This is a genomic window from Fischerella major NIES-592 (genome assembly GCF_001904645.1).
GTDB lineage: Bacteria > Cyanobacteriota > Cyanobacteriia > Cyanobacteriales > Nostocaceae > Fischerella > Fischerella thermalis.
This window is the reverse complement of the sequence record NZ_MRCA01000005.1, coordinates 57,672-288,357: the sequence shown is the minus strand read 5'-3', so window position 1 is coordinate 288,357 and position 230,686 is coordinate 57,672. Positions and strand designations below refer to the sequence as shown.

Annotated in this window: 183 protein-coding genes, 4 pseudogenes and 1 other annotated feature (2 of these 188 only partly in view); of the genes and pseudogenes, 96 read left to right on the top strand and 91 right to left on the bottom strand. The window is 41.1% G+C overall.

Annotated elements, in window-relative coordinates; genetic code table 11:
* Together NIES592_RS12050 and NIES592_RS12045 are read left to right on the top strand one after the other, a co-directional pair.
* On the top strand, window positions 1–622 hold the 3' end of the coding sequence (locus NIES592_RS12050; RefSeq protein ID WP_073555854.1) for a M48 family metallopeptidase. The gene continues 959 nt to the left of window position 1, outside the view; 622 of the gene's 1,581 nt are visible here — the last part of the coding sequence; its start codon lies off the left edge, out of view; the stop codon is at window positions 620–622.
* A gap of 343 nt (window positions 623–965) precedes the next feature.
* Complete coding sequence (locus NIES592_RS12045; RefSeq protein ID WP_073555853.1) at window positions 966–2,423, top strand: GTP-binding protein; 1,458 nt, start codon at window positions 966–968, stop codon at window positions 2,421–2,423.
* Between the two features lie 58 nt (window positions 2,424–2,481).
* Here the strand turns inward: NIES592_RS12045 and NIES592_RS12040 are convergent, their stop codons facing one another.
* Window positions 2,482–2,763 carry a DUF3288 family protein gene (locus NIES592_RS12040; protein WP_062246636.1) on the bottom strand — a complete coding sequence of 94 codons (282 nt, stop codon included), beginning with the start codon at window positions 2,761–2,763 and terminating at the stop codon, window positions 2,482–2,484.
* A gap of 88 nt (window positions 2,764–2,851) precedes the next feature.
* Between NIES592_RS12040 and NIES592_RS24530 the strand changes: the two genes are divergently transcribed.
* The 6 genes from NIES592_RS24530 to NIES592_RS12015 all read left to right on the top strand — a co-directional run bounded on the left by NIES592_RS24530 (window position 2,852) and on the right by NIES592_RS12015 (window position 7,143).
* On the top strand, window positions 2,852–3,043 hold the full coding sequence (locus NIES592_RS24530; protein WP_143168367.1) for a hypothetical protein: 192 nt from the start codon (window positions 2,852–2,854) through the stop codon (window positions 3,041–3,043).
* A 137-nt stretch (window positions 3,044–3,180) separates the two neighbouring features.
* Window positions 3,181–5,640 (top strand): ATP-dependent Clp protease ATP-binding subunit, encoded by a 2,460-nt coding sequence (locus tag NIES592_RS12035; protein WP_073555852.1) that lies wholly within the window; start codon window positions 3,181–3,183, stop codon window positions 5,638–5,640.
* A 223-nt stretch (window positions 5,641–5,863) separates the two neighbouring features.
* Window positions 5,864–6,154 (top strand): hypothetical protein, encoded by a 291-nt coding sequence (locus NIES592_RS12030; RefSeq protein ID WP_062246632.1) that lies wholly within the window; start codon window positions 5,864–5,866, stop codon window positions 6,152–6,154.
* Window positions 6,155–6,161: 7 nt separating this feature from the next.
* Complete coding sequence (locus NIES592_RS12025) at window positions 6,162–6,452, top strand: hypothetical protein (protein ID WP_073555851.1); 291 nt, start codon at window positions 6,162–6,164, stop codon at window positions 6,450–6,452.
* 96 nt (window positions 6,453–6,548) lie between these two features.
* Window positions 6,549–6,854, top strand: a complete 306-nt coding sequence (locus NIES592_RS12020) for a type II toxin-antitoxin system Phd/YefM family antitoxin (RefSeq protein ID WP_073555850.1) — start codon at window positions 6,549–6,551, stop codon at window positions 6,852–6,854.
* Window positions 6,826–7,143 (top strand): Txe/YoeB family addiction module toxin, encoded by a 318-nt coding sequence (locus tag NIES592_RS12015; RefSeq protein ID WP_016866150.1) that lies wholly within the window; start codon window positions 6,826–6,828, stop codon window positions 7,141–7,143. Before NIES592_RS12020 ends, NIES592_RS12015 begins: the two co-directional genes overlap by 29 nt.
* A gap of 93 nt (window positions 7,144–7,236) precedes the next feature.
* Here NIES592_RS12015 and NIES592_RS12010 read toward each other — a convergent pair whose 3' ends face one another.
* The 3 genes from NIES592_RS12010 to NIES592_RS12005 form a co-directional block, all read right to left on the bottom strand.
* Window positions 7,237–8,337 carry an AI-2E family transporter gene (locus NIES592_RS12010; protein ID WP_073555849.1) on the bottom strand — a complete coding sequence of 367 codons (1,101 nt, stop codon included), beginning with the start codon at window positions 8,335–8,337 and terminating at the stop codon, window positions 7,237–7,239.
* Window positions 8,338–8,437: 100 nt separating this feature from the next.
* A complete protein-coding gene (locus NIES592_RS25125; protein WP_178379531.1) occupies window positions 8,438–8,584 on the bottom strand; it encodes a hypothetical protein in 147 nt (48 codons plus the stop codon).
* A gap of 494 nt (window positions 8,585–9,078) precedes the next feature.
* Window positions 9,079–9,315: a hypothetical protein gene (locus NIES592_RS12005; protein ID WP_062246621.1), complete on the bottom strand. Its 237-nt coding sequence runs from the start codon at window positions 9,313–9,315 to the stop codon at window positions 9,079–9,081.
* An 880-nt stretch (window positions 9,316–10,195) separates the two neighbouring features.
* On the opposite strand from NIES592_RS12005, the gene NIES592_RS12000 reads away from it, so the two are divergent.
* The 4 genes from NIES592_RS12000 (at window position 10,196) to NIES592_RS11985 (ending at window position 14,870) form a co-directional block, all read left to right on the top strand.
* Window positions 10,196–11,482, top strand: a complete 1,287-nt coding sequence (locus NIES592_RS12000) for an ABC transporter ATP-binding protein (protein WP_073555848.1) — start codon at window positions 10,196–10,198, stop codon at window positions 11,480–11,482.
* A gap of 13 nt (window positions 11,483–11,495) precedes the next feature.
* Window positions 11,496–12,572, top strand: a complete 1,077-nt coding sequence (locus NIES592_RS11995; protein ID WP_073555847.1) for a class I SAM-dependent methyltransferase — start codon at window positions 11,496–11,498, stop codon at window positions 12,570–12,572.
* A gap of 8 nt (window positions 12,573–12,580) precedes the next feature.
* On the top strand, window positions 12,581–13,855 hold the full coding sequence (locus NIES592_RS11990) for a glycosyltransferase family 2 protein (RefSeq protein ID WP_062246615.1): 1,275 nt from the start codon (window positions 12,581–12,583) through the stop codon (window positions 13,853–13,855).
* Between the two features lie 85 nt (window positions 13,856–13,940).
* The gene (locus NIES592_RS11985) at window positions 13,941–14,870 is read left to right on the top strand and encodes a glycosyltransferase family 2 protein (RefSeq protein ID WP_073555846.1); all 930 of its coding nucleotides are present in this window, start codon (window positions 13,941–13,943) and stop codon (window positions 14,868–14,870) included.
* A 192-nt stretch (window positions 14,871–15,062) separates the two neighbouring features.
* Here NIES592_RS11985 and NIES592_RS11980 read toward each other — a convergent pair whose 3' ends face one another.
* Together NIES592_RS11980 and NIES592_RS11975 are read right to left on the bottom strand one after the other, a co-directional pair.
* Window positions 15,063–15,665, bottom strand: a complete 603-nt coding sequence (locus NIES592_RS11980) for a site-2 protease family protein (RefSeq protein ID WP_073555845.1) — start codon at window positions 15,663–15,665, stop codon at window positions 15,063–15,065.
* A gap of 12 nt (window positions 15,666–15,677) precedes the next feature.
* On the bottom strand, window positions 15,678–16,523 hold the full coding sequence (locus tag NIES592_RS11975; protein WP_073555844.1) for a prohibitin family protein: 846 nt from the start codon (window positions 16,521–16,523) through the stop codon (window positions 15,678–15,680).
* A gap of 264 nt (window positions 16,524–16,787) precedes the next feature.
* On the opposite strand from NIES592_RS11975, the gene nfi reads away from it, so the two are divergent.
* From nfi to NIES592_RS11925, 10 genes are all read left to right on the top strand, one after another.
* The gene (nfi, locus tag NIES592_RS11970) at window positions 16,788–17,453 is read left to right on the top strand and encodes a deoxyribonuclease V (RefSeq protein ID WP_073555843.1); all 666 of its coding nucleotides are present in this window, start codon (window positions 16,788–16,790) and stop codon (window positions 17,451–17,453) included.
* Window positions 17,454–17,750: 297 nt separating this feature from the next.
* Window positions 17,751–18,401 carry an FHA domain-containing protein gene (locus NIES592_RS11965; protein ID WP_062246606.1) on the top strand — a complete coding sequence of 217 codons (651 nt, stop codon included), beginning with the start codon at window positions 17,751–17,753 and terminating at the stop codon, window positions 18,399–18,401.
* A 115-nt stretch (window positions 18,402–18,516) separates the two neighbouring features.
* Window positions 18,517–20,547 carry an FHA domain-containing protein gene (locus NIES592_RS11960; protein WP_073555842.1) on the top strand — a complete coding sequence of 677 codons (2,031 nt, stop codon included), beginning with the start codon at window positions 18,517–18,519 and terminating at the stop codon, window positions 20,545–20,547.
* A gap of 398 nt (window positions 20,548–20,945) precedes the next feature.
* Window positions 20,946–21,680, top strand: coding sequence for a GDSL-type esterase/lipase family protein (locus NIES592_RS11955; RefSeq protein ID WP_062246602.1), 735 nt, complete (start codon window positions 20,946–20,948; stop codon window positions 21,678–21,680).
* A gap of 354 nt (window positions 21,681–22,034) precedes the next feature.
* A complete protein-coding gene (locus tag NIES592_RS11950) occupies window positions 22,035–22,469 on the top strand; it encodes a hypothetical protein (protein WP_073555908.1) in 435 nt (144 codons plus the stop codon).
* Between the two features lie 350 nt (window positions 22,470–22,819).
* Window positions 22,820–23,413 carry an adenylyl-sulfate kinase gene (gene cysC, locus NIES592_RS11945; protein WP_062246599.1) on the top strand — a complete coding sequence of 198 codons (594 nt, stop codon included), beginning with the start codon at window positions 22,820–22,822 and terminating at the stop codon, window positions 23,411–23,413.
* A gap of 129 nt (window positions 23,414–23,542) precedes the next feature.
* Window positions 23,543–24,103: an adenylyl-sulfate kinase gene (gene cysC, locus NIES592_RS11940; protein ID WP_256678120.1), complete on the top strand. Its 561-nt coding sequence runs from the start codon at window positions 23,543–23,545 to the stop codon at window positions 24,101–24,103.
* Window positions 24,104–24,294: 191 nt separating this feature from the next.
* A complete protein-coding gene (locus tag NIES592_RS11935; protein WP_073555840.1) occupies window positions 24,295–26,472 on the top strand; it encodes a cation:proton antiporter in 2,178 nt (725 codons plus the stop codon).
* An 84-nt stretch (window positions 26,473–26,556) separates the two neighbouring features.
* Window positions 26,557–27,081, top strand: coding sequence for a hypothetical protein (locus NIES592_RS11930; RefSeq protein ID WP_073555839.1), 525 nt, complete (start codon window positions 26,557–26,559; stop codon window positions 27,079–27,081).
* A gap of 246 nt (window positions 27,082–27,327) precedes the next feature.
* Window positions 27,328–28,290 carry an AMIN domain-containing protein gene (locus tag NIES592_RS11925; RefSeq protein WP_073555838.1) on the top strand — a complete coding sequence of 321 codons (963 nt, stop codon included), beginning with the start codon at window positions 27,328–27,330 and terminating at the stop codon, window positions 28,288–28,290.
* A 110-nt stretch (window positions 28,291–28,400) separates the two neighbouring features.
* Here the strand turns inward: NIES592_RS11925 and NIES592_RS11920 are convergent, their stop codons facing one another.
* Complete coding sequence (locus NIES592_RS11920) at window positions 28,401–28,937, bottom strand: DUF3172 domain-containing protein (RefSeq protein WP_009453838.1); 537 nt, start codon at window positions 28,935–28,937, stop codon at window positions 28,401–28,403.
* A 282-nt stretch (window positions 28,938–29,219) separates the two neighbouring features.
* Here NIES592_RS11920 and NIES592_RS11915 point away from each other — a divergent pair, with 282 nt between their 5' ends.
* From NIES592_RS11915 to NIES592_RS11900, 4 genes are all read left to right on the top strand, one after another.
* Window positions 29,220–30,047 carry an ABC transporter permease gene (locus NIES592_RS11915; protein WP_073555837.1) on the top strand — a complete coding sequence of 276 codons (828 nt, stop codon included), beginning with the start codon at window positions 29,220–29,222 and terminating at the stop codon, window positions 30,045–30,047.
* Between the two features lie 160 nt (window positions 30,048–30,207).
* On the top strand, window positions 30,208–32,025 hold the full coding sequence (locus NIES592_RS11910) for an autotransporter domain-containing protein (protein WP_073555836.1): 1,818 nt from the start codon (window positions 30,208–30,210) through the stop codon (window positions 32,023–32,025).
* 191 nt (window positions 32,026–32,216) lie between these two features.
* Window positions 32,217–34,835, top strand: a complete 2,619-nt coding sequence (clpB, locus tag NIES592_RS11905; RefSeq protein WP_073555835.1) for an ATP-dependent chaperone ClpB — start codon at window positions 32,217–32,219, stop codon at window positions 34,833–34,835.
* A 287-nt stretch (window positions 34,836–35,122) separates the two neighbouring features.
* On the top strand, window positions 35,123–35,428 hold the full coding sequence (locus NIES592_RS11900; RefSeq protein ID WP_305887800.1) for a 30S ribosomal protein PSRP-3: 306 nt from the start codon (window positions 35,123–35,125) through the stop codon (window positions 35,426–35,428).
* A 247-nt stretch (window positions 35,429–35,675) separates the two neighbouring features.
* On the opposite strand, the gene atpC is transcribed toward NIES592_RS11900, so the two are convergent.
* The 11 genes and pseudogenes from atpC to NIES592_RS11845 all read right to left on the bottom strand — a co-directional run bounded on the left by atpC (window position 35,676) and on the right by NIES592_RS11845 (window position 48,206).
* Entirely contained in the window at window positions 35,676–36,089 is a 414-nt protein-coding gene (gene atpC, locus NIES592_RS11895) for an ATP synthase F1 subunit epsilon (RefSeq protein WP_009453844.1), read from the bottom strand.
* Between the two features lie 90 nt (window positions 36,090–36,179).
* On the bottom strand, window positions 36,180–37,628 hold the full coding sequence (gene atpD / locus NIES592_RS11890; protein WP_073555834.1) for a F0F1 ATP synthase subunit beta: 1,449 nt from the start codon (window positions 37,626–37,628) through the stop codon (window positions 36,180–36,182).
* Window positions 37,629–37,911: 283 nt separating this feature from the next.
* On the bottom strand, window positions 37,912–39,750 hold the full coding sequence (locus NIES592_RS11885; RefSeq protein ID WP_073555833.1) for an ABC transporter ATP-binding protein: 1,839 nt from the start codon (window positions 39,748–39,750) through the stop codon (window positions 37,912–37,914).
* 179 nt (window positions 39,751–39,929) lie between these two features.
* Window positions 39,930–40,979 carry a glycosyltransferase family 2 protein gene (locus NIES592_RS11880; protein WP_073555832.1) on the bottom strand — a complete coding sequence of 350 codons (1,050 nt, stop codon included), beginning with the start codon at window positions 40,977–40,979 and terminating at the stop codon, window positions 39,930–39,932.
* 175 nt (window positions 40,980–41,154) lie between these two features.
* Window positions 41,155–42,447 carry a glycosyltransferase gene (locus tag NIES592_RS11875; protein WP_256678126.1) on the bottom strand — a complete coding sequence of 431 codons (1,293 nt, stop codon included), beginning with the start codon at window positions 42,445–42,447 and terminating at the stop codon, window positions 41,155–41,157.
* 86 nt (window positions 42,448–42,533) lie between these two features.
* The gene (locus tag NIES592_RS11870) at window positions 42,534–43,718 is read right to left on the bottom strand and encodes a glycosyltransferase family protein (RefSeq protein WP_073555831.1); all 1,185 of its coding nucleotides are present in this window, start codon (window positions 43,716–43,718) and stop codon (window positions 42,534–42,536) included.
* Window positions 43,719–43,868: 150 nt separating this feature from the next.
* A complete protein-coding gene (locus tag NIES592_RS11865) occupies window positions 43,869–45,116 on the bottom strand; it encodes a glycosyltransferase family protein (protein ID WP_073555830.1) in 1,248 nt (415 codons plus the stop codon).
* Between the two features lie 53 nt (window positions 45,117–45,169).
* A pseudogene (locus NIES592_RS11860) lies at window positions 45,170–45,466 on the bottom strand (UDP-glucose 6-dehydrogenase); the annotation flags it as partial.
* A 200-nt stretch (window positions 45,467–45,666) separates the two neighbouring features.
* On the bottom strand, window positions 45,667–45,858 hold the full coding sequence (locus NIES592_RS11855; RefSeq protein ID WP_306417331.1) for a response regulator: 192 nt from the start codon (window positions 45,856–45,858) through the stop codon (window positions 45,667–45,669).
* A 129-nt stretch (window positions 45,859–45,987) separates the two neighbouring features.
* Window positions 45,988–46,668 carry a response regulator transcription factor gene (locus tag NIES592_RS11850; RefSeq protein ID WP_073555829.1) on the bottom strand — a complete coding sequence of 227 codons (681 nt, stop codon included), beginning with the start codon at window positions 46,666–46,668 and terminating at the stop codon, window positions 45,988–45,990.
* Between the two features lie 11 nt (window positions 46,669–46,679).
* On the bottom strand, window positions 46,680–48,206 hold the full coding sequence (locus NIES592_RS11845; RefSeq protein ID WP_256678119.1) for a sensor histidine kinase: 1,527 nt from the start codon (window positions 48,204–48,206) through the stop codon (window positions 46,680–46,682).
* 434 nt (window positions 48,207–48,640) lie between these two features.
* Here NIES592_RS11845 and NIES592_RS11840 point away from each other — a divergent pair, with 434 nt between their 5' ends.
* Entirely contained in the window at window positions 48,641–49,462 is an 822-nt protein-coding gene (locus tag NIES592_RS11840) for a SirB1 family protein (RefSeq protein WP_062246552.1), read from the top strand.
* A 106-nt stretch (window positions 49,463–49,568) separates the two neighbouring features.
* Here NIES592_RS11840 and NIES592_RS11835 read toward each other — a convergent pair whose 3' ends face one another.
* From NIES592_RS11835 to btpA, 5 genes are all read right to left on the bottom strand, one after another.
* Window positions 49,569–50,012: an SRPBCC family protein gene (locus tag NIES592_RS11835; RefSeq protein WP_073555906.1), complete on the bottom strand. Its 444-nt coding sequence runs from the start codon at window positions 50,010–50,012 to the stop codon at window positions 49,569–49,571.
* An 83-nt stretch (window positions 50,013–50,095) separates the two neighbouring features.
* Complete coding sequence (locus tag NIES592_RS11830) at window positions 50,096–50,365, bottom strand: hypothetical protein (RefSeq protein WP_009453857.1); 270 nt, start codon at window positions 50,363–50,365, stop codon at window positions 50,096–50,098.
* A 666-nt stretch (window positions 50,366–51,031) separates the two neighbouring features.
* The gene (locus NIES592_RS11825) at window positions 51,032–53,233 is read right to left on the bottom strand and encodes a CHASE2 domain-containing protein (protein WP_062246547.1); all 2,202 of its coding nucleotides are present in this window, start codon (window positions 53,231–53,233) and stop codon (window positions 51,032–51,034) included.
* A gap of 160 nt (window positions 53,234–53,393) precedes the next feature.
* Window positions 53,394–54,383: a vitamin K epoxide reductase family protein gene (locus NIES592_RS11820; protein WP_062246544.1), complete on the bottom strand. Its 990-nt coding sequence runs from the start codon at window positions 54,381–54,383 to the stop codon at window positions 53,394–53,396.
* 132 nt (window positions 54,384–54,515) lie between these two features.
* Window positions 54,516–55,364: a photosystem I biogenesis protein BtpA gene (gene btpA / locus NIES592_RS11815; RefSeq protein ID WP_026086509.1), complete on the bottom strand. Its 849-nt coding sequence runs from the start codon at window positions 55,362–55,364 to the stop codon at window positions 54,516–54,518.
* A 967-nt stretch (window positions 55,365–56,331) separates the two neighbouring features.
* Between btpA and rimO the strand changes: the two genes are divergently transcribed.
* The gene (rimO, locus tag NIES592_RS11810; protein ID WP_073555828.1) at window positions 56,332–57,648 is read left to right on the top strand and encodes a 30S ribosomal protein S12 methylthiotransferase RimO; all 1,317 of its coding nucleotides are present in this window, start codon (window positions 56,332–56,334) and stop codon (window positions 57,646–57,648) included.
* An 86-nt stretch (window positions 57,649–57,734) separates the two neighbouring features.
* Window positions 57,735–59,285 (top strand): DEAD/DEAH box helicase, encoded by a 1,551-nt coding sequence (locus NIES592_RS11805; RefSeq protein WP_073555827.1) that lies wholly within the window; start codon window positions 57,735–57,737, stop codon window positions 59,283–59,285.
* Window positions 59,286–59,425: 140 nt separating this feature from the next.
* Here the strand turns inward: NIES592_RS11805 and NIES592_RS11800 are convergent, their stop codons facing one another.
* The 8 genes from NIES592_RS11800 to NIES592_RS11765 form a co-directional block, all read right to left on the bottom strand.
* Window positions 59,426–60,427, bottom strand: coding sequence for an ABC transporter ATP-binding protein (locus NIES592_RS11800; RefSeq protein WP_084552290.1), 1,002 nt, complete (start codon window positions 60,425–60,427; stop codon window positions 59,426–59,428).
* Window positions 60,424–60,690, bottom strand: coding sequence for a hypothetical protein (locus tag NIES592_RS11795; RefSeq protein ID WP_073555825.1), 267 nt, complete (start codon window positions 60,688–60,690; stop codon window positions 60,424–60,426). The genes NIES592_RS11800 and NIES592_RS11795 overlap by 4 nt, the downstream gene beginning before the upstream one ends.
* 184 nt (window positions 60,691–60,874) lie before the next feature.
* Window positions 60,875–61,813: an ABC transporter ATP-binding protein gene (locus tag NIES592_RS11790; RefSeq protein WP_073555824.1), complete on the bottom strand. Its 939-nt coding sequence runs from the start codon at window positions 61,811–61,813 to the stop codon at window positions 60,875–60,877.
* Window positions 61,814–61,853: 40 nt separating this feature from the next.
* Window positions 61,854–62,639: a hypothetical protein gene (locus tag NIES592_RS11785; RefSeq protein WP_256678118.1), complete on the bottom strand. Its 786-nt coding sequence runs from the start codon at window positions 62,637–62,639 to the stop codon at window positions 61,854–61,856.
* Window positions 62,640–63,031: 392 nt separating this feature from the next.
* Window positions 63,032–65,434 carry a TonB-dependent receptor plug domain-containing protein gene (locus NIES592_RS11780; protein WP_218600599.1) on the bottom strand — a complete coding sequence of 801 codons (2,403 nt, stop codon included), beginning with the start codon at window positions 65,432–65,434 and terminating at the stop codon, window positions 63,032–63,034.
* A gap of 342 nt (window positions 65,435–65,776) precedes the next feature.
* Window positions 65,777–66,022, bottom strand: a complete 246-nt coding sequence (locus NIES592_RS11775) for a hypothetical protein (RefSeq protein ID WP_073555821.1) — start codon at window positions 66,020–66,022, stop codon at window positions 65,777–65,779.
* A gap of 137 nt (window positions 66,023–66,159) precedes the next feature.
* On the bottom strand, window positions 66,160–67,452 hold the full coding sequence (locus NIES592_RS11770; RefSeq protein ID WP_073555820.1) for a sensor histidine kinase: 1,293 nt from the start codon (window positions 67,450–67,452) through the stop codon (window positions 66,160–66,162).
* A 264-nt stretch (window positions 67,453–67,716) separates the two neighbouring features.
* A complete protein-coding gene (locus NIES592_RS11765) occupies window positions 67,717–68,397 on the bottom strand; it encodes a response regulator transcription factor (protein ID WP_073555819.1) in 681 nt (226 codons plus the stop codon).
* A gap of 76 nt (window positions 68,398–68,473) precedes the next feature.
* On the opposite strand from NIES592_RS11765, the gene NIES592_RS11760 reads away from it, so the two are divergent.
* The 3 genes from NIES592_RS11760 (at window position 68,474) to NIES592_RS11750 (ending at window position 71,474) form a co-directional block, all read left to right on the top strand.
* Window positions 68,474–68,899 carry a hypothetical protein gene (locus NIES592_RS11760; RefSeq protein WP_143168366.1) on the top strand — a complete coding sequence of 142 codons (426 nt, stop codon included), beginning with the start codon at window positions 68,474–68,476 and terminating at the stop codon, window positions 68,897–68,899.
* Window positions 68,900–69,103: 204 nt separating this feature from the next.
* Window positions 69,104–70,540, top strand: coding sequence for a BCD family MFS transporter (locus tag NIES592_RS11755; RefSeq protein WP_073555817.1), 1,437 nt, complete (start codon window positions 69,104–69,106; stop codon window positions 70,538–70,540).
* Between the two features lie 127 nt (window positions 70,541–70,667).
* Window positions 70,668–71,474, top strand: a complete 807-nt coding sequence (locus NIES592_RS11750) for an inositol monophosphatase family protein (RefSeq protein ID WP_062250535.1) — start codon at window positions 70,668–70,670, stop codon at window positions 71,472–71,474.
* Window positions 71,475–71,916: 442 nt separating this feature from the next.
* Here NIES592_RS11750 and NIES592_RS11745 read toward each other — a convergent pair whose 3' ends face one another.
* Window positions 71,917–72,942 carry a ChaN family lipoprotein gene (locus NIES592_RS11745; protein WP_084552288.1) on the bottom strand — a complete coding sequence of 342 codons (1,026 nt, stop codon included), beginning with the start codon at window positions 72,940–72,942 and terminating at the stop codon, window positions 71,917–71,919.
* Between the two features lie 37 nt (window positions 72,943–72,979).
* Between NIES592_RS11745 and NIES592_RS11740 the strand changes: the two genes are divergently transcribed.
* On the top strand, window positions 72,980–73,939 hold the full coding sequence (locus tag NIES592_RS11740) for an MDR/zinc-dependent alcohol dehydrogenase-like family protein (protein WP_073555816.1): 960 nt from the start codon (window positions 72,980–72,982) through the stop codon (window positions 73,937–73,939).
* A gap of 109 nt (window positions 73,940–74,048) precedes the next feature.
* On the opposite strand, the gene NIES592_RS11735 is transcribed toward NIES592_RS11740, so the two are convergent.
* The 6 genes from NIES592_RS11735 to ald form a co-directional block, all read right to left on the bottom strand.
* Window positions 74,049–74,324 carry a hypothetical protein gene (locus tag NIES592_RS11735; protein WP_082720482.1) on the bottom strand — a complete coding sequence of 92 codons (276 nt, stop codon included), beginning with the start codon at window positions 74,322–74,324 and terminating at the stop codon, window positions 74,049–74,051.
* A 156-nt stretch (window positions 74,325–74,480) separates the two neighbouring features.
* Window positions 74,481–75,497 carry a chlorophyll synthase ChlG gene (gene chlG, locus NIES592_RS11730; RefSeq protein ID WP_062250530.1) on the bottom strand — a complete coding sequence of 339 codons (1,017 nt, stop codon included), beginning with the start codon at window positions 75,495–75,497 and terminating at the stop codon, window positions 74,481–74,483.
* A 99-nt stretch (window positions 75,498–75,596) separates the two neighbouring features.
* The gene (locus NIES592_RS11725; RefSeq protein WP_073555815.1) at window positions 75,597–76,697 is read right to left on the bottom strand and encodes a Get3/ArsA fold putative tail anchor-mediating ATPase NosAFP; all 1,101 of its coding nucleotides are present in this window, start codon (window positions 76,695–76,697) and stop codon (window positions 75,597–75,599) included.
* A 110-nt stretch (window positions 76,698–76,807) separates the two neighbouring features.
* A complete protein-coding gene (petP, locus tag NIES592_RS11720) occupies window positions 76,808–77,002 on the bottom strand; it encodes a cytochrome b6f subunit PetP (protein ID WP_009453891.1) in 195 nt (64 codons plus the stop codon).
* A gap of 82 nt (window positions 77,003–77,084) precedes the next feature.
* Window positions 77,085–80,366, bottom strand: coding sequence for an isoleucine--tRNA ligase (ileS, locus tag NIES592_RS11715; RefSeq protein WP_073555814.1), 3,282 nt, complete (start codon window positions 80,364–80,366; stop codon window positions 77,085–77,087).
* 67 nt (window positions 80,367–80,433) lie between these two features.
* Window positions 80,434–80,693: a binding site (T-box leader), on the bottom strand.
* A 107-nt stretch (window positions 80,694–80,800) separates the two neighbouring features.
* Window positions 80,801–81,889, bottom strand: coding sequence for an alanine dehydrogenase (gene ald, locus NIES592_RS11710; protein WP_073555813.1), 1,089 nt, complete (start codon window positions 81,887–81,889; stop codon window positions 80,801–80,803).
* 477 nt (window positions 81,890–82,366) lie between these two features.
* Here ald and NIES592_RS25115 point away from each other — a divergent pair, with 477 nt between their 5' ends.
* The 11 genes from NIES592_RS25115 (at window position 82,367) to prfC (ending at window position 96,276) form a co-directional block, all read left to right on the top strand.
* Window positions 82,367–82,540, top strand: a complete 174-nt coding sequence (locus NIES592_RS25115) for a CAB/ELIP/HLIP-related protein (RefSeq protein ID WP_009453905.1) — start codon at window positions 82,367–82,369, stop codon at window positions 82,538–82,540.
* A 466-nt stretch (window positions 82,541–83,006) separates the two neighbouring features.
* Complete coding sequence (locus NIES592_RS11705; protein WP_062246515.1) at window positions 83,007–83,303, top strand: hypothetical protein; 297 nt, start codon at window positions 83,007–83,009, stop codon at window positions 83,301–83,303.
* Between the two features lie 148 nt (window positions 83,304–83,451).
* The gene (locus NIES592_RS11700; RefSeq protein ID WP_073555812.1) at window positions 83,452–84,534 is read left to right on the top strand and encodes a WD40 repeat domain-containing protein; all 1,083 of its coding nucleotides are present in this window, start codon (window positions 83,452–83,454) and stop codon (window positions 84,532–84,534) included.
* A 159-nt stretch (window positions 84,535–84,693) separates the two neighbouring features.
* The gene (locus NIES592_RS11695) at window positions 84,694–85,197 is read left to right on the top strand and encodes a 2TM domain-containing protein (protein ID WP_009453914.1); all 504 of its coding nucleotides are present in this window, start codon (window positions 84,694–84,696) and stop codon (window positions 85,195–85,197) included.
* Between the two features lie 823 nt (window positions 85,198–86,020).
* Window positions 86,021–86,311: a hypothetical protein gene (locus NIES592_RS24525; protein ID WP_143168365.1), complete on the top strand. Its 291-nt coding sequence runs from the start codon at window positions 86,021–86,023 to the stop codon at window positions 86,309–86,311.
* Window positions 86,312–86,790: 479 nt separating this feature from the next.
* Window positions 86,791–89,160 carry a phosphoribosylformylglycinamidine synthase subunit PurL gene (gene purL, locus NIES592_RS11680; RefSeq protein WP_073555811.1) on the top strand — a complete coding sequence of 790 codons (2,370 nt, stop codon included), beginning with the start codon at window positions 86,791–86,793 and terminating at the stop codon, window positions 89,158–89,160.
* A 183-nt stretch (window positions 89,161–89,343) separates the two neighbouring features.
* A complete protein-coding gene (gene purF / locus NIES592_RS11675) occupies window positions 89,344–90,846 on the top strand; it encodes an amidophosphoribosyltransferase (protein WP_073555810.1) in 1,503 nt (500 codons plus the stop codon).
* 337 nt (window positions 90,847–91,183) lie between these two features.
* Window positions 91,184–91,981 carry a nitrate ABC transporter permease gene (ntrB, locus tag NIES592_RS11670; RefSeq protein ID WP_073555809.1) on the top strand — a complete coding sequence of 266 codons (798 nt, stop codon included), beginning with the start codon at window positions 91,184–91,186 and terminating at the stop codon, window positions 91,979–91,981.
* 136 nt (window positions 91,982–92,117) lie between these two features.
* Window positions 92,118–92,924: an ABC transporter ATP-binding protein gene (locus NIES592_RS11665; protein ID WP_062246503.1), complete on the top strand. Its 807-nt coding sequence runs from the start codon at window positions 92,118–92,120 to the stop codon at window positions 92,922–92,924.
* Between the two features lie 188 nt (window positions 92,925–93,112).
* The gene (locus tag NIES592_RS11660) at window positions 93,113–94,417 is read left to right on the top strand and encodes a CmpA/NrtA family ABC transporter substrate-binding protein (RefSeq protein WP_073555808.1); all 1,305 of its coding nucleotides are present in this window, start codon (window positions 93,113–93,115) and stop codon (window positions 94,415–94,417) included.
* 236 nt (window positions 94,418–94,653) lie between these two features.
* Entirely contained in the window at window positions 94,654–96,276 is a 1,623-nt protein-coding gene (prfC, locus tag NIES592_RS11655) for a peptide chain release factor 3 (RefSeq protein WP_073555807.1), read from the top strand.
* Window positions 96,277–96,428: 152 nt separating this feature from the next.
* On the opposite strand, the pseudogene NIES592_RS26255 reads toward prfC, so the two are convergent.
* Window positions 96,429–96,513 (bottom strand): annotated as a pseudogene (locus tag NIES592_RS26255) (IS5/IS1182 family transposase); the annotation flags it as partial.
* A gap of 81 nt (window positions 96,514–96,594) precedes the next feature.
* Between NIES592_RS26255 and NIES592_RS11650 the strand changes: the two are divergent.
* The 3 genes from NIES592_RS11650 (at window position 96,595) to NIES592_RS11640 (ending at window position 100,472) form a co-directional block, all read left to right on the top strand.
* Window positions 96,595–98,328: an ABC transporter permease gene (locus NIES592_RS11650; protein WP_073555806.1), complete on the top strand. Its 1,734-nt coding sequence runs from the start codon at window positions 96,595–96,597 to the stop codon at window positions 98,326–98,328.
* Between the two features lie 313 nt (window positions 98,329–98,641).
* Window positions 98,642–100,000: an ABC transporter ATP-binding protein gene (locus tag NIES592_RS11645; RefSeq protein ID WP_062246495.1), complete on the top strand. Its 1,359-nt coding sequence runs from the start codon at window positions 98,642–98,644 to the stop codon at window positions 99,998–100,000.
* Window positions 100,001–100,238: 238 nt separating this feature from the next.
* Window positions 100,239–100,472, top strand: a complete 234-nt coding sequence (locus tag NIES592_RS11640; protein WP_073555805.1) for a hypothetical protein — start codon at window positions 100,239–100,241, stop codon at window positions 100,470–100,472.
* Here the strand turns inward: NIES592_RS11640 and NIES592_RS11635 are convergent.
* Window positions 100,400–101,335 (bottom strand): NAD-dependent epimerase/dehydratase family protein, encoded by a 936-nt coding sequence (locus tag NIES592_RS11635; RefSeq protein ID WP_073555804.1) that lies wholly within the window; start codon window positions 101,333–101,335, stop codon window positions 100,400–100,402. The genes NIES592_RS11640 and NIES592_RS11635 overlap by 73 nt on opposite strands.
* 243 nt (window positions 101,336–101,578) lie before the next feature.
* Here NIES592_RS11635 and NIES592_RS11630 point away from each other — a divergent pair, with 243 nt between their 5' ends.
* The 4 genes from NIES592_RS11630 to NIES592_RS11610 all read left to right on the top strand — a co-directional run bounded on the left by NIES592_RS11630 (window position 101,579) and on the right by NIES592_RS11610 (window position 106,292).
* A complete protein-coding gene (locus tag NIES592_RS11630; protein ID WP_062246491.1) occupies window positions 101,579–102,730 on the top strand; it encodes a glycosyltransferase in 1,152 nt (383 codons plus the stop codon).
* A gap of 94 nt (window positions 102,731–102,824) precedes the next feature.
* On the top strand, window positions 102,825–103,658 hold the full coding sequence (locus NIES592_RS11625) for a sugar transferase (RefSeq protein WP_071846739.1): 834 nt from the start codon (window positions 102,825–102,827) through the stop codon (window positions 103,656–103,658).
* Between the two features lie 587 nt (window positions 103,659–104,245).
* Window positions 104,246–105,325, top strand: a complete 1,080-nt coding sequence (gene gmd / locus NIES592_RS11615) for a GDP-mannose 4,6-dehydratase (protein ID WP_073555803.1) — start codon at window positions 104,246–104,248, stop codon at window positions 105,323–105,325.
* A gap of 22 nt (window positions 105,326–105,347) precedes the next feature.
* A complete protein-coding gene (locus NIES592_RS11610) occupies window positions 105,348–106,292 on the top strand; it encodes a GDP-L-fucose synthase family protein (RefSeq protein WP_062246485.1) in 945 nt (314 codons plus the stop codon).
* Between the two features lie 87 nt (window positions 106,293–106,379).
* On the opposite strand, the gene NIES592_RS25110 is transcribed toward NIES592_RS11610, so the two are convergent.
* Window positions 106,380–106,556, bottom strand: coding sequence for a hypothetical protein (locus NIES592_RS25110; protein ID WP_178379529.1), 177 nt, complete (start codon window positions 106,554–106,556; stop codon window positions 106,380–106,382).
* Between the two features lie 30 nt (window positions 106,557–106,586).
* On the opposite strand from NIES592_RS25110, the gene NIES592_RS11605 reads away from it, so the two are divergent.
* A complete protein-coding gene (locus NIES592_RS11605; RefSeq protein ID WP_062246483.1) occupies window positions 106,587–107,144 on the top strand; it encodes a 5-formyltetrahydrofolate cyclo-ligase in 558 nt (185 codons plus the stop codon).
* Between the two features lie 81 nt (window positions 107,145–107,225).
* On the opposite strand, the gene NIES592_RS11600 is transcribed toward NIES592_RS11605, so the two are convergent.
* The 3 genes from NIES592_RS11600 to cofH all read right to left on the bottom strand — a co-directional run bounded on the left by NIES592_RS11600 (window position 107,226) and on the right by cofH (window position 111,033).
* Complete coding sequence (locus NIES592_RS11600) at window positions 107,226–108,767, bottom strand: family 10 glycosylhydrolase (protein ID WP_178379528.1); 1,542 nt, start codon at window positions 108,765–108,767, stop codon at window positions 107,226–107,228.
* Window positions 108,768–109,312: 545 nt separating this feature from the next.
* Window positions 109,313–109,711 carry a photosystem II protein Psb27 gene (psb27, locus tag NIES592_RS11595; RefSeq protein ID WP_062246481.1) on the bottom strand — a complete coding sequence of 133 codons (399 nt, stop codon included), beginning with the start codon at window positions 109,709–109,711 and terminating at the stop codon, window positions 109,313–109,315.
* A gap of 182 nt (window positions 109,712–109,893) precedes the next feature.
* Complete coding sequence (gene cofH / locus NIES592_RS11590; protein ID WP_062246480.1) at window positions 109,894–111,033, bottom strand: 7,8-didemethyl-8-hydroxy-5-deazariboflavin synthase subunit CofH; 1,140 nt, start codon at window positions 111,031–111,033, stop codon at window positions 109,894–109,896.
* Window positions 111,034–111,676: 643 nt separating this feature from the next.
* Between cofH and NIES592_RS11585 the strand changes: the two genes are divergently transcribed.
* From NIES592_RS11585 to NIES592_RS11575, 3 genes are all read left to right on the top strand, one after another.
* Window positions 111,677–112,897 (top strand): glycosyltransferase, encoded by a 1,221-nt coding sequence (locus NIES592_RS11585; RefSeq protein ID WP_073555802.1) that lies wholly within the window; start codon window positions 111,677–111,679, stop codon window positions 112,895–112,897.
* 64 nt (window positions 112,898–112,961) lie between these two features.
* The gene (locus NIES592_RS25865; protein WP_256678117.1) at window positions 112,962–113,171 is read left to right on the top strand and encodes a class I SAM-dependent methyltransferase; all 210 of its coding nucleotides are present in this window, start codon (window positions 112,962–112,964) and stop codon (window positions 113,169–113,171) included.
* A gap of 193 nt (window positions 113,172–113,364) precedes the next feature.
* Window positions 113,365–115,158, top strand: a complete 1,794-nt coding sequence (locus NIES592_RS11575; RefSeq protein ID WP_073555801.1) for a glycosyltransferase family 39 protein — start codon at window positions 113,365–113,367, stop codon at window positions 115,156–115,158.
* 314 nt (window positions 115,159–115,472) lie between these two features.
* On the opposite strand, the gene NIES592_RS11570 is transcribed toward NIES592_RS11575, so the two are convergent.
* A complete protein-coding gene (locus NIES592_RS11570; protein WP_009453998.1) occupies window positions 115,473–116,072 on the bottom strand; it encodes a DUF3318 domain-containing protein in 600 nt (199 codons plus the stop codon).
* 166 nt (window positions 116,073–116,238) lie between these two features.
* Between NIES592_RS11570 and NIES592_RS11565 the strand changes: the two genes are divergently transcribed.
* The gene (locus NIES592_RS11565) at window positions 116,239–116,487 is read left to right on the top strand and encodes a hypothetical protein (RefSeq protein ID WP_009454004.1); all 249 of its coding nucleotides are present in this window, start codon (window positions 116,239–116,241) and stop codon (window positions 116,485–116,487) included.
* A 124-nt stretch (window positions 116,488–116,611) separates the two neighbouring features.
* Here the strand turns inward: NIES592_RS11565 and NIES592_RS11560 are convergent, their stop codons facing one another.
* The 8 genes from NIES592_RS11560 to NIES592_RS11525 all read right to left on the bottom strand — a co-directional run bounded on the left by NIES592_RS11560 (window position 116,612) and on the right by NIES592_RS11525 (window position 127,128).
* Window positions 116,612–118,237, bottom strand: a complete 1,626-nt coding sequence (locus NIES592_RS11560; RefSeq protein ID WP_062250523.1) for an iron uptake porin — start codon at window positions 118,235–118,237, stop codon at window positions 116,612–116,614.
* 154 nt (window positions 118,238–118,391) lie between these two features.
* On the bottom strand, window positions 118,392–118,994 hold the full coding sequence (locus tag NIES592_RS11555) for a Crp/Fnr family transcriptional regulator (protein WP_073555800.1): 603 nt from the start codon (window positions 118,992–118,994) through the stop codon (window positions 118,392–118,394).
* 486 nt (window positions 118,995–119,480) lie between these two features.
* The gene (locus NIES592_RS11550; protein ID WP_256678116.1) at window positions 119,481–121,223 is read right to left on the bottom strand and encodes a PhoX family protein; all 1,743 of its coding nucleotides are present in this window, start codon (window positions 121,221–121,223) and stop codon (window positions 119,481–119,483) included.
* Between the two features lie 468 nt (window positions 121,224–121,691).
* Complete coding sequence (gene phoU, locus NIES592_RS11545) at window positions 121,692–122,378, bottom strand: phosphate signaling complex protein PhoU (protein WP_062246469.1); 687 nt, start codon at window positions 122,376–122,378, stop codon at window positions 121,692–121,694.
* 28 nt (window positions 122,379–122,406) lie between these two features.
* Window positions 122,407–123,723, bottom strand: a complete 1,317-nt coding sequence (locus NIES592_RS11540) for a sensor histidine kinase (RefSeq protein WP_062246467.1) — start codon at window positions 123,721–123,723, stop codon at window positions 122,407–122,409.
* Between the two features lie 41 nt (window positions 123,724–123,764).
* On the bottom strand, window positions 123,765–124,517 hold the full coding sequence (locus tag NIES592_RS11535; RefSeq protein ID WP_062246465.1) for a response regulator transcription factor: 753 nt from the start codon (window positions 124,515–124,517) through the stop codon (window positions 123,765–123,767).
* A 472-nt stretch (window positions 124,518–124,989) separates the two neighbouring features.
* Window positions 124,990–125,616, bottom strand: coding sequence for an SAM-dependent methyltransferase (locus NIES592_RS11530; RefSeq protein ID WP_073555799.1), 627 nt, complete (start codon window positions 125,614–125,616; stop codon window positions 124,990–124,992).
* Window positions 125,617–125,763: 147 nt separating this feature from the next.
* Entirely contained in the window at window positions 125,764–127,128 is a 1,365-nt protein-coding gene (locus NIES592_RS11525) for an APC family permease (RefSeq protein ID WP_073555798.1), read from the bottom strand.
* A gap of 491 nt (window positions 127,129–127,619) precedes the next feature.
* Between NIES592_RS11525 and NIES592_RS11520 the strand changes: the two genes are divergently transcribed.
* Both NIES592_RS11520 and NIES592_RS11515 read left to right on the top strand, forming a co-directional pair.
* Window positions 127,620–128,600, top strand: a complete 981-nt coding sequence (locus NIES592_RS11520; protein WP_073555797.1) for a hypothetical protein — start codon at window positions 127,620–127,622, stop codon at window positions 128,598–128,600.
* Between the two features lie 47 nt (window positions 128,601–128,647).
* Window positions 128,648–129,733 (top strand): hypothetical protein, encoded by a 1,086-nt coding sequence (locus NIES592_RS11515; RefSeq protein ID WP_073555796.1) that lies wholly within the window; start codon window positions 128,648–128,650, stop codon window positions 129,731–129,733.
* Window positions 129,734–130,627: 894 nt separating this feature from the next.
* On the opposite strand, the gene hisA is transcribed toward NIES592_RS11515, so the two are convergent.
* The 4 genes from hisA to NIES592_RS11495 all read right to left on the bottom strand — a co-directional run bounded on the left by hisA (window position 130,628) and on the right by NIES592_RS11495 (window position 133,179).
* Window positions 130,628–131,401, bottom strand: coding sequence for a 1-(5-phosphoribosyl)-5-[(5-phosphoribosylamino)methylideneamino]imidazole-4-carboxamide isomerase (gene hisA / locus NIES592_RS11510; RefSeq protein ID WP_073555795.1), 774 nt, complete (start codon window positions 131,399–131,401; stop codon window positions 130,628–130,630).
* A gap of 253 nt (window positions 131,402–131,654) precedes the next feature.
* Window positions 131,655–131,945, bottom strand: coding sequence for a DUF3593 domain-containing protein (locus NIES592_RS11505; protein WP_009454030.1), 291 nt, complete (start codon window positions 131,943–131,945; stop codon window positions 131,655–131,657).
* Window positions 131,942–132,289, bottom strand: coding sequence for a DUF2499 domain-containing protein (locus tag NIES592_RS11500; protein ID WP_062246455.1), 348 nt, complete (start codon window positions 132,287–132,289; stop codon window positions 131,942–131,944). Before NIES592_RS11500 ends, NIES592_RS11505 begins: the two co-directional genes overlap by 4 nt.
* A gap of 242 nt (window positions 132,290–132,531) precedes the next feature.
* Window positions 132,532–133,179, bottom strand: coding sequence for a hypothetical protein (locus NIES592_RS11495; protein WP_256678115.1), 648 nt, complete (start codon window positions 133,177–133,179; stop codon window positions 132,532–132,534).
* A 242-nt stretch (window positions 133,180–133,421) separates the two neighbouring features.
* Here NIES592_RS11495 and NIES592_RS11490 point away from each other — a divergent pair, with 242 nt between their 5' ends.
* Entirely contained in the window at window positions 133,422–133,886 is a 465-nt protein-coding gene (locus NIES592_RS11490) for a TspO/MBR family protein (protein ID WP_073555902.1), read from the top strand.
* A 164-nt stretch (window positions 133,887–134,050) separates the two neighbouring features.
* Here the strand turns inward: NIES592_RS11490 and NIES592_RS11485 are convergent, their stop codons facing one another.
* Complete coding sequence (locus NIES592_RS11485) at window positions 134,051–134,674, bottom strand: pentapeptide repeat-containing protein (RefSeq protein WP_062246454.1); 624 nt, start codon at window positions 134,672–134,674, stop codon at window positions 134,051–134,053.
* A 385-nt stretch (window positions 134,675–135,059) separates the two neighbouring features.
* Between NIES592_RS11485 and NIES592_RS11480 the strand changes: the two genes are divergently transcribed.
* The 3 genes from NIES592_RS11480 (at window position 135,060) to NIES592_RS11470 (ending at window position 142,418) form a co-directional block, all read left to right on the top strand.
* Window positions 135,060–140,354 carry a translocation/assembly module TamB domain-containing protein gene (locus NIES592_RS11480; protein ID WP_073555794.1) on the top strand — a complete coding sequence of 1,765 codons (5,295 nt, stop codon included), beginning with the start codon at window positions 135,060–135,062 and terminating at the stop codon, window positions 140,352–140,354.
* A 353-nt stretch (window positions 140,355–140,707) separates the two neighbouring features.
* Entirely contained in the window at window positions 140,708–141,385 is a 678-nt protein-coding gene (gene cobO, locus NIES592_RS11475; protein ID WP_073555793.1) for a cob(I)yrinic acid a,c-diamide adenosyltransferase, read from the top strand.
* Between the two features lie 304 nt (window positions 141,386–141,689).
* Complete coding sequence (locus NIES592_RS11470) at window positions 141,690–142,418, top strand: hypothetical protein (protein WP_062246451.1); 729 nt, start codon at window positions 141,690–141,692, stop codon at window positions 142,416–142,418.
* A gap of 182 nt (window positions 142,419–142,600) precedes the next feature.
* On the opposite strand, the gene NIES592_RS11465 is transcribed toward NIES592_RS11470, so the two are convergent.
* Complete coding sequence (locus NIES592_RS11465; protein ID WP_073555792.1) at window positions 142,601–143,740, bottom strand: quinone-dependent dihydroorotate dehydrogenase; 1,140 nt, start codon at window positions 143,738–143,740, stop codon at window positions 142,601–142,603.
* A gap of 90 nt (window positions 143,741–143,830) precedes the next feature.
* Between NIES592_RS11465 and NIES592_RS11460 the strand changes: the two genes are divergently transcribed.
* The 3 genes from NIES592_RS11460 to NIES592_RS11450 all read left to right on the top strand — a co-directional run bounded on the left by NIES592_RS11460 (window position 143,831) and on the right by NIES592_RS11450 (window position 148,229).
* The gene (locus NIES592_RS11460; protein ID WP_073555791.1) at window positions 143,831–146,656 is read left to right on the top strand and encodes a sensor histidine kinase; all 2,826 of its coding nucleotides are present in this window, start codon (window positions 143,831–143,833) and stop codon (window positions 146,654–146,656) included.
* Window positions 146,657–147,062: 406 nt separating this feature from the next.
* Window positions 147,063–147,233, top strand: coding sequence for a DUF2256 domain-containing protein (locus NIES592_RS11455; RefSeq protein ID WP_009454048.1), 171 nt, complete (start codon window positions 147,063–147,065; stop codon window positions 147,231–147,233).
* Window positions 147,234–147,269: 36 nt separating this feature from the next.
* Window positions 147,270–148,229, top strand: a complete 960-nt coding sequence (locus tag NIES592_RS11450; RefSeq protein WP_073555790.1) for an isoaspartyl peptidase/L-asparaginase — start codon at window positions 147,270–147,272, stop codon at window positions 148,227–148,229.
* A 79-nt stretch (window positions 148,230–148,308) separates the two neighbouring features.
* Here the strand turns inward: NIES592_RS11450 and glmU are convergent, their stop codons facing one another.
* The 3 genes from glmU to NIES592_RS11430 form a co-directional block, all read right to left on the bottom strand.
* Window positions 148,309–149,667 (bottom strand): bifunctional UDP-N-acetylglucosamine diphosphorylase/glucosamine-1-phosphate N-acetyltransferase GlmU, encoded by a 1,359-nt coding sequence (gene glmU / locus NIES592_RS11445; RefSeq protein WP_073555789.1) that lies wholly within the window; start codon window positions 149,665–149,667, stop codon window positions 148,309–148,311.
* A gap of 199 nt (window positions 149,668–149,866) precedes the next feature.
* Window positions 149,867–151,096, bottom strand: a complete 1,230-nt coding sequence (locus NIES592_RS11440) for a response regulator (protein ID WP_062246441.1) — start codon at window positions 151,094–151,096, stop codon at window positions 149,867–149,869.
* Between the two features lie 812 nt (window positions 151,097–151,908).
* On the bottom strand, window positions 151,909–152,835 hold the full coding sequence (locus NIES592_RS11430; RefSeq protein ID WP_062246440.1) for a tRNA (5-methylaminomethyl-2-thiouridine)(34)-methyltransferase MnmD: 927 nt from the start codon (window positions 152,833–152,835) through the stop codon (window positions 151,909–151,911).
* 194 nt (window positions 152,836–153,029) lie between these two features.
* Here NIES592_RS11430 and NIES592_RS11425 point away from each other — a divergent pair, with 194 nt between their 5' ends.
* Window positions 153,030–153,848: a sulfurtransferase gene (locus NIES592_RS11425; RefSeq protein WP_062246438.1), complete on the top strand. Its 819-nt coding sequence runs from the start codon at window positions 153,030–153,032 to the stop codon at window positions 153,846–153,848.
* 68 nt (window positions 153,849–153,916) lie between these two features.
* On the opposite strand, the gene NIES592_RS11420 is transcribed toward NIES592_RS11425, so the two are convergent.
* On the bottom strand, window positions 153,917–155,344 hold the full coding sequence (locus NIES592_RS11420; RefSeq protein WP_073555788.1) for a hypothetical protein: 1,428 nt from the start codon (window positions 155,342–155,344) through the stop codon (window positions 153,917–153,919).
* 493 nt (window positions 155,345–155,837) lie between these two features.
* Here NIES592_RS11420 and NIES592_RS26105 point away from each other — a divergent pair, with 493 nt between their 5' ends.
* Window positions 155,838–157,292: a FecR family protein gene (locus NIES592_RS26105; RefSeq protein WP_073555787.1), complete on the top strand. Its 1,455-nt coding sequence runs from the start codon at window positions 155,838–155,840 to the stop codon at window positions 157,290–157,292.
* A 342-nt stretch (window positions 157,293–157,634) separates the two neighbouring features.
* On the opposite strand, the gene NIES592_RS11410 is transcribed toward NIES592_RS26105, so the two are convergent.
* Entirely contained in the window at window positions 157,635–160,028 is a 2,394-nt protein-coding gene (locus tag NIES592_RS11410) for a CHASE2 domain-containing serine/threonine-protein kinase (protein WP_073555786.1), read from the bottom strand.
* A gap of 765 nt (window positions 160,029–160,793) precedes the next feature.
* Between NIES592_RS11410 and NIES592_RS11405 the strand changes: the two genes are divergently transcribed.
* The 3 genes from NIES592_RS11405 to NIES592_RS11395 all read left to right on the top strand — a co-directional run bounded on the left by NIES592_RS11405 (window position 160,794) and on the right by NIES592_RS11395 (window position 164,309).
* Entirely contained in the window at window positions 160,794–161,318 is a 525-nt protein-coding gene (locus NIES592_RS11405; protein ID WP_009454098.1) for a LabA-like NYN domain-containing protein, read from the top strand.
* 90 nt (window positions 161,319–161,408) lie between these two features.
* Window positions 161,409–163,004: a 2-isopropylmalate synthase gene (locus tag NIES592_RS11400; protein ID WP_062246432.1), complete on the top strand. Its 1,596-nt coding sequence runs from the start codon at window positions 161,409–161,411 to the stop codon at window positions 163,002–163,004.
* A 438-nt stretch (window positions 163,005–163,442) separates the two neighbouring features.
* Window positions 163,443–164,309 carry a hypothetical protein gene (locus tag NIES592_RS11395; protein ID WP_073555901.1) on the top strand — a complete coding sequence of 289 codons (867 nt, stop codon included), beginning with the start codon at window positions 163,443–163,445 and terminating at the stop codon, window positions 164,307–164,309.
* 104 nt (window positions 164,310–164,413) lie between these two features.
* Here NIES592_RS11395 and nadA read toward each other — a convergent pair whose 3' ends face one another.
* The 3 genes from nadA to NIES592_RS11380 form a co-directional block, all read right to left on the bottom strand.
* The gene (gene nadA, locus NIES592_RS11390) at window positions 164,414–165,388 is read right to left on the bottom strand and encodes a quinolinate synthase NadA (protein ID WP_062250516.1); all 975 of its coding nucleotides are present in this window, start codon (window positions 165,386–165,388) and stop codon (window positions 164,414–164,416) included.
* A 236-nt stretch (window positions 165,389–165,624) separates the two neighbouring features.
* Window positions 165,625–166,965, bottom strand: a complete 1,341-nt coding sequence (locus NIES592_RS11385; protein WP_062246430.1) for a dihydroorotase — start codon at window positions 166,963–166,965, stop codon at window positions 165,625–165,627.
* 10 nt (window positions 166,966–166,975) lie between these two features.
* The gene (locus NIES592_RS11380; protein ID WP_073555785.1) at window positions 166,976–168,331 is read right to left on the bottom strand and encodes a histidine phosphatase family protein; all 1,356 of its coding nucleotides are present in this window, start codon (window positions 168,329–168,331) and stop codon (window positions 166,976–166,978) included.
* Window positions 168,332–168,372: 41 nt separating this feature from the next.
* On the opposite strand from NIES592_RS11380, the gene NIES592_RS25105 reads away from it, so the two are divergent.
* The gene (locus NIES592_RS25105; protein ID WP_178379527.1) at window positions 168,373–168,528 is read left to right on the top strand and encodes a hypothetical protein; all 156 of its coding nucleotides are present in this window, start codon (window positions 168,373–168,375) and stop codon (window positions 168,526–168,528) included.
* A gap of 292 nt (window positions 168,529–168,820) precedes the next feature.
* Here the strand turns inward: NIES592_RS25105 and NIES592_RS11375 are convergent, their stop codons facing one another.
* Window positions 168,821–169,426, bottom strand: coding sequence for a class I SAM-dependent methyltransferase (locus NIES592_RS11375; protein ID WP_073555784.1), 606 nt, complete (start codon window positions 169,424–169,426; stop codon window positions 168,821–168,823).
* A 305-nt stretch (window positions 169,427–169,731) separates the two neighbouring features.
* On the opposite strand from NIES592_RS11375, the gene der reads away from it, so the two are divergent.
* Window positions 169,732–171,093, top strand: a complete 1,362-nt coding sequence (gene der, locus NIES592_RS11370) for a ribosome biogenesis GTPase Der (protein WP_062246424.1) — start codon at window positions 169,732–169,734, stop codon at window positions 171,091–171,093.
* A gap of 2 nt (window positions 171,094–171,095) precedes the next feature.
* On the opposite strand, the gene NIES592_RS11365 is transcribed toward der, so the two are convergent.
* On the bottom strand, window positions 171,096–171,281 hold the full coding sequence (locus tag NIES592_RS11365) for a hypothetical protein (RefSeq protein ID WP_062244030.1): 186 nt from the start codon (window positions 171,279–171,281) through the stop codon (window positions 171,096–171,098).
* A gap of 87 nt (window positions 171,282–171,368) precedes the next feature.
* Between NIES592_RS11365 and NIES592_RS11360 the strand changes: the two genes are divergently transcribed.
* The 3 genes from NIES592_RS11360 (at window position 171,369) to NIES592_RS11350 (ending at window position 174,784) form a co-directional block, all read left to right on the top strand.
* On the top strand, window positions 171,369–172,310 hold the full coding sequence (locus NIES592_RS11360) for an energy-coupling factor transporter transmembrane component T family protein (protein WP_073555783.1): 942 nt from the start codon (window positions 171,369–171,371) through the stop codon (window positions 172,308–172,310).
* Window positions 172,311–172,796: 486 nt separating this feature from the next.
* A complete protein-coding gene (gene hppD / locus NIES592_RS11355; RefSeq protein WP_062246420.1) occupies window positions 172,797–173,873 on the top strand; it encodes a 4-hydroxyphenylpyruvate dioxygenase in 1,077 nt (358 codons plus the stop codon).
* Between the two features lie 206 nt (window positions 173,874–174,079).
* Complete coding sequence (locus NIES592_RS11350) at window positions 174,080–174,784, top strand: HAD family hydrolase (protein WP_073555900.1); 705 nt, start codon at window positions 174,080–174,082, stop codon at window positions 174,782–174,784.
* Between the two features lie 43 nt (window positions 174,785–174,827).
* Here the strand turns inward: NIES592_RS11350 and NIES592_RS11345 are convergent, their stop codons facing one another.
* Window positions 174,828–175,457, bottom strand: a complete 630-nt coding sequence (locus tag NIES592_RS11345; protein ID WP_062246417.1) for a CPP1-like family protein — start codon at window positions 175,455–175,457, stop codon at window positions 174,828–174,830.
* Between the two features lie 689 nt (window positions 175,458–176,146).
* On the opposite strand from NIES592_RS11345, the gene NIES592_RS11335 reads away from it, so the two are divergent.
* Window positions 176,147–176,866: a response regulator transcription factor gene (locus NIES592_RS11335; protein WP_039990638.1), complete on the top strand. Its 720-nt coding sequence runs from the start codon at window positions 176,147–176,149 to the stop codon at window positions 176,864–176,866.
* Between the two features lie 491 nt (window positions 176,867–177,357).
* On the opposite strand, the gene NIES592_RS11330 is transcribed toward NIES592_RS11335, so the two are convergent.
* The 3 genes from NIES592_RS11330 to NIES592_RS11320 all read right to left on the bottom strand — a co-directional run bounded on the left by NIES592_RS11330 (window position 177,358) and on the right by NIES592_RS11320 (window position 179,039).
* Window positions 177,358–177,555 (bottom strand): DUF2811 domain-containing protein, encoded by a 198-nt coding sequence (locus NIES592_RS11330; protein ID WP_073555781.1) that lies wholly within the window; start codon window positions 177,553–177,555, stop codon window positions 177,358–177,360.
* A gap of 545 nt (window positions 177,556–178,100) precedes the next feature.
* Window positions 178,101–178,751 (bottom strand): bifunctional phosphoribosyl-AMP cyclohydrolase/phosphoribosyl-ATP diphosphatase HisIE, encoded by a 651-nt coding sequence (hisIE, locus tag NIES592_RS11325; RefSeq protein WP_062246413.1) that lies wholly within the window; start codon window positions 178,749–178,751, stop codon window positions 178,101–178,103.
* Window positions 178,752–178,850: 99 nt separating this feature from the next.
* The gene (locus NIES592_RS11320; protein WP_073555780.1) at window positions 178,851–179,039 is read right to left on the bottom strand and encodes a ChaB family protein; all 189 of its coding nucleotides are present in this window, start codon (window positions 179,037–179,039) and stop codon (window positions 178,851–178,853) included.
* A gap of 108 nt (window positions 179,040–179,147) precedes the next feature.
* On the opposite strand from NIES592_RS11320, the gene hemL reads away from it, so the two are divergent.
* Window positions 179,148–180,446, top strand: a complete 1,299-nt coding sequence (hemL, locus tag NIES592_RS11315) for a glutamate-1-semialdehyde 2,1-aminomutase (protein WP_009454135.1) — start codon at window positions 179,148–179,150, stop codon at window positions 180,444–180,446.
* Window positions 180,447–180,510: 64 nt separating this feature from the next.
* On the opposite strand, the gene NIES592_RS11310 is transcribed toward hemL, so the two are convergent.
* The gene (locus NIES592_RS11310; RefSeq protein ID WP_071846737.1) at window positions 180,511–180,672 is read right to left on the bottom strand and encodes a metallothionein; all 162 of its coding nucleotides are present in this window, start codon (window positions 180,670–180,672) and stop codon (window positions 180,511–180,513) included.
* 586 nt (window positions 180,673–181,258) lie between these two features.
* Between NIES592_RS11310 and NIES592_RS11305 the strand changes: the two genes are divergently transcribed.
* Both NIES592_RS11305 and NIES592_RS11300 read left to right on the top strand, forming a co-directional pair.
* Window positions 181,259–182,875 (top strand): serine/threonine-protein kinase, encoded by a 1,617-nt coding sequence (locus NIES592_RS11305; RefSeq protein WP_073555779.1) that lies wholly within the window; start codon window positions 181,259–181,261, stop codon window positions 182,873–182,875.
* Window positions 182,876–183,400: 525 nt separating this feature from the next.
* Window positions 183,401–184,135: an FHA domain-containing protein gene (locus NIES592_RS11300; protein WP_062246407.1), complete on the top strand. Its 735-nt coding sequence runs from the start codon at window positions 183,401–183,403 to the stop codon at window positions 184,133–184,135.
* Window positions 184,136–184,360: 225 nt separating this feature from the next.
* Here NIES592_RS11300 and recA read toward each other — a convergent pair whose 3' ends face one another.
* Entirely contained in the window at window positions 184,361–185,440 is a 1,080-nt protein-coding gene (gene recA, locus NIES592_RS11295; protein ID WP_062246405.1) for a recombinase RecA, read from the bottom strand.
* A 385-nt stretch (window positions 185,441–185,825) separates the two neighbouring features.
* Between recA and xseA the strand changes: the two genes are divergently transcribed.
* A complete protein-coding gene (xseA, locus tag NIES592_RS11290) occupies window positions 185,826–187,094 on the top strand; it encodes an exodeoxyribonuclease VII large subunit (RefSeq protein ID WP_073555899.1) in 1,269 nt (422 codons plus the stop codon).
* Window positions 187,087–187,326: an exodeoxyribonuclease VII small subunit gene (gene xseB / locus NIES592_RS11285; protein ID WP_073555778.1), complete on the top strand. Its 240-nt coding sequence runs from the start codon at window positions 187,087–187,089 to the stop codon at window positions 187,324–187,326. The genes xseA and xseB overlap by 8 nt, the downstream gene beginning before the upstream one ends.
* A gap of 46 nt (window positions 187,327–187,372) precedes the next feature.
* Here the strand turns inward: xseB and NIES592_RS25100 are convergent, their stop codons facing one another.
* From NIES592_RS25100 to NIES592_RS11255, 7 genes are all read right to left on the bottom strand, one after another.
* Window positions 187,373–187,546, bottom strand: a complete 174-nt coding sequence (locus NIES592_RS25100) for a hypothetical protein (RefSeq protein WP_178379526.1) — start codon at window positions 187,544–187,546, stop codon at window positions 187,373–187,375.
* A 63-nt stretch (window positions 187,547–187,609) separates the two neighbouring features.
* Window positions 187,610–188,611 carry a glycosyltransferase family 2 protein gene (locus tag NIES592_RS11280; protein ID WP_073555777.1) on the bottom strand — a complete coding sequence of 334 codons (1,002 nt, stop codon included), beginning with the start codon at window positions 188,609–188,611 and terminating at the stop codon, window positions 187,610–187,612.
* Window positions 188,612–188,753: 142 nt separating this feature from the next.
* Entirely contained in the window at window positions 188,754–190,031 is a 1,278-nt protein-coding gene (locus NIES592_RS11275) for an ABC transporter ATP-binding protein (RefSeq protein WP_073555776.1), read from the bottom strand.
* Between the two features lie 2 nt (window positions 190,032–190,033).
* Window positions 190,034–190,894 carry an ABC transporter permease gene (locus NIES592_RS11270; protein ID WP_016871977.1) on the bottom strand — a complete coding sequence of 287 codons (861 nt, stop codon included), beginning with the start codon at window positions 190,892–190,894 and terminating at the stop codon, window positions 190,034–190,036.
* Window positions 190,895–191,045: 151 nt separating this feature from the next.
* Complete coding sequence (locus NIES592_RS11265; protein ID WP_073555775.1) at window positions 191,046–192,536, bottom strand: hypothetical protein; 1,491 nt, start codon at window positions 192,534–192,536, stop codon at window positions 191,046–191,048.
* 36 nt (window positions 192,537–192,572) lie between these two features.
* On the bottom strand, window positions 192,573–193,646 hold the full coding sequence (locus tag NIES592_RS11260) for a glycosyltransferase family 2 protein (RefSeq protein ID WP_062246395.1): 1,074 nt from the start codon (window positions 193,644–193,646) through the stop codon (window positions 192,573–192,575).
* Window positions 193,647–193,723: 77 nt separating this feature from the next.
* A complete protein-coding gene (locus NIES592_RS11255) occupies window positions 193,724–195,013 on the bottom strand; it encodes a glycosyltransferase (RefSeq protein WP_073555774.1) in 1,290 nt (429 codons plus the stop codon).
* A 330-nt stretch (window positions 195,014–195,343) separates the two neighbouring features.
* Between NIES592_RS11255 and NIES592_RS11250 the strand changes: the two genes are divergently transcribed.
* A complete protein-coding gene (locus NIES592_RS11250) occupies window positions 195,344–196,906 on the top strand; it encodes an NAD(P)/FAD-dependent oxidoreductase (RefSeq protein ID WP_073555773.1) in 1,563 nt (520 codons plus the stop codon).
* A gap of 150 nt (window positions 196,907–197,056) precedes the next feature.
* On the opposite strand, the gene NIES592_RS11245 is transcribed toward NIES592_RS11250, so the two are convergent.
* On the bottom strand, window positions 197,057–198,343 hold the full coding sequence (locus tag NIES592_RS11245) for an aspartate aminotransferase family protein (protein ID WP_073555772.1): 1,287 nt from the start codon (window positions 198,341–198,343) through the stop codon (window positions 197,057–197,059).
* A 141-nt stretch (window positions 198,344–198,484) separates the two neighbouring features.
* On the opposite strand from NIES592_RS11245, the gene NIES592_RS11240 reads away from it, so the two are divergent.
* From NIES592_RS11240 to NIES592_RS11205, 8 genes are all read left to right on the top strand, one after another.
* Entirely contained in the window at window positions 198,485–199,549 is a 1,065-nt protein-coding gene (locus NIES592_RS11240) for a potassium channel family protein (protein WP_073555771.1), read from the top strand.
* A gap of 694 nt (window positions 199,550–200,243) precedes the next feature.
* The gene (locus NIES592_RS11235; RefSeq protein WP_073555770.1) at window positions 200,244–201,473 is read left to right on the top strand and encodes a transaldolase; all 1,230 of its coding nucleotides are present in this window, start codon (window positions 200,244–200,246) and stop codon (window positions 201,471–201,473) included.
* 10 nt (window positions 201,474–201,483) lie between these two features.
* Window positions 201,484–202,122: a histidine phosphatase family protein gene (locus NIES592_RS11230; protein ID WP_062246383.1), complete on the top strand. Its 639-nt coding sequence runs from the start codon at window positions 201,484–201,486 to the stop codon at window positions 202,120–202,122.
* A 72-nt stretch (window positions 202,123–202,194) separates the two neighbouring features.
* Window positions 202,195–203,418 carry an acetate/propionate family kinase gene (locus tag NIES592_RS11225; RefSeq protein WP_073555769.1) on the top strand — a complete coding sequence of 408 codons (1,224 nt, stop codon included), beginning with the start codon at window positions 202,195–202,197 and terminating at the stop codon, window positions 203,416–203,418.
* A gap of 814 nt (window positions 203,419–204,232) precedes the next feature.
* A complete protein-coding gene (locus tag NIES592_RS11220; protein ID WP_073555768.1) occupies window positions 204,233–206,800 on the top strand; it encodes a dynamin family protein in 2,568 nt (855 codons plus the stop codon).
* A gap of 167 nt (window positions 206,801–206,967) precedes the next feature.
* Entirely contained in the window at window positions 206,968–210,384 is a 3,417-nt protein-coding gene (locus tag NIES592_RS11215; protein ID WP_073555767.1) for a virulence factor SrfB, read from the top strand.
* A 129-nt stretch (window positions 210,385–210,513) separates the two neighbouring features.
* Window positions 210,514–211,644: a hypothetical protein gene (locus tag NIES592_RS11210; RefSeq protein ID WP_073555766.1), complete on the top strand. Its 1,131-nt coding sequence runs from the start codon at window positions 210,514–210,516 to the stop codon at window positions 211,642–211,644.
* A 320-nt stretch (window positions 211,645–211,964) separates the two neighbouring features.
* A complete protein-coding gene (locus NIES592_RS11205; protein WP_062246373.1) occupies window positions 211,965–212,177 on the top strand; it encodes a hypothetical protein in 213 nt (70 codons plus the stop codon).
* Between the two features lie 183 nt (window positions 212,178–212,360).
* Here NIES592_RS11205 and NIES592_RS11200 read toward each other — a convergent pair.
* Both NIES592_RS11200 and NIES592_RS11195 read right to left on the bottom strand, forming a co-directional pair.
* A pseudogene (locus NIES592_RS11200) lies at window positions 212,361–213,509 on the bottom strand (acyl-CoA dehydrogenase family protein); the annotation flags it as partial.
* Window positions 213,510–213,867: 358 nt separating this feature from the next.
* A complete protein-coding gene (locus NIES592_RS11195) occupies window positions 213,868–218,154 on the bottom strand; it encodes a PAS domain S-box protein (protein WP_073555765.1) in 4,287 nt (1,428 codons plus the stop codon).
* A 289-nt stretch (window positions 218,155–218,443) separates the two neighbouring features.
* Between NIES592_RS11195 and trpD the strand changes: the two genes are divergently transcribed.
* Entirely contained in the window at window positions 218,444–219,547 is a 1,104-nt protein-coding gene (gene trpD, locus NIES592_RS11190; protein WP_062246369.1) for an anthranilate phosphoribosyltransferase, read from the top strand.
* On the opposite strand, the gene NIES592_RS11185 is transcribed toward trpD, so the two are convergent.
* On the bottom strand, window positions 219,477–220,574 hold the full coding sequence (locus tag NIES592_RS11185) for a retropepsin-like aspartic protease family protein (protein WP_073555764.1): 1,098 nt from the start codon (window positions 220,572–220,574) through the stop codon (window positions 219,477–219,479). The genes trpD and NIES592_RS11185 overlap by 71 nt on opposite strands.
* A gap of 630 nt (window positions 220,575–221,204) precedes the next feature.
* Here NIES592_RS11185 and carA point away from each other — a divergent pair.
* The 5 genes from carA to NIES592_RS11160 all read left to right on the top strand — a co-directional run bounded on the left by carA (window position 221,205) and on the right by NIES592_RS11160 (window position 225,511).
* Window positions 221,205–222,383: a glutamine-hydrolyzing carbamoyl-phosphate synthase small subunit gene (gene carA, locus NIES592_RS11180; protein WP_062246364.1), complete on the top strand. Its 1,179-nt coding sequence runs from the start codon at window positions 221,205–221,207 to the stop codon at window positions 222,381–222,383.
* Window positions 222,384–222,507: 124 nt separating this feature from the next.
* Window positions 222,508–222,912, top strand: a complete 405-nt coding sequence (locus NIES592_RS11175; RefSeq protein ID WP_062246362.1) for an STAS domain-containing protein — start codon at window positions 222,508–222,510, stop codon at window positions 222,910–222,912.
* A gap of 509 nt (window positions 222,913–223,421) precedes the next feature.
* Window positions 223,422–223,904, top strand: coding sequence for a Mini-ribonuclease 3 (locus NIES592_RS11170; RefSeq protein ID WP_062246359.1), 483 nt, complete (start codon window positions 223,422–223,424; stop codon window positions 223,902–223,904).
* Window positions 223,905–224,181: 277 nt separating this feature from the next.
* Window positions 224,182–225,126: a 23S rRNA (guanosine(2251)-2'-O)-methyltransferase RlmB gene (gene rlmB, locus NIES592_RS11165; RefSeq protein WP_062246357.1), complete on the top strand. Its 945-nt coding sequence runs from the start codon at window positions 224,182–224,184 to the stop codon at window positions 225,124–225,126.
* 82 nt (window positions 225,127–225,208) lie between these two features.
* Window positions 225,209–225,511 (top strand): DUF1816 domain-containing protein, encoded by a 303-nt coding sequence (locus NIES592_RS11160; protein WP_009454169.1) that lies wholly within the window; start codon window positions 225,209–225,211, stop codon window positions 225,509–225,511.
* 75 nt (window positions 225,512–225,586) lie between these two features.
* On the opposite strand, the gene NIES592_RS11155 is transcribed toward NIES592_RS11160, so the two are convergent.
* The 5 genes and pseudogenes from NIES592_RS11155 to NIES592_RS11135 form a co-directional block, all read right to left on the bottom strand.
* Window positions 225,587–226,450, bottom strand: coding sequence for an alpha/beta fold hydrolase (locus tag NIES592_RS11155; RefSeq protein WP_073555763.1), 864 nt, complete (start codon window positions 226,448–226,450; stop codon window positions 225,587–225,589).
* 102 nt (window positions 226,451–226,552) lie between these two features.
* Window positions 226,553–227,248: a CAP domain-containing protein gene (locus NIES592_RS11150; protein WP_062246353.1), complete on the bottom strand. Its 696-nt coding sequence runs from the start codon at window positions 227,246–227,248 to the stop codon at window positions 226,553–226,555.
* 406 nt (window positions 227,249–227,654) lie between these two features.
* Window positions 227,655–227,995, bottom strand: a pseudogene (locus NIES592_RS11145) (CAP domain-containing protein); the annotation flags it as partial.
* A gap of 49 nt (window positions 227,996–228,044) precedes the next feature.
* Window positions 228,045–228,809 (bottom strand): DsbA family protein, encoded by a 765-nt coding sequence (locus NIES592_RS11140; protein WP_073555762.1) that lies wholly within the window; start codon window positions 228,807–228,809, stop codon window positions 228,045–228,047.
* Between the two features lie 289 nt (window positions 228,810–229,098).
* Window positions 229,099–230,686, bottom strand: partial view of a PAS domain S-box protein gene (locus NIES592_RS11135; RefSeq protein WP_073555761.1) — the 3' portion only. 5,237 nt of this gene lie beyond the right edge of the window; the window shows 1,588 of its 6,825 coding nt (coding positions 5,238–6,825); its start codon lies beyond the right edge, outside the window — the gene reads right to left on this strand; the stop codon is at window positions 229,099–229,101.

The window sequence follows — 230,686 nt, the reverse complement described above, 5'->3', positions numbered from 1 at the left end:
TAATTCTATCGGGCAAAAACTGGCAAAAGTCGGCGGACGCGATGAGTTTAAATACGAGTTCTTTGTCATTCCGGAAGAATCTCTCAATGCTTTTGCCTTACCCGGTGGTAAAATTTTTGTTCATGCTGGTGCGATCGCCAAAACCAATTCCGAGGCAGAATTAGCTGGGTTACTCGGTCATGAATTATCCCATGTCTTGCTTTCTCACGGCTTCCAATTAGTTACCCAAGGGAATCTGATTGGTAACCTCACTCAGTATCTCCCTTTTGGCGGTACTATCGGACAACTATTTTCACTGACTTATAGCCGTGAGATGGAACGTCAAGCAGATACCTTGGGTACACGTCTGATTGTGAGCAGTGGTTACGCTGCTGATGGTATGTATAACTTGATGAACACCCTCAAAGAACAACAAAAATATTCTCCTCCTAGTTGGTTATCATCTCATCCAGGGAGCAAAGAGCGAGTGGAATATCTACAAGAATTAATTACAACCAACAACTACAATCGTTATGCCTACGAAGGTGTAGCCCAACATCTGGAAATGCAAGCCAAAGCCAAGCAGATACTCAAAGAAGAAAAAGAACGCAAAAGGGAACGGAAAATCGGGAATCGAGAATAGTAAGTTTAGTGGTTTCAGTCCCGGTCTTTTTTACCACTAAAAACACCAAGACACCAAGAACAACCTATCAAAATCAATTTGATCGAGTACTATACATAGTTGGTAGTGAGTACTTAAGTACTCACTACCAAGCAGATGTAAGCCTCTTTTTGCAAATAGGTAATCAGTGATCAATAACTGAATCACTGGGAATGTCGGTTTTGTCTATCCTATCGAACTCACTTTCTGTTACACACAAGTCATGATTGAAAATAAATAGCTAAAGTTAAAAAAGACTGTTATTTGTTCTCTTACAACTGCAAAAATAAAAGTCTTTGTGTCCTTTGTGGTTCGTTAATCAAACATGACTTCCATATTGCCCTTACCAGATCCTCATCAAACAAATGCATCTAATTGGGAAAAAGAACTAGATAACGCTATTTTTAGCTTTGAAGATATTCAGGCAGAACTAAACTACAAACAAGCACAAACAGCACTGCGGAATTTAGTAGCTAATCTAGACCTTTCTCCTGAGGAACAAGCAGGATTAGAAGCAGAAATTAATGATTTGGAAACCATGCTTAATAAACTAGACAGCATGGTAGTACATATAGCTGCCTTCGGCATGGTAGGGCGGGGTAAATCTTCTTTATTAAATGCTTTGGTAGGACAAGCTGTATTTGAAACTGGACCATTACACGGTGTGACTCGTAATGCCCAACGGGTAAACTGGAGTATTACCGAAGAAACTGTTGGGGACACAGAACGGGCCTTACGAGTCACCCTCTCTGGAACTGGTCAATCGCGAGTGGAATTAATTGATACACCAGGGCTGGACGAAGTGGACGGTGATACCCGCGCTGTTTTAGCAGAACAGATAGCCAAACAAGCAGATTTAATTTTGTTTGTGATTTCTGGTGATATGACCAAAGTTGAACACGAAGCCCTTTCTCAATTGCGGGAAGCAGGTAAACCGATGTTGCTGGTGTTCAACAAAGTAGACCAGTATCCGGAAGCAGACCGGATGGCAATTTACCACAAAATTCGTGATGAACGGGTACGGGAATTACTCTCACCAGATGAAATTGTTATGGCCGCAGCATCCCCGTTGGTACGGACAGTGATTCGTCGTCCTGATGGTAGCAGGGGTGTGCAAATGCGCCAAGGTAACGCCCAAGTGGAAGAATTAAAGCTGAAAATTTTGGAAATTTTACAGCGAGAAGGCAAAGCCTTAGTAGCCCTCAATTCCATGCTTTATGCAGATAATGTGAATGAACAATTGGTCAAGCGTAAACTCATGATTCGAGAGAATGCTGCCAATCAATTGATTTGGAAAGCTGTGATCACAAAAGCAGCAGCGATCGCACTTAATCCCGTAACAGTAGTAGATATTCTCAGTGGTGCGGTAGTTGATGTTGCCTTAATCTTGGGTTTATCTAAACTCTACGGTATTCCTATGACCGAGCCAGGAGCCGTAAAATTACTCCAGAGAATTGCCTTAAGTATGGGTGGTATCGGTGCAAGTGAATTATTGGCTAATCTTGGTTTAAGTGCACTCAAAACTTTACTTGGTATTGCTGCACCCGTCACAGGCGGCGCATCCCTCGCACCTTATGTATCGGTAGCACTAACACAAGCAGGTGTAGCTGGTGTTTCTTCCTACGGAATTGGACAAGTTACCAAAGCTTATTTAGCTAATGGGGCTACTTGGGGACCAGATGGACCGAAAGTGGTGATTAATAAAATTTTAGCAACCTTAGACGAAGAATCGATCCTCAATCGGATAAAAGAAGAATTGCGGGCTAAAATCAAGCGATTTTAGGTTGATTTTTAACAATGCTGGTATCAGAAATTTACGAAGATATAGAATTAAATCCAAGTTAATTCCAATCTTGTTCTTCTTTCTTAGAGCGACTTTTGTAAATGCCACCAACAGCATGAATGGCACGAGTTTTCTCAAATAGCTCTGCTTCAGTTAGCTCCCACTGTTGTAGTATTTGATCTAAGTCGCTTTGAATGTCTCTAGCACCGGGAAAGCCGTGATAACGAATTCGCAGCCTAGCTAACTCAGCCAAATTATAATCTGTCGCCTCACCGGCTAATAAAGTATCTACAATCAAGCGATCGCGATTATATAAAGGATGTTGTTGGTCTTTATTCATAAATTAAGTAGTAGTTAGTAGTTAGTAGTTAGTAGTTAGTGGTTAGTGGTTAGTGGTTAGTAGGGGCGAAGCATTTGTATGAGTATCTTTGCTGAAAACTAAATATCTTGGTACAAATGCACGCGGCCTACAGTGGTTAGTAGTTAGTAGTTTTACTCCTCACACCCCACCCTTACGGCAAGCCGCTACGCGTCTACACACTCCTCACACTTCACCCTTAGGGGAAGTCTACACACTCCTCATACTCCCCATCTCCCCAAAAGACGGCTACCCTACCTAAAATCTTACGGCTCTCCCCACTGCCGTTAAACTTTAAATAAAGATACATTGTCTTTAAGAAAATGTAGACACAAAGTTCAGGCTTTGGGTGAAAGTAATTTCACCCAAAGCCCAAGCAGCAAGGGAGCAAAACCCGTTATGTTTGAACATTTCACTTCCGAAGCTATTAAAGTAGTTATGCTCGCTCAGGAGGAGGCCAGAAGACTTGGTCACAACTTCGTTGGAACTGAACAAATTCTCCTGGGTTTGCTGGGAGAAGGAAATGGGGTTGCTGCCAAAGTGCTGACCGAATTGGGCGTTACTCTCAAAGAAGCACGTCGCGAAGTCGAAAGAATTATTGGTCGGGGTTCTGGCTACTTACCACCAGAAATTCCTTTTACCCCGAAGGTAAAAACCTTATTCGAGCAAGCGTTCAAAGAAGCTCGTAGTTTAGGACACAATTATATTGGTACTGAACACTTACTGTTAGGATTGACTGAGGCTGGGGAAGGAGTCGCAGCCAAAGTCCTACAAAATTTGGGGGTTGACCTAAAAAACATCCGCAGTAAAGTTATTCGTTTGTTGGGTGAAGTCACACCCATGACTGTAGGTGGAAGTGGTAGTAGCAGTCCCAGACGAACCCAAACTTTGACTTTAGAAGAGTTTGGTAGAAATCTCACTAAACTGGCACAAGAAGGCAAACTTGACCCTGTAGTTGGTCGTGAGAAAGAAATTGAACGTGCTATCCAGATTCTTGGTCGTCGCACAAAAAACAACCCAGTATTAATCGGTGAACCAGGTGTTGGTAAAACTGCGATCGCTGAAGGTTTAGCACAACGCATTCACAACCAAGATGTCCCCGATATTTTGCAAGACAAGCAAGTCATTAGTCTTGATATGGGGTTACTGGTAGCTGGTACTCGTTTTCGTGGCGATTTTGAAGAACGCCTTAAGAAAATCATGGATGAAATCCGCTCTGAGCGGAATATCATCCTGGTAATTGATGAAATTCACACCCTCGTTGGTGCTGGTGGTGTAGAAGGTGGTATGGATGCTGCCAATATCCTCAAGCCCGCATTAGCCAAGGGTGAACTCCAGTGTATTGGCGCAACTACCCTCGATGAGTATCGTCAGCATATCGAACGTGATGCTGCACTAGAGCGTCGTTTCCAACCGATTATGGTTGGTGAACCCTCGGTAGAAGATACAATTGTGATTCTCCAAGGCTTGCGTTCAGTTTACGAGCAACACCACCGAGTGGAAATTACTGATCAAGCATTGGTTGCAGCCGCAAATTTATCTGACCGCTATATTAGCGATCGCTTCTTGCCAGATAAAGCAATCGACTTGATTGATGAAGCTGGTAGCCGTGTGCGTCTACGGAGTTCGATGGTTGCTGCCAATCGCGAAATTAAGCGAGAATTGGCTACTGTAACTAAAAATAAAGACGAAGCCGTCAGAGCGCAAGACTTTGACAAAGCTGCTGAATTGCGCGATCGCGAGCTGGAACTGGAAGCTAAATTGGCAGATTCACAAACTGATAAATCTGTCAATCGCCTAGTAGTAAGCGAAGAAGACATTGCTCAAATCGTTGCTGCGTGGACTGGTGTACCAGTCAATAAGTTGACCGAATCTGAGTCTGAGATGTTGCTGCACTTAGAAGATACCCTGCATCAGCGCCTCATCGGTCAAGAGCAAGCAGTCACGGCTGTATCTCGTGCGATTCGCCGCGCGCGTGTCGGTTTGAAAAATCCCAATCGACCGATCGCTAGCTTTATCTTCTCTGGTCCTACCGGAGTTGGTAAGACTGAATTAGCAAAGTCTTTAGCATCTTACTTCTTCGGTTCCGAAGAAGCGATGATTCGTTTGGATATGTCAGAGTTCATGGAACGTCACACCGTTTCCAAGTTGATTGGTTCGCCTCCTGGTTACGTAGGCTACGACGAAGGTGGACAATTGACCGAAGCAGTCCGGCGCAGACCATACACAGTGTTGCTATTCGACGAAATCGAGAAAGCACACCCCGATGTCTTCAACATGCTGCTGCAAATCTTGGATGACGGTCATCTCACTGATGCCAAAGGTCGGAAAGTAGACTTCAAGAATACTCTGATTATCTTGACTTCTAACATCGGTTCACGAGTCATCGAAAAAGGTGGTGGCGGTTTAGGCTTCCAGTTTAGCGAAGACGAAGCCGAAGCAAGTTACAACCGCATTCGTAACTTGGTAAACGAGGAAATGAAGAACTACTTCCGTCCAGAATTCCTCAACCGTCTTGATGAAATTATCGTCTTCACCCAACTCAAGAAAGAGGAAGTCAAGCAAATCGCTGAGATTATGCTCAAGGAAGTTGCTGACCGCCTAACTGAAAAAGGTATCACATTAGAGGTGAGCGATCGCTTCAAAGAACGTGTGCTGCAAGAAGGCTACAACCCCAGCTATGGTGCTAGACCGTTACGTCGCGCCATTATGCGCCTCTTAGAAGATTCTCTCGCAGAAGCATTGTTGTCTGGTCAAATTACTGATGGCGATACAGCCATTGTCGATGTTGACGATGATGGTCAAGTGAGAGTCAAAAAATTAGAAACCAGAGAGTTAATGTTGGCGAATGTGGGCTAATATTTATACATTCACGTTGTTGCGCTAACATTGTTGAAAAAGCGATCGCTCTTATGTAGCCTAAGGGAGCGACTTAGCTAAGCCTCTGGCAACATTGGGTGAAATGGTGATTTTTAAAACCCCTGGTCATGATACCGGGGGTTTTTTATATTATTCTTTAGTCTGTGGGTATTGCCCACTTACCCACAAAAGACTATAATTTGCTGAGGTATACATTTGTACTATGATTGAAAATCAAAATTTCCATTTAATTAAAGAGACTGCCAGTGCCGATGATCGAGGAAGATTAACTCTGGGTGCTGTTGCCAAAACAAAGAGTTACCGAGTCTTAATGAATGATGTAGGGCAAATCTTGCTAGATCCAGTTGTTAACATTCCAGAAAGAGAACTTTGGATATGGCAAAACTCTGTTGCGCGTAATTCCCTAGAAATTGGTATCAAACAAGCAACCTCTGGCGAACTTCATGATTTGGGTTCATTTGCTCAGTATGCAGATTTAGAGATTGAAGAATAGGTGTTGGGTGAATTTCCGCTTATTATTTACGACTGAGGCGAAAGAAGCTTTAGCTAAGTTGCCAGAAACAGACTCTAAGAAGTACCAAAAAGTTTTAAAAACGCTGGGTTTGATGGAAACAAACCTAAGACATCTTAGTTTAAATACTCATAAATATGAATCACTGTCAGGCCCGAATGGTGAAGAAATTTTTGAAGCTTATGCAGAGAATAAAACACCTAGGGCTTTGCGAGTATTTTGGTATTATGAGCCTGAACAAGGAGTTACAACTATTCTTGCAATTACGCCTCATCCTTAACTGAAGTGATGCGATCGCCTCTAGCGGAAGGCTCATATTTTGCAAGATAATTAAGATTGTTTTATAATATATGTACATAAACATGTACATAAACTGATGTTGTCCTACAAAATCACATCCCCAACCGATGCCAGAAATGACTTTTTTAAGTTGTTAGACCTAGTAGTAGAAAATCATCAGGTGTATATTATCAACCGTCGTGGTGGTGAAAATGTCGCCTTGATTGCTGAGTCAGACTTGGTAAGTTTAGTTGAGACTGTTTATCTTTTGCGTTCTCCTGCTAATGCTCATCGTTTACTGGATGCAATAGAGGAGTCGAAATCTGGAAAGATTCAACCTCAAACTATCGCAGAACTTCAGCAGGAGTTCGGGATTGAACAAGAAGAAGAAAAAGAAAGCTGAAGCTGAGGAAATTAACCCAGTTGTAGTTAATCGTAGTCCTGGTTTTAGTTCTAAATTCAAAGAAGATTTAGCTTGGTGGTTCAAGCAAGATTTTCAGAAAGCGTCCAAAATATTGGATTTGGTAACGGCTGTCATGCAAGATCCTTTTGAGGGTATTGGAAAACCAGAACCATTGAAGTATTTGGATGCAGACATTTGGTCACGGCGAATCGATTTAGAACATCGGCTCGTCTATCGAGTGGGAAACACTCAGATTGATTTTCTTACTTGTCGGTATCACTACGAATAATATCAAGTCAGGCTAATTGCTTACGATATTATCTAACGCAGTTGGGCGTTGGATATGGGGCATAGTAATATCCCAATTACTACCCATTACCAATTACTGCAAACTTGACTCATTTATTAACACTTCTGGTAACTTCTCATCCTCAATAGAACTCCTGCTTTCAGGGAACTCAGCAAAACCATCGATCGCATCTTTGATAAAACCAGCTAAAGGAACAGCAAGCAGTAACCCTAATAATCCGCCGATATAAGTCCCGATTAGTAAAGAGATGATCACCCATATGGGTCTTAGACCAGTAAAACTACCTAAAATTCGGGGTGCGATCGCTTGGTCAACTAACTGATCTAAAAGCAGGGATAGAACTAAAACTTTAACGGCTAACCAAATGTCGTGAGTTGCGAGTATAAAAGCAATAATAAAATAGCTAACAATGTCACCAAAAGGAACTAAGCTCAAAATTCCCACACCCAAACCAAATATTAAACCAAATCGTAGTTTCAGGATTAAAAATAAGATAGTTTCTGTCACGCCCAGCATCAAAGCTAAAATCACCTGACCAATCAGAAAGTTCTGAAAATTCTTTTGAAGAGATTGCTGTATCTGCTGAGATAACCCAAAAGGTATCTTTTTAAATATTCCTTTCCAAATCCTTTCACCATCTATTAACATATATACTGTTAATACAACAGTGATTAAAGCTTCGGAAACACTATCAATAGTATCTACAATAATAATACTAAACAGCTTATCGCCCGCTTCTTCTAATTCATTAGGCAAACTATTTATTGACTGAGTAAATATTTCACTGAAATTAATATTTAATTTGTGACTTGCTGCCCAATCGTTGAGAAATTGAAGTTTGTGTTCAGTATTATCAATCCATTGTGGAACTGATTTAGTCATTTCATTTAATTGTTGCAGAGCAATAGGTAACAAAGTAATACCCAAGCTGATTATAATTACTAACGTTGAAATCAAAACTAATAACACTGCATATTTACGTTGTATTCCTCGTTTTTCAAGAAGTGCAACAGGGTAGTCTAAAATAAACGCTGACAAAGTAGCCAAAACGAAAATAGTGACTATTGGTTGAAAATATTGAAACAATTTAAACGCTAACCAACCATTGATAAAAACTAATGGAAAGAGTAGAGTCAAAATTAACCACTGTAGTAGTTTATTCAGAGAAAGCATCATTTGCAATGAACAAAGTTACGCTTGGTATGAATTGAGTAGAGATATGATGAACATTGTGTTTGATACAGATATCATACTCTTCCCTCCCAGGGCTGTTTCATTCTGTGAAGGAAAATGGTTGAATCAAATGATAAACGCGTTTTTTGAGTTTTTGAAATGATTCAAGAAGAATACGCAGAACAAGAATGAGTTTAACGAACTGCGGTAAATCGTGCGATCGCACTCCCAATTCCTCAATAAACACTCAACTCTCCTTCTGCTGAAACTGACTCATTAACCAAGTTCTAACTTCAGATTGGCTCGTTTATCGACATACAATGTAAGGCTTGCTCTAAAATAGCGATCGCTCTTTCTCTGATCCAGTGAGCAAATCTCCCTTCCCTAGTAGCAAAAGGGGAGAATTCTCCTCCCAGGGGAGGGGTTAAGGGAGAGGTAACATCAACGCCTCTTTTCCATAACAATCAAAGACAACCACGAACCTAGCATTAGAGAGCGATCACACTCTTACATTCACAAGCGCGATCGCTGTTTAATAAACACAAGCAATTATTTTATTTACTGGAAATATGAATTATTTGGTGATAGTTGGGGATATTTGATACCAAAAAATTTTGAACAAATCTGGCGTAATTTTTGAGAAAGTAACCCAGTGAGGGCGATCGCTAAAGGTAATCAAAAACTAAAAAGAATAGTGAATCGCACCTCTATTTTGAGAGGTGCGATCGCTTTTCCATAACTTTAATTCAAACTTTCATCAGCTTGACAATCAAACATAACCACAAAGTTATCTTCAGGTGATATCTGGCGCAAACGCTGCATGTGTCCATCGGCGTCAGAACGACTGCGGAAGCGAGCAATAATCTGACGCTGTGTGTCAGGGAGTAAACGAGCTATTACCCACGAATTTAGACGATTTTTGTAGGTAACAGTCTGGGTACTGGTCTTATGTTCTTTGCATTGTGTATTTTGTGTCATGATTAAGTTATCGATAATGTGTTTGACAAAGGGCGTTAGTGACTCTCTTGGCGGGGATACACTGACGCCTTACCTCATTGAAAGATTTAACCCCATATCACAATATTTGTCAATTGTCAATTGAATACCATTGATTAAGGCTATACATACAGCCAGGGAAAACCACAGGAGCAACTAAGTCTTAAAGTAGCACTTAGACTAAGTACACCTGCTATTGAAAATAGAGTTTGAGTGTGCAGGGCTTACAGAATAAGCAAAAGAGACTTTTATACAATGTTTGTGTGATGTATCACATAGTTATTCGTCTTTAATACATAGCAAAGAATTATGAGACAAATGGAAAAATAAGGAAGAAAAAATTCCACCTATATTTTGTGAGCTTAATTTGTGGGCGTCCACTTTTATATTCCTATTTGGGAAGAAGATTCAGGAACACCCAAGCAGAAGATTTAATTCGTATTTCCGCTTACGTGATTTGTATCAAAGCACAGAATTTGAACTAGTGCAAGTAGTAAATGAGTCATTATCAACTAAAAATGTGCTATGAATATGCCACTTTGTAAACTGCCCTTTTTCGCGTAGATATATGGCCAGCCTTTCAAAATTATCATTACACCTCCTATGTAAATGGGCGAAAAAGGCAATTGCTCGATATCATCAAGTTTTAAAATAACCACAGCAATTCCTACAAATGTGTCTTTAATCCATAAAGATCAGGCTCATATTCACAGTTTTGGCAAAATGGCAACTCAATAACTTTCATGCCACTTATCATATAACGAAACGTTCTAGTGAAATGGAAACGCAGGCTCAAACAAGCTTCCACAAGCATGATTAAATCATGCTGTGGAATTTTTAAGAATTGCAAGCAAAAATCAATATGGGAGAAGAAATAGCAATTTCTCTAAAAAATATCTCCAAGTGCTTTAAATGCTATACTCATCCTGTCGATAGGCTCAAAGAAATTTTTTTACCTGCTAGAAGTAGAGCTAATGAATTTTGGGCATTAAGAGACATCAATTTAGAGATTCCAAAGGGCGAAACAGTAGGAATCGTTGGTAAAAATGGCTCTGGAAAAAGTACCTTACTACAAATTATCGCTGGGACTTTAACACCAACTACTGGTGATGTGACAGTAAATGGTCGTGTGTCAGCATTATTAGAGTTAGGAAGTGGATTTAATCCAGAATTTACTGGTAGACAAAATGTATTTTTTAATGGCAGATTGCTAGGATTAAGCCAGAAAGAAATCGAAGATAGATTTGAAGCAATAGCGAGTTTTGCTGATATTGGAGATTTTATTGATCAACCAGTTAAAACTTATTCGAGTGGAATGTTTGTCCGCTTAGCTTTTGCAGTTGCAGTAAATGTTGATCCAGAAATTTTAATTGTTGATGAAGCGCTAGCAGTAGGAGATATAGTATTTCAACATCGCTGTATGCGCCGGATGCGAAGTTTGATGGATTCTGGAGTTACAACATTGTTTGTATCTCATGACTCTGGAGCAGTAAAAACATTGTGTAATTCAGCAGTGATGATTCATGAAGGTAAAATTTACTTTTCAGGAGTACCTAATACTGTAATCATCAGATATATGAAGCTGGTTACAGAAACAGAGTTAGAAACAGTAACTATAAAAGAAAATTTACCTGAAAAACAAATTCATCGTCAAAATTTAGTAACAGATCAGCCTACTCGTAGAGGTAATAGTAAAGCATTAATCAAAAACATCCGGTTACTGAATCAGCGAGGGGAAGAATTAGCAGAAACACCAACTCTCGGGTTTAATGAACAAGTTACCTTAATTCTTGAACTCCATGTTTATGAGGAATTACAAGCATGTATAGTTGGTTTTTTTGTTTGTGATAAAAATGGTAATGAATTAATTGGTAGTAACACTTTTGAAGAAAATCATTCTATTGGTAAATTAGAACCAGGAGAGCAGTTAAAAATAGAATTTAAATTTCATCTGCCATTACGTCCAGGCTCTTATAGTTTAACTGTAGCAGGTGCAGAAAATTATACAGCAATATCATTTGATTGGATCGACAATGCAATGGTTTTTCAAGTGCTTCCTCCTGACACAGGTAAACGTATACATGCTTTGGTAGATGTACCTATAAGTGTCCAAGTATCACGACCAAAATTAACAGCAATCAAAAAATAAAAAGTATATTTTTATGGTTACTAAATTAGAGAAAGATTATCCTTTATTAACAAATATTACTGTAGAAGATTTAGATGATAATAGTAGTTTAAAAAAAATGCTCCGTTGGGTAGGAGAAAATAAGCATGTAATTGATTTTGGCTGTGCTACAGGTTATTTTGCTCGGTTGGTTAGTAGTAAAGGTTGCCGAATCACAGGTATTGAAATCAATGCAAAAGCCGCCAAAATAGCCGAGAAATATTGTGAAAAAGTTATTGTTGCGGATTTAGATTTTGTTAACTTAAAAGATGTTTTAACAGAAACAAAATTTGATATAGCTGTATTTGGAGATGTTTTAGAACATCTGCGAAACCCTTGGAAAGTACTAGAAGAGACTAGGGAACTACTACAGCCAGGAGGATACGTAATAGCCTCTATTCCTAACATTGCTCATGGAGCAATCCGTCTAGCTTTATTACAAGGAAAGTTTGAATATACAGAATTTGGTATTTTAGACAATACACATTTAAGATTTTTTACGCGTCAAACTGTCACAGAATTATTCGAGCGTTCTGGATATTTTGTTGATACTTGTGAACAAGTCAAGTTACCAATTTTTTCTGGTTCAGATTGGATACCTCATATAGATAAAAATCAGGTTGATGTTAATGTCATTAATGCGATTGAACAAGATGAAGATGCAGATACATTACAGTTTGTTTTGCGGGCATTTCCTTTAAGTTTACAGGGTAAATATTCAGCCTTGTATCAACAATATTCTCAATTATCTGAAGAATATCATAATTGCCAAAATCAGATCAAGGAAATGTATGCCGAGTTGAAGCGATCGCACCTTGCTTTAGAAGAAAAAGAAGTTCAGCTAGAAAAAACTCAAACACAATTAGAAGAAGTACAAAACCAACTGCAACAAGCACAATCTCACTTACAAGAAATTCAGCAGCAATGGCAAATTATACAAACTCAGTTACAGCAAGCTCATACAGCCTGGGAAGATTGCCAAAACATTATAAAAGGTATAGAAAATAGTAAATTTTGGAAACTTCGTCAAGTTTGGTTTCAACTCAAAAAAGCTTTTATTTCATCAAGATAAACTCAGCTATGATTAAGACAGAACAACAATCTCATTTGCTATTACAACAAGCTAAACTCAACTCACGACACTCAGAATTATTGGCAAATCAAACAGAATTAAATACTAAGTATTTACAACAAAATCTGGTATTAGAGCATCATAAAATTAAGTCGGGAAAAAACTTTTATATATCAACGCTATTAGAACCAAAACCAATCAAAATAAAAGACACGAATTTAACTATAGATGAAAAAAGATTATTATATATATCTCGTTTAAAATCAGCACAGTTGTGTGAAAAAATGGGTTATCCACCCTGGAATTTAAAATCAAATTCTGCATATGAACTGTGCGATAATCCATCTGTATCAGTGATAATTACACTGTATAACTACTCAGAATATATTTGTGAATGCTTAGAAAGTGTTTCTCAGACAGATATCAGTAATATCCCAGGAGGTATTGAAGTATTAGTTATTGACGATTGTTCGACAGATAACTCAGCTAATTTAGTCTTAAAATATTTGCAAAAATCTCAATTACCAATCTGTTTAGTTAGCAAATGGTTTAATACTGGCTTAGCAGATGCTAGAAACGTAGGATTGAAATTAGCTCGTTCTCCCTATGTTTTTATATTAGATGCTGATAACTGGATTTATCCGAATTGCTTATCTGTGCTTTTTGAGAATATTCAATCTTCTCGATATGCTGCGGTTTATGGTGAAATCCAAAAATTTGATAATCAAACAAAACAAGAAATGAATCGGATTTCTTGCTATGAGTGGGATATACATAAGTTAGTGAAACAGCCATATATAGATGCTATGGCTATGTTTGATAAAAATATATTACTAAAACTCGGTGGATATTCTACAGAGTTAATTGAATACGGCTGGTTTGGATGGGATGACTATGATCTCTGGCTCAAAATAGCACAATCAAACTACTCATGTAAACTTATACCCAAAGTACTCAGTTGTTATAGAGTACATGCTGAGTCAATGATTAATACCACTAACAAATATTCACTTAATATAGCTAAATATTTTTGTCATAAATTTGTCAAATTAGCTAATAAATATCATGCATCAGATATGTTGTTTGGTTTTCCTAAAAGTGAAATTTATCTTGAACTAAATCTCTGTTCTCAGCAAACTCAAAATAATTTCATCCTCCAAGAACTGCAATCTGCTTATGCTCAAATTGCAGCTATGGAATCAAGTAAGTTTTGGAAATTAAGAAATCAGTGGTTAAAATTGAAAAAGCTTTTAGGTTTAGCGAAAGATGCTGAAATTTTTTAGATGTTGCTTCAATACTTCTATAAGTTTAGAAATTAACCTGTAATTAAAGACAATTCAGTTAAGGCTAGCATATTTTGTAATTTCAATGTCACACTATAAAGTAGCAGCTTACATAACAGCTTATCAAGAAATAGCAGCACTGAATAAAACTATCATAGCCATCACAAAACAGTCATATCCAATTGAAAAAATTTTAATAATTGATAATTCTCAAAATCAAATCATCACTGATAATAGCTATGAGAATATTATTGTAGATTTTCATCCTGAAAATATTGGTGTTGCTGGAGGATTAAAAATTGCCGTTGGCTGGGCGATCCAACAAGGTTATGATTTTCTTTGGTTGTTTGATCAAGATAGTGAACCTAATTCTGATGTTTTAGAAAAACTGTTAGCTTATTACCAATGCTTATCTAAAGATAAAAATATAGGAATTATTGCTCCAGCAATATTTGATATTAATACAAAGCAAGAATTTCCAGGCTGTGTATTTCAAGATTATAAGCTTGTGCCTTTTCCTGGAGCTGCTACCATCCAGAGTTTCTATCAATGTGATGCTGTCATTACTTCTGGTTCTCTCATAAATATTAATGCAGCTAAATGTATTGAACTACCAAGAGCAGATTTATTTTTAGATGCAGTAGATTATGCTTACTGTATGAACTTCCGGAATCATGGATATGAAATAATTGTTGTCAAAAGTCCAATGATGAAACATCGTATAGGAAATTACTCTCTAGTCAAAGATAGATTTAAAAAACATATAAATACATTCAGCACTTTTATTTGTTCTCCCTCTCGCTATTACTATGCTTGTAGAAATCATACGTTTTTGGAAACAAGGCTTGCAGCAAAAATTAAGTTGTATCGCTCTATAGCGTACAGGATAAAATTTTTAATCATGATGATGCAGAGAATTATTCGTTACGAAGCAGATTTAGTATTATTGAAACTATGGGCTTGTATCGTGGGAACTTTTGATGGTTTTCGTGGCAAATTGGGTAAAACTTGGTAAACAATCTGTGTTCATCTGTGTTCATCTGTGTTCGTTTTTCTCTACCCAACTCCATTGTCAACCTACCATATCTTTTATTAATCGACCACCGATGCACACCGATGCACACAGATGGATGATTCCTATGGATTGAGTTTTTTGTTCGTCTATCGCTTCTTTACAAAATACTTAAGTGCTGACTATCAACTCAAGTTATGAAACTGTCTGTAAAATAAATACAGCGATCGCACTTAATCCATCACCAAACTCAGGAATCAAAAATAGCATCATTAAAGCAAACAATCCAAAGTAGGTATATTGCAGTGGTTTTAAGATTGGGAATATTTCGCTGAAGATATAGAAACTGTCTAAGGGTGGAATAGGTAAGAGATTAAACAAGAACAGCATCAAGTTTATGTGTGCTGACATATAAAAGAATTGGAAACTAAAAAATTCTGCGTATGTACAATCAGCAAGTAATTTTAGCAGTCCCATACATAAAAAAGCTAAAACTAAATTGCACAATGGGCCTGCTGTGGATACTAAAATATTACCTAATCTTTGTGAACGAAAATTAGAGGCATTAATTGGCATTTTTCCCCAAGCAATACCAGCTACACACAGAAATATCAGTGATTCCCAACCCATGTGCACTAGAGGATTAAGAGTAATATGTCCTTGTTTACAGGGAGTGTCGTCTCCTTGACTCAAAGCAACTAAGCCATGAGCAATTTCATGTAAACTAATTGAGATGATGACAATGACCACCACTCTCAAAAAGACTATTGGACTAACAATTAGTGTTTCGAGAAACATAGTTTCAAGCAGCTACTGATTAGCTGGTTTTTGAGAGTTTAAATTAGCAGGATTAATATTAATCAATGGCAAGCTGCCATTACCACCCATGACTGTGGGAAAATGTCCATCCCATTTTTCTATTGCTTGCTTTTGCAACAACTCTGGAGTTAAAGTTAGTCTTAATAATTTTTGTGCTTCTGCTTGACCTTTAGCACGGTTAATGTCTGCTTGTGCTTCTTGGGTTGCTTTTTTCGCAATAAATTCTGCCTGTTTAGCTTCTTGTTCAGCTATTTGTTTAGCTTCAATCGCCCGACTAAACTCTGGAGAAAAAGCAAAATCGACTAAAGATACATCATCAACAATTACACCATAAGCAGCAAGACGAGTTTTTAAATCATTATCAATTTCTTGTTTTAATTCTGTTCTCTTGGTGATGATTTCTTCTGCTGTTTTTTTAGCAGTAGCTGCTTTCAAAACTTCAGAAACTGCGGGAGTCATAATTCCCAAAACAATTTGTTCATTATCTCCAACTTTTTGGAAAACTTTATTTATCCGTGTTGGATCTATATGCCAATTGACAGCAAGTTCGGTTGTAACTTTTTGCAAATCACGAGAAGCAGCATCAGCTTTAAAACTATTTTTAGCAACTCTAACATTCAATTTTCTTACAGATGTGACTACTGGCATAATTGGGTGGATACCTTCATCTAATACCCTGTCTTGAACTTTGCCAAATTGCATGACAACACCCCTTTCTCCGGCGTTTACAATCGTAAAGGGGCGAAAAATAAATGCCAAGATTAATACCATCACTCCTCCACCCAAATAAAAACCAAATGGAAAGTTTCTTTCTATGTTTCTTCTAGTGCTATGCATACTTGTATTATTCCCAGTAAAGTATATTGAAATAAGGGGAAATATTGAGTCAATGAGTAGTGCAGTACTCACAACACACATCGCTTAATTTATGTGTCTAACTACTAATCTAGTAAAAATAAATTCGCTATCTGATCTTTAACAAAAAGTTACAATATTTCTAACATTAATGAATGATATTGTTAGATACACAATTTCCTTTAGTGATTTCGGAAAAATCATTTTCTACCGGGTAGTAGTCATTCACCACCCAGAAAATTAGATATGAAGATTAGTCAACGTCATGCTTGGACTCTGAGTGTAGAGGAAGCGATCGCTATTCAAGAACAAATGCAGACTGAAGTAATTACCTCAGATCAACTCCAGCAACCTGTACAATATGTTGCTGGTGTCGATATGGGTTTTGAAGCTGATGGTACTATTAGCAGAGCAGCAGTAGCAGTGCTAAGTTTTCCAGAATTGGAATTACAAGAAACGAGCTTAGCACGTCGTGCCACATCTTTTCCCTACATTCCTGGCTTCCTTTCATTTCGGGAAATACCTGCTGTCTTAGATGCCTTAGAAAAGATAAAAATTACACCAGATTTAATTTTATGTGATGGTCAAGGAATAGCCCATCCTCGACGATTTGGTATAGCTTGCCATTTGGGCATTATCGTAGATATACCTACAATTGGTGTAGCAAAATCATTACTTGTTGGTAAACATCAAGAACTACCCGACACACGAGGTAGTTGGCAACCCTTAACACATAAAGGTCAAATAGTCGGGGCTGTCTTGCGAACCCGTGTCGGAGTCAAGCCTCTATATGTTTCTAGTGGACATCGCATTAGTCTACCTACAGCAATTGACTATGTATTACGCTGCACACCAAAATATCGCTTACCAGAAACTACACGAATTGCTGACAAACTGGCAAGCGATCGCTAAGCACAAAATTCCACAAACTCGTAAATACTCCGCGAACCTTTGCGCTACCTTTGCGTCCCTCTGCGTTTACAAACACCATAATTTTACGCAAAGCAACACTAATACCATTTCATGTTAATCACGGTACATTAAATCCTGTAGAGACGTGCCATGGCACGTCTCTACAACTATCAAAATAAATTACTTTCTAAAGTTTCATCTAAATATGTTGTAATTAGTTGCTTGCACCTGCCTTATCGTGTTAGGAATCGCACAGGGAGGAATTGTATATAAGATATAAGTTTTGGGGGGAGAACAATGAACGCACTAACTTTACAGTGGCAAGACGCCGGTCAAATAAAAATTCAGAAAATCCACGAAAAACAACCAAGTAAAAATCCTGGCACTATCCGTATTGGTCGCGATCCAGTCCGGTGTGATATTGTTTTGAGTCATCCTACAGTGTCAGGCTTACACGTAGAAATCTTTTTTAACGCCCAGCAGCAGCGTTTTTTGATGAAAAATTTGCGTGAACAAAATCCTCCCCTTGTAGATGGACAGAAACTCGTTCAAGGTGAAATACCTCTGCGTGAAGGCAGCATTATTTATTTAGGACAGCAACTACTCAAAGTCACAGAAGTTTCTGTGCCAGGGGGTAGCACTGTACCACCAACCATTTTGACACCACCACAACCACAAGCTACCAATCCTCCGCCAGTACCAGTAGCACAACCACAGGCACATCCCAATTATCACCAACCTACACCACCCCGGCAACCACAACCACAAGCAGCACATCATCCCGTCACTCCCGCTGTGCAACAGCAACCACAACCACAAGGCGTTTATGGTTTGCAATGTCCCAGATGTAAAAAACTTTCTTCGTATAAAGACTTGCTACTAGGCTGTCAGCACTGTGGTCATTCTTTACAAGATGCCCTCAGCGTCTTAGTACCACCGAGTCATTAGGGGCTTGCAAATAACAAGGAGACAAAGGAGACAGGGGAGAAAATAAACATAACTACTAAATTAATAACAACCATTACATAAGCTATATTTACTTAACTTATCAATAGAAATACTTATGAATAACGGTTCTTTAGAAATTCAATTACTCTGGCAAGATCCAGTTACAGGAGAACGACGAGAACCAAGGTTGAGAGTACCTATTGCCTTCGGTAGAGAATTTGCCCGGATGCCTGCTGAACTTAGAGGACAGCCAGTAGCCCGGATGCTATTAAATCATGACCAAGTTTCTCGCTTCCATGCCTTGATTGAATGGGAACAAAACCAACTGGCGGTGACAGACCAAGGTAGTGTCAATGGTATCTACATCAATGGCCAACGCCAAACACGGGCTGTAATCAATAGTGGCGATATTTTACAAATAGGCCCTTACGTCATTTCTGTAACCTTTGCCGCCTCTGTTCCGGCTAGTCCACCTATACCACCCCCACCTATACCACCCATACCACCTAGTCCTCCTATTTCTTCCCCACCAGCCCCCAGTGGAAATTCTGTCATTATCTTCAACCCCAACACTAACCTCCCAGACCCTACTTTAGCTCCACAAGTGGTAACACCACTAGGTAGTAATTTCCCGCCACCAGTCTTTCAGCAAGAACTTGTCCCTGTCCAGGCACTTCATGCAACCGGTATGCCTGTAGATGAAACTTATTATTTAACTGTGGGAGCAGGATTAGGTAGTTTTATTTGGGTAGATTTACTAAGATTATGTGGTGTAAAGACTGACAAAATAGTAGCACTGGGTATAGATAAAGAACCCTATGCCCGTTACAAACTTCTATGTATGAATTCCCAAATTCCTTTACACGAAAGATTGCGTTCCAATTCTGACTCTTGTCCTGATAATATTTGGGGTTGGCCTAGCTATGCTTTGCGAGAAGCTTGGCATGACTTTGGCAAAGGCAGAATTGATCAGTCTATCAAACATCTATGGAAAGTTTTTGCTGAACCTACTTTTGCTGAAACCTATACACCCCGTGCAGGTAATGTATTTGATTCCATCGACCGAGAAGCAAGACGCATCGGTTGGGACAAGATTTATCGCTTTGGACGAGTCTTGGCAATTAGGAAAACAGATGATGGCAGGTATTGTGTAGCCTATTCTCGTGGACGCGGGAATCATGCCTTTTTTGTCAGCCGTTATTTGCACTTGGCGACTGGTTATCCAGCACTGCAATTTCTTCCCCATTTACAAGCTTATCGGGAGAGATACAAAGATTTTAGGTCGGTTGTGAATGCTTACGAAGACCACAACCATGTCTATGAACTATTGGAACGCCAGGGTGGTAGAGTCTTAATTCAAGGACGAGGAATTGTTGCTTCTCGAATTGTGCAACGCATCTATGAGGCACGCAAGAGAAATCCGAATATTTCTATTTTGCATTTAATGCGATCGCCAAAACCCCAAGGTAATAAATACGGTACTTCCCAGCGCATCGTCAAACATCATATCGAGTTGCAACCATTTAACTGGCCCAAAGCTTGTTGGGGTGGGGAATTACGAGAAGTCCTAGAAAAAGCCAGCCCAGAGCAGCGTAAAGAATTAATATCTAACAAAGTATGGGGTGGAACTACAACTGCTGACCGCTTAGACTGGCAGTTTATCACAGAGGTTGGACTGAGAGAAGGCTGGTATAAAATTCAATTTGCTGTCGTCACCAGAGTTGAACAGGACGCACAAAAACATCTCATTGCCTACATTCAAGACAAAGACTTTGGCGAAATTCAACTCCCTGCCGTTGATTTTATTATTGATGCTACTGGTCTTGATGCCAAAGTCAAAGAAAGCCCATTACTCAAAGATTTAGTCGAACATTATCACTTACCACTCAATCCTGTAGGGCGTTTGGCCGTGGCTAACGACTTTGAGTTAGTAGAAATGCGTAACGCTCAAGGTAAAGTTTATGCCGCAGGAGCAATTACTTTCGGCGGACCCTACGCAGCAGTTGACAGTTTCCTTGGCTTGCAATATGCCTGCTTACGTGCTGTAGATGGTCTAGCCACCGCCCGCGCCCCTGGTGTGCATAGTCTCAACCCCATTAGCTCCCTTGGGCAATGGTTAAAGTGGGTGTTTAATCAATCGCCTTAGGGTGTTGGGGAGAGTATGAGGGGTGTGTAGACGCGGTAGCGGCTTCCCGCAGGGTGGAGTGTGAGGAGCGTGAGGAGTGTGAGAGGGGGGGTAAGTATTAAACCAATCAACCACTAACCACTAACAATGACCCTTGACCATTGACAAATAACCACTGACCATTACCAATTTCCGTATTTACTTCTATGGTTTATGAATTTATTGTAAAGACAGTCAGTAGTAGAATGCTTGGTAGCTCAATTTTAAAGTTTAATTAATCCAATCCAGAACGGCAAGACAATTGCTATTGTCTTGTGTAAAAACTGTGTGAAAAGAAGTTATTTGCAGAAAATTAGATACTCTGAAATGGTGTAGAAATGTATAGAATTCTGTAAAGATATAAAATATAGTTTTTTCAAATGCAGTTATTTTTAACACCTTCTTCCATGCAGCTGTCTACTCGACCAACCAAAAGTCAACCCTTAAAGATTGTCGCACTGGGAGACAGTTTAGTCTATGGATTCGGTGATCCAGAGGGAGGTGGCTGGGTTGAACGACTCCGGCGACAGTGGATGTCACCTGACAGTGCTGGTCACATCATCTATAATTTGGGCGTACGGGGCGATCGCGTCCAACAAGTTGCTCAAAGACTAGAAGTAGAGTTTCGGCATCGTGGCGAACTACGCAATCAAGTTCCAGATTTAATCGTTCTCTCAGTTGGTGTCAATGATTCAGCCCGGTTAGGTCGTCCAAATGGACGCAACTATACAGATTTTGCAGCTTTTCAGTTACAAATAACTTTCTTACTAGAAATGGCCCAGCAATTATGTCCTGTGTTATTTGTAGGTATGACACCAGTTGATGAGTCCAAAATGCCATTCCTGGACTGCTTGTATTACAATCATACCGATCAGTATCGCTACAAAGAAGCAACTCGAATTGCTTGTCTACAAAGAGGAATTCCCTATCTTGACATTTTCCAGAAATGGATGGAACGTGGTGAACAGTGGTGGTTAAAACGTCTCAGTCATGACGGTCTTCACCCTAATACATCAGGTTATCAAGCTTTATTGGCAGATGTCATTAATTGGGAAGCGATCGCCACTTTTCAACATAAATCCTATTCTCCAGCCTCAAACAAAGATACTATCTGAAATAAGATCAAAAATTCTTAACTTTGGAATTTTGAACTTTAAATTTACGCCTGATATGAATTGAATATGGAGACGCAATATTCCTTGCGCCTGGTAAAAAACGTTTTTTTAGAAATCGACCACCGATACACACCGATAAACACAGATAACACAGATGGATCTTTCATGGGTGGTTGGGTGGCCATTGGTTTGTTGAGTATTTTCCATGATCTATTAGCGCTTTTGTTAATTCACATTAGACGTAATTTTGTATTCTGCAAATATCACCAATCATTACTTGATCTTATAACAAAGACGATTTATTTGTGGAATCAATCCAAAATCCAAAATCCAAAATCCAAAATCCAAAATTGTATGACTCCTACTTTATTAGGCCGCTGGCAAACTCGATTATTATTATTAGCAACTGTAGGCACATTCATATCCATAATCTTTGCAATAGGTTTAATTGGTTTCCAACCTGGCATTATTTATTTTTGGATAATTGCCTACGTCGCCATTTTTGGAATTTTTTGGGATATAGTATATGACCAAATTCAAAAAAGACGTTGGGATAGAGACTGGCCTGCATTATATCAACTACTAGCTGGTGTTTGGGAATTTGTTTTTGTAGTTTGTGGTGTTAAGATTATTGGTTTTTTACCAACACCTGTTCCAAAAGAAGAATTACCATTTTTCCTAATAATCTTACATTACGGTATGGTTTGGTTAGCCGTTTTTATTGCTTCCCAATCAATTATGCGAATTTTATTTCCTCGGTGGCGTTTTCATGGAGGACAATGGCTTTAATCTTCAGTTAACAGTTATCAGTTATCAGTTTTTCTGAAATCCTTATAATTTGTAATTATGGGGGTTTTATTTTTATTTATTCTAGAAATTTCAATTTGAATTATATCAAGTCTGGCTAATTGCTTACTATATAAAACTTGGGCATTGGGCATCGGACATCAACAAATCATCAGTATCCTAATTACCGATTACCCATTTCCCATTATTAATAATAGTTCAGCAAATATACCCTTGTAAGTATAGATAAACACATAATAAAATCTGGAATAATTCTAGGATCGTGTCAAATCGTTGCAGCTTAAGTGAATTAAAATTAGCAAAAGTAAAACTTTTTATCAAGTCAAGCTTCTATGATACACGCAATTCCCAGTATAAAAAAATCAGTGCAAACATCTGAAGGTTTAGTAATTTGGCTAACAGGACTTAGTGCTTCTGGTAAAACTACAATTGCTCAAGGATTAGAACGTGAACTCAGAGAACGCAGTCAATTAGTTGAAGTTTTAGATGGTGATGCAATTAGAAAAAACTTATCTAAAGGTTTGGGTTTTAGTAGAGAAGACCGTAACGTCAACGTCCGTCGCATTGGCTTTGTGGCAAATTTACTCAGCCGTAATGGAGTAATAGCAATTGTTGCTGCTATTAGCCCTTATCGCGATGCTAGAGAAGAACTACGACAAACTACGAAAAATTTTGTAGAAGTTTATGTCAATGCACCTTTAGCAATTTGTGAAGCACGAGATATTAAAGGACTCTATGCTATGGCTAGAGTTGGAGAAATTAAAGCTTTTACAGGAGTCGATGACCCGTACGAAGAACCCCTCAATCCTGATATTGTTTGCTATACCGCAGAAGAAACAATAGAAGATAGCATTGCTAAGGTAACAGCTTATCTGGAACAGCGAAATTATATTCCTGCTAAGCCCCTATTGGAATACAGTATTTAGGTAGAACACATACACACTCACAGACAAGGGAGAAATTCTTCCTTGTCCCCATGTATTCCTTTTCCTCCTTCCCTTGTCTCCCTGTCAGCAATAATTTAGCGGTGTATAAAAAACAGGATGTATGAGAAAATGCTACAACGTGGTGTGACCGTATGGTTTACAGGGCTAAGCGGTGCTGGCAAAACCACAGTCAGTCGAGTAGTTGCTGGCGAGTTGCGATCGCTTGGTTATCAAATTGAAATTTTAGACGATGATTTATTACGTGAAAATCTCACCAATGATTTAGGTTTTAGCAAAGCAGATAGGGATGAAAACATCCGTCGCATTGGTTTTGTCGCTAAACTATTAACTCGCAACGATGTCATTGTATTAGTTTCTGCCGTCTCCCCTTACCGCCACATCCGGGAAGAGGTACGTAACTCAATAGGCAATTTTATTGAGGTTTATGTCAATGCATCTCTAGATATTTGTGAAAAGCGAGATATCAAAGGACTTTATCAAAAAGCTAGGGCTGGGCAGATTAAAAACTTTACTGGAATTGATGATCCATACGAACCACCTTTAAATCCTACACTCGAGTGTCGTACTGATTTAGAAACTATAGAAGAGAGTGCCAATAAAGTTTTGCTAAAAATGGCAGAACTCGGTTACATCAATGTTTTGAGTGAGAAAACAAATAATTTATACTAATCAAAAAATTAGAAACATAAGAATTAGGGACTAAAGCTAAATCCCTATTTTAAATTTCTGTCTTTCTTTGTAATAACAATTAACATCAAATCTGAATGATAATTGCAGTTGTGTGATCTATAAAGGTTGACATCATCAAGCGATTTACAGAATCATCTAAGGGACACCGGATAGTCGCTTGTGAGGAAACTATGCACACGGTTGTTCTCGTTTTAATTGAGGTGCTGATTGTCATTGGGCTGTCTCGGCTAGTAGGATTGGCATTCCGGTGGATTAACCAACCATTAGTGATCGGAGAAATTGTAGCGGGAATTATGCTCGGTCCCTCTCTATTTGGTTTGGTTGCTCCAGGACTATCAGCTACCTTGTTCCCTCCTGAAACAGTTCCTTTTTTGAATGTTCTGTCTCAGGTCGGCTTAATATTTTTCATGTTTCTCATCGGGCTGGAGTTAAATCCCAAATACCTCAGTGGTAATTTGGAAATAGCGGTTTTGACCTCACATGTCAGTATTTTAGTACCGTTTTCCTTGGGAACTCTGCTAGCGTTACTTCTTTATCCATTGATTTCTAACGCTAGTGTTTCTTTTACCGCCTTTGCCTTATTTTTGGGAGCAGCAATGTCAATTACTGCTTTTCCGGTACTGGCGCGAATTATTACAGAAAATAACCTCCAAGGAACACGCTTGGGAACATTGGCATTGACTTGTGCTGCTGTAGATGATGTCACCGCTTGGTGCGTTTTGGCAGTAGCGATCGCAGTAGCACGCACAGGTAGCATTGCTGGTGCTTTTCCTACCATCGTTGAAAGCTTGATTTATATCGGCGTAATGGTGACATTAGGGCAAAATTTTCTCTCTCGCCTTGCTACCTACTATCGCCGTACTGGACGCCTCAACCAATTAGTTTTAGCGTTAATTTATGCTGGAGTAGTTGCTTCCGCACTGATTACAGAACTCATTGGTATTCACTTGATTTTTGGGGCATTTTTACTAGGGGCAATCATGCCTAAGAATGCTGGTTTGGTCAGAGAATTAGCACTGAAAACAGAAGATTTTGTCTTGATTTTTCTCTTGCCAGTGTTTTTTGCCTACAGTGGTCTGAGGACGCAAATAGGTCTGCTTAACAGTCCGGAATTATGGTTATTATGTGGACTGGTGTTAATAGTAGCGATCGCAGGTAAATATCTAGGCACATATGTAGCAGCTAGAGTTAGCGGCATTAACAAGCGAGAAGCCTCCGCACTCGGTTGGTTAATGAATACTCGTGGTTTAACCGAGCTAATAGTACTCAATATTGGTTTGGAGTTGGGAGTAATTTCACCTTTACTCTTTACCATGTTGGTAATCATGGCCTTAGTGACTACATTTATGACCTCACCACTATTAGAGTGGACTTACCCGAAAAAACTAATCAAGTTAAACGTAGTAGAATCAGAACCAGAAACAGAAAGTGAAACAGTTATTGGTGGTGAGATTCCTGGTCGTCCTTACAGAGTTTTAGTACCAGTAGCCAACCCAGATACCCAAAAAGGTTTAGTGCAATTAGCAGTGGCGATCGCAGTTAATTTCCAACAACCTGCTATTGTTAATCCCCTCAGCCTGATTCAATTACAAGAAGACTATGCCTATGAGAGTACACCAGTTGAGGCAACCAGGTTAATTCAAGAACGACGTCAACTTTTAGATGAATTGATTCAACGCTTAGAACCACCAGCAGCACGTTCTTATGTTCATCCCATAGTTCGTGTTTCTAATAACGTTGCACGGGAAACTACACAGATAGCTGCACTTGAACAAGCTGATTTAGTGATTGTCGGATGGCATCGTCCAGCTTTTAGTAATAATCGCTTGGGTGGGCGAGTTGGTCAAATTCTCATAACTGCCCCAGTTGATGTCGCAGTATTTATTGATCGAGGTGAAGAACGCTTAGAAAGTTTGTTAGTACCCTATTCTGGTAATATCCATGATGATTTGGCACTCATCCTGGCTTTAAGACTACTGGTAAATCGTGACACTTCCTATTTGCAAGTATTACAGGTGCTATCAGCTCATCAGGTCAAAGACGAATTAAGTTATGAACTGCAAACTTTAATGGAACAATTGCCTCATGGCGTGAGCGATCGCGTTACCATCAACACAATCTCAGATACAGAGCCTATCCAAGCCGTAGTTGCAGCTTCCCGAGGCGTTGATCTCACAATTGTAGGCGCAAGCCGTACCTGGGGTATAGAACGCCAAACATTGGGAAGATATACAGATGAACTAGCGATCGAGTGTCGTTCCTCGCTACTTATTACCCGTCGTTACAGTAAAGTTATTTCTCATCTCACCTCTGTCCTGACTGAGTTTAAGTCAGAAGTTAGGACTTAGAAATTATAAATTATGAATGATGGATGATGAAAAAGTTCATCATTCATAACTTATAATTCATTGTTACCTAAGATTATTATTTTTATGAATCATTTTAATTTCAAATCTATATCTTTTTATGGTGTAGCTATATGTTCAGTCTTACTATTGTTTAAAATCGTAACAAATTATGGAGAAAATAAATTAAAAGCCCCTCTTCCTCTCAAACAAAGCTATCGTTTGATATTTGGAGAAAAATTACCTGATTGTAATCAAGCAGACATAGCCATCTTGAATATTCATCAATCAGGAGTTTACTTAAATGGATCTTTATTAGCAACAAATAATAATACCCAACAAACATATAATACAGAAATACACCCCACTCTCAGTGGTAGATACAAAAATAAAAATATAAGTTTGTCGGGTCAAGTTCTTAACTCTGTTCTTTGCAAGAATGCAAATTCAAAAAACAAAAAAGATTATAAAACAGTCAACATACAAATGCAAATACAAAAGCAAGATAATCTCAGCGGTCAAATAACAGTAAGTGGTATGAACAAACCAATTAAAATTAGTGCAACACCCAACCAAAAACTAGATACTTCAGTAAAGTTAAATAATCATTGAAATTTCACTGAGCAGAAGGCAGTCTCGATGAAAAAATTTCACAGTCATGCATGAAAAACCTCACCCCCTACCCCTAATCCCCACTCCCTTGGGGGAGTGGGGGTCCCGAGTTCCCCTCTCCTTGGTAAGGAGAGGGGTGGCGTAGCCGGGGTGAGGTTACTTTCAAGTCAGGAGGCAAAAGGGAGAAAATATTTTAAATCTTAATCGTGATCAACCTAGTATTCCTTGAATGTTTGGTATAAAACAATGAAAGAAAAATTAACTAACAAACTCTTTTTTAAGATTAGCTTATTTAGCCTATATACAGCATTTACTCTTGAAGCTGGTATGAGTAATGCTGAAACAGTATCAAAATTAGAAGATTGGCGTTTTGATCCAGAAGCATTACAGCTAGAAATTATTCTCTCTGCACCCTCACAACCACGCTACTTCTTTCTCTCTCAACCTTCTCGTATTGTTGTAGATTTACCAAGTACTAAATTGGGTTATGTTTCCACTCAACAAAATTTTTCTGGAGCGATAAAAAGCATTCGTGTCTCGCAATTAAATGCAGATGTAACTCGCATTGTTATGGACTTGATGCCAGGTACTTTTATAAACCCTAACCAGGTACAACTACAACCTGTTTCTCCAGAAAATCCTACACGTTGGGTTCTAAGTCCTGTTACGGTTAGTAACAATACATATTCAATACCTACAAACATTTTTCCTTCATATCAACAGATACCACACCCACGTTTATATTACCCACCTCCACCTTCCCAAAATCAACCTTTCCCAACCACAACTTACTACAATCAACAATCAACAATCAACAACCAACAATTACCAACCACAACTTACTACAATCAACAATCAACAATCAACAACCAACAATTACCAACCACAACTTACTACAATCAACAATCAACAATCAACAACCAACAATTACCAACCACAACTTACTACAATCAACAATCAACAATCAACAACCAACAACCTTTGGTAACTGTACCCCCCCTGCTACCTGATAACCCTTCTCAACCGCCAAATTCTACTCTTCCTCCAGCTATTTTTCCTAACCAATCTGGTAATCTCAACAGTATTCCTTTTTTCCCTACACCAGACTTACTAAATTACCCATTCCCAAACTCCTCTAATAATCAAATCACCAATCCCAATCCAGGAGCAATTGAGTTTGGAAAACCTCTACCTAATAACACTCAATAAAGTTTGTTCTTTGTCTTTTGTTGGTTGTTGTTTGTTCGTTCTCATCAACAATGAACTTACTACTTAACAACCAATCACTCAAGACATTAATAATGACAAATGATAGATGATTAAAACCTATCTGTTTCTATAGGTGGTGCAACTGCTCCTGGTTCGGTAACAAAGAAGTTTTTCGCTGCTTCATTTTGGTAAACACAACTAATATCAGGTTTTTCACCCAAGTCACCTGTATAGCCAAAGGTATTGAGACGGTTCTTACAATCTCGAACCTGTTCGTTTGTTACCAGTTTACGTTGCTCTAAAATTGCCCAGTTATTGGTACGTAGAACGCACCCAGGACGCATACTCGGTTGAGAAACATAAACATTAAAGGGGTTGAGTGTCACAAATAGCCTAGTATCCATGACCATAGCACTGGCTCCATACTGCACACATAACTCAGGATTAGGTGCTTTAGTATCAATAAATTCCCGGGAAGCCACGTTACTTGGTGTAAATGTCGCTGTAGAACTAAAAGCGATACCAATTCCTATACCTAAAACGAACACCCCTCCCAATATCGCTATAGTGGTGAAATTAAACAAAGGGGATTGGAAAAGAGAGGGTTTAGGAGGTGTAGTGGTTCTACCAACAGGTTTACGTCTCATTTTCGCTTAATTCTCTTTACATTTTGGACAGTCGGGAGCGGTTTGAGTTCCTCTCCTTATATATATCAGTATGCCGATTCTTGCCTATAGTTGTCTTTAACTTTAGTTATTGGTTGGTTGTTGGTTGTCATTGGTCATTTGTCATTTGTTAGTGGTTAGTAGTTAATTTTCTCCCTTGTCCTCCCCACCTCCCACCACGCCACATTTGCTACTTCTGGTGGAAGAATATCAACAAATGTTAAATAATTAATTAAGAATATCTTTATACATGACAGCAAGAAAGTGATTTATCAGCGATCGCTATTTTCACATAAGGGCTTTAAAACTTCGCAATTTCAAACTCTTTTGGCAGATATTCTCACTGTCTTTTGGGGAGACTGGTTAGAGTTACGTGTCAGAATTACCCAAGTCGCCGCATCAGGGTTAATATCTCCACTGATATATATTTTGGCATTTGGTTTGGGTTTAGGAAGTTCTATCCGACCAGGAGCAGGAATTAGCGGTAGTTATGGTAACTACCTAGAATTTATTTTGCCGGGTATGGTGGCTTTATCATCAATGACAATTAGTTTTGGTGGAACGACATTTTCTATTTGTGGAGACAGACTGTTTACCAAAAACTTTGAGGAATTGTTACTAGTCCCCGTGCATCCCCTAGCGTTGCACATAGGGAAAATGCTAGCAGGAGTTGTGCGGGGATTGATGACTTCCGGTTCTGTAATTTTGGTTGCTTTGCTGTTTACCGGAAATTGGAGATTTCTCCATCCTCTATTTTTGTTGTTGCTATTACTTAATTGTGCCGTTTTTGCAGGGTTAGGCGTAATAGTAGGGTTGACAGTGCGATCGCTCGAAGCAGTGGGACTCTACAATAACTTTATTATCATTCCTATGTCTTTCTTAGGGGCGACATTTTTTGATCCAGGTACATTACCAGGAATTCTTAAATTAGTAGTTTACCTCTTGCCCCTCACCTACGCCAGCGTCGGACTACGTGCAGCTGCTTATTTACCCCTATCACAGTTTCCTTGGTATAGTGTGCCAATTTTACTAGTAATCGCGATCGCTCTTTCTCTGTGGGGTGCTAATTTATTTTCCCGTCAACAGGATTAAATTACTGATGGTTGATTGTTGATGGTTGGTTGGAACTATTAACAACTAACCCCTAACCAATAATCTTTGCATTACTTCAAATAAAATTTAAGCATTTGCTTGAGCGCTACTGCTGGGAAATTTAGTAGAATTTGCCAAATATATTTTGATAAAAAATGGTGTGAGCAAAGAAATTCCAGTGGCGATCGCCTTTTCTGTTGTATCTAATTTATTGCCTTTCAAAGCTTTAGCAGGGGATTACGATCAACTTTTTATTTTTGGTGACAGTTTATCTGACAATGGCAACTTATATCGAATCACAGGGGGTACAATTCCTCTGAGTCCACCTTACTTTCAAGGACGATTTTCTAATGGGCCGGTTTGGGTGGAAGTACTGGGTTCATACTTAAATATTGATGCAAATGATACTAATAACTATGCTGCTGGTGGCTCCACATCTGGAAATACTAACGTCCTGAGTGAATCACTATTAATACCACTACCATCTTTGTCATCTCAAATCAACGATTTTGCTTCTGCACCAGTAACCCCTAGTTCTAATGCCCTATTTATTTTATGGGCTGGTGCTAATGATTACCTAATTAAGCCAATAGAAAAAAGAGCAACCAATACACAAATAGTAGTAAATAATCTATCTAATGCAATAACAACACTGATCAATAAAGGCGCTCGTAATATTATTGTGCCTAACCTACCAGACTTGGGCAAAACTCCGCAAGAGCGATCGCAAGGGACTGCTGACAGCACCACCACTGCAATTAAAAGTCACAATTCTAACTTAAATTCTGCCCTGCAAGAAATTGCCAAAAATCGTAACGTTAACATTATTCCTCTCGATATTAATGCTTTATTTAACGAAGTTATTGACCAGCCTGATCGATACGGTTTAACAAATATAAATGACCCTTGCTTTGATCAAAAAGCAGCTACAATTTGTCCTAATCCTGATGAGTATTTATTTTGGGATAACGTTCATCCTACAGATCGCGGACACCAGTTTATTGCAGAATACACCGATGCAGTTTTGAATGCTCCAGTTGCGATCGTCCCACAAGCTGAAATCGCTCTGCATATAGCCCAAAGACAGGCGCAGCTGATCGATGATCGTTTGTCAGCGCTACACAACACTTCACAAACACAATCAACAGATCGCTGGAGTGTATTTGTTAACGGTGATGTAAATCTTGGTAGTCAAGATGCTAGTGGACATCATCCAGATTACAACTATAGAACAGGTGGTGCTACTGTAGGCTTTGATTATGGCGTCACAGATAAACTAGCTGTAGGAATAGCATTAGGTGTTGTGAATAATGAAACTGAGTTGCATCAAAATCAAGGTGACATCGAAATTGATGGCTATGCTGTTTCAGTCTATAGTAACTATGTCGAGAAAAACTTCTACAGCAATGCTGTAATTAGCTATGGTAATAACGACTTTGATATTCAACGTCAAATTGATTTCGATCACCGCACAGCTACAGCTAAAACTGATGGAACACAGTTTTCCGTGAACCTAAAAAGTGGTTACATTGCCAGATCGGGTAATATTTCCTATGGTCCTACCTTTAGTTTGAAATACGATCGCATCAACATCGACGGCTACACCGAAACAGGTGCAGGTAGTTTAAATATAAAAGTAGATGATCAACAAACAGAATCATTTATTGTGAGTGTAGGCACGCAAGCTGCTGTGGAATTGAAAACCAGTTTTGGTTCAGTCATACCAAATATCCACGCAAGTTACGAATATCAATTTGCACCAACACACCGCACCATTACCACAGAACTTGTGACTCAACCAGGTATACCCATGCGTACTCAGACAAGTGAATCTGACCGTGATTATTTTAAATTGAGTGCAGGGACACAGATTCTATTTTCTAAAAATTTTGCAAGTGCGATCAACTACGAAATTATGATCGGCAGAGAAGATTTTAGTAACAATGCAATTAAGGGAGAAATTCGCTATCAATTTTAATCCACAGATAAATCTAGAGGCTTGTACCATCAAAGAAGTATCGGTCATACCACCTCCCCACACACGGACGGTATTACTACTTGAAAAAGACGTGAAGACCGATCTAGCTATTGACCCGCTTCTTTTTAAAATGACCATATAAGAACAAAAATTATATTTGCGCGTGTTGTTGTTCGTTCCTCAAAAAGCCTATGCAACCAACTAACCCAAACCAATTTACAGAAAAAGCGTGGGAAGCGATCGCGCATACTCCTGATATTGCCAAACAAAATCACCATCAGCAAATCGAAAGCGAACATCTGATGAAGGCGCTGCTGGAACAGGAAGGACTAGCAGGCCCGATTTTGACGAAAGCAGGTGTGAATCTGCAAAAATTACGCGATCGCACAGACCAATTCATCCAACGTCAGCCAAGAGTCTCGGGAAGCATCAATTCTGTTTACCTGGGACGCAGCTTGGATTCTCTCCTAGATCGGGCTGAAGGCTATCGTAAGGAGTTTGGTGACGAATATATATCGATAGAACATTTATTACTTGCTTACGCCAAAGATGATCGCTTTGGTAAAAGTCTATTCCAAGAATTCGGATTAGACGAAAGAAAATTAAAAGATACTATTAAACAAATTCGGGGAAGCCAGAAAGTGACCGACCAAAATCCAGAAGGTAAATACCAAGCACTGGAGAAGTATGGGCGTGACCTCACTGAAGCCGCCCGTCAAGGTAAACTTGACCCAGTGATTGGACGAGATGACGAAATTCGCCGCACGATTCAAATTCTCTCTCGCCGCACCAAGAATAACCCTGTATTAATTGGGGAACCAGGTGTTGGTAAAACTGCAATTGTCGAAGGCTTAGCCCAGCGCATTGTAGCTGGTGATGTACCCCAGTCTCTCAAAGACCGCAAGTTGATGGCTTTGGATATGGGTGCTTTGATTGCAGGGGCAAAATTCCGGGGTGAATTTGAAGAACGTCTCAAAGCAGTCTTAAAAGAAGTCACCGAATCCGGCGGTAATATTATCCTATTTATTGATGAAATTCATACCGTTGTCGGTGCAGGTGCTACCCAAGGCGCAATGGATGCTAGCAACTTGCTCAAACCAATGTTGGCGCGGGGTGAATTGCGCTGTATCGGTGCGACAACTTTAGATGAATACCGTAAGTATATTGAAAAAGACGCCGCTTTGGAGCGACGCTTCCAGCAAGTATATGTCGATCAACCAAGTGTAGAAGATACGATCTCGATTCTGCGCGGGTTGAAAGAACGCTACGAACTGCATCACGGGGTGAAAATCTCCGATAATGCTTTAGTAGCGGCGGCGACACTGTCGAGTCGATATATTAGCGATCGCTTTTTACCAGACAAAGCCATTGATTTGGTAGACGAAGCAGCCGCCAGGTTGAAAATGGAGATCACCTCCAAGCCAGAAGAACTCGACGAAATCGATCGCAAAATCTTGCAGTTAGAAATGGAGAAGTTGTCGCTACAAAAAGAAAGTAACACAGCTTCTCGTGAACGTCTGGAAAGATTAGAAAAAGAACTAGCGGATCTTAAAGAAGAACAACGGGCGTTAAATGCTCAATGGCAGTCTGAAAAGGATATTATTACTAAAATTCAGTCTGTCAAAGAAGAAATCGACCGCGTTAACTTAGAGATTCAACAAGCCGAACGCGATTACGACCTCAACCGCGCTGCTGAGTTAAAATACGGCAAATTAACCGATTTGCACCGCAAACTCGAAGCCGCAGAATCTGAGTTAGCCCAAACTCAACACACTGGTAAATCTCTGCTGCGGGAAGAAGTCACCGAATCGGACATCGCCGAAGTGATTTCTAAGTGGACGGGTATCCCCATCAGCAAGTTGGTGGAATCGGAAAAAGAAAAACTACTGCACTTAGAAGATGAACTACATCGCCGTGTGGTTGGACAAGAAGAAGCAGTTACAGCTGTTGCAGACGCGATTCAGCGTTCTCGCGCTGGTTTAGCAGATCCCAATCGTCCCATCGCTAGCTTTATTTTCCTCGGTCCCACGGGTGTAGGTAAAACAGAACTAGCGAAAGCTCTTGCGGCGTACCTATTTGACACCGAAGAGGCTATGGTACGGATTGATATGTCCGAGTACATGGAAAAACACGCCGTTTCGCGTTTAATTGGTGCGCCTCCTGGGTATGTTGGTTACGAAGAAGGCGGACAGTTAACCGAATCAATTCGCCGTCGCCCCTATGCAGTGATTCTCTTCGACGAAATCGAAAAAGCCCATCCGGATGTGTTCAACATCCTGCTGCAAGTTCTCGATGATGGACGTGTCACCGATGCTCAAGGTCATACGGTAGACTTCAAGAACACCATTATTATCATGACCAGTAACATTGGTTCACAATTTATCCTCGATGTCGCTGGTGATGAAAATCGTTACGAGGAAATGCGGAGTCGGGTGATGGAGGCGTTGCGAAACTCCTTCCGTCCAGAATTCCTTAATCGGGTTGACGAGTTAATCATCTTCCACAGCTTGCAGAAAGAAGAATTGCGTGAAATCGTCCTGTTGCAAATCGAAAGACTACGGCAAAGATTGGGCGATCGCAAGATATCATTGAAGCTTTCGGATGCTGCTCTTGACTTTTTAGCCGAAGTAGGTTATGACCCGGTGTTTGGTGCGCGTCCACTCAAGCGTGCTATTCAACGGGAGTTAGAAACACCAATTGCCAAAGCAATTTTGCGCGGCGAATTCAACGATGGCGATACCATATTTGTAGATATTGAGAATGAGCGCCTTTCCTTCAAGCGCTTACCTGCTGAAATATTGACAACTTAACAGTCATTCAGTAGACATCTTGTACGAACACTTAAATACCCCCCTTAGTCCCCCTTGTCAAGCGGGGAAACAACAAATCCTGTTCCCTCCTCTTTATAAGGGGAGGGTCAGGGTTTGACAGGCCTAGGTTTTTTACACTTAGGAGGAGTTAAAACAGTAGAAATCGTCAACAGTAGTAGAAGGAAAAGAACTCCAGCGACCCCACTCAATTTGTCCACTCGGCAAGGATTGCGATAAAATAAGCGATCGCTGTCATTAGTTAAGTATTGCCCGGAAATTTCGCGGAGGTGCGATTGTCCAAGTTCATTTTGAAGATATTGTGGTTAGATGAGAACGTCGCCTTGGCGGTTGATCAGGTGGTAGGTAAAGGTACTAGTCCTTTGACAAAGTACTTTTTCTGGCCCAGAAATGATGCCTGGGAAGAACTCAAAAAAGAGCTAGAGTCAAAACACTGGATTACTGAAGTAGATCGGGTAGAGTTGCTCAATAAAGCTACCGAAGTTATCAACTACTGGCAAGAGGAAGGCAGAAACCGCCCGATGTCAGAAGCACAAGGGAAATTCCCTGATGTTACCTTCACAGGTAGCGCCTAGAAGAAGGCAGAAGGCAGAAGGATTAAAATTATTAATACTTCACACTTCGTCATTCATCCTTAGCGAATCTATGTATAGTTAAGCTTATCCCCAAATTTTAGTCTGGGGATGAGCTTGAATCGACCGAATTTGACTATGCGTTATCCAAAACTTTATGAAGACGTTAACTTTGACGTCAAATTAATTAATTTTTATAAAATCTAACACTTAGCAAAAACCCGGTTTCTCGAAGGAACCGGGTTTTTAATTATACCATGCCACCAGCAGCTTGAAAACGAGCGCGGGCGCGTTTAAAAGCTTGATTGGCTTGGATTTGACCTTGGCGATCGCCTTCTTTAACTTGACCTAAACGAGCTTGGGCTTCGTTAAAAGCAGCACGAGCTTCTTCAAGATCAATGCTGTCACCACGTTCAGCACCATTAACTAGAATGGTTACTTCATCTTCTTCAACTTCAGCAAATCCACCCATAAGCGCAATGGGTGTCCAGCCTTGATTTTTACTAGGACGTACTCGCATCACACCAGTATCCAAGGCAGTTAATAGTGGTGCGTGTCCGGTGAGGATACCCAATTGACCAGTGGTGCTAGGTAAAATCACTTCTTCAGCAGCAGCGTCCCAGATTGTTTTATCCGGAGAAATTACACGAACGGTTAATGGCATATGTCTTTTGTTAGTAGTTAGTGGTTAGTGGTTAGTAGCTAGTAGTTAGTAGCTGTTACCACTAACTACCAACTAACAACCACTAACTAATTACCCTTTGAGTTTTTCAGCTTTAGCAATGGCTTCGTCAATGCTACCGACCATGTAGAATGCTTGCTCTGGCAAGTCGTCCAACTCACCTGCCAGAATCATGTTAAAGCCTTTGATTGTGTCTTCCAACTTCACGTATTTACCAGGAGAACCGGTGAATACTTCTGCTACGAAGAACGGCTGAGACAGGAAGCGCTCGATTTTGCGCGCCCTTGCTACAACTAGACGGTCATCTTCAGACAATTCATCCAAACCCAGAATGGCGATGATGTCTTGTAATTCTTTGTAACGCTGTAGAGTTGCTTGGACAGCACGAGCGGTATTGTAGTGTTCATCACCAACTATGTTGGGCTGTAACATGGTGGAAGTAGAACCCAGAGGATCTACCGCCGGATAAATGCCCTTCGCTGCCAAACCACGAGACAATACAGTGGTTCCATCCAAGTGAGCAAAGGTAGTAGCGGGTGCGGGGTCAGTCAAGTCGTCCGCAGGTACGTACACAGCTTGGATAGAGGTAATAGAACCTTCGTTGGTAGAGGTGATGCGCTCTTGTAGTTCACCCACATCTGTACCCAATGTTGGCTGATATCCCACCGCAGAAGGCATCCGTCCTAACAGCGCTGATACTTCAGAACCAGCTTGCACGAAACGGAAGATGTTATCGATAAACAACAGTACATCCTGCTTGTTCACATCCCGGAAGTATTCTGCCATAGTCAAACCAGACAGACCAACACGCATTCTAGCTCCGGGTGGCTCGTTCATCTGACCGTAAACGAGAGCAATTTTAGATTCGTTGAGGTTGTCTTTGTTGATAACCCCAGATTCGATCATTTCGTTGTAGAGGTCATTGCCCTCGCGAGTGCGCTCTCCCACGCCAGCGAACACGGACACACCACCGTGTTGAGTCGCGATGTTGTTAATCAACTCCATCATGATCACGGTTTTGCCGACGCCTGCACCACCGAACAGACCAATCTTACCGCCACGACGGTAGGGAGTCAGCAGGTCAACAACTTTAATCCCAGTCTCAAACACGGAAGGTTTGGTTTCCAGTTCAGTGAGTTTGGGAGCAGGACGGTGGATAGGCAGTTTCTCTTCAGTGTTGACAGGTCCTCTATTGTCCACAGGTTCGCCCAGGACGTTGAAGATCCGACCCAGGGTGGCTTTACCAACAGGTACGCTAATGGGAGCGCCAGTATCGACAGCTTCCATACCACGCACTAAGCCGTCGGTGGAAGTCATTGCCACAGCCCGCACCTGATTGTCACCAAGCAGTTGCTGTACTTCGCAGGTAATTGCGATTTTCTGTCCAGCTTCGTTAGTGCCTGAGACGCGCAAAGCGTTGTAGATTGGTGGCATTTTTCCGCTAGGGAATTTTACATCTACAACCGGCCCAATGATTTGGGTAATGTAACCAATGTTTGTTTTTTCTGCTGTGGTGACCATGCTGAGTCTATTGATTGAAGCTATATTTCAGATAGGGTCGTAAGAGACTTAAAATTAAGCTATGTCATCTTCAAGAGTAGCACTGAACGACGCCAGAATTTGGCATAAATTCATTAGCTATTTCTTCAAAAAAACAGCCCTCCCTACAGATCAGCAGAGAGAGCGAAGCCATGCCATTTCACTATTGATGAAATACACATGGTTTTAGTCCTATTTCGTAAACTCAGGTAAAAAATCAGAGCAAAAGTGGAAATTAGTCCTAACTCTTCTGACAGACTAATTTTCATTGCATAGCCATCAAGTCATTACCCTCTGTAGACTGGAGAGCATACATAGCCGCATAGCGTCCACCTAGACGTATCAATTCTATATGAGTACCCTTTTCTAAAATTTTTCCGCCTTCGATGTAAAGAATCAAGTCAGCTTGTACAACTGGTTTCAGATTGTGGGAAATTAAAAAAGTGGTGCGTCCTTTGGTCAAACGCTCGAGCGCTTCATTCACAGCGTGTTCGTTTTCTTGGTCTAAGCCTGTGGTTGGCTCATCTAAAATGACAATGGGAGCTTGACGTACTGCTGCACGGGCGATCGCAATTCTTTGTCTTTGTCCACCAGAAAGAGTCGCCCCCCGTTCACCCAAGATAGTATCGTAACCTTGGGGCAAGGCCATAATAAAATTGTGGGCATTTGCCAAACGGGCAGCTTGTTCTATCTCTTGGTCGGAGGCTTGTAAACAACCGTAGGCAATGTTATCTTTGACACTAGCAGCAAAGAGAATACTATCTTGTAACACGACACTGATTTGTTGCCGCAAAGAATGCAGTTTGTATTCTCTAACATCATGCCCATCAATCAAAATCTGACCCTCTAAAGGATCGTAGAGACGCAACAATAGACTAACTAAGGTAGATTTACCTCCGCCAGAAGGCCCTAATAAGGCTACGTGTTGACCAGAATATACTACAAAATTTAAGTCTTTTAATATACTTTTATTTTGTTCGTAGGCAAAGGAAACATTTTTAAACTGCACAGTTCCCTTCAAAGGTGGCGCCTCAATTGCTCCACGGGCATCGCGGATATCAGGTACGATGTCTAACACATCCAAAACACGTTCACCGGAAGCGGTAGCTTTGGCAATTTGCCCAGTGTATTTGGCAAGCTGGCGCATCGGTTTAAAGGCAATGCGGAGATAGTTGACAAATACTAACAAATCCCCAGGGGTAAGGGATTGTCTTAATACTAACTGCACTCCTCGCCATAACACCAAAGCAATGGAAACCCCCACCAACAATTCCACCATCCGTTCTAAACCTGCTGCTAGTCTTTGGGCTTTGGCACTGTCTTTTAAACTTTGGCGGTTGTGGCTGAAAAAAGTATTCTCCAACATATCTTGCAGAGAAAGCGCCTGCACAATTTTGATGGCACCGATAGATTCGGCTGCGGTTGCAGCCATTGCCCCTTCGCGTTGGCGTTGTTGGCGTACCACCTGGCGGATACGTTTTGTCAGGCGCATCGTGGAAAATATAAATAGGGGAAACACAGCAATAGCAATGAGTGCTAGTTCCCAATGCAGCCAGAACATGACCGCGATCATACCGACTAGAGTTAAAGAATGAGCAAGTAGGGGCATGACAGCCATGACAGTCACTTCCCGTAGTCGGTCAATATCAGAGGTAACGCGAGTAATGAGGTCACCACTTTTGGCTTTGTGGTGAAAAGATAGAGAAAGCCGTTGCAAGTGACTGTAGAGAACAGCGCGAATTTCTGTGAGGATGTTGGTTGCTGCCAAGGACATACCCACAACACTGAAGTAAGCAGCAGTAGCACGCAGAGCAGCGATCGCAACTAGCGCTAAAGTTAAGGTAGTAAGTAAGGCAAAAGGACTGAGTTCATCCAGAAAAGGAATACCCAAGGGCTGGGTTTTAAAACCAGGTAACAGAATATAGTCAAAAATGAATTTTAGTGGCCAGGGTTCTAGTAGGTGTAAGAAAATTTCTGCGATCAGCGCCACAAAGGATACTACCAGCAGGTTTTTCTGTTGGCGGATTTGGGGTGAAAATCGCCGCAAAATCCGCACTATTCCTGGTAAGGCTGCCCTCAAACTTTTGCGGTCAGGACGCGCCATTTTGATTTATTTCCCTCCTCATTTATCAAAAAATCAGGATAATTTTTAATTACGAACACAGATGAACACAGATGAACACAGATTTTATTCGTGTTTATCTGTGTGCATCCGTGTGCATCGGTGGTCGATTTCCAAACAAAAATTTTGTCGTAGCTTCACAACTTACATCAGATCTGCTTCTAAAGGGATACTAATTCGTGTTCAGCTTTGTCACTCTGTGCTACTGATTGGGTATAACTTGTATGATTTAGGGTGTAGCGATCGCTTATATATTGGTTTAACTTCTTTTCCAGCGAAATCGCCCATTTTTCTAACCATAAAGGCTTTGTCCCGAAGGTAAGGCGATGCAGCAGCGGTTTCAAGAATGCTTGGTGGCGGCGATGTCCCATCCGCTTGTAGCGTTTTTTGAAGTATTTGTCCTTGGTTGTCAGTTGCCATTTTTGGGCAAAGTGTTCTAAACTGGCAGTTTCCCAAGCATCACTCCAGCGCAGCATAAAGAAGACAAGTTCGGGTATTTGTAACTTCAATCCTGGTACGTAGGTAACTATCGAAGCAGGTTCACAATAAACCGTACCTCCAGCGTTAGTTACAGTCAGACAAAAATCAATATGTTCCCGTGTACTTAGCAGTCCTTCATCTAAAAGTCCAATCTGCTCAAAAATTTCAGTGCGGACTAACATACAATGAAATTCCGCAAACTCGCACTGTTGACGGTGCAGCTGGTTACGCACCTCAGCAACTTTGCGATTAACGAAGTAATGTTTTTCATGTACTCTTCGCTTGACTTGGTTATTTTCTTGGGTTTCGACAACAATGTGTGCTTCACCACCTGCTAAGTGGATAGTCTCTCCCAAAGGTTCACCAATGCAGGTAAGGGGACAAACAACAGTTGCTTTTGTTTGTTCAGCACACAGGAGTAAATGGTCTAGCCAACCCGGATTCACAATCACATCATTATCAATGAATACAACATACTCGGTCTTAACTTGATGTAAACCCAAATTACGGGCTTGGTTTGGTGAAAGGTAATACTCAGTACGAATCAAATCAAATTCTTTCTCGCGCGCCTGTTCCTCAAGATAGCCAGCAATCTTAGGCGGGGAATTACCATCTATGTAAACTAGAGAAAAAGGTACATGAGTATTTTCGTAAATACTTTCCAGTGATTCGCGAGTGTAGCTAAAACGTTCACGTTGAGAAACAATTATGGTAACTTGTGGCTTGTTCATAATTTTTGTTCGTAGTCGATAGTTGGTTGTTGGTGGTTAGTGGGTAGAGACGCGATATTCCTCGCATCTGTGCATTAGTAGTTAATTTATTATTGGCTTCCCATCTCTCCACACTCCACGCCAGTCGCTCTTTGTTGGAAACCCCCCGCGTAAGAGTCGCTGGCTTTCCCACTCCTCATACTTCCCTTTGTCCCCTTACTTTCTCTACTGCACCAAAGTAGGTACTGTTAAAGTTATCAGTGGAGAAATTCTCACTGCCAAAAAAGCGCTGTATGATTGTTTTCTCGTATTCCCAACTCTGCAAAACTTCTTGGTAAACATTTATCCAGTTCTGATGTTCTATGGATGGATGAAGTTGCTGTTGTGCTTTTGTTTTGGCTGCTGCACCCAGTTGCTTGCGTAGCTGTGGTTGGGTAGCTAAAGATAGCAGTGCTGTTTTGAGTTCAGCGCTACTACCAGGATTGACAAGTAAACCATCGACGCCATCTTCCAAAATTTCACCAATAGCATCTACTCTAGTGCCAACAATGGCACAACCAGCTAGCATGGCTTCTAGAAGCGCATTTGGACACCCGTCAGTTACTGAGGGAATGGCGAAAATATCTAAATGTGGTAAATAAGCTAAAGCTTCTTGCCGAGTTGTAATACCTGTAATGCGAAGGCGAGAACCCAAAGAGCATTGTTTTAATTCTTGTTGCCAATATTTTCGTTCTTTCTCTACAAAGTTACCAATCAGCAGCAACGTCAAGTCGATTTTCTTGCTTAACTCACTGCAAGCATCAAGGAGAAATTCTATACCTTTCTTGTCACGAAATCTGCCACTAGAACCGATGATAATACCCGACAACTCTGATATGAGAGGAGGGGTGCGGAGTTTGGTGAAATTAATTGGTGCAATTGAGTTCCAAAAAACAGAAGACTTTAACTTTACACTAGGAGCGATCGCATTCGCTCTTTTCTGCAAGTCTTGACTTACAAATGTTACCCAATTAGAGTTTTCTAAAACCCAAGCTATCTGAGCATGGTTCTTAGGATTAAAAATATGTTTGTGTAAGTCAGCACCCCGGACGCTATTAATAACTGGCAAATCATTTTCTTTGGCTAACAGTGTCGTAACGTAACCTGTTTCATTCATAAAAAAGGCATGAAACAAATCAAAACCGTACTGTTGATGTAAATATTTCAAGTGTAAGTAGACATCACTAAAAAAATCATGAATTTCTTGTGTATCATCACGTACAGCTGATTTAATTCGATGTACAAATACTCCATCCTGAACAGTTGTTTTACAGCTTGCTCGTCTTACCCTTCCATCATCTACTAGCCGTTGCTTAGAGCGAAAAACTGCAACATGAACTTCATAACCACTACTAACTAACATCTGGGCAATACGATGCACTGACTCACCCACACCACCTATATCTGGAGGGTATTCCAGTGTAGTAATACAAATCTTTGTTTTATTCATGGTTTTTACTAAAATCTCTTTTCTCTGCTTCCTTTGCGCTTGTGACTGACGAGCCATGGCAAGTCTCTACATTTGTGGCAACATACTTAAGCAATTTTTTCTTTATAGACAAAATCTTTTAAAATTTTTGCTGTATTTTCCACACCATTAAAATCGAACTTAATTTTATTTATTTGCTTTTCTAAGTAACTGATTATCCTCCAAGCAAAGATGTCAGGTTGCAAATCTTGAGGATAAATTGTCTTCGTAATTCCTAGTGCATTTAACTTTTGAGATCTAATAGTTTGTTCTTGATCATTGTTACCAGTGAAAGGAAGAATCATAGCTCGTACACCCGTTGTTAAAATATTGAGTGTGGTATTGTAGCCAGACATACTAATAGACAAGTCTGCTTTTTGCATGTAATTTAAAAAGTAAGGTGTATAGCGACGAATGCGAAGATTATTGCTATTTTGCTTTAGCCTTTGCAATTCCTGAAATTTTTCGTCTGGTATAAATGGCCCCGTAAAAACTTGAATATTATGGGGAATTATTTTCTCTAATAATGGCGCTGTCTTCACCACACAATCCAATAATTCATGACCAAATCTACCACCACCAACACTGACTAAAATCAAAGGTTGGTCAGATTCAATAATTTCCTTATCTTCATCACTGAAAACAGGATTTTCTGATGTTTTTTGGACTACATATCCAGTATAGTAAACTTGACAATTAAAGTCTTGAATTCGAGAGAAAGTTTCTTCTAATGACACAAATTTTGGATCGCCATGAACCAATAGTAAATCAAAATATTGATTTATGAGTTTACAGACTTTTTCTTCATGTCGAGCTTGATTTTGTTTTGTAACTACAATATCTCTGAGACTGCAAACTACTTTAGTAGAAGATTGACTTGCTTGCACTCTTTCTAATAAAGGAATTAATTCAAACGAGAAGCGCCTTCTACCAAAAGGAAATAATTCTATCATTAAAATATCTGGCTGGAATTTGTCTAATATTGACAGCAGCAAATTTTTTCTAATTTTTTGAACTTCTGTTAGCGTAAAGGCATTATCTACCACTTGCAATTCTTTAAATTCCGGGTCTGTTTTAATTGCTGGTAAATTAACGACATCAACTTCTGAAGGAACCTCGAACTCTGGAATAACTTCACCGCCATTAATAAAACAAATATGAAAATCTTTAGTTAAACCGCGTACAATCTCCATGCTACGCACTAGATGACCCATACCTAAAATATGTTGGCAGTAGAACATTAACTTTTTCATAATCTTTTTCCAACACTGATAAATTTTTGAAGATAAATCTCATCTAAATCCACAAAAACATGTAGAAATAAAACCCATAACTTATCAACCACAACCAGTCACAAACGAACAATCCATCTGTGTTCATCTGTGTCCATCTGTGTTCGTTTATCAAATAATTATTTTTCCAGTCAAAATACCCTGTGAAAATCTTTCCGAATACAAAAATTCTCGCTCATTAAAAGTATTTTTACAAATAAAAATACTTTTAATTAAGCTAGCAATCCTATCTAACCCGCCTAAGTTAACAGTATTATTCACTTGAGTATTTACTAATTGTTGCTGTACCTGTTGCATTAAGACTGATGGTGTCAGCTCATGAGGATGAATTGTCTGGAAGCAACCAAATTCATACATTCTCTGCGATCGCATAAACTGTTCTTGGGAGGGTTTGATTCGCGGTATCACCACAGCAGGTTTGCTTGCAGAAAGAATTTCGCACACTGTGTTGTAACCAGCCATCGATACCACTACATCCGCTACCGCCAAATAACTCATCAAGTCATCGGTAAATTCATACATCTGCACCTGTGGATAGGTTGTTGCCACCTGATACAATGCCTGTCTATGCTCTATCGGCATCTCTGAACCGGAAATAATCAGACTTTTGATGTTGTGTGTATCTGTCAGTAATTTCAAGCCTGTGAGATAGGTATGAATTAGCTGATAACCGTCTTCTCCCCCACCAGGAGTAACTAATACAAGCTTCTCATCAGAACTTAGCTGTAACTCATCTCGCACTTGCTCAGGTTGCTTGCATCCCCGCGGTTTCCGGATATATCCACAAAAGTGTGCTTTCTGGATAACCTCAGTTGGAAACTCATATTCCTGTGGTAGATGAAAAATTTCTGGTATCCCAACAATCAGCAACAAGTCATAAAACTTTTTAACCGCTTCATAATAACCATGTTTGTGCCATTCTGCGATCGTTTTTGCTGGCGTGTCGAGAATATCTCTTAACAGAAGTACAAAGCGAGTTTGTGGTAACTTAGCTTGCAAGTAATCTAGAGTAGGGGCAAGTTCATTTTTAATCCCGTAGGGTTTCTTATCTACCAGTACTAAATCCGGCTTATAGTTAACGGCTGCTGATAGAATCAAATCCGATCGCATTTTCACTGTTTCATCGATGTCTGTACCCAAGTACTTAGCAACTAAATTATCTATTTCTCCTCGATTGATACAAGGAAGCTTGATGTAGTCAAGTCCTTTGGGTAGGCGAAACCCGTGTAGTATCGGTGAACCAGATATTAGTAAAATAGAGAGTTCCTCTATTTCCCTCAATAGATGTTCGCAAATCGCTAGCATTCTGCGAATATTACCCAAACCGAATGTGTCATGGGAATAAACCAGCAGTCTCATTGTTCAGATCCTCTTTAGTGCGGGTGCAAGAGATACTAAGAAACAGCCAAGATGGCAACGTGAGTAACGTCAGCACCAACGCGATCGCAGATGTTGGCTATTTCGTTAATAAAACTAATCTTGGTTGCCAGAAAGGCATTAGCAGCATATTTAATCATCTCTGCGGATGCTAAGTCTGTTATTACCATAGGCACGGGAGGTAATAAATAATTATTAAATGTAAACTTGCGCTCAATGATTGGCGCATACAGTTCCTGCATCATAGTGATCGCTCTGGGGCTATTGCTACCTAATACAATGCGATCGGGATTAAATGTGTCGTAAACTGCCGAACCTTCCCGGAGAAATTCATGGCATTAATCCTCGAAAATGCTCAAAAACTACTGAAGCTGTGAGAAAAACAGATAATTAATTCCTCACATATACATAGGCTCTCAATTAGTGATGAATTCTGTATGAATTTTTTATGAGAAGTTTTTCATCAAAAGAAGTTGATATGTTATCCCGATTTGAAAAAAGGCGTTGCTGAATCAAAATATGAATTTACAATTTACGGGTGTGACCAATCTATTACTGGCAATCCTAAGTCAAGCAGTAGTAAATCAAAATCGCTACTTTCAGCCATAAAAATTGCCTGTTCCCCGTCTACTGCCACTATAGTAGTAAAACCATTTTTGCGGAGTCCTTTTTGAATAAAGGCAGCGAGGCGAACTTCATCTTCCACAACTAAAATCTGGGTCATCTAACCAAATATCTCGGATGTATTTCTAAAGTCGGAGCCAAGTCAGAGACAATTTTAGCCATGACCAATATATAGCTTTATGAGCAAAACTAGAGCCGATTTTCAAATTATCAACCTACGCGATCGCTACTAGAGGTCATTACTTAACCGTAATCGATAGCCCATGCCTCTGACAGTTTCAATCAGGTCACTACCTAACTTTTTACGTAGATAACCTACATACACATCCACAATATTAGAACCTGGGTTATAATCAAAACCCCAAACTCGGTCTAATAGTTGTTCTCGACTTAATACTTGTCCTGGATGACGGAAAAAAGTTTCTGCTAAAGTAAATTCCCGTGCTGGTAAATCAACAGTGCGACCATCTACTTTGATTCTACGAGTACGTAGATCCAGGATTATATTACCAACTTTGAGAAGCGTATCATTTTTCACCGAAGAAACAGTACTACTGCGTAATCTTACCCGGACTCTTGCTAATAGTTCTTCAAAGCGAAAGGGCTTAGTCACATAGTCATCAGCACCGCTTTCTAATCCTGTTATTTTATCTTTGATGTCATCACGGGCAGTCAAAATAATAATCGGCAAGCTTTCGCCTTGTCCACGTAAATCTTCTATGACTTCTATACCGTCTTTTCCAGGTAATCCTAAATCCAAGATCAGTAGGTCAAATTCGCCCTCTTGAACCATGAGTACAACCTCATTGCCATCTGCAACAACGGCAGTAGTAAAGCCATGAGAAAATAAGCCTTTTTCTAAAAAGGAGGCTATACGGGGTTCATCTTCAGCGATGAGAATGCGATGCATCGGGTACTTCCTTATTGTGGTGGTTCCACTGGTAAGACTATAGTGAAAGTAGAACCGAAACCTAATCGGCTACGAAGCTTTACTGAGCCATAATGGGCTTGTGCGATCGCCTGCACAATTGACAAACCTAGTCCTGCACCTTCCGATCTCCGAGGGCTGTTAGTGGCACGGGCAAAGCGCCCAAAAATTCTTTGTTGGTCAGCTTTGGCAATGCCTTCCCCGGTATCTTTAACCCAAAAATGGACTTTGCCTCGATTAATTGCCGATCCTAGAGAAATTGTATCAGTTGATAATGTATGTTGAGTGGCATTTTGTGCCAGATTCATAACTGCCTGAGTCAGTCGATGCCGATCTACGATGATTTTGCCTTTACCAATGCCTTCCAACTGCCAATTGTGGTCTGCTAGTGCTTGTGCTTTCAGAAATAATTCCCGTGTAAAGGAATCTAAATCAACTGTTTCCAACTGTAAAAAATCTGGACGTTCTGCTTTTGCCAGCAAAATCAAATCTTCCACAAATCGACTCATACGGTCCAATTCATCCAGTACCAGGGGAACAGTTTCCTGCACTTCTTCAGGGCTATCACCCATTAATTCTAGGTGTCCCCGGATAATAGTAATTGGTGTGCGGAGTTCGTGTCCAGCGTCGTTAATAAAGTTGCGTTGACTGGTAAAGGCAGCTTCCAGACGATCCATCATTTCATTAAAGGTAATTGCTAACTCTGCAATCTCACCCTTACCTTTGACTGGTAAGCGTTGAGTTAAATCAGATTCACTAATGGAGCGAGTTGTCACCATCAGTAAACGCAAAGGAGCCAAAATTCTGCCGGAAACTAGCCAAGCAAATATTAAAGCCACTATCAACACTACGCTGCTCAACTGTACGATCACCGAGACAGCTTCTAAAACCTCCCCGCGTTCACCCGCTGTAGTATGAGCAACAACAAATACTCCGAGAGTTTTTCCATTGATTTTGACTGGTTCAGTAATATAGATTATATTTTCTATAGTTTTGTCTGAAACTGATCTTTCTCCTTGTTCAGGTTCGGTTAGCTTAGCCCAACGCCGCATCAACTTTGAATCTTTTGCCAAGGGATCTGGTCTAGCACTAGGACTCGATTTGTAAAACTTTTCATTGACAAAAGCAATTAAATGTGTATCATCTTCTGGTAGTTGACGAGAAAGAAAAGCATCAAAAAAGTCTTCTAATTCTTCATGAGAAGATGGAGGCTTTAGTTGTTCGTCTACCTTTATATTTCTAGACTCCCCTATCTCCTCTCGTACTTCCGTGTCTTTTTCATATATTAGTTTTTTAAATGTTTCCATCTTTTCTGCCAGTTCCCTACGCACTCGCGTGTCTACTCTTGCATACAGAACCTCACGAAATGTTGGAATAAAGATAATAAAGATGAAAATCGTAGATAAAATGTACCAAAAGAGAATCCGAGTCTGGACTGCCCAAAAAATTCCCCTAGTGGGATGAAAAAATTTGTTTTTTGCTGTGTCTTGTTCTCTACTTCTACTTGGAGTTATGTGCATGATTTAAAAATAAATAATAAGCAAATTTAAATAGTTACTAGTTATTGATTATTAGGCATTTGTCATTTGTCAATAGTTAGTGGTTAGTGGTTACCCATTCTTTAAACTACTTGCTCCCCACCTCCCCCACTCCCCAGAGGGGACCCCGAGTTCCCCATCTCCCCCCACTCCCTACTCACTGCCCATAATCCTCCACCTGCGTATTTATTTTTTAATCACCTTCTCCTCTAACGAAGAAGAGAATACATAAAGATTGTCTATACTTATTCTTCTGCTTGATTCATGATTTTCATACCTTAGATAGATGCTTATTATTTATTTTTTTGTATCAAATTATTTGCAAATCTAGCCAATATCTTTAATATTAAATATAGGTATCACCACCACTTCATAATTTTCAATCTGAACTGTAAACCTATACTCGGCATAAACTTATGAATATCTCATCAGCGCGGCAATATTTTTACCAGGAAATTCAGCAGCCTGATGAGTGTATAGATTTAGCAAGAGCAGCCTTATATATTGCCCAAGAAGAATATCCTGAACTTGATCCAGAAGAATATATCAATAGTCTAGATACAATGGCAGCAGAATTGGAAGAACGGTTGCCAGCAGAGCGTTATCCTTTGCGAATCATCCAAACTATTAATCAATATCTCTATAACGATTTGGGATTTACAGGAAATAAACAAGAATATTATGATCCCCGTAACAGCTATTTGAATGATGTGATTGATCGCCGCCTAGGAATTCCGATTACCTTAGCACTAATATATCTAGAAATTGCCCGACGGATTGATTTTGCGATGGTAGGCATAGGAATGCCAGGACACTTCCTCATTCGTCCTGACATTTCTGATATTGAAATTTTTGTGGATACCTTCAATAAAGGTGAGATATTATTTCCGCAAGATTGTCAAGAGAAATTAACTCAAATCTATCAGCATCCCGTGACTTTGCAACCAGAATTTTTAGCAGCAGTAACAAACAAACAAATTTTGGCGAGAATATTAACAAATCTCAAATATATCTACTTGAATAAACAGGAATTAGAAAAAGCCTTAGCAGCAGTAGAGAGAATTTTATTATTATTTCCTGGTTTTGCTTTAGAAGTGCGCGATCGCGGTCTTTTATGCTATCAACTCGGTCGCTTCTCCCAAGCAGCCAATGATCTAGAAACTTACCTAGTCAAAACCCCAGAAGCCCAAGACGCCTACATGATTAGGCGATTGCTGACTCAACTTGGTAGAGGGTAGTCAATTGTCATTTATTATTGGTTAGTGGTTAGTGGTTAGTGGTTAGTGGTTAGTGGTTACTCTTCCACCACTCACACTCCCCACCTCCCCATCATCCCATCACCTCTCACTCCTGCTGCATCTCCTCTGCTAAAAGCTTAAGTCGGCGCAGTTGGGCTTGCATGTCTTCTTTTGTCCAATTTTCGGCAAAGGTTTTAAAACCCCAACTCACCAAAGGGTTGGGTATCTCAAATTCAAAGCGATTGAGCAGGCGTGTTCCTTTTGCTTGTGGTTGACATTCCCAACGATCGCGTCCTTTAAAAAAACCCTCGAACCCCCAAACAATCAAACCTGGTTTTCTTTCTACAACAGTACTCTTCAATGTCGGTTTAATTAAAGGTATTTGAATCACAAACCGACTGTGACTACCAACATCGGTACTCCATTCACCTACAGGTTCGCAACGCAATACAGGATTGAGCCAACGGTGCATTAAAATGCGATCGCTAATACAACGTTCAACCACTGCGGCTGAGGCATTAATATCTATTGATTGTTCAAAAACTTCCATTGCAGACATTTAGCTTAAGTTCTTATCATATCTGCACTCAGAGTAACGCAAATTGAGGGGATTGGGGAACTCATCGCCCCCGATCACCGAGTTCCACTACCATAAGAAGGACTATCGGGACCACCATAATTTGGAGGTTCATAGTCGCTACTCGATTGAAAATTTGTAGTTTTACGCTTTGAACTTTGAGAATCAACCCTCAGGCTGATCAAATTATTTGTAGTCTGGTCACTACTCTGATGATTAACAATCGCATCAGTAAACATCCAAGCGGTATCAGCCATTTTGAGAATTATCAGAGCAACTCCGATAAAAAACAAGACAACGCTAGTAGTTCTCAAGCTAGTCTTCATAACCCTTGGTTTTTATTTAATTAACAATCTTTTGCTTTGAAAATCTGAGTTTTATTAAAACTTCGGATAAAGTTTAAATTTTCATCCGCATAATCACTGAATAAAAAGCACAAATATTCTATTAATTAAAGTTCGGATGTAAACTTTTAACCGTGTAGATACTTACCTGCTTTTTGTTTACTTTCTATTACTCTCATAGCATTGACATCTATCCAAAGTAGTACTTTCTCCATAAATACCACAATTACATCAGCTACTTTACTTAATTTTAATAATTTATTAATATTTTTCCGAGTAAATACTATATTCGAGAAATCACAAATTCAATTGATACTCAAATGGCTATAGAAAAAGACTTCAACGTATGAGCAATATTGTTAATATGATTGTTTTTCATCCGGAAAAAATTTAAAAAAATTTATTTACTTGTTAAAATTTCAGTATATACACTGAAATTTTAAGCAAAGTAATATGCTAATACCAAAAAATGGACTCACTGTAAAAATACTTATACCGCTGCAATAAAGCTAGGGTTGACAATAATATTCTTTTGCTACAGAGGTGGTTAGTGCATTGTGAAGCAACACCAAATTCATAGCGAAATTCCTGAACCAAACTCTGCGTCCCTTTGCGTTTAAAAACACTACAAATTAATGCAAACCACTACTAACTAAATTCATAACGATTTTTCCCCAAACGCTTAGCATGGTACATTGCAGCATCTGCTTGTTTAATCAAAGTTTCACAGTCGTTACTATTGAGAGGATAAACACTAATGCCGATACTGGCCGATATTTTTATCGTGTGTCCATCCAAGACAATTGGCTCAGTGATAGTTGCTAAAATTTTTTCAGCCACGATCGCAGCTACTTCTAGTTTGGGGATGGCTCGTAGAATTGCGGTAAACTCATCACCACCCAAGCGAGAGACGGTATCACTACCCCGTAAACAATTGCTGAGGCGCTGAGCAACAGTCATCAGCAAGCGATCGCCTATTTCATGTCCCAGGCTATCATTAACTTGCTTGAAGCCATCCAAATCAATAAACAGCAGTCCTAGCAACAATCTATTATTGCGCGCCCATTCCACAGATTCCTGTAGTTGTTCAGCAAATAATTTCCGATTAGGTAAACCAGTCAGAGGATCATGATACGCCAGATAACGTAAATGATCTTCTTGAAGTTTCAACTCACTGTTAGAACGAAATAACTCAGCAGCAGTGCGTTTGAGTTCATCTTCTAGAAGTTTACGTTCAGTTAGATCACGAATTACCCCAACCAAAAATAAATTACCTGCGCCATCTTTGTGGAGCGATCGCTTAGTGGAAATAAAGTGAGTTTTACCGCTAGCATCAGTAAATTCTTCTTCGTGTTCTTGGGGTTGCTGCGATCGAAACACTAATTCATCTTGCTGACGAAACAACTCAGCTTCTTTTTTAGAGAAAAAATCATACTCTGACTTTTCTAGCAATAAACTCTTAGGATAACCAACTAATTGACAATAAGCTTCATTTAAAACAATCCATTGATGTTTTTCATTTTTGACAAAAATTGGATCGGGAATAGTATTAATAACTTGATGCAAAAACTCCTTAGATCGTTTTAACTCTTCTTGCATGTGGGCGATTTGTGAGGTGATAACAATTGCTGAGATACTAAAGCTAAGTAAAGCAGGCATTATTGGTATCCACCAACCAAACAAGAAAGCAATATAACAACTACCAAGCAATACCAAGCAAAACAACAGGATACTCAAGATACTTCTGTTCAACCGCCGTACTCGCCACCTCGTGGCTGCACCGACATAAGCCCAAACACAAATCCATAACCCTTCAACTAAGTCAGCCCAGACTTTGAGTAAAGGTCTTCCTTGTTGGGCAGCGCGGATGAATTCACTGATAAAATAGGCTTGCAGTTCCACACCTGCTACAGGCTTTGCCGTACCCATCAACCGACTGGAGTAGGGAATTAACACTAAATCCTGAAGACTAAGTGCAGTAGAACCTATTAAGACAATGCGATCGTGAATCCACTGGCGAGGTACTTGGTCGCTTAGCACATCTCGCATGGAAACCCTACGGAAGGCACAAATATCTGGTAATGAATTTCTACAAGCTAATTTCGGAAAATTAGACAATATTTGATAGCCTTTATTATCAACCCCGACATAGCCACCATCATGGGGTTGAAAACGATGGAATACTGCCTTACCCAGCTGTAAATTCTTGGGATTTTGTGCGGCTTTTTTGGCTCTAATACCTTCTGCCTGGAGATAAAGCTTTGCTAACTTTAAAGCAAAACTTTCGTGTGCTTGGTCTTCAAGATGCCAGTACAATAAGCTACGACGTACTTTACCATCAGCATCTAGCAGTACATTATTAAAACCCACTCGTTTCAGTTTACTTAATTCTGGTGGTGGTGCAACACTATTATTTTGATTATTGGAAAGTAATTCAATTCCAATCAAGTTTGGTATTGATTTGTAAGTATTTAATAAATTTGTATGACCAGGCTCTACCTTTAAATCTCGATAAATATCTAAGCCGATAGCACGTGGCTGTTGGAGATGTAATTTTTGTAAAACTTCGGCAATCACACCATCGGGAATTGGCCAAGAACCAATCTCACGCAAAGAAGCTTCATCAATTGCGACAATAGTGATTGATTCTTCTGGTGCTTCGATGGGGCGTAGTTGAAAAAATTGATCCAAAGCTGCCCATTCTAAAGATTGCAATAATCCAAAAAAACGTAATAGTAAAATGCAGATGGCAACGCTAGAGGCTGTGAAAAATTCTCTTTTTCCTCGACACAAAAATTTTTTTAACAGGTAAATTAACCTCACGAAGCGTTTGCCTTTCTGCTTATTCATGGGTTTGTGTCAATTTTTGCCTAAGTCTTGTAGACAATTAACTATAGCAATCCTAAATCATTTCTGAAAAACAAGAACCCCAACTTTTTGGAAAAGTTGGGGAACTGGACAATGTGACTTTTTACAACTCAAATAGAATTGCTACTGACAAAAGCACTTTTTACGATTGTTTTAAAACATACTTAAAATTACGTGGGCCTGCGTAATTACTAATGTTTGCTAGCTGCTCTAAATTCTGCACTCCTGCATAGATTTTACCATTGATAATCCAACTCGGATAGCTTTGAATTTTAGCTGCTCTACACTCATCTTTTAAACCATTGGGGTTATCAACAGGAGCGCAATCTATGTGATCAAGTTCTTTGTAAGCTTCTTTACCAAAAAGTAATTTTTGTTCATGACAGTGAGGACACCACCAGGCAATGTATTCTTTAGCACCTATTTGCTTTAAGTGACGTGCGAGGGCAATTTCTGCCTCGCCGGAGGTAGTGGTAACTTCCCAGCCAACACCTGGTTTGGGTTCTTGTAATGGTCTGAAACTGATGATTGCTGGTTGACCAGGATTTTCAACGATGGTGACTCCACTATTATTATTTGATGGAGGAGCATAAATAGCTAGAGTTCCAACTAGTGTCACCATACCGACAACAATGGCAGTAAAAAAGATTTGCCCGATTTCTTCCCAAGCACGACCCACAATAGTTAGGACTAACATACTTAAGGAAAAAATTGCTGAGGCTACACAGTAGATACAGAGTGCTTTAATCTTGAATACCAGCAGGTACATCAAGTAACCACTGAACACCGACATGGCGATCGCTCCGATCAACAGCAGTAGCCAAGTGAGATTTTCCAGCTTTTTTCGAGAATCCTTCTTGTTAACTGGGTCGACAGCCAACGGGGCTAGGGCAAAAACTGCCATGCTCACATAAGCTAAGAAACCGAACAAAGCCAGAGGCTGTCCGAAAACTGTGGCATAATCACTCTGTAGTACGATATCACAACTTTGGGTAGGACAAGCAGCGGAGCTTTGGCTAAATTTAACTACGGTCAGGTAAGCAGTGGTTAATGCACCTAAAATAGCGATCGCACCAATTAGCAAACGCGATCGACGATGAATCCAAGGAGTAGAAGAAAGGCGGCGTTTCATAAGCAGGTATGAGTAATTGGTGATAGGGGACTGGGGAGACAACAGGGACGACTTGGGAGACAAGGGGAGAATAAATACCAATTGCCCAATTCTCTATTCCCGATCCCTGATCCCCTCTTCCCAATCCCCAATTTAAGATTTTAGGCTCACAGAAGAAATAGATTTGCGATCGCCCCTGTTGTTCCAGCTGCGGTGTGCGGCTTCTACAAATTGACTAACACGAATAGGGTCAATTGTTTGTTCGCGACGACCGTGACGTTTTAAGGAACTAGAGACAATCACTCCATCTGCTGCTTGTAACAATGTCGCAACATTTTCCCAAGATGCCCCACTACCAACAAATACTGGTGTACCTGCTGCTGCTTGTGTAGCTAATTCTAAATCTTCTTGGTTAGGTGGACTGCCTGTAGCCCAACCAGATAAAATCACGGCGTCTGCCAAACCCCGTTCGATTGTATCTTGCACCGCTACAGTTAGATTTGGCGAACTCAATGGACGAGCGTGCTTAACTAAGACATCAGCGAAGATTTTGACATCACTACCCAATTCCCGGCGATAGCGCAGTAATTGATGGGCTTCTCCCTCAATTAAACCTTGATCCGTTGCCATCACGCCGGTGAGGACGTTCACACGGATAAATTGCGCCTTCACACAGCTTGCGATCGCCATCGCACTTTTGGCATCATTCCGTAAAACATTGATGCCAATAGGTAGCGTCACCATATTCTGTATCCGCTGCACTACTACAGTCATGGCGCTAACAACTGCGGGGTCAACCTGGTTTTTAGTAAACGGTGCATCAAAAAAATTTTCTACAATGATACCGTTAACTCCGCCACTGGCTAGAGCTGTTGCTTCTTGTTCAGCACGGTCAATTACTGCTTTTAGGCTACCTCCCCAACGGGGCGAGGTAGGTAATGGTAGTAAATGAACTACACCAATAATCGGTGTGCGGGTTTTAAATAGCTGATATAAGTCCACGTCTTTAATCCGTAACACACAGTCCAGAGTCAATAGTCAATAGTCACTAGTCAATAGTCAATTGATTTTAGATTTTGGATTTTGGATTTGTCCTGACCATAAAGGCTAGGCATAAACCGAAATCATCTGGCTATTGTGGATTTATCCCACTCAAGAGCTTACAGATTCTGGATTGTTAATTTTTGTTTCGTCCCATTTGGCTTGCAGTTGGAACGTATACTAAAAAAATCTAATCCAAAATTTACGATCCATAATCCAAAATTGCCAGTCAATATCCTGTAGACTGAGAATTCTGGACTGTTGACTTAGGACTTTAGACTGTTGACTTTTGACTAACTTTTCCAACTTTTTTTAAGTTGATCGGTTTTCCGCCTCCCCCTTAAGATGGAAATTAACGTAAAACCTTCCATAAGATATGTTAAGATAAAAACTGTTTACAAGAGGAGTTTGCAACTCACAAGACGCACAAGACGCCAAGCGGCTTTCCGTAAGGTAGCTGTTTGAGGCAGAACAGCTATTTATTCTGTTGCAGTTGCGGGTAAAACCTGTACTGAATTGGTATCATTACCGCTGTCAAGGCGTAATTTAGTGCGTGTTTTCCTAGATGGTAGCGACTTCTCACCACACATCCCACAGGGGAAAGTGGCTCCTTTTAGGGTAGAGTAGATTCACAACGCACGCGCTGCGGTAATGTAAAATACCAAAAGCAATTTGCACAAAAAATTAAAAGTGTCTATTTTACCCAACGACTATTTGTTTTTCCCTTGGAAACACAGAATAGTTAAGAAAATCATAGCATGATCTCTGTGCAATTCATTGGGATCAGGAGATTCGGTGTGGGTGCGTTTAAATTTTGTCATGCAGGCATGATGCGAACGGGTTTAACTCTTGAGCAAGTGTCTGAAAAACATTAGTTAAGATTTAACTTTTGGAATGCAAAAAAAACTGAAAACTTTATTTTTATAGTATGGGTGAAAAACCAACCATTGCAATATCTCATCTGGGTTGTGAAAAAAATCGAATTGATACAGAACATATGTTAGGGCTGCTGGTAGAAGCAGGCTATGGAGTAGATTCTAATGAAGAGTTAGCAGATTACGTTATTGTTAATACTTGTAGTTTTATCGAAGCAGCTCGGGAAGAATCTGTCAGGACTCTAGTAGAACTGGCAGAGGCGAATAAAAAAATCGTCATTACAGGTTGTATGGCGCAGCATTTCCAAGAGCAGTTATTGGAAGAGTTGCCCGAAGCAGTAGCGGTAGTAGGTACAGGCGATTATCACAAAATCGTTGATGTGATTGCACGAGTACAACAGGGCGATCGCGTCAAAGAAATTAGCGCCGAACCAACTTACATCGCCGATGAAACCACACCCCGCTATCGCACTACAACCGAAGGTGTGGCATATGTAAGAATTGCAGAAGGATGTGATTATCGCTGTGCGTTTTGTATCATTCCGCAGCTGCGAGGAAACCAGCGATCGCGTACTATAGAATCAATAGTCGCGGAAGCTGAACAATTAGTAAGTCAAGGGGTACAGGAAATCATTTTGATTTCCCAAATCACCACAAATTACGGTATAGATATCTACGGGAAGCCTAAATTAGCCGAATTGCTTCGTGCTTTGGGGAAAGTAGACGTACCGTGGATTCGGATGCACTATGCTTATCCGACGGGACTGACTCCAGATGTGATTACGGCAATTCGTGAAACACCCAATGTCTTACCTTATCTGGATTTGCCCCTGCAACATTCCCATCCCGAAATTCTCCGCGCCATGAACCGTCCTTGGCAAGGACAAGTCAACGATGCAATTATCGAACGCATCAAGGAAGCACTACCACAGGCGATACTGCGGACAACATTTATTGTCGGATTTCCTGGCGAAGATGATGAACATTTTCAGCATTTATTTCAATTCATCCAACGCCATGAATTTGACCATGTAGGTGTTTTCACCTTCTCTCCAGAGGAAGGAACACCAGCCTACAACCTACCCAATCAATTACCGCAAGCAATCAAAGATGAACGGCGGGACATATTGATGGAACTGCAACAGCCAATTTCCCTACGTAAAAATCAGCAAGAAATTGGCAGAGTCGTTGATGTTTTGATTGAACAAGAAAATCCCTCAACAGGAGAATTAATCGGTCGTTCGGCGAGATTTGCTCCGGAAGTAGATGGTCAAGTTTACGTTCGTGGGCAAGCAAGATTGGGAACTATCGTACCAGTAGCCATCAAAGAAGCTGATACGTACGACTTGTACGGAGTAGTTAGTAGTTAGTAGTTGAAAGTTAGTAGTACACAGCTAACCACTAACCACTAACCACTAACCAATAGCCAATAACTAAATACAAATTAGGAGAGTTAATGACACTTTCTTTTCAAGAACTAGGTATCTCACCAGAACGGATTGAGCAAATTGAAAAAATTGGTTTTACCACACCAACCAACATTCAAGCCCAAGCGATTCCCCAACTTTTAGCGGGTCGCGATGTTGTTGGTCAATCTCAAACAGGTACAGGTAAAACAGCTGCTTTCTCTCTGCCAATTCTAGAGCGGCTGGATGTAAGTCAAAAAGTAGTACAAGCACTGGTATTGACCCCAACTCGAGAGTTAGCAATTCAAGTTCAAGATGCTATCAGTGAGTTTCTGGGTAACGAAGGCTTGCGCGTCATGGCGATTTATGGCGGTCAATCTATAGATCGCCAAATTTTACAACTCAAGCGCGGTGTTCACATGGTCGTGGGTACACCAGGGCGAGTCATAGACTTGCTAGAACGGGGTAGCCTGAAGCTGGATCATGTGAAATGGTTTGTTTTAGATGAAGCTGACGAAATGCTGAGCATGGGCTTTATCGATGACGTGGAAAAAATTCTTTCCCAAGCACCCCAAGAACGGCAGACAGCTTTATTCTCCGCCACAATGCCGCCATCTATCCGCCAGCTGGTGAATAAGTTCCTCAACGATCCAGTCACAGTTGCCGTTGAACAACCAAAAGCTGCTCCCAACAAAATTAATCAGGTAGCTTATCTCGTACCACGCCATTGGTCAAAAGTCAAAGCCTTGCAGCCCATCTTGGAAATGGAAGATCCAGAATCGGCTTTGATCTTTGTTCGCACCAGACGCACCGCTGCTGAACTCACCAATCAATTGCAAGCTGCGGGTCACAGTGTTGATGAATACCACGGTGATTTATCCCAACAAGCACGGGAACGTTTGTTGACCCGATTCCGTAATCGTCAAGTGCGCTGGGTAGTAGCTACGGATATTGCAGCCCGGGGCTTGGATGTTGACCAACTATCCCACGTCATCAACTTTGATTTACCAGACAGTGTGGAAACCTATGTCCACCGCATCGGTCGTACTGGTCGCGCTGGTAAAGAAGGTACAGCCATCACCTTAGTGCAGCCCTTTGAACGACGCAAGCAGCAGTTGTTTGAGCGCCATGTACGTCAAAGTTGGCAATTACTCTCAATTCCCACAAGGGCACAAATTGAAGCTAAGCAGCTGCAAAAATTACAAACCCAGGTGCAGGAAGCTTTGGTGGGTGAACGCATGGCTTCATTTTTGTCCATCGTTAGTCAGCTCAGTGAACAATATGATGCCCATGCGATCGCCGCAGCTGCATTACAAATCGCCTACGACCAAACCCGTCCTGCTTGGTTGCTATCAGAAGCCGACTATCCTGAAGAAGACCTCCGACCCACTCCCAAACCCAAATTACGGGGTGGCGGTCACCGTGACTCTAATCGCGAGTCTAGTGGTGAACACCGTCGCCGTTCCTCTTGGGTGTCATCAGAAGCAGGTGCAGAAGGAGACAAACGCAGCTCCTCCAAGCCCAAACTGCGCACAGGACGACGGGATACTCCGGTGCCGAAAAAAGTAAGTTCTCATCCAGCTAGAGAGTCCGCTTCCTAGTCATCATTGCTCATCGGTCATTAGTAAAGAGCTCTTGACAATTGACACTTGGCAATGGGCTCTTGACTATCAAACGGAGTAGGGATAGCTTCTAAAGTTGCAGTATTGCAGTCTGTGAAAACTCTTTGTTGGTGTACTTCTTATGGTTGCACATCTAGGTGTGATTTTTGGGGAAACTGCATTGTATGTAGATAAGCGTATCTACCGCCTTTAGCAAGTAACTCGCTATGAGTACCTACTTCTTGAATAGAACCTTTTTCCAAAACTACGATGAGATCAGCGTTCTGGATAGTTGAGAGTCGATGAGCAATTACCAAGCAAGTGCGATTTTTCAGTAGTTCCTTGAGTGCCTTTTGAATGAGGTGTTCTGATTCTGTATCTAGAGCAGAAGTTGCTTCATCGAGTATAAGAAATCGGGGATTTTTGATCAAAACTCTAGCGATCGCTAATCTTTGTCTCTGTCCTCCTGAAAGCTTCACCCCGCGTTCACCGATCATGGTCTGATAACCCTGGGGCAGGTTAATAATAAATTCATGAGCGTTGGCAATTCTTGCAGCTGATTCAATTTCTGCATGATGCACACCAACTTTACCGTAAGCAATATTTTCCTCTATAGTTCCATGTAACAGTAAAGTTTCCTGGGATACAATACCTATTTGACTACGTAGGGATTGTAGATTTACGTCACGGATGTCATATCCATCAATCAAAATTCGCCCCTTTTGAGGATCATAAAAACGCACCACTAAATTTGCTAAAGTACTTTTACCTGCCCCTGAAGAACCTACCAGCGCCACTGTCATTCCTGGCTGTATATCAAGTGTGAAGTTATGGATTACAGGCTGACCAGAGGTATAGGCAAATTCAACTGCTTGCCAACTAATGTTACCTTGAATCAGAGGAAGTGCGATCGCCTCTGGTTTTTCCTCAATTTCTGGTTGGGTGTCCAGAATTTCAAAAATTCGCTCCAGCGCTGTTGCACCCTTCTGGATAGTATGCATCACCTTACTAAACCGCTTTGCAGGTTGATTAATATGATTCAAATAAGCTAAAAATGCTGTCAAATCACCTACAGTTATTTCACCTCTCATCACCTCCCAAGCACCATAGGCAAGAACAGTAACATAACCGAGATGGTTCATGAAATCAACCACTGGTGCAAAACCAGACCATAAGCGTACAGCACGAATGTAGGAATAACAACATCAATAACATAGCGAGTAATTTTGGGAATAATTACCTGTAAAAAAGCAAGAAAAAAGATTGTGCTAAAACCTGCTAAAAGAGGTATTTTATGCCGCCATAGATAATGCAAAAAACGCTGATAAAGTTGGATAGCAGAAGCATTAATCTGAAAATCATAGGAATTACTTTGAGCAATTTGGCGAATAAAGTTCGCTTGCACAGATCTTTGCGCTCCTATTTTGTCAAAACTCGATAAATCTTGTTTCTAATTAACATTGAGCTTTTCGTTTGGGTTTATGATCATAGTTGTTTTTCCACTAAATCACAAATCCTGTCAATGATAAAAATTCCGAAAATAGTACCAAAAAACTGATGAGCGATCGCAATCTGGCATTGTATAATTTTTATGTTTCCTCTTTAACATAAACAGATGGACGTAACACCCGGATTAAAGCAGGATAAGCTTCTCTAGCTTTGTTGTATACTTTGACAATATCTCCCAAAGGTTTAGAAAGTAAATTTAAATTCCCCCAGAATAACACTAAATCTCCAGCTTGAACCTCTTTTGGTACTACTCCTATATGAAAAACAGAAGAAAGTAAAACTAGTACCAATAAACCAAACCAAGTAATCAAATCCATTAAAATTTCTGTTCCCGATTTAAACACCTCCAATTGAATCGTATGGCGGAAAAATAACTCTTGATGCTCAATTAATTCCAATTTTTTAGCTTCTGTAGTTGAAGCAGCAATATTTTCTTGAGCAGTCAACATTTTTAAACTAGCTTTTTGAATGAATTGACCAAAAATCAATCCAATTAAAATTGGTGGAATTACTGCAATTAATAAAGCTGGTAACCATTTTGGTGCTAAGGTTAGTTGCCAAATGACAACTGAAGTAGTCTGAGAGATAATTTTCCAAGAATCTTTATGGATAATATCTAATCCTGGTTTCGCACGATTGCAGTGATAGAGAATATGGGAAATATCTTCCGCATCTCGCTCTTGATTTCGCCTTTGCAAATATGTTCTTTGTAAACAAATAATCAACCGAGCTTCATAAATTTTATCTATCAGTTTGTCTCCGAATTTAATTAAGCCCAGCCCAAACAATAAACCTCCAAATACTAAAATATAATTGACTAATGATGCATTGATGTCAGTACCACCTTGCTTGAGATCGTCTACAACTTTTTTACCCATCCATGACAAACTCGGTTCTAAAGCTGCAACAATAATAGTAGATACAACTGCGGCTGCTAACCAATGGGGATAGGTAAGCAAAATCCGCAGCATATCAAGCACCAAGGATGGTACTGGATTTTTTGTTATTAACTTTTTCATGTCCGAGAATATATAGATTTGTAGTGCTTAAATTTTAATGCTAAATTGAATTAGCATCAGGCAATAAATTTCCATCAATTTGTAGAGTAATAACTTCTAAAACAGAACCATGAGCAGTTTTTCTACCTACTCCTTCCGCCTTAATTTGACTACCTGTTTTAGCTACTTTATTTAAGCTTTTTGCTAAAGGTTTAGCAAAGTGGACTTGAGTTCCAGATGTTAAAATAGCGCTGCGAATTTCTCCTTTATCATTGACTAACCAATGTTGGACAGGTTCATTAATTCTAAAATTGATAAAATCATTAGGTTTTGGTATTTTTGCTTTTTTTTGTTTAGGCTGCTTTGCAACAAGAGCTTTAGTTGCATTGTTCATAATTGTGCGTGCTTCTATTTGTTGTCCATAAACACTGGAATTACCTAACTTCCCAACTACATCTACAGCATCTCCTGGTTTTATAGCATTTACTACTTGCTGACTCATGTGAGGCGGTACTTTAATTTGTTTCCCATTACTGAGTAAAAGTCCATCTACTAAACCTTCTTTATTCATTAAGTAACGTTCCACATTTCCACTAACTTTACTATCATTTTCACTTGGTAAAATTGCTACAGGAGATTTCAGACTACTGTTACTAGCAGATAATTGTTTATATGCCCATCCACCTACTATTAAAGTTATAAATGTTGCTGCTACTCCCAGCACAGCCAGTTTAAATCTATTGGTTTTATTGTTAATTTGAATCTCTTGATTTTTTTGCTTGGCTTTAATTAGCTCAACAGCTTGCTGAATAAACTCGGCCGGAATTTGTGCTTCTTCTCCAATCATGATTAGTTCTTGTAGAGAATACTCTTGTTGTTTTTGAGCGTATAATTCAGCAGCTAGCTGAAAAACTTCTGCAGCTATTTCTCTGCTGATGCGATGTTGTGGTTCATTCATATTTCAACCCTGAAAAATGCTTGACGTAGATTAGCAATTCCGTATAATTTTTCCCGATATCAAAAAAGCAGGAAAATGAAACAAAGATGTTGTTTTTTGTACTGAGGACTTAAGTCTTCATTAGGAGCTGAAAGTTATATGCCATTGGTAAGTCCTAATTAATATTAACTGAAATGGATTTTTTCTATAATCGGTCACCTCCCAAATACAGGATGTATAGTTGAAGCATCATAACAATTGAGATAGCATGTTCTGAAAATGCTGATACTTCATGAGGCTATTTAAAATTGCCATGACAAACTTATTCCATAAAGTCTTTCTGCTATCTCTTTCTCAACGCGTGAATTTTCAAACACACCAGTAGAGCTAAAAATACTACGAGTTTTGCTTCTTTCATTGGCTAGCAAGTTTTTACCAAATAAACTCACTTGGATATTATCCGCTAAACGAAATCCCATATAAGCATCTAAACTGTTTTCCCCTGCTTGCTTAGTAACTTCATTTTTTCCATCTTTGAGTTGACTATTTTCAAAGCCGGGTAGGATATTGTAAGTCAAACCAAAATTCATACCCCACTCTGGAATGGTGTAGTCAAAACCCAAATTGGCTACATATGCTGGTTGTTCTCTAAAACGGCGAATTTCCCCACTAATTTTATCTTTTACTTCGGAACCAAGGAAAGAGATATTGCCAAATAGGGTTAAGTTTGGTAAGCCTAGAAAAGGCGTGCGTGTTTGCAGGTCAAGCCGCAAACCATAAACTTTGCCATTTCTAACATTTCTGGGTGATTGTTCATAGCGATTATTTTCAGGGTTAAGGTTTATTTCATTTTCAATTTTGTCATCTATCCAGCGATAGAAAGCATTAAGACCGAAAGCCCCGGTATGATTTCCCCAGGACTGTTCAATTCCTGCTTCAACGCCAATAGAAGTCTCTGGCTTTAATTTTGGATTACCAATCACATCAGGTTGTAGTAAAGTACCATTTTTCGTTTCACGGAAAGGGACAAAGTCATCAAATTTGGGACGACGAACTGTTCGTGCAGCACTGAGGCGAAAAACAGTTGTTGGGAACATTTGATATTTGTAGTGTAGGGATGGATTCAAGGTTGTACCCGATTGCTCAACAGTACTGCTATCACCTGCAGTAGCTTTGTGATCTACTGTTTCTATTCGCAATCCAGCTGTGAGGGTATGTTGATCACTAAGACGAATTTCATCTTGAACAAAGATATTGAATTGATTTTCCTCGATCCTGTAAACATCTTTGGGGGCTGTTTTCTCAACAGCAGCCAATATCTGAGGAGCTATTTGTTGTTCTGTAGTAATTTTCTTTTTCTCGCGATCGCGCAAGCTCCCTTCCATACCTACCGTAAACAAGTGGTTCTCCCAAGGGCGAAAATTAAAGCCCAAGGTTGCAAATAACTCTTGGTCAGGTTTTCTTTCTTCTTCACGCTTGATGATAGTATTAGTTCTTACAGGTCTTCTAGAATCGACTGGGCTACCAACTACATTCTGAAAAGTAGTTGTGGTAGTTTCTATCACCTCTACCTTATCTTTGGTTTCATCCGTTTTTTGGAATAACCACCCCAACTTCATGTTAGCGGTGGAACTAAATTGATGCTCCCAGCTACCGCCTAAACGCCAACCAGTAATTGTTTTATCTTCATCAAGATCAACAGTTTGCTGTTGTCGTTCTTGGAGCCTACCACTAGGGGAAAAGAACTTTTGATTAGTAATATTGCGGATTGCGTCTTTTTCTTCCTCTGTTTGCAAAAAAATAGGATCAAAGCTGAGAATATCTCTAGCAGATACCTGCCAAACAAAACGCGGCGCCAGACTAATATCCAAAAGACTCTTGTTTTCCTCTTCCCGTTCTTCTTGGGTAGGACGGTTCTGGATATCTAAAGTTTGCTTAAATTTGTCTCTAGGTGCTTCTCGTTGTTGAATTCCACCACTGAGTAAGTAACTAAAGTTACCAATTTTATCGCCGTAAACCAGACTTATACCACCAAAAGGGCCTACACTTTCTTCTGTTGAGCCGGTAATAGTGAGGTCAGTAACTCGACTTTCAGGTGCTTTTTTCAAAATAATATTAACCGTACCCGCCACACCTTGAGAATTTTGTATAGCAGTGGGATTGCTAATAATTTCAATCCGCTCTACTAAACTGACAGGTATGCGATCTACTTTAAACTCACGGTTCTCACCACCGTCAGGGAAACGCTGACCGTTAATGAGAATTTGCGTGTATTCTTTTGGTAAACCTAAAAGCCGTACATCTTTATCTTCTCCTGGTGGTCCTCCTAGCACAACACCGGGTTGACGGCGCAAAACTTCACCGATCGTTCTGTAGTTAAATCGTTGAATTTCTCTCTGATCAAGAATAATAACGCCTGTGGGGGAATTTTGCCGTTCTTCGATAAAGTTCACTAATGGAGTACCTATCACTTCTAATTCAATATCAGCTTCCTGACTGCTTATGGGTGTAGTTGTTGGTGTCTGTGCTATGGATCTTGAATCAGCCTGTACATCTGGAATCAAAAACTGAGCATGAATTGCAGGAAACTGCATATCCCTAAGATTGGGAATCTCGCTCAATTTCTGGTAGGTGTCAGCTTCTTTTGGTTCAGTGGCTGAAACAGGATTAGTAATAGCTGTTGACACAAAAAAAGCAGTAGTCAACAGAAAACTCTTGAACAAAATCAGATTGATTTGCATACTAGAAGATGAGATTAATAAATTTCGGGCAAGTTAGCGCTTGCCTTTTTTGTTGAGAGAATGCCAGAAATAATTAATATTTTTGTCAACAAAACTAAAAATATACCTTTGATGGCAATATTTAATAGTATTGACTAGCAGTATCTGAAAACAAACTATTGAGATTTATTAGTAATAGTTGAACAAAAAAATTAGCATCCATAATCTCACTAATCACATGCCAGAACTAACATCCAACTGAGCACAGCGATCGCAATTACACCTAAGTTTGCCTTGGTGTCTGCCATACGGGAAGCCACTACGCGTCTACGTGGTGAAAAAGATCCAGACTAAAACCAGCAAAACACTCAGATGTCTGCAATCTTTGCATTCCTGTGACTCTGTTTGCGTAGCTGTTGATAGTTCTGTGGTGTCATGATACTTGGATTTTTTAGCATTGGGTTTGTGTTGTTTGGCAGCAGTTGTATTTGTGACTGCTTGTGTCTGTGAAGATGCTAGAAACGCAGCAGCGATCGCAGTCAGCCTATTAACTAAAAAAACTCTCGGGTACATATAGCTTTTGGTTTTACCTATGCTAAATACCAAGAGTTTTACACAGAAAAATAACAGAAAAATAACAGCTTGATGATTCCAGAGAGGAAATATTGAGTGTGAGAGTGTTTTGGGCTAGGTGCAAGTTAGAAGTCGATCTACTTCAAAGGTAGTTCTATTTGAAAACAAGATCCTCTGCCAACAATACTATTGACCGTAATTTTACCTCTGTGGGCTTGGGCGATTTGTTGAGTGATCGCTAACCCTAAGCCCAAGCCACTTTGGGAGCGATGAGCATCACTACGATAGAATTGCTCGAAAATATGGGGCAAGTCTTGAGCTGGAATTCCTGTACCACTATCTTCTACTTGAATATTTACGGTATGTAATGAGCTAAGTAGTCTTATTTTGACGGTGCCACCAGGAGGAGTGTATTTAATGGCATTATTAAGTAAATTAAGTACAGCTTGACGTAATAAATCTGGTTCTACTGATATGTTGACAGTTTTTGTCGGAAATTCGGTTGTCAAGGTTATTTCTTGGTATTCACAATAGAGAATTTGTTCTTGGATCAGGTTTTCCAAAAATTCTACCAGATTGATTTGTTTGAGAAATCGACGCTCTAGTTCTCCTTTATGACGTGCGAGAAACAATAAATCGTTAACAAGATGACTGATCGCTTTTGTTGTTTTGATAATGATGTGCAAGCGAGAACGGACTTCTGAGTCAGTTTCCCTTAAAGACATTAATCCCAATTGAGCTTGACTTAATACTTTAGCCAATGGGTTTCTAAGTTCATGGGAAGCATAAGCGGTGAAACGATCAAGTCTTTCATAGGATTCATGGATGGGTTGCATTGCAAGTCCACCTAAAAACCAGCCTGTCAGAGCAATAGCAAATATTCCTAAAGGTACGCCAACAGCTAATAATAAACGCAACTGTGTGAGTGTTTCTTGAACAGGAGTGAGGGGAGAAGCTATTTGTAGATATCCAAGTAATACCCCATCTTGCAGTACTGGCAGGGTGATTTGGCGTAGCCATATGGGTGATTGTGTCTTATTTTCTGAAACTACTATTTGTAATGTTTCAAATCCTGAAGAAATTTTCAAATTGCTTGCGGGTTTTTCTTTAATAAAACGTAGCAGTTTTTTCTCTGGAGAGTACCAGCGAGCATAAGCAATTTCAGTTTCTAATCTTTCTATAAATAGGGTGTTGTTCCCTAAAAGAGGAACATCATCAAGTTGGACTTGCCATTTACCTTGTCGCAGACCGTAGCGAATACCGGCAGCCATTACACGGCTTTTGCTGTAAAGTTCACGATCAAAAGCTCGCTGGCGATCACTAACAACAGCAAAATAAACTATGCTAGCAAATACTATCAAAATACTCCCCATAGAGAGAGTAAACCAACGTGCTAAGTTGCGACGACTACGGTGAAACAGGTTGGACATCGTTTAGTTGTCGATCAATGTTCTCCTAAAAGGGAGAAGTGATAGGAGATCGAGGATCGAGAGTTGGGAAGAAAAAATAAATTAGTATTAGTATTGAATTTTTGCGAGCATTAAAGGTGAATTTAGCAATAAATAATTATTGGCGTTGCTGAACACAGGAATGATTTTATTTTTTTTAAGCGTGGTGTTTTACCGTTTTGGTAGACACGTGTTTTCACACCCTATGAGCGCGTCTACATCATTTTATGCAACGCCCAATTATTTTTATTTAGAGGTAGGTTTGATTAAGCGGTAACCTAAACCATAAACTGTTTCAATCCATTCATTAGCACCCAATGGCTGTAAACGTTGTCGTAAACGTCGAATCTGAACAGTAATGGCATTAGTACCTGGTTGAGCATCCCATGTCCAGAGTGCTTGTTCTAGTTGGTCACGACTTAAAACCTGATATGGATGGCGCAAAAAATATTCCAATAATTGACATTCACGGACAGAAAGTATAGCTTGGTGTTCTTGTCGTTGTGCTGTGTGGGTATCTAAATTTAGTTGTAAATCAGCAAACTTTAAGATTTGATCTTGCCAAACAGGCGATCGCCTTCCCAAAGCACGCACCCGCGCTAATAACTCCAGCATATCTATAGGTTTAACAACATAGTCATCTGCACCTGCATCTAGCCCTTTGATCTTATCTGAGATACTGTCCTTGGCGGTGAGCATTAGTACAGGAGACGTTTTTCCCATACAACGATATTGTTGGCAGAGGTTGATACCACTTCCTGTTGGTAGTATCCAGTCCAATATGAGTAAATCGTAGTCTTGCTCAGATATTAAACCTGTGGCTATTTCACAGTTATCAACCCCATCCACAACATGTCCAGCCCTCGATAGTACGGTGTTTAAAGGTTCTAAGAGTTCTAGATCGTCTTCAACTACCAATATTTTCATGGCTATTGTCAATTATTTGACTATGAAGATGAGAATATTTATTTATAATAATGCTTATTTTTGTCAATAAAGTCCCATGCATCATCATTCTCTTTCAAGCCTGTGGCAATCTCTGGTGAGAAGTCGCTATGTATCTATGGTTTTTGCTTTCGGATTAGACCTTTGGTTAGCACTACCCTTGCTCGCAGTCATTATTTGGTTTGGAGGACAAAGCGTTGCTAACCAAATATTGAGTTATGGATCTGAAACTCAATTATATTTAGAAGCAAATAACCAGGTTAGAGTTCAGTTATCCACTGCCGTTTTAGCAATTAAAGCAGAGATTAAACAGCAGGCAGGATTTACTAAGGTAAGTATTAAAACAGCAGACTCAGCGATTAAAAAATTAGAACTGGAACTACGTACTACGGATATTGCCACCGTAGAAGCAGGAATCACTCAGGAATTAGGATTAGATCTACCAACGGTTAAACGTATAACTCGTTACGAATTTAGAGAGTAATTCTTTTGGGTATCCAGGTAGATTGTCTAATGGTAAGGTCATGAACCACGAAGACACAAAGCACACAAAGAAAGTTGAAGTGAGTTGGCTGCCTGGGACTTGGTGTTTTAAAACTTGGGTAAGTATTATGAACTTATTTTGGGGAAGAAATGGGTTTATCTTAGTTAGTGTGAAGTAATTTTGCTGTTTTGATTGGGAGTGGTTATGGCAACTAGTAATGTGTCACCCAGTTCTGAATCAAACGAGTCAGGAAAATCCACATCCATTCCCAAAGTGAAACTATGGACAATGTTTCGACTAGGCCTGTTTCAGATGGCATTGGGTATCATGTCGATTCTGACTCTGGGAGTGCTAAATCGAGTCATGATTGAGGAATTGCAAGTACCAGCACTAATTGTCGCTGGGGCGATCGCAATGCATCAGTTTGTGGCTCCGATTAGAGTGTGGTTTGGGCAAATGTCAGATACTAAGCCTTTACTTGGCTATCACCGCAGTGGCTATGTTTGGGTTGGCGCAGCTTTATTTGCGATCGTCTCATTTTTCGCTGTGCAGGTAGTTTGGCAATTGGGCTTCAGTTTGCAGTCTGGTTGGACAAGTCAATCTTCTGGTTGGGCAGCACTTTTAGCTTTGATTTTTGCTCTTTATGGAGTTGCCATTAGTGCTAGTTCCACACCTTTTGCAGCGTTGTTAGTCGATGTTTCCGATGAAGACAACCGCTCAAAATTGGTGGGGGTTGTGTGGTCGATGCTGATGGTGGGTATTATTATTGGGGCAATCATTAGCAGTGGTTTGCTCAGACAAATTGCCTTAAATGCACCCCTAGAGGTCATTCAAACTCAAGTTAACCGCCTGTTTTTGATCGTTCCGGGTATTGCTTTCGCACTTTGTTTGCTATCAACAGTCGGTGTGGAAAAGAAGTATTCTCGCTATACCATGCGTTCCACAGCGATTAACCGTGAAGATAAGATTACTCTTGGTATGGCAATGCAGGTGTTAACTGCTAGCCGCCAAACAGCAATATTTTTCATTTTTTTGCTGTTGATGACACTCAGTTTGTTTATGCAGGATGCGGTGTTGGAACCCTACGGCGGCGAAGTCTTTAAAATGACTATTGCCGAAACCACAAAACTTAATGCCTTTTTCGGTACAGGGACGCTCATTGGCTTGAGTTTGACAGGCTTTTTGATTGCTCCACGTTTGGGTAAGAAAAATACAACCAAGCTCGGATGTGTGGCTGTGGCAGTTTGCTTAATCATCATTGTCCTAGCAGGGACTACAGCTAATGCCAAATTCCTGCAATGGAGTTTGACCTTGTTTGGTTTTGCATCTGGTGTCACTACTACTGGAGCCTTAAGTTTAATGCTGGATTTAACTGCTGCCGAAACTGCTGGTACATTCATTGGTGCTTGGGGGTTAGCGCAAGCAATGGCAAGGGCCTTAGCTACGGTTTCTGGTGGCGCAGTGCTAAACTTAGGTAAATCTTTCTTGACAACGCCATTGTTTGCCTATGGGTTGGTGTTTACCATACAAGCCGTAGTTATATTGCTGGCGCTGGGATTATTAGCTAAGGTGAATGTCACAGAATTTCAACGCAATGCTAAACAGGCGATCGCATCTATATTGGAAAGCGAGTTAGATTAATCTTAATTTGTTGGTTGTTGCTGGTTGATTGCTGGTAGTTGATAGTTGGTAGTTGATAGTTGATTGTTACAACACCCAAACAACAAACAACCAACAACAAACAACTAACAACAAATTTATTTATCAAATGACTGAATTTTGGACTACAGTTTTAGAATTTGCCCAAATTACTACCGCCAGGGTAGGTAAGCAGTTAATGGAAGATTTTGGGCAAGTACAAGCTTCCCATAAAGCTGATGGTTCTTTAGTCACCCGTGCTGATAAGTGGGCTGATCAAGAATTGCGAAATGCGATCGCCTCTACATTTCCTGATTATGGAATTTTGACTGAAGAGGGTGACAAGGTTTTTCCTGGTACAGAATGGTGTTGGGTAGTTGATCCGTTGGATGGCACTACTAACTTTACGCGTGGTATTCCCATTTGGTCAATTTCACTAGGGTTGCTGTATAAGGGCACACCTATTTTCGGATATGTTTACGTGCCACCACTGAAAGAATCATTCCACGGCTTCTGGGAAGGTTCATCGGGTCTAGGAGCTTCCACGGGGGCTTTTCGCAATTATCACCCGATTCATACTAGTGAAGAAGAGCCGAGTCAGCATCACTTTTTTAACCTCTGTTCCCGTAGTACCTCGGTAATCAAACAAGATTTTCCTTGTAAAATTAGGATGTTGGGGGTTGCCAGCTATAACTTCCTGACAGTCGCCACAGGAGCAGTATTAGGTAGTGTGGAAGCAACACCAAAAGTCTGGGATCTAGCTGCTGCTTGGGTAATAGTTAAAGCTGCGGGAGGAAGTTGGATCTCACTCAACTCAGAACCTTTTCCTTTATCTGCTGGTGTTGATTATAGCGATCGCTCTTTCCCCACTTTGGTTGTCAGTCGTCCAGAATTGGTATCTACATTTAAGCCATATTTGGAAAATTTCAAGATTTGAACTTTGGCATTCTCCAAGTTGCTTGATTGACTTTATGGTGCAGATGGGTAGGTGTAAAAATCAGCTAGTCCATAAAAAGTACCTTAATCCCTTTGACTGCAATAGTTTCATCGATTAAGTACCGAATATAGGTCTGCACCAATAGCAAAACGCTTACTATACAAAGCTTTCAGGCGGAATCTTAGTCGTAATTGTGTCAATTGCTGCCACCCAGATAGGTTTTCGTAACCTGATGTGGTTTTTAGATACTATTAATCTCATCCACACTCAGCCTTCTTCACACCAGAGATGACACTGAAATTACTACTTGCTATTTGAAGAAGGCAGATAGCAGAAGAAAACATCACAAATTATTACTAGAAAACTCTGCGTACCTCCGCGTACCCTCCGCGTGCCTCTGCGTTAAAAAAAACCAAACTTATACGCAAAACCTTACTTCAATCTATAATTTAAAAATAAAATCAGCGATCGCCACCTCATCTTTACCAGTTATAGTTTCTTGGGTAGGACTCAACAGAACAGATAGCTGCATCAACTTCTTACCCCCAAGACGACGTGCAACCCGGCTAGGAATTCCGTAACCGTAAACAATATGTCCTTGTCCAGCCAACACCACCACTCGATAATCTGGATTGGCTTTGACAAACTCAGCAATTCCTTCTGCCATTGTTTCATCCCATAGCACTTGCGCCAAAAAAAAGCGTTCAGCACCAGAATTATTACCGTGTCCATTATTTTGATGCTGTTGAAAAGCTTGTAGTGATAAATGTTGATACTTTTGGTTATCAGTACGAATTTCTGAAAAAGGCGGAATAAATTTCCTTTCGGATGCAGTGAGACTTTCTAGACCTTGACGTGCAACTTTGCGTGTAATTTCTGTCGGGGTGTTTAAAGCTAAAATTGGTAGTTGTTTTTCTTTGGCAAACCGGAGAATCGGGGTGTAATATTCCCAAGGGAAACCCCAGCGTTTTTCGTACTCGCTTTTCTCTACTAGTTCTTGTTCAGTCAGTTTACCTGCTAGATATTGATCAACAACACCTTGATAGGGACGCTGAAACATCTCCATCGCAACAGCAATTTTAGGATGATGCCGCTGAAGTTCCTGAATAATTTGCAGTTGATTTTGATGATCCACAGAACTATCGTGAGTTTCCCCCAGATACACCACATTTGCTTCTGCTAGTTCTGTCAACATCTGTTGACGACTGTAAATAAAATTCTCTGGTTTGCCACAACTTTTATCCCAATCTGGAAAGATTGTATCTACATTGCTAGGTGGTGCAGCCATGACTAACTTGGGAGGACAGGAACTTTTGACTGTTGCAGCGCAAGCAGGTAAAGTCGAGAGTAAAAAGTAAAAAGTCAAAGTTAAGAGGTAAAAGAATAGTTTTTTGCTTGGGAAGCTTTGCTGTTCATTTGCTAAGATTCTTGCGTATGCCAGTAACTTAGTTTGCATAAATAGTGTCATTTTCTTTACACAACGCTGGATAGGTTCAGCTATTAATATGAAAGGACTGTGGCTAGAAAACAAGCAACTGCAATTACGTACTAATATTCCCATCCCTGAACCGCCACCAGGGGAAGCATTAGTACGGGTTTTATGTGCCGGTATTTGTAACACTGATTTGGAACTAACCAGAGGCTATTACCCCTACACTGGCATTTTAGGTCATGAATTTGTCGGTGTTGTGGAACAAGGCCCAGAAAACTTAGTCAATCGCCGTGTTGTCGGTGAAATTAACGCTGTATGCGGTAAATGTCGCTTTTGTCGTAGCGGGAATTCAACTCATTGCGAAAACAGGACTGTGCTGGGTATTGTTAACCGCAATGGTGCTTTTGCTGACTATCTGTGTTTACCTGTAGAAAATCTTCATCTTGTACCAGAGAGTGTTCCTACAGCAATCGCAACATTCACTGAACCTGTAGCTGCGGCATTGCAGATTCAGCAGCAGATAGCATTGCATCCCAATGACAAAGTGTTAGTCGTTGGGGATGGTAAGCTAGGGCAATTAGTAGCCCAAACTTTGGCTTTGACTGGTTGTGATCTCTTGGTGGTGGGACGCCATCGTGATAAGCTGGTTAATTTAGAAGCACGAGGCATCAAAACAGGCTTTGCGGATGCGGTGACAGACAGGACTTTTGATATTTCCGTAGAATGTACAGGCAATGCTGAAGGATTTGCGATCGCTCGCCGTGCTTTACGTCCCCGTGGTACACTGGTACTCAAAAGTACCTATGCTGGCAATCTCAGTCTAGATGCTTCTACTTTGGTAGTCGATGAAATTACTCTGATTGGTTCGCGTTGCGGCCCGTTTGCACCCGCACTCGAACTACTTGCACAAGAGAAAGTGGACGTACAACCCCTCATTCAAGCCTGTTACCCACTTACAGAAGCAATAGCAGCTTTTAGATATGCTCAAACAAAAGGTGTGTTAAAGGTGCTATTGGAAATGGAGAATTGGTAGTGGGGGGAGTGTGTAGAGGCGCTTTGCGCGGCTTCCCGTAGAGTGGAGTGTGAGGAGTGGGGAGGTGGGGAGAAAAAACAACCACTAACCACCAACCACCAACAAACAACTAATAAAACATTGAATTCGTTTTTGGTTGGTAATCTATGCATTGGATCGCTTCTTCCGTGTTAGCAATGGAAGGATGGACTGTGCATTTGAGACGATGATCGTCGGTGAAATACTGACAACCAGCGCAGGGAATTTGGTGCATTTTTTTGGCTGTTTTGACACCATCGCGGGTTGCAGCCCACAGACTCCAAACAACCATAGTAACCAACACCCAGGCGCTGATAAAACAAATCGGCACAAGAAGCTTTTGAATTGTAAAAAAAAGAAAATGCATTATTTGCAACACGGCAAGGATTGCGAAAATCTACAAAAAATGTGAGTGAGAAATGAGAAGTTATAGTTATATTAACTCCTCATTCCTCACTCATGACTTCTGACTAAAGAGATATCAGTGATTTAGTTTTTTTAACTGATAACTGATCACTGTTCACTAGATGCCAGCATGACCAATTGCTAAACCAGCCACAAGCATTCCCAAAACCAGGAAAGGTTGAGCGCTGGCTTGATATTTGACATCATTAGTTAAAGGGTCACGCAGAAAATACATGTCTTGGAAGGTGATTTGCGGGATGATGAGTAATGCCAGAATAGCGGCATACAAATTTTCATGGATGTAAACTAAATAAGCAGCGATCGCAGCTTGAAAGACATCAATCATAATCACACAAATCCAAGCAGCTGTTGTAACACCAAACATTACAGGCAGTGATTTTAATCCGAGTTTACGATCGCCTTCGACACTCTTGAAGTCATTGATGATACCAATACCCAAGCCAGCCAAACTATAAATCAGGGTGAGGACAACTATTTTCCAGTTGAGTTCGCCGAATAAAGCGTGACCAGTACACCAGGGGAAAGTAATATAACTTGCACCCAAAGCATAGCTACCCAACCAACCGTTTTGCTTCAACTTCAAGGGCGGGGCAGAATAGATGTAGCCGACAAATGAACCGATGATCGCGATCATTGTAATTGTGGGAAATTCATTACCAGCCCATTTATCAAGGGCAAAGGCAACTGCTATACCAGCAATAAGTAATACCCATATTTGCGTAATTACCTGGGGTATGGAAATTGCTCCAGAGGGAATTGGGCGGTAGGGTTCGTTGATGGCATCAATTTCGCGATCATAGTAATCGTTCAGGATTTGCACGTAACCTGCCATCAATGGTCCTGATAGCACCATGCAAACTGCTGCCTTCAGGACATTTTCTAGAGTCCAAGTGAATTCACCAGAAGAAGCCGCACCGCAGATTACACCCCACATTAAAGGAATCCAGGTAATTGGCTTCATCAGTTGCAGGCGGATTTTCCAAATCGAACTTTCTCCAGGCGCTGCACCTTTCATACCCAAAAGTTGCCTGGTCTTAGCACTGCGGTCAACAGTACCATTTGCTTGGTCTGTGGATGTATTGGAATCAGGGGTAATGGGAGTTGAATCAGACATAGGCTGTACTTGTAAATTGGTAATTGGTAATTGGTAATTGGTAATTGGTAATTTGGTGGTTTTCCCATTACCCATTACCGATTACCCATCACCTCTTGCCTAAAACGAGATTATCAAATAATTATTTTGGAACTTAGCACCAGTAACAGGTCTACCACTCAAGGCGGGAGGTAGGAAAATATTCCGCCTTTGGTCTCCAGCTTCAATAGTCACTTCTGGTCCGTATTGAGTGAGTTTGACCTGTTTTTTATCAAATCCAGGCAAAAATAAGCTTACCTTGTGTTCTTGGATGTTAATTTCAATCGGTTTGGGAGCCTGTACCGCTTGTTCTACAAAATTTGGTAGAGCATCAATCAGGGCTTGCCAATCTTCTGTTTTGACATCTGGAACCACACTCACATGAAGGGGAGTAAATTGCTCGGAAACTTGGACAGTTGTGTCAGTAGACACAAGGATAATGCCACCCACGGTTAAACCAACTAGTTGGGCGCTACCCCAGAGATAGCGCACAGAAGCAATTTCAACAGGATCATTGCTTGTCACCAAAAAAGCAGCAACTTTTTTAGGATCCGCGAGGGCAGCTCTACCCTTGTCTAAAAAGTGGTTAACTTGGTTAGTAGGTTGGGCGAAGTTATCCGATGTCCAGTTGATATTGAAAAAAGTGCTAATTAGCGGTTGAATCAAGGGCGATTCGGAAATGGCTTTACCGAGATCGGAATTGACAAACAATTGCCGGAATCGCCGCACGTACCAACTGAGAAATTCTGGCATCCCGAACATTCGCAAAGTCGAGGAGTCGCCATTGCCATCGTAGACGATCGCGTCATATTTGCCGCTTTCGTAGTACTCGCGGATGGCGTTGAGGACAAGGGCGCTGTCCATCCCGGGTAATACTGATAGTTCTTGACCATAAACCTCTTTCAGGATGGGCGTTTTAAGATATTGTGCTTCCAGTTTTTTCACATCCTCCCAACTACGTTCTAGTAGTACAGAAGTCTGAAACTGAACAACGTGCAAATTAGCAGCAATTTCTTGGGGATCAGAACCAATAGGAATACCCAACAAGATTTGCAATGCTGGTTCTGCACTCCCAGCTAAAAGTACGCGCTTTCCTTGGCTTGCCAATTGTTTGGCTGCGGCGATCGCTACTTTTGTTCTAGCACTGCCGCTTTTGCCCAAAAATGTCAATATCAGGGCCATTACTTGATTCCTATTTTTTACCGCCGATTTTTCAACTCCAACTTAGCACTCGGCTGATTTGAGTAGCTTCCTTCTCTAGTTCAGCACTTAGAGGACAGGCTTTTGATCACTTACTGTACTAGTTTGAGTTCATCTTCAAAAAACCAAGTGGAAAAATTATCATCAAATTTGACCACGATGCCAACACTGCTACCATCGGTCATTTTGTAACCTTCGATAGTACCGATTTGTCCTAGTCTCTTAACAATAGGGGCAGGTACGCGATCGCGCAAACGAAGAACCTTTACTTTTTGTCCGATTTCCATGCCAACTCACAATGCAATAAACCAAAACTCAGTGTACCGGAATCCGGTGTCCTGTGGGAGATGGGGACCGGTGAGTTCCCCATCAGTCCACCTCCCCATTACTAGAAATTTTCTGGAGAGTGACTCTCAACTGTATATCGTTGATGTTCACACAGGTGTTGTAGCACGCCTCCTTGATCTGCGCAAACCGAATCTCCTGGGCTAATACTTCGTTCTTCACTATTTCCAGATGAGTTTTAAGAGCCTCTAAAAGTGTTCCTGAGGTTTCCAACCCAAGATGAATCCGATCTGAAAGATTGAGTCCTGCTTTTTTGCGTACCTCTTGTAATAGACGAATCGCCTCTCGAACCACCCCTTCTTGAATTAACTCTGGTGTGAGTTGAGTATTCAATGCTGCTAAATAACCGTATTCTTCGATCGCTGCATAACCTTGTGGACTGTTAACCTCAATCAGAAATGCCTCCGGCTCAAGGTGATAAGATTTTCCATCTAGATGGATAACAGTCTCTTTACCCTCACGGATATTGCAGACAATTTCGCGGGTATCAATAGTTTCCAGCTTTTTCTTCAACGCAGGTACTTGTTTTCCGAGACGCTTGCCAACCAGAGGCAGATTTGGCTTGATGGTATAATCAACGAAATCTGTTGCTATGTCTAAATAAGTCACTTTTTTAACATTAAGTTCTTCCTTAAGTTGTTCTTCTAGGCGCTTGAGTCCAGCAATTTCGGCTTGATTGCGAACCCGCACCAAGATTTCCCCTAGCGGTTGCCGGATCTTAACCTTTGCTGTGGCGCGGGCAGCACGTCCTAACTCTACAATCCGGATCAGCGTCTCCATATCACGCAACAGATTGGTATCGATGAGCGTGGCATCAAATTTTTCCCAGTTAGCTAAATGTACTGATTCTGGTTGCTCAGGAAAGACACTCAGTACTAAATTTTGGTAAATGTGTTCGCTCACAAAGGGAGCCATTGGAGCCATGAGTTTAGCAACAATGACCATCGTCTCGTAGAGGGTTTTGTAAGCTGAGAGTTTATCGCCATCATTTTCCGACTTCCAGAAACGGCGACGATTGCGACGCACATACCAGTTAGAGAGATCGTTGACCACGAAGTCGCGAATTGCCCGGCTGGCACTGGTGGGATCGTAAGCTTCTAATCGCTCAGTTACATCTCGGATCAGTACATTCACCTTGGACACCAACCAGCGATCGATCTCAGGACGCTCAAAGACAGGAACATCCTGTTGCAAATCTGGCTGGTCGAGGTTGGCGTAAAGCACTAGGAAACTGTAAGTATTCCATAGTGTCATCAAAAAATCGCGTAATGTATCTTCAACTAGTCCTTGGGAGAAGCGCTTGGTATTTTCTGGTGGACTGGTGCTGTAAAGATACCACCGCAGCGCATCGGCTCCTTGAGCATCAAGGACAGTCCAAGGGTTGACTGTATTTCCCTTGGATTTAGACATTTTCTCGCCTTTTTCATCCACAATGTGTCCAAGGACGATCGCATTTTTGAAGGCAGGGGAATCCTGAGCAATATGAGCCAGAGAACCACCAGTATCTGTAAGTAAGGTGGCAAGAGCATGTAGGCTATAAAACCAGCCCCGTGTCTGATCGATCGCCTCACAAATATAATCGGCAGGAAAATTCCCAGCCAGCACGTCCTGATTTTCAAAGGGATAGTGCCATTGAGCATAAGGCATAGCTCCCGACTCAAACCAGACATCTACCGTATAGGGAACACGCTGAAAACGCTTGCCGTTTTTCTCAAAAACAATCTCATCAATGTAAGGACGATGCAAATCTAACCCTGACAAATCCCGCCCGGTCAATTCTGCCAACTCTTTGACACTGCCTACACAGATATACTCACTTTCGTCTTCACTCACCCATACAGGTAGAGGCGCACCCCAGTACCGTTCCCGTGATAATGCCCAATCGATATTATTTCTTAACCAATCCCCAAACCGACCATCACGGATATATTCAGGATGCCAGTGAATTTTGTTGTTGTTGGCAATAAGCTTGTCTTTGACAGCAGTTGTCCGAATGTACCAACTCTTTTTGGCATAGTTGATCAATGGTGTGCCATCCCGATAGTTAAACGGATAAGTGTGGTTAATAGTTGTGGCTCGATAAAGCAGCTGTTTGTCTAGCAAATCTGCGATAATTTGCCGATCTGCATCCTTGAAAAACTGTCCAGTGTAAGGCCCCTCACCATCAGGAGCATCAACTAGCTTTACCTGGGGATAAACTTGACCCAGCAAATCCACAGAAAAAAGCATCGGCAAGTTGTACTTGCGTCCCAACTCCAGATCCCCATAAGCAGGGGCAATGTGAAGCACCCCTGTTCCTTCATCAATAATCACCTGCTCGTCGCTAACCACACGGAACCCTTGGGAAAGGTCTTCTCCTTCCGGTACATACCCCTGTAAAAGAGGCTGATAGTGAAGTCCAACCAGTGCTTCCCCTGTAAAAGTTTTTAGTGTTCGATAATTCCCCTCACCGAAGACTTGATTAGCAAGACTACTAGCAAGAATGTAGAGGTCTGTTTGTGAGCGATCGCCTGCTTGAGGTGGTGCAGCAAACAGCCCATACATAGCATCTGCCCTCACAGCCAAAGCAACGTTAGCAGGGAGCGTCCAAGGGGTAGTTGTCCAAGCCAGCAGATAAACTGGCTGTGTCTCTTTATCCCATAAACCACGCTTGACAATTTCGTCAGTATATGCAGCAAACATCGGGTAAATTGAAGGGTCTTCTACATCTCGGTATCCCTGTGCCACTTCATGATCCGAAAGGCTAGTATTGTTACGCGGACAGTGCCAAGTTGAGCGGTAGTCTTCAAATAGAAGATTACGTTCCCACAGCGACTTCATCAACCACCAACAAGACTCAATATATTGATTTTCGTAAGTAATATAGGCGTTTTCTAAATCCAGCCAGTAACCAATCCGTTCGGTCATCGCCTGCCAATCCTGGATGCGTTCAAAGACCGATTGCTTGCATAACTCATTAAACCTAGCAATACCAAAAGCTTCAATATCAGCCTTCTTAGTAAAGCCTAACTTCTTCTCAACTTCCAACTCCACAGGTAAACCGTGGGTATCCCATCCGCCCTTGCGCTCAACTCGATAGCCTTGCATCGTTTTGTAGCGGAGAAACAAATCTTTGTAAGCACGGGAAATTACATGATGGACTCCTGGCTTACCATTGGCAGTTGGCGGCCCTTCATAAAAGACATAATTTCCTTGAGGTGCATCTTTGTCCACTGACTTTTGGAAGATGTGGTGCGTTTTCCAAAAGTCGATCACCTCTTGCTCAAAGCTAGGAAAACAAAGGTTTTTTTCAACTTCTCTAAACATAATTACCGCGTTCACTATCCATGCAGAATTATTGCAGAGTCAGCCAAAGCCAGACTCTACACCTCCACATTGGGGCGCTGAGGTGAGCGCGGTACCACCCAAATTTACCCAAGTTTCACAACCTAAGTCTTTGCAGCTACTCCCGACTGGGAAGAGCGACCCGCTATTACGTGCGGGACACGTCCCTATCTACTTAAAGCCTTTGGGGCTTTGTTCGGAGGGCGGCTCAGGGAGGATTTTCATTTCTGCCGTATGGTCAGGCTTACACCATCCCTGACTCGCTCTTGCACCGACTCAGAAACTACTCGTTCCCGTCATTGCCTTTAATGGGTTAATCATAATTTTACATTTCTTCTTTGTGTCTTAGTGTCTTGGTGTTTCAAAAATGCTTTTTTACCACCAAGGCACAAAGACACCAAGACGAGGGCTAGCTCCTAAACTAAGTCAGGAAACACTTCTTGTACAGCCGGATGCACCAAGCGATGATTCTGCACGTTGACACCTTTGGCTAATGCAGGGTTATTTTTTAGCGCCTCCATTCCCTGGTTTGCTAATTGCACCACGTATGGTAGAGTACTATTATTAAGTGCCTGAGTTGCTGTCCGAGGAACTGCCCCTGGCATGTTAGGAACGCCATAGTGCAATACACCTTCTTCAACATAGACAGGGTTGGTGTGAGATGTAGGATGCACAGTTTCTATACAGCCGCCTTGGTCAACTGCCACATCGGCAATGACTGACCCTGGTTGCATTTGTTTGACTAATTCACGAGATACAAGAATTGGTGCTTTTCGTCCTGGTACAAGAACTGCACCAATCAGGAGATCTGCTTCACGAACTGCTGCTTCAATGTGAGCAGAGTTGCTGTAAAGTAGTTCTACTCGTGAGCCAAAAAGAGTTTCCAAGTAGCTCAAGCGTTCTACATTCACATCCAGAATTTGAACGCTGGCTCCCATCCCGACGGCAATTTTAGCGGCTTCTGTGCCAACTACACCACCGCCTAAAACTACCACTCTGCCTGGTTTAACGCCAGGTACTCCACCCAAAAGGACACCTCTACCCCCTTGTTGCCGTTCTAAAAATCTTGCTCCGAACTGTACTGCTAAGCGCCCAGCAATGACGCTCATGGGTGTAAGCAGAGGTAGCCTGTTTGTGCCAGGTTGTTCCACTGTTTCATAGGCGATCGCACAGACGCCACTATTAATTAAATGCTCGGTCAAATCCCGATGAGCTGCTAAGTGCAAATAAGTAAAGAGAACCTGCTCTTTTTGCAAGAACTTATACTCTGAAGCTAGGGGTTCTTTGACTTTCACCACTAACTCGCGATTCCAAGCGGCTTCTGGTGTTGGGACTATTTCTGCGCCGGAACTTCTGTAGTCATCATCTGTAAATCCAGCACCTTCACCGGCTTGAGTTTCTACAAAGATATTGTGACCACTTTCTTTGAGTACCCTAACACTAGAGGGACTCAAACCAACTCGAAACTCTTGGTCTTTAGTTTCTTTGGGAACACCTATATCCATTCACTGCCCCTAATTAATTTAATTTTTGTTTAGCTTTAGTTTGTCAGTCTTATCCCTGGTATGTTGAATCCAAAAATACGAATTTACCTGAGTTTGCCCTGATATCACCAATTTAACATTGACTCCATTTTGGGATCGGGGACTATGGGGAGTGTGGGGAGAATAATATAGCAACTAATTCCCCCTTCCCTTGTCCCCCTTCACCCCCTAATCTCCAGAGGGGACCCCGAGTTCCCCCATGTCTCCCTTGTCCCCTCACACCCCACCCTTACGGGAAGCCGCTACGCGTCTACACACTCCCCACACTTCCCTCCTTCCCTTCCCTGATCTCGTATATGGACTTGACGATTTTCTGAGTATTTCTAAAATATATTAAGAATAATAAAAAAATGTAAAACAGTAGTTGAGCTACACAGCTCAATATGCTTTACCACAAAAGTGTAGTAATTTACATTTCCCAACAAAAGGATTTTTCAAATGATGACACAATCACAACCCAGCGTCACCCCTAAGCTAGAAGAGCCAAAATTTGGATTTAATGAATATGCTGAGCGCTTGAATGGCCGAGCTGCAATGATTGGCTTTATTCTGATGGTGTTGATTGAATACTTCACCGACAAGGGTGTCCTATCATGGCTAGGTCTGAAGTAAATTGCATAAAAGTACCAATGTACTACTTTGAATTAAATGATAAAGCGATACGGTTCAGTTAAGGTTTTACTCTAACCTTTGGAGGTGCGAGTCTGAAAATAATTGATTTGTCTTGGTGTTTTAGTGTCTTGGTGTCTTGGTGGTGAAAAAGATCATTTTGAAACCACAAAGACACTAAGACACAAAGAGTACTAACGAACTGTGTTGAGTGATAAATGAAGATTTCAACCAGTTGGAATATCCAACTGGTTTTCTTATCTGAACAACAAAAGGCTTATTTAATAAAAGTCAGGGTTCTATGGCTGTTCGGAAAACCCCCCAGAAGTGGTTTGCTGTAATACTCTCGTTTAAGAAATAAATATAATATTATGATGTAAATGTAAAACTATAGCTGTAAGCGCTAAATGTAGATTAATATTTTTCAGTAAATTTACATAAAAGGTTAACTGAAATAAACCAAACTGTGATGAATGCTCTATTGCCTCGTTTTTTAAAGTCATCCTACCGAAAAGAACCGCTAATCAGCGTAGTGATTACGATGGGAGTGGTAGAAGCGCTGATCGGTGGATTTGACGATAAGTGGTCTTTGTTCGCTTTTGGTTTAGGAACAGCAGGAATAACGCTTTTACTAAAATTTTGGCTACGTCAACGGCGTCGCCCTCTACCTGCTGAAGAGACTGTGGTGCAACATTACTTGCCTTCACGCTCTTCGAGTCCGACTTTACCAATGCTGAGTATTGCTAAGAAGAAACCACCCCAGTAGAGTTTAAGTTTAAAATTTTATATTTAAGATTAGAAGATTCGCGGAGCATCGCCAAATTTATGGTTTTCACTCTTGTGGAGTTTTTTTTCTTGACTTACAAAAGAAAGTAAGTCTGAGGCGATCGCTCGTAGTTCTAATCTAAAAATATATGAGTAATAGTTATAGTAAAGTATTTGACAAAATCCTAAATATCAGATTAAAAATTTCCTCTATAAGAGGGGTAAGTATAGCAGGTGCTGTGGCGATCGCTTCCTTGGTACAAGTACCACTTGTAAATCCTGCAACTGTTGAAGCGAGACCAAATCCTGAAACTAGCAACAACTTTTTTCAACCCCAGCAAATTTATACCTTTAAAAATCATTCAGGAAGCATTAAATCCCTGACCTTCAGTCCCGATAGCAAAACTTTGGTGAGTGGAGGTTCACACAACGATGGTGTAATTCGCCTGTGGAGTATCAAAAATGGCGATATCATAGGAACCATTCGCAAGGCTCAGAAAACAGCTGTCGAATCTGTGCTGATTTCACCAGATGGTCAAACTTTGGCTAGCTGTAGTAACGATTACACTGTTAATCTTTGGAATCTCAAAACTAACAAATTTACTCGTTCCTTCATCGGTCACACTAGCAACGTTCTATCTTTAGCTGCAACTCCTGATGGAAAAATTCTGGCTAGTGGTGGTTTAGATGGTATTCGCCTCTGGGATTTGGTAAAAAAGCGTCCCCTAGCTACTTTAGTACACTACAACAACATTTCTAAAATTACGATTAGTCCAGATGGTCAGATTCTCGCCAGTGGTGAGACTCAGGGTGTAGTCAAGTTATGGAACTTAAATTCTGGTCAACTCATCCGTCAGTTTTCCGCGCACACTCAAGTCGTCAGTGGTTTAGCTTTTACCCCAGATGGACAAACTTTAGTTACTGCTAGCCATGATGGCACTATTAAACTGTGGGATGCCAAAACAGGAGATTTCGCTGGTACTCTTACAGAAAACAACAATTCATTGAATCATAATAATTGGATCAATGCCATTGCTATTAATCCCAATGGACGTATCTTAGCTAGTGGTGGGAAACAGGGCGTAGTACAGTTATGGGATTTAACCACAGGAAAGTTACTCAATACACTTGAGGGACATACCGACTGGGTAAGTACGATCGCCTTTAGTCCCGATGGAAAGTTATTTGCTAGTGGCGGATATGACAAAAGAATTTTGGTTTGGCGCATTTAACGCATTCCCCACAACTGATTATCAATAACCAACAACCAAAACTAACCGTAGATTTGCTAGTCTAAGGATATTGGCAAGTCCATTGCTGGCGATCGCACCATTCCGGAATCATTACTAAATAAAAATACTAATAACTAAAGTAATAATAGAGACATGACTATGACAGCACCAGAAGATCGAGCCACCCGTTTTTACACTCAAGAAGATATACAGAAAATTCTACACTTGGCGATCGCTCGCCAAGCCAAAGACCAAGAAAAAGAATTTTCCTATGAACAACTTTTAGAAATTGCTACAGAATTAGAAATTCCCCCAGAAACTCTGAAACTAGCAGAACACGATTGGCAAATTACCCAAGGAGAAATACAGCAAAGACAAGCTTTTAACAATTATCGCATCGGAAGATTTAAAAAGCGCTTTGGTAAATTTACTATTGTCAACGGTGTTTTACTCTTAGTTGATCTAGTTGGTGGCGCAGGTCTATCTTGGTCACTGTATATTTTCCTATTTTGGGGACTAGGTGTAGCCCTTGATGCTTGGAATACTTTCCAAACCAAAGGCGAAGATTACGAAATGGCTTTCCAAAAATGGTATCGCCAGAATCAGATCAAACAAACTATTAACAGAGTAGTCAATAAATTCCTTAACGCATGGCAGAGTTAGGAGAAGGGAGATGGGGAGTGTGTAGACGCGTAGCAGCTTAAGGTAAGGGTGGAGTATGAGGAGTATGAGCGGTAATAAACCACTAACCACTAACCATTAACCAATGTACAGACGTGCAATGGCAGCTCTCTACAACCACTAACCACTAACAACCAACAACCAACAACCAACAACTAAGTATTTATAAACAAAAAGCCGACAGCCTTTGAGAAGACTGTCAGCAATTAGTGTGTTCCCTATTAATGACTCGGCTAGAGTTCAGTTGTCATTTATTCTCTCTGTTTAGCAATTGCAGGCATAGGATCTTAATCATGCATAATTGTGATTGTCATCACAAATTTACTTGAGTAGATCTTGTATTTAGCAGGATTTTTCCCTTTTAAAGCTGGATATCCTGGATTTTGATATGTGCTGGACTGCGTATTCAAAGAAATCCTTTAGAAAATTTTTCAATATGCAAGTTTGACATTACAAGATGATTCACCTGTTTAGCACATGACTAGATTATATAAACTATGTCTGGTGTGAACAGTATTGATCTATTTGTATCTATTCTGAACTTAAGACAAGCATGCGGATATTTTTTTCGTGAACAAAATAACCACTCTTGTGAAGCAAGAATAAAGCTAATCTTGGTTCATATTTTTAGCATCGCAGTTAATAGTTAGTTGTTGAGCCTATACCTAAAAAATGAATTCTTGAATTCACAAGGAGATAGCAGTTGACAATTTCATAACGCTAAAATCCTAATTTAATTGCAGTATGAGCCTCTAGCCTATCCGTATTGCTAATTTTTAGAAATTACGCCTGATGTGAATTGAATATGGAGACGCAATATTCCTTGCGCCTGCTAAAAAACGTTTTTTTAGAAATCGACCACCGATACACACCGATAAACACAGATAACACAGATGCATCTTTCATGGGTGGTTGGGTGGTCATTGCTTTGTTGAGTATTTCCCATGATCTATTAGCGCCTTTGTTAATTCACATTAGACGTAAATTATATTTAGTACAAGCGATCGCCGTCATAGTCTATGGTGTCGATACTTGCAAAAGGATCAATAGCAAAACACCCTGTTCAGTTCAGAATCGTATCTTTTCAAAAGCTTAATTATGGGATGTTTACACAACAAACTTAGAGTTCAGGTTTGAGTGCTTGGTGAATATAGTAAATATATATGTTATGAAATGCTCTTTATTTTTAGAACTCGTGAAAATACTGAAGTATTTCTCTTTGTCGAAAATCAAGATAAAAATTTACGTATTTTTGCTGTTGACTAACAAAACTAGCCCTCAATAGTCCTACGCTGACGCTCATGTCCGACTAATTGCTTACTACATAAAGCTTGGGCATCGGGTATTGGGCATTAGGCATGAGAAAATCATCATTATCTTAATTACCAATTACCCATTACCAACCCCAACGGATAATGTAACTCTGAACTCCAAATTCCAGATTTTATTCCTTGATGGTACACGCCCCCTGAAAAATCTGTGGAGTCAATCCAAAATCCAAAATCCAAAATCGGTTGACAGGAACGGGACAGAAAATCGATACAATAATCCTTTGTCCCCTTGGTGCAAACTTCCATGACCAGCGCTTCCGAACCTCCTTTTTCTCCTCAAGAAATAGCATCTGAAGGACTTAAACTTGAAGAATACCAAGAAATAGTCCGGCGATTAGGGCGTCATCCCAACAAAGCTGAACTAGGTATGTTTGGGGTGATGTGGTCAGAGCATTGCTGTTATAAAAATTCTCGTCCTTTATTGAAACAGTTTCCGACCACAGGCGATCGCATCCTGGTGGGACCTGGTGAAAATGCTGGTGTTGTAGACTTAGGTGATGGACTGCGACTGGCGTTTAAAATAGAATCTCATAACCACCCCAGTGCAGTAGAACCCTTCCAAGGAGCCGCCACTGGTGTTGGAGGCATTCTGCGTGATATATTTACAATGGGCGCGCGTCCCATTGCTGTTTTAAATTCTCTTCGCTTCGGCTCTCTGGAAGATCCCAAGACACAAAGGCTGTTTATTGGTGTGGTAGCAGGGATCGCTCACTATGGTAATTCTGTGGGAGTGCCCACCGTTGGCGGTGAAGTCTACTTTGATCCTGCCTACTCTGGCAATCCTTTGGTCAATGTCATGGCACTAGGATTGATGGAAACACCCGAAATTGTCAAATCTGGGGCATCTGGTATTGGCAATCCGGTGCTTTACGTTGGTTCCACCACTGGACGCGATGGTATGGGGGGTGCAAGTTTTGCAAGTGCCGAACTCAGCGATGCATCAATGGACGATCGCCCGGCGGTGCAAGTCGGTGATCCCTTCCTGGAAAAGTCTTTGATAGAAGCTTGTCTGGAAGCCTTTAAAACAGGTGCTGTAGTTGCAGCTCAGGATATGGGTGCTGCTGGGATCACCTGTTCCACCTCCGAAATGGCAGCTAAAGGTGGTGTAGGTATTGAATTTGATTTAGATAAAGTACCTGTGCGCGAACTGGGAATGGTTCCCTATGAATATCTGCTTTCCGAATCTCAAGAGAGAATGCTATTTGTCGCCCAAAAGGGACGGGAACAAGAGTTAATCGATATTTTCCATCGTTGGGGACTTCATGCTGTTGTTGCTGGTACAGTGATTGCCGAACCAGTTGTCCGGATTCTGTTTCGAGGTAAAGTAGCAGCAGAGATTCCTGCTACAGCTTTGGCAGAAAATACACCTGTGTATAAGAGGGAATTATTAACAGAATCACCAGAATATGTGCGTCAAGCTTGGGAATGGACACCAAATTCTTTGCCCCCATGTACAACTGCTGGCATAGAAATCCAAGGAAAGTTGCGTACTTGGAATGATATTTTATTGATTTTGCTAGATAATCCTACGATTGCTTCTAAAAGCTGGATTTATCGCCAGTATGATCATCAGGTGCAGAACAATACAGTGATGTTACCCGGTGGTGGTGATGCTGCGGTGATACGTTTGCGTCCATTGGAACCCCCCCCTTCCGTCCCCGTAAACGCAGGGGGTAATAAAGCTGTTGCTGCTACAGTAGATTGCAATCCCCGCTACGTTTATCTTGATCCTTACGAAGGGGCGAAAGCCGTAGTTGCAGAAGCCGCACGCAATCTTAGCTGTGTTGGTGCACAACCCCTGGCGGTGACTGATAACCTCAATTTTGGCAGCCCGGAAAAACCGATTGGTTATTGGCAATTAGCAGAAGCTTGTCGTGGTTTGGCAGAAGGTTGTCGGGAATTAGCAACTCCGGTAACTGGGGGTAATGTTTCTCTGTACAACGAGACTCTTGATTCTCAAGGAAATCCTCAGCCGATTTATCCAACTCCGGTTGTTGGTATGGTAGGGTTAATCCCCGATTTAAGCAAAATTTGTGGTCAAGCTTGGCAAGTAGCAGGTGATGTAATTTATCTTTTAGGACTATCAGAATCCAAAATTACCTTGGGAGCTTCGGAATATTTAGCTAGTATTCATGGCATTGTAGCTGGTAAACCACCACGGGTAGATTTTGACTGGGAAAGACGGGTACAAAAAGTGTGTCGTGAGGGAATTCGTCAAGGTTGGGTACGTTCAGCCCATGATTGTGCTGAGGGTGGTTTGGTAATTGCTCTGGCTGAGTGTTGTATTACGGGTAAAATGGGCGCAGATATTAGCTTAAAGTTACCTCTAGATGATTCGCAACGTCTAGATGAAGTACTTTTTGGTGAAGGTGGTGGGCGGATTTTAGTTGCCGTAGCACCAGAACAACAAGAAACTTGGGAATCTTACTTACAGGAAAACCTTGGTCAAAACTGGCAAAAACTCGGTAAAGTTGGGAATTCCGAAATTGGCTTGCGGGTTTTATCCTCTGATGGTCAAACTTTAATCAACGCTAGGATTGAAGAGATGGGCGATCGCTACTTAAAGGCGATCGAAAGGCGTTTAGCCGTTTATACCAATACCCAAGAACGTTAAGTAATCTAAAGATGAATCAAATTTCATACTTTAGACACTTTACATTTCGCGCTTGATTAGCTTCCGCGAAAATAATAATTACGCTACTGTTTTAGTAGATGGTTAACCATTTATTAATATTTTTGCATCCATCCATTTACATAATCCTAGTGATTTGACACCCTCATCAGGAGCCAAGCTAGCATGATTCCCACCCATCCCATCACTGCGGATGACCAGCCTCTACCAACTAATAATCCAATGACTCATCAGGATACTCGACCAGATAAGCCAGAAGAAGCTTGTGGTGTTTTTGGCATCTATGCACCAGAAGAAGATGTTGCCAAACTTACTTACTTTGGTTTGTATGCTCTCCAACACCGGGGGCAAGAATCCGCTGGCATTGCTACTTTTGAAGGTGAACAAGTACATTTGCATAAAGACATGGGTTTAGTATCCCAGGTCTTCAACGAAGGAATTTTAAGCAACTTGCCTGGCCAGATGGCAGTTGGTCATACTCGCTATTCCACCACAGGTTCGAGTCGAAAAGTAAACGCCCAACCTGCTGTGGTTGATACTCGCTTAGGAACACTGGCTTTAGCACATAATGGGAATTTGGTCAATACAATTCAGTTACGCCAAGAATTACTAGAGAATAACTGTAACTTGGTGACTACAACTGATTCTGAAATGATTGCTTTTGCGATCGCCCAAGAAATAGACGCTGGTCAAAATTGGCTAGAGGGCTGCATTAAAGCTTTTAGTCGTCTGAGTGGAGCCTTTAGTTTGGTAATTGGTACACCTGCTGGTTTGATGGGCGTTCGTGATCCCAACGGTATTCGTCCTCTGGTAATTGGTACTTTGGGAAGCGATCCGGTGCGTTATGTGCTTGCTTCTGAAACTTGCGGTTTAGATATTATTGGTGCTGAGTATCTGCGGGATGTAGAACCAGGTGAATTAGTCTGGATTACACAAGAGGGTTTGGCTTCCTACCACTGGAGTCAGCAGCAGCAACGTAAGCTGTGTATCTTTGAAATGATTTACTTTGCCCGTCCCGATAGTGTCATGCACAACGAAAGCTTATATACTTACCGGATGCGCTTAGGGCGGCAACTAGCAACAGAATCAATTGTAGACGCAGATATTGTCATTGGTGTTCCTGATTCTGGGATTCCTGCTGCCATTGGCTTTTCTCAAGCCTCCGGTATCTCCTATGCCGAAGGACTGATCAAAAATCGCTACGTCGGACGCACATTTATTCAGCCTACTCAAACCATGCGCGAATCAGGCATCCGCATGAAACTTAACCCCCTCAAAGATGTGTTGAATGGTAAACGAGTCATAATTGTCGATGACTCAATTGTCCGAGGAACTACTAGCCGCAAACTTGTCAAAACCTTGCGTGAAGCCGGGGCTACAGAAGTACATATGCGAATTTCTTCGCCGCCAGTCACTCACCCTTGCTTTTACGGCATCGATACCGATAGTCAAGATCAGCTAATCGCAGCGACAAAATCAGTAGCAGAAATCACCAAGCAACTAGAAGTAGATAGCCTTGCCTATCTCAGTTGGGAGGGAATGCTGTTAGCGACGGGAGAAGATCCACAAAGTTTTTGTTCTGCCTGTTTCACAGGAGATTACCCCGTCACTGTACCGGAGCAGGTCAAAGCTTCTAAATTGATCTTAGAGAAAGCAGTCATGTCATAAATTAGGGTAAAAAATCTTTAAAGCACCTCAAAGCTTGAGGTGCTTTTTGATTAACCCATATTCCGCAGGTTAGCAAGATACAGTGTGATGAAAGCCGACAATCATGATCAGATGAATCGACATGAAATTCTAGAATTGCCGTTTTTTTGTATCTGGATTAGATTATTGTTTTAATCTTCTGCAAAAATTTTTGCCATACAACCCGAAAATCGTTGTGATGAATGTGAAGTATGTAATTGACCAAGTTCAGCCTAGCAAAGACTAAAATGCCAATTATTACCACAATATCAGAATTATATTTTTACTTTTTCTTATCTATTTACAAAGGTGCTTACTAATGCTAAATGCCAAAAAAATATTGCATTTACAAACACCCATTCAACAAATTTTTCCATCCATTTGTGGAATAATTGTATTTCTCACAATTTGGTATTTCCTCAGTCTGAGACCTGATACTTCACTTCCATCTCCCTTTGAGGTTGTAAATCACACTTGGGAATTGATTCGTAATCCATTTTTTAACAACGGTAGCCATAACAAAGGTATGTTTTGGCTCATCCTTGCGAGTCTCAAGCGAGTTGTTTTTGGTTACTTACTGGCGGCATTAGTGGGAATTCCGATTGGATTTCTCATTAGTTTGAATAGTTTTATGAGACAAGCGATCGACCCGATTATTCAGTGGTTGCGTCCTGTAGCGCCTCTGGCGTGGTTGCCTTTAGCACAAGCAATTTTTCTTAAGCCCAATCCCTCAGCTATCTTTGTTATCTTTATTACGGCAATTTGGCCGATTATCCTGAACACTGCTTTAGGTGTACAGCTAATTCCCAAAGACTACCTGAATATTTCCAAGATATTAGAATTCTCTATTTTTGAAAGCTTTTTCAAAATTCTTCTACCTGCAACCATGCCCTACATTTTTACTGGATTAAGGGTTGCCCTTGGTTTATCTTGGTTAGCGGTAGTAGCTGCTGAGATGTTGTTATCTGATGATGGACTTGGCTTTTTTATTGTTAATGCTTACAACAATTCTGACATTGATGAAATCATCTTGGCAATTATTTATTTAGGTGGAGTTGGTTTGATACTTGATCGGATGATGGCATATATATCTTCTCAAGTAACTCCGCAAGAGTAATACCATTTTGGATTTTAGATTTTGGATTGTTAAACATTTATTGAATAAGTGTTTCAGATTTCCATCTGTCGCAATCATTTTTCAATTTGGTGTATTTTTTGCCTTAAGAGATAAATTTAGTTATATATAAGCTACTATGTCTATTTTTGTAGAAATTCGGGATCTATCTAAAGAATTTCGCTCACCGGAAGGTGGCAGACACGCTGTACTCACAGATGTCAACTTGGAAATTAAGCAAGGAGAATTTATTTCTCTGATTGGTCATTCTGGTTGTGGCAAATCCACCTTACTGAATATCGTTGCTGGTTTAGAAAAAGCTTCACGGGGTCAGGTATTAGTTGACGGTCAATTAGTCAAACGACCGGGACGCGATCGCATGATGATGTTCCAAAACTATTCTCTGCTTCCTTGGTTAACAGCTTGGGAAAATGTGGCGATCGCAGTAGATAAAGCAATGTCCCACAAATCCAAAGCCGAACGCCATCGCATAGTTGCAACCTACCTGGAAATGGTCGGTTTAAAGGATGCAGCGCGCAAGAAACCCAGACAACTTTCTGGTGGAATGAAACAACGAGTAGCACTAGCACGGGCTTTAGCAATTAAACCAAAGCTGTTGCTATTAGATGAGCCATTTGGAGCCTTGGATGCACTGACTCGCAGTTCTCTACAAATAGAGTTAATGCAAATTTGTGAGCAAAATCATATTACGGCAATTATGGTTACTCATGATGTTGATGAAGCATTGTTACTCTCTGATAGGGTAGTGATGTTAAATACTGCTGCTAGTATTTCGGTAGGGCAAATTTTACACGTACCTTTTACTCGTCCCCGTATTGCCACACAGATGATTGATAGTCCTGATTATTCTGCACTACGTCACGAACTTCTGCAATTTCTACATCAACAACATCAAGCCAGATATCTAGTACCAAATTATACTTGATATTAGATAAAACGGTGATAAAAGTTATGTTTTAGAAATCGTAGATACGCTCATAGGCTTCCCGCAGGGTACACAGATGAACACAGATGGACACAGATGCATACCGATAAATTCATGGCTGTGTGTTGATGTCAAATGTTGGTATTTTGCTCTCTAAGTTGAAATATTAAGTATTAAAGTAATTTTCTATGGCAAAGTTTTCTAGACGCCAATTTATTGCAGCTGGTGGCGCAGCTGTTTTGACTCACACTTTAATTAATCGTTCTTCTACTACGATTGCTACCCATTCTGCTCCCAGTGTTCATATCGGTTACAGCGACACCCCAGAAGTGACATCTGTAAAACTAGGGTTTATCCCTGTAACTAGCTGTTGTCCTTTGGTTATTGCTAAAGCAAAGGGCTTTTTTGCCAAGTACGGAATGCCAGATGTGCAAGTTATCAAACAACCTTCTTGGGCAGTTATACGTGATAAACTCATGCTGGGTTCAGCCGATCAAGGAGTAGACGGCGCTCATTTGCTGTTCCCGATGGTCTATCTTATGGCTACTGGTGAGATTAGCTACGGTCGCAAAATTCCCATGTACATCCTAGCTCGGTTGAATGTGAATGGACAGGGTATTTCTGTTGCCAATAGTTACAAAGCCTTGAATCTGAGCTTGGATAGTTCTCCTCTCAAATCAGTATTTGCTCAAAAGAGTTTGAAAGGAGATACAATGCGCTGTGCGGTTCCCTTTCGGCGGGTGACTGGGGACTTTTTTATGCGTTGGTGGCTGGCGTACGGTGGTATTGATCCTGATAAGGATGTTTCGATTATTGTTGTACCACCTCCGCAAATGGTTGCTAATATGCGTGGTGGTACAATGGAAGCTTTTTGTGTGGTAGATCCTTGGCATCAGCGCCTAGTAAAACAAGGAATAGGTTATTCTACATTAACCAGTGGGGAATTGTGGAACAATCATCCAGAAAAAGCCTTTGCTATGCGTGCTGACTGGGTAGATAAACATCCCAAAGCAGCAAAAGCACTCTTAGCTGCTGTGATGGAGGCGCAAATGTGGTGCGATCGCCCTGAAAATAAAGAAGAGATGTTTCAGATTCTCTCCAAACGAGAGTGGATAGGAATAAGTAGTGATGTTATTCGCGATCGGTTGATAGGCAAATTTGATTATGGGAATGGACGTGTTGTTGAAAATAGTCCCCACAGGATCAAGTTTTGGCAAGAAAACGCATCTTACCCCTACAAGAGCCATGATTTATGGTTTTTAATCGAGGATATGCGTTGGGGAAACCGTTCACCAGACTTTGAAACCAAACCTCTGATCAATGCTGTCAACCGGGAGGATTTATGGCGGGAAACAGCTAAATTTATCGGTCAAGCAGCAGCGATTCCAGCAAGTACATCACGAGGAATAGAAAAATTCTTTAATGGTTTAGAGTTCGATCCAGACAATCCCCAAGTATATCTGAATGCACCAACAATCCAACAAAGATTTTAAGACTAACGTGAGTACAATCTGGTATATAATCAGGAGAAGACCTTGCAACAAGTTTCTATCTTTGAGCCGTGAGCCACTGTCGCCTAAAAAAAATTTATTCCGTCAACCTAAAAATTGGCAATCAGTGCCCACCATAGAATTGCTCTACTAATTGCTGTCTAACTTTATACACATAGATGTATTCTCGCTACATAGTCAAAGTTGATTAATAGAGCAATTCTCAAGATTTTAGACTTATGCAAACAGAATTACGGGATGCAATCGCCCCGCAAGAAATCGAACGTCGGCGTAACTTTGCCATCATCTCTCACCCAGACGCAGGTAAAACTACACTCACTGAAAAGCTGCTACTCTACGGAGGCGCAATTCAGCAAGCTGGTTCTGTAAAAGCTCGTCGCGCCCAACGGCACGCTACCTCAGATTGGATGGCAATGGAGCAACAACGGGGTATATCTATTACCTCAACAGTCTTACAATTTGAGTACCAAGGGTTTCTCCTCAATCTTTTAGATACACCAGGACACCAAGACTTCAGTGAAGATACTTACCGGACGCTGGCGGCTGCGGATAATGCAGTCATGCTCATCGATGCGGCGAAGGGATTAGAAACACAGACTCGCAAGCTATTTGAAGTTTGCCGATTGCGTTCTTTGCCTATTTTTACCTTTATTAACAAACTGGATCGTCCCAGTATGTCGCCTTTAGAACTAATTGATGAAATTGAGCGAGAGCTAGGGCTGGCAACTTATGTCATCAATTGGCCGATTGGTACAGGCGACCAATTTCGAGGTGTTTTTGACCGTCGCCATCAGCAAATCCACTTATTTCAAAAGACAGCCGCTCATGGTAGCAAAAAAGCTACAGATACTACTATTTCTTTGGGAGATCCGAGGATTGAGTCACTTTTAGAGCCAGAGTTATACTACCAACTCAAAGAAGATATAGAAATTCTTGATGGGGTAGGTGCAACCTTCGATTTAGAAGCAGTGCATCAAGGTAAGATGACCCCAGTGTTTTTTGGCAGTGCTATGAACAACTTTGGTGTGGAGTTGTTTCTAGAGTCATTTTTGGAATACGGACTCAAGCCAACTCCCCATGAAAGTAATAAGGGTCTAATTGCACCAACTTATCCAGAATTTTCTGGGTTTGTGTTCAAGTTGCAAGCCAACATGGACCCGAAACACCGCGATCGCATTGCTTTTTTACGAGTCTGTTCTGGTAAGTTTGAAAAAGACATGGTGGTGAACCATGCTCGTACAGGTAAAACAATTCGGCTATCCCATCCCCAGAAATTGTTTGCTCAAGAACGGGATACGGTGGAAGTTGCTTATGCAGGGGATGTAGTTGGATTAAATAATCCGGGGACATTTGCGATCGGGGATACTGTGTACATAGGTGAAAAGTTGGTCTATCCTAATATTCCTTCTTTCTCCCCAGAGTTATTTGCTTACCTGAAAAATGCAGATCCCACTAAATACAAGAATTTCAACAAAGGGGTTACAGAACTTCAAGAAGAGGGCGCAGTACAAATTTTGCACTCCACTGATGAGAGCAAACGCAACCCAATTTTAGCTGCTGTTGGGCAACTTCAATTTGAAGTGGTGCAGTTTCGTCTAGTGAATGAGTATGGTGTGGAGACTTATTTAGAGACTCTACCTTATTCAGTGGCGCGATGGGTTACGGGAGGCTGGGCTGTACTGGAAAAGGTGGGGCGTTTGTTTAATACCTTTGTGGTGAAAGACCGTTGGGAACGTCCGGTATTGTTGTTTAAAAATCAGTGGAATTTAGATCAAATTATGGGAGAACATCCAGAGTTGGAGTTAAGCCCAATTGCTTTACCGCCTACAGGTGAGAAATAGGGGTTATTAAACGCAGAGGTACGCCAAGGTGAACGCGGAGGTACGCAGAGTATCTCTGAAGACCACCAATTAGAGAAAACCATTGAGGGAGATATGCAACTTAGAGGTGATTCCTAAAGTAAATATTAAGCAGCTAATCGCCTAACCATAATCCCCTTTTTTTCCGTTGTCTTGACAGATTGAGAATCCGCAATCGCAACGGTAGACTGATCGAACTTGGTCGTGCATTTGTTGCCAATGGTAATATCATGGAAAACTCCAGAATTGAGCATATATACCAAAATTATCAACCCCAGTTCCACAGAGGTACTAACTATTATGCTAAGACGGACTTTTCCCTCACCAGAAGCTTTGCGACGCTTACCGTTTGGTTTAGCTGACGTTGCTTTAATTCTCGGTACATTAGTATTATTAGGACTCATTGCCCGCGTTGGTGCAGACACACTGATCAGTTTTGTACCACCAGATGTTGTACCCAGTGTCAGCTTAGATCCAGTGAATTTGCCATACTATGCAGGGCGTTCAACCTTAAGAATGTTTATAGCCCTATTTTTCTCAACTTTGTTTACTTTAATCTATGGCTACATTGCGTCAAAAAATCGGCGAGCAGAGCAAGTATTAATTCCTTTATTAGATATTTTACAATCAGTTCCCGTCTTGGGCTTTTTATCAATTACGGTGACAGGTTTTATCGCTCTATTTCCTGGTAGTTTATTAGGATTAGAAGCCGCTTCGATTTTTGCGATTTTTACCAGCCAAGTCTGGAATATGACCTTTTCATTTTACCAATCCCTAAGAACAGTACCACCAGAACTAGATGAAGCCGCAAGACTTTATCGCTTATCAGGATGGCAAAGATTCACCAAATTAGAAGTACCTTCAGCAATGATTGGATTGCTGTGGAACGCCATGATGAGTTTTGGCGGCGGCTGGTTTTTTGTCGCAGCGAGTGAAGCTATCAGCGTCTTGAACCGAGATTATACCTTGCCGGGACTGGGTTCTTATGTGGCAGCTGCTATTGCCAAGGAAGACTTACCCGCTTTAGGTTGGGCATTACTAACCATTGGTATAGTAATTTTATTAGTAGATCAGCTGTTCTGGCGACCGTTGATTGCTTGGTCAGATAAGTTTCGCTTAGAGACGAGTGCAGCCGCCCAAGCGCCAGAGTCTTGGCTTTTGGATTTAATCAAAACTGCTCGACTTCCCAGTTTAATGGCTCAGGCGTTGACACCATTGGGTGAAGCGATTAACCGTCTACTGTCATCTTTGACTCCACCGCGTCCCATCCAGAATGTAGATGAAAATGAGCAAGTATTGAGCGATCGCCTCTACAACTTTGTCTTATTAATAGTAATTGGCGCACTTGTGATTACCGGGTTGCACTTTATTCTTACCACAGTAGGTTTAGCTGAAGTCATTAAAGCCTTTTTGCTAGGATTACTTACCTTGGTGCGAGTGTCGGTATTACTGGTAATTGCCACAGTTATCTGGACACCCATTGGTGTAGCGATCGGCTTTAACCCCAAATTAGCACGTCTATTACAGCCTGTAGTGCAGTTTTTGGCATCATTTCCCGCCAACTTTATCTTTCCCTTTGCCACCCTGTTCTTCATTCGTGCCAACATCAGCATTGATTTCGGTAGTATTTTGTTGATGTCTCTAGGCGCACAATGGTACATTCTCTTTAATTCCATCGCTGGAGCTATGAGCATACCTACGGATTTGCGGGAAATGGCAAAAGATGTAGGCTTACATGGCTGGAAATTATGGCAGAAATTAATTATCCCCGGCATTTTCTCTTCTTGGGTGACAGGTGGTATAACTGCTAGTGGCGGAGCTTGGAACGCCAGCATTGTCTCTGAGATTGTTAGTTGGGGACAAACCACCTTAACAGCAACAGGGTTAGGAGCATACATTGCCCAAGCAACTGAAGCAGGTGACTGGCCTCGCATCACCTTGGGCATTGGGATGATGAGTTTATATGTGGTTGGTTTTAATCGCTTATTCTGGCGACGATTGTATCACTTAGCAGAAACAAAATACCATTTATAGAAGCAAAATAAATATTGTCTATAGGAATCCGATTTGATTCATGAACAACTCGTAGAGGTAGGGAACAGGCAATAAGCAATAGAAAACATCAAATATTAGTTCTATCACTTTGAGGAAAAATGTAGGTTGATATTTTGACGTTCAGTAGTACATTTTATTTAATTCTGGTTGCATCATCTGGCAGGAACCAAATACCATTTATAGGAAAAAATCAATTATGCGTTAAATATATTTTTGTATAAAATAATATTTTTTGTCAAGAATACCAGATTTATGCCTTCAATAGTAAACTTGAGCAACAAGCAGTGTAATTATGATAAAAACAACATTAACTACAGGGCCGACACTCATCGCTGTTGAACAGGTAAACAAAAGTTTTCCCCTTCCTGATGGTAAGGGCGAGTTTACAGTTCTGCGTCAGATTAACGTCAGAGTCAATGCAGGTGAAGTCGTCGCTCTACTAGGACGTAGTGGTAGTGGTAAAAGTACCCTCCTGCGGATTATGGCAGGTTTAATTCCACCCAGTGAAGGGCAAGTCATTAGTAATGGCAAACCTTTACGTGGTGCTAACAAAGATGTGGCAATGGTTTTTCAAAGCTTTGCCCTACTACCTTGGCTAACAGTACAGGAAAACGTTGAACTGGGACTAGAAGCCCAAGGAGTGAGTCGAGAAGCCCGACGACAACGCGCCTTGAAAGCCATTGACTTGGTAGGTTTAGATGGTTTTGAAAGTGCCTATCCCAAGGAATTATCTGGGGGAATGAAACAGCGAGTTGGTTTTGCGCGGGCATTTGTGATTGAACCGCAAGTATTATTTATGGATGAACCATTTAGTGCCTTGGATGTGCTGACAGCTGAGAACTTGCGGGGTGAGATTGACGACCTGTGGAATGCAGGTAGTTTCCCTTCTAAAAGTATATTAATTGTCACCCATAATATTGAGGAGGCAGTATTTTTAGCAGATCGGGTGATTATTTTGGGGGCAAATCCCGGACGTGTTCGTGGTGAAGTCGTGATTGATTTACCCCGCCCCCACGATCGCACACACCCTCGATTCCAAGCTTTAGTAGACTATATATATACGGTGATGACTAACCCAGAAGCCGAAGTCACTGGAGAAGTTACAGTAGCCAAAACTGAAGCCCCAACTCAAAAACCTCAATCGCCCTATGCCCAATTATTACCTCATGTGCGAGTTGGTGGCATTAGTGGTCTTTTAGAATTAATTGTCGAACAACCAGATAGCAGGGAAGATATTTTTAAGTTAGCAGAACGGATACAACTGGCAGTAGATGACCTTTTACCAATTCTCGATGCTGCGGTGTTGTTGGGCTTTGCAAAAGTAACCCAAGGTGATGTCCAACTCACTGATATTGGGCGTGACTTTGCCACCACTACCATTTTGCGAAGTAAGGATCTATTCCGGCAGCAAGTGTTGCAAAATGTACCTATGTTAGCCAGTATGGTACAGACACTACGGGAAAAACGCATTGGTTCAATGCGGGCAGATTTTTTTATGGATTTGCTGGATGAACATTTTCCTCCTGAAGAAGCAGAACGACAATTTGCTACCGCCGTTGATTGGGGACGCTACGCAGAATTATTTGAGTATGATGCTAGGGAAGAACGACTTTATTTGCCAGAGCCGACATTGGCAGAAACTAGAGAATAGGAGAGTTTATCGATCAAAAAATTGTCATCTACTCATCTTTATTTTAGGTGGACGAGCTTGTTTTCTGTGCGATCTCAACCCAAAATCCAGTTAAAGCGATCGCACTTGGCAATATCAAAGAAAAGCCCAGAATTGGCGCATAACTACCAAAATTATCAAATATTGTAGCAAATAACACTCGCCCAAAAGCCGTACCCGCAACAGAGATAGTTGTGGCTAAACAGCTAATTGCTCCCAGATGCGATCGCCCAAAGTAATAGGTGACGTGGGAGAATTAACACCACATTTGCACAAACGCGCTCAGAAAAAGCTGACAGCCAGGGGACAAAAGAAAGCTGAGGAAATGAAGAAGATTTTAGAAGAACAACGCGATCGCACCCCTCGAACGAAAGCTATGAACTATATAGTTTGCAAAATTTCCTCATCCACAGAAAAATCAATTTCTGCCTTGTGCCGTCCTGACACCAAATAATCATTTCCGAAGGAGTCTTGCAGCCCAGAAATTAGATCATACTCAGGTTGCCAATCTAATTCTGTCATGGCTTTATTTACTGAAGCAAAAAAGTGCTGTGTTCTTAAAGGAAAAGCTTTACGCTTGCCGAAATCAAACTTTTTCGGGTCGTAATGGACGATTTTGATTTCATCGGGCGATTTACCAGCCGCTACAGCACAAGCACGCGCTAAACCATCAAAAGTGACAAAGCGATCGCCTGAAACATTATAAATTTGTCTGAGTGCTCGAGAATTGCCCAAAACTTTGGTCATTGCCGTTGCTAAGTCTTTGACATGGCCTAGCTGGGTGATGTGTAAGCCATTTCCAGGGATGGGAATCGGGCGATCGCGCACAATTCTATCAAAAAACCAAGCTTCCAAATCGTTATAGTTCTTTGGCCCATAAATGTAAGTGGGACGAATAGAGGTAAAGGGAATTCCTTGTTGTATTAGGTAAGCTTCTGTTTCATGCTTACCCTTGTGGCGACTTTTCGGATCAACTGCATCACCTTCAATATGAGGCATTTGGTCTGATTTGAGGTATACTCCAGCAGAACTCATGTAGATAAAATTTTGCACGCGGTCTTGAAAAATTTCTGCAAGTGGTTGAGTATCAGTAAGTTCCCGTCCGTTATTGTCAAAAATGGCATCAAAATTCTCTTTAGAAAGTCTTTCTTTTAATTGGGTGGCGTCAGTGCGATCGCCTGTAATTTGTCCTATACCCTCAACTGGTAGCGGACGATTCCCACGATTGAAAAGTACTACCTCGTGTCCCTGCTGTACCAGCAGTTGAGTTAGGTAGACGCCAATGAATCGAGTACCACCCACAATTAGAATTCGCATAAATCCCCAATTTTTCTGTCAGTTGTCATTTTGGGGGCTAGGGACAGGTCGGACACTTCCCCTTTGTCTTCTCCCTAATCCCCAATCCCTAATCTGAGATTATCAGCTTGTGGAACCTATTTTGAGAAGATAACGTCCTTGATTGGATATGGGGCATTTCCCATTTTCAATGACAACGGGAAACTTTTCAGTTAACCTCATAATTTGCGTGTGTCGTTTTCTACCTACTAATTAAAGTTAGCTGTGCCCTTGAAATATGCTTTGGTGCATGAGTGGCTAACACCTAAAGCCACTGGCGGTTCAGAACTAGTTGTGCGGGAAATTCTGAACTACATTGATGCGGACTTATATGCCCTCATCGATTTTGAATCTCGTAACCCAGAAAGTTATTTATATAAACGTCAAATTGGCACGACGTTTCTCCAACACTTCCCCTTTGCCGAAAAAGGTATACAAAAATACCTACCTTTTTTGCCTTTAGCAATTGAACAACTCGATTTACGTGAGTATGATGTTGTTCTTTCTTCATCCCATGCTGTTGCTAAAGGAGTTCTAACTTCTCCTGAACAGTTACATATTTGCTACTGCCACAGTCCCATGCGCTACGCTTGGGACTTAACGTTTGATTATCTGCGTCAAAGCAAACTTGGTAACGGTTTACCCGGTTGGATGACGCGATATTTATTACATCAATTACGCATGTGGGACGTGCTAAGTGCAAATCGTGTTGATTATTTTATTGCTAATTCTTACCATACAGCTCGTCGCATTTGGCGTTGCTACCGACGGGAAGCAACTGTTATTTATCCACCTGTGAATATTGAAAAATTTTCTTTTTCTCCTGACAAACAAGACTTCTATTTAACTGTTTCCCGATTAGTTAGTTACAAACAAGTATCTCTAATTGTCAGCGCTTTTAACCAAATGCAAAAAAAATTAGTAGTAATAGGCACAGGTCCAGAAATGAAAAAAATTCGTAAAATAGCAAATCCAAATATACAAATTCTTGGGTGGCAACCTGATGAGGTTGTCAAACAATATATGGCTCATGCTAAAGGTTTTGTATATGCAGCTTGTGAAGATTTTGGCATTGCCTTAGTAGAAGCACAAGCTTGTGGTACACCAGTAATTGCCTATGACGCTGGTGGCGCTAAAGAAACGGTAAGGGATATCCGCACCTGGGGAGAAACAGGAACGGGTATATTGTTTGAGGAACAAAAAGAAGCGTCCTTAATCGGAGCTATAGAAACTTTAGAAGCCTCTTACAGCAAATTTATTCCCGAATATGTTCGATCACACGCCGAGCAATTTAAAAGTCAAATATTTGCCCAACGTTACTTAGAATTTTTACAGACGTGCATCGAAAAAAATTCTTCAAGTGTATGTGAGGTCTGATTTTTGCAGAAGCTTTTGGAAAATTGCTCCCAGAAGCACCTGCGTTTAGCTTTAAGATTGGGACTATGTGTGGTGTGGATTATTAAGGAGTATGATGACTGCCCAGAGCTCACTCCTCTCCGGCAAGCGCTCACGTAGCGCATCCGGGACGGGGCGTTCTTTCACAGACAGCCCCTCTTTGCCTGAAAGACGTTCACCATCTGGTGAAGCCAGATTAACGTTGATTGGGCGATCGCGTACGTTCTTAAAACGCGGTCAACCAGCAAAGACGCCTAGAATAAAGCCTAGAGGTCTGTCTTTTCAGGTTCTCAACGGAGAGTTTGCTAAACGACTATTTGATATTGTCTTTTCGCTTTCTGTATTAATTTTGTTTTCTCCCGTTTATTTAGTTTTGGCCTTGTTGATTGCTTTAAGCTCGGAAGGTCCCATTTTTTATGTTCAAGAACGGGTTGGTAAAAACTACAAGCCTTTCAATTGTATAAAATTCCGCACAATGGTGACGAATGCTGACGAAATGCTTATGCAAATGATGGATACATCGCCAGAGTTGCGGCAAGAGTTTGAAAACAATTTCAAGCTCAAACACGATCCCCGAATTACAAGGATCGGTAAATTTTTACGAATTACCAGTCTGGACGAATTTCCTCAATTTTGGAACGTTCTCAAAGGGGATATGAGTGTTGTCGGTCCACGACCATTAGTTGCGGAAGAATTACCAAAATACGGTTATTACATTGATCAGATTTTAACTATCCGACCTGGAATAACTGGATTATGGCAAGTCTCTGGTCGCAATGACATTCCTTACCCTCGACGAGTCCAAATAGACCTGCATTATGTAAAATTTAGGAACTTTTGGCTCGATCTATGGATAGTTTTGAAAACGATTCGTGTGGTAATCATGCCTAAAGATAACGGAGCTTACTGAAAAATTAGCACACCCTGATTTTGTGGGGCAGTTAATGCCCCAAATGCAAAATATAGATGATTCATACCAATTTTGGATTTTGCAAAAAGTTTGAGCAGATGAAACCTCTGCTAAAGCTTTTGAAGATGGATTTTAGATTGGGATTCTTTGCTAAAGGACTATTCGTGGAATTTAAAACAATGCTAACTGTTACAATTTGGTATGATAGAGAAATTGTATTTAAAAGTAGGATAGTTTATATTTATAATCAATTATAATCAATTAGCAAAAAATATTTAGTCAAAAAATCAATGTAGTTGTCACTTAAAATTATCTCTATTATTTAAGCTTTATAAATTCTTTGCAATTCAAAAAATATATAAACTTTTAGTAAAAGGTTAAAAAAAATAGACAGTATCAACAAATTTATCTGTTTTGATTACAAAAGTACCTGAAAATGATTTAAAATCAGCATATTTACTGAGGTTAACTAACATAGAAGCAAGGAAACTCGTAGGTTTCCCATTGGGCAATTAAGCAAATTATTGCTAAGTTGTACCAGGTCGCCTGTATCAATAATCATCAGAAACGACAAGGGATAATTGAGCATGACGCAACAAAAGCGAGCGTTGATTACTGGTATTACCGGTCAAGATGGTTCCTACCTAAGTGAATTTTTACTTGAACAAGGTTACGAAGTTCATGGCATTATTCGCCGGACTTCCACCTTCAACACAGACCGCATTGATCATATTTATGAAGACCCTCATAAAGAGGGAGTGCGGTTATTTCTTCACTATGGGGATCTAACAGACGGTACTACACTGCGCCGCATCTTAGAAGAAGTCCAGCCAACAGAAATTTACAATTTGGGCGCTCAATCCCATGTAAGGGTCAGCTTTGATGCACCAGAGTATACAGTTGATGCAGTGGGAATGGGAACACTGCGTCTTTTAGAAGCAATCCGCGACTATCAAGGCCGTACAGGTATTCAGGTGCGCTTCTACCAGGCTGGCTCTTCAGAAATGTTTGGTTTGGTACAAGAAGTACCCCAAAAGGAAACTACGCCTTTTTATCCCCGCAGTCCCTATGCCTGTGCTAAGGTTTATGCCCACTGGCAAACGGTAAACTACCGGGAATCTTACGGCTTATTCGCGTGTAACGGTATTCTGTTTAATCATGAATCACCTAGACGGGGTGAAACCTTTGTCACACGTAAAATAACGATGGCAGTGGCCCGCATTTTTGCTGGTAGACAGAAAAAACTATATATGGGTAATCTGGATGCCAAGCGGGATTGGGGTTATGCCAAAGATTACGTCAAAGCAATGTGGATGATGTTGCAGCAAGACGAACCTGACGACTATGTAATTGCCACTGGGGAAACCCATACAGTCCGAGAGTTCCTAGAACTGGCGTTTGGTTATGTAAATCTCAATTGGCAAGATTATGTGGAATTTGACCCACGCTATCTCCGTCCAGCAGAAGTAGATTTGTTGATAGGTGATCCGACAAAAGCGCAACAAAAATTGGGCTGGAAGCCTTCAGTAACATTTGAGGAACTAGTTTCGTTAATGGTGGAAGCAGACTTACAAGCTTTAGGTTTGACTTCTCCCAACGCGAAATTAGCAAACGCAATTATGGATAATGCCATGATTCGTCAAGAAGTAGGGGTGCTGCATCTGTGAACAAGATCCACGAGGACAAAAGATGAATGCCTTGGAACTCAAAGATAAACGCATTCTTGTAACTGGAGGTACTGGTTTTCTGGGACGTCAGGTAGTCAACCAGTTATACAAAGCTGGAGCCAACCCAGAAAAAATTACATTACCGCGATCGCGTGATTGTGATTTACGCCTGATGGAAAACTGCCAGCGTGCAGTTGATCAACAAGATATTGTCATTCACTTAGCAGCCCATGTCGGCGGTATTGGTCTCAATCGAGAAAAACCCGCCGAGTTATTTTACGACAACTTGATGATGGGAACCCAGCTAATTCATGCTGCCTATCAAGCTGGTGTAGAAAAATTCGTTTGTGTGGGTACTATTTGCGCCTATCCCAAATTTACCCCAGTGCCATTCAAAGAGGATGACCTATGGAATGGCTACCCAGAGGAAACTAATGCTCCCTACGGCATAGCCAAAAAAGCCCTTTTAGTCCAACTGCAAGCTTATCGCCAACAGTATGGCTTTAACGGCATTTATCTTTTGCCAGTGAATTTGTACGGTCCAGAAGATAACTTTGATCCCAGAAGTTCCCATGTTATCCCAGCTTTAATTCGCAAAGTTTACGAAGCCCAAATTAAGGGAGAAAAGCAAATCCCTGTTTGGGGTGACGGTAGTCCTACCCGCGAGTTTCTCTATTCAGAAGATGCAGCGCGGGGTATTGTCATGGGTACGCAATACTATAACGACCCAGAACCCGTGAACCTGGGAACTGGTTACGAAATCTCCATTCGTGACTTGATTAACTTAATTTGTGAATTGATGGGGTACGAAGGTGAAATTGTTTGGGAAACCGACAAACCTAACGGTCAACCCCGCCGTTGTTTAGATATCGAAAGGGCAAAACAAACCTTTGGTTTTGCTGCTCAGGTGGATTTCAAGCAAGGGTTGAAAAATACCATTGAATGGTGGCGTCAAAACGCTGCGTAAGTTCAGTCTGAGTTGAATTAAGCATAATAGAACCACCAAGACACTAAGACACAAAGAATTTTGCCTTGGTGTCTTTGTGGTTATTTTTTATAAATTACGTCTAATGTGAATTAACAAAGGCGCTAATAGATCATGGGAAATACTCAACAAACCAATGACCACCCAACCACCCATGAAAGATCCATCTGTGTTTATCGGTGTGTATCGGTGGTCGATTTCTAAAAAAACGTTTTTTACCAGGCGCAAGGAATATTGCGTCTCCATATTCAATTCACATCAGGCGTAAATTATTTAATGGATAAAACACAGTTACGCCGATCGCTTCTTAAACAACGTGAATCAATGTCAGTCGCACAATGGAAACAAAAAAGCGATCGCATTTGCACTAACCTTTTAAGTTCACCACAGTTTACCCAGGCAAAAACAGTACTTGCTTATTTCAGCTTTCGTCAAGAACCTGATTTAAGTCCCTTATGGGAAAATACCCCTACCAAAATATGGGGAATGCCTCGCTGTGTGGGTGATTCCTTATTCTGGCATCAATGGACACCCAATGAGGCAGTAGAAATTGGGTGTTATGGCATTCCGGAACCTTATGCAAACGCTCCAATTATAAGCTATGAGCAAGTAGATTTAATCCTTGTACCTTGTGTTGCCTGTAACCAACAAGGCTATCGCTTGGGCTACGGTGGGGGATATTACGATCGCTTGCTTGCTGCACCTGAGTGGGCAAATAAATCTGCTATTGGCATTGTCTTTGATTTTGCTTATTTACCCGAATTACCAATAGACTCGTGGGACAAACCTTTACATGCTGTTTGTACAGAAACAAAGTTAGTTGTTGGTTGTTAGTGGTTAGTGGTTAGTTGTTGGTTGTTAATTTGCTTCCTTGTCTCCCTTGTCTCCCCATCTCCCGACCTCCCCAATCCCCAATCACTTCACCCGACAGAATTTCCGTTGTTGGTCGTGTTCTGGATCTTGCCAAGAATAAGCAAAATGACTTACCCCTGTTAGTTGGGTAGCAAATGGTCTTATTGCTTGCATTTGTGTGTCTAGTGATGGGCGACCGTTAACATTCTTACCCCATTGACCAGCGATCGCAGGAATTACCTTAGTACCTGGTTTAGCCATGCTTAAAACTCGTTGTACTTGTGCTGCGATACAAGTGGCATTGCCGCAGTTTGCATAAGACATCGGATGCCATTCTAAGGAACTGGGAAACCGATCCCAAGGCTGTAAGCGAGAATCATAACCTTTTCCGACAGTTTGGTTACCATCAGGGAAAAATACTACCCCTGCGGGAATACCAAGCTTTTGGGCTGGGTAAGCAGCTAGATTGACAAAATCCAGAATACCCTGCATGGCGTGGGCAACAGAGAGCTGCCATAATTCTGATTGGAGGATTGGTTGTCTTTGTACGGGAGGAATTACCGCAGCGACAGCTTTTTGTCCTATTGGTGATGGTGGTTCTATTGGTGGCGGTGGCGGTGGTGTACGCCCTTGCCACATTGGTTCTCCTTCTTGGGGGTAGAGTTTATCAACTTCACTGATATCTCCTGCTGTCACGTATCCTTTACTCAAAAAGCGGCGAATTAATTCTAAGCCTTTATTATTTTGCGCCCGTTGAAATAACGCTTGTTGAGTAGCTTCACTATATAACCACAAATCTGTAACTTTAGTGGCTATAGAATCAGCCCCTGCTTGTCGTGGATAGCGTACATAATCAAACAGTATTCCATCGGGACGACGGCGTAAAATTTCTTGTACCATCTGGTAATAGTCACGCTTTGCTTGTAGGTTGTAGGGGTCAATAAATACTTGAGAAGCGTCATCTACAACATATAAGCTCGTTTGACCTTTGCCATTGCGAGCGATCGCTCCTTCTCTGTCACGACGCTGGGCATATGTATAGCCAAAATTAGTCGTAAACATCCAGGCGTAGACTTTTAAACCCCGTTCTTGTCCTTTTTGAATTGCCCTCAATAGTAAATCAGTATTTTCTGCCCCTGGTGTGCGAATTACAGAAGGCCATACTGTAGGATTATTGGCTGCTGGTAATAATACCTGTCCATCGTAAAATGCTTCCAAATAAACTTGGTTATAGCCCCGATTGACTATTCGATCCATGATTCTGTCGATTTCGCCCGGCTGAATGTCGCAGGGATACAAACGCAACCAGATTGCTTGCACTTGTGGCCAGTTGCGATTTCGGCATTCTTGTACAGCTTGTTTGTGTTGGCGTACAAGTTCTTGGTACTGGTTTTGCGCTTGTTGATCGCCTTGCAGTGCTGACAAACGTAATTTTTCTTTTGCTTGCGCTTGTGCTGCTGATATTTGGCAATATTGGTTGACTTCCTGTGCTTGTGCAGACTGATTGCCAAAATATGACATCAGCATACTACTGCTGAAAATCGCAGCGAAAAGACGCCGCCAAAAGAATATTGGTTTTGCAACATTCAGGGGACGGTTAAACATAACTTAGCAATAAAATGACAAAATAATCATTTGTCCCAAATTTCAGATGATTTGGGAAAAGTGTATAAAATTCCAAGCTTAGTTCTGAGGCTTTGCAGCCTAGTTTTGACTGACTCTCAAAACCTCATTTCTGTTGCCGCATTTTTGATTTAGTTGAGTGATCAAAAATTATCACATTAAGTCCCAATGATGTTCCTAGTAGCTTGATCATTAATATCAATACAGTGACATTTCAATATTTCTTGGATAAGCACACTTAATTTTCATCTGTGTCTGGGAAAAGGTGAAGGAGTAGGAGTGTTATTTCCATCCTTTGCCCTTTTCCCTTTCTCCTTTAACTGAGAAGTACTAAGTGGCATCACAGAGATCACTATGCATCAAGTTTAACAATAGTTAAGTTTCAAGAGTCAATTGTCAATGTACCCCAATAAAAACTCTTGACTCTTGAACAGCAGTCGCTACCTTGACAAATCTCTGTATCAAAACTCGTTTTCATCTCCTGGCAAAAACCTAGAGACTCTCAACGGTTTCTCTGTAACAGACAATTACGCCCCACGCTGTAGTGACATTTCGACCTGCTTAAATTCCATTTCTAGACGATCTTTGAGCTTTTTCGGTATAGGACGATTGGGATAGGAACTGTAGTGTCCAGCAAGGGAATTAAGGGCAGTTCGCATGGTTGTAAAAGAACCCAAACCTGCCACAGAATTATCCCGTTGATAACGAGCTGCAAAAGTATTTATTTGTTGACGCGCTTGTGCTTGCGCTGCTGCTTTTTCTGGTGAATCGTCTGGTAACTCTAGGGTATGTCTTAAAGTATTGAGTACAGTCAATGTGTCCTGGCGATAATCGCCAGACAAACCATCTGGACTACCGGAACAACCCATTAGGCCAATAGCTACAACTAAGACCAGAGCAAGCAGACGTGACCAATAGCGCTTCATAATCATTGATGTGAAACTATACGTAAATCAACGTCCATACTATCCTGGATTGGTATCATGGGGATCATTCTGGATCTGGGGAGAGTGTTGTTCAGTTATCAGTTTCAGTTATCAGTGAGCAAATTCTATTACTCACTGCGGCTGCTAGTGTTCACTGTTCACTGATTCCTAACAACTAACCACTAACCACTAACTTTGTGATAAAGAGTATCCCGTTGTTGATAAGGTCTTCCCAGAGAAGCGATCGCACTTTGCAAGGTTTCAACTTCCATGCATGTACCCCCAATGGCTCCTGCCATTGTGGTTATGTGTTCTTCCATTAATGTACCACCAATATCGTTACAGCCCCAATTTAGAGCTGCAATTGCTCCTGGAAGACCCAATTTGACCCAACTTGGTTGATGGTTAGGAATCCAATTTCCTAAAAAAATCCTCGCGACGGCGGTAAGTAAAAGTGCGTCTTTTAACACAGGCTGATCGCGACCGACACGTCGGCGTAGGGGTTTGGGTGCTTCTTGTCCAACAAATGGTAGTAAAATAAACTCGGTAATTCGGGCTGGATATTCTTTATTGACAGCAGTTTTTTGGAGCGATCGCAATTTTTCTAAATGCTGAATTTGTTGTGTTGGATTCTCTATATGTCCCGACAGCATGGTGCTAGTGGTATGTAAACCCAATTTATGAGCTGTACTCACAATTTCTAACCAAGTTGCTGTGTCAATCTTTTCAGGACATAGGATGCGTCGTACTTCATCATCTAATACTTCAGCTGCTGTTCCTGGCATTGAATCCACACCAGCATCTCGTAAAGCAGCAATTACCTCAGCATAACTAAGTCCATCGGTTCTAGCGATGAACTGTACTTCTTGAGGAGAAAAAGCGTGTAGATGCAGATGAGGAAATTCCTGTTTGATAGTTTTTACCAATTTGAGGTAGTAAGACAAAGATTTACCATTAATTTGTGCTGCTGGATTTAACCCACCTTGCATACAAATTTCCGTTGCGCCGCGCTTGACAGCATCTTTTGTTTTTTCCAAAATTGCTGTCCAATCTAACCAATATGCACCTTCGTCACCTGCATCTCGTCGGAAAGCGCAGAAACTACAGTGCTGTTCGCAGATATTAGTAAAGTTGATATTACGATTGATCACATAGGTAACTGTGTCGCCTGCTTGGCGGTGACGCAGTTTGTCTGCTGTTGTGCAAATAGCAGCAATTGAACTTGCATCAGACTGTTGTAATAATACCAATCCCTCTTCAGGAGATAAGTCGTATCCCATCAAGGCACGGTCAAGAATCATTTCTACTGTGCTATCTATCACCTTATGTATCGCTTTTCTCAAAGACTAGATTGATTGGAAATTGACTATCATACATAATAAAATTTTACTTTCTGATAAAACACAAGCTATGCCAGTAGAAGACTTATGATAGCAAATGAAATTTTTATCTCTAATTAAATCGCCGTAATACAAATTTTATGTGTTGCCGATAAAAAAATTACCTTAATTGAATTAAAAATACTTATTTTATCTCCTCTCCAATACAAATTTCATTGCTAAAAACTTGGCAAGCATTGTTTTGAATGCAAAAATTCAATTGTTTTTTTTTACAAGGCTATTGATAATATTTTGTGTTATCTATATCCTCATAAAATCCGCATTTTAGTAAACTACTATAACTGGACGCACAGTCTAAAACCTTGGCGTTCTTGGCGTCTTGGTGGTTCAATCAATTTGTCAATTTCTGTCTCAGTCCTAATTATCAATAACTCAAAGCTTAATTTTTTCAAATCCAATTAGATATTATATAATAGCTGCTAATTAAAATAGTATAAATTGACTTAAATGAAAATTTAAACAAATATAAACAATCTTACTCATACAAGAAAGAGTAATATAAACGACATAAGCTCCCTCACTAAATGCTAATGTTGCTGCTTTTTAATAATCTCTCCTTTGCTGAATGAATATAAATCAAACGAGTTCATTATTACCAGTTCCATCAGGGACATTACAGATACCAGAATCACCTTCTCAAGAATTAGTATGGTTTTCGTTGATTATTCCGACTTACAACGAAGCTGCTAATATCGAAAAAATCATCCAAAGATTAACTAAATTGTTGGATGAGCGGATTCCTGGAAACTACGAATTGATAGTAGTAGATGATAATAGTCCTGATGGTACATGGCAGATAGCACAATCTTTGATGCAACAATACCCGCAATTACAAGTGATGCGGCGTCAGGATGAGAGGGGTCTTTCCTCAGCAGTGATTCGGGGTTGGCAAGTAGCAAAAGGAACTCTTTTAGGGGTGATAGATGGCGACCTACAACATCCACCCCATGTGCTGCTACAACTATTAGATGCAATTGTCAAAGGGGCTGATTTAGCAGTTGCTAGTCGCCATATAGATGGTGGGGGAGTCTCCAGTTGGAGTTTAATCAGGCGTTTTTTGTCTCGTGGCGCTCAAGTGTTAGGATTGATTATTCTGCCCAGCGTAGTTGGTCGAGTTTCAGACCCCATGAGTGGTTATTTTCTGGTGCGTCGCCACAGCATAGCGAACGTCACTCTCAATCCCGTAGGATACAAAATATTGCTGGAGGTGATCGGGCGTGGTCAAATCAAGCAAATCGCCGAAGTTGGTTACGTCTTTTGCGAACGTAAACAAGGTGAGAGTAAAGTTACTTGGAAGCAATATCTAGAATACATTCATCATTTATTGCGGTTACGGCTTTCCACTGGACACATTGGGAAATTTAGTCAAAACTTCCCAGTCGGTCGATTCGTGCGTTTTGGTTTAGTAGGACTGAGTGGAGTGTTTGTAGATATGGCGGTGCTTTACTTACTCAGTGATCCAACTACCTTAGGATTACCCCTAACTCGCAGTAAAATTATTGCTGGTGAAATTGCGATTTTTAATAATTTCTTGTGGAATGATGCTTGGACTTTTGCTGATGTGGCGATGCAACAGAAGTCGTGGCGTCAGCGCTGCAAGCGGTTTTTGAAATTCAACATTATTTGTTTGGCGGGGTTGGTGTTAAATGTGTTGGTGTTGAATTTGGTATTTAATTTCCTGATTCGCAACCGCTATGTTGCTAACTTGATTGCGATCGCTATTGCTACTGTTTGGAATTTTTGGGTGAACCTCAAACTCAGTTGGCGTGTTACCCAAGTTAAATAGTTGTTTGGGGAATTGAAGCAACTAAGTGTGTGTGACCAGTAGTATGTACTTGGTCATATTATGTATGCTTGCAGGTTATCAAGAGGATCTTGCTTACATTCACGATGTCGGTTTTGGTGCTTTCTCAAGTGAATCTGCACCAGGCTTATTGGAAATTTTGCATCAAAAAGGTATAAATAAGGGTCTAGTAGTTGATTTAGGGTGTGGCAGTGGTATCTGGGCAAAAGCACTCACCCAAGCTGGTTATGATGTTTTAGGGGTTCTGAAATTTTAGAACAATTGCAAAGAGTTGGCTTTCAAGTCAGAGTTATTCATGGATATGGAGAATTCAAATTCAGTCAAGCCCAAGTCGGATTTATCGCAACGAAAGCATAAATTCAGTCTAGGTGATGTTGAATTTAGTAGGATGTTCAGTTGAACTTTAATTTAAAATTTTACGTCTGATACTTAAATTCAATATTAATGTGATGGCGGCTCCAGCATATCCCCGTTGGTTTCACCCCTGTTTGCTCTTGGTTTGGCTGTTGATCGGTATGGGTTTACGCTTAACCAATTTGACGGCAAAACCTCCTTGGACAGATGAATTTTCTACTTTAGTATTTAGTCTGGGAAATAGTTTTTTGCCAGTACCGTTAAATCAACCGATCGCAATCGATGCTTTATTACAACCCCTGCAACCCCAAAGCAGCGCAACAATTCAAGATGTCTTAACGCATTTATTCAGTGAAAGCAATCATCCACCTTTGTACTTTGTGCTAACTCACCTGTGGCTGAAGTTGTTTCCCACACAAGCAGAGCTAGTTTCATTATGGGGAGCGCGATCGCTTGCTGCTATTTTTGGAGCAATATCTATTCCTGCGATTTATGGTTTAAGTTGGCTGGCTTTTCGTTCTCGTCTGGTGAGTCATTTAGCTGCTGCGTTCATGGCAATTTCACCCTATGGTATCTTTTTAGCTCAAGAAGCTCGTCACTATACTTTAGCTATTTTGTGGGTAATTGCTTCTCTGGCTTGCCTAGTAGTTGCTACACATCACATTCAAAAACGCACTCAGTTACCCATTTGGCTAGTTTTGGCTTGGATTGGAATTAATGCTTTGGGTGTTGCAACTCATTATTTTTTTGTGCTCACCCTAGTTACTGAAGCCGTTGTGCTAATTTTTCTAGCTTATCAACAGTGGAGACCAACAGACAGATCGCCACACAGACAGGTCGCCAAAGAAGATTACATAAGGAATTCCCCCCCACCTCCCCTACCCTACGGGAAGCCGCTTGCGCGTCTACACCCCACCTCCCTTTTCTCCCCCCCCTGGAAAGGCATTTATGCTGTTGCTATTGGTACTTTTATAGCAGGTATAGTTTGGATACCAGCATTTTTACATAATGCTTATGGTGACAAATTAACAGATTGGATTCAGGGCGATCGCATTGGCATTGCTTGGATTAGTCCGATTTTTCAAGCTATGGCAGCATGGATTACGATGATTTCTTTGCTACCAGTGGAATCACCACAGAGCCCAGTAGTAATTGCTTCTGGGTTAGTAATGATTATCTTCTTTATTTGGGCAATACCAATTTTGTTTAATGGCTTTAGAACTCAGCTAGAAAAACCACAAAGCCGGATCATCACCCAAGTGTTTGCTGGTGTAGTTGTAGCGGCGATCGCTTTGTTCTTTTGCTTCACTTATTTTCTTGGTATTGATCTGACCAGAGGTGCTCGTTATAACTTTGTATATTTTCCTGCGGTAGTGGTATTAATCGGGGCAAGTCTGGCAATTAGTTGGAATACTCTCCGAGAAAAAATAGTCAGGTGGGGGGTAACAGGAAAAATGTCTGTGATCATTATTTGGGTAATGGGTTTTATCAGTGCTATTACAGTTGTTTGTAATTTAGGTTATCAAAAATATTACCGCCCAGACTTGTTTGTAGAACTGATGCAAAATACATCTAAAGTACCAGTCCTAATCGCTACTACCCAAAAAACTCATGTACAAATTGGTGAAATGATGGGAGTCGCCAGAGAATTTAAGTTTCATAATTCTCATTCCCTCTCTGCAAAATTCCTCTTAGCCCATAAAGACAAAAAAACTAATGCTTCTAATACTCTCCAAAATGTTTTAAAAAGCCTACCCCGTCCCCTTGACTTATGGTTAGTAAACTTTCATGCTGCTGAACCAGAAGCAATCAAAAATTGTGTTTCCGACACCCAAAATTTACCAGCAGTAAATGGTTACAAATACAAAATTTATCACTGTAATTCATAACTCATAATTCACACCTAATGTGAATTAAAACTATGGCAACAATCCTATTTTTGAAGTCGAACACAGATGCACATCAAGGCATTGCTGAATCAAGATATGAATTTACAATTCACGGATATGTAGAGACGTAGCAATGCTACGTCTCTACAAAAATGTATACAAACATAATTCATGACCAGATTCAGCAACGCCCACATCAATAATCTATCTGTGTTCATCTGTGTTCCATGAGTGTTCGTTAATCAAAATCAACTGGGAAATTGCCAAAAAACCTGATGTTACCTCTTTAATTCACATCAGACGTAATTCATAATTCATAATTTCTTCGGTACACCCACCGAAGACAAACCAGCGATCGCTCGTAAGTTTTGGCAACGAATTAATTCATAAAAAGTTAATGCACTACGTCCTTCTATTTTGGCGACAGTCTCAATCGCAGATAATAAATGTTGCGCCGCTTCAACTTCTGAGTAACCACGACGTTGGGCTATGTTGATAGCAGCTTCATCAGCGTTTAACTCGGATTGTTGAGAACGGTTGATAGCTGTAATCCGATATATAGCCAGAGTAGTCAATCCACCAGCAACAACAACACCCACTGGATCTGTTTGTGAGAATTCTACCAATGCGCCTAATATTCCAGCTACGGCTACACCTTGATAAATATCTGGTTTAAACCACCTTACCCCTGTTAGCCAGCAAACTGTGCGCAATATGATCAAATCCCGTTGCTGTTTCGGCAACCGACACCACAAATCGAAGTTAATATATATTGGTCGCTCGCGGTTCCAAGGCAAAGGAAAGGAAACATCAATTACTTTTGCCTGTTGGGGTTTACTCAGAATTTTGGTCATGATACGACCAGAGGCAGGCATAATATCAAACAAACGACGAATTTCAGGGGTTGGCTCCATAAGACTAGGGATCAAGGACCGGGAATAGGAATCGGGGATTGGGATTTCCTCAGCCGTGAACTACCATCGGCTTGTATGATTTTTTTGGTATATGCTTAGGATATTTACATACCTAGTCTAATAAAAGTTCTTATTGCCTTGACTTTTGACCAATGATCAATAACAAATGACCATAGATGCTTTTGCTCCTATCCCACCTGAATGGACTAATAAAGCAATTCACGCTCGTGAGTTTTGCTGTCCGACATGCCACTCTAGCAGTCTCGAAGCTACACAAGTGTGGATTAATCGCCGTTCGCCCGTAATTACAGAAGAATACCGTCGCAAGTGGCAAGAATTTTACCACTGTCAATGTGGTTGTGTCTGGTGGGCTTGGAGTAGCGATCGCCCACCATCCAATTTTACTAGTCAATAGTCTTTGGTTAATTGTCATGAAAAACCCCGCACTTTGGCGGGGATAAATTTTTTTAGTGTTAACAACAGTTGATTGCTGTTAGTTATTTGACATAACCAACAACAAACAACCAGCTAACAACTAATTAAAAAGTGAAGGTGGTACGAAGGGTACCAACGTACACAGTATCGTTGTTGTCGTTATGCTCAGGGTTGAAGATGGCTAGGAAACCAGGAGTAATAGAGATGTTGTCGGTGAGTTGGTATCTGTAGAGTGCTTCTAGGTGATAGGAAGTGTCATCATCTTCACGAGCACCTATATCATTATCAGTGACTTTGGGTGGTTGACCAAACTGAAGACCGAGCAAGTTACCCTCTTTACCAAAGTCTTTAAAAGCTACGTTAGCCATCCAATAGAAAATATCGGCATTATCGCCTCTATTGGCACCACTCCTTGCTTCTGCGTTACTGAAGCCTACCCAACCGCCAACAGTCAGCTTAGAACTGGGCTTGAAGTTAACTTGGGCGCCATAATGGTTAGCAGAAGTTCTAACATTACCAAATGGTTGGCTAGCGTTGGAGCTACCTGTAGAAGAAAACAGGTTAACACCACCAACATTATTTTGATAGCTACGGGCGTAAGTCAGACCAACGTTAAACGCTCCAGTTGGCCGGAAACCAACCTGAGCAAGGGCAGCAAAGTTGCCATCAAATAAACCAGCTCCGCTTACGGGATCACTAGCAACGTTATTACTACCGCCAGCTAGATAACCTATAGCTGCGTTGAAAGCTGATCCTTGAGGCTGGAAGCTAACAGTTATACCTGCACCACCAGAACCTTGGCGATAAATGGGGCTGAAGCGACCATAACGGGAAATAGCACCTCTTCCAGAGCTAGCAAATTCAGAGAAGTTAGGAATGTTTTCCCAGAATTCACCATTGTTAGCATCTACCTTGACACGAATCGCATCACTGAGGTTGAAAGCGTAGTTGATTTTATCGATTTCAACGTCGTTGCCAGTATCGTTGTCAAAGGAGAGGCGGGCCATGTTAGTACCAGTTGCAGAACCAAAGTTAGGTACATTGCCAGCCTGCAAACGAATTTGCAATTGGTCTGAACCAGTGAAACTGCTGTTCAAACTTAAACGAACCCGGTCTGAGAAAGTAATATTGTCATCTATATCGGTCCCAGTACCGTTGGCTCTTTCATCTCCAAAGGGTGCGCCGAGATTAAAAATTGCTTCCCCGACTAACTTTGTAGTAGTGGAAAACTGGTTTGCTTCCAACTCAGCAGTGCGAGCTTCCAAAGCATCTACACGACCACGCAAAGTTGCTAGTTCCGCAGAAAATTCTTCTTGCAAACGCTGTAGGGTTGCCAAGTCTTCCTTAGTTACCAATTCAGCTGTTGCTGTGGCAATTAGTTCATTAACCCGGTCTAAACAAGCATTCAAACCTGCGGCAAATTCATAGCGGGTCATGGGGCGGTTACCGCGATAAGTACCATTGGGGTAACCTGCAATACAACCATACCGCTCAACTAGAGACTGTAAGGCTTGGAATGCCCAGTCTGTAGGCTGTACGTCGGAAAACTGGGAAACAGATGTAACCTGGCCCATGCTGTCAGCAGATCCTTGGGACAACTGAGCTACAGAAGTCACGTCTTGATTAATTTCCTGCTTTACTTCTGCTGCGAAAGCATTGTTTGCTGCAAATAATGTGGCAGCAAAAACAAGCGGACTTAACTTCAGGGCGTTCCAGAATGGTTTTGTCATTTCGTTTTTAGTCTCACTCACACCTACTGGGTTAATCATGGTATATTTCTTCAAGGCGTTTTTTTACTTGAATTATCACCACGATTTTCAGTAATAATTCTACCAAAAGAGGCGGTGATTAACGCAAGTACTCACCGCCTTTTTTAATTGTTATTTAATTACTATATTTAGATAAACGTAAAATGATTCTGCGTTTGTGACGTAACAAGTTACCTTCGTCCTCGAATTGCTGCAGAAGGCGCGTTACTGTCACTCTTGTTGTGTTTAAAACTTCTGCCATCTCTTGATGAGTAACATTGAGTTCAATCAACTTGCCTTGTTCTACATCCCGACCGAATTTTTCACTTAGCCAAACCAAAAATTGCCACAAACGCAGAGAGATTGGTTTTCTATGGACAATGCTTAACAGTTCCTCTGCTTGTTGAATATGAGTCATGAGAGCATTGACATCTTGATTCCAATGATGTGGTGGTACTACACTCACTTCAACACTAGTTAAGCATTCTATTTGGTAAGGCTTAACTCTAGAAAGAGGATAACCAACTAAATCTCCTGCTCCCCAATATCCCAGAGTAATGAATGTTCCATCTTCGCTCCAAGTTAAGGTACGTACTGCCCCACGCTCGATTCGCCACAATACGTCGTTACGTGGTGGGATAACTTCTCTGCGAGTAAAGATGCGTTGAGGGAAATTGGGTGATAAGCTACTCTTATGTGATGCAATTGAATTTTGTATGTGACTGCTGGAATAGATCATTGGTGGTGTTGTTGGGTTAGGATTTTAATCAGTTCAAAGGAGTAAATATAGATAACAAATTTAATTGCGGTATCATACATTACTTGCCAAAGCTGTGAACTTGTGGCTAAAGTCATCTAGAGAAAAACTAAGTTAGTGTTGATGACCATTAGTTCAACCAAAAGATGGATGTCTGGTGTAGAAAAATTTTGTAACCTAGAGAACACTTGTTTGACTTGGAAAAAGGCAAAATCGTCACATGAGTCTAAGAGTTGCTTTTTGGACTCATGCTTACGCTAATGTCGCTGATTCACAAGGGGTGAATATGGCTTTGGTGTAAGGGATTTTTGGCGGATTTTAAAGCATATCGAATATTAATAAATAGTGGTTACTGAGTTGGTGGTGTGCCATAGTGTCGACTTTTGGGTAGTTTTGATACTTCCAAAGAAAGAGATTACTAAAAAGCTTAACTTGCAAGTATGCAGTAATACTAATCCAAATGTGCAGCTATTTGCTTAATTCTTGGTGAATTATTATTGCAGTATAGATTAATTGACAATTATTGTCAATTAATGATGACTTGGTAACGACAACAACTGCTGGTTTGGGAGGTGTATCAGCGCTTTTTGTAGGCCAATTGGAGCCAATAGGGACTTGGCGAGTTTGCAAAAATTCTTCACCTGTTGTAGTCATTAATAGGAATTCCCTGCTTTCTTGGACTTGGTTCTTACGAATACCATTTGCTTCTCCAGGATGCTGTATAGAAATAAACATTGATTTTTCGTCAACAGTAAAACAAGGTCCTGTGATTTCACACTCTACAGGGCCAGTACCAAAGAGAAAAGCCTTGCCTGCATCATCTCCCTGAGTAGGGATTAACCAGATGGCATTATTACCAAATAAACCAGAAATAGCCGTAGCTTTACCATTACTGTCAGTACGATTTTTAACAGACTGATTCATTCTCCCTGTGGACACGTCTGTCACCATCCAGATATTGCCATTTTTATCCAGTAACAAATTATCAGGATTGGCAAAACCCATAGCACCAGCAGCTGGTTCTCCACCAGTGGCTAACATCTGCAATCGAAAGGTAACTGCTGCGGGATCATTGCTATCTTCTGTAAGACGCATCACCCAGCCATACTCATAGGCAGTTTCACCTTTGGGACCCTTGAAAACTCTGACATCTGGACCACCCTCTTGATCAGGAGAACCAGAGGTAAAGCTAATATACAAATCTCCATTTGCTGCAACCTCTGTATCCTCTGGACGAGCAGTACAAGTTGCACCGACAGCATTGGCTGCGTAGTGAGCATCAATTAAGATAGCGCCTTGTTTTTCTTCTGTGTTACCACTGTAGAGATCACCTAAATTCTGAAACTTTTGTTTATATTTAGCGATTTCTTGATCTTTGGCGATCGCTAAGTAATCACCTTCTGCTTCCTGAGCAGTTTTTGCTTGGGGGCTTTTTGGTAATAAAATCAGGTTGCCTGCGATGTTGCTAGGAAGGTCTGGATCTATTGGTGTATCTACTTTTAACGGTATCCAACGACCAGTACCATCGGAGTTAAACTTGGCAGCATAGAGTATGCCTTGAGTCAATAGCTGAGAATTAGCTTTATTTTTGGGGTCTTGAACCTTGTCGCGGCTGACAAATTTGTAAATGTGTCCTCCTCTGCGATCGCATCCTGAATAGAATGCCAATGGTTTACCTGCTTCGACGCGCACACCTACAGCTTCATGACGATAGCGTCCCAACCACCTATGTTTTGTGCCATAGTCATTAGGATTGGCGGGATTTATTTCTACAATCCAACCGTATTTATTCCCAGCTAACCCAAAAACATTACCCTGTCCGTACAGTTCCTCATCACCCAAAGCAAAAGGACGTTTGCTGGGATCTAAAGAAGTACCATCAGAGTATACAGCTTCCGGGACTTGGGTTTGAAAATTTTCTTCTGCACTGAGGACTGTACCCCAAGGAGTTATTCCACCAGCACAGTTGCCAAAAGTACCAATAATGCGATCGCCTAACTGATTAATATATCCCTGTCCCTGTTGCTTGCGAAATACAGCTACCGCAGCGCCAGTTGCTTTTAAGTATTTGCCATCATTTAAACCGGAGATACCAGAAATTCTTCTATCTGCTGGAGAATTAGTACGTTCCCATCCCCCCAGAGAATTTAGTGCTACTGCATCTGCACTCCCTCCCATTAACAGCAAAAAATCTCTACGCGTGATACTCATCAGTTTGGTTAATTACACATAAGCCACTGTTAGATGGCAAACATTTTAAGTGGTCATTGGTTAATTTAGTAGTCAAAGTTTAAGAACAGGTAAGCTTTTTGTGAAATGTAAGTTAGATCACAATTGATTTCGGTTACTGTTCTGGTTTTATCAACTTTGGGAGTGTAATAAAGAAGACAGGAGGCAAATAAACGCAGATAGATTATTCATGATGGGCAGTTTGAGAAAAACTCTGCATTCCTTTGCGTTCTCCTCTGCGTTCCTTTGCGTTTATAAACTCTACAAGTTTCTGACTAACAACCATTTAAATGTAAATTTAAGTCAATTTTCATTAAGAAACTAGTTGAATATAATAATTTCTTATCTAAATAATTGACTTTTGCTTGCTAACTGATGGTAAATTATTTGATGTTAATACCTGAGCAGCAGAGGCAAAGCCTCTTGCCCGTTTTCTACTTTTTGCATTTCCTAGTGACGCTGACCTGTGACAATATATGCCACTCGTTGACCAATATTCGTAGCATGGTCTGCCATGCGTTCTAAATGACGTATTACTAGTACCAGCAACAAAATAGGTTCAATTACGCCAGGCACATCTCTTTGATAAGCTAAAGTTTGATAAAGATGTTCGTAAGCACTATCTACAGCATCATCTAACTGTTTGATACTGCGTCCACCGGCTGCATCTAAATCTGCTAAAGCTACCAAACTAGTTGCTAGCATTGCCTGAGCGTGATGCGACATCGTGGCAATTTCTGGTAAAGAAGGGTGGGGCGGATAAGGAAAAATTTTAACTGCAATTTCAGCTAAATCCTTAGCGTAGTCCCCTATTCGCTCTAGGTCACGCACCAATTGCATAAAAGCACTCAAACAGCGCAAATCTTGAGCGACAGGGGCTTGCATTGTCATAATCGCCGCACAATCTGACTCTATTTGCTTGTAGAAGTGATCTATTTGTTTATCTATATGGGGAAGTTCCTCGGCTGCTTTTAAATCACGGGCAAATAGCGCCTGGTGGCTGAGGCGAAAGGATTGTTCTACCAAAGCTCCCATGCGCAAGATATCTCGCTCTATGCGCCTGATTTCGCGTGTTAACTGGGTTGTTCCAGAGTTAGGATCATATATAATGGCTTTCACGCTTGTATTCTCAAACATGAAGATATTTTTAAATATAGTCTTGGCTTTAAGAATTTGCCATGACCTCGGGTAATACAAACTGTATCCATGCTCCACCTGTGACGGGGTGATTCATGGCTTTGATGGAACCGTTATGAGCCAGAATTATTTGACGGACGATCGCCAAACCTAAACCACTACCGACTAATGTTGTTGTAGAACAGGTTTCTACTGTTTTGTCACGAGCGCGTGCTTGATCTCCCCGATAAAATCGTTCAAAAACATGGGGTAGATCTGCCTCGGTAAAACCCACTCCAGAGTCAACAATATTCACTTCAAGATTGGCTGATGTAGTTGGTTTAGCACTACTATTATTTTCTACATTTAAGATTTTTGTTTCAACAGTAATAGTACCGCCAAAAGGGCTGTACTTGATACTATTGTCCAACAAATTCAGGAAAACTTGGTAAAGACGCGAAGCATCTGCATTAATCAATATATTTTCTGGTCCTTTATAGATCAGCTGGACTTGATAGCGTGCTGCTAGGGGTTCAAGACTTTCCCAGACTTTGCTAATTAGCGATCGCACTTCTGTAGATTGGCGGTTGAGTTTGAGGGTGGGATCGGTTTCCAGTTGGGTGAGTTCTAGCCAGCTTTGCACCAAAGAAATCAGTCGGTCAACTTCCTGCATGAGGCGATCAACCCAGCGATCTAAAGGTGCTTCAATGCGGTCTTGCAAAGTTTCTACTACCAACCGAATAGAGGTTAATGGCGTTCTTAGTTCGTGGGCTAGGTCGGAGAAAGCGCGGTCACGTGCTTGGTTAATTTCTAGCAGTATTTGGCGATTTTCCAAGAATACGCCAACTTTTCCCTGGGATAAAGGCAAGCTAGTAGCTCGCAATACCACAGGTTTCTGTTCTAACATTGCAGCTGCATTTTCACAAGAGGGGTGAAATACCCATTCTTTGATTTGAGATTGCTGGCGATCGCGAGTTTGTTCAATCAACTGGTCTAGTTCATAAGAGCGCACTAATTCTAATAACAACCGTATTTGTCCTGGTTGCCATCTTTGCACATACAAGATCTCTCGCGCCTGCTGATTACACCACAGCATCTGATTTTCTTCATCTACCTGCAAGTATCCTACTGGCGCCGACTCTAACAGTACTTGATAATTATTAATAATTTCTTGCAAGTATAACTGCTGCTGTTTCAACTCAGCAATTTCGTGCCGCAAGCGTGGAATCAGCGGTAGTGCAATATCACTAGGTTGTGATTTTAATGAGGGCGGTATTTTTCCGATCAGGCGGCGCAGTTGCACCATTTGGCAAATCCAAACCCCTAAGCCGATTGTCAAACCAAAAAGAAAACTAAATACTAACATCACAAGTTGTTAGTTGCTTTCGCACAGATCATACTAACAACTTAGCCAAATCTATAACCAAAACCGCGTACAGTCACAATATATTCAGGACGGCTAGGATCTTGCTCTAGTTTTTCCCGTAACCAACGGATGTGAACATCAACTGTTTTACTGTCTCCGACAAAATCTGGTCCCCAAACTTGATCTAGTAACTGTTCTCGTGACCATACCCTGCGGGCGTAACTCATAAACAGTTCTAACAAACGGAATTCCTTTGGTGAGAGACTCACCTCTTGACCACGAACTAGGACGCGACACTCTTGTGGATATAAGGTGATTTCTTTATACTGTAGTGCTGGTAGTTGTGGTAAACTGCTCAAGCGCTGGCGACGCAGCAAAGCACGACACCGGGCTACTAATTCCCTCATACTAAAAGGTTTGGTTAAATAGTCATCAGCTCCCACTTCTAAACCTAAAACACGATCAGTTTCACTACCTTTGGCACTGAGCATGAGAATAGGTACTGGGTTGCCTTGATAGCGCATTAAGCGGCAGACATCTAAACCATTAATGTGAGGTAGCATCAAATCTAGGATGACTAAATCAAAAGTAGGTTCCCCTAAGTTGGCGTCAAAACTTTTTAACTGTTCTACGGCTGAGCGTCCATCTGCCGCTGTTACCACTCCATAACCCTCCTCCTCCAAAGCCAGAACAATCATTTCTCGGATGAGTTCTTCATCTTCGACAACTAAAATACGACTTCTTTGACCGATGTCTGTCGTTGGAGAATACTTAGTTGATTCACTAGTATGCATTGATGCTCACGCAACTCTGTAATTATGCTGTATCTATGATATTTATCAGACAACCGCACTTTTACGCTTGTTTGACATAAAACAATGATTTTTGGTAATTAATATGACAATATGCCATTTATTATAAACCATCTAAGCAACAAAAATATAGGATAATTTCATAGAAGATTGCTGGTAATTAATGGTTGATAGTAATTTTCTTGTAGAAAGACCTAAACGAAATATTCCGAATAATTGCTGATTTTTGGAAATTTCGGCTTTAATTCATGGAATTTGCGATTCCTTTTTTTTCATCTCATATCTTCAATCTCAGCATTAAACACCTCCCCAACTTCTAGTTGGGGAGGGGCATCATACAGTCATCCGATTTTGGATTTTAGATTTTGGGAAAATATCAAATCAGCCATGTAAGGTAAAATTCCAAAAGCATGAAAATACCTCTTGCTTTTTCCCGGATTCCAGTTCCCTATTTTTATTGAAGCAAATTATTAGGAACCTGCTCAGGAACAACCCAGAGATAAAGAGTAGAGCCTTGTACCTGCACCGTCTTCTGTGGTTTCCACTCACCCATATCAAAGGCATGGGAAACAATACGAGTGCCTGGTTTGAGTTCTTGTAAAAGTTTGGGTCGGAGTCTCAAATTGACATCAGGCAGCAAGTATAGTGTTACTACCGTTGCATCATCAAACTGGGTTTGAAATAGATCTTGTTGTTGGAATGTAACGCGATCGCTTACTCCTGCTTTTTGAGCATTAGCTTTGCTTTCCTGTACAAGTTCGGGATTGATTTCTACACCTACGGCACGACGAACACCATATTTTTGGACTGCGGTGATGGGAATACGTCCGTCACCACTACCAAGATCGTAAACCACATCATTTTTACTGACTTGTGCCAGTTGCAACATGGCATTTACAACTTCTTGTGAAGTCGGTACATAAGGCACATCAGGTTTTGGAGTTTCTTGGAACTGAGTTGTTATAGCTGGTGTTTGTGCATCTGCTTGCACATTACCCTGCTGATTCGTACATCCAACCACACTCAAACTCGCAGCACTAATTCCAGCCACAAGTAAAATTAGCATTCGTCGTAATTGCATGATTTTTCTCCTTTGACTGATAGAGTTGGTTGTTGATTGTTAGTAGTTAGTGGTTAGGAATCAGTGAACAGTTAACAGTACTAAGCGGAGTGAGTAATAGAATTTGATAACTGATAACTGACAACTGAACTACACTCCCTACCTCCTTCACTTATTCCTCAACAGGTACCGATCCCAGTACAGCAACGGGATTGCACAAATAACGGCTACCACACCAACTATTGCCCCCACTCCCGTATAAGCCAAACTGGAGTAGAGTAAATAGCCACAGACAAGACAAAATAGCAAAGGCAACCAAGGATAAAGTGGCACTTGAAACGGGCGACTAATATGGGGTTCCTGCATTCGCAATATAAACAGTGATATGCCAGAAAGTAGGAAGAAAAACCAAAATACAGGGGCTGTGTAGTCTACCATTGTTTCAAAACCGTTACGGGTGATACTGCCTAGCCCCACCAAAGCCAGGGAAATCGCTCCCTGCAACAGAAAAGCCATACCGGGAGTACTTTTTTGATACTGCCAATTTCCCATAAATCGAAACAGTGAAAAGTCCTGTGCTAAGGCGTAGTTGGTACGTGCCCCTGTTAAAATAGTGGCGTTGATTGCCCCTAAAGCAGAAACTGCAACCAGCAGACTGATAAAGAATGCTCCCACTTCACCTAAAGCCTGACGCATCAAAGCAGCTGCGACTGCTTGCGACTGCGCCATTTCCACCAATCCCAATCCCCGCAAATAAGCTAGATTGATCAACAGGTAAATGCTGGTGATAATGCTAATACTCCAAAGTAAAGAACGGGCTATATTTCGCTGTCTATTTTTGATTTCTGCTGAGATATAGGCTGCCTCGTTCCATCCACCATAGGATAGTAAGACAAATACCATTGCTAATCCCCAGGTGCCTTCAGAAGTAGGGGTAGTAGGAGGAGTAGAGGGGTTAGAGGGAGTTGCAAAGGAAAGTCCAATAATTACCACTAGTAGCAAGCCAAGGACTTTTGCTATCGTCAGTAAATTCTGTGTCCATTTACCCTGCTGCAAACCGAAAATGTTTAATGCTGTTAATACAGCGATCGCAATTGCTGCATAAAGCGCAGAGGAAAAGGCTCCAAGTGGCAAAATTTGGGAGATATAATCACCAAAAACAAATGCCAACAAAGCAATTGAACCTGTCTGAATGACTATCATCCGCGCCCAGGCAAATAAAAAGGCGACTTTCTGCCCAAAGGCGCGCTTGAGATAGTGGTAATTACCCCCCACATGGGGATAAGTCGTTGCTAACTCGGCGTAACATAAAGCCCCAATGAAAGATACCGCACCTCCTGTTAACCACAACAGCAGTACAGCAACATTACTACCTGCATTAGCCGCAACTAAAGCGGGGCTTTCAAAAATGCCCGCTCCGATTACAATACCGACTATTAAGGCTACAGCATCGCCAAATGCCAATGAGGGCTTAGGTGCTGCAACTTCATTTGTTCCTGTCTGCTTTGATAAGGCATAATTTTCACTTTTCATATTTGATAGAGAAAGGGAAAAGGTAAAAGGGTGAGCATCAGAACTTTTTCTGCTTACCCTCTAACCTCACCCCAGTTTGTGATAGTTAATGTGGTGAACCTTATGGTAAGAGGGAGTAGTGACTAAATTTCCCTATCTCTAGGGTTAAAAATAAATGTGACTTAAAAATGACAGCGGGAAATTAATAAGTCGGTGCATACGTATAAATCAATGCAGTAGTGGCGCGCTTCTCCCTTGACAACAACAGATGAGCTTGAATATACTTAGTACATAAGTACTAAAACAAAATCCAACCTGCGTTCTTTAACTTCAGTCTTTGACTAGAAGTCAGTCAACGTTAGGAATAGCAACCTCAACAACAAAGTCATTTTCATTTCAGTATTTCCACAGATCTGAAAATACTGTTTTCAAGGCTACCCTCAACACAGTACAGGGTTAGCCGCAGTCTTGCTTGCTACCAAAAAATAATGCACATTAACTGGAGTTTAAGTATGAGCATAGTTGCTGCTAAGGATAGTAAACAACAACTATTACAAGCATTTCAGCAAATTTTGGCAGATAAGAAAAAGCTAGAATCAAAAATAGCTACCAAACAGGAAGAAGCAGAAAAGGCAAAAAATAAACAAATTTTAGAAGTAGCTTCGACATACACAGTTGATAGTATTATCAAAGGTTTAGCAGACTTGCAATTAGAATTTGGTGGTATAGTCACTACACTTTCTGACAAATTAGCCAAAGAAAATTCTAAGTTAGATGAACTAAACCGCGCTATCGAAATTGAAACTCAAAACTTAAAAGAACTTCAGCAAATTAGAGTGGTAGCAGATACATTAGACATACTCACTCAAGAACATCAAGAAAAGCTGAAAACTCTAGAACAAGATACAAATAGTCAGCGAGACACCCTAGAAAAAGAAATAGAAAAAACACGAAAAGATTGGCAGCGAGAGCAGGAAACACATGCAGAATCAGTCAAAGCCTTCAATGAATTATTAGCAAAACAAAGAGCTTTAGAAGCAGAGGAATATCAATATAAATTAGAAAATAAGAAAAAAATAGACACAGATGCTTTCCAGGCGAAAAAGCGTCAACAAGAAAGACAAATAGAAGAAAGTAATCAAGAAAAAGAAAAAAATTGGTCAGAAAGAGAAAAAATACTTTCTGCAAATCAATCATTATTCACAGAATACCAACAAAAAATAGCAGCATTTCCTGTCGAACTGGAAGAAGCAGTGAAAAAAGCTAGAGAAGAAGCTATCAAAGAAACTAGTCAAAAAGCAAAAGTTGAAGCAGATTTATTTGAAAAAGAATGGGAAGCCACTAAACAAAGCTATGAACTCAAAATTCAATCATTAGAAGAAATTATTCAGAAACAAATTGAACAAATAGAAGGAATATCATCTCAACTTCAGACCACATTAAAACAAGCTCAAGATTTAGCTTTGAGAGCTTTTAGTAATTCTGATAAATAGTTTCACAGTCAAAATCAACTTGAAAACAACAAAAACCGAGGTTTATTATGCCAAGCAAAAAACCTAATGAAAGAAATACTAAGTCAGAGATATTGGAAGCTTATAATGAAATTTTTAAAGAGAAAGCAGCTCTAAAATCTCAACTAGAACAATTAGCAAAAGAACGTGATTCTGTACAAAAAAATCAGATAAACTCAACTATAGAAAATAAAGCAATGATGAATCAAGCAGTAACTATTCAACAAAAAATGAACTTTACTATTGAAAGTCTCGCGAAAATTCAGCTAGGCTTTGGTAGTGCTGCGAATGAATTGTCAGAACAACTCACAACGCAAGCATCCAAATTAGCAGAAATTAGACAATTAGTTGAAAATGAAGTGCAGCAATTAAAAGAACTACATAATTTAGAAATTTCTGAAGATATCCTAGATAATCTCATTCAAACTTATGAAGAAAATGCTAAAGCTTACCAAGAAGAATTCAGCCAGCGTTCGGAAACTTTAATGCAAGGACATCAAGAACTAAGACAAGCTTGGGAAAAAGAAAAAGAAGACTACAAAATATCAATTAAAGAGCGGGATGAAAACCTCAAGAAAACTCGACAAAGAGATGCAGAAGAATATAAATATAATCTAGAACTACAACGTAAACTAGAGATGGATGAATACGAGCAACAGCAAAAAACTTTATATAAAGAATTAGAAGAATTTCGCCAAGAAATAGAAAAACAATGGTCAGAAAGAGAGAAAGCGATCGCAGAAAAAGAAAAACAATTTGAAGAGTATAAAGCTAAAGTCGAAGCTTTCCCTAAAGAAAAAGAAGCAGCAATCAAAAAAGCAATAGAAGAAGGTAGAGGTATCGCTCATTACCAAGCTAAAGTCAAAGCAGATTTATTTGCTAAAGAAGTGGAAGGGCAAAAGCGTTTTTATGAGCAAAGGTTGCAATCTTTAGAACAGACTATTAATAATCAAGAAACACGTATTCAAAATCTCTCTAAACAACTAGAATCTGCCTTGAAACAAGTTCAAGATTTGGCAGTAAAAGCTATTGAAGGATCTGCAAATATAAATTCCTATCAAGCAATCAAAGAAATAGCTTTAGAACAAGCTAAAAGCCAAGTGAAGAATAAATAGTTTTGGGAGTTAGTTAGTAGGGTTTGTTACGGCACTAGTTAAATAAAGATAGTAAGCATAAACATTTTTACCGTAATACTAATTCCCTGTAAAACTTAAACATATTTGTGTTGTACCAGACGTGCCATGGCACGTCTCTACAGGATTTAAATATATCGTGATTAGCGTAAAATAGTATAACGCACCGTGATGAATGGTGCGTTGCGCTTCGCTATAACTTGCCCTACCAAGTAAATATTTACTTGATAAATGGTCTTTCATTCTTTTCTCTATTTGTTGTTATTATTAGTTTTAGGAGTTAAACCACGCTCTCTTCTCAGGGGTCTATCCTTAACTGGTGGTTGAGGTGGATTTGGTTTCTTACGAGACATGATTTTTAACCTTGAATTTGATTCTTATACTAATTACACAACAGTTGTTATCACTTCCAGAAATATTTAAAATAAAATCCAAATTTAATAATTTATTATTACCAAGTTCTCTCAATAAGAAAATAGAGACGCAGAAAAAGCGCCTCTAAAAGAGAGGAAACCCATTATGAAAATTTAAAAACTCAAAATTAAAAATTAAAGTTGGTTATGAAAAAGCTAACTAGCTATCAGTCATTAAGTTTACTTACTTGAGCATTTAATGTATTACATATACTCAAGCTGTCTTTGGTTTGGAATTGTCGTTTTGGGCTTGAAGCTTATTGCTACCAGATTCAGTTTTAGGTTTATTTGTGACCGGAGGTTTTGGGCGAGACATAGTAACTAAGTAATTTTTAACTCTGTACAGATTGAACTACACCGTAGTAAATTCGGAATCCGGAAAATAAAAAAATAACTGACTATCAAGTCAGTTAAAAAATATTAAGCTCAAGAAAAGTATTTACTATTTCTGCGACATAATATCCTACGCAAAAGCTGAAAAACCTAAATCCGGGGGTATATCTTGAATACGCCCCGAACCAACAGCCCGAACTGCTTCTGAGACAGAGATATCACCAGTGTACAAGGCACGCCCAATAATAACACCTGTGACGCCTTGAGGTTCTAATGCTAGCAGACTAAGAAGATCCGTGAGCGAACTAACTCCACCAGAAGCAATTACAGGAATATTCATTGCAGCAGCTAATTCGCGTAAAGCATCTAAGTTTGGTCCTGCAAGAGTACCGTCACGGTGGATATCTGTGTAAATTACTGCTGCTGCTCCTAATTCTTGCATTTGTACAGCAAGTTGTGTTGCAAGTACTTCTGATGTTTCCAACCAACCACGAGTCGCTACTTTGCCATTACGAGCATCTATGCCGATAATAATTTGTTGAGGAAATTCTTGACACAGTTGTTGTACTAGCTGTGGTTGTTCTACAGCTACAGTTCCCAAGATAGCCCATTGTACGCCTAAATTAAATAACTGTTTTACACTGTTTCGTGTCCGTAAACCTCCACCTACTTCAATCGGTACGGACACTGCTTGAGCGATCGCTTCTATTGCCTTTAAGTTTACTAATTTACCTGCTTTTGCCCCATCCAAATCAACCAAATGAAGTCTAGTTGCACCCTCCTCTACCCATTGTTTGGCAACATCCACCGGATTTTCGCTGAAAACTTGTGAGCGATCGTAGTCTCCCTGATAAAGTCGCACACAACGACCTTCTAGTAAATCTATCGCTGGAATAACTTCCATAATTATCCTGAAAGTGGTTAGTGGTTGGTTGTTGGTTGTTAGTAGTTAATGGTTAGTAGTTAGTGGTTGTTAGTGGTTAGTGGTTAGTTGTTTACTCCTNCACACTCCACCCTTACGGGAAGCCGCTACGCGTCTACACACTCCTCACACTCCCCCATCTCCCCATCGCCCCTAATCCCCAGAGGGGACCGGTGAGTTCTCCACCTCCCCACTGCCCCTAATCCCCAGAGGGGACCGGTGAGTTCCCCACCTCCTACTCCCTAGTCTCTTTGATCACTGCTTGCCGAAAACCTAGCACAATCAAGATATTAGCAAGCGTCAAAAAAAATTCTGCACTTCCATGCAACCAATCAACATTTGCCAAAGATTGGTTGTAGTGCAGTTGAGCATAAATCCCAGCTGGGATAGTAACACCGACAAACACCAGGGTACAGTAAAATCCGTATAATGCCAACCGTGGCATTTGCTTGACTCTGCTAATAAACCACAAGAAACCCAAGTAGGGAAACAGTGACAGGATAAATAGGGTTTCTTTTGAAATCATTGCTTCGATTTAATACCTTCTGTAGAAGTTACTTGAGTGGCTATACCTGTAGATTTAGCATTGCGCCAAATCCACACCGCAGCAGCCCAAAGCGTAATATTACCAACTAAAGTCATAGTAGCTTGTAGTGTGACCAACCATTCTAGTGATTCTGCATTCTCAAAATAGTGCCAGGTGCAGGCACACATTGCACTCACTAAAGCTGGTAACATAGCCAAAGATAATGTCCACCAAGCACGGTTACCAGTCACTTCACCATATTGCCAAATTAGCCAAATGGCAGCAATCCACTCGATAACGCTAGAAACGTGAATGATCCAGGTGGGAATTGAAAGAACGTGCATGTTAGTCAATAGTCAATATTCAGTGAAATGAAGCATTTGATAGTTAATCATCAAACTCATAAATTATAGTTCGACAAAGCACTTAGTTTTGCCCCAATATCGCCTTTTTTAACAGTTATCAGTTATCAGTTATCAGTTATTGATTACTGTTCACTGATTTTAGACTTGAGCTATTAGGGCGCAGTTTAATTGTGGACTAGTCTTGATATGATCAAAAACTAGTGTCGAAATACACTGAAAATTTATCTTCTCAATTGTAAATATTTAAATATTTTGCTTGCTAAAGGCTCGAAACCATCACCAAATTCCGCTGGATAGTGTTGTACAGCCCAAAAAGCTTGACCGTTATATTCCGCAATAAATAAAACACCTACAATATTACTGTTTCCTTGTTGCCGAAAGACAATTTTTTCTTTTGCCCAAGGATATAAATCTTCTTTGGCTTGAGAACTATTAACTACTTGCCACTTGTTAATAGCAAATAAGCCTTTGGGTGCGAGTAGTCTTTGTTTTACCTGTTTCAATGTCAGCTGTTCACCAGGAAAGAAAAACTGAACATAGACATTTTTGTTGATTTTTCCATTAGGTTGCAGAGTATAAAACCATACTGTTGTTCCTTCTCCAGAACTGACTGTTTGGTCAACAAAACGATTAGCTGGGACATAGGTTGTAAAATTTAAACCTGGTTTGTTGTAGAGATTGAGCGTGATTTTCTGTTTTTCACCTTCCACGCTGATAGTGTCTGTGATGGTACTCGGTCTAGATTGGGAAGTAACAGCAGTAGTGGGTTGGTTGTTATTGAATTGATTACTAGATACTTGTTCTGTACAAGCAATGGATGTACCACAAATAAGTGCGATCGCTAATGAATATAAAATTCGGTTCATCATCTTTAATCTTGCTTTTATTTGCGTAGGAGCAGCACTAAAACTGACAATATAGTTCTATAGCCTGATCCTAAGAAAAGATAGAAGCAAGTAACCTCATGCAATTGGTTCACCAACTCAGGTGATATCTAATCGAGTGTAGCGAGTAAAAGAGTTACAAATTGTTTACCCAAAGGTAGGTGCAATAATTTTCTTCAAAAATCTACACTGCAAGTAAAATCGTATTTTCTATGGATGCTGATATTATGAAAGCAAGATGGATTATTACTGCGGTCTCAGCAGCATTATTTTTTGGCGGTAGCTTGTTTACATCTTTGCGCGATCCCTGGTTTCAGGGCTTGCGCCGTCCTGATTGGTTGACTTTTGAGTTTTTAATTCCGTTTATTTGGATATTTATTTGGATTTGCACCACAATCTCTGCAATTTTGGTATGGGACAAAAGCTCAAAAAGGTTTCGTCCTTGGCTCTTGATGGGGATATATGCAGCGATCGCCATTTTAACTTCAGCTTACAGTCCCGTTGTCGTAGAATTTCGTAGCTTGATTGGTGGAATGATTGTAGGCGGCTTAGCAACAGTTCTTGTTTATATTCTGGCTTTTTTAGTCAAGCCAATTTCCCAGACTGCTTCCTGGCTCTTTTTACCTTATGCCATTTGGGGTCCCATAGGCACTTACTTAACCTGGGTTTTGATTCAACTTAATTTTCAGTAATACTCACAAGACTGAATCAAAAGTTGTATAAGTTCCCACCCGCAAAGTTGACAGCAAAACTCTGTGTCCTTTGGCGTTGCAAATCCTCACTCTTTTACACAAGCATCAGCTTGTGACCAGCATTGCTTCAATCCAAAGTTTGAAATTTTCCTATTTTTAAGTCCTTAATTCAAAGTATAGGAAAATAATGATTCAGGCAAACAAGCACCGCTCAAATTCACATCATACAGATCAATATCATCTATGTTGGTGCAACTTAGATCCGCATAACGCAAGTCTGTTCTTGATAAAACAGCTTTAGACATATTCGCGTTATACAAGTCGACTTTACTCAAATTTGCACCAGTTAGATTTGTCTTGCTCAGATTTGCACCTGCCAAATTAGCACCAGTAAGGTCAGCATAGCGTAGATCCGCACCCTCTAGATTGGCATTACCCAAGTCAGCATAGCGTAAATCAGCTAGCCGTAGGTCTGCTCTAGTTAACATAGCGTTGTGCAAATCGGCTTTTGTGAGCATTGCTCGAATGAGACAGGCTTTGCTCAAATCAGCCCAAATTAATAAGCCTTCCCTTAAATCAGTCCTCCATAGGGTTGATTCTACAAATTTTGCTTCATTGAAATTCCCTCTGCGCAAACAAGCTCCTGAGAGATTAGCCCCACTCAGATTACTCTGACCAAAGTTAATTCCAACTAAACAGGTATCATTCAAGTTAATCCGTTGCAAGCTCATCTGCAAAAAATGTCTGTTGCCCGCAGCATAGCGTTTGAGAATGTCATCAGCATCCATGATTCCAATATTTATGCATAATTGCATTTTATTTTGTAAATTTATGTAAATAAATATAACAAAAATTAAAAAATAATCAATACTAAACTGCGAAAAGGGTGAAGGTGAAAGGATATTCACTCACGGAAACTGAGGGTATCTCCTTCATGTACTGGTTTTCCCTGACCCTATTTTTGACTTCCCTTGCTTTTGGTAGATGTTTTATATAACGATAAAAAGCTATCCCTATTGCAAAAAAGCAAACATAACTAGCAAATCAAAACCCATAAAAAAGGGAGTTGAGAATCTACATATATACATTTGCCCTTTGTTCCTTGTGCTTTCTGCCTTTTTGTACTAGCTATGTTTTATTAGCGTCATCTCCAGCAGTATTTTTTAAACCAAAATGACAGGCTCTCCTAACCCAGATAACCAACCTCAGTCTCATGACAATAGACGCTTCTGGTTCCTGCTGTTAAGTCGTACTGGTATGACTATATGTGTGATTTTGCTAGTTGGAATTGCAGGAGGTGCGTGGTGGGCTTGGACTTTTATCAACAATAAGTTAGCACCATTAGTACAAACAAATCTTCAGCAATTACTCGGACGACCTGTGCAAGTAGGCAAAGTTGAGGATTTCTCTTGGAATAGCTTGCGATTTGGTCCATCATCCGTGCCTGCAACTCCCACAGATCCAGATAATCTTAAGACTAAAGCTGTCCAAGTACAATTTGATCCTTGGCAACTAATTACAAACCGGACTTTAAAGCTTAATGTAACCTTAGTCCAGCCTGATATTTATATAGAACAGGATCAACAAGGTCGCTGGGTAACAACAGCAATTAAGCCTAGTGCAGAAGAACAGACGGGTTTTATTCAAACTGAATTGGAGGGGATTGAGGTTAAAAGTGGAGATTTAACTCTACAACCAACTTCCCAAGCAAAAAAAACCACAGCTGCTGTGGGATTTAATCAGGTCAACGGTTCGGCTCGTTTTCTAGAACGAAATCAACTGATTACCTTTAAATTCAATAGTCAACCTGCTAACGGTGGTGATTTACAAATTGTTGGCAATACACGCCCCAGCATCGGACAAACTAATCTCAAGATCAATGCCTCCCAATTGTTAGCATCTGATCTTTCTCGGTTAGTGGAAACGCCAATAGACATACTCGCTGGTCGTGTGGGTGGTGACTTAACAGTTCAATTACAACCGAATCAGCCAGAAGTTGCTATTTTTGGAAGCGTGGGATTAAATCAAATTACTGTACAAGTTGCTAACATTCCCACAAAACTTTCTAACACCACAGGTCAACTCAACTTCCAAAATCAACAAATTGCCCTGGAAAATGTGACTACGCTCTACGGTAGCGTCCCAGTGCAAGCCCAAGGAACGATCAATACCCAAACTGGTTATAATCTCACAGCACAGGTAAAGCCAGTTCAACTCCAGAATGTTTTAAACTCTTTGAATGTGAAGTCGCCTGTACCTGTAGCCGGAACAGTGCAAGCCAATATTAAAGTACAGGGGGCGCTACAAAAACCCATCGCTACAGGAACTGTTAGTACTGTCCAAGCTGCTCAAATCGATCGCCTCATTTTTAATCAAATTAGCAGTAGTTTGCGGCTGACTCCCAATGAACTAGTTTTTGCTAACATCCAAGCTACTCCTAACGTCGGCGGCAAAATTACTGGTAGTGGTCGAGTCGCTTTAGGTACTCAAAACCGAGTCGCTTTTAACTTGCAGGGGCAGAATTTACCAGGAGATGCGATCGCCAAGGCCTACGAAGCATCACCGCAAATTCAAATTGGCAATATAGTGGCAAACACGCAAGTTTCAGGTACTTTTGATAACTTGCAAACAGTAGTAAAAGCGGAAGCACCTGCTGCTACCTACCCTGCACGACTGGAAGTAGCTATTGATAACTCTGGAGCTGTGCGATTACAGGATGCTGCTGCCAAAGTCGCGGGGGGTACAATTACAGCAACAGGAAAACTCGTAGATAATCGCTGGCAAGGCGTGGTTAATGTAAATGGAATTGAATTAAGTAGTTTTCCTCAAGTGCCACCACAGTATCAACAAGGAACTGTCAACGGTGAATTTAATTTAGCTGGCACTACTGATTCCTTCCAACTTCCAAATATTCAAGCAACTGGTCAGGCGAGGCTCAATCTAGCAGAAAGTACCGTAAACCTCAGGGATATTCAGCTGAATAACGGTCGTTGGCAGGCAGTAGCGAATGCTTCCCGAATTCCACTGAGTCGTATCGCCGAAAATATACAAGGACAAGTCACTAATGCTAACTTACGCCTATCAGGAACGACCGATTCCTTCCAACTTGCAGATATTCAGGCCGCAGGCCAGGCGAGTGTTAATGTAGCATCAGGCACATTAAACCTGAATAATATTCGCCTCAATAACGGTCGCTGGCAAGCATTTGCTAATGCTTCTCAAATTCAACTTAATACTTTCTCCGAAAATTTACGTGGTCAACTCAATGGCCGCGTTGACCTAACGGGAACTGTAGCATCGTTTCAACCATCCGGCATTCAAGCAGCTGGACAAGTACGCCTTTCTCAAGGTTTAGCCCAACTGCAACAACCATTAACAGCACAATTTCAATGGAACGGTGAGAAGTTACGAATTGTACAGGCAACTACACCAGGTTTAAGGGCTGCGGGTACGGTGGCGATTTCCTTCGCAGACACAACCACGCCACAAGTGCAAAACTTCAATTTAGATGTATTGGCACAGAATTACAACTTGCAAAACCTGCCCTTCGAGTTGCCTGGTAATTTAGCGATCGCAGGTACACTTGATTTCAATGGCACAGTCACAGGCACTCCCAGCACCCCCATCGCCTCTGGTAACATCCAATTAGAAAACTTTAAGGTTAATGATTTAGCATTTGATCCTGTGTTAACTGGTCAGGTCAGTTATCAACCAGAACAAGGAAGCCAACTGCAACTGCGCGGTCAACAAGAGCAAATAGCCTTGAACCTTGCCCCCGACAATCGCCCGATATCATTTTTAATTAGACGTGATAACACTGTCGCCACTGGTAGAACTCAAGGAGACAATCTCCTAGTCAACCTACGAAACTTTCCCTTATCTGTAGCCCAAAGTTTAATTCCTGGTGGTGCAAGAAATATCGACCCAATTGCGGGAGATTTATCTGGAAACTTTGTCGTTAATTTAACCGATTCGTCTGTTGTCGGTGATGTGGCTATTACACAACCCCAGATTGGCAGATTTATCGGCGATGAATTTCGGGGACGAATTGGTTTTGCTGATGGTATCGCCAGTCTCTCACAAGGCGAATTGCGACAAGGTCAAGGTCGTTATCAACTCAGTGGTAAATTCCCGATAATAGGTAATCAACCCTTAAATTTTCAACTTAGCTTCGACCAAGCCAGAGTAGAAAACATATTATCCGCCCTCAATATCTATAACTTTTCAGACATTACCACTGGCTTTGAACCTCCAGACTTCGCTGGTGCAGAAGCACTTGCGACCGTACCTGTCGGTCAACCCAATGCATCTTTGGCAACCCAATTGCAGTTGTTTAATGAAATTTCAAACTTGGTAACGCAACAGCAGCAACAGCAACAAGCACGAGTACCAACCCTCGCAGAATTAAGTGGGTCAATTAGCGGACAAATTGAAGTTACAGGCACTTTACAAACAGGGTTGAATACCAGCTTTAACCTCACAGGTGCTAACTGGGTGTGGGGTGATTACAAAATTAACGAAGTTGTTGCCAATGGAAGTTTTGCAGATGGTGTTGTGAGGTTAGTACCCCTACGGGTGAATTTAGATGGATCACTCCTAGCTTTTAATGGACAGTTGAGTCAGGAACAACTATCTGGACAGGCGCGAGTCCAAGCATTACCTGTGGAACTGGTCGAGGCTTTTCTACCAAACCTACCTGTAGAAGTTACGGGTAATTTAAATGCTCTTGTGACTCTGGCGGGTAGTTTAAATAATCCGACTGCCATTGGGGAAATTGCGCTGGTAGATGGCAGTATTAATAACCAATCGATTCAAACAGCAGAAGTAAGTTTGAACTATAACAATGCTCGCTTGAATTTTGGTAGCACCATTTCAGTAACGGGAACAGGTACAGAACCAGTAGAAATTACAGGTAACATTCCATTTGAGTTACCTTTTGCTACAGTCAAACCAGACAGCAACCAAATTAGCCTCAATGCCTACGTAGAAAATGAAGGCTTGGCGGTATTAAACGCATTGACTAATCAAATCAGTTGGGTTGGAGGTGAGGGAAACGTCAATCTGCAAATTGATGGTACATTCAGCCAGCCCAATACTACTGGTATTGCCACAGTTAGAAACGCCACATTGAAATCTCCCAACCTCTCCCAACCACTGACAGATGTCACAGGAACAATTCGCTTTGCAGGCGATCGCTTCAACGTAGAAGGTCTACAAGGAAGATATAGTCAGGGACAATTAATAGCATCGGGTATCTTACCAATTTTTGCCACTCAGAACGCCCTACAGCAAGCAGCGACAGATCCTTTCACCGTCGTGTTAAACAATCTGGTAGTGAATCTACCACAATTGTATGCAGGAGGAATTAGTGGGAACTTAGTAATTAGAGGCACAGTTCAATCTCCTCAACTGGGTGGGAATGTACAACTCCAAGACGGTGAGATATCTTTAAACCAAAATGGTGAAGCTTCTCCAAATACAGGCGCAACACCTGCAAATAATTCTGTAACAAATAGCCAGATACTTCTACAAACACCTGCAACTACGATTAGAAACACTCCTCCGAAGCAGACACAAAGCACAGCCAATTCTTCACATTCTCCCAGCCCATCGTCTATTAATCTACCTATAGAATTGGCAGATTTCCGGGTGATTTTAGATGATGATGTGCGCGTCACCCAAGAACCATTGTTCAGCTTTGTCACAGAGGGAGACATTACCCTCAACGGTACTTTAGCAAATCCTCGTCCGCAAGGAGTGATAAATCTGAAACAAGGTCAAGTCAATTTATTTGTGACTCGATTTACCCTAGCACGTGGGTACGAACAAACCGCCACATTTACTCCCAGGCTAGGATTAGACCCGATTTTAGATGTGCGACTAGTCACATTGGTTCCACAATTTAACAGGAGTCGTTTACCGACCACACCTACATCCACCGAGATTAATGATTCTTCTGCCAACGCCTTAGGTACTTTCAGAACTATTCGGATTCAAGCTAGTGTACAAGGTCCTGCCAGTAGATTATCTGAGAATTTGCAATTAACTAGTGAACCTAGTCGCACAGAAGCAGAAATTGTGGCATTATTAGGAGGTTCTTTTATCAACGTCTTTGGTCAGCCTGATGCAACCAGCATTGGCATTGCTACTCTCACTAACTCTCAGATATTTTCTGACTTTCAAGGCAGAATTAGTCAACTGGCTGAAGCAATTGGTTTAAAAGAATTTCACATCTTTCCGACTATTGAACCTACAGGTAAGGGGGAAAGTTCAGTACTGAGTTTAGCAGCAGAAGCAGCAATTGGTATTTCTAACGATATTTCTTTTTCAGTATCACGGGTTTTTTATGGCAATGAATCTTTTCGTTACAACTTGCTTTATGAACTCAGTGATCAACTAGTCATCAGAGGTTCTACTAATTTAACTGATGAAAGTCGAGCAGAAATTCAGTACGAAACAAGATTCTAGCTCATTGAGAACTCAAACAACACCACTCAATAACCATCGGTGTTTATCGGTGTTCATCGGTGTTCGCCTTCCCAAAAAAATTGGACTATCGAGATAACTTGCAACCACAACCAAAATCGATGAATAACGAACACAGATGAACACAGATGCACACAGATAAATCATCCGTGTGTATCGGTGTTCGCCTTCCCAAAAAATATCGGACTCAGCAGATAACTTGCAACCACAAAAAAATCAATGAATATCGAACACAGATGAACACAGATGAACACAGATGAACACAGATAAATCAAAACCTTAATCTACATCAGAACTTAACATTAACCTATGTATTACTTCTAAAAAAATCATAGATGAATACTGACAAATCTGCTGACTTTAACCCAGACACACAAGCCAATCGCTTAATGGAGGAAGCGTCATCTTCAACCCTGACAGATGAACAATATCGCCAAAAAATGCGGCGACGCAAGCAAGTACAAGATCAACGCATAGCGCAAGCAATACCTGAAAAAGGATTAATCATAGTTCATACTGGCAATGGCAAAGGAAAAACGACTGCGGCTTTAGGAATGATATTACGATCGCTCGGTCATGGGTATAAAGTGGCGATCGTCCAATTTATCAAAGGTGCTTGGGAACCTTCAGAAAAAAAAGTTTTCAGTCTTTGGGCAGATCAGTTAGAATTTCACGCTATGGGCGAAGGCTTTACCTGGGAAACCCAAGATCGCGATCGCGATCTGGAAAAAGCACAAGCCGCTTGGCAAAAAGGATTGGAATACATCCGCAACCCAGACTTTAAGCTAGTGTTATTAGATGAAATAAATATTGCCATTAAGCTCGGATATTTGCGTGTAGAAGAAATTTTGCTGGGGTTGGATCAAAAACCAGCTGATAATCACGTGATTCTCACGGGTAGAGGCGCACCTCCAGCCTTGATTGAACGTGCTGATTTAGTCACAGAAATGACATTGGTGAAACATCCTTTCCGTGACCAAGGTGTAAAAGCTCAACCGGGAATTGAATTTTAATTGTCAATTGTCAATGGTTAGTGGTTAGTAGTTAGTAGTTAGTAGTTAGTGGTCATTTGTTACTATTTATTCTCCTCACACTCCACCCTTACGGGAAGCCCTCTGGGTACTCTACCTTGAAGACGCCCGGAGGGCGTCTAAACACTCCTCATACCCCTCACACCTCCCCATCTCCCGACCTCCCTCGTGGAAAATTCGGTTTTGCCAGGAAAATTTTTGGCAAAAATACAAAAACTACAAATTTTTGTCCAGATTTTTGCCAAGATAATATTATTTCTCTAATAGTCATTTGGCAAAAATGGGCATGAGTGAAAACAAAATAGAAGACTATGGCAGAGGATACTTAGTTCTGCTTTTGCCGATATCGTTTTTAATTATTTTCTTAGTCGCAACCTGGCGACTTTGGTTGGCGTTAATTTTCGTAGGTTTGGCTTTCAATATTTGGCAGCGCTATCAATGGCAAAGATGGTGTTTGCAAGTTAACCCACTGTTCAACCAGTTGATTCGGGAAAATCAGGGCAAAATTACGCCAATGGATTTGGCAATTAAGGGGAATTTTTCTGGAGAAGCGGCAAAACGCTACCTGGATGGAAAATTAGCAGAATTTGCCGGCAGTATTGTTAACTCAGAAAACGGTGGTAAGGTGTATTACTTTATCACTGCCAGTACTCTCGGCAGTATTTTTGATAGTAGCGAACCAGTGAAAGAACTTCCTCATCAAAGATCTAACAAAATGATGGAAAATTTACTGGCGCCACCAACTCAAGTACAGCAAGAAGAACCAAAAACGGAAACTCTGTCACATACCCATCAGGAAGAAGTCAAAAAGCCGCTAGAACAACAACTAGTTTTTGGTTCACTAATTCAGTCAGAACTAGCGAAACGTCTCAATGTGTATTCTAGTACTGTATACAAAAGAAGAGACGATCCAGAATTTCCTGAGTGGAGTCGTAGCAAAGATCCAGATGGCATAGCCTGGAGATACTCACCAAAAACTAAGGAATTTTTTCCTATAGAAGAAGAAAAGAGTTGAAGGATGTAGACGCCCTTTGATCAGCTTCCCCCAGGGTAGGATGAAGGAAGAAATCAGTTAACAACTACCACTGATAACATAATTGACCCACTTTGTACTTTTTACCAATACTTCTTTGATGGTACAAGCCCCCAGAAAAATTTGTGGAGTCAATCCAAAATCCAAAATCCAAAATCTAAAATCTAAAATCGAATGACTTCCAAACCCACTGCTTGGGAGATGGAATTTAATCCTGTTTGTTCTAATTTAGCAAGCAGCCCTTCGAGAATACTGCGTATCATCAATGGGCCACAATAAATCCAGCCTGTATAGACTTGGACAAGACAAGCACCAGCAGTAATTTTCTCCCAGGCGTCTTCCGGGGTAAAAATACCACCAACGCCTATTATTGGTATTTTCCCTTGGGTTTGCTGCCAAATAAACCGAATTATCTCTGTAGCGCGATCGCGCACTGGCATACCACTAATTCCACCAGCTTCTTCTTGTGGTGATTTGCCTGTTTTGGCAATCACCTGTGTTTTTAATCCATTACGACCAATGGTGGTATTGGTGGCAATAATTCCCGCCAATTGATAGGTTTGAGCCAGGGAAATAATGTCAGCGATCGCTTCCCATTCTAAATCCGGCGCTATCTTGACAAAAATAGGTTTCTGTGCTTTATTCTCTGTTTGTAATGCTGCCAAGATCGAACTCAGCATGGTTGCATCTTGGAGCGATCGCAAACCAGGTGTATTGGGAGAGGAAACATTTACTACAAAGTAATCTCCCAATTCTTTAAGTAAGCGAAAACTATTAAGATAATCTTCAGCAGCAGCTTCTAATGGTGTTACCTTAGATTTGCCTAAATTTATACCAATAGGTATGGCAGGAGGAAACTTTTGTTTACATGCTGCCAACCGCACCGCCATTGCAGCAGCACCACTATTATTAAAGCCCATACGATTGAGAGCAGCTTTGTCTAAAGGCAAGCGAAATAAGCGGGGACGGGGATTACCAGGTTGGGCAACAAAAGTTACAGTTCCTACTTCTGCAAAACCAAAACCGAAACTTGACCAAATACTAGTAGCAACCCCATCTTTATCAAATCCAGCTGCCAAGCCTACGGGGTTGGGGAAGTGTAGGCCAAACAGCGTTTGTTCTAAACGTTTATCCGTAACAGACAAAGAATTTTGTAACCGTTTGGCAATCCAGCTAGCAGGAGGGCGATGGTTATTGTTTGCTAGCCAACTGAGACTACGAATAGTTGAATAGTGCAACCACTCTGGATCTGCATCGAGCAGATCAAAGAAAAACGGACGAATTAAAGCTTGATAAATATCCAAATTTACTTGATTTTAACTATGGTTGTTTGTTGTTTGGAAGTTGGATCTGGGCATCTTATATATTAGCAAGCAACGTTTAACGGTAATCAGATGAGGCAGCAACAAAAACTTACAGCCGCCGAACAACAAATCATCTCCTTGGGACGAGTTCTGCAAAGTCTCAGGGAAGAAGATCATGTTGATGCTCTGATTGCAACCACAATTTCTTATCTGCAAGAGCAGTTTGAATACAGCCTGATTTGGATTGCTCTTTATGATCGTCTCAATCATATGTTGTTTGGGCAAGGTGGCGTTATCCCTAGCGGTAACACCAGTTATTTACAACAAAGAGTAGTTCTTAATCCTGGAGATTTGTTAGAGCAAGTAGTAATTGAACAGCGCCCCTTGGGTGTAGCTGATTTACGAGCAGAAATTCGGATTGAGGCATGGCAACAGTTAGCACAACAATTCAACATCCAGGGAACAATAGTTGTTCCTATTTGTTATAAAAACCGCTGTTTGGGTTTAGTTTTACTCGGTTCTGAACGCTGGGGTTACTTATTGGGTGGAGAAGCCAGAGCCAGGTTAATGATGGTTGTAGGTGAATTAGGGGCTGCGCTTTATGAAAGAGAAATGGATTTGCAGCACAAGCAAACTAAGCGCCTCGACGAGCCATTACTACGGTTACTAAATAATTTACAAACTCTCAATCATCTAGAACAAAGATTAGAAGCAGTCCTAGAAACAACCCAAGAATTTATTCTACCTACCCGTACAAATATTTACTGGTTTGACAGGGAAGGCTATTACTTTTGGCGACGATTAAGTAACAAAAAAAACCATCAGGAAACAACAGCAAAAATTACCGTACACGAACTGAGTGATTTTTATATTGCTTTGTCAGTCAATGAAATTGTCTGGATTGGCGAAGGACGCAGTTCTTTAAAAAGTAATTTCACAGTGAAGTTGCTGCAACGTTTTGGAGTACGCAGTTTGTTAGCCGCTCCAATTATCTGGCAAAAGGACTTACTGGGTTTTTTGACAGTAGAAAGCACTGAAGCACGTATCTGGACAGAGGCAGAAAAAAACTTCACTAAAACTGCTGCTAGTTTAATTTCTCTTGTTGCACCTCTAGAAGATACGGAAAGCACTATCAAAGAAATCCAAAATGATGCCTACTTAACTAGTCAAATTGCTCGAGGTATTTACAGTGAGTATGACATTCAAAAAATTTTAGAACTCTGTGCCACAAAAGTTTTACAGCGCTTGCTAGCAACTCGGTTTTTGTTACTGCATTATGATCCTGAACAAAATAATTATCAAATTTTTTATCAAAATCAACTACATCATCTTCGTCCTTTGATGTATTCTTTAGAAGCTCTCAAAGATGTAGATTGGCAGCTTTTATTACGTTCTACAGAAGCAGTAGCAATTGAGAATTTGGAGACAGATTTACGATTTTTTAATTGGCATCCTCATTTATTAGAAAATGGCGTGCGATCGCTTATAGTTTGTAACTGTGCTTTTGGTCAAGAACCGAAAGTACTGTTAGCTTTAGCCACAGAAACCCATCGTAGTTGGACATCAGTAGAAAAAGAATTAGTCCAGGTTGTGGCTCAACAAATTGGTATCACTATCCGCCAATGGCAATTGCATCGCCAAACTCAGCAACAGCAGAAAATTTTGCAAAGTTTTCAGCAATGTCTTCGTATTCTAGAGCAATCCCAAGATTCTCCAACACAACCCATCCAACACCTAGAACGCACCGCCTTAGAACAAATCGCTGCTATTCTCAATTGTTCACTGACGATATTGTTATCTTGGCAACCGGGAGAAAATGTGGCAAAAATCATACCTGGAATTATTGCCAATTCTGAATTTGAGATTGTCACTGATACGCTCATCCCACTTCAAACTGAAGCTTTAATTCAATGGGCGTTGCTCACTGATGAATTATTACCCATAACAGCTAATGACTTACCTCCGGCAACTAAAAAATGGTTGACTGGTGCTGGCGTTGGTCAAATTTTAGTGATGGCATTACGCACAACTGCTGATTATCAACCTACAGGTGTGGTGGTCATAGCTGATCATTGGCAACGTCGATGGTCCGAAGATAGTTTTTTTACCACAGAAACTCTAGTTTGTCAACTAGCTTGGTCACGACGATGGCTGCAAATTACCCAAATGTTAGAGTCTCGGACAGAAGAACTTAGACAACTCAATTGGTATAAACATCGCCGTTTAGAAGATATCCAAAGAACCGTGACGCAGTTACTTGTGCAAATGGATGATTTGGGTATTCCTACTAACGAACTAACTCACATGCGCTACCAGCAGCTGCTACGGCAATTAGATAACACCACAGCTTCGATGACAGCCTTATTAAAACTGGAACTATGGCAGTTGCAGATGAGTTGGGAAACCTTACCCATCGCTAGTTTGCTCAAGCGATTGCTCGAACGGGTTGATCATTTACTTAAACAACAAAGACTGTGGGTGGGTGTACATGGTTTGGGACAACAGGAAGGTGAAGAATCAGCCAAAAATTATTCGCTTCTGCCTCACTCTTCGTTAGCGATCGCTGGTGACATAGTAAAAATAGAATTGATTGTGCATGAGTTATTAGTTTGTGCCTGTCAGCGTTCCACAACTGGTGGCAGAATAGACATTTGGTGTCGTCGCTTAGATGAACAATTCCTAGAAGTATCGATTACAGATAATGGCGACATTGAATCACAATTACTGACAGAACTCCATCAAGATACACCAAAAGATATACTTGCTCCCTCCCGGCTTGAGCAATTACCCGGTTTACATTTATTTATCTGCCAAAAACTCATGCTCCAACTTGGTGGAGAATTGCATTTCTATCAATTGCCAGACGGTCGCATCGTTAGTCGCTTACTGTTACCGCTAGCCCGCAGTAGGGCATAGTGGAAGGAAGACACGGGAGACAAGGAAGAATTTTTCCCAATTCCCTATCCCCAATCCATTCTTATACAGTATATCTGTATACAGAAACAAGACCGAATAATTCCTTATATTTGGTTGTTCAAAATCGGGGTTTTAAATTTTTAATTACTGATACCGAGTTGCATTCATAGATATACCTCACCCCGCCTTTGGCACCCCTCTGCGATCTCGCAGAGAGGGAATGGGGTGAGGTTTTTAAACACAACTTGGTATGAACAAAGGGCTTTATCTGAATATTTCAGAATTGATGAATTTGCAATTCCCAATTCCGCATTCAGAATTCTAAAAGTCATCTACGTTTGTAACAAACAGCTATAATTGATTTCCATCTCAAGTGGAATCAATCTTTAATCTGCACAGTAGAAATATGGCACGTAGCCGTTCTAAATCTGACTTGCCTACAAAAATTTGTCCGGTATGTCAGCGTCCGTTTTCTTGGCGCAAAAAATGGGCAGATTGTTGGGATGAGGTGAAATACTGTTCGGAACGCTGCCGTCGTCGTCGTTCTACGGCTCAAGATGAAAACGATAAATCGTAAGACTTTTTAGGCTCAAACTACACACATCAAGAGGAGATGAAAATACAGGTGCAACCTAAGTTGATTATTCATGGGGGGGCTGGTAGTTCTTTACATGGAAAAGGTGGAGTAGAGGCAGTGCGCCATTCGCTTTATAAAGTAATAGAAGAAGTGTATTCTCTTTTACTTTCCGGTGCCACTGCTAGAGATGCTGTAGTGCGCGGGTGTCAAATGTTAGAAGATGACCCCCGCTTTAATGCGGGTACTGGTTCTGTGCTGCAATCAGATGGTCAAATCCGTATGAGCGCAGCTTTGATGGATGGCACAACCCAAAGCTTTAGCGGTGTAATCAATGTTTCGCGGGTGAAAAATCCCATCGATTTGGCAAAAGCTTTGCAAAGTTCTCCAGACCGGGTACTGTCTGATTATGGTGCGGCTGAGTTGGCGCGAGAATTACAAATTCCCAGCTACAACGCTTTAACTGATTTGCGCTTACAAGAGTGGATTCAAGAACGCCAGCAAAACTTTAAAAGAACAATGGCTGGGGTGGTAGCAGAGCCAGAACTAGTGGAAACTAGTAGCGCTCGTCGTGGTACAATTGGGGTTGTCGCTTTAGATACTAAAGGTCAGATAGCAGTGGGTACTTCTACTGGCGGCAAGGGTTTTGAAAGGATTGGGCGTGTCAGTGATTCTGCAATGCCTGCTGGTAATTATGCTAATAAACATGCAGCAGTTAGTTGTACTGGTATTGGAGAACACATAATTGATGAATGCCTAGCAGCAAAGATTGTGGTGCGTGTCACGGATGGTATGTCTCTCAAAGAAGCCATGAAGCGATCATTTGCAGAGGCACATGAGAACAAGCGGGATTTTGGAGCGATCGCACTAGATGCTAGTGGTGCGATCGCTTGGGGAAAAACTAGCCAAGCCTTACTCGCTGCTTTTCACGACGGCGAAAAAATAGGTGACACACTAGAACTTCCTGAAGGTACAGAAGTTGGCTGCATTGAGAATTAGGGATTGGGAATCAGGGATTGCGGATTGGGAGATAAAAAAGAGGCGGAAGAAAGTCCTCCTTGTCCGCCAAGTCGTCTCTCTATTCCCCGGTCCCTTTCTGTTGCCACTCTGGTTTGACAACTTGACGCTGGCGCGCAATTACTAAGCAACCATCAGGGACATCTTCTGTAATTGTGGAGCCAGCTGCTACATAGACATCATTTCCCAAAGTAATGGGGGCAACTAAAACGCTGTTAGAGCCAGTTTTGGTGCGATCGCCAATTTTAGTTTGGTGTTTTTTTACACCATCGTAATTGGCGGTAATAGTACCTGCACCAATATTAACTTGCTTTCCGGTAGTGCTATCACCTAAGTAAGAGAGGTGGGCAACATTAGTGTGTTCACCCAACTTAGTATTTTTCAATTCCACAAAATTTCCTACCCGACATTTACTACCAACTTCTGCGTGTCCACGTAAATGGGCATAAGGGCCTATGCGACTACCTGCTTGGACAATGCTATCTGTCACTACTGAATACATGACAGTAACATTTTCACCAATCTGACTATTTTCAATTAAACTTCCAGGCCCGATGCAGCTGCCCGTCTTAATTACCGTATTTCCACGTAAATGGGTTTGTGGTTCAATAATTACATCTGGTTGTAACTCTACAGTATCATCAATTGTAGTGCTAGCAGGGTCAATGATAGTAACACCTGCGACCATCCATTTTTCCTTGATGCGCCTTTGCAAAATTTCGTAAGCAGAAGCTAGCTGTAGGCGATCGTTGATACCCAAAATTTCTTGGTAATCTTCTACATTTACTGCCATTACTGGAGAAACTTGAGTAACGGCATCAGTCAGATAATATTCTTTTTGGGCATTATTAGCTTGTAACTGCGGCAATACTTTGGCCAAATCCTGCCAACGAAAGCAATACACCCCTGCATTAATACAGCAATTTTGTCTCTGGGCAGGAGTACAATCTTTTTCTTCTACGATTTGCTGCACAATACTGTGATCGTCACAAAAAACGCGTCCATAGCCTTTGGGATTGCTGAGATACGCAGTCAAAATAGTAGCCGCATTTTGTTTTTCTTGGTGTATTTGCAAGAGATTTTGCAGAGTTTCAGTGCGTAGTAAAGGTACATCACCGTTAAGTATCAATAGATCGCCACTGTATCCCTCTAAGTAAGGAAGCAATTGCTGAATAGCATGACCTGTTCCTAACTGCACACTCTGTTCTACAAACTCTAAATCAGGAATTGCAAGCATGGCTGCTTTCACTTCTTCAGCCTGATACCCCACAATTACCATCTGTCGTGAAGGCGAAAGTGGTTGGACAGTTTCAATGACTCTCTCAACAAGTGACTTACCACCCAAAGAGTGCAGAACTTTGGGAAGGTTGGATTTCATCCGTGTCCCACGTCCTGCCGCTAAAATTGCTACAACTACCATAATTAGCTATCAGCCAAGTGAATTGCGTTGATTAAGCTTGGTACTTTAAGATTCAGGCTCAAATCATACCACTTTATAAGTTAGTGGTTGGTGGTTGGTAGTTGTTAGTTGGTGGTTGTTAGGAATTTTTTATTGCTTAGAATTAGTTGGTTATTAGTGATTATTCAATCAACAATCAACAACCAACAAACAACAACTACTACTGTTGTTTAGAATTACGAATAAATTCTTCAAACTGCTGCATTAGTTGGGGATTACGCCAACCCTTGGCTGTTTCTTCTTGCATGACAGCGAGTGCTTCTTCTGGAGAAAAGGCTAGCTTGTAAGGTCGTTCGCTGGTTAGGGCATCATAAATATCAATAATTTGAAAGACCTGTGCTAGGTAGGGAATATTTTCTCCTATGAGTCCATCAGGATAACCTGATCCATCCCAACGCTCATGGTGGTGGCGAATAATGGGAATCACACCCTGCATACTGCGTAATGGTTGGCAGATTTTTTCACCAATCAAAACATGCTGCCTCATAATATTCCATTCTTCGGGGGTAAGTTTTCCCTTTTTGAGTAAGACAGAGTCAGGAATACCTACCTTACCAATATCGTGAAGATAACCACCCCACATTAAATCCCGAATTTGATTCCGTGAAAGATTTAAGTACTCACCAAATGCCTTTCCTAGCTTTACTAGCCGTTCACAATGGTCACCAGTATTTGGATCGCGGCTTTCAATTGACCTAGCTATAGAAAATAAAACTTGTTCAGCATGGTCTAAATCTTCATTCAAACGCTTTTGTCTCACCAAAGATTTGACACGTGCTGCCAATTCTACACGGTCAAAAGGCTTACTTAAAAAATCATCTGCGCCGACTTCTATACCTCGAATCCGCGATCGCCGATCATTTAAAGCTGTGACAAAAATTATTGGTATGAGTCTTGTATGCTCATCCTGCTTGAGCAACTGACATACTTCAAACCCATCTAAACCGGGCATCATGACATCTAGCAAAATTAAATCCGGTTGCTTTTGGGTTACTAATTCAACGGCGGTAGAACCACTATCTGCTTCAATTACTTCATAGCCTTCCATTGCCAATAGGGCAACAGCTGTCATGCGGCTAGCTGCGTGGTCATCTACAATTAGGATTTTTGGCGCATCCGAATCAAAACCATTCACTTTAGATCCTTTGCCTGGTTGTATCTTGGCTTCCAGAGCTTTGTAACCAAAGTTAACACAAGGATTGCTCCTACAGGACAAAGTTCCTGTATGTTTAAAGTTGAGGTCTTGCTGAGGTAATTCTAATGAATTATTTTCTGCATTTGGTAATGCTAAAGCATAGTTAGCATCTATCTTACTAAAATTGTTTAAGTGGTTTAAATTACCTAAATTTTCTTCGGTAGAGCCCCCAACCTTTGATGTCAATTGAATCACAAAGGCACTCCAATTTTTAATGGTCAATTAACAAAATTAGTCTTCAAAACTAGTTTAGTACTTAAGTGTATTTAATTCTGTATTTTTCCATGCTTAATTCACCTGAGCAAGCATTTTGCCTATAATCATCGATAGTATGATCTTTTGATTTTTAGCCTATTTCAGAACAATCAAATATCGCCGCCAATATTTACTGTCTGTAATTCCAGTATGGTCAATTCGTGCAAATGTTAAATCAGGTTTTTTACGGAGATTCCTTAACATAGCCAGGATTGAGAATTTCAATTTGGTTAAACTTCATTTTCTTGCTATTTGCTTTCTTAATTACTGTTGATATTGATAATTTATGACAGCTATGCAAGTCGATAGAAATTATCAAACTACAGTTAGCACTATCTAGCAGTGACAAATTTCTTAGATTGTCAGTGATTTAAGTCACACAAGTTGCTAATAATTATTAAATTTTTATCAAAAATAAATGTGAGGCTTATTAACTTAAGTAAAACGGTGCAAAGAACCGCAGACGCAGAATGGCTTCAAGGGAGAGTAGTATGTAACGGAAAATAAAGTTGTTCAGAAAGCTCTTCCCTCCAGCATAGCTGCCTCCTGCCTTTTTATAACGACAATTTTCAACACCGACCTACTTACAACTCGACCAAATTGGTGTCTTAGTATCTTCGTGGTGAAAAAGATCTGCACTGAAATTACCAAGACACTGAGACACTAAGAGTACAAGCACTAACTACATTGCCCATGAACCTGTCAAAATCTTGATGGTAAACTACTACCAAATTTTCATACAGTCTAAAATCTCAAAATGAATGACTCTCTCTATGCCAGCGTTTTCGCCAACGAGATGTTGGTTCCAGGGACGAAGCTTGTTGTTCTAGTTGTCGCCGTTTCAGTATGGCTTCGGCAGAGTCTTTTAACTGTGGATCACGATAAGGAATAGCAGCACGAGTCAGTAAATGTTCTTTTTCTGCTTGGGAGAGAGAAAACGTACGCAAAGACGCACTCTCTGTGTCTGTTACTTTTCTTGTCGCTGTTTTCTCTTTATAAGCTGCAACAGTACCAGGCGATCGCCTACCCACTGGAGGGGTAGAACCTATTTGTAACCCAGCCGTTAAAAGTGCGGTGCGTACAGCAGCAGCACAAGAATATGTGGCTAAAATGCCATCATTTTGTAAACACAGAGTCAGTAGTTGAATAAATTCAATAGTCCATAATTGTGGGCATTGAGGTGGTGAAAAAGGATCAAGAAAAATTGCATCAGCTTGAAAACCTAATCCGTAGACTTGTTGAACTGTGGTTCTGGCATCGCCGATGAGTAGCCTGGCTTGTAAACGGTTGGTTTGTACTTTTTGCTCATAAGCTAAATGAGTAAGTATATTAGTATACTCGTAGTCCCAATTCTCAAATAGGCGATGAGCGATCGCACTTTGAGGTACGGCAGTATTTATTTCTAAACCAATTACTTCTATATAACAATCAGGATTAACAGACCAAATTGTCTGCAAAGCAGCAGCGGTGTTGTATCCTAATCCATAACAAACATCCAACAACCGCAACATCGGTTTATACTTAGCTTTTAATTTCAGCTGTGTAGGTTCAACAAACTTCAGAAAACTCTCTTGCCTGGCTCCATAATGGCTATGAAAAGCCTCACCAAACTCTTGGGAAAAGAAGGTAAAAGAACCATCTGCCGTCAGTTCGGGTGTAAAATTATCTGACTCTGACATAATTTTAGTTAGTGGTTAGTGGTTGGTTGTTGTTTGTTAGTAGTGGTTAGTGGTTGGTTGTTGTTTGTTATTTTTAATACTTAATCTTCACACCCCACCCTGTGGGAAGCCTATGAGCGCGTCTACACACCCCTCACACTCCCAGACGCGATGAATCGCGTCTCTACATTCCTCCTCACACTCCCCATCCCCCAATGTCCAACATCATCGTCTCTCGTGAATGGTTACTAGAACATCTTGAAGATCCACAAGTCGTAATAGTGGATTGTCGCTTTTCTCTTGCTGATCCACAACTGGGAAGACAGCAGTATCAAACCAGCCACATCAAAGGTGCTTACTACCTAGACCTCAATCAGGATCTTTCTAGTCCTGTTGCAGAATATGGAGGAAGGCATCCTTTACCTCATCCTGATGAATTAGCTCACAAATTATCAACTATCGGAGTAAAATTCCAAAAGACTTTAGTTGTAGCTTACGATGATTCCCGCCTTGCTTTTGCGTCTCGATTGTGGTGGTTGTTGCATTATCTTGGTCACGAACCAGTGGCGGTACTAAATGGTGGTTTCAGTGAATGGCAAAAAGCTGGTTACCCTGTGACAGATACTATCCCTCAACCTGAGCAAAAAGGTAATTTTATTTACGCAATACAAACACAAATGGTGGCGGATCGTCAAATGGTAATTAGTCGTAAAGACTTGCCTGGAGTCGTTTTAGTAGATTCCCGAGAAAGCGATCGCTACCTTGGTATTCGCGAACCTATCGATAAAATTGCTGGTCATATTCCTGGCGCAGTCAACTATCCTTGGCAAGAAGTCACCGACACCAGAGGTTATGTACTTCCGCCATCAGAACAACGTCACCGTTGGTCACAATTAGAGCAAGCCGAAGAGATTATAGTTTATTGCGGTTCTGGCGTCACTGCTTGTGTAAATTTACTTTCTTTAGAATTAGCAGGGATTCCCACAGGTAAACTTTACGCAGGTAGCTGGAGTGATTGGATTAGTTATTATTAGTGGTTGGTGGTTGTGGGTTGATAGTTGTTTGGAACCAACAAAAAACAACTGTCAACAACCAACTTTTTTTAGAATCGACCCAATTCTAAGTTATAGTTAATGCCAAAAAACCAACCATCAAAATCTATATTATTCTCGGTAGAGTTACCTAATGTGACACCAGCTTGCACACTAATATTACTATTTTTAGATATCCCATAATTTAAGTGACCAAAGAATCGATTATATAAGTCTTCGCGATCGCGTTCTGTGAAATTGGACAAACTAAATTGATAATCGACACCAGCCTGGAGAGACCTTTGCAGATAATAACTAAGAGAAAGCCAAAAGAAATTAATAATTCGGTTACGATCTTCTGGTGGGTCAGTCAGACTCAGGCGAAATTCGTAAAAGCTATCTAGTGCTAGCTTTTGTGATAATCTGTCTCGCCGTCCCAAAGCTAGCCGCAGGACGTTCTCACCCAAAAAGCGATCGCCAGCATCAAAGGTATTACTATCTCTGGCATAAAAAAGCTGTTGATTACTCCAACCAATTTCACCGTACATTCGTGGTGTAAATCGCTGCTGAAGATTAAGATTGAATCTCACCTGATTATAGTTATATTCTGATTGATCTAAGTAACGAATTAAGTAACCATCAATAGACCCATTGATAAAAGTTTTCTCTCCCACAGGGAAAGATACAGACCCTAGCGTTAGTCCAGAATATATCAAGCTATCTTCAATTGGAACAATTCCCGATGAAAAAATGTTACTGCTATAAAAGTAGCCAACACGAGCCAGTAAATAGCCTACAGGTTTGAACTGATTGGCAGGCTGTTCTATAGGTGGAAGTTGTGGTTCTTCTGGGGTTGGTGTTACTTCCCGTAGTCTCAGTTTTCCAAGTTCTTGATCAATATCACCAAGGTTTGATTCTAATGATGGTACATTGTTTCTTTGCAGGCGTTGTATTAATCTTTGCAGTCTTTTCTCTCTTTCTATCTCTGGTGCTTCCAAACCCTGGCCTGTTGTTGTAGAGGAGGGTGTGGAAGTATATGTTGGCTGTGTTTCTAATTGTGGTAGTTCATTAGGCTGCTCTTGCTCAGGAGCATTTTTTAGTGTAAACTCTGGTTGTACAAAAGGTAATTTTTGTGTAGTCTGAGAGTATAATTTAGTTGATTCACCTGTAGAAAAGATAGTATAAGTCGAAAATACAGGAACATTTTCTTCTCTTTCAGGGACTACATCATTGAATGTGGCATCTACCCTGTTTATCAAATTTAAAGACCACGCAAAGGGTGATTTTGAATTTACACTCTCTGGTTGTGGCTGCTGATATGGTTGATTGTGAATCTGATCAACTAGCAAAGATGGCGTTTTTTCTCCTATTTTGTCTCTAAAATTACTAAAGTCTGAATTTGTAGTCTCTACAGCATCAACACTGAGAGAATACCAGTTGACACCACTAGAGACCAACAAAAACTTGACCAAAAACTTTTTCCAGATATTGAGTTGCATACTAAATCTGTTTTCTAAAAATTAGACCTATAAACTTATTTAGAAGTTCCCACCTTATATTTCGTCAAAGAATATTGACAGGGAGTAAAGGTTAAAGGGTCAGAAGGCAAGGTTTAATTCTTAAGATTAAAACCATCTCACAACAAATCTCTGTTAATTGTTAATTGATGAAATCCTATGAATTTTTTGTATTATGAGCAACTTTCGTTATTGTAAATGATTATTATACTTAATCTATATTCTCTAAGAATTTTAGAATCAAGTCCCCAGTGGTATTAGCAAGAAAAATCTTTTTATAATATCTAAATAGTTGAGTAGTAGTCAATTCGCATCTTTGTTATATGTTGAACTTTAAATGTTTTTAAACAAAAACAAAAGTTATAGGAAAATCTTGCTATAAGGAAATAATTAACAAGCCCAAAAGTAAAGTTTTAATATGAAAAACTAATTTGACACTGCTTTGGCATTAGTGAAATTACCCGAGGCTGCAAAAATGTTTCGTAAATTAATCCCATTCTTGGTGGCTAGCTGCTTGGGAACTGCGGTGTTGCCTTTGCCAGAACAACAGGCAACAGCTGCCACACCTTTAACTAGGGCTGTGATCCAAAATCTCCGTAATTTGGTTCAACTTATACCCCACAATCAACCTAAGCGTCGGGCACGCAAGTCAGATGCCATAATTCCAGGGGATGGGTTATCTACTGGTAGAGCCTCCCTAGCAGAACTGCGTTTTAATGATGGTTCTTTAGCACGAGTTGGGGAACAAGCAATATTTAGATTTTTACCGAAGACACGAAATTTTCGCTTGTCAAACGGTACTGTTTTGCTATTGATTCCACCTGGACAGGGACGAACACGGGTAAACACACCAAATGCAGCAGCAGCAATTCGTGGTTCAGCATTATTTGTCCGCTACGACCAGAAAAAAGATACCACAGTTGTAGCGGCACTTACAAATAGTGGGATTGAAGTTTTCAATAAAGATGCTTCCCAGAGGCGGGAACTAAAAGCAGGGCAAATGCTTGTTGTGGTTAAAGGTCAATTTCAAGGGTTATATGATTTTGACCTGAGAACTTTTTATGAAACTAGCGATATAGTGCGGGGGTTGGATTTACCTAAACAAGAACAGCCTAGTTCAGACCCGGCGATCGCAAAAGTTCAAGCTGAAACTGCCGAAGCTCTGGCTTCTCAACAACCAATAACTGGTCAACAAGTTATAGAAAATCCATCTTTTGTAAAATTAAGCCCTAGTGGCTCAGATCCTTCTAACAACCCCAACAGCGACCCGAAACCCTCTACAAATTCCTCTCAAACAACAGGACAAAACGGAACAAACACAGCACCACAAAAAAATAATACCAACCAAGAAAGTAATACACAGCCAACCAATAACACTACTAACTCTCAAAGTAACTCCAATAATCAAAATACATCGACACAGACAAATACAAACGAGCAAAAGAAAGTAGACACTCCACCACCGGTTCCTGATTCCACTACACCAAACACAACGGACAAACCGAAACCACAAACCCCACCACCTCCCTCCGACTCCACCGGGTCAGGTGATCCACAACCACAAACCCCACCACCTCCCTCCGACTCCACCGGGTCAGGTGATCCACAACCACAAACCCCACCACCTCCCTCCGACTCCACCGGGTCAGGTGATCCACAACCACAAACCCCACCACCTCCCTCCGACTCCACCGGGTCAGGTGATCCACAACCACAAACCCATTCAAACCCACCTACTTCAACTGGGGTAAACCCAACACCGGTAGAAACACCAACACCTCCGGTAGAAACACCAACACCTCCGGTAGAAACACCAACACCTCCGGTAGAAACCCAAACACCCCCAACCCCAATTGAGTCTACTGGTGTCAATCAAACTCCACCTCCAGTAGAAACACCAACACCTCCAGGCCCTCCACAAAATCAATAGCTCAAGGGGAGAAGTACTAATTTTTACAATCAAATTAAAAGCCCTCGATTCAAAATCGGGGGCTTTGCGTAAGTCCTAATACCGATTTGAAAAAAGAATGCGACAAATAGATATTGTAGAGACGAGCTGTTTGAAGCGTTTCTACATCAGGATTTGTTGCAAACATTTATTGAATCGGTATAAGGCAAGTACATTCCGATAGGACTAAAAGCTTTGCTATATAAGGCTGATAAAATGTGCAAGTTAGGAGCGCCTTAGCGCTAAAGCGCTGACTACGATCTAATTTCCAGGCTTTACTTTTCTTTACATGGTTTGATTTTTCTCGCCTACTTACTTAGTACGTCAGCTTTTATCTGTTCTATCTTCTTGCTGTCTATTTTCTTGTATTAAAGTTTCTTCCGGGACTTCAACCCAAGGTTTAGTAGGGATTTCCGACTCTCTAAAATCAACAGAATTTAACAATGATTGATTGTGGGGTGAAGTATATCTGTTTTGGCGAGTAATTAAGCTGTTGAGTGCTTGTAGTGGTTCTGTTGCGGATTGATATCGCTGTTGAAAGTCTTCCTGCACCATTTTAGAGATAATTTCAGCAAAGGCAGGGCTAATATTTGCTCTGTGCATCCATTGCAATTCACCATTAGCATCTTTTTCCAGTTCGTGAGGAGGGATGCCGGTTAGCGCTTTAATAGCAATCATACCAATTGCATAAATGTCACTATTATATTGCGGACGCCCAAAACATTGCTCAGTAGGTGCATAACCTTTAGTACCAATGCCAATTGTAAAGGCGGTTTGTTCTTGGCTACCCAATATTTGAGTGGTTACTTCTTTAACAGCACCGAAGTCAATTAGTATCAACTTGTTGTCTGATTCTCGGCGGATGATATTGCTAGGTTTAATATCTCGGTGAATCACACCATTTTGGTGAACAAATATCAATATTTGCAACAATTCTCGCAAAATCTCGATCACTTCGTTTTCTGCAAGTTGTTTGCCCGGTAGCATTTCTTGACTGAGAGCATGACCATCAATGTATTCTTGAACTAAATAGAATTCTTCGTCTTGTTCAAAATAAGCCAACAGTTGGGGTATTTGATCGTATGTTCCCAATTTTTGCAATGTTTGAGCTTCTGCGTTAAATAATCGTCTGGCAACTGCCAATTGTTCTGGTTTATGAGTAGCTGGTTTTAGTTGTTTGACTACACACAAAGGATTACCTGGGAGTTGGATATCTTCAGCTATGTATGTTTCGCTGAATCCTCCTGCGCCAAGTACTTTGACAATTTTATAGCGTCCGCCCAAGATTTTTCCTGATAATGCTATGTCCAGCTGTTGAAGTAAATCTTGTAAGTCATCTTGCTGGCTAATAATTTCTTGAACAACGGGAGAAGATTTGTATTTATTAAAAATGATTAATAATTGATGTTTTCTCAAAATTTCCTTAGCTGCTTCCGTTGCCAAATAGGAGAATCCAATTCCAGCGATCGCTATGATTGGGATGCTAGCAGGGAAAATTAGCTGACCGTAGATAAATAATACATAACAAATTCCTCCCCAACTAATAGCAAGAATTAAACTGTACAAAAATCTTCTCATTACATGCTTGCTTTTAGCAATAACTATTGCACATATGCCTACTAAACTAAACACGAATAAACCACGTAAAGGTGCAGTGTGAATAGCTTGGGCAATGCTTTTTCCTTCCATCAAAGTTGCGATCGCATTGGCATGAATTTCTACTCCTGACATTGGTTCTGGATATAACCAACTAGAAGCTGCTGGTACTAAGTAATAATCTTTTGCTGCTTGGGATGTGACTCCAATCAGGACAATTTTGTCTTTGAATACCTTGCCTTGTTGTAAATAAGTATTCCAATTTTCTGGGTCGAGTACATGCCAAAATGGATACATTTCAAAAGTACCCGCACTACCATAAAAATATATGCGATCGCCTTTTGGGCGAGGATAATTGATTTGAGCTGCCCTTAAAACCGCTTCAGTAAAAGAGGGAATTTTATCGGTAGGAACAAAACCTTCTTGAGCCTCTAATAATTTGGGAAACTCACTAGCTAAACGGTGTACTTTATCATCAACCTCTTTGGGAAAATTCACTGAACCTATTGACACTGAACCTGTGCGAAACATCTGATGAGGTTGGGTTAATTGCCAAAAAACACCTTGGTGAGTTTCAGAATTTTCGTAAATTGCCGCTAAGGAAACCTTATTTCCATAACGTTGCAAAACCGCCTGTAATTTGCGATCGTTTTTATTATTACTTGGTAAGTCGAATAATATATCTACAGCTACATGACGCGCTCCTGCTTGCACTAACTTTTCGATGACTTGGGCATATGCTACACGTCGAAAAGGAAAGACTTGCAGGGGTTCTAAGTAAGCATAGGCTTGCGGATTTGTTTTGTAATACTGTCCTGGTACTGATATCGACTGTTCGTCAATTGCCAAAATCACGATGTCTTCGTTGGGAACTACAGAGCCTCGGACAATAAAAAAGACAGAATATGCTTGATTTTCTAGTAATTCTACCCAGCCAACACTGGAAGCACTCAGCAGTGCTGCTGCAATTGCCCAACTACCAGCAAGTAAATTACCTAAGCGCCCCATTAGCTTTGTCTGACGTACTGATGTAGTCAGAGTTGCTTTTGTTGATTTACTTGAGGTTTGATTAGCAGCTGAGACATCTTTTTTAGCTAATGTATATATAGGTTCTTCCGGCATATCCTATTGCTGATTGATTTACTGTGATTTTATTTAATTAGGCACTCTTTTAGGACAATAATCTTGAAATAAGGCTTAAATGGAAATCTTATACATTTGTAAACTAACCTCTATTTATCATCAAAGTTGCATTAGCACTGAACAGAAAATATCTGACATATTAGCTAGACAATACCTGAATTTTGACTTAACTTAGCCATTTGAGTTATTTTTCCAAACAGACATGGGTTGCAGCGAAATATTACTGCTGTGAAGTAAGCTGCTATTCCATACTAAGGGATACACTTCTACAGAAGTTGCTCCCGAACCTACACTATTAGCTGTATGTAACAGGGCAATACCTGCTCTACCTGAAGAAGTATTCTCTATTTAAAGGCTTTACTGAAAAGTAATCTCGTATCGTGTGCAATCCTTGCTCTGTCACAAAAAATATTCTCAACCTCAACTTTACACCAAGCCTGATTACACCACTTTAGGAGTAAACTTAATTGATATACAGCCCAAGGTAAGCTGTTACTTAGTCAATTTGATTGGTAGATTTTGACTAGAGGGTGCAATTAACAGCGCCGAGTGTGAAAAATGTTAAGCACCCGGTTATCCTTAATAACTATGTTTCTGGCAATTTTATACTTTAAGAGGGGTTAAATATAACTTATATATGACATTATAATTTATAGATAATAGCAAGTCTTTCATTTTATAATTGCTATAATCTATTGTTCAATCTAAATTCTTCTTTATCTATATTTTAGGTGTAACTTTACTATGGGTTCCTCTATGAATCGTCTGTCTATTTTTGTAGACGGAAATAATATGTTCTATGCTCAACAAAAAAATGGCTGGTTTTTTGATCCACGACGAGTTTTAGAATACTTCAGACATGAACAGCCAGACACAACCTTAATAAATGCATTCTGGTACACTGGCTTAAAAGATCAACAAGATCAGCGAGGTTTTAGAGATGCTTTAATAAGTTTAGGATATACAGTTAGAACTAAAGTTCTTAAAGAATATTATGATGATTCTTCTGGTCGTTATTCCCAAAAAGCGAATTTAGATATAGAAATTGTAGTAGACATGTTTAATACAGTAGATCAATATGACCGAGTTGTTTTATTTAGTGGAGATGGAGATTTTGAGAGAGCAATAGAGTTATTACGTTCCAAAAATACTCATATTACAGTGGTATCAACAGAGGGAATGATTGCTAGAGAATTACGGAATGCTACGGATAGATATATAGATTTAAATGATATTCGTGATCAAATAGAAAAAGTAGACGCGTTATAATTTCAATACTTTATTTACAAATTATAAAAGCACAAAAATAAGTTTTAAGGTATTTTAAACCTCAAGTAAACACTAAACAACAAACAGCCAATGAAAACTCAACCAGAAAAAATTATTATCTTTGACACCACGCTTAGAGATGGCGAACAATGCCCGGGTGCAACTTTGAATATTGATGAAAAGCTTGCTATTGCTAAGCAACTAGCGCGCTTGGGTGTAGATGTAATTGAAGCTGGTTTTGCCTTTGCAAGTCCTGGAGATTTTGAAGCAGTTAATAAAATTGCTCAAATTGTAGGGACAGAAAATGGGCCTGTAATTTGTAGTTTAGCAAGAGCAATACAAGAAGATATTAAAGCTGCTGCCCAAGCCATAGAACCAGCTGCAAAAAAGAGAATTCACACTTTTATAGCTACTTCTGATATTCACCTCAAATACAAACTAAGAAAAAGTAGGCAAGAGGTGTTAGCGATCGCAGAAGAAATGGTTGCTTATGCAAAAAGTTTTACTGATGATATAGAATTTTCTCCTGAAGATGCGGGACGTTCTGATCCAGAATTTCTCTATGAAGTTTTAGAAAAAGTGATCGCAGCTGGGGCGACAACAGTTAATATTCCTGATACTGTTGGTTACACAACTCCAACAGAATTTGGAGCATTGATCAAAGGAATTAAAGAAAACGTTCCTAATATTGACCAAGCAATTATTTCTGTTCACGGACATAATGATTTAGGTTTAGCCGTTGCTAACTTTTTAGAAGCAGTCAAAAATGGTGCGAGACAGTTAGAATGTACCATTAATGGCATTGGGGAAAGAGCCGGAAATGCAGCCCTAGAAGAATTAGTCATGGCATTGCATGTGCGGCGGCAATATTTTAATCCCTTCTTGGGACGCCCAGCAGAATCTGAAGAACCACTCACAAATATCGACACCAAGCAGATATATAGAACCTCACGCATGGTTTCTAATTTAACAGGAATGCTGGTGCAACCAAACAAAGCAATTGTGGGTGCAAATGCCTTTGCTCACGAATCAGGAATTCATCAAGATGGTGTCTTGAAAAACAAGCTCACCTATGAAATTATGGATGCCCAATTAATTGGTTTGACAGAAAATCAAATTGTATTGGGTAAGCATTCTGGTAGAAATGCTTTCCGTACACGCTTGCGAGAATTGGGTTATGAACCAACAGAAACAGAATTAAATAAAGCATTCGTCAGATTCAAAGAAGTAGCAGATAAAAAGAAAGAAATTACAGATTGGGATTTGGAAGCTATAGTTAATGATGAAATCCAACAAGCTCCTGATTTGTTTAAATTAGAGTTGGTACAAGTTTCCTGTGGTAGCAAGGCCAAACCCACCGCCACAGTCACCCTACGTAACCCAGAAGGTGATGAATTAATTGATGCTGCGATTGGTACAGGCCCTGTAGATGCAGTTTACAAAGCTATTAACCGTGTTATAAATGTACCCAACCAATTAATAGAATTTTCTGTACAGTCAGTCACAGCTGGAATTGATGCTATCGGGGAAGTGACAATCCGTCTGCGCTATCAAGATAGAGTCTTTTCTGGTCATGCAGCAAATACAGATATTATAGTGGCATCGGCGCAGGCGTACGTTAACGCGTTGAATAGACTATATGCTTGGCTGCAAAATCAACCCAAGCAAGAAGAAGTCACTGCTTAGAAAATACTAAGATTGTAGTGAGGACTAGAGGTCCCATAAACAATATCAGTTTACTGATGGAAGTTCAGCAATATAGAAACGATCTGGGTATCGCCCTGGCTTATAACTGATACCTAGACGCTCTAGCAGTTGCGATCAGCCCGCTTTGGTTGTAAACTGCATTTCCCGATAGCAATGAGCGATCGCACTGTTGTCTCCACTGACTTTGAAAACCTGCACCTTGTCATTGAACTTGATTTCTGGCTCACCGGTACGCGTCTACACACTCCTCACACCCCTACACCCTCACAGCTATTTTCAAAACAGATTTGGCAAGCTGGTGTTTTTACCCATACAATCAAGTACAGGCTTGGTTGCATCCAACACAAGCCTGAATGTATTTCACTGATTTTTCGATTAATAATTTCGGCTGAAAAGCGATCGCACTTTCCCCAAATGATGGTAAACAGAGTCAATGATATTGCTTGGCAAGCACGTCAGGGTAGCGTTGCTGCAATTATTCAAGTGTTAAATGAAAGATTAGCCAATTCTGGTGTGAGAACCAGAGCAATTTATCATGATGGTGTATTACAAATTTTGTGTGAGGCTTCCACGCTAGATAAACTAGAGCAATCAACTTTAGTGAAGCAAATTCAGCAAATTCTCGAATCAATCCAACCTCGTAATCTTCGTAAAGTTAATATCAACAGTCGCATAGTCCAGGAACAGCAATTGTTATGGTTAGAAGAAATTATCCGTGATCCAGAAAACCAATTGCTATGGTCAGAAGAAATCATATTAGAACAGCCTAATATTTTCCAAAAATTAATTAAGAATTACCAAGAGCAAAAAACTGAAGCAGGAAAAATACACTTAAGTAAAACTCAATTATCTAAACCAATACCAATTAATAATAAATCCAAAAATTATGCTTGGAACTGGAGATTATTTTCTTTAAGTTTAAGTTTATTGTTACTCTTATTAAGCTCGATTATTTATGCAGTGTTAAATGGTAAATTACAAAATCCCTGGCTACCAGAAACAACAAGTTCTCTCACCCCAACAGCAAAATCTTCAAATTCAGAAGACTCATTTACAATAGCAGTAAGGATTGCTAACCAAGCTTCCGACGCAGGGAAAATAGCTAAAACTTCAACTCAATGGTTAGAAATAGCAGCCAACTGGCAAAGAGCTTCCGATTTAATGGCTAATGTCTCACCCAGTCACAGTCGTTATCAAGAAGCACAAATTCGGACTAAATTATATAAGAAATATAGTGAAGCGGCGCAGAAAGAAGCGGAGAAGAGTAAGGATGTAGGGATGTAGGAAGAGTCATATTTTCATGTTTGGTTGTGAGATTTTCTCGTGAATGGCTAACTTAAAAAATAGAGATGCGACAACAAAACCGCATCTCTACCAACCAAACTTAACTAAACACTCATCTCCAACATCCGTTGAATTGGACGCAACGCCGCTAGGCGTATCTCTTCAGACATCCTGATTTCCGGGGCACGATTTTTCATGGCCAAATACAATTTTTCCAAAGTATTCAACCGCATAAATGGACACTCATTGCAGTTGCAATTATTGATTGGTGGCGCAGGAATAAAATGTTTTGATGGTGCAGCTTTCTGCATCTGATGAATAATTCCCGGTTCTGTAGCCACAATAAATTCTTGAGTTGGACTTTGTTGACAATATTTAAGTAAAGCGGCTGTAGAACCGATGAAACTAGCGTGACGCAAAACAGCAGGTTCACATTCTGGGTGAGCGATCGCTTCTGCTTCTGGATGTGCTATTTTCAACTGGACGATTTTCTTTTCTGAAAAAGTCTCATGGACAATACAGCTACCTTGCCATAACACCATATCTCGCCCAGTCTGTTCCATCACATACCGTCCCAAATTCCGATCTGGAGCAAAAATTATCGGCACATCTTCGGGTATCTGCTGCACAATTTTGACAGCGTTGGAACTGGTACAAATAATATCGCTCATCGCCTTAATTTCGGCAGAGCAATTGATATAAGAAACTACTAAATGTCCGGGATGGGCTGCTTTAAATTCTGCAAACTCTTTTGGCGGACAGGTATCTGCTAAAGAACAGCCAGCATTCACATCTGGTAACAGCACTATTTTATCGGGATTGAGAATCTTGGCTGTTTCAGCCATGAAGTGAACGCCAGCGAAGACAATCACATCAGCATTAGTATCAGCTGCTGCTTTAGAAAGTTGTAGAGAATCGCCAATAAAGTCTGCAATATCTTGAATATCTGGCTCTTGATAATAATGAGCCAGGATTACCGCATTCAATTGTTTTTTTAAAGTCTCGATCGCTGCAAATAAATCTAGTGGTAATGCACCCGGTTGGGCTTGATCTCGTTGAATAAGTGCAGTTGTAAACACAGTTAGGCGTAGCTTGATTTTACGAATTGTTGTCTTGTCTAAGTAATTATAGTAGTTTTTACCAAAAATGGAAGGAGGATAACTGCCGCTACCCTCCAAATAAAAAGGTACTGTTTACTAGTTACAACATCACCAAAATTCGTCACTAATAAAACTTAAAAACGCTCTGCGCTCCTCTGTGCAACCTTTGCGCTCCTCTGCGTTTCAAAACACTATGATTTTATGCCAAGCTACAACTAAGGTATCCAAATTTTCACTACCCTACCCGTCAACTGTTGTCCCAACCAAGGCGTATTCTGTGAGAGGGTACGAAGATTTTGTCTGTCAACTTTCCAGCTTTGCTGCGGATCAAATAGTGTTAATTCTGCCTTTTGACCAGGAGCGATCGCACTCAAATTCTGTTTTAAACACTCCGCCGGACGGCTACTCAATGCTTGCCACAATTGTAGGGCGCTAAATTCACCAGTTTCTACCAAATGTTGCCATAACAAAGGTAGCGCTAACTCTAAACCTATTGCCCCCGGTGGTGCTTCGGCAAATGCTACAGTTTTTTCTTCGTAGGTATAGGGAGCGTGGTCAATAGCGATCGCATCTACAATACCTGTTCGTACTGCTTGCCGCAATGCTAACAAATCACTCGGATTACCCAAGGGCGGATCTAAATTTAAATTTGGATTATAGCTTTTAAGTGATTCTGTGTCAAGTAAAACATGCATCCAAGTGGTGCTAGCGGTGATCGGTAAGCCTTGACTTTTTGCCGATGCGATTAGTTCGACGCTGCGGGCTGTGGAAACGCGCATAATGTGTACAGGCGTCTCCGTAGCAGCTACCAATTCTATTAAAGCAGCGATCGCAGAGGTTTCAGAAGTAGCAGGATTCCCTGGCAAGCCAAAGCGGAGCGAGTCTGGGCCTTCGCGCATGACTCCATTAGACTTGAGTTGGCGATCACAACACCACAGCGCCACAGGCTTTCCCAAGGGCTGGAGATACTCTAACACGCGCCGTACCAGTGCCGTATTTTCCAAAGGCTGACCATCAGCAAAACCGACTACCCCCGCCACCGCTAAATCGGCGAACTCCGTCATTTGCTTACCAGCAACATCAAGGGTGATTGCGCCCCAGATGTTGAGATGGGGGGGAGTAGGAGACAAGGGAGACAAGGGAGACAGGGGAGATAAGGGAGAAAAATTGCTTCCTTGTCCCCCGTGTCCCTTTTTTCCTCCTTGCTCCCGCATCTTTTCCCAAAACTGCGCTACTACCGCCGGATTATCTACAACCGGGGATGTGTCGGGTAAGATGCTAATTCTTGTGAAGCCACCAGCCGCCGCTGCTTTTAGTAGAGAACAAAGGGTTTCCCGTTCTTCAAATCCCGGTTCTCCGGAATGGCTATACAAATCTATCAACCCTGTTCCTAAGACTAATCCACTACAATCTTGGACGTAAGTGTCTTGTGGCACATCAGAAATATTATTGTTTACTGATTGGATATAACCATCCTCCATCAGCACATCAGCTACTTGGTCAGTACCAGAAACCGGGTCAATAATCCGTACTTGTTGTAATAATTCACTTGTCATAGCATAACTCTTACAAAGCCCCTGCTGCGGTTTTATCTAGCACCCCTCCACCCAAATGAGTGGTAATATTCATTGCTTGCAACACTGGTACACCATTCAATCCTGAAGGGTAATCTATAACGCTGACTGCGCCATTACCCTGACGGAAATTCCAGAAATTATCTGGTGATAAACCTAGAATATGGCAAAGCAGAGTTTTGTTAGTAGCATCATGAGCAACAACCATACCGGTTTGGAGTTGATTTGCCAATGCTGCTTCTACAACTGATTGCCAAGTTGCGACGCTGCGTTCCCATACCTGTTGCAAATTTTCCCCTGCGGGCATTTGTACTTGGGCTGGTACTGTTCGCCAACGTTCTAACTCTCCCGGAAATTCTTGTTCAATTTCCGATTCTAATTTTCCTTCCCAAAGTCCGTGGCTAATTTCTCTAAAACCATCTTGCAATTCTAACTTGATACTGTTGTGGTTCTGTAAGATAATTTCAGCTGTTTCCTTGGGACGTAGCATCGGACTGCTAACGGCAAAATCAAGTTTCACATCTTTGAGAAATGCGGCAGCTTTTTGTGCCTGTAGTCTACCATTTTCGTTGAGAGGAACATCAATTTGACCTTGAAATTTACCTTGGCGATTCCACTCGGTTTCGCCGTGACGGATTAGCAATAAACGTACACCATGATGGTTTGGTCGCATAGAGGGGAGAATATCTCCTAAGTGTTGCGTTTGGTTCATGGATTCTAGCTGAACTGCATCTCCTAAATTACCCGCAAAATTAAGCACACTGACGCCGCAGTTAGATTGCTGGATGGAATGATAGCGAGATGGAGAAATTCTCAGTGCTGTGCTGATTAATGCTCGATTAATGCCGTTATGTCCTACTATTAAGATCGTTTGCCCCGGATGGCGGGGCAGAATTTCTTGCCAAAATTGCCGTGCTTGTTCGTACAAAGCTAAGACAGGATAATGTTCTCGGCTATCTCCCTCACTGTTTGGAACAAGCATCTGGAATTGATGGGGCGACTGTTTCCAAATGCGGTAATCTTCAGGAAACTTCTGCTTAACTTCTGCTACAAGCATTTTCTCCCACAAAGGTAAGTCAATCTCTAGCAGCAGATCAGAAGTTTGAGGAACAACAGACTGTGCAGAATTGTTTTCTTGCGATCGCCAGATGATCTGTGCTGTTTGTTTGGCTCGCTGTAGAGGACTACTATAAATAGCATTGAATGAAATATTGCTGAGGGCTTTGCCGACTAAACTGGCATCGTCACAACCTTTTTCAGTTAATTTAGACGCATCGGTGCGCCCTTGAATACGTTTTTCAGTGTTATATGTGCTTTGACCGTGGCGCACGATGATGACCCGAGTCACTTTTTGCCCTCCTCTCTCTAAAGGACTAATTCTACTGCAAAGTGTTCCAAAATATTCTCTTTACAAGATTTTGGCAGTTATGGTTACTCCAAAGCGATCGCACTTTTACATATTTCAAAGATGGACAAACGCCGAGTCGGGAAGCGCTTGTAGAGTTAATGGGGCGATTTGAGCAAGAATTGGTAGAAACTGGGTGAAGAAGCGATCACATGAGGGAATGAAAAATTGAATCGAATACAGATGTAGACGCGCAAGTAGCTTCCCGCAAGGTACACCGATTCACGCAGATGGATTATGGGTTGGCTGTTAAGTTGATCCGCACAATCCCTATTTTCAAGACAGAATATTAGAACTTACACAAAAACCTCTCAAACTTTTATTTCTCTGTGTCCTCTGCGTCCTCTGTGGTTCCTTTTTCCGTCACCAATGCCTCCGCCTTACCAATGAAACAAAAACGGAATTTTCCTTGTACAGCAAGCATAGAGAGATTTAAAGTCTTTGCAAAATACTAAATAATGCTTTGGGCAATGGGTCGAGAGTACCTTGATAAACCGTTTCATGAATAGATATTACATGGAAGCGATCGCCAAAAATTTGCTTAATTTCTTCCGGTGTAAATCGATAAGGGCCTCCTTCCCTTGTTTCCAAATGGCTAAAGCATTTCACAAACAAGTAACCTTTGGGCTTAATCAAACTATGTACAATCCGAACATAATCTTGTCTTAAATCAGGATGAAATACATGAAAACAGCCTCTATCAAATACAAAATCAAACTCTTGATCCAAACGACTCTTAAAAATATCATCCTGTATAAAACTAATATCTAAACCTTCTTCCTTAGCCTTACTGTCAGCCTGAGTGATAGCAGCTTCAGAAATATCACTCCCAGTCACCCAAAAACCTTTTTTCGCTAATGCGATCGCCTGTGTACCTGGCCCAGTTCCAAGATCCAATACTGTCCCAGAATCAATCTTCAACTCAATTAAAGCTTGCTCAAGGTCAGCATCTATATCTGGATTGTACCAAGGCATCGTTTCCACTTGACGTTCTTGATACAAATTATTCCAATCAGGAAATTCCCGCTGTTGAATCATTTTTCTTAAATAGCACGAAAAATTTTTTTAGCAGTTGGTAATAAATTTGGCAACGTTGAACTGATGAAAAATTAATTATTAAAAATATAATTTAAGTCTAATGTGAATTGAACAAGCAACATCAGATTTTTAGCAATTGTCTAATTATTTTTGGTTAAAGTAGACGCCCCAAGGACGACTTACCGGAGGGTACACAGATATATTATCGCTTTGCAGACTTTTATTTCTACTAATTAAATAGTAAACAGACAAAAAGCTCAGCTCTAATCGCTACAATAAAGATTTGCAGTATTCTGCATCAGCTTATGAGACTTCCTATCGTAGCTATTATTGGTCGCCCAAATGTGGGCAAATCGACTCTTGTTAATCGTTTGGCAGGGGAGCAATCTGCTATTGTTTATGACGAACCAGGAGTAACACGCGATCGCACTTACTTACCCGCCTTTTGGCGCGATCGTGAATTTATGGTTGTCGATACTGGTGGTTTAGTTTTTAATGATGATACTGAATTTTTACCACTAATTCGTCAACAAGCTATGGCAGCCCTTGCGGAAGCCAGTGCAGCTATTTTTGTAGTTGATGGTCACACTGGTCCAACAGCCGCTGACGAAGAAATCGCTACATGGTTGCGACAACAACCCGTACCCGTACTGTTGGCTGTGAATAAATGTGAATCTCCAGAACAAGGTTTAATCCAAGCTGCCGAATTCTGGAATTTAGGGTTAGGTGAACCTTTCCCTGTCTCTGCTATTCATGGTAGTGGTACGGGAGATTTATTAGATAAGTTGATCAATTATTTACAGCCAGTCCAGGATCTTCCAGATATCAATGAAATCAAAATTGCAATTGTCGGACGCCCAAATGTAGGCAAATCCAGTTTATTGAATGCTTTTGTTGGTGAAGAAAGAGCAATTGTTAGCCCAATTTCCGGTACTACTCGTGATGCAATTGATACTGAGATTGAACGTAACGGACAAACCTATCGTTTGATCGACACCGCCGGAATTCGCAAAAAGAAAAACGTAGAATACGGTCCGGAATTTTTTAGTATCAATCGGGCTTTTAAAGCAATTCGTCGCGCCGATGTCGTTTTATTGGTCATCGATGCTATTGATGGTGTCACCGAACAAGACCAAAAGTTAGCCGGACGGGTAATCGAAGAAGGTCGGGCTTGTGTTGTTGTGGTGAATAAGTGGGATGCGGTAGACAAAGACTCTTACACCATCTACGATTACGAAAAACATTTACAAGAAAGGCTACATTTTACTGAGTGGTCAGAAACTATCTTTGTCAGTGCTTTGACTGGACAAAGGGTAGAGAAGATATTGGAATTAGTAAACCAGGCAGCTGAGGAACACAAGCGCCGCGTCAGTACCTCAGTCATCAACGAAGTTCTCGAAGAAGCAGTTCGCTGGCATTCCCCACCAGTCAGTCGCAGTGGCAAACAGGGCAAAATTTATTACGGTACGCAAGTTAGCACTCAGCCACCTACAATAGCATTGTTTGTCAATGATGCTAAACGTTTTAACGATAACTACCGTCGCTATATCGAGCGACAATTCCGGCAACAACTGGGATTTAAGGGTACTCCAATCCGATTGATCTGGCGGAGTAAAAAAGCTCGAGATGTGGAAAATGTTAATAACAACAGAGCTGCCCGCGTATAAAATTATGAATTACGTCTAATGTGAATTAACAAAGGCGCTAATAGATCATGGGAAATACTCAACAAACCAATGACCACCCAACCACCCATGAAAGATCCATCTGTGTTATCTGTGTTTATCGGTGTGTATCGGTGGTCGATTTCTAAAAAAACGTTTTTTACCAGGCGCAAGGAATATTGCGTCTCCATATTCAATTCACATCAGGCGTGAATTCTGAATTATGAATTCTCAATTCAGCAATTCATAATTCATCACTCATCATTCATAATTTCACAATGGATTTACTGCGATCGCTACCAATAGGTCTTTATCTAGAACAACCACAAACTTGGTTACACAAACTTGATCCGCGTATCAAGTTTATCTGGTTAATGAGCTTTCTAACTACCTACATTTTTGCTAACAACTTGTGGCGGGTTTTACTGGTTGTATTGTTAATTATTGCTACCTTAATCGCCAGAATTCCCAAGCGAGTTTGGCAGCAGCAGATGGGTTGGTTATTAATGCTATGCTTTTTTGTGTTAGTGATTGCTGCTATTAGCCCTGATGGTTTGGGTATAAGCTATCAACCCCGCCTACCGGAAAACGATTTTATCTCAACCGAAGCATCAAATCTTGCTACTTCTACTACTCCAACTCCAACTATTGAAACTTCACCTACTCACGATCAGCAGAAATATAGTTACGTACTATTTGAAAAAGGGGCAATTAAAGTAACCCGTCGTTCTTTGGATTTAGCAATTAGCCTAAGTACGATATTATTTACTGTTATTTATAGTACTAATTTATACTTACTGACAACCGCAGCAGAAGAAATCACAGCTGCACTTGAAAGCTTGATGCAACCACTACAAAGGTTTAATATACCTGTCACTGAAATCACATTAATGTTGACTTTATCGTTACGGTTTATACCTTTAGTCCTAGAAGAAGTACAGAATTTAATTCGCTCGATCATGACAAGAGCTATCAATTGGAAAAAATTAGGATTAAAAGGAGCAGTTAAAGTTTGGATGCTTGTAGCAGAGAGACTTTTGCAGAACCTGCTACTGAGGGCAGAACAAATGGCAAACGCCATGATGGTCAGAGGTTTTACTAGTCCTAATGAACATCGAGTCCAATGGCACGACTTACGCCTCAAAAGACGCGACTGGCTAGCGATCGCAACTTTAATTCTGTTTTGGGGAGTGCGGCTGGCGATAGGTAATGAGGTTTAGTGGAAGTAGTAGAGATGGGGTGGTGGGGAGTGTGAGGGGTGTGTAGACGCGGTAGCGGTGAGGGGGTCGCAGTCTTGGACGCCAGGTGCTTTATGCCGGGAGACCCTTTCGACAGTCGCTCATGGGGGAAACCCCCAAGACCGCGCTGTCTCACCACCGCACTGGCTCCGCTTCCCGTCACGATTGCGAACCCCCGTAGACGGGCGAAGCCTGGCTTCTCGAAGAGTACCCGGAGGGCTTCCCGTAAGGGTGGAGTGTGTAGACGCGTAGCGGCTTCCCGTAAGGGTGGAGTGTGAGGAGTGGGGAATAACTACTAACTACTAATGTAGAGATGCGATGAATCGCGTCTCTACCCACTAACCAATGACAATTGAGAATTGACAATTGACCAATGACAAATAATCTTGCTTAGGAATGACCAGAAAATCCAGCAAAAAAGGCAAAATAACGAGACAGATAGGCTGTCGTGCTGGATTCTCCTAGCTTATGAAAATTAATTGGGTTCACTTTTACGTGGAAGATGCCAAAGCTTGGCGTGATTGGTTTGTCAGTCATCTTGGTTTTCAGGTGGTTGAAAGTTCGGCACTTTTAACCCCCTTTATAAATACAAACAACGGAAGTTGTTTTCACACTTGTACAGAAGCAGTCAAAAGTGGTTCAGTTTGCTTTTTGTTATCTTCACCACTTTTACCCATCAGTCCAGTGACAGATTTTCTGCATCAGCATCCCCCCGGTGTAGCAGATGTTGCTTTTGTCATTGAAGATGTAGAAGCTGTGATCGCTCGCGCTCAAGCATACGGTGCTAAAGTCTTACAACCCATCCAACACTATCAACAAGGAGACAGATACATTAAGTGGAGCAAAATAGCTGCTTGGGGTTCTCTGACACATACTTTGATAGAACAATGGGAAGATAGGGAGAAGATTTCAAGCCACCACCCTATCACCGCCATAGATCACATTGTCCTCAATGTTGCAGTGGGTGATCTTGAGCGTGCAGTGACTTGGTATGAAAAAATTCTGGATTTTCAACCCCAGCAGACATTTAAAATTCAAACCGATTACTCGTCTCTGTACAGCCAAGTGATGGTTTCTCGCCACGGTGATGTCCAATTTCCGATTAATGAACCTGCTTCAGCTAATTCCCAAATTCAGGAATTTCTCAATGTTAATCGAGGCCCAGGAATTCAACATATTGCTTTACGAACTGCAAATATTGTAAGTGCGATCGCTCAATTTCGTGCTTGTGGTTTATCTTTGCTCCCAGTTCCCCAAAGCTATTACTCACAGCTTAAAGAACGTCTAGAGTTTCCCCTTTCTAGTGCAGAACTAGAAGCGATCGCTCAACAAGAAATTTTGGTGGACTGGAACCAAAAGACTCCCGATGCTTTACTACTGCAAATTTTCACCCAGCCTATATTTGGACAACCCACTTTTTTCTTTGAATTTATAGAACGCCGTCGCCAAGCTCAAGGTTTCGGTGAAGGCAATTTTCAAGCTTTATTTGAAGCGATCGAACGAGAACAAATTAAACGGGGTAGCTTGTTAGAACCTAAGGAGTAGGGGAAGTGTAGTTCAGTTATCAGTTATCAAATTCTATTACTCACTGTGGCTCCTACTAACCAACCACTAACCACTAACTACTAACAATCAATAACCAACAACCATCTGATTAGTAATTCTAAACACATTCATCAAATATTTAAAACTCAAACACCACTGCATCTGGGCTAGTCTGAAGGTAAATTTTAATGTTGTTTTTCAAAAAAATGTTAAGGCTTATTACAGACTTCGACGGCCCAATTATGGATGTCTCAGAACGATATTACCGCGTATATCAGTTCTGCCTAGAGGAGATCCGCCGTCCGGGTCAAAAAGTGCAAGAACTTTCTAAAGCAGAATTTTGGCAAATGAAGCGTGAACGTGTGCCAGAAACACAAATCGCTATAATTTCTGGTTTAGATGAGTTACAAGCACAAGAGTTTTCTAGCCTGCGTCGCAAAACAGTACATACAGAACCTTATTTCCAGTATGATTGCTTAGCAGCTGGTGCTGTGGATGCGCTGTTAAAAATTCAACAAGCTGGCGTTGATTTAGCGGTTATGACTATGCGCCGAGTTTGGGAGCTAGATTATGCTTTCAAACAGTATGATTTAGGTAAGTTTTTCCCCGATAATCGCTGTTATTGTTTGAGTAATGACTATGTAAAAACCCGTGACATTGATGATAAACCCTTATTAATGACACGAGCATTAAAAGAACTACCAGCTGCTACAGATACATGGATGGTAGGAGACACAGAAGCGGATATTACTGCTGCCAAAAAGCACGGTATAAAAGCGATCGCTGTGGAAAGTGGTATTCGCGATCGCTCGCAGTTAAAACTTTATCAGCCAGATTTTATTGTTAAGGATTTCAGGGTAGCTGTTGATTTAGTTTTAGAGCAAGCGTTACAACTCACTGGAACCTGGTAATAGGTAATGGTAATGGGCGCTCTTACCAATTACCTATTACCTATTACTTAAGGAAACTACTAATCAACCACAATAATACAAAAGTCAATACCGTAGAAAACTGATTTGGTGTCAGACTCACAAATTGCTGTATTTGTGGTATTGCCCAACCAGCAATCATTCCTCCGGCAATTAAACCTGTGATTAAACCAAATAGGATAAATAAAACTGCTCGACCAAACTTACCTTCCTTGCGATTGATGAAGTAAATGCTAATACCTACGCCAACTACTAACGCCATCGATAAAACTTGATCGCCGCCACCTGGATAAAATACGCTGATCGCACTTAAACCCAGATACCAAATACCAGGTAAAAGCACATCGGTTGGTGTTGGTTTATCTAGAAATTTTTGCAGCCAGGTAGGTGACTGTTCGCGAGAGACAGGAGTGTCTTTAGGTGGTGCTTGTACAAGGCGTTCTGGAAATCGGATACGTTCTGGGACTTTAATCTTTCCTTCTTGGCGCATCCGCAAGCGATCCATCAAAATCGCATCGTAAGCTGCTTCGATGACTTCTACACGCTTGCTATCGCCGCTATATTGCTGCAAGAGGCGATTACGAACATCTTGAATTTCATCGAAGCTAGCTTCTTCAGATACCCCAAGTTTTTCGTAGGGACTTTGCTCGCTCATGGTGAGTTTATTACTTTAGCCTTACTCGGCAGCAGTCTTTAAATTTGCAGAAAAAATAACTCGAGATTTTGTGTCAGTCGAAACCAATGTTTCGGTCGATTTATATATCATACCTGGATAGTAGCATGGGTAAGCAGAATCGACCTGGCAGTTTTAACTATAGACACTTTAACATATTGCCATAACTCCGTGTATCCCCTCATGTCGTTCATAATTTCAAGCTCTACTCTAGAATTTGAGTTAAAAATACCTAAAAGCCTTTCTTTTATGAAAGAAATACCTTTTATATTTAAAATTTGTTTGTTGACCGTACCTTGATAAAGTTTTAAACAGAAAGCCTTACATTCCCATGTGTCATAAAGCCGCATATAGATTTAAAATTAATAGCGTTGAAATTACTAAGTAAGTGCGATACAAAAGTATCTTACTTGACTTAGGTTTGTGGCTGAAGTGAGAGCATCTACTTAACTATAAAGCAAGGTTAACAACTATTAGCCTAAAACACTTCAGGGTGGCATTATGATAATATTCGCACTCTAGTTGTCGAAAATCCTGATTAAACTAAATATTTGGATTATCAGGAAATTTATGCCTTAACCTTGTAGATTTAATTTTCTCCTAAGCAGGTAATGCGTTTTTAACGCAACCTGTTGTTTATCCTAATTAACTTTTTGTGCAAAGTGATGGTCATGGCTCCCGCCAAGATTCTTGTAGTTGATGACGACCCTGCGGTTCGGAATTTAATCCAACGCTTTTTGATGAAGCAGAACTATCAGGTGGAGGCTGCTGAAGATGGTAAAACTGCTCTAGCTCTGTTTGAGCAATTTAATCCAGATTTGGTCATTTTGGATGTTAATTTACCAGACGTAATCGGCTTTAACCTCTGCCAAGAAATGCAAAGCCGCAATGGTGTTTTTGTTCTGATGTTAACTAGCCGTGCAGATGAAGCTGACAAGATTCGCGGCTTTTCTAAAGGTGCTGATGACTATCTCACCAAGCCATTTGGTCTGGGAGAATTGGAAGTCAGAGTTGCAGCTATTTTGCGACGTCAGAGGGTTGTAACCACAGCAGAACAAAAACGCCTCATCTTTGAAAAGTTGATGATTGACCCGGTGCGGCGAGAGGTGACGCTCAACCATGAACCAGTACCTTTAACCGCCTTAGAGTTTGACTTATTACATTTTTTGGCTAGCCATCCGGGTCGAGTTTGGCGAAGAGCTGAACTAATCCAGGAAGTGTGGGATTATGAATACGTCGGCGACCAACGGGTTGTGGATGTACACATAGGTCAAATTCGCAAGAAAATAGAAGCTGATGCTAGCCAACCAGCATTAATTCAGACTGTACGTGGTGTTGGCTACAAATTTGAATGTCCTCCTCAATCTCAACAGCCTGACAAACCACAATAGTCATTAGTTGTTAGTCATTAGTTGTTAGTTGTTAGTTGGTGGTTGTTAGTTGGTAGTTGGTAGTTGGTAGTTGGTAGTTATTTGTCATCATAATCAACAATGTATAAGCTGTGAGCGGCGGAAGCCGCCGCTCAATTATCAAATTTGTCTTTTTGGTAGATAGCTACATCTAAGCACTCTTAACGACATTTGGGTGATTGGCACTTGAATTTTACAGATACTTACACAGGTGCAATCAAAGAGCCAGTTATTTTGCTACCTAAAGCAATTAATTGAAATTTCATACAGCTTTGCTTGATTTTTTGGCTTTGATGCTTACCCTAAACCAATGGCCGCTTCTATTCACAAAAATCTAGCTTTTTTAGGATCCTAAGTGTTAAATGTGACCTAAAGAGCATAATCCATCTATAGCACTACTTATTGAAGCACCCATGATCAAGCTGTCTACTAAATTAGCTTCTGGGCATACATTCAGTCAAAAATATTTCTACTTAGCAGTGATGGAATAAGGTTTCCAAGTATACACGAGCAGCGCGGCGATCGCTATCCCCATTTTGGAGCAAAAACAACGATAGCGCTGCCGTTAAGACTCGGTTTTGATCCCAATCAGGATGCTTTTCTAAGTAGATTTTGAGTGATTCGTGTAGTGTTTCAGGAATTTCTGTAAAAATGCTGACAGTTGTCTTCATGAGGTTTTTCTCCTTGGCAGTGTTCATTGACTAGAAAATCTTGCTTTGAGTTAGAGCCACAGGATGAGAGTGTGTAGTCCTTTGCCTGTCCAATAATTCTGTAGTCAGGTCAATGGTCATTTCACACAGACATCAGAGCAGACTAAAAAGGTAAGCCGCATCATTTTGCGGCAAAGGGGGGTGGGGTTGTCAATGCTGCGAAATGTTAAAAATAAGTTTATGAAAAGTATATACTTACGAAAGTATAGGACTTTTAAGCATTTTTTTTTAAATTTCTTAACATAAACTCAGTCTTATATATCTTCACCCGTTGTGAATAAACAATCCCCAGCCAAGAGTTAGGAAGCCCATACCATCGTCGAGTCTCTGTGGAAAACTAGGAAACAGCCTGTGGAAACTCTGTGGAATCAGTGAGGAAAATTTCATAGAATAATAAGAATTACAAAAAGATTAGATTAATTTATTTGGGTGATTACTTTTTAGTTATAGGTCTCTGACCAAAGGTGACTACGTAATTAGTGATCAGTGATCAATCATTTCACTGGTTAGCGACGACGCTCCTGTAACTTGCGATACACCGATTTCAAGTCAACTTGATGGTGAGCAAGAGCGACCAGGGTATGGTAAAACAAATCTGCTACTTCTGCTGCGATCGCATCGTCATCATGATCCTTAAACGCCATGACGACCTCTGCGCTTTCCTCGCCAATTTTTTTCAAAATCTTGTTATCACCACCTGCCAATAGTTTACAAGTGTAGGAACTTTCCTGAGGATGATCACGGCGATCGCAAATCACAGCAAATAATTGTGACAAAGTATCAGCAGGTGGTGGAGTGATTTTCCCTTCTACCTGATGAAAACAACTACGTTCACCAGTATGGCAGGCAATATCTCCCACCTGTTCAACTCCAATTAATAGTGCATCACTGTCACAGTCGTAACGAAGACTTTGCACCTTCTGAACGTGACCAGAAGTTCCTCCCTTGTGCCATAACTCCTGACGGGAACGACTCCAAAACCAAGTTTCCCCTGTTTCTAAGGTCTTTTGTAATGACTCCCGATTCATCCACGCCATCATCAAAACAGTGCCATCTAGATAGTCTTGGACAATTGCTGGGACAAGACCATGGGAATCGTAGCGAATTTGATCAACAGGGATAACTTGGTGTTGAGGATTGCTTGCAGAAAAAAACATACCAGCTGCTAAAAAAAGCGAGAATGATTCATGGGTTCACGATACCATTCTAAAGAGAGCAACTGGCATTGTTCGTCTGAAAATATTTTCTATTCAGCCTTAGACAACAGAACTCTTATGCACAGCAGACTGCATCTTAACAGCACTTAAAGCGACTTGATGAGCCTTTGTAGCTTCACCATACCAATGAATAGCCGAATTGTAAGCCGCCCGGTAAATATCCTGGTATGCCTCGCACAAGCGAGTGCGAATCTCCACAGGCAAGTCTTGGTTGGACTTGTATAACATATTGTTATTTTCTTGGTTCGGGTGATTTTATACGATATAAGTTCTGAGAAGACTTTACGCCTATCCCAAGACAGACCTTTATTATTTCCCACCGTTTAGGAGAGAACCTTGGTAAATACAACAATTAAAACAACAAAATCACAAGAAATCTTCGCTGCTGCTCAAAACCTCATGCCAGGAGGGGTAAACTCTCCAGTTCGCGCCTTTAAATCTGTGGGAGGACAACCGATAGTTTTTGATCATGTTAAAGGCGCATACATTTGGGATGTAGATGGTAATCAATACATCGACTATGTAGGTACTTGGGGACCAGCTATTTGTGGTCATGCTCACCCAGAGGTTATTGCAGCCCTGCATGAAGCCCTAGAAAAAGGCACCAGTTTTGGTGCGCCTTGTGTGCTGGAAAATGTCTTAGCAGAAATGGTGATCGATGCTGTTCCTAGCATTGAAATGGTAAGATTTGTTAACTCCGGCACGGAAGCTTGTATGGCAGTATTGCGATTGATGCGGGCTTTTACCGGACGGGAAAAAGTTATCAAATTTGAAGGTTGCTACCACGGTCATGCTGATATGTTTCTGGTAAAAGCAGGTTCCGGTGTTGCAACCCTGGGTTTACCAGACTCCCCTGGTGTTCCCAAATCGGTAACAAGTAATACTCTAACTGCGCCGTTCAATGATTTAGAAGCCGTCAAAGCTTTATTTGAAGAAAACCGTGACCAAATCGCTGGAATCATTCTAGAACCAGTAGTAGGTAATGCTGGGTTCATTCCTCCTGATGCTGGATTTTTAGAAGGCTTACGGGAACTTACGCAGGAACATGGTGCTTTATTGGTATTCGATGAGGTAATGACAGGCTTCCGTATTGCCTACGGTGGCGCCCAAGAAAAGTTTGGTATTACCCCTGATCTGACAACCTTAGGCAAAGTCATCGGTGGTGGTTTACCCGTAGGAGCCTATGGTGGTCGTCGCGATATCATGTCAATGGTCGCCCCTGCTGGCCCGATGTATCAAGCAGGGACTCTTTCTGGTAATCCCTTAGCCATGACTGCGGGTATTAAGACCCTGGAATTACTGCAAAAATCTGGTACTTACGAGTACTTAGATAAGATTACCAAGAAGCTGGCAAACGGTTTGTTGCAAATTGCTCAAGAAACTGGTCATCCAGCTTGTGGCGGTTCCATCAGTGCTATGTTTGGTTTGTTCTTTACTGCTGGTCCGGTTCATAACTACGAAGATGCCAAAAAATCAGATTTGGCTAAATTTGCTCGTTTCCATCGCGGTATGTTAGAGCATGGTATTTACTTGGCACCATCACAATTTGAAGCTGGATTCACTTCTTTTGCCCACACAGAGGAAGATATTGACAGAACACTAGAAGCAGCTAGGGATGTCATGTCTCAACTGTAAAAAATAGCAACCCCGCCCACTAGTGGGCGGGGTTGAAGTTTATATAGGCAGAAATAACAGCTAACTAACAGCCACAACCACTGTGACCACAGCCTTTAGTGGTTTGATGACCGTCAGCACAGGCTTCAGAGCAGTAGTATTTATTATCTTTTTGAATCGCATCTTCAATAGAAACGATGCATAGGCAAGATTCACAAGCACATTTCATTTGGGTTACGGTAGTCATTGCTCTCTCCTTTATGTCCTCTGGTCAATTATAGTACTATATCTGAACATATATTCATACATTTGCTTAATAAAAGTTTAATTGGTAACATAATTTTCTTGATGCAACAGATGCTTGATCTTAGGGAATGGGCAAATTACCTATCATATCATGTTCTGTTGAATATTTATACTGTCGCCTAGGCTGGTAATAGGTAATTAGTGAGACTACTTGCCGTCTTGGCTTATGCCGAGATGGCAAAGTAGCGAACCCGAAGGGTAATGGGGAAAAACCAATGACCAAAAGCGAAGCATAATATCGTAAGCAATTAGCCGAACTTGATATTACCCATTACCCGTTACCCATTACCTATTACCAAAGCGGCGGGAAACACTATCCCCTCGTGAGTGGCGGGAAACCGTCCCGCCGCTTTTAATAAAATTACGTAAGTCTACTATTGCTTCACATCAGCTTAGCCTAGCTTTAGCAACTCTTCAAAGGATTTCCAGCAAAAATAACCTGGTGAAAGTAGCTTTTAATGTAAATAATTGAGATCGGAGTGAGTGTACCACTCCCCGTGAATCTTCGTGCAGCGAGTTGACAGTGCATGAGCTACTGCGTAAATCCTTACTGTCCCAATCCAGAAAACTTGGCATATAGCGAGAGGTGTCAGTCTTGTGGCTCGCGATTGCTGCTACGTTCGCGCTACCGAATAGTGAAAGCTTTAGGCCAAGGTGGTTTTGGAGCAACCTTTTTAGCCAGCGATGAAGCTCTACCAGGCGAACCAAGTTGCGTAATCAAGCAATTACGTCCATCAGGAACCGCACCCCACGTTTTAAAAATGGCACGGGAGTTGTTTGAAAGAGAAGCAGTGACTTTAGGCAAGATTGGCAATCATCCGCAAGTGCCACGCTTGCTAGATTACTTTGAAGAGCGTGAACAATTCTATTTAGTTCAGGAATACATTAGCGGTTCCACCATACAGCAAGAGGTTAAACATACAGGAGTATTCACTGAAGCAGGAGTGAAGCAATTTTTGAGCGAGATTCTGCCATTACTGCAATATATACATGAACGCAAGGTAATACATCGCGATATCAAACCTGCTAATATAATCCGCCGTGCTCAAGATAGTAGACTAGTTCTCATAGACTTTGGTGCTGTTACCAATCAAGTCAGACAAGCTGTGGTAAATCAATCAGAACACACAGCATTAACTGCATATGCAATTGGTACTCCTGGTTTTGCCCCTCCCGAGCAAATGGCAATGCGTCCAGTCTACGCCAGTGATATTTATGCCTTGGGAATTACATGTATTTATCTACTAACTAGCAAATCTCCTAAAGATTTAGACTATAACCCCACAACAGGGGAAATTATGTGGGAACATCACGTACATGTGAGTAACCATCTAGCAGACGTTTTGCGGAAAATGCTGGAAGTTTCTGTACGCAATCGCTACCAAACAGCTGAAGAAGTACTCAGAGCATTAGAACTAGAACCGTATCTAGAGAGTTTGTCGAAAAGTTTAGTTTCTCAACCAAGCGGCGGTGTTAAAGAACGAACAGTTCACCGTTTAGAAGATTCTGGTATTTACAGCAGCAGTCCTTCCGGTGTTTCTGGTATGAGTGTGGCGCAGGTAGCAGCAGCAATTCGAGCAAGACGGGCTAAAATCGCAGAAGCTGCTGGTGTTACCTATGCAGGGGAAACACGACGACGAATGCTAACAACAAAATCAACGACTTTGGCTAGTAGTTGTGGTAGTTCTCAAGGTCAAAAAGCTCAGGCTATGCGCCAATTAGATAGCCAAAATTTGATTGCAGCTTATCTAAAAGGGAGACGGGATTTTGCCCTACACAATTTAAATCTGCTTAACTTACAAGGTGCCAATCTATCAGAAACAAATTTCCATTCTTCTCAACTGCAAAGAGTCAACCTCCAAGGAGCTAATCTCCACAATAGTGACTTTGGCAGAGCTAGTCTCAATCGAGCGAATCTTAGAGATAGTAATTTAACCAAAGCTTACTTGAATAATGCTGATTTAGAAGGAGCAGACTTACGAGGCGCGGATCTCAGCTATGCTTATCTGCAAAACGCTAACTTGCGGGGAGCTAATTTGTGTGGCGCTAATTTGACTGGTGCGAAAATTTCTGAAGAACAACTAGCACAAGCCAAAACGAATTGGATGACGGTACGTCCCAATGGCAGACGAGGGTTGTTGTAAATCCTCTGTTAACGTGAGTTTGATTAATATTATCGGACTAAAAAATTGAATTGCCCGCAAGTAAATAAGTGAACAGTTATCACCCTCGTCACCAGGTTGAACCTGGTAACAACTTGGGAATTGCTTCGTGTAAATTCAATTGTTTAATCAATATTATTTAAATAAACTGTCATATAGCATTCCTAAATCATTCGTGAAAGGCAAGATACCCAAATTCTCAAAGAAGTCGGGGATCTGGGCTTTGCTATTCTCACAAATCATATAGGACTGCTATATATTATTTATTGTTAAACTAACTAAAGCAAATATTCTAAATCTTTTCTCAACATTAAGTAGTATTGCGGTTACTTTAAACTGAAGAGAAACTTTAATCTGGGATAGGGAAAACTTCATAATGTATGTTACTTGATGCTCAAACTCACAGCATCAAGTATGTCAGACACTATTTCAAATTATAAAATTCAGAATAATTGTTCATAACTGACTTCAAAAATAGATATTTGTTAGCAATATAAAGGCTAAGCTATGATTGCTGAATTTTCAGAAAAGGAATTAGAAAAGCGGCTGAGTTTATATCAAGTATTCCTTAAGTTGTATGAACACCATAGTAGCTTTTTAGATGAAATTCTTCAGTTAGAAAATTTACCTCAGCCATTGTCTACAGGAGTGCAGGGGTGTTACCTACAAGGTGTAATCGATAGTTCTGCTGTTTATGTCATTACTAATTTATCTGAGGGTAAGACGCAGACATTATTACAACCACAGTATATTTGGACTATAGGCCGCGATCGCACCTGTGGTATTTGTGTTTGTGACAGACGCGTGTCTCGTCGTCATGCAGCTATTCAGTATATTGAAAATGCTGATTACTCAGGCTTTTACCTAGTTGACTTTAGTAGTACCAATGGTACTTTTGTGAATGGTGAACCTGTTTATCGCCCAATCAAACTACAAGATGGTGATCATATTCGGCTAGGTAGCATGACTTTTTCTTTTTATATGAATTTGACACCACCCCAAGTATTGCCTAGAGTTGCAGTTGAGTTATTGATGCAACTAGTTACACGCAAAAGTGGTGATGGTGATGAGGCGCAAATAAATAGAAAAGTATCTCCGGAGAACTTAGATCATACTTTAGAAGCTTTTAGAGAGATTCCAATAATTAATAGTGAAGAAATTGCGGTATCGCTAAGTCAAAAACAGCAATCAGAAATTTTAGATAATTTCTTCAGTAAACAAATGCCTAGTAATTCTATATAATAGCTGTTTTTACAGATTTGATGATTATTTTATTAACTTTGACTACATAACCCCGACTTCTTTGAGAAGTCGGGGTTCGCGTTTTTCTGGCAGAAAATGCTTAGCACTTAGCAGTTAGTTTTTGACTAATAATGTACAGACGCGAGGAACATCGCGTCTCTACCCACTAACTAATGACTACTGTACAGACGTGCCATGGCACGTCTCTACAACCACTAACCAATACTATTCTTCTTCAGAAGCATCATCCATATCTTCGTCTTCGTCTTCGTTTGTCTTCCTGACAGAGTTAGCGGAAACAACAGCTCCTTTTTCTAATTTTTCCCGTACTAGTTGCTTAATTTGTTCAGCAAATTCTGGTTTTTCGTCTAAGTATTTAATGGCGTTATCTCGACCTTGAGAAATATTGTCGCCATTGTAGCTATACCATGCTCCCTTGCGGTTGAGTACGCCAGTTTCTTCTGCTAAATCTACAAGACAACCCAAGGTAGAAATACCTCTACCAAAAATAATGTCAAATTCTGCAACTCTAAAAGGTGGGGCGACTTTATTTTTAGCAACTTTGACTTTGACGCGATTACCGAATTCCTCAGTTCCTTTTTTCAGGGTTTGAATCCGACGGATATCCAAGCGTACCGAAGCGTAATATTTGAGAGCATTACCACCAGTTGTAGTTTCGGGATTACCGTAGCTGACACCAATTTTTTGTCGTAACTGGTTGAGGAAAATTACTGTGCAGCCAGATTTACCAATATTACCAGTGATTTTACGCAGAGCTTGGCTCATCAATCTTGCCTGAAGACCAACGTGGGCATCACCCATATCACCTTCGATTTCCGCGCGAGGAACTAGGGCTGCTACCGAGTCAATGACGACTATATCTACTGCTGCTGAGCGAACGAGTTGATCGACAATTTCTAAGGCTGCTTCTCCTGTATCTGGTTGAGAAACCAATAAGTTTTCTGTATCTACACCTAAAGCCGCAGCGTAAGTGGGGTCGAGGGCGTGTTCTGCATCAACGTAGGCAGCAATTCCGCCATTTTTTTGTACTTCTGCAACGGCGTGTAGTGCTAAAGTTGTTTTACCAGAACTTTCTGGACCATAAATCTCTATGACTCGACCTTTGGGTAAACCACCGCCTAATGCCAAATCCAATGTCAGCGCCCCACTGGAAATGGTTTCTACCCGCATCCGGGTAGCGTCGCCCAAGCGCATGATTGTTCCTTTGCCAAAAGTACGCTCAATCTGGTTGAGTACCATGTTGAGCGCTTTTTGCTTGCCAGCATTATCAGTATTAACAGCCATTCCTACCTCTATATATATGGATTTAGGGAGTGTTGCTTGGGAAGATTTAATAGAACAGATATACTATTTTGACATTTTCCTGCGGCTAATCGCTACATAGTTTAACGCGGGCTGATCAATATTGCTAGAACAGGGGATCATACCATTTTAGATTTTGGATGAGGACACTGATCTGGGTATAGGTTCTGTAGATTTATATCTGTTGCAATCATTTCTAAAATTGGTATTTGGTATTAAATTTTGTATTGTCTATCTTGGTTATTATGCAACATGTAGTAGCAATATGCCTGCTCAAACGCTACTACGATGATATTTTTACTTTTATTTACAGAACTTTATGGGTATATACCCTGAAATCAATCAAAAACCAAAAATCCAAAATCAAATGACTGCTGATGTTACTGAATTTTTGATTCCTGATACAGCTGTTAGCGTCGCCGGTTTAACTGACTATATGCGCTTGCTACTAGAACAAGATGAACAATTGCGGCAAATTTGGGTAATTGGAGAAGTTTCTAGTGCTAACAACCACCGCAGTGGCTTATTTTTTACTTTGCAAGACCCCGATGGGCAAGCAGCAATTAAATGTGTGGTATGGAATGGGCAATTACCTAAACTAATGCAAAGACCAACTGTAGGGGAGCAGTTGATTGTTTTAGGTAGTATAAAGCTATACCCAGCACGGGGTGAATATCAACTGTCTGTTTGGCAAGCTTTACCTGCTGGTGTGGGTTTGCAGGCGCTACGTTACCAACAACTGCGAAACCGTCTAGAAGCAGAAGGGTTACTTGATCCACAAAGGAAGCGATCGCTTCCTTCTCATCCCCAAACGATTGCTGTTGTCACTTCACCTACTGCTGCTGCTTGGGGGGATATCCAAAAGACTCTCAGACAAAGATACCCTGGTTTACATGTTTTATTTGCTCCTGCTACTGTTCAGGGTGAGCAAGCACCGGAGTCTATTGTTAAGGCTATTGAACGGGTAGAAAAAGATGGACGAGCCGAGGTGATAATTTTATCGCGGGGAGGGGGTGCGGTGGAGGAATTGGCTTGTTTTAATGATGAACGAGTAGTGCGAGCAGTGGCTAATTGTACAATTCCTATCATTACTGGAATTGGGCATCAAAGGGATGAGTCTTTGGTAGATTTAGTTGCAGATGAGAATGTGCATACTCCCACTGCGGCGGCAGAACGAGTTGTTCCGGCACTGGCGGATCTATATAATCAGCATCAACAGAGAGTTGTAAGTTTGCAGCAAGTTGTGCAACGGGAGTTGGAAACTGCTGATAATCAACTGCAAGGACTGCGAGAACGTTTGCAGCGTTTACGCTTGGATAAGCAGGTACAGCAACAAATGCAGGCGCTGATTTGGCAACGTCAGAAATTGGTGCAAATCACGTCTGTTAAGTTACAACAAGCAACTCAATATTTAGAGATGTTACGACAAAAGTTAACAACTCTTGATCCCAAGGCTGTGTTACAACGTGGTTATGCGGTGGTCAGGCAAGAAGATGGGATGACTGTTCGCAATGCGAGTGAGTTAGCTATGGGGCAGGAGTTGGTGATACAGTTGGGTCAGGGTGAGGTGAAAGTAAGGGTTACGGAATTAATTAAACCACCAAGGCGCCAAGGACGCCAAGATTTGCATGGTTAAGCGCAATAATTCTTCTAATTCTAAGTCTGTAGAGGCTGAGGTCTGGAATTATGAGGCGAAGGTTGCTGAGATAGAGGGTATTATTAATCGGATTGAGGGGGGTGAGTTGGATTTGGCTGATGTGTTTGAGCAATTTGCTCAAGCTGTTGAGTATTTGCGTGAGTGTGAAAGTTTTTTACGTCAACGACAACAGCAAGTAGATTTGTTGATTGAAACTTTGGATGATCAGTAGTTGGGGATTTGGTTTGAGTAATTAACTGTAGATGCTACGAGTTGAGTCAGTTGTTTGTAGGAGTTGAGGTAATTATTGATACTGGCTGTTCTATTCCACTGGTAGGAGCGGGTTTCATTTCGCCGCGAAAGTCTAGTATTTGCACCAGAAGCAGGTAGGCGATCGCTAAAATTAAAGAAAAAACGCCTGTAATAATTGCGACAATTTTTGAACGATTCATTTGCATTTCCTATATGGAAGTTAGAACGAGAGAGCAGCTTCATTGGGTTCTATTTTCTACTAACTATGATATTACACTTAATTTTCTTTTTGTGTTGAGCAAGTATTGATTCAGGGAACTGATAATATTTTTGATAAACAACATTATAAAAAATATTCTTTCTGTATGTCTAAATCCAAAAACATTTTGAATCAAATTATATGCTGTTCGTTGACTGTTGTGCTTGAAATCAGGAGATAATATTAAAGTTTTTTCCAAGAATTGCAGGTACATTCCATAGTCAAATTTTAATGATTCTCGTGCCAATTCAAAATAAGATAAAGCTAATGCGCAACGATACTTAATTGTTAATTGGTTTGACTGTATTAGCTTGTTTTGTGCTTTTTGTAATACTATACTTTGGCATTCTATCCAACGAGATTTGCTACAAGTGGAAACTGTCACATTGCCGTATCTTCTATACACTGAATAGCAACCTGGTTGATATACTACTTTAGCACCATTCATTACTACTGATAAGAAAAAATCTCGATCCTGTGCAGCTGATAAGTTTTCATCCCATCCACCACTGTTTTCGATGGCGCTTCTTCTGTAGAGTAAAGAAGCAACCGCAGTCCACCAATTTGCTAGTAACGACTCAAGAACATCAGCTTGTGTCGCAGCAATTTCTATGGGACCTAAAAAACTTGTTCCATCTGCATTGTGATATTGATGTCTCCAATCACCATAAACAACATCTGCTCCAGTTGTTTCTAAATAACTTACTTGTCTGGCAATTTTTTCAGGTAATATATAGTCATCTGCATCTAGGTACTGGATATACTCTCCTTTTGATATCTGAAAGCCATAGTTTCTGACATGATTTCCGCCTTGATGAGGTAGAGATTTCCAGATAATTTTATCACCATAACTTTTGATAATTTCTAATGAATTATCAGTTGAACCATCATCAATAACAATAATTTCGAGATGAGGATATGTCTGCTGTAAGCAGCTATCAATCGCTTCGCTTAACCATTTTTCCGCATTAAAACAAGGAATGATGATTGAGACAAGTTTTGGCATTTGTATTTGACTGGATGTGTTGGAATATATTCATCAATAATTAAAAACACAGAAATAATATGGTTCTGAAATTATGCAAGTACAGTTAATATTTTGAATATAGCAATGTTAAACTGGGAAATATGATTGGGTGCAGTACTATTTAATTGATAACTTTCCATTCTCGGGGTTGATAAAACAAAGATTGACTAGTAATCGTATTTGATTTCACTGTGAATCTAAAAGATTCGACTGCATCAAAAGAGTAAGCACCTTCTTTAATAAAAACTTTAGTATTGTAGACACCAGGATTCAAACAGCAAAAAGGCATATACATTTGTAGTTCATTTTTGCCTGGTAAGACCTCTAAATACTCATTATCGTTGGCAGCAGTGAGATATAAGATCCGTCCATTTTCTCCACCAACATCTGTAATTGTGACGCATAAATTAGCATTAGTTACTCTCCGATGTGCTTTGCATTCTACACATAGAGAGATAGACTCACCGCTTGTAGGTGTTGCTACAATATTGCCTTGTGCATCTTTAAAATATACAGAAGTAATATCTATACCTGTACTTTCATTCTGAGATTTCTCTGGCAAAACTAAATAACCTGGAGATTTTTCTGTCCCAGCTAGACACAAATCTTCTTCATATTTACGCACTACAGTATCTATATCGCCGGTAGTAATTAATTTACCTTTTGATATATATACTGCCGAAGTACAGACATTTAAAATTGCTGGTGGATTATGAGAAACTAAAATAAAAGCAGTGCCGTTATCTCGAAGTTTTGCTAGTCTGCGATGGCATTTCATTCTAAACTTAATATCCCCAACTGCTAAGACTTCATCAATTAGTAAAATGTCTGGCTCGATATGGACAGCACAAGCAAATCCTAGTCGTGCTGCCATACCAGAACTATAGGTTTGTACAGGTGCATCAATAGCATCGGCAATTTCAGCGAAATCTATAACATCCTGAAATCTTTCTTCAATTTCTTTGGTAGATAGACCCAAAATTGACATATTGGCATAAATATTTTCTCGACCCGTCAAAATTGGATTAAACCCTGCTCCCAGGGCAATTAATGGTGCTATTCTACCTCTTACTCTGACCCTGCCAGTATCAGGCTTAATCAAACCACTAATAATGCGTAATATGGTACTTTTGCCAGCTCCATTTGACCCGATTAACGCTAGTGCTTCTCCTCGTCTTAGTTGAAAGCTAATATCTTTCAGTGCCCAAAATTCTTTTGGTCTTAAGACATCACTATTTCTATTGACGCCAAACAATTCTGTGGTGATATCTTGCACACCATATAATAAAGATTGTTTTAAGTTTCTACAAAATTTTTTAGAAACATTCTCTACTGAAATTACTACCTCAGAATCGTCTGGAGGCTGGATAGAAATCTTTTTTTCGATTAAATCAGTCATGATTAAGAACTTACTCTTTCAACTACGAAAGGCATGGCAAGACGAAAGGCGATCCAAGTCAGTAGTAAACCAATAATAGTAATTGCACTGACTACCCAAAATCCTAAAGGTTCTGATACTACTCCTGTGGTTGCTAACTCTCGAGTTGTCACTAATAGAGGAGTTACAGGATTAAGCTTAACTAAATATCCAAATGTTCCTTCGTTAGGAACTGCATAGACTACTGGAGTTAAAAACAGCCAAAATCCTGTGATTAAACTTAGCCCTTTAGATACATCTTGATATAAAACTCCAAAAGGGGCTAATAAAATACCGATGAATGTTCCTAGTAAAACTAAGTGAATTAATGCTACTGGCGCTATAATCACCGTCCAACTTACGGAAACACGAAAGAATATAAATAATGCCACTATCAATATTGTTTTAATGCCAAAGTTAAAAAACACTTCGCCTAGCTTTGCTAAAATCAGTGCTTCTCGAGGGAAATTAACTCTGGCTAACATTGGCTTGGCAACTGTCACGGCTTGCACTGGGCCGTTTAATGCTTCTACAAATGTTTGCCACAGAGCAGTGCTGAACATGACGTAAGCTGGGTAGGGTATATCTGTCACCCCGACATTGATAACTTGGGCACCCTTGGCAAGGGTAAAGCTAGCTGCCATAACAATAGGGGGTAAGAAAGCCCAAGCTATTCCTAAAAATGATTGACGATACTGGGCGCTAATATCACGTACCATTAGCCGCCAAGCGAGTTCACGAGAAGCAAGTAAGTCTCGCCACATTTGTTGGAGTAATCGGAGGGGATGCTTCAGACTACTTTCTGGTGTATGAATCACCTCGGGTAGCTGATGTTTTGAATGCATGTTTGGCTTCAAAGTTTTTCACCCTACTACACTGTAATACATTGCCAATCACAGGTGGGTTTTATCCACTATATCTATATGACTGAGATATTCTCAATTTAGACTGTGATGTGGCAAAATTTGGATTTTTATTTACTGACAATAAAAAAGACTACCGCGATCGCAGTTTTCTGGCAACGATCCGGGGTATATATAAAGGGTCATATGAAGATTTGATGATCATTGCCCGTAGTTTGCCAAAATATTCGTCACTGGGGTTGCAAGGGTAACAAGATATTTGAGGGACGGCTTGAGAAATCAAATCGAGCTGATACTTGGCATTGAGGCGGCGGTTTTCGGCAATGCTAAGCATTAAGGCATAGGTGCGGGCAGCGTTAACAATGGGGATTCTCTGGATATTACTGAGGTCATACAACTGTTCTTTGGAACTTTGCCACCCAGCTAGGCGTTGTTCGATGTAAAACCTATCTCGCCAATCCATGTGTGCTTGGGGAGTTTGCTTCACCCATTCTAACCACTGACGCATACCTGCGATCGCACTTGAGTTTAACGGTTCCCCATAATTTCGGGCAATTTGTTGAGCGCAGATTTCGGTGTCGTCTATGGTATCAGGTAGGGAATTACGCCACATTGCTTTACCCACTTCCATGCACCAACCACCAACAGAAATTCCCTCTAGGGAATCTCGTACACTTTGGAGAAAAGGCAGAGCGTCACCCTGAGAAACATGATCTGCGCTGTGTTCTGTAACGAGATGCTGACGGTTGGCTTGACTTTTACGTCCATGCAAAAAGATGTGCTGATATCCGAGTTTTTTTGCTAGGGTAGCTGGGAGAATGCGATCGGCTACTGACATTCTGGCAGCAATCCGGGTAAAGGGTGCGATGTTGACACCGCCACGATATGCCATTGCTAGTACCAATCGTGAGTCAACACCCGCCGAAAGTCCCAGCCACAGTTTGCTCTGTTTTTGATAAAGCCCCCGCAGTGCTGTGATCATACTTTGGCTCAAAAGTTCCAAAGCTTCTTCATAGTCAAAATCAGGATTGATTGGCGGTAGCAAAGGTCGGGGTTGAATGCTACCGTCTTTGAGTTCAATAACTTGACTAGGTAAAAGCCGACTGATGTCTACAAAGCGCGAAAGTGGTGGTGTAAACCACGACAGCCCTTGTTGGTAATATAACTGCCGAGAATCAGCTTTGGGTGACAGTATATCAGCAAGTAAAGCTGGACTGCTTGATACCCAAACTTGACCGTCGCGTGTTTTACCATAAAAGCAACCGAGAAGTCCGGAGGCATCCATATGTACCTTGCCATTACCGATTAACACCCAACGACCTGCCCAACTGGCATAGAGGTTAGGTACATCGGCGCTGGCTGTCTGAGCAATCTCTGCTAGTGGTTCGGAACGGGATTCTAGGGTTTCCACAGCCACTCCCAAGATTACCCAAGTAGTCCCGTTTGCATCAGTTGTCCAACTAGCAAAGAGTTCGGGACAATAGGAAATCCATGTGGAGGCATCCAACTGCCAACAATGCCAGTCGTCATACACACGAAAACTTTCTGATCCAATCACAAACTGGCGACGGTGAGGCCGCATCATTAATGGGGAATTAGTGGTAAGCACAGATTCTTTTTGCATGGAGGTCGTGTCCTTGGTTTGGCAGGCACACCCTGATTAACTCTGGGATGAGGCTGTCATGGTAGATGTTGGCGGCTGTTGTGGAGGGATTTGATTTGGCGATCCTTGTAAGTATTTTTTGGCATAGCGAGAGGTAAGATAATGGTTTAACACCTTATCTATTTGTCGGAGAATTTTGCCCACTACTCGAGAACCAAGTTTGCCAAGGGGAATTTTACGGACGAGGGGGTTGACAATTGTCATATCTCGCCGCCATCCTAAGCGTTTGTACTTGTTTTGGAAGTACTCATCTTCGCTGAGATTCCACTTGTCACGTAAGCGTTTCAAGCTTGCTAGTTCCCAAGCATCACTCCACCGCAGCATATAAAAGTGTAGGTCTGTCCATTTTAAGGGCGGGCCTGGTACATAGGTTACTAAGGATTCAGGTTCCAAGTAGACTGTACCGCCAGCCTCGTTAACCATAATACACAAATCTACGTGTTCTTTCGTATTCAACAGTCCTTCATCTAAAAGACCAATCTGAGCAAATATTTCTGTGCGTACCATCATACAGTGAAACTCTGCTAACCCGGTTTGTTGCCGTTGCAGTTGGGGACGTACATCTGCTACTTTCCGTCCTTGCTTATAAATTTTTTCAATTATTCGCCGTCTGGTAGTCTCGCCTTTAGTTTCTACTTTCACACCAGATTCTCCGCCTGCACAATGCACTTCTGTGTGTAGTGGTAGGTATTGACAGATGAGGGGACTAACTATAGTAGCCCCAGTTGCTTCAGCACAATCTACCAATCGCTGCAACCAACCAGGTGTAACTACAACATCATTATCTATAAAGACAACATATTTACTGTTAACTTGACGTAAACCGATGTTTCTAGCATGGTTGGGGGAAAGGTAGTGATCAGTGCGAATTAGTTGAAATTTCTTCTCAACTGCTTGAGTAGCGAGGTAATTTTTGATGTGAGTAGGTGAACCTCCATCAACATAGATTAACTTGAAAGGGTAATTTGTGTTTTCGTAAATACTTTCCAAGGATTCACGAGTATAGCTAAAACGCTCACGAGGAACAACGACAATAGTAACTTCTGGCTCAAGAAATTGAGATTGATTCATGGTTTCAGCCTTTTTGAAATATGCAGAAAAAAGTTAAGTGAACTGTTGTGAAGAATTTTGACTAGCCTTTATCTCTTTTAGGTGTATTTAGGACTAGCAATGGAATCTATGCTTTGCTCTGAGCATGGCTGTAATTTATCTACTATGACTTGCTGATAAATTTTTACTAGTTCATCATTGAGGTGATTAATGTCGTAATGTTTTTCTACATAAGCACGACCAGCTTTACCCATTTGTTCCCATAACTCTGGATGCTCAATTAAATAAGTTAGTTTATCTGCGATCGCATCTGCATCTCGCTCTGGAACTAATAAACCAGAAATACCATCTTGAACTAGTTCTGGAATACCACCGTGCCGAGTAGCAATGACTGGTAAACCCATAGCCATTGCTTCTTTGAGGGTATTCACAGGAGCATCCTGATTCCCATCTTTAGCGGTGACACTGGGAGCAATAAAAATGTAGGTATTATCGATAATTTGAATAATCTCTTGTTGATTTTTCCAACCTAAAAGCTTGACTTTTTCAGCCACACCCAGTTCTGTAATTACTTGCTGCAAATGTGCTTTTAAGTGTCCATCGCCAATGATATTGTATTCTAGATTGGGATAGTTTTTTAAAACTTGGGCGACGCCACGAATGGCATACTCTATGCCTTTCTTTTCAACCAAGCGACCAGTCGTAGCAATATAAATTTTACCATCTGCTAGAGGCTGACGCGCCCGAAAACTAAATCGACTACAATCTATTCCCGAACCGTGAACAATTATCTTCTTTTGATCACAACCTAGTTGAATTGCTCGCTGACGAAAAAACTCACAATTTGCTAGAAAAAAATCTCCTTTGAGAAACAGCTTATTGTAAACTTTCTCTCCACACTCTTTGACATACCAGCTGATATCATAGCCCCGAAAAGAAGTAACTAACTTACCTTTGATAGCACCAATGTCACGATAAATTATTCCTGCGTTGCCCAGGATACCAAATTGACAGTGAATGATATCGTATGGTTCTGCACCTAACAAAGGAATAATTGAGTATAAGATTTTTAGAGCTGGTGTATCTTTATTGGACTTTAAAAATTTGAGCGATCGCAATATTACTAATGGAGCTTTATGAAAATTTGTAATAATTAACCACAGTGCTTTGAGCAGCCGCCAGACTTTATTATCAGGCATTTGAGGGGCATAAAAAGTACATTTTAGCAAGTCATACTTTTCTACATCTGGATGAAATTTAGCATGATCATCAGGTCTATCACCGTAAATGTGAACTTCATGCCCTCGACAAATTAAGCCTGTAATCTGATTCAAAATAAATGTTTCCGATATGACCGGAAATTTATTCACTATGAAAGCTATTTTCATATGCTGATGTCATCACTCACTAGTTGTTGATCAACAGACAAACAATTTAGTTGCACTATATTACATGTACTTTTAAACCTAATTATTTTTTGCTATTCAGAAATAGTGTCAGAGACATCTTCATTATTTTTTTACAAAAAAGCAGGATAATTAATTTTTCTTTGAAATGGAAAAATCATGTTGATAAAATACCGAGATATGATATTCGTAATGCTCAAAATCAATATTTTTTAACCGCGAAGACACGAAGTTCACAAAGGTAACAGTCACGACCCTATGCTTGTGGAGTCGCTACGATCAAGATCAGTGACTTTGCTGGAATCAAGTTCTATGTCTTTAACCGAGGAAATTCTTTGGCAATTACCAGGTGATGTTTTAGGGGGGTTGCGTCGTAGCGATCGCCTTTTATCATCCATCAGAGAAGGTAAAGTCCCAGTACCGGTGGTAGTAAGAGAAAATCAACAAGAGTTGGGTGCTGTCGATTGGGATATTTTAATTTGCGGTGGTACTTTAGGGATTTTAATTGGCTGCGCCCTTGCCCTGCAAGGATTGCGGGTAGCATTGATAGAACGGGGTAGATTGCGGGGGAGAGATCAAGAATGGAATATTTCCCGTAAAGAATTGCAAGTATTCTTAGAATTATCTCTATTAACAGATGCAGAATTAGAAAAAGCGATCGCAACAGAATACAACCCTGCCAGAGTCGGCTTTGATAACGGTGTTGAGATTTGGGTAGAAAACGTATTAAATATTGGTATAGATCCAGTGTATTTACTGGAAACTTTAAAACAAAAATTTTTGGCAGCTGGTGGAAATTTATTTGAAAATACACCTTTTGGAGAAGTAGTAGTTCACCCGGATGGAGTGATAGTCAACAATCAATACAAAGCTAAATTGTTAATCGATGCAATGGGACACTTTTCTCCCATTACTCAACAAGCACGACAAGGACAAAAACCGGATGCATTGTGTTTGGTAGTTGGTAGTTGCGCTCAAGGATTTCCAGAAAATCACACTGGCGATTTAATCTTATCTTTTACACGGATTCAAAAGCAGTGCCAATACTTTTGGGAAGCTTTTCCTGCTAGGGATGGCAGAACTACTTACATGTTTACCTATATGGATGCAGATCCACAACACATAGGATTAGAAACTTTGTTTGAAGAATATCTGCGTTTAATGCCAAAATATCAAAGCGTGGAGTTACCACAACTAACATTCCAACGGGCGCTATTTGGCTTCTTTCCCTCCTATCGTCAAAGCCCCCTACATACACCTTGGAGTCGCATTCTTCCCATAGGAGATAGTAGTGGGAATCAATCTCCTTTAAGTTTTGGTGGCTTTGGGGCGATGGTGCGTCACTTGCACAGATTAAGCCAAGGTATTCATGAAGCACTACAAACTGATCAATTATCTGCCAGCGCATTAGCACTACTGCAACCATATCAACCCAGCTTGAGTGTAACTTGGCTATTTCAAAAAGCCATGAGTGTTGGAGTCAATCAAAAAATTGCCCCCGAACAAATCAACGAATTGCTATCAGCAGTATTTCGGCAAATGCAACAGTCAGGTGACATGGTTTTAAAACCATTTTTACAAGATGTGGTACAGTTCCCAGCCCTAACGCAAACCTTGTTAAAAACAAGTATTGCCCATCCAGGCATTGTTGCTAAAGTTATTCCCCAAGTAGGTTTACCAGCCTTATTAAATTGGATGGTACATTACGGAAACTTAGGCATTTATTCTGCATTATTTTGGCTCAGTCAAAGATTAGAACCGTGGGAAAAATATTTACCCAGCATTTCTCAATACTATTGGCATCGCTGGATTGATACTTGGAAATATGGTTCTGGTAGTGATTATTTGGATTACTGTAGGGGTGTAAGAATGTAAAGTATTCCTGTCAATGCATAGCTTCCCGAATAAAATTTTCTTGGTGTCTTAGTGTCTTTGTGTTTCAAAAATAATTCTTTTCACCACCAAGACACAAAGACACTAAGAAGAAAACTGTTTGTAGTAAGCGCCTTGGCGCTTACTACGAAGTTATAAAGTAGTAAGACTCGCCATTAGGCGATCAACAATCTGCAACGCTGTATCTACTTCTTTTTCACTGACAATTAGGGGTGGTACAAACCGGATAACTTTAGATCCGGCTGGTACAAGTAATAAACCTTCGTTAATAGCTGCTGTGACAACATCGCCTGCGGTAAGTTCAATGTCTGCTTTTAATTCCATACCGTTGATTAAGCCCCAACCGCGTACATCAACGATGTGATTTGGATATTTGCTAGCCAACACTCTTAAACCAGTTCGCAGTTGTTCACCCCGTTGTTGGACATTGTGTAAGATATTTTCTTGTTCTAATGTCTGGCAGACAGCTAAAGCCACGCCACAAGCTAAAGGATTGCCCCCAAAGGTGCTAGCATGTTCTCCCGGTTGAAAGACATCACAGAATTTTTTGCTGATCATTGCGCCGATGGGAACACCACCACCCAAACCTTTGGCACTGGTAAAGATATCCGGTTCTACGCCAAGATATTCATAACCCCATAACTTGCCACTGCGCCCCATTCCGACTTGCACTTCATCGAAAATTAGTAAGACGCCTGTCTCATCGCAAATTTGCCGTAGTTTCTGGAAGTAGTCCACATCTCCTGGACGAAGTCCGCCTTCTCCTTGTAATGGTTCAATTAGAATTGCGGCAACGCGGTAATCGCCTTCATCTAATTCGCTAATTGCTGCTTCTACTGCTGCAATATCATTGTAAGGTACATAGTGGAATCCCGGTACTAGGGGATCAAAGTTCTTTTGATACTTCGGCTGTCCTGTGGCGGTAATAGTTGCTAGTGTACGTCCATGGAAGCTGGAGTGAGTGGTGAGAATAATAGGACGTTCGATCTGCAACACTGTGTGCGCGTATTTCCGTGCCAGTTTAATTGCAGCTTCGTTTGCTTCTGCCCCCGAATTGCAGAAAAACACGCGATCGCCACAGGAATGCTCAACTATCCATTTTGCCAATTCTCCCTGTTCGGGGATGTAGTATAAGTTAGAAACATGATGCAGTTTTTGCATCTGGCGTGTCACCGCTTCTACCATTGCTGGATGAGCATGTCCCAAGGTACATGTAGCGATTCCTGCCACAAAATCCAGATATTCCCGTCCTTGGGTATCCCAAACGCGGCAGCCTGCACCCCGTTCTAAAGCGAGGGGAAACCGCCCATAGGTAGACATAACAACCGCATCAAAACTATCAGCATCAAAGGCGCTAGATAATGTAGAACCTGACTCTGAAGTAATGGGGTGTTGTTGAACAAGAGTTTCTAGGCTCACCTGCTTAGCTCCCTAAATTCTTTATTGTAGGGTGATTCACTGGTCTGATAGAAATCTGTCAAAATTTCTTATCCTTACCTAATAGTTCATCTTAAGCTGTCACTCAGCTATCCTCAAAACGAGTGGTGATGGTGAATAATTGTGTACTCAACTCTGGAACAGAAATATCAACGCATCCAAAAAGAGTTAATGGCAGGAGCACTTGCTCTTGCTGGTGTCTTTCTGATTGGTACTCTATGGTACGCCTTAGTTGAGGGCTGGTCATGGCAAGATGCAGCATATATGACAATCATAACTTTAGCTACTGTGGGTTATGGTGAAACAAGACCACTAGGGGATCGAGGACGATTATTTACCATCGCTCTAATTTTAATGGGGGTAATCACTATCGGTTACATCGTCAACCGATTTACAGAAGCAGTCATTCAAGGCTACTTCCAAGAAGGAATTCGACTTCGACAAGTGCGACGGGCAATGGAATCTTTATCAGGGCATTACATCATCTGTGGATTTAGTCGGACTGGTCGGCAAATTGCTATAGAATTTCAAGCAGAAGGCGTCTCTTTTGTGGTTATTGACTCGGATGTCGAATCTGTACGGAAGGCACAGGAGCAGGGTTATACTATATACCAGGGCGATGCAACGTTAGATGAAACTCTTATAAGAGTCGGCGTTGAAAGAGCAATTTGTATAGTCGCAGCCCTTCCTTCTGATGCAGAAAATTTATACATAGTCCTTTCCGCAAAATTTTTGAACCCAGGTATTCGAGCGATCGCCCGCGCTAGTACAGAAGAAGCTTTGCTAAAGTTGCAACGCGCTGGTGCAGATGCTGTTATTTCTCCTTATATCACTGGTGGGAAGCGCATGGCGGCGGCTGCTCTCAGACCCCAAGTTATGGACTTCGTTGATGGAATTATCTCAGGTACAGACCGACAACTATACATGGAAGAATTTTTGCTTGACCCAAAAGTTTGTCCGGTAGTAGGAATGACTTTAGGACAAGCCAGGTTGCGGGCGCAAACAGGTGCATTAATACTTGCTGTCCGACGCAATGATGGCACTCTCATCGGCGGCCCCACCCCTGATACAGTATTTATGCCCGCAGATGTGTTAATTGCTATGGGTACACCAGAACAGCTGCGCGCCCTCAATCAACTTCTGGGGCCAATTGGTTCTAAGCAGTTAAGGAGACCAAAAAAGATTTAAGACTCTCTCTTATTGCCCTCTGCCTTCTTGGGATGTTGATATTGAATGGCAAATCAGTCAGTTAACTCAATTAAGGAAAAATCATTAAATCTTTACATTATGAAAATATTTTTACCATATCAATTCCTATTTACTAACTAATCAGATTGATAGTATTCCAATGCCAAATCAACTAGTAGTCCGCCAAACAAATTATGAAAGGTCATAGATCCCCAACTTTTTGAAAAAATCGGGAATCTGAACAACCGCAACCTCTCAAAATCAATTGGGTGGACTACTAGATTTATTTTTAAATAATTATTTGTTGTTTTATTCTCAAAGTTCAGAATTTCACAAGGATTTACTTTCTATATATCCTTAAACAAGGAAAAGTAAATGCTTAACTGGCTTATCTGTTCTTGCATTCAGTTTCAATATTCATCAAAAATTACAATATCTATCAAATAGATGATTATCAAAAATCAGCAATGCTGGTAAGGTGTTTGATAGCAGTCCCACGCAAGCTAGTAAGTTTAGTTTTTTAACCTTTGTCTACTAGATATTTATTTTTAACCTACTATATTAATCACTTATGACAAAGATAAATATATCCAACGGATAATCAGTGAAAGGCTTTAACTAAAAGGATTTTTAGCTTTTGTAGAGATGCGATGAACTGCGTTTCTACAAACTTTTGACTTTAGGGTATGGAAAGATGTCTAAAACTTGGCTAGAGCAACTACAGCAAATAACCGTTGTGGTTGCAGATGCGAGGGATATCAGAGCAATTGAAAATTTGAAGCCGCAAGATGCTATAAATAATCCTGCTTTGATTACTGCTGCTGCTCAAATGCCTGAATACAAAGATATATTTCATCAAACTTTATTGCAAGCAAAGCAAGATGCAGGTGCAGGAGCAACAATTGATCAGATTGTATCTCTAGCAGTAGATCGTTTGCTTGTGTGGTTTGGACAGAAAATTCTCCAAACAATCACAGGTAGAATATCAACACAAGTTGATGCACGATTGTGCTACGATACGGAAGCAATTATTGCCAAAGCGCGTTATCTTGTTTCTCTGTACGAAGCAAATAATATTTCCAGAGAAAGAATTTTAATGAAAATAGCCTCTACCTGGGAGGGCATCCGTGCAGCTGAGGTTTTAGAAAAAGAAGGGATTCATTGTCATTTAAACTTACTATTTGGTATTCATCAAGCGATCGCCTGTGCGGAAGCTGGTGTGACTTTAGTTTCTACTTTGGTGGGGCGAATTGGAGATTGGTTCAAAAAAGAATCGGGACGTGAATTTTATCCAGCCACTAGAGATCCGGGAGTCCTATCAGTCAGCCAATTCTATAACTACTATAAAAAATTTGGCTATCAAACCCAAATCATGGTGGCTGGCTTTCGTAACATTGACCAAATTGCAGAGTTAGCAGGTTGTGACTTACTAGCAATTTCACCTGTGCTACTGAAAAAATTGCAATCTACAACAGGAGAATTACCGCGTCAACTTGTTCCCGCCCATGCAGCCGAAGCTCATTTCAGAAAAATACATATTGATAAATACACTTTTTACAATATGCATGAAGCCGATCGCATGGCATACCAAAAACTAGAAGAGGGAATTGTTGGTATGTCCAAAACACTGGTTGCTCTGGAACAACTTTTAGCGCAGTGGTTGGAATGTTTGGAAAACAAGTATATAAATAGCTGTAGTTGTCTCAGTTTGGGAAATATCTTTCGAGTTTACGACTTTGACGGTGATGGCTTCATCAGCCGTGAAGAGTGGACAGGAATCGATGCAGTATTTGATGCTCTTGATGTAAACCATGACGGGATCATCACTCCTGAAGAAATGGCAGGTGGATTAGGAGCAGCCTTTCACTTGTCATTCAATTCCCTTGGGTTCGCTAACAAAAGTTATGAGATGAAAAATTTATAGAGGAAATTCTGTGGTTTTAAAACTATATTTGCTACGGCACGGCGAAACAATTTACAGCCAAACCGGAGGATACTGTGGCGAACTAGATCCAGAGTTAACACCAGAAGGAATACTCATGGCTAAAGCATTCGCCGAAGCACACAATTCCATACCTTGGACAGCAATTTATGCCAGTCCCAAAAAGCGAACTGTTGCTACAGCTAAACCATTGTGTGATGCCATAGGGATGAAAATGGAACTACGCGATGGGCTAAAAGAAATTAATTATGGCAAATGGGAAGGTCAAGATGTTGATTTTGTCAAGCAGTACTACCTAGATGATTATCTGCGTTGGTTAGCCGAACCAGCTTGGAACCCACCTACAGGAGGAGAAACAGCAGTACAGATTGCTAGTCGTGCTTCCCTTGTGATTGCAGAAATTCAGGAAAAATATTCCGATGGTAATGTTTTAGTAGTTTCTCACAAAGCAACCATCCGAATTATACTTTGCAACTTATTAGGTATTGATTTAGGACGCTATCGCGATCGCATCGATATGCCAGCTACCTCAGTCAGCATCGTCAAATTTGATACTCATGGCCCGATGCTGCAAGTCTTAGGCGATCGTAATTACATGCCAGAAGAATTGCGCTTACGACCAGGGACTTAGGAGGTGGGGCAATGGGGAGTGTGGGGAGTAAGAGATAACAACTAACTACTAATAAATGACAAATGACTAATTATGAAAATTTTAGTACTCAACTCTGGGTCAAGTAGCCAGAAAAGTCGTTTATATGAAATAGTTGGGGATCAATTATCAGAGCATCCGCCAAAACCTGTTTGGCAAGCTAGTGTAGACTGGACTCATCATCAAGGATTTGCTGAACTCGAAGTTAAAACTGCTGAAAACGCGGTTTTCAAAGAAAAAATTCAGGCTGATTCCTATGCATCAGCAACTGAACGTGTATTGCAGACTCTGCTTGAGGGTGAAACACAGGTAATCAAAGCAGCTAAGGAAATTGATGCTGTTGGTCATCGGGTAGTACATGGTGGTCAAGAATATAATCAGGCAACTTTAGTTACAGAAGAAGTCAAAGCAGCCATTAGACGTCTAGCAAGTTTTGCCCCAATTCACAATCCAGCCAACTTGGAGGGAATAGAAGCAACTGAGAAGGTATTTCCTGAGGCTACCCAAGTGGCAGTATTTGATACAGGCTTTCACAGCCACATCCCTCTAAGCGCAGCTGTTTACCCCGGTCCCTATGTGTGGTATGAAAAAGAGGGTATCCGTCGTTACGGATTTCACGGTATTAGTCATCAGTACTGTTCCCAACGGGCAGCGCAATTATTAGGCAAAGACTTAAATTCCTTGCGACTGATTACATGTCATTTAGGCAACGGTTGCTCTTTGACAGCAATTAAAGATGGCAAGAGTATCGATACAACAATGGGGTTTACGCCCTTGGATGGGTTGATGATGGGGACTCGTAGCGGTTCCCTCGATCCTGGTATTTTAATTTACCTTTTACGTAAGCAAGGGTTCGATGCTGACAAATTAGATGATATTCTCAATCACGACTCTGGATTGAAAGGCATTTCGGGCATATCTGGTGATATGCGTGCTATTCAAACTGCCATTGGTGAAGGTAATACCCGCGCCCAGTTAGCTTTTGATATGTATATTCATAGATTGCGATCGCACATTGGTTCGATGTTGGCTGTACTGGGAGGATTAGACGCGATTGTCTTTACTGGCGGTATCGGGGAAAATCATTCTTTAACGCGATCGGCAGCCTGTGAAGCCTTTGCCTTCTTAGGACTAAAACTTGATGAAACCAAAAATCAAGCTTCACCCAAAGATCAAGATATTGCAGCAGCAGATTCCAGTATTCGCGTTTTAGTCATCCAAACTCAAGAAGATTGGGCGATCGCTCAGGAATGCTGGCATTTACTGTACAAAAGTTAATAGTTAGTAGTTTGTCGTTAGTGGTTAGTGGTTAGTGGTTAGTAGTTGATTGTTACATTTTCACCCTAGATGCACTAGATAGACCTCTTGCATGAATCCTAAAAACTCCCCTCAATCCCTCCTTTTACGTCAGGGCTGGCAAACAAAGGTGTACGATTTGCGATCGCTTTCACATTTATAGCAAATGTTGTCGTGTTAATAACTTCGTTGACATGCGTCGATGCCTTATGCAGCAAGGTTACCAGGCTGCAAAATCGATGATTTTTTGAAGTTTTTTTCTCCTAATTCAGAGATGTGTCGATTGGGGGGTCTAAAACCCTCTCCCTGTAAGCGTTCCAGATGTGAACTCTTTCCATAACGCTTCCCCTCAATGGGGATGGAAACTCCCCTGCTGCTTAGACTCTGCGCTCAAAAAGCTTACGACTTTACGCAAAACTGTACTAAAACATCAAGCATTTTTAAGACATTCATAGAAAAAAATCTCACAACACTTACCTCACCTCGTCCTATCGGACACCCTTCTCCTTAGCAAGGAGAGGGGAACTCGGGGCCCCCACTCCCCCAAGGGAGTGGGGATTAGGGGTAGGGGGTGAGGTTTTTTATTGAAACTACCTTGATTCAATACAAATTTATGCAAACTTCTACTAAGTTTTGCAATTTGGAAACAATCAGAACAAACAAATTGCTAAACTTTTTTGATTAAAAACCAAGTTATAACTATGGCTATTGCCGTAAATCGAAAATTCACGGCTGTCCTACGTAGTAACTAACTAATAACTCATAACCGACAACTGATAACAGCGTGGGAATTAGTATGAAAAGTGACATGGCGATCGCACAACTAAGGCAGTACAAAGAATATGGGGAATCCGTTCTCCAAAGCCTGGAGTTAGTATCACAAAATCCACCTCCCCAGGAAAGCTGGTTTCCTAATAGTATCCATGAAAACATTCAAAGGTTAAAAGCATCTGCACAAAGGGTAGTAGAAATTGCTTCTTCACCTGTGAAAATTGGCGTCATGGGTGAATTCAGCAGTGGCAAAACTTTATTAATTGGAAGTCTCATTGGCTACGCCGATGCTTTACCTGTCAGTGAAACCCCTACCACTGGCAACGTTACCGCAATTCATTTGCGTCAGCAACCAGACTTACAAACAACACAAATTGGTAAGTACACCGTTCATTATCTCTCAGACGAGGGTGTGAAAGAGTGTCTGCGCTTTATGCTACAGGAAGTTGAAGTCCGAGCCAAAGCAGCTGAGTTATCCTTGGAATTGCTGGCTAGTCTCAAAAACTTGCACCCCACCACAATTGTGGATAGCAACGGAATTTTGAGATGGTGTGAACAAGCTTGGAATCAGACGCAAAGTTTAGAACTGCGATCGCTACTGCGCGAGTTAGTAGTGTATATACGTACCTACAACGCTTACGGTAAATATATTGGCGGTAAAAGCTACGAAATCGATCATACTACTGCCAAAAAAGGGTTGAGACTGGCTGAACCGCCGATGAATATCTTAGAACTCAGCTTTGATCAACTACCAGCACCTCCCCAACCTTGGGCAAATTTTGCTCAACCATCAGCCGTAGACTTACACAAAAGCTTTTCTTTGATTCGCCGCATTGATGTCACCGTCGAAGTATCCAAAGAAATTTGGGATTTATCTGCACTCCAGGGAACAAATGAATTTGTCTTGTTAGACTTTCCTGGTTTGGGTTCAGCCGATTCTGGCGTACGGGATACCTTTTTGTCACTGCGCGAACTTACAGATGTGCAAACTCTGCTGCTGTTACTCAACGGTAGATATCCTGGTGGTGCGATCGCTTCCAAAATTCGCACAATGTTGGAACGCGACAAAGGACAAGACTTAAGAGATAGAATTATTGTTGGTGTCGGACGCTTCAATCAACTTCCCCTTACCCAGAGTGACGAACGCGCCCTTGATGAACTCGTAGACGAACCATTACTTTCCGAAGCAAATATATTAGAAAGCCTGGGTATTCTCCAACTTACCATTGCCAGTGCCAGCAACTTAACCACAGAGAAAAAAAATATAGTTCTACTATCCCAACTCCACGGTTTAGCCAAACTTGCCGAACTTTCCTCCCTCATCCAAGTTTCATCCCGCGAGTTTTTGCCAGAATTAGACATACCCAACAAACTTTCAGAAGTCGAATTGCGGGAAAAATGGCAACAACTAAGTAAAAAGCTACCACCATCCAGCACCCTGCACAAACAACTGAGTGACTTTGCAGAAGACGGTGGAATTAGTAGATTGCGATCGCTACTCAAAGAACACGTAGCGCAACACGGCTTAAAACAACTTGTCGAAGATACCCAAAGAACCGTCAAAGCACTGCAAAAAGAACAAGATAACCTCAAAACCCTCCTCGAACAACTTCCCACCTATATCCCCGTCGAAGAAAATCCAAAATTTATCGAACTGCGCCAAGGTATAGAAAACCTAGTAACAATTTACCGACAATTTCAAGAAGAACTAGAAAAACAACCAATATTAAAAAACCGCGACGGAGTCGCCGTGAGTGATGTCGTCAAAGACGAATTAACTAATAAAATCTTCTTTGAATGGAGCGAATGGACACTACTATTCGATCGCACCAAAAACGGAACAATTTCCCTCACCAAAGCCGACAGCATTTTTGGTGACGAAGAAGTAGAAGACACCATCCCCACCAAAAGCGATGATTTCCACTCCGCCTTCGTCCAAACCATTCAAGAAATGCAAACCTTTGCTCACGATCGCACCACCGAAGCAGTAACCGACTTTTTCAAAAAACTATCCATCGAAGTCGCCGACGAACGTACCACAGTCAATTCTGTCCTGTCACCAGACATCGAACAGTACATTCAAAACAACTTTGGCAAAAATCAACTCCGCCTATTTCGTAACCTTTTGCGCGCCGTTGATCCCATCAACAAATGGCAAAAGCTCATTATTGAACACAGTGGATTAGCCACCAATCATCATACCATCAACGCCGACACCTTATTTCCCCTAGCGCGCCAAGATGAAAAACACCCCAACGGACAAATCTTCGACTGGAGTCCCGATAAAAAATATCCGACTCCTCCCAGACCATTCAATCATCAAATAGCCGTTTTACGACTGCGGGACGAAATCACCGCCAGCGCAGGCTTACACCTAGTGCAATACGTCAGTCAACTAACCAAACAAGTAAAATTTTCCTTTTCTCGGGCCCTCAAAGAAATCGTAGATAGTCTACAAGAACTATTAAAAACCAAACACGAACCCCTACTTCGATACATCGCCGACACAGACAAAGATAAATCTACATCCATTCCCCCTTGGTTAGAAACCCTTTCCCAAGTAACAATAATTTCTCATTCAAGTGAACTGTAACCATTGGATTTATGGGGTGATAAACGAACCGCGAAGGCGCGAAGAACACAAAGAAGAAACTCTTGTTCCTTCGCGCACTTCGCGTCTTCGCGGTTCATTAAATAAAATCTCTATGCGTACTGCGTAACTTGCACAAATTATGATTAATGTTAAGGGAATCTATAATAATGCCAATCAAAATAGAACTATTTAATCGTTACCAACTACGTACCCATCCCAACGATTCATCCTTATTACTATTACCAGCAATTGAAATTAGACCAGTTCCTAATCCTCATTTTCCTCATATCTTCCGCATTAATATATTTGTTACTGGTGTCCCAGAAGACTTAGCAGCAGCGATGCAATCTGCTTATAAAAGTGTAAACTTTGGTACTAATAAGCTTTTACAGCTTACTACTCCCCAGCGATTAAGGCAAAGTGATTGTCGCTGGAATGAACCTTTACCAACAGGTGTCAATTGTAATTTACAAGTCACGATCGAGTATTTTGAATCCGGGGCGACGGGTGATCCTCTTTTATCTATTAGCAAACAAATCAGCGCTGAATGCAATATCTGGACTTATCCAATCAAAGAATATTCACTGAAAAATCCACTCATGTCTTTTACAGATTCAGTCATCAACTCATTTAAAAGTACAACACCGCAAACTTTACCAGATGAGGAAGTAAAGTTAGATGTTGAGACAGTCAAGCAAGTCGATCAACAACCAGAAATTAACTATCCTGGTTGGTTTGCGATCGATTTTGGCACGTCTAATTCCACAGTTACGCTTTACGATCCGAAAGTTATTGTGACACCCCATAGTTTACCTAGTGAACAAGAGCTGAGGTTACGCGATCGCCTATCGACATGGTTAACTCAACGTCCGGTGGATAATATCGCTGGTGTAACTCAGGATGCGTGGGCGCAGGAATGGCAAAAATTTTTAATTGAAGTGAGTAAGAATGTCCAGGGTGATAGTAATGTCAATTTACGCAATTTAAACGGAGAGCAATTTTTAGAAGCAATTCGCCAAATTGAAATTGCCCTGAGTAAGCGTTTACCTTGGTTTCGTCGGGCTGCTAGTAAACGTTTAAATCAAATTTATCACGAAGTGTTTCGGGTTCCGCCTTTGGAATGGCAAAGTTTGATATCGGTAGAGTTAGATAAAGACCGACGTTTGAGTGAAATTGCTAGCGAGTTGGAAGTTATTGGCTTAGAACCGTTTTTACCAACCAACGATCCGCTCAAAGTCAAAGTTAGTTTGGGTGAACAAGCAAAACAACATCGTCTGGATGCAATTAGACAAGGCGAAGGAATTGAAAGCAGGTTTTTGCATTCGCCAAAACGTTATTTTGGACAAGAACGTTCTTTTCAAATTAGTCTCAATGGGAAAGAAGCTTCCATTCCTGTTAACAAACTATTGCAAGCGGCGTATGCGCAATTAATCGAGTTAACTGAAAAATATCGCCAGCGTTCCGGTAAGTGTTCCCAAGGGAAATTTTATCGCACGGTGGTAACTTACCCCACCATCGCTTCACCTTTTGTCCGGCGGGAAATTGAACAGTTGGTAAAACAGCTAGATATCGAAGACGTGCAAATGGCTTATGACGAAGCTGTTTCGGTAGCGATATTTTTCCTGTGGCGAGAATTTGGCGGCGATTTAAATTTAGGAATCGAATCTTTCAAGACTCGCTGTCGCCGGGATGGGGACAAGTGGTGGCAAAATGTCATGGTGTTGGATATTGGCGGTGGTACTACCGACTTAGCCTTAATTCGTCTTTCCCTAGAAGAAATCAACCCCTTTGAACCAGGAGAAGACCGAGGCGACGGCGGACGCTACTATAAACTTACACCGAAGTTACTTGGTTCCTCTGGACATCTGCAACTGGGCGGCGAACTCATAACCCTGCGACTATTCTTATTGTTAAAAGCAGCGATCGCCGACTGTTTACTGACTGCCATTGTAGATGAAACTTTGCCCAAAGATATCTTAAAAGTTCAACCAGAAGAACTAAGCGATCGCTTCCTGCAAAACGGTAAATTCCAGCCAGGTTCGCTGTTAGCATGTGTCGATAACGAAGTCCGCGAAGGCGAAGCCTACAAAGAAGCACTCAACGACGCCGAAAAAGTCCTACCTACGCGGTGGAAAAGCGCCCCATCCCGCGCCCAAACATTCTACACCCTTTGGGAACACGCCGAAGCAGCTAAACTCACCCTCGGACAGAAACGTCAAACCCTCGATACACCAGTATTTATCCTCGATGGTCAAAAAATCTCCGAACTCCTACTACACAACGATATCACCCTACCTACCAGCACCAGCGATCGCCTCAGTGTCACCCTCACCGTCGAACAATTTGAAAAAGCCGTCGCACCCGTAGTTCGGGAAGCCGTCGGTATCGCTCAAGGATTAATCGAAAACGCCTTTAAAAACCAATCCCTCAACCCTGGTAACTCCCCGGAAACAGTCGATTGGCTCATCCTCTCCGGGAAAACCTGCAACTTAGAAATCGTCGAACGCGAACTCTACCGCGTCTTCAGCAAATCCGACTACTTCCTTTGGAACGAAGAACGCGTCACCTTTGAACCAGAATACACCAAACTCGCCACATCCGCCGGCGCTTGCTTCGCCGAAAAACTCCGCCAACTCAGCTTCTCCCCCCAAAAAGCCAAAGACTTACTCAAAAAAGGCGCCAACCAACTATACATAGACGTCAAAAACCTGTTTTACTTTCTTCCCTGTTCTTTCGTCCGCGAAGTCATCGGCGGTAGTCCCGATCCCATCTTCCACGCCGGACAAGAACTATATCAACTGCAAGCCACAGATGCGATCGCCAAATATCGCAGTCGTTGGATGGGGATGCAATTAACCAACAACATCAGGCGCCAAGACTTCGAGAACATGAAACTGCAACTTTGGGGTAGCTACAACGGCGACATCCTGATGAAAAAATTAGGCATGAACGAAGAAGACTTCAAAAACCACATTCAAGTTCAATTTGAAATCAACCAAAAACTAGACATAGATCTATTATTATCCCGAGGCAAACCCCATTATCTCATCCCCGTCAATATACCTTGCCTTGATGCCGCCCAAGCGATCGGTACACAAACAGTAATTTCTGATCAAGGCGAAGTCGTTTGTGACATCGCCGTCAACGTCGCCGAATCAGCCAACGTCTTCAAAACCGATGCTCACACAGTACTCTTTTCCAGCAATCAAAACCAAGACCTACACACCTTCCGCTACAACGAAGCCGACACCCAAATCCAAGGACTAGGCTTAATCGCAGAATTACCCCCTTTCCCCGCCAGTGGTAAACACACATTTTACTTCCAATTTCGTCACCCAGAATCCAACAAATGGGAACTCATCGGTGAACTTCCCCAACCAGAAATCCAATCAGAATATCCTTGTAAATATTACGTTTCCCTCAACAAACAAGGTATCCTGCGCATCCACCCCTTTGAAGTACCATACTGGACATCAACAAACCCCGAATGTCTGAAAATAGAGGGATGTGTTTATCGAGATTCCCTCCAAGCCCAGTCTAACAACGTCGAGACAGAACGCGATCCATTTTGCGGATTGCATTAAAAACTTCTTCCTTCGTGTCCTTGGCGTCTTCGTGGTTCAAAAATATATTAAACCGCGAAGGCGCAAAGAGCGCGAAGGAAAATACAACAGAGGATTTTGCGTTAGTTTTGCAGAAATAATGGAGAGAACATGCAGCACCTCAGCAAGTTATTGGAAATAGAGGATTCACAATTAGCTTGGGTACTGCGGTTAGGTTTACATGGACTGCGGACTCAATTACAAGAAGCACTTAAGGAAGCAAAAACAGATTCCGGTAGCAGTGCTTGTCAGGAACTTGTACGCGAATTAGATCAACTTCTGCAACCACAAAAATCAAAAGTTATTACCCCCCCCACCTGGGAGGAGGTATTTGAACCAATTCACTTGGAATTATCAGGGGAACAGAAACTGAAACATATTGCTGATGCTTTGTTGGCTGATCAAGAATTGTTGCAATTTATTGGTGCGTACAAGTTTCACAGCAACAATGATGTTGATTTGTGGAATGAAATTCAACGCTTGCTGCTACGGGTTCCGGAAAAACTTGCTCATACTTGGCGGGAATGTATTTTGGCGGAGGCGAGTCAGTTAGGCGCTTTGGAAGATAAGCTGGCTGTGCAACAGTTTGGTTTTAGTCGGAATGAGCATGTTTACTCTGGTTTGCAGGGGAGTGTTTATGCAACTGGATTGTGTCTATCAAATCAGGTCGGTTTTGATCCCCGATTGCAAGTAGAAACAAGGGGCGGGGAGTTAGATTTATTGGCGGGAATTGTATCTGTTTGTTTAAAGTTTATCGATATAGATACGTGTTTACACCATGCTCTAAAAAGTGTAGATCGTTTTGGTGTCAGGTCTTTAAATTCGGAGTCGGAAAAGTCTAAGTATGTTACGGCACTTATCGACCGATTTCAGCGTGTCCTTATCACTACCGATGCTGACCCAGCGATCGCACTTCGTGCCAGATTAGATTTAGATGAGGCGATTCATTCTTTGGTATATTTGCCACCGTGCGATCGCTTTTCTTGGTGGGGGAAACTCCAACAAGAAGCGCGGCGCACTCTTGATAGTGTGGTGGAAAAAGCGCGTGATGCAGGTTATCAAGTGCAAATACGGCCATTGTGGGGAACCTACGCCGATATCTACACTTGGTCAAAAGACGATTTACAACTAAATATTGGTGGTGTACCAGGAGAAGTTTCCGCCTGTCTACGGGTGTGTGCCAAGATCAACGATGAGGTAATTCCAGGACGTGTTTTGTTCCGTTCTTCCTCTGAGGGGTAAGGTGAAATAATTCACTTGCAACCACATAAAAGCTCTAAAATCCACCCCAGATGTAATGTAAAATACTCAATAATTTCCGATATTTCATAAAATTACCAGCCTCTCATCAAGCTTGAATTTGTTTATAACTCATCTCCAGAAAATATTTAATTAACTTTTACACTGGCTTTTGAAGGCGTTCAAACACAATACACTCATTCCCTAATAATTGTGTTGCTCATCACAATTTAAAGTTTGACAACTGTATTAAATTGAACTGATAGCCTCATTCATCTATGCCAGCTTTAAAGGGATGTTTTAATCCTTAAAAAGAAAAACTCATGCCGGTTAAGGTAGAGGTTTTAGTCAAAGTCGGTAATCTCATTGTTAAAGTCCGTGTCTTGGTTAAAGAAGGCGTCGGCGTTCGAGTTAACGTTATAGTCAAAGATAAGTCGAAAATTAATGATCACGTAGAAAAGAAGGACACGGGGGACAACAAAGACAAGGGAGACAAGGGAGACTTTGTAACTAATTTTCTGGGCGATCGCATTTAAGAAAAATATGGAAACGCGAATAATCTTACTTCTTTCACAAAATTATTGATACAAATTCTCTCCCTTGTCTTCCTTGTCCTCCTTGTCTTCCAGTTCACCAAGTCTATCAGACTTATGGTGAAATGGTATCACTACCCTTGTTACAGTCCTGTTTTGAAATGAATCTTTCTTGGAGTCTTGGAGTCTTTGTGGTGAAGAAGATAAATCACTATTTTCTCCCCCATCTCCCCACCTCCTACTCAACTTCTCCAGTGTCGCCTCCATCACAGCGCTTGTCTGCCCGGTGACAGTAAATACCAGTGCTTCTCTGTAAACGCGCTGTGCAGGATGATGTAAATAATTAGCAGCACCACTAGAAACGGTGACGGCTGCGTGAGCAATGCGTGTTGCTAAATCAATTGCCCAGGCTCGTAGTTGTAGTTTTTGTGACAGTTGGGCATGAGTATTTTTCTGTAGCTGACGAATGGCAGTGCGACAGTGGTTTAATTCTTGTTGCAAAGCTGTCAAAGCCGCCGCGATCGCAGGCAATGATTTTGTCTGTAGGGCGGATTCGATAATATCTAAACCAGCGAAGGCGCAACCTGTAGCTAAAAAGGTGGCACGAAGGATGTTATTTTTGTCGTTTTCATGAATCCATCCGGCTGGTTTAATGGAAACTACGCGCTCTTGAGGTAGAAAGTAGTTATTTAAGTTGGCTGTGACGGTATTGGTTGATGTCATTGCTGCTAGTTCAGCTGGGGAGGTAAATGTAATCCTGCTTGTTGAGTTTTGGTAGGTGTCTTGAAAAGGAACTACGCCGAAAACAGCACGCCCATCGGGAAGGGTAGCAGCAACGATAAAATCATCAAACATTCCCCATCCTGTTACCCAAGGCACAACTCCATCTAATTGATACCCTCCTGGAACAAGTTTAGCTATCGTTAGCGGTTCACCTCCCCGCCTCAACTGCGAAAAGCCGACACCAATTAAAAGTTCACCTTTACCTATACGTGGTAAATACTCCTGCTTCAGAACAGAATTACTGCTAGCAACTAGCATTGCAGCAGCGCTTTGGTGTTGAGTTTGCAAAAAAGCTAAAGCACCAGAGTATCTTGCTACCAGTTCTTGAAAATCACTAAAGGTTTCTTCACTAATTTCCTTACCACCCCAATTCTGGGGAACACGTAACGCCAGCAAGCCTAAATCTCTGAGTCCTTGCAGTGCGTGCATCAGCGCATCCGGGTTGCTGTCTATCTCGTTAGCTTTGACTGCAACTGAGTTGAGCAAGTAGGAATGGGCTATTTCTAAAACAGAATGGTTTTCCTTGGGTGACACTTGGCGATCGCAATTCATCAGCTTTCGCTAGCTTAACAAAATTTAGAAGGAGGACAATAAACACCGATCACGGATTCCCAATCTCCAATCCCACAAAAGAATCCCCCCAAATCCTGTAAGTCACAGGTTTTAGAGGGTTCAAATGTTGCAGCAAAAAGTGAATTAGTAATAGATTAGCAGCCTGTAAGTTAATTTTTGACTAAACTTTAATTAAATTTACGTAAAAAGTTTGTTTTTTTTGCGTACACTATAAGTCATATAGAGAAAAATCTAATACTTAATTTACTGGAAATATTACTATTATTCTATTTAAGTAAACTTTTGTTATTAACTTGGAAATTTAGTTTTGAGCGGAATAGATCACGTTTATCTAAGATTATGACTGCTGTTGAGGAATCGCAACAATAAACTCAGTACCTTGACCAGGTGCTGAAATACACTTAATTTTCCCTTGATGCTTTTCAACAATAATTTTGTAGCTAATTGACAAACCCATACCCGTACCTTTACCTACGGGTTTAGTAGTGAAGAAGGGATCAAATATTTTTTGCCGCACATCTTCAGTCATTCCTATGCCGTTATCGGCTATACAAACTAACACCACATCATCCTTAATTTCGGTGCGGATGCGAATCGTAGGAGTTTGGGATTGTTGATCAGAAAAAAAGGCAGAAATGCTTGTTTGTCCTCCCTGTCCCCTAAGTCGTCCCTCTTCCAAAGCATCGATCGCATTTGCCAACAGATTCATAAACACTTGATTGAGCTGTCCTGGATAACAATCTACCAGTGGTAGGTTGGAGTATTCTTTAATAACCTGAATTTCTGGATGATCCGGTTTTGCTTTCAGGCGATGCTGTAACAATAGCAAAGTACTGTCAATGCCTTCATGGATATCAACGGCTTTCATTTCTGCTTCATCCAAGCGGGAGAAATTACGTAAAGACAGAACAATCTGACGAATGCGATCAGTGCCAATCTTCATTGAAGCCAACAGTTTAGGCAAATCTTGGCAGAGAAACTCTAGATCGATCGCTTCGATTTCCTCTGCAATTTCTGTTACTGGTTGAGGGTAGTGTTGTTGGTAAAGTTCCACTAAATGCAGTAAGTCTTGGGCGTAGTTACTAGCGTGTGTAATGTTTCCGTGAATAAAGTTCACTGGGTTATTAATTTCATGAGCAATACCAGCCACCAATTGTCCCAAACTCGACATTTTCTCGGTTTGGACTAACTGTGCTTGGGTTGCTTGCAGTTCCTGTAAAGTTTCTTCTAATTGTTGCGCTTTTTCTTGGGCAGTTTGAGCGGCGATCCGGCTTTGTTTGTAGAGTTCTGCTTGATCAATTGCTATGGCAATTTGATCTGTAACTGCAAGCAATAATTCTACTTCACTATCTAGCCAAGTTCGACAATCAGTGAACTGGTTGCAAGATAAACCCCCAATTTCACCAGATTGGGTATGGACTGGTAAAATCACTGAGGCTTTAAAGCCCAAACTTAGAAAAAACTGTCGCGATACAGGATCGGATATTGCTTCAACATCATCAAATCTGATGATTGCTTTTTGCAAAACTTTTTGAGCAATTGGCCCTACTTCTTCTGTTGTTGATCGTAGATCTAGCAAACTTGGTACAGTAGGATTTTTAGCCTCTTGAACATTTTCCCAGTAAGGCGGTTCGGCTTCAGCACGATACCAGCTGAAAACACACATATCAAGTTGTAATAAATTGCGAACTTCTGTAACGGCATTTTCCAGAATTTGATTAATATCCAAAGAAGCCCGAATCTGACTGGCAAGACGATTCAGCAGTGTTTCTTTGCAAGCCAGTTCGCGAAACTGGCGTTCAGATTGCCGCAGTGCGTCTTCTGTACGCTGGCGTTGAAGTTCTGCTGTGGCACGGGCAGCAAAAATACTCAGAATTGCTTTAGCCCGTTCCTCTGCCAGCAGTGGCTTTGTATCAAAGACAGCAATGTGACCGATCGCTACTCCAGAGGTATCGAGAAATGCTGCTCCCAAGTAACTTTCTGCCTGCATAGCCGCTAAGTCTTGGTTGAGAGGAAAAACTTGCTGTAACCCATAGGGATAGTAAGCAATACCCTCTTGAATCGCAATTTCACAAGGAGTATGAGCTAAATCAAACTCAAAATTTTCTTTGAGGTTGTCGTCTATCCAGAATGCCAAAACTCGGGCTTTAGTATATTCTGTACCAATTCTTTCCGCTACCATCGCATAGCGAACCCCTAAGGCTGCTGCTAGATGGCGCACCAGAACCGGAAAAAATTCTTCACCCGTTACAGAAGCAGTCCCAGCAACAAGTGCTTGCAAAGCTGCTTCGGCTTTTTTGCGATCGCTAATCTCGCGGACAATAGCTAAAATTTCATCGTCACCGCTTGGTACTATTCGTGCTTCATAGTCGCGTATTTCTCCTTCTATTGGCAGCTGGTACTCAAAAATCTGGATGCTGCGCTCAGCAAGAGCTTGTTCGGTGTAGTACATTACTTGCTGCGCCACACTGGGCGGTAAGAGTTCATGGACAAATTTACCGATGATTTCATTGGCTGGTGCTACTAATTTTGCGTCTTTTGCTGCTACGTAATCTAGATAAGTACCTTTTCTGTCAAAGCGAAACATTAAATCTGGAATCGCGTTGAGCATGGCCCTATTTCTAGCCTCGCTTTTTTGCAAAGCTTCTTCAGCAAGTTTACGATCAGTAATATCTGTAAGCATCCCTAAAGTGCCAACATAATGCCCAGCAGCATCATGGATCGGATTAGTAGCAATCATTGTCCACAGTTCGGAACCATCCTTGCGGCGGAATTTCAAATCGTGTTGTTCAGCAATACCATGGCGACGACGTTCTAATTGTTCAGTGGCGATCGCTTGCCCTTGTGCATCCATAAAGGCAAACAAAGGCATTCCGATCATTTCCTCTACTGTGTATCCGAGCATTTGGGCCATTTTCGGATTGACAAAACTCGTCTTACCTTCTGTGTCCAGTATCCATATACCCTCTGCTGCTGTCTCAATTAAGCGGCGATATTGGGCTTCGCTTTCATGTAAGGCTGCTTCAGCACTTTTACGTTCTGTAATATCACGGGCTATACCAATTACGCCGATAATGTTACCTTGAGCATCCCGCCAAGGACTTTTGGTTGATAAAAAAATGCGTATGACTCCGTTATCGGGTATATATTCTTCACTGGTATTAGAAATACCAGTATTGATGATTCTGTTGTCTGCTGCTTGAAGCTCAGCAGCAACATCTGCTGTAAACAAATCAGTGTCTTTCTTACCAATGATTTCCTTAATTGGTTTTTTCAAAAAATTTGCAAAACTAGAGTTAACCATCACATGGCGTCCCTCTAAATCTTTGGCAAAAATTAAATCCGAGGTACTGTCAATGACAGAATGTAAAAGACTATAGCTGGCTTGCAAAGCTTTTTCTGCCTGTCTGCGATCGCTAATATCAGTATGGATGCCAATTAAACCGATTATTCGGCCATTCGTGTCTTTGATCGCATCAGCACGGAGGTGGATTTGGATCAATTTACCACTGCGATTTTTCATCGTCAGTACACCATTCCACGACTGACCTGTTTGAATCGTGGTGAAAACCGTAGCCGCTTCTGTCACATTAACATAGACCGCGCTAGCCCCTCCAACGGCTTGCATCTCCTCAACGGTGTACCCGAATAAATCAATAAAAGCTTGGTTGTGATAAATTGGTTTACCTGTGATATCGGTAATCGCGATCGCATCACTCGTACTTTCGATGGCTTGACTGATCGGGATTAATTCTGCTGTCCGTTCTGCAATGCGAGTTTCTAGCTGTGGTTTGGCTTCTTCCACAGCTAGTTCCGTGAGTTTACGCTCGGTAATGTCTAAGAGTGTACCCATCATCCGGGTTACTTGTCCGTTATGATCCCGTAAAACATCTCCTTTGCCTCTGAGCCAGCGCACACTACCATCTTGCCACACCCGAAAATCAGCATCATAGCTAGTTTTTGAGTGTAAAGTACTCCGAATTGCCCGGCTGACAATTGAGCGATCGCTTTTGTAAACTTGCTTGAGAAAAGCTTTGTAGTTTGTAGGTAAATAATTAGGAGTCCAGCCCAAAATCTGCTCTACTTGCTCAGAGCAACTAACTTGCTTGGTTTTAAAATTCCAATCCCAAACTCCTATTTCGGCTAGCTGCAGTCTGGTTTCACTCTGAGTGAAAGAAAACTTTTTTACTTCTATATCAGTAATATCTACACAATAGCCTATGTAACCAGCAAAGCAGCCATTTGCTGTAAATCGTGAGGTAACTGTATCTAAAATCCAGCGATATTCCCCATCAGCTCGACGTAGACGATACTGTCTGCTAAACTTTTTGTATCTCTTCAAAGCTGAAATATAGTGATCCTGACATTGCTGTCTATCTTCAGGATGTACCCCCTCTAACCAACCTACCCCTACTTCCACCGAGTGCGATCGACCAGTAAATTCTAGCCAAGCAGGGTTAAAATAATTACAAACTGCGTCACACCCAGCCATCCAAATCATTACAGGTGCTGTATCTGCCAGTGCGCACAACAGTTCTTCAACTTGTGGCATCGCTGTTACTAACACCCTATATTCTGCGCTTTTGCTGTGAGCAATGTCATCTTGCAGCTTTTCAGGGAACATTTTCACCTGCCTGTAAGGATCACGGATCAGGGATTGGGTCAGGGACTGGGGAATAAATTTTTATGCCTTTGTTGTGGGGTCTAGCTAGTTACTCTACCCTGAAATTTTTGTAATTTATTTAACTCTACGTTTGCCATAGTAAATTTACGGTAATTCTGGTAGTAAGGTAAGGAAATTGGCAGGAAAATAATCTAGGTTTGAACAACCAACCACCAACCACTAACTACTAATTACCTTTTCGAGTTAATTTGATTTATGGCGACTAAATTTTGATTAAATAAATCTGTATATGAACCATTCTTCGCAGCCTGTACAAGAATCTTCTGCGATTTGGTCTAACCTGCTCCAACAACTACTAGAACGTCAGTCTTTGTCTCGCACTCAAGCAGAAAAATTGATGCAAGGATGGCTAAGTGAGGCTATTCCTCCGGAATTATCGGGAGCTATTTTAGCTGCACTACATTGCAAAGGTGTATCTGCTGAGGAACTAGCAGGTATGGCTGGAGTATTGCAAGCTCAGTCTCTAGGAAGAGGTGGGGACAAGGGGATAAGGGGACAAGGAAGTAATTTTTCTTCGTTATCTCCTCACACTCCCCTGATCGACACCTGCGGTACTGGAGGAGACGGAGCATCAACATTTAATATCTCTACAGCAGTTGCTTTTGTTGCTGCTGCTAGTGGTATACCTGTTGCGAAACATGGTAATCGTTCGGCATCAAGTCGTGTTGGGAGTGCGGATGTATTAGAAGCTTTGGGTATAAATCTTAGCTGTGCTAGTGAGAAGGTAGAAGCAGCACTCAAAGAAGTGGGGATCACTTTTTTGTTTGCTCCTGGTTGGCATCCAGCCCTCAAGGCGGTTGCTTCGTTGCGGCGGAACCTTAAGGTGCGGACTGTATTTAATTTACTCGGACCGTTAGTTAATCCCTTACGTCCCACAGGGCAAGTGATTGGTGTATTTGATCCTCAATTATTAACAACAATTGCTCAAGCCTTACAGCAACTGGGTACACAAAAAGCGATCGTGCTGCACGGACGAGAAAAATTAGATGAAGCAGGTTTGGGCGATGTTACTGACTTGGCTGTGTTGTCAAAAGATGAAGTCACAATTACTACCATTGACCCTGTACAATTCGGTATAAATACTGCTCCCATTACGGCGATCGTAGGTGGCGATCTCCAAGAGAATGCCGAAATCCTTAAGGCAGTGTTGCAAGGTAAAGGAACACAAGCACAACAGGATGTAGTAGCGCTAAATGCAGCCTTAGCATTGCAAGTGGGTGAAGCAGTACCACTGTTGGATCACGCTCAAGGTGTACAATTGGCTAGGGATATCCTCCAGAGTGGTGCGGCTTGGACGAAGTTGGAACAGTTAGTCCAGTTTCTGAAGGATTGAGTTGCTCAGAGTGGGATAGTGGACGAAATTCTACAACATCACGCTTGATTGTGATCTCGTATTCACCAAAAAAATCGTGTCCCAAAAGCCCTGTTTCTAGTTCTGCGCCAGCAATCGCAACTGGAATTTTGTTGACTGTTACTCCACCAGCTTCAATTGAATTTACGTAACCAATAGGGAATTCTACCGCTTTCGCACTGGCAGTATTTGCTTTGGCTTTCCCAAAAGGTACTATTCCCAGGGCATCTGCCATACCCTGGGTGATAACTGTACCACTTGCTCCTGTATCCAAAATCATTTCAAATTGCTGATTGCCATTAAAAGTAACATCAATAATTGGTGTACCCCCTATTCGTCGTTTGATGGGGGCGACAAACACTACAGATTCATGGCGCTGCTGTGTAGTAGGTGCTGCAAAGACCTGTTGTTTGCTGTTGGTTGGTGGTTGGTAGTTGTTGATTGGTGCTTGTTGGGTTTTTGGTACAATCGCTGGTTTGGTAGAAGGTTGAGGAACCACAAGTACTATTTTAGAAGGTTGCGCTTTAGAAGCTTGTACCTGTGTGACTAATTGTGGTGGTGGCTCCTTGGGAGAGAAAGCTTGCTGTTGGGCGTATTTGATGCGGCGTTGATATTGAATGATGTTATCTTGAGCGCTGGGAAAGTAGGAACTTTGTCGATCTACTTGTTTCATCAACGCGATCGCATCTTGATACTGAGTAACTACTAAATTCCAATCTTCTGTTGATTGAGCAGATTGACTAATCGCATCAGCACTAGCTGCTTTATCTAGTCCCAGTTCAAATGTACTGGGTTGAAGTTCAGAAGCTTGATATTGCTGTGGTTGTGGACTTATTGTTGGTAATGGTGTGTTCTCACCAGAAGCGATCGCACTTTTTTGTGTTGCTTTTGGTTGTTGTTGCTCATGATTCACAACAGCCTGTTTGTCTTCACGACAGGCAACAGTAAAAATCGCCAGTGTGGTGGAAAGAAATATTAGCGTAGCCTGGGATAAAAAAGACTGAAGCATAATTGTTTAGAACGCATACCTTCCCCTACACCCACGATATTTGGAATAGTACCTGTATCCGGCTGGATAAAGTAGACACTACATCTTTAATATAATGCCGTAGCCGATAAACATTCGAGAGCATTTTTATCTTTTGCTATTGTAATGCAAGCAGACAAAGCAATTCAAATAAAGTAGTACAGTACTCGACCAAATAAGTTTTGACTCTTTAGTGAGGCGTCAGATCCCCGACTTTTCAAAAAGTCGGGGATCTGGCTCACCTATCAAAATCAATTTGGTGAACTAGTAGGAAGCAAAAGGAAAAAGGCTGTCAGAAAATTAACCTAAAAATTTTTTCATGGGAACTCTAATGAAAATACAGGTAATAAAGCTATGAAATACAATCCTTAATTATTTGTTAACGTCATATATAAAATAGACAAATCTAAATTTATGGGATAATTATCCTTCGCAGTGCACAGGATATTAATTAGTGGTTGTTTGTTGGTTGTTGATTGTTGATGGGTAGAGACGCGATGTTCCTCGCGTTTGTACATTGGTAATTAGTGGTTGTTTGTTGGTTGTTATCCCTTGTCTCCCCGATCCCTGATCCCCAATCCCCTATTCCTATTTTTTTGACTTATATAATCTATGGCTCTGTTTGAAGCAATACCTGCCTTACTTGTCCTTGCCGATGGAACCACTTATCGCGGTTGGTCTTTTGGTGCTACAGGCACTGCGATCGGGGAAGTGGTATTTAACACTGGTATGACTGGATATCAAGAAGTCCTGACTGACCCTAGTTATTGTGGTCAGATAGTAGTTTTTACTTATCCAGAACTGGGTAACACAGGTGTGAATCCAGAGGATGAAGAATCCGCTCGACCCCAAGTACGAGGAGCGATCGCACGCAATATTTGTACCCGACCAAGTAACTGGCGCTGTTCGCAATCGTTACCGGACTACCTCAAACAGCACCAAATACCCGGCATTTACGGCATAGATACCCGCGCCTTGACCCGCAAAATTCGGATCTATGGAGCTATGAATGGCGGCATTTCTACAGAAATTCTGGACGAAGCAGAATTGCTAGAACGGGTATTAGCAGCTCCTGTCATGAGTGGATTAAATCTGGTTCGTGAAGTGACTACCCAAACACCATATGAATGGTCAGAAACTACTGACCCCGTTTGGGAATTTAACCCACAAGCAAAAGCTAATTCTGATGAAACCTTGACTGTTGTGGCCCTAGACTTTGGCATCAAACGCAATATTTTACGCCGCTTAGCAAGTTATGGATGCCGTGTTATCGTTGTTCCAGCCCACACCCCTACTGAAGAAATTCTCAAATACAATCCAGATGGAATTTTTCTCTCTAATGGCCCTGGTGATCCGGCGGCTGTCACCGAAGGTATTGAGACTGCCAAGGCTTTACTGTCGGCTCAAAAACCCATGTTTGGCATTTGCATGGGACATCAAATTTTAGGTCATGCTTTGGGAGCAGAAACTTATAAACTTAAATTTGGGCATCGTGGCTTGAATCAACCAGCAGGTTTGGAAAAACGGGTGGAAATTACCAGTCAAAACCACAGTTTTGCTATTAACCCAGACACCCTACCCGAAGCTGTTGTAGAAATCAGCCACCTGAACTTAAATGATCGCACTATTGCTGGAGTACGTCACAAGAATCTACCTGTGTTCTCTGTGCAGTACCACCCAGAAGCTTCTCCTGGTCCTCACGACGCTGATTACCTGTTTGAGAATTTTGTACAAGCAATGCGCGCAGCTCGCCAAACACCAAACAGTTCTAATGAGGTAAAAATAAAGTAAAAATGGAGAAAGCGCGAGATTGGGGACTCGTGACAGTGAAGATTAACTCAGTGAACAGAGAAAGGAAACTGATCACTGATACCCAATCCCCAATGTAGACAACATCTACCAAAACCATCTATACTTGAGCGTTCAACATAAATATGAGGAGGGAATTATTGCTGAGCCACTGAACCTAACCGTTAGCCTGAGAGGTACTCGTGAAGTCCGGGATAACTGTCAGCTATTCCGCCTCACAGGTTTGTTAGACGCGTTTTCGGAACCGACGTTTCGCAAAGTATTAGGAAGCAAGATTGACGAGGGTCCCAAACACATTATTCTGGATCTCTCGCAAATCGATTTTGTTGATAGCTCCGGCTTGGGTGCTTTGGTACAGTTAGCCAAGCAGGCACAAAATGCTGAAGGTACTTTGCAAATTGTCACTAATGCCCGCGTAACTCAAACAGTCAAGCTTGTCCGTTTGGAGAAGTTTTTAATGTTGCAGACATCAGTCGATGCAGCTTTAGAAAACCTCAAAAACCCTTCTTGATTGCTTGACTGCGCCGATAAAATTAGCTATCCGATGCTTTTATCTGGATAGCTTAATTTTTGTCATAATTTGGCATGACTGCTAACCTTTCACAGTTGACTTTTCGAGAAGACAATCCCAAAAAAACTATGAAGAATGAGATAATGGTGCTTCACAATTTCAAAGTTCATTCTAATCTTAAATAAAGCTGATCTCAAGGGAGAATACTCATCTGCTTACTAAGCTCTTGGTGACTAACAGTTACCCATAGGGTACAAGTTCCTAAGTTCCGTCCGGGACGCTGCGCGTGTACAAATTTTTCGCAAAATCCAAAATCCAAAATCTAATGATGCCCCTAGCGTTAATTAATTGTTTACAATAGTTGACAAAACGTTAGCGACTCACTAACTATATTTGAATAACAAATTTTCTTCCCGCACAATGCTTGTGATAACTGCAACAGAGCCAACGCTCAGAAAAAATGCATTATTTCCAACCTCCCAAATATAGTCTGCAAGGAATCATCGCTTGTGAAATCAAAGGAGGAAAATTTATTGAATGAACAAGGTGAAACTAAAGTGTTAGATTCATCTTGTTGGCAGTTCATGCAGGCAACAATAGAAAATTTGTCTCAGCAGCAAATTGACCAAGCACAACTACAAAAACTTTCTCCTGCTGCCTTAGCATATTTGGGAGATGCAGTGTATGAACTTTATGTTAGGATGTATTATCTGCTGCCGCCGCAGCGAAGCCAAAGTTACCATCGTCTGGTAGTGGCGCAGGTAAGGGCAGAAACGCAGGCGCTACACTTGCGATCGCTTACTCCCCATCTGCGACACAGCGAGTTAGAAATAGTCCGAAGGGGCCGTAACGCCAGCACAGGACGTCCCAAGCGATTAGATCCCGAAATATATCAACAAGCAACTAGCTTAGAAACTTTAATCGGCTATCTATATCTTACTGATCAGCCACGCTTAGCTGAACTATTACAAAGGCTGCAATTAGAAAAGTAATGAGAAAATTGTCTCATGACAGGACAATTGCTTATTGTGTGTTCGGTAAACTATGGTGGTGAAGTTATGAGTTGAATCCGACTCTGACAGCTTATGGACAACGACAATACTGTCACTGACAAAGCCTAACAACAAGATACCAAAAACCTAAATATGATTAATTTTTTTAGTAGCTGTGATGAAGAATAATTTGTCACCAGAACACATGAAAATAATCTTACTTCCTTGTGCCTTCTATTTATTGGATGCCCGCTCCTACGTATAACATCAAAATCTCATGACAAACAACACAAAAAAAATTATTACTTCTGGTGAAAAGAATCGTGGGCAAACCCTGAAACTTAAGGGCAAGCGAGTCGTTTCTCCTTCTTTTCGTCCTCCGATGAAAAAGGTGGATGGACAAAACCAGCACAAACCAACTCAAGATAGCGATTTGATTTATGGTCGCTATCCAGTCTTGAGTGCCTTGGAAAGTCAGCGCCTGCTGAATCGTATTTGGATTACTTCTCGCCTACGCTATGATCCCCGTTTTCACTCTCTGATTTTACAAGCTAAGGACAATGGCACGATCATTGATGAGGTAGAACCCAAGCGCTTAGATCAAATTACTGAAGGTGGTAATCATCAAGGTGTAGCAGCACAAATTGCTCCCTATGCCTACATCGAATTACACGAGTTGATCGAAAACAGCAAATCCGTAACCAATCCAGTCATTGTTGCTGCTGATGGGATCACTGATCCCCATAACTTAGGAGCAATTATTCGTACAGCAGAAGCGATTGGCGCTCAAGGGTTGATTATCCCCCAACGGCGGGCTTCTGGAATCACTTCTACAGTTATGAAAGTAGCAGCAGGTGCTTTAGAACACTTTCCAGTTGCGAGAGTAGTGAATCTGCACCGTGCTTTGGAAGAATTGAAAGCCGCAGGTTTCTGGATTTACGGTACTGCTTGTGAAGGTAGCGAACCGATCAACACAGTAGATTTCAATGGTGCGATCGTTTTAGTAGTGGGATCTGAAGGAGAAGGTCTAAGTTTGTTGACACAACGTTGTTGTGATGTCTTAGTATCAATTCCTTTACAGGGTAAGACTCCTAGCCTCAATGCCTCCGTTGCTGCGGGGATGGCATTGTATGAAATTTATCGTCAACGCTGGGAAAAAAATACGCTACACTTCGATAAACTACAAAAAACTACTTGGAAAAACAATAGTAACAGAGTATAAAGAAGTAAAAAGAAATGTAAAACCACAAAACAGCAGCAAACGTTTACAACCCAATACAACGTTAAAACAACTGGCAAAGACCATGAAAACTATTTGGGAACAATCTAGGGAATTTTTGATTAATACATTTCAGACTTTGGGATTGGCTTGGTGGGTTGAAATTGCAACAGAGAATCCCAAATGTACGTACTACTTTGGTCCATTTCTCAACTCGGCAGAAGCAAAGGCCGCTATTAAAGGGTATGTAGAAGATTTGGAACAAGAAGGGGCCCAAGGAATCATTGTGAATGTAAAACGCTGCAAACCAGATGTCTTGACAATTGCTGAAGACCTGGGGGAACGGATTGACCGCAAAGTACAGCCTGCCTTTAGCGGTCAAATGTGATTACAAGGCTTTTTTTGTTGTTTGTTGGTTGTTGGTAGCTCCAAGCAACTGTCAACCGCCAACTATCAACTAAATCTATTGACTAAATCTATTGACTGTTTCTGGATGCCCTTCCAACCAACTATCTATATCACTCAATACCTGATCGGGAATTTCCCATGGGAAAAGGTGAGCAGTGTTTGGATAGCACTGCCACTGGCAATTTTTCAGGTGTCGGGCTGTTTCTATACTAGAGTCGGGTGTGATGTGGTAGTCTTGAGAACCTGCTAGTACTAAAGCAGGACACTGAATTTGTTCAAGGTCAGCGAGGCGATTGTAACCTGCTTTGATTGCCGTGTAGAGAGCCCGAGTTGCAGTCGCTGAAGTTTGTAAATAGGCTGACACAGCATCCCTGGCTATGTAGTTATAGGTAGTAGCAGTATGTTGTTGGATCAGGTAGCGAAATAGCGATCGCTTGCCGAATGTCTCAATATTCCACTGCCAACCTGGCTTAATCAAGTTCAAAACAGAGGCAATTCCAGTGTAGAGATTATCCTCCCAAGTTATAGGTGGATGGTTTCCTCTCGGTCTTGCAGCAGTGGCAACCAAAATTAACCCTGTGACACGTTCAGGTAGCCGCAGTGCCAATTCCATCGCTAAAATGCCACCCAGCGACCAACCCAATATCAGACATTTTTGCATCTGAAAACTGTCTAGCAGGCTCTCTAGGTCATTTAAATGGTCATTCATGTCAAAATTGTCATTAAACCGACTTTTGCCATAGCCACGAAGGTCTGGGGCAAAAGTTTTGAAGCGTTTGGAGAGGTGATGGGTGAAAACAGAAAGACTAGAACCAGAACCAGGATGACCGTGTAAACAGAGAATGGGGAAGCCTTCACCTTGAATGTAGACATTGAGAGGTATGGCCGGGGAATTTTGAAAATAAGAGCGATCGCCCATGATTCTAAGCCTTACTTTTGCATGACACAATTACAGCCCACAACTAAAATTGTAGTGACTGTCGCTAAATCAGTTGACAAGAATGATCCCATCTTCATCTTCTTACACTGATTCTATATATCCTCCTGCATAATTAATAACGCACATCTGCCTGTAAGTGGGGTGAATACCAAAAGCGACTCCCGTAACTTTAAAAGCTGGGTTAAAAATATTGTGGCGATGACCGCGATCGCTCACTCCATCATCGATAATTAGCTGCATAACAATATCTTGGGCTGTGTGCGAACCATAACTAATGTTTTCACCAGCAGTACTTTGCCAAGTTCCGTAGCGACTCAGGCGCGTGAAGGGATCGCTACCATCACTCCCATCATGACCTGTTGCACCTGTGGAACCTTGGTCTTTGACGTGATCTTTTGCTGCTAAAGACATACCCTGAGATGGCCTTAAAGCACCCATATGGCGAACTGATTTGAGATATGCGATCGCTTCATCAACAGCCGCCACACCTTCTTGAGTTTGTAAATAGACATTGTGAGAAATTCGGACTTGATTACCCACAAAGCGACTTTTATACTCTTCGAGTACAGCAACATAACTTTGGGGATCTGTCCTCGCTTTATTCATTTCCACAATTACTTGTTGTTCCAGTGGCGAGAGGTAATCTGCCTGTATTTGGGGAGCAGAAGTCGCTACAGGTGTTTCAGTAGCCACAGAGTAAGGTTGTAGCACTTGATTTACAGTACAGCCAGAGATGAGAGAAATAGGAGTAAATATCCAAGATAGCAGCCGATGCATTAATTACCTCAAAACTTGACATGGTATGAATCCTGGTTTAACCGCACCCTAACCCTCCCCTTGTAAAGGGGAGGGGACTGGATTTTCGGTTTCCCCCCGAAATCGCGGGGATTTAGGGGGGTAAAACACGGTAGTTTTGTAAGAGAGAGGTTTTCTAGATCCAGTGAAAAATCAGAATATATGTTGAGATCCACAGAATAAGAGAAACTTTCCGGATGTGCTTGCCAAGAAGTAATACTGATGAGATTTTTAACAATTTTTTTGGAAGGAATTTTCTTGGATGCAAGAATATTGTATAAATTTTGAATTGGTGCAAAACTGAATTATTTACGGTTAAAAACCCTTTATTTATAAAAAGTTTTTAACCAACTAACTACTAAAAATCAACAATCAACTATCAACAAAATTAACTAGATTTTTCCTGATAGCCACCTGCATAATCTATCACGCACATTGTTCGGTATTTGGCATGGCTTCCATAAGCAACCCCTGCAACTTTAAAGCGGGGTTAAAGATGTTTTTGCGATGACCGCGATCGCTGACGCCATCATCAATAATCAACTACATAACGATCTCTTGAGCAGTGCTTGGGCCATAGCTAATGTTCTCCCCAGCAGTGACTAGCCATTTGCCATAACGATTCATACGCACGGAGGGATCGCTACCATCACTAGCATAGTGACCAGTTGCACCTTTAGGCCCTTGGTCTTTGACATGATCTCTTGCTGCCAAAGACATACCTTTAGAATCCTCTTACCTTCTGGCTTACGTGTTCCGCCTTAACAGGAGTTTAAATCTACTTAGCACGCGCTAAAATATCCTCTAAGTCAGATAGTTGTATAGCACCAGAAACAGTTTCACTGTTAATAATAAAAGATGGTGTGCCAGAAAGCCCTAATTTTTCAGCTAATTGTAGATCTTGAACAATTGCAGTATTAGCAATACGTCTATCTGTTTCAAATTTTGCTAAATCTAAATTCAACTTTTTAGCGATATTTAGATATAAAGATTCACCTAATTTGTTTTGATTAGTAAATAATGCATCATGATATTCCCAAAACTTTCCCTGTTGTTGTGCTGCCCAAGCTGCTGTTGCCGCTGGCATTGCTTCGGCATGTATTGGAGTTAAGGGAAAATGTTTATAAACAAGCTTGACATCTTTTTGATGCTTAGCTAACACTTTTTTTAAAGTTTGATGAGCTTCAGCACAGTAGGGACATTGAAAGTCAGAAAACTCTATCAATAGAGTTTTTGATTCCCTTGCTCCAATTGTGGGAGAATCAGCGATTACTGCTTGAGGATTGGTTTTTAAATCCTCTAAAAATGCTTGCCGTTCTTTTTGTACTTTCTGTGCTTGTTGCTGTTGATAAACCTGAACAGATTCAATAATGACTTCTGGGTGCTGGCGGATAACTTGTAAAATCTGTTCTTCTAGTTGCGGATTAATGTGAGTAGCAGCTTGTGCTGGCAATGACAAAGCAAGAAGCAGTAATGGGCATAATACCAACAAGGTACGGAGATATTGCAGAACTTGCCCAAATGCAGGTAAGAATTTACTCATAAAGTCATTGTGGTTGAAATTTTTACATTTTAATATTTTCTGAGATGGGCAAGTGCGATCGCGTTACTTAATTAATATCAAGTTTGGCTCATTGCTTACGAGATTATGCTCATACCATTTCATATTAATTACAATACATTTAAATCCTGTACCAGACGTGCCATGGCACGTCTGGTACAACACAAATATTTTTCACGCTTAAAGGGAATTGGTATTAGTTGTTGGGTATTGGGCATGGGAAAATCATCGGTATCTTAATTACCAATTACCAATTACCAATTACCAATAGTTAATTTTTGACTGCATTAATTAATTCCATTATTTTCTCAAATTGAAAGTTTTCAGCTAAATCACTCAGAAAGTTGATCAGCAAAGATTTTTCGGGAGGGATTTGCTCAAGTAAATCTAAAATCAAGTCATCACTGCATTGAGCAGCAGCATAATGCACCTTTGTCAACCACTCGCTTGGCATTTTTGATAATAGAGAAACTATATCAATGGAATTTAAAAGTGTTTCTGTATTTGTTTGCTTTTGCGATAATTTTAAATGACTTTCTTGTTGGTAAAGATATTTTACTCCTAGATATTGGCTAAGTTTTTCTAGCAACAGTTCTTCACGGAAGGGTTTATTAATAAAATCATCACACCCAGCCGAGATCATTGCCTGTCGTTGTTCCTCGAAAGCATTGGCAGTGAGGGCGATGATGATAGTAGGGGAAGAAGACGCCCAGACGCGGAGAGTGGGAGACGCGGAGAAATTATCAACAACATTCTCCCTGTCCCCGCGGAGTATCCTCATGTCCCCCTTGTCTTGTCTTTCTCTGCGTTTAATTTCCCTGGTAGCTTCGTAACCATCCATAATTGGCATCCGCATATCCATGAGGATGAGATCGGGTAGCCAGGATTCCCAAATAGAGATGGCTTGTTTACCATTAGTAGCTTCCCTGACAGAAAAGCCAATAGATGTCAGCAATTTTACTAATAGCAAACGACTATCATTAGCATCATCAACTACCAAAATCCGGTACTCAGGTTCATTAGGTGCTATACCAATTACTTGATGATGTACGGAAGTGGTGGTTTGAATTTCATCCACAGAAGCGATACCAATCTGAATATAAAAGGAAAATACACTGCCTACACCCACAGTACTGCTGACGTTGATCTCACCTCCCATTAACTGCACGTACTTGCGGCTAATTGCTAAACCTAGCCCAGTTCCCTGCTGCGATTTTCTACCTGCTTCGGTTTGTCCAAAAGCTTGAAAAAGTAAATCAATTTCTTCTGGGGAAATACCAGGTCCGGTGTCTTGTATCTCGAAGCAGAGGTGGGGCTTCTGTGATGGGGTGGTGGGGAGATGGGGAACTTGGGGCCCCCGCTCCCCCAAGGGAGTGGGGATTAGGGGAGGTGGGGTAAAATTTTTCTCCCCATCTCCCAATCCCTCAATCTCCCTATCATCTTTCTTTCCATCTGTGAGAAAAACGCGTAACTTTACGCTTCCTGTCTCAGTAAATTTAATGGCATTGCCCAAGACATTGAGTAAAACTTGCCGCAGTTTACTAGAGTCTGTTCTTACATATCTAGGAATTTCGGGTGCATATTCAAATACTAGTTTTAACCCTTTGGCTACAGCACGGATGTGCAACATTTCTTGGAGATTGTCCAGTAGATAAATTAAATCGAAGCTAGATAAATTCAATGTGGTTCTACCAGCTTCGATTTTGGACATTTCCAAAATATCGTTGATTAAATTGAGTAGGTGTTCGCCAGCACGATTGATGATTGCCAGATTCTGTTTGTTTTCAGAGGAGAGAGTGCTGTCACGACTCATGATTTGGGTGAAGCCAAGGATTGCATTGAGGGGGGTGCGTAATTCA

Excerpts from the sequence above, each read along its gene's own strand:
- NIES592_RS12045 (WP_073555853.1), top strand. The coding sequence starts at position 966 with ATGACTTCCATATTGCCCTTACCAGATCCTCATCAAACAAATGCATCT.
- NIES592_RS12040 (WP_062246636.1), bottom strand. The coding sequence starts at position 2,763 with ATGAATAAAGACCAACAACATCCTTTATATAATCGCGATCGCTTGATT.
- NIES592_RS12035 (WP_073555852.1), top strand. The coding sequence starts at position 3,181 with ATGTTTGAACATTTCACTTCCGAAGCTATTAAAGTAGTTATGCTCGCT.
- NIES592_RS12030 (WP_062246632.1), top strand. The coding sequence starts at position 5,864 with ATGATTGAAAATCAAAATTTCCATTTAATTAAAGAGACTGCCAGTGCC.
- NIES592_RS12020 (WP_073555850.1), top strand. The coding sequence starts at position 6,549 with ATGTTGTCCTACAAAATCACATCCCCAACCGATGCCAGAAATGACTTT.
- NIES592_RS12010 (WP_073555849.1), bottom strand. The coding sequence starts at position 8,337 with ATGCTTTCTCTGAATAAACTACTACAGTGGTTAATTTTGACTCTACTC.
- NIES592_RS12005 (WP_062246621.1), bottom strand. The coding sequence starts at position 9,315 with ATGACACAAAATACACAATGCAAAGAACATAAGACCAGTACCCAGACT.
- NIES592_RS12000 (WP_073555848.1), top strand. The coding sequence starts at position 10,196 with ATGGGAGAAGAAATAGCAATTTCTCTAAAAAATATCTCCAAGTGCTTT.
- NIES592_RS11995 (WP_073555847.1), top strand. The coding sequence starts at position 11,496 with ATGGTTACTAAATTAGAGAAAGATTATCCTTTATTAACAAATATTACT.
- NIES592_RS11990 (WP_062246615.1), top strand. The coding sequence starts at position 12,581 with ATGATTAAGACAGAACAACAATCTCATTTGCTATTACAACAAGCTAAA.
- NIES592_RS11985 (WP_073555846.1), top strand. The coding sequence starts at position 13,941 with ATGTCACACTATAAAGTAGCAGCTTACATAACAGCTTATCAAGAAATA.
- NIES592_RS11980 (WP_073555845.1), bottom strand. The coding sequence starts at position 15,665 with ATGTTTCTCGAAACACTAATTGTTAGTCCAATAGTCTTTTTGAGAGTG.
- NIES592_RS11975 (WP_073555844.1), bottom strand. The coding sequence starts at position 16,523 with ATGCATAGCACTAGAAGAAACATAGAAAGAAACTTTCCATTTGGTTTT.
- nfi (WP_073555843.1), top strand. The coding sequence starts at position 16,788 with ATGAAGATTAGTCAACGTCATGCTTGGACTCTGAGTGTAGAGGAAGCG.
- NIES592_RS11965 (WP_062246606.1), top strand. The coding sequence starts at position 17,751 with ATGAACGCACTAACTTTACAGTGGCAAGACGCCGGTCAAATAAAAATT.
- NIES592_RS11960 (WP_073555842.1), top strand. The coding sequence starts at position 18,517 with ATGAATAACGGTTCTTTAGAAATTCAATTACTCTGGCAAGATCCAGTT.
- NIES592_RS11955 (WP_062246602.1), top strand. The coding sequence starts at position 20,946 with ATGCAGTTATTTTTAACACCTTCTTCCATGCAGCTGTCTACTCGACCA.
- NIES592_RS11950 (WP_073555908.1), top strand. The coding sequence starts at position 22,035 with ATGACTCCTACTTTATTAGGCCGCTGGCAAACTCGATTATTATTATTA.
- cysC (WP_062246599.1), top strand. The coding sequence starts at position 22,820 with ATGATACACGCAATTCCCAGTATAAAAAAATCAGTGCAAACATCTGAA.
- cysC (WP_256678120.1), top strand. The coding sequence starts at position 23,543 with ATGCTACAACGTGGTGTGACCGTATGGTTTACAGGGCTAAGCGGTGCT.
- NIES592_RS11935 (WP_073555840.1), top strand. The coding sequence starts at position 24,295 with ATGCACACGGTTGTTCTCGTTTTAATTGAGGTGCTGATTGTCATTGGG.
- NIES592_RS11930 (WP_073555839.1), top strand. The coding sequence starts at position 26,557 with ATGAATCATTTTAATTTCAAATCTATATCTTTTTATGGTGTAGCTATA.
- NIES592_RS11925 (WP_073555838.1), top strand. The coding sequence starts at position 27,328 with ATGAAAGAAAAATTAACTAACAAACTCTTTTTTAAGATTAGCTTATTT.
- NIES592_RS11920 (WP_009453838.1), bottom strand. The coding sequence starts at position 28,937 with ATGAGACGTAAACCTGTTGGTAGAACCACTACACCTCCTAAACCCTCT.
- clpB (WP_073555835.1), top strand. The coding sequence starts at position 32,217 with ATGCAACCAACTAACCCAAACCAATTTACAGAAAAAGCGTGGGAAGCG.
- atpC (WP_009453844.1), bottom strand. The coding sequence starts at position 36,089 with ATGCCATTAACCGTTCGTGTAATTTCTCCGGATAAAACAATCTGGGAC.
- atpD (WP_073555834.1), bottom strand. The coding sequence starts at position 37,628 with ATGGTCACCACAGCAGAAAAAACAAACATTGGTTACATTACCCAAATC.
- NIES592_RS11885 (WP_073555833.1), bottom strand. The coding sequence starts at position 39,750 with ATGGCGCGTCCTGACCGCAAAAGTTTGAGGGCAGCCTTACCAGGAATA.
- NIES592_RS11880 (WP_073555832.1), bottom strand. The coding sequence starts at position 40,979 with ATGAACAAGCCACAAGTTACCATAATTGTTTCTCAACGTGAACGTTTT.
- NIES592_RS11875 (WP_256678126.1), bottom strand. The coding sequence starts at position 42,447 with ATGAATAAAACAAAGATTTGTATTACTACACTGGAATACCCTCCAGAT.
- NIES592_RS11870 (WP_073555831.1), bottom strand. The coding sequence starts at position 43,718 with ATGAAAAAGTTAATGTTCTACTGCCAACATATTTTAGGTATGGGTCAT.
- NIES592_RS11865 (WP_073555830.1), bottom strand. The coding sequence starts at position 45,116 with ATGAGACTGCTGGTTTATTCCCATGACACATTCGGTTTGGGTAATATT.
- NIES592_RS11855 (WP_306417331.1), bottom strand. The coding sequence starts at position 45,858 with ATGACCCAGATTTTAGTTGTGGAAGATGAAGTTCGCCTCGCTGCCTTT.
- NIES592_RS11850 (WP_073555829.1), bottom strand. The coding sequence starts at position 46,668 with ATGCATCGCATTCTCATCGCTGAAGATGAACCCCGTATAGCCTCCTTT.
- NIES592_RS11845 (WP_256678119.1), bottom strand. The coding sequence starts at position 48,206 with ATGCACATAACTCCAAGTAGAAGTAGAGAACAAGACACAGCAAAAAAC.
- NIES592_RS11840 (WP_062246552.1), top strand. The coding sequence starts at position 48,641 with ATGAATATCTCATCAGCGCGGCAATATTTTTACCAGGAAATTCAGCAG.
- NIES592_RS11835 (WP_073555906.1), bottom strand. The coding sequence starts at position 50,012 with ATGGAAGTTTTTGAACAATCAATAGATATTAATGCCTCAGCCGCAGTG.
- NIES592_RS11830 (WP_009453857.1), bottom strand. The coding sequence starts at position 50,365 with ATGAAGACTAGCTTGAGAACTACTAGCGTTGTCTTGTTTTTTATCGGA.
- NIES592_RS11825 (WP_062246547.1), bottom strand. The coding sequence starts at position 53,233 with ATGAATAAGCAGAAAGGCAAACGCTTCGTGAGGTTAATTTACCTGTTA.
- NIES592_RS11820 (WP_062246544.1), bottom strand. The coding sequence starts at position 54,383 with ATGAAACGCCGCCTTTCTTCTACTCCTTGGATTCATCGTCGATCGCGT.
- rimO (WP_073555828.1), top strand. The coding sequence starts at position 56,332 with ATGGGTGAAAAACCAACCATTGCAATATCTCATCTGGGTTGTGAAAAA.
- NIES592_RS11805 (WP_073555827.1), top strand. The coding sequence starts at position 57,735 with ATGACACTTTCTTTTCAAGAACTAGGTATCTCACCAGAACGGATTGAG.
- NIES592_RS11800 (WP_084552290.1), bottom strand. The coding sequence starts at position 60,427 with ATGAACCATCTCGGTTATGTTACTGTTCTTGCCTATGGTGCTTGGGAG.
- NIES592_RS11790 (WP_073555824.1), bottom strand. The coding sequence starts at position 61,813 with ATGAAAAAGTTAATAACAAAAAATCCAGTACCATCCTTGGTGCTTGAT.
- NIES592_RS11785 (WP_256678118.1), bottom strand. The coding sequence starts at position 62,639 with ATGATTGGAGAAGAAGCACAAATTCCGGCCGAGTTTATTCAGCAAGCT.
- NIES592_RS11775 (WP_073555821.1), bottom strand. The coding sequence starts at position 66,022 with ATGTACCCGAGAGTTTTTTTAGTTAATAGGCTGACTGCGATCGCTGCT.
- NIES592_RS11770 (WP_073555820.1), bottom strand. The coding sequence starts at position 67,452 with ATGTCCAACCTGTTTCACCGTAGTCGTCGCAACTTAGCACGTTGGTTT.
- NIES592_RS11765 (WP_073555819.1), bottom strand. The coding sequence starts at position 68,397 with ATGAAAATATTGGTAGTTGAAGACGATCTAGAACTCTTAGAACCTTTA.
- NIES592_RS11760 (WP_143168366.1), top strand. The coding sequence starts at position 68,474 with ATGCATCATCATTCTCTTTCAAGCCTGTGGCAATCTCTGGTGAGAAGT.
- NIES592_RS11755 (WP_073555817.1), top strand. The coding sequence starts at position 69,104 with ATGGCAACTAGTAATGTGTCACCCAGTTCTGAATCAAACGAGTCAGGA.
- NIES592_RS11750 (WP_062250535.1), top strand. The coding sequence starts at position 70,668 with ATGACTGAATTTTGGACTACAGTTTTAGAATTTGCCCAAATTACTACC.
- NIES592_RS11745 (WP_084552288.1), bottom strand. The coding sequence starts at position 72,942 with ATGACACTATTTATGCAAACTAAGTTACTGGCATACGCAAGAATCTTA.
- NIES592_RS11740 (WP_073555816.1), top strand. The coding sequence starts at position 72,980 with ATGAAAGGACTGTGGCTAGAAAACAAGCAACTGCAATTACGTACTAAT.
- NIES592_RS11735 (WP_082720482.1), bottom strand. The coding sequence starts at position 74,324 with ATGCATTTTCTTTTTTTTACAATTCAAAAGCTTCTTGTGCCGATTTGT.
- chlG (WP_062250530.1), bottom strand. The coding sequence starts at position 75,497 with ATGTCTGATTCAACTCCCATTACCCCTGATTCCAATACATCCACAGAC.
- NIES592_RS11725 (WP_073555815.1), bottom strand. The coding sequence starts at position 76,697 with ATGGCCCTGATATTGACATTTTTGGGCAAAAGCGGCAGTGCTAGAACA.
- petP (WP_009453891.1), bottom strand. The coding sequence starts at position 77,002 with ATGGAAATCGGACAAAAAGTAAAGGTTCTTCGTTTGCGCGATCGCGTA.
- ileS (WP_073555814.1), bottom strand. The coding sequence starts at position 80,366 with ATGTTTAGAGAAGTTGAAAAAAACCTTTGTTTTCCTAGCTTTGAGCAA.
- ald (WP_073555813.1), bottom strand. The coding sequence starts at position 81,889 with ATGGATATAGGTGTTCCCAAAGAAACTAAAGACCAAGAGTTTCGAGTT.
- NIES592_RS25115 (WP_009453905.1), top strand. The coding sequence starts at position 82,367 with ATGATGACACAATCACAACCCAGCGTCACCCCTAAGCTAGAAGAGCCA.
- NIES592_RS11705 (WP_062246515.1), top strand. The coding sequence starts at position 83,007 with ATGAATGCTCTATTGCCTCGTTTTTTAAAGTCATCCTACCGAAAAGAA.
- NIES592_RS11700 (WP_073555812.1), top strand. The coding sequence starts at position 83,452 with ATGAGTAATAGTTATAGTAAAGTATTTGACAAAATCCTAAATATCAGA.
- NIES592_RS11695 (WP_009453914.1), top strand. The coding sequence starts at position 84,694 with ATGACAGCACCAGAAGATCGAGCCACCCGTTTTTACACTCAAGAAGAT.
- NIES592_RS24525 (WP_143168365.1), top strand. The coding sequence starts at position 86,021 with ATGGAGACGCAATATTCCTTGCGCCTGCTAAAAAACGTTTTTTTAGAA.
- purL (WP_073555811.1), top strand. The coding sequence starts at position 86,791 with ATGACCAGCGCTTCCGAACCTCCTTTTTCTCCTCAAGAAATAGCATCT.
- purF (WP_073555810.1), top strand. The coding sequence starts at position 89,344 with ATGATTCCCACCCATCCCATCACTGCGGATGACCAGCCTCTACCAACT.
- ntrB (WP_073555809.1), top strand. The coding sequence starts at position 91,184 with ATGCTAAATGCCAAAAAAATATTGCATTTACAAACACCCATTCAACAA.
- NIES592_RS11665 (WP_062246503.1), top strand. The coding sequence starts at position 92,118 with ATGTCTATTTTTGTAGAAATTCGGGATCTATCTAAAGAATTTCGCTCA.
- NIES592_RS11660 (WP_073555808.1), top strand. The coding sequence starts at position 93,113 with ATGGCAAAGTTTTCTAGACGCCAATTTATTGCAGCTGGTGGCGCAGCT.
- prfC (WP_073555807.1), top strand. The coding sequence starts at position 94,654 with ATGCAAACAGAATTACGGGATGCAATCGCCCCGCAAGAAATCGAACGT.
- NIES592_RS11650 (WP_073555806.1), top strand. The coding sequence starts at position 96,595 with ATGCTAAGACGGACTTTTCCCTCACCAGAAGCTTTGCGACGCTTACCG.
- NIES592_RS11645 (WP_062246495.1), top strand. The coding sequence starts at position 98,642 with ATGATAAAAACAACATTAACTACAGGGCCGACACTCATCGCTGTTGAA.
- NIES592_RS11640 (WP_073555805.1), top strand. The coding sequence starts at position 100,239 with ATGCGATCGCCCAAAGTAATAGGTGACGTGGGAGAATTAACACCACAT.
- NIES592_RS11635 (WP_073555804.1), bottom strand. The coding sequence starts at position 101,335 with ATGCGAATTCTAATTGTGGGTGGTACTCGATTCATTGGCGTCTACCTA.
- NIES592_RS11625 (WP_071846739.1), top strand. The coding sequence starts at position 102,825 with ATGACTGCCCAGAGCTCACTCCTCTCCGGCAAGCGCTCACGTAGCGCA.
- gmd (WP_073555803.1), top strand. The coding sequence starts at position 104,246 with ATGACGCAACAAAAGCGAGCGTTGATTACTGGTATTACCGGTCAAGAT.
- NIES592_RS11610 (WP_062246485.1), top strand. The coding sequence starts at position 105,348 with ATGAATGCCTTGGAACTCAAAGATAAACGCATTCTTGTAACTGGAGGT.
- NIES592_RS25110 (WP_178379529.1), bottom strand. The coding sequence starts at position 106,556 with ATGGAGACGCAATATTCCTTGCGCCTGGTAAAAAACGTTTTTTTAGAA.
- NIES592_RS11605 (WP_062246483.1), top strand. The coding sequence starts at position 106,587 with ATGGATAAAACACAGTTACGCCGATCGCTTCTTAAACAACGTGAATCA.
- NIES592_RS11600 (WP_178379528.1), bottom strand. The coding sequence starts at position 108,767 with ATGTTTAACCGTCCCCTGAATGTTGCAAAACCAATATTCTTTTGGCGG.
- psb27 (WP_062246481.1), bottom strand. The coding sequence starts at position 109,711 with ATGAAGCGCTATTGGTCACGTCTGCTTGCTCTGGTCTTAGTTGTAGCT.
- NIES592_RS11585 (WP_073555802.1), top strand. The coding sequence starts at position 111,677 with ATGAATATAAATCAAACGAGTTCATTATTACCAGTTCCATCAGGGACA.
- NIES592_RS25865 (WP_256678117.1), top strand. The coding sequence starts at position 112,962 with ATGCTTGCAGGTTATCAAGAGGATCTTGCTTACATTCACGATGTCGGT.
- NIES592_RS11575 (WP_073555801.1), top strand. The coding sequence starts at position 113,365 with ATGGCGGCTCCAGCATATCCCCGTTGGTTTCACCCCTGTTTGCTCTTG.
- NIES592_RS11570 (WP_009453998.1), bottom strand. The coding sequence starts at position 116,072 with ATGGAGCCAACCCCTGAAATTCGTCGTTTGTTTGATATTATGCCTGCC.
- NIES592_RS11565 (WP_009454004.1), top strand. The coding sequence starts at position 116,239 with ATGACCATAGATGCTTTTGCTCCTATCCCACCTGAATGGACTAATAAA.
- NIES592_RS11560 (WP_062250523.1), bottom strand. The coding sequence starts at position 118,237 with ATGACAAAACCATTCTGGAACGCCCTGAAGTTAAGTCCGCTTGTTTTT.
- NIES592_RS11555 (WP_073555800.1), bottom strand. The coding sequence starts at position 118,994 with ATGATCTATTCCAGCAGTCACATACAAAATTCAATTGCATCACATAAG.
- NIES592_RS11550 (WP_256678116.1), bottom strand. The coding sequence starts at position 121,223 with ATGAGTATCACGCGTAGAGATTTTTTGCTGTTAATGGGAGGGAGTGCA.
- phoU (WP_062246469.1), bottom strand. The coding sequence starts at position 122,378 with ATGTTTGAGAATACAAGCGTGAAAGCCATTATATATGATCCTAACTCT.
- NIES592_RS11540 (WP_062246467.1), bottom strand. The coding sequence starts at position 123,723 with ATGTTAGTATTTAGTTTTCTTTTTGGTTTGACAATCGGCTTAGGGGTT.
- NIES592_RS11535 (WP_062246465.1), bottom strand. The coding sequence starts at position 124,517 with ATGCATACTAGTGAATCAACTAAGTATTCTCCAACGACAGACATCGGT.
- NIES592_RS11530 (WP_073555799.1), bottom strand. The coding sequence starts at position 125,616 with ATGCAATTACGACGAATGCTAATTTTACTTGTGGCTGGAATTAGTGCT.
- NIES592_RS11525 (WP_073555798.1), bottom strand. The coding sequence starts at position 127,128 with ATGAAAAGTGAAAATTATGCCTTATCAAAGCAGACAGGAACAAATGAA.
- NIES592_RS11520 (WP_073555797.1), top strand. The coding sequence starts at position 127,620 with ATGAGCATAGTTGCTGCTAAGGATAGTAAACAACAACTATTACAAGCA.
- NIES592_RS11515 (WP_073555796.1), top strand. The coding sequence starts at position 128,648 with ATGCCAAGCAAAAAACCTAATGAAAGAAATACTAAGTCAGAGATATTG.
- hisA (WP_073555795.1), bottom strand. The coding sequence starts at position 131,401 with ATGGAAGTTATTCCAGCGATAGATTTACTAGAAGGTCGTTGTGTGCGA.
- NIES592_RS11505 (WP_009454030.1), bottom strand. The coding sequence starts at position 131,945 with ATGATTTCAAAAGAAACCCTATTTATCCTGTCACTGTTTCCCTACTTG.
- NIES592_RS11500 (WP_062246455.1), bottom strand. The coding sequence starts at position 132,289 with ATGCACGTTCTTTCAATTCCCACCTGGATCATTCACGTTTCTAGCGTT.
- NIES592_RS11495 (WP_256678115.1), bottom strand. The coding sequence starts at position 133,179 with ATGATGAACCGAATTTTATATTCATTAGCGATCGCACTTATTTGTGGT.
- NIES592_RS11490 (WP_073555902.1), top strand. The coding sequence starts at position 133,422 with ATGAAAGCAAGATGGATTATTACTGCGGTCTCAGCAGCATTATTTTTT.
- NIES592_RS11485 (WP_062246454.1), bottom strand. The coding sequence starts at position 134,674 with ATGGATGCTGATGACATTCTCAAACGCTATGCTGCGGGCAACAGACAT.
- NIES592_RS11480 (WP_073555794.1), top strand. The coding sequence starts at position 135,060 with ATGACAGGCTCTCCTAACCCAGATAACCAACCTCAGTCTCATGACAAT.
- cobO (WP_073555793.1), top strand. The coding sequence starts at position 140,708 with ATGAATACTGACAAATCTGCTGACTTTAACCCAGACACACAAGCCAAT.
- NIES592_RS11470 (WP_062246451.1), top strand. The coding sequence starts at position 141,690 with ATGAGTGAAAACAAAATAGAAGACTATGGCAGAGGATACTTAGTTCTG.
- NIES592_RS11460 (WP_073555791.1), top strand. The coding sequence starts at position 143,831 with ATGAGGCAGCAACAAAAACTTACAGCCGCCGAACAACAAATCATCTCC.
- NIES592_RS11455 (WP_009454048.1), top strand. The coding sequence starts at position 147,063 with ATGGCACGTAGCCGTTCTAAATCTGACTTGCCTACAAAAATTTGTCCG.
- NIES592_RS11450 (WP_073555790.1), top strand. The coding sequence starts at position 147,270 with ATGAAAATACAGGTGCAACCTAAGTTGATTATTCATGGGGGGGCTGGT.
- glmU (WP_073555789.1), bottom strand. The coding sequence starts at position 149,667 with ATGGTAGTTGTAGCAATTTTAGCGGCAGGACGTGGGACACGGATGAAA.
- NIES592_RS11430 (WP_062246440.1), bottom strand. The coding sequence starts at position 152,835 with ATGTCAGAGTCAGATAATTTTACACCCGAACTGACGGCAGATGGTTCT.
- NIES592_RS11425 (WP_062246438.1), top strand. The coding sequence starts at position 153,030 with ATGTCCAACATCATCGTCTCTCGTGAATGGTTACTAGAACATCTTGAA.
- NIES592_RS11420 (WP_073555788.1), bottom strand. The coding sequence starts at position 155,344 with ATGCAACTCAATATCTGGAAAAAGTTTTTGGTCAAGTTTTTGTTGGTC.
- NIES592_RS26105 (WP_073555787.1), top strand. The coding sequence starts at position 155,838 with ATGTTTCGTAAATTAATCCCATTCTTGGTGGCTAGCTGCTTGGGAACT.
- NIES592_RS11410 (WP_073555786.1), bottom strand. The coding sequence starts at position 160,028 with ATGCCGGAAGAACCTATATATACATTAGCTAAAAAAGATGTCTCAGCT.
- NIES592_RS11405 (WP_009454098.1), top strand. The coding sequence starts at position 160,794 with ATGGGTTCCTCTATGAATCGTCTGTCTATTTTTGTAGACGGAAATAAT.
- NIES592_RS11400 (WP_062246432.1), top strand. The coding sequence starts at position 161,409 with ATGAAAACTCAACCAGAAAAAATTATTATCTTTGACACCACGCTTAGA.
- NIES592_RS11395 (WP_073555901.1), top strand. The coding sequence starts at position 163,443 with ATGGTAAACAGAGTCAATGATATTGCTTGGCAAGCACGTCAGGGTAGC.
- NIES592_RS11385 (WP_062246430.1), bottom strand. The coding sequence starts at position 166,965 with ATGACAAGTGAATTATTACAACAAGTACGGATTATTGACCCGGTTTCT.
- NIES592_RS11375 (WP_073555784.1), bottom strand. The coding sequence starts at position 169,426 with ATGATTCAACAGCGGGAATTTCCTGATTGGAATAATTTGTATCAAGAA.
- der (WP_062246424.1), top strand. The coding sequence starts at position 169,732 with ATGAGACTTCCTATCGTAGCTATTATTGGTCGCCCAAATGTGGGCAAA.
- NIES592_RS11365 (WP_062244030.1), bottom strand. The coding sequence starts at position 171,281 with ATGGAGACGCAATATTCCTTGCGCCTGGTAAAAAACGTTTTTTTAGAA.
- NIES592_RS11360 (WP_073555783.1), top strand. The coding sequence starts at position 171,369 with ATGGATTTACTGCGATCGCTACCAATAGGTCTTTATCTAGAACAACCA.
- hppD (WP_062246420.1), top strand. The coding sequence starts at position 172,797 with ATGAAAATTAATTGGGTTCACTTTTACGTGGAAGATGCCAAAGCTTGG.
- NIES592_RS11350 (WP_073555900.1), top strand. The coding sequence starts at position 174,080 with ATGTTAAGGCTTATTACAGACTTCGACGGCCCAATTATGGATGTCTCA.
- NIES592_RS11345 (WP_062246417.1), bottom strand. The coding sequence starts at position 175,457 with ATGAGCGAGCAAAGTCCCTACGAAAAACTTGGGGTATCTGAAGAAGCT.
- NIES592_RS11335 (WP_039990638.1), top strand. The coding sequence starts at position 176,147 with ATGGCTCCCGCCAAGATTCTTGTAGTTGATGACGACCCTGCGGTTCGG.
- NIES592_RS11330 (WP_073555781.1), bottom strand. The coding sequence starts at position 177,555 with ATGAAGACAACTGTCAGCATTTTTACAGAAATTCCTGAAACACTACAC.
- hisIE (WP_062246413.1), bottom strand. The coding sequence starts at position 178,751 with ATGTTTTTTTCTGCAAGCAATCCTCAACACCAAGTTATCCCTGTTGAT.
- NIES592_RS11320 (WP_073555780.1), bottom strand. The coding sequence starts at position 179,039 with ATGTTATACAAGTCCAACCAAGACTTGCCTGTGGAGATTCGCACTCGC.
- NIES592_RS11310 (WP_071846737.1), bottom strand. The coding sequence starts at position 180,672 with ATGACTACCGTAACCCAAATGAAATGTGCTTGTGAATCTTGCCTATGC.
- NIES592_RS11305 (WP_073555779.1), top strand. The coding sequence starts at position 181,259 with ATGAGCTACTGCGTAAATCCTTACTGTCCCAATCCAGAAAACTTGGCA.
- NIES592_RS11300 (WP_062246407.1), top strand. The coding sequence starts at position 183,401 with ATGATTGCTGAATTTTCAGAAAAGGAATTAGAAAAGCGGCTGAGTTTA.
- recA (WP_062246405.1), bottom strand. The coding sequence starts at position 185,440 with ATGGCTGTTAATACTGATAATGCTGGCAAGCAAAAAGCGCTCAACATG.
- xseA (WP_073555899.1), top strand. The coding sequence starts at position 185,826 with ATGACTGCTGATGTTACTGAATTTTTGATTCCTGATACAGCTGTTAGC.
- xseB (WP_073555778.1), top strand. The coding sequence starts at position 187,087 with ATGGTTAAGCGCAATAATTCTTCTAATTCTAAGTCTGTAGAGGCTGAG.
- NIES592_RS25100 (WP_178379526.1), bottom strand. The coding sequence starts at position 187,546 with ATGAATCGTTCAAAAATTGTCGCAATTATTACAGGCGTTTTTTCTTTA.
- NIES592_RS11280 (WP_073555777.1), bottom strand. The coding sequence starts at position 188,611 with ATGCCAAAACTTGTCTCAATCATCATTCCTTGTTTTAATGCGGAAAAA.
- NIES592_RS11275 (WP_073555776.1), bottom strand. The coding sequence starts at position 190,031 with ATGACTGATTTAATCGAAAAAAAGATTTCTATCCAGCCTCCAGACGAT.
- NIES592_RS11270 (WP_016871977.1), bottom strand. The coding sequence starts at position 190,894 with ATGCATTCAAAACATCAGCTACCCGAGGTGATTCATACACCAGAAAGT.
- NIES592_RS11265 (WP_073555775.1), bottom strand. The coding sequence starts at position 192,536 with ATGCAAAAAGAATCTGTGCTTACCACTAATTCCCCATTAATGATGCGG.
- NIES592_RS11260 (WP_062246395.1), bottom strand. The coding sequence starts at position 193,646 with ATGAATCAATCTCAATTTCTTGAGCCAGAAGTTACTATTGTCGTTGTT.
- NIES592_RS11255 (WP_073555774.1), bottom strand. The coding sequence starts at position 195,013 with ATGAAAATAGCTTTCATAGTGAATAAATTTCCGGTCATATCGGAAACA.
- NIES592_RS11250 (WP_073555773.1), top strand. The coding sequence starts at position 195,344 with ATGTCTTTAACCGAGGAAATTCTTTGGCAATTACCAGGTGATGTTTTA.
- NIES592_RS11235 (WP_073555770.1), top strand. The coding sequence starts at position 200,244 with ATGTCTAAAACTTGGCTAGAGCAACTACAGCAAATAACCGTTGTGGTT.
- NIES592_RS11225 (WP_073555769.1), top strand. The coding sequence starts at position 202,195 with ATGAAAATTTTAGTACTCAACTCTGGGTCAAGTAGCCAGAAAAGTCGT.
- NIES592_RS11220 (WP_073555768.1), top strand. The coding sequence starts at position 204,233 with ATGAAAAGTGACATGGCGATCGCACAACTAAGGCAGTACAAAGAATAT.
- NIES592_RS11215 (WP_073555767.1), top strand. The coding sequence starts at position 206,968 with ATGCCAATCAAAATAGAACTATTTAATCGTTACCAACTACGTACCCAT.
- NIES592_RS11210 (WP_073555766.1), top strand. The coding sequence starts at position 210,514 with ATGCAGCACCTCAGCAAGTTATTGGAAATAGAGGATTCACAATTAGCT.
- NIES592_RS11205 (WP_062246373.1), top strand. The coding sequence starts at position 211,965 with ATGCCGGTTAAGGTAGAGGTTTTAGTCAAAGTCGGTAATCTCATTGTT.
- NIES592_RS11195 (WP_073555765.1), bottom strand. The coding sequence starts at position 218,154 with ATGTTCCCTGAAAAGCTGCAAGATGACATTGCTCACAGCAAAAGCGCA.
- trpD (WP_062246369.1), top strand. The coding sequence starts at position 218,444 with ATGAACCATTCTTCGCAGCCTGTACAAGAATCTTCTGCGATTTGGTCT.
- NIES592_RS11185 (WP_073555764.1), bottom strand. The coding sequence starts at position 220,574 with ATGCTTCAGTCTTTTTTATCCCAGGCTACGCTAATATTTCTTTCCACC.
- carA (WP_062246364.1), top strand. The coding sequence starts at position 221,205 with ATGGCTCTGTTTGAAGCAATACCTGCCTTACTTGTCCTTGCCGATGGA.
- rlmB (WP_062246357.1), top strand. The coding sequence starts at position 224,182 with ATGACAAACAACACAAAAAAAATTATTACTTCTGGTGAAAAGAATCGT.
- NIES592_RS11160 (WP_009454169.1), top strand. The coding sequence starts at position 225,209 with ATGAAAACTATTTGGGAACAATCTAGGGAATTTTTGATTAATACATTT.
- NIES592_RS11155 (WP_073555763.1), bottom strand. The coding sequence starts at position 226,450 with ATGGGCGATCGCTCTTATTTTCAAAATTCCCCGGCCATACCTCTCAAT.
- NIES592_RS11150 (WP_062246353.1), bottom strand. The coding sequence starts at position 227,248 with ATGCATCGGCTGCTATCTTGGATATTTACTCCTATTTCTCTCATCTCT.
- NIES592_RS11140 (WP_073555762.1), bottom strand. The coding sequence starts at position 228,809 with ATGAGTAAATTCTTACCTGCATTTGGGCAAGTTCTGCAATATCTCCGT.